We start from the raw sequence: 225480 nt of genomic DNA on the forward strand, positions 1-225480 counted from the left end.
GAGGACCTGGCGCCGCCGCCCGGTGCGCCGCCGCCACCTCCACCGCCGCCCCCGCCGGTGTATGTCCCGCCGGCGCCCAACGTCAATGTATGCGCGAACGTCGGGCGGCGGATCAGCGTCAGCGGTTGCATCTGACGGCGGGGTCGCATCGACGCTCTGATTGACTGACGGCCGTGGACCGCACTTCGTTCGAGCGTCTCTTCGACATGACCGACCGCGCCGTGATCGTCACGGGCGGCACCAGGGGAATCGGTCTCGCACTCGCCGAGGGGTTCGCGCTGGCGGGCGCCCGCGTCGTGGTCGCCAGCCGAAAGCCCGACGCCTGCGAGCAGGCCGCGCAGCATCTACGCGGCCTCGGCGGCCAGGCCATCGGTGTGCCGACCCACCTCGGCGACCTCGACGCCCTCGAGGCGCTGGTGGCGCGGACCGTCGACGAGTTCGGCGGCATCGACGTCGTGGTCAACAACGCCGCAAATGCGCTGGCGCAACCACTCGGCGAGATGACCGCCGAGGCGTTGGCGAAGTCCCACGAGGTCAACCTGCGCGGTCCGGTGTTCCTCGTGCAGGCGGCGTTGCCCTATCTCAAGGCCAGCGCCAAAGCCTCTGTGATCAACATGGTTTCGGTCGGCGCGTTCAACTTCTCGGCAATGACCTCGATTTACTCCTCCAACAAGGCAGCGCTGATGTCGTTCACCCGGTCGATGGCCGCGGAGTTCGCGTCCTCGGGTATCCGGGTGAACGCGATAGCGCCCGGGCCCGTCGACACCGACATGATGCGCAACAACCCGCAGGAGGTGATCGACGGGATGGCCCGCAGCACCTTCCTGAAGCGGCTGGCCTCGCCGGACGAGATGGTCGGCACCGCACTGCTGTTGGCCTCCGACGCGGGCAGCTACATCACCGGCACGGTCGTCATCGTGGACGGCGGCGGAACGCCTCGCTAGCTTCGCGCATCTCCCCGCTGGTCGAAGACAGGATCTGGCTGCGGTTCTCCAGGTGCAGTGCCGCTTCCAGGCTCGACGCCTCGAGGTTCGCCCGCAGCACCTGCTTGGTCGACTCCACTCCGAACTTGCCGTATCCGCACAGTGTTTCGGCGATGGCGAGGGCGTCGTCGACGACCGATCCCTCGGAAGACACCCGCGACACCAGGCCGAGCCGCAACGCTTCGGGCGCGTCGACCGCCCGCGCGGTCAGGATGAGGTCGAACGCCGGGCCGGCACCGATGATCCGCGGAAGCGTGTAGCTGACCCCGATGTCGCAGCCACCCAGGCCGAGCTTGATGAACTGCGTGCAGAACCGGGCGGATTCGGCGGCGATGCGGATGTCGCAGGCCAGCGCGATCCCCATCCCGCCCCCGTACGCCACGCCGTTGACCGCGGCGATCACGGGTTGGCGCAGCCGGTGGATCCGCGCGGTCAGATCGGCGATGCGCTCCTGCCACCGCATACCCGAGCGGGGAAACTCCGTTCCTTCGCCGGCCTTGTCGGGGTTCGGGTCGGTCAGGTCCAGGCCGGAGCAGAAACCGCGCCCGGCCCCGGTGAGGACGACGACCCGGCAGTCGTTGTCCGCGCCGATCCGCTCGAGTGTCGCGTGCAGGTCCTCAACGAGGTCGTAGGACAGCGCGTTGAGCTTCTCGGGCCGATTCAACGTCAGGACGGCGATGTCGGGCCGGGGGTAGGTCAGTTCCAGATTCGGCATGCACACACGCTAAAGCGTGGCCGGCATCAGACGCTGCTGCGCCAGCCGGCGACGCCGACCGCAATCATTCGCAGTTGTTTGACCGCCACCCGTTTGATCTCGTCGAGCGCGGCCTGGTCGTGGGCGTCCTCGATGGCCTCGGCGATCACGATCATCGCGTTGACGAACAGGCTGGCCAGGATGTTGAGGTCCTCACTGCTCCAGGTGTTCAGCCCGGGAAAGCGCGCCAGGTCGATCGCCAACTCCGAGGTGATCAGCCGGATCTCGGTGCGGATCGCGTATCGCAGGACGGTGACTCCGCTGTTGCGTTCCCGGCCGATGAACCGCCAGTGCTCGCGCCGCTGGTTCACGCCGTCGATGAGGATGTCCACGCTGGACTCGATGACGCGCTTGGGATCGAGTTTGCCCGCGCGTGCCCCGCGCAGCATCTCCCTGAGGCTGCGGAACGACTCGTCGATGAGGACGAGCCCGAGGGCTTCCATCGACTCGAAGTGCCGGTAGAACGCCGCGGGCACGATGCCCGCCTCACGGGTGACCTCGCGCAGGCTCAGTGCGGAGAAGCTGCGGTCCTCGAGCAACTTGAGCGCCGCAGCGACAATTGCGCGGCGGGTGGCCTCCTTGCGCTCCTCCCGCGTCAACGTCGCGGAATCCCGCGAGCGGGACTTCCCCGATCGACCCGACCGGCTCGTTCGTGAGCTAGGCGTACGACCGTTCACTATGTGAAAGTTACCACAACCAGCGTCGAAACCCTTGACCGATCCGCCAGAGAACGCGCAGGGTGTACATATGTTTACTCAAACTTTGACGCGGGGGCTGTGGGACAGGGCGCTTCGGTCGCCGTTGGTCGACCTGCTCACCGGGCCGCATGGCGTGGACCGATACACCGAGCTCGTGGCCCCGACCTGGACCCGGGCGCAGGCCCGTGCCGAGGTGGTCGCGGTGCGACGCGAGACGCCGCGCAGCGTCACCTTGACCCTCAAGCCGAATCAGGCGTTCACCGGCCACCGCGCCGGTCAACACATCAACCTCACGGTCGAGATCGACGGCCGTCGTCGCACCCGCCCGTACTCGCCGGCCAACGCCGAGGGCGCCGCCCACCTCGAGCTGACCATCGGTCGCCACGACGGCGGCCTGGTCTCGACTTATCTCAACCAGCAAGCCCGGCCCGGCATGGTTGTCGGGCTCGACTCGGTCGGGGGCGACTTCACACTCCCGGGCGGCCCACCCGCCACCCGGCCGCGTCGCATCCTGTTCGTGTCGGGCGGCAGCGGAATCACCCCGGTCATGTCGATGCTGCGGACGCTGCGCGCCCAGCGCTTCGATGGCGAGCTCGCCTTCGTCCACTACGCACGGTCGGCCCAGGAGGCCTGCTATCGCGCCGAGCTCGACGCGATGCGCGACGTGCGGGTCCTACACGGCTACACCCGCGAGACGGCGGGGTCCGATCTCGACGGCCGGTTCGGTCCGGCCCATCTCGCCGCCGCCATGACCGACCCCGACGTCGTGTTCGTCTGCGGCCCGCCAGAACTCGTCGAGGCGGTGCAAGCGCACTGCCCGAATGTCGCCTCGGAGAGTTTCGTACCGCCGACGTTGGCGCCGGCCGAGGCGTCCGGCGGCCTCGTCGCCTTCACCGACAGCAGCGTCGCAGTGGCCGACGACGGGCGCCCGCTGCTGGAGCAGGCCGAAGCGGCTGGACTCAACCCCGAGAGCGGATGCCGAATGGGCATCTGCCACAGCTGTACTCGCCGCAAGACCCGCGGCGCAGTCAAGAACCTGATCACCGGTGCGGTGTCGAGTGTCGACGAGGAGGACGTGCAGTTGTGCGTGTCCGCGCCCGTCGGCGACGTCGACATCGCACTCTGAGATCGAGAAGGAGTCACGACATGACAGTCACCACCACCACCACCACCGCGCAACCGCGCACCATCGAAAAGACCGTCGCAGGCAAGAGCGTCAGCCTGACGCCGGAACAGGCCGAGGCATTCGGCCGCGAACTCGACACGCTCAAGGACCGGGTCATCGCCGACCTCGGTGAGCGCGACTCCACCTACATCCGTCGAATCATCAAGGCGCAGCGTGGCTTCGAACTCGGCGGCCGCGCCCTGCTGTTCGGCGGCGTGTTCCCACCGTTCTGGCTGGCCGGCACCGCGATGCTGGGCCTGTCGAAGATCCTCGACAACATGGAGATCGGCCACAACGTCATGCACGGCCAGTACGACTGGATGGGTGACCCGGCAATCTCCAGCAGGGGGTTCGAGTGGGACACCGCCTGCCCCGGCGACCAGTGGCGGCACTCGCACAACTACATGCACCACACCTACACCAACATCGTCGGCATGGACCGCGACGTCGGCTACGGCATCCTGCGGATGAGCAGCGACCAGAAGTGGACGCCGTACTTCCTCGGCAACCCGCTCTACGCCTTCCTGCTGATGGTGTTGTTCCAGTACGGCGTCGCACTGCACGAACTGGAGACCGAACGCATCCGCGCCGGGGAGATCACGATCGCCGACAAGCGCGAGATCCTCGAAGGCATCTGGCGCAAGACCAAACGCCAGACGCTCAAGGATTATGTTGCCTTCCCGCTGCTGGCCGGGCCGTTCGCGCCGTGGGTCTTCGCGGGCAATCTCACCGCGAACCTGATCCGCAACGTCTGGTCGTACATGATCATCTTCTGCGGCCACTTCCCGGATGACGTCCAGGAGTTCACGATCGAGGAGACCAAGGCCGAGACGCGCGGGCAGTGGTATTTCCGACAGGTCCTCGGGTCGGCAAACCTCACCGGGGGCAGGCTGTTTCACATCCTGAGCGGCAACCTGTCGTTCCAGATCGAGCACCATCTGTTCCCCGACATCCCGGCGCACCGCCTCGCCGAGATCTCGGCGGAGGTCAAGGACATCTGCGAGCGCTACGGCATCCCCTACAACAAGGGGTCGCTGCCGCGGCAGTTCGCGACCGTGGTGCGCAAGATCGTCCGGTTGGCGCTGCCCGGCTAGCCGAAATGCGCCGCGCTAATGCTGACAGACCGGGCACCAGTACGAGACGCGGTCACCGCTGCTGTCGGACTCGATCGGCGTGCCGCACCGCCGACACGGCTGACCGCGACGGCCGTAGACCCAGAGGTCGCGACCGCTGCGGGTGTCGCCGGTTGTGGTGCGGTTGACGCGGGACCTGTTCAACCACAGCATGTCTCGTGCCCGTTGCACCATCCGCAGCGGGTCCTTGACCGTGATCACCGCCGTGGTGGGCAGGTAGCCGGTGACGAAGCACAGTTCGTTGGCGTAGACGTTGCCGACGCCGGCCATCACCCGCTGATCCAGCAACGCCTCGGCCAGTGGCCGGTCCGGATCCTCGACGAGGTTGGCCCTGGCTATGCGGGGTTCCCAGTCGTCGCCGAGCAGATCGGGCCCGAGATGAGCGACGGCTTCCAAATCGTGATCGCGTTGCAGAATCTCCAGCACACCGAGGTCGATGCCGGCGACGCGAGAGTCGCTGGTGTGCAGGAGGATCCGGATCTTGTGCTCGGGGACGCGACGAATCTGACCACCGACCAGCCAGGCGCCGTCCATCTTGAGGTGCGAATGGATGCTGGCGTCACCGACACGGATGAACAGATGCTTACCGCGGCTCAGCACCTCGTCGACGATGCAACCCGTCAGGTCGACCGTCGCGAACTTCGGCACCCGAACGTCGCAGCGGGTCAGCGCCTTACCCTCCAGGGCCTCGCGCAGCTTGGTGGCCGTGCGGTAGACGGTGTCGCCTTCGGGCATGCGTCAGCGCCTTCTGTTCTTCGCACAAGCTCTCATCACCGTAATCGCAGGCCTCGCGGTGTGCGGGCGAAGCCCGCGCCGAGCAGAGCATCCTGCACGCCGGCGCGCTCACCGCGGGCGCCGGTTTCCAGCACAGGCACCCCGTTGACCTTCTCGACGAGTAGTGACCCCACGCGGCCGCTGCCGACGAGATCGGCCAGGGCTCCCGCGGCGGCGCTGTGCGCGTCGGTGTCATCGGTGAAACTCAGCAGCGAGCGTCCGCCGCGCTCCAGAAACCACGCCAGTTCGCCGTCCACGAGGGCGACCAGCGCGCCCGCCTTCCGGCCGGGACGGTGCGTGATGTCGTCATCGGAGCGCTTCGACGGCCACGGCAGTGCGGCCCCGTAGGGGTTGGCCGGATCGGCCGCTGCGAGCACCACCGCGTGATACTCCCGATGGTCACGGTCCACTTCGTCGAGGTAGGTACGCAACCGGTCGACGGTGGAGGCCACCGCGAACTGCGCTCCGCCCAGTGACTCGACGAAATAGCCACGCTGACAACGGCCGGCATCCTCGAAGGCCGTCAACACCTTGTAGAGCATCGCGAAGCCACCGGGCACCCCCTCCGCGCCGACCGCGCCCTTCGTCAGCACCCCGTGGCGGCCGAGCAGCAGCTCGGCCTGGAAGTGCGCGCGCACGGTCGACGCCGGCTCGGCCGCAGGCAGCGCCGACCACCGGCCGGCCACCGTCGCATCGGAGTTGCGGGTCTGGGCGTGCGCGACGCTGTATCGGCTCAACCGCGGCGCCCGTTGCCGTTGCCGGTGCGCGGGTGCGCTGCGCCGGCTCGTGGCTCCGCGGGTGCCCATCAGCATCGCGCGCACGGGGGCGAACGTGTCGCCGGTGACCCAGCCCGCCCAGACCAGGTCCCACAGTGCGCGTTTGTCCTCTTCGGCCGGATGCTCGGCCAGCTGCCGAAAGAAGTACGCGCCGCCGCCACCGAGCGTGTCGAGGATCGCCCGATGGGTGTCGGTGAACTCGATTTCGGTCGGGGCGGCCAACGTCAATGGCGCCGTTTCGGCCGGGTGGAATGCGATCCAGCCGTCACCGCCGCCGATCTGGCCGGCCCCCGACCAGGTCACCTCGCCGGAGGCGAGCAGCTCGTCGAGCATCGCCGGCTGGTAGTCGCGGACCCGTTGGCCGAACACCAGCGACTCCGCCGCTGACGCCGGAATCGGCACGCCCGCAAGCTGTTCGATCACCGCCGCGAGGCCGTCGACGCCGGCGTTGTGCGCCGAACCGACCAGCTGCCACGCCGGCAGGAACCGCCCGTAGGCGGCGGTGCTGACCGGTTCGATCTGTGCGCGCAGCGCGGCAAGCGAACGGCGCCGCAGTATCTTCAGCACGTCGGCGTCACACCATTGCTCGCTGTCGGTGTCCGCGCCGGCGAACTCGCCGCGAATCAGCTTGCCGTCGATCGCCATTCGGCCCAGCACGTCGGCGGCGACGCGCAGGCCGAGGCCGAACCGGGCGGCCGCGTCGTGAGTGGAGAAGGGCCCGCGGGTGCGGGCGTAGCGCCCGAGCAGCTCGCCGAGTGGATCGTCGACCGATTCGGTGAACGCCGTCGGCACCCCCACCGGCACGGCGACCCCCACCCCGTCGCGCAGCAGGCCGATGTCCTCGATCGCCACCCACCACGTCTGGTCGGCGAAGGAGACCGGCAGCGCGCGCTTGGCCGCCCGCAAACCGTCGAGCCAGCCGCCCACCTCGGAAGTCGTGCAGCGCTCGACGATCTCGGCTTCGGTGAGCGGGCCCAACAGCCGCAACAGATCGGCGACGCCTTCGGCGTCACGGGCCCGCCGGTCGTCGCTGAGGTGCTGAAGCTGCCGGGTCGTGCTCGTGATGACCTGCGGGTCGAGCAGTTCGCGCAGTTCGACACGGCCCAGCAGCTCGGCGAGCAGCACGCTGTCCAGCGACAGCGCGGCGGCCCGTCGTTCGGCGAGCGGGCTGTCGCCCTCGTACATGAACGCGCCGACGTAGCCGAACAGCAGCGACGCGGCGAACGGGGACGGCGTGGCGGTCTCGACCTCGACGATGCGCAGCCTGCGCTGCGCGACCCGGTGCATCAGCTCGGTCAGGGCGGGCACGTCGTAGACGTCCTGCAGGCATTCCCGCACGGCCTCCAGCACGATCGGGAAGTCGGGGTATTTGCGTGCGACGTCCAACAACTGTGCGGCCCGCTGACGCTGATGCCACAACGGCGAACGCTTGCCGGGATGGCGGCGAGGAAGCAGCAACGCGCGGGCCGCGCATTCGCGAAACCGCGACGCGAACAGGGCAGAGCCGCCCACCTCCGCGGTGACGATTGGCTCGACTTCGTCGGCGTCGAACACGAACAGGTCCGCACCGGGCGCCGCATCTTCGGTGTCGGGCAGCCGCACGATGATGCCGTCGTCGGACGCGGTGGGCTTCTCCTCGATGCCGTAGCGCTCCCGCAGCCGGCGCGACACCGCCAACGCGAGCGGGCCGTGCACCCGCAGGCCGTACGGTGAGTGCAGGATGACGCGCCAGTCGCCGAGTTCGTCGCGGAACCGTTCGACGACGAACGTGGTGTCCGATGGCACGACCCCGGTGGCCCGGCGCTGGTCGTCGATGAGCTGCCACAGGTTGTTCGAGGCGAACGCGTCGAAACCCATTGCGCGGCAGCGCTCGTCGAACGCTTCCTTGCCGAGGCTGGCGAGTTCACCGGTGTAGGCACCGACCGCCGCGCCGAGTTCGGCCGGCCGGCCGACCCCGTCGCCGCGCCAGAACGGCAGCCGCGCCGGCTGTCCCGGCGCCGGGATCACCAGCACGCGGTCATGGGTGATCTCGGTGATCCGCCAACTCGTCGCGCCCAGTGAGATCACGTCGCCGGGCCGGGACTCGTAGACCATCTCCTCGTCGAGTTCACCTACGCGGGAGGGCTTTTCGGAGTCGGTGGCCAGGTACACGGTGAACAGGCCGCGGTCGGGGATCGCGCCGCCACTGGTGACCGCGAGGCGCTGGGCGCCGGGCCGGGCCGTCAGCGTGCCCGTGTCCCGGTCGTACACCAGGCGGGGCCGCAGCTCGGCGAACTCCGTCGACGGGTACTTGCCCGAGAGCAGATCCAGCGTCGCCTCGAACGCGCTGCGCGGCAACGTCGCGAACGGGGCGCTGCGCCGCACCGCGTCGAACCAGCGGTCCGCGTCGAGGGGTTCCAGCGCGCACGCCGCGACGGTGTGCTGCGCCAGCACGTCGAGCGGATTGGCCGGCACCCGCATGGTCTCGATCTCGCCGGACAGCATGCGTTTGACGGTCACCGCGCAGCCGATCAGGTCGGTGCGGTGCTTGGGGAACAGCACGCCCTGCGAGATCTCGCCGACCTGGTGACCGGCGCGGCCGATGCGTTGCAGGCCGCTGGCCCCCGACGGCGGCGCCTCGACCTGGATGACGAGATCGACGGCCCCCATGTCGATGCCCAGTTCCAGGCTCGAGGTTGCGACGACGGCCTTGAGCCTGCCGCTCTTGAGGTCGTCCTCGACGATCGCCCGCTGCTCCTTGCTGACAGAACCGTGGTGCGCGCGCGCCAACAGCGTCGGCGCACCCAAGGACGCGCCGCTGGCCATCAGCTGGGCCGGCGCCCCGCCTCCGACTTGCGGGTTGGGCCCAGCCTCCAGGACGGCCCCGGTGCGCTCGGCGTGGATCTCGTTGAGCCGCGACGTCAGTCGTTCCGCGAGCCGTCGCGAGTTGGCGAACACGATCGACGAGTTGTGCGACTCGATCAGATCGACGATGCGCTCCTCGACGTCGGGCCAGATGGTGTTGTTCTCGAGGTTCGCCATGTCGGGCACCGGCACCTGCACCGACAGGTCGAACGTCTTGGCCGCCGGCGGCGCGACGATCGTCGTGTGGGCCTGCCCCGACAGGAACCGTGCCACCTCCTCGGGCGGGCGCACGGTCGCCGACAGCCCGATGCGCTGCGCGGGCCGGTCGAGCAGCTGGTCGAGCCGTTCCAGCGACAGCGCTAGATGCGCGCCGCGTTTGGTGGCCGCGACGGCGTGCACCTCGTCGACGATGACCGTCTGCACCTCGGTCAGGGTGTCGCGAGCCGCCGACGTCAACATCAGAAACAATGACTCCGGCGTGGTGATCAGGATGTCGGGCGGCCTGGCGATCAGTTCGCGGCGCTGAGCGGGTGAGGTGTCGCCCGAGCGCACGCCGACGCTGATCTGCGGCGCCGGGACACCGCGCCGTTCGGCTACACGCCCGATGCCGGTCAGCGGTGTGCGCAGGTTGCGCTCGACGTCGACGGCCAGCGCCTTGAGCGGCGAGACGTAGAGCACCTTGGTGCCTGCTCCGGCGGGTCGCGCTTCGGCGGCCAACTGGTCGAGCGCCCACAGGAACGCCGCCAGCGTCTTGCCCGACCCCGTCGGGGCGATGACCAGCGTGTTGTCGCCGTCGGCGATCGCCGACCAGGCTTGCGCCTGCGCGGGCGTCGGCTCGGCGAACGTGCCGGTGAACCACTCCCCGGTCAGGTCGCTGAACCGGGTCAGGGCGGATGTGCTCATCGACATCAATGGTGCACCCCGGCACCGACAACTCTTCGGCGATTTCGGTGCCCGCGGTTGCGCCGAGCGCAACTAACTACACCGAAATCACTGGTCAGCGATGGTCCGGCGACACCGCGTCGCACAGTGCAGACGGGATGCCCGGGACGCGGCCGATCGCGTCGAGCAGGCCGTGTGCGCACGCGTCGGCGACCTGGCCGGCATCGATCGACGGGTCGATCAGCCGCTGCCTGCACATCTCCAAGGTGAACGCCAGCCAGCCGTAGACGGTGATTCGCAGGTCACGCTCCACTTTGGAGTCCAGCTCGTGGCCGACCGCGGCGTGGATCCGCGTCAGGATCCGGTCGGCCTGGCGGTCGGTGTCGATGTCCTCGATGCCGCGTAGCACCGGGTCCGAGCGGCCCATGCCCACGTACGCCGCCCACGCGCCGTGCGGGTACTCCTCGTCGTAACGCAGATAGGCCAGCACGCCCTCGCGCAACTGGTCGAACAGGCTATGACCCGGCCGCGGCGGTGTGTTGGTGGCTTCGAACAGTCGCTCACCCTCGGCGCGCACCACCGCGGCGAAGAACGCGCGCTTGTCGGGAAAGTAGTGATACATCAGCGCGCGCGACACCCCTGCGCGTTCGGCGATCTCGTCGATGCGGACCTCGTCATAGGGCCGCTGCCCGAACACCTCGGCGCCGAGCATCAACAGCTCGTTGCGTCGGTCGGCGGGCGAGAGTCGTCGGCGGGGCTCGGCCATCACCTCATCCTAGTGAACACATGTCAAACAACGGGCGCCCTCAAGCCGTCGCCATCGACCCGAGTAATCGGATCGCCTCCGGGTAATCCGGAGGCAACCTTCAGACGTCCACGACCATGAGAGGTCCTGATGAGCTTCCCAGAACAACAGCAGTCCCCGCCCGGCGTGCAGGGCCAGATGACTCCGGCGCCCGACTGCGGGGAGACGAGCTACCGAGGGTCCGGACGGCTGACCGGCAAGCGAGCGGTAATCACCGGCGGCGACAGCGGGATCGGCCGCGCGGTCGCGATCGCATACGCCCGCGAGGGCGCCGACGTGCTGATCGCCTACCTCAACGAGGACGAGGACGCCAAAGAGGTGCAGACATATGTGCAGGACGCCGGGCGCAAGTGTGTGCTCGTAGCGGGTGACCTCTCCGACCCCGCGCACTGCCGCGCCGTTGTGGATCGCGCCGTCGAGGAGTTCGGCGGCATCGATGTGCTCGTCAACAATGCCGCCTACCAGATGACCCACGACACGCTCGAGGAGATCAGCGACGAGGAGTGGGATTACACGTTCCGGCTCAACGTCGGCGCGTATTTCTACCTCGTGAAGGCGGCGTTGCCACACATGGGGACCGGAGCGTCGGTGATCGCCAGTTCGTCGGTGAACTCCGACATGCCCAACCCGAAGCTGGCGCCGTACGCGGCCACCAAGGCGGCGATCGCGAACTTCTCGGCCAGCCTCGCCGAAATGTTGGGGGAGAAGGGCATCCGAGCCAACAGCGTTGCGCCGGGCCCGATCTGGACGCCGTTGATCCCGTCGACCATGCCGCCTGAGAAAGTCAAGAACTTCGGCGAGAACACCCCGCTCGGCCGTGCCGGTCAACCGGTCGAGTTGGCTCCGGTCTACGTGATGCTGGCCTCCGACGAAGCGAGCTACGTGACCGGCGCACGGATCGCGGTGACCGGTGGCAGGCCGATTCTCTGAGCCGGTCGCGACGCGCTCAGCCGACCTTCGGCGGCACCGAGGGCTCGAGCAGCCGCCGAATCGTCGACCGCAACCGGGTGAGCTCGGCGCCACCGACCAGCTCACATCCGTGCAGCTCCGCGAGTTTGCGTGCGGCGGCGGTGAATTCATGGTTCGTGACGACCATCGTCATGGTGCAGTCCTGCATCGGCGCACCCGCCACCACTTCCTGCACGGCGCTCGCCCCGACCGGGCGGGATTGGCGCTTGCATTGAACGGCAATGCGATTCGGCCGCTTGCCGACGATGATGTCGACGCCCCAGTCGCCGGTGATCGCGGTCATCATCACCGGCACCCCGCAGGACCGGGCCACCCGTGCGACGTAGTCCTCGAACTCGGCGCCCGACATCGCCGCGGTGACGTCTTCCCGCGGCCCAGGTGTCATTGCACCGGAAAGGGCCCCGGCGAGAAAGCGCGGAGCGGCGACGAGCAGCAGCGGCGCGAGAAGGCCCAGCGCCGTACTCCACTGTGGGGTGGCGCCCAGCAGCCACGCTCCGAGGCCCGCCGTCGTCGCCGCCGCCAGGTAGACCTTCAGCGTCACGCGATGGATGGTAGGGCGGTTCCCCGACATCGCGCGGACGACGCGACGCGCGTCGAAGCGAGGCTTGTCCGGAAAACGAAAGTTCGACCTGCTGCGACACACCGGCCCGTTAAGCCGCGTTAACCTTCGATCATGACCGACGAGCTGGTTGAATCCGGCGGCCAGACACCTGTCGAGCAAGCTCTTGCCGGCGGCGATCCGCATCGCGTCGGTTGGTTCCGGTTCTACTTCGCCGACGAACGCTGGGAGTGGTCGCCGCAAGTCGAGCGGATGCACGGCTACGAGCCGGGCACGGTCCAACCGACGACCGAGCTCGTGCTGTCCCACAAGCATCCCGAGGACTATCGCCAGGTGGCCGCGACTCTGGACGAGATCCGCCGCACATCGGGCGCGTTCTCCACCCGGCACCGGATCATCGACACCCAGGGCGAGGTGCACCACGTCGTGGTGGTCGGCGACCAGCTTTTCGACGAGAGCGACCGGGTGGTCGGCACGCACGGGTTCTATGTCGACGTCACCCCATCGACGCTCGAGCGTCAGAACAAGATCCTCAGCGCGGCGGTCACCGAGATCGCCGAGGCCCGCGGGCCGATCGAGCAGACCAAGGGCATGCTGATGTTGATCTACCGGATCTCCGCCGACTCGGCGTTCGAACTGCTCAGGTGGCGATCGCAGGAGACCAACACCAAGCTGCGGCTGCTGGCCGAGCAAATCGCCGAGGACTTCCTCGGGCTGACCTACGAGGAGGAGTTGCCGCCGCGCTCCGTTTACGACAGGTTGCTGCTGACCGCACACAACCGCGTTCGATCCTGAGGTTTACCGACCGATCCGGCCGGGAATGCTGCGCCACATCACAGCCACATCACATCAACGCTGGCCCAGCAGCAAATCCGGGGAGAGTTCAGTCGTGTATCACGGTCCTACTGAGTTGAGGCGTGTCGAAAGTGAGTTGAGGCGTGTCGAAACCGGAACGCGCGACGCGGTGCGGTTCGCGATCGGCGTTCTGGTCGCCGGGGCGGTGCTGCTTGTCGCCGCCGCGGTATGGATCAGCACGTGCCATGGTGCGACCGCCGACAGTGTGGCCTGCGGGGCGCCGCAGCGGACGGTGCTGGCGCTTGCGGCTCCCGCCATCCTGCTGGCGGGCGGGCTGCGCGCATTCTTCCGCAGCCATCAGGCTTGGCGGCGGGGCGAAGTGTCGTGGGCCTGGCACGCCGCGGGTTGGTTCCTGCTGACGTCGATGCTGCTGGTCCTGGCGACGAGCACGCCCGCGTTCGCCGGAACCGCGGTGTTCGGCGGATGAGCGCCCCGACGAAGGCCGACCGACCGCTCACCGCCGTCGCGCTGGTGTGCAGCCTCAAGCCGAGCCCGGCCGAGTCGAGCAGCGCGCTGATGGCCGAACACATCTGCGACAACCTGCGCCGCGCCGGCGTGGAGACGGAGTCGGTGCGGTGCGTCGACCACGCGATCGCGCCGGGCGTCGAGGCCGACATGGGCGACGGCGACGAGTGGCCGCAGATCCGCGACAAACTGCTACGCGCCGACATCCTGGTGTTGTCGACGCCGATCTGGCTGGGCCATCCCAGCAGCATCGCCCAGCGGGTGCTCGAGCGCCTCGACGCCGAACTGTCGAACACCGACGATGCCGGCCGGCCCGTCATTGTGGGCAAGGTCGCCGTCGTCGGTGTCGTCGGCAACGAGGACGGCGCCCACAAAGTGATCGCCGACTGCTTCCAAGGGCTCAACGACATCGGCTACAGCATCCCGGCCCAGGGCGGCACCTACTGGACGGGTGAGGCGATGCAGAGCAAGGATTACAAGGAACTCGACGAGGTGCCCGAACCGGTCGCGTCGACGACCGCCGCGCTGGCCCGCAACGCCGCTCACCTCGCGAGAGCCCTACAGGCCGGTCATTACCCGCCCTACCAGTGATGTTCCGTACTCCGCCGGTTTCTGTCTCAGCGCAGTCGGGTAGTTCTACCGTTGTCAGTAGCCCACCACCGGGCGGAGGTATGCCGAGAGAGGAGTACCGATGAAAAGCCCGAAGGACCCCGTCGACCACGCGAGGACCACGCGTCCACACGCCGGGGAGTCGATGAAGGACACCAAGAACATGCCGGGGCTCGTACTCATCGGCGTGGCGCTGGTGCTGTTCGTCTCGGCGCTGGCCGCGCACGGCGCCGGCCATCACAGCGTGGGCATCGGCCTGGGCAGCGGGTCGGCTGCGCTGTTCATCATCGGCGGCGGTTGGCTGCTCGTCGAGCATCTGCGCGTGCGCAAGATCGAGGAGCGTTGGTACAGCGAGCATCCCGACGCCGAACGACAACGACCCAGCAGCTGACCCGGCAGCCTCGTGTCGGCAGTGGTCTCGATTCTGTGGTGCCGACGTATTCTGTGGTGCCGACGTCTGGAGCACTCGACGTGTGCGTAGCAGACAGTCCGAACCCGCTGTCACTCAGCTGAGTTCGGACACTCGGTACCTTCGGACAACCCAGCGGCCACTGCCGCACTACTTGCGAACGCTGGCGGCACGCCTCAAGGGCCGTGGTTCAAGTCTGAACGACTCAAAACCAGGCCCCTTCAGCGCGCCGCCACGTTCAGCGTGAATGCTGGGCTGTTCTCTTACTGTTCGGATTCCTGACGTTTCTCGGCGGCGTTGGCGCCCGCTCGCGCGGATTCCGCCTCGGCCTCTTTCCTTGCGGCGTCCTGCTGGGCGTCGGCCTTGTCTTGCTGAGCCTTGCCTTCGCGGACCATGTCGTCACGACCGGTTACGGTGCCGACCGTCTCTTTCGTTTTGCCCTTGACGTCCTCGACGACGCCCTTGATGCCTTCTTCAGGGCCACTGTTCTTCTCGGTCATGCTCACCTTCCGCAGTGCAGTGGATTGGTCCACGGGGAACTTCCCCGATCACCGAGAGACTTCCCGACGGTCTGGGCGGCTAAACGTGGCGCAGGGCGGCCGAATAGCGGCGGTAGCGGGGTCTGAGCCGAACCGTGTCGGGACCCACCCGCGCGATGTCCTCCCACGCTGCGAGAAAAGTGCCGCGATGTCGCCATCGGGCGAGCCTGGCCAGCAACGCCGGAGCGGTGGCGCCGGATCGCTCGAAGCCGAGGTACGACGACCGGGTCTTGGGGCTGACGACAAGCCCCAGGACCCGCGGGGCGGGCGGGTCCTCGGCGGGATCGCCGGCCGTCACCAGGCGGACGTCGATCACGGTGCCGACCGCATGCGAGCCGGCGTCGACGACGCGCAGGCCCAATAGGTTACTCAGCTGCATGTCGGCCCCCCGGAACGCGTTTCACGATGTGATCGCGAAGCCACCGTTCGACCCACCCGACGTCGAAGGTCATGTCCGTGGGCTTGAGCGTGACCACCACACCGACCGAGGCCACCAGCTTCCACGGGATCTCCTGCAACCGCGACCGCGGAGGTGTGCCGCCGAAGATCCGGGTGGCCACCACCTGCCCCGACAGCAGGCCGCTGACCCGTGGCGGCTGCTCGCCTTCCGGAATGTCGCCGTCGATTTCGAGCCCACTCAGCTCGATGTCGTCGACGATGCCGATCGGATCACCGTTGCTGTCCAACATCTGGCGGTCGAGCAGATGAAGGCGGGCGTCCAACAGTTGGCCGCGATGTCGTTTCACCGGTAGATCGGTCATTGTCCCGCTCCCGTCACGATCATCAACGGGATCGCCGCCAACGAGGCCGCCAGGATGATCACGAGGTAGACGGAGGCGAACATGTTGGTCACCTTCCCGTTGACTCGATCGCCCATGTATTGAGAATCGTTGGCCACGATCAGGATTGGCAGGTAGGTCAAAGGCAGCGCGATCGCCGAGAAGACGACCGAATACTCGGTGACCATGATCGGGTCGATGCCGGTGAACAGCACGGCGGTGCCGGCGACGATGGCGACGAAGATCACGACGTGGAAGCGGGCGGCCTCGGTGGGACGGCGGAACTTGCCCCACGGCCAGCCGAGGAACTGCGCGATGATGTAGCCGCTGGACAACGCCGTCTCCAGTGCCGCCCCGAACGTCGCCGCCACGATGCCCACGATCACGAACGCGAGGGCCAGTTTTCCGCCTGCGGCGACGACCGGCATGACGGTCTGCGACAACGACGCCACCTCGATCTGCCGCGGCAGCAGGACGATCGCGGCCGAGGCGGCGATGCCGAGCGAAAGCAGGCCGCCCAACGGAAATCCGACCAGCACGTTGAGTCGCGCAGTGGTCAGATGCCGTGTCGTCCAATGCTCTTCGACGGCACCGGAGGAGAAGAAGAACACCTCGTACGGTGTCATCGCGGCCCCGAACAAGGCAATCGCGAAGTACCAGTACGTGGCCGCGGACTCCTCCTCCGGAACGGCCGGCGCTGCGGCCTGGTCCAGGAGTTGGCCCCAATCGGGTTGCAAGAGAAACACACTGACCACGAAAACGATGAGGAACAAGCCCAGCACGCCGGCGACGTTCTCCATTATGGAGAACTTGACCCGCCACACCACCACCCAGACCGCGAAGGCGGCGACCGGAAACCACATCATCGGACCCACATCGGTGGCCAACTGCAGGGCCAGCGCGACACCGCCGATCTCGGCGGTGAGCGTCATGAGGGTGATGAAGAAGGACGCCGCCAGGTTGGCCGCTGCGGTGCGCGGACCCAACCGCTCGCGGATGATCTCGAAGGTCGCGCGACCGCTGACCGCTGCGACCCTGCCGGCCATGTTCGCGTACAGGCAGATACCGACGACGCCGACAACCACCACCCAGGCCAGCGCCAATCCGAACCGCGACCCCACCACGGCGTTGGTGACAAGATCTCCGATGTCGACGAATCCCCCTATTGCGGTGAGGATTCCGAGTGCGACCGCGAAGACGTTCTTCATCAGCGGTAACGGCTTTCGAGGGTGTCGGCAGCAGCCAACAGCTCGGCGCGCATCTTCTCGGGGGCCGGCTCCACGTTGACGTGCCGGATCGTCGCCGAGGCGGCGTTGAGCGTTCCGATGAGGTCGGTCATCGCGTCGGTGAGGAATCGCTGCCGTGCGATGTCGGCCGAATCCTCGGCGCGTAGCTCGGCTATGCCCTGGTACGCCTGAACAATCTGGTCCCGGGCGTCGGAAAGTTGTACGGCGACGAGTTCAGCCGTCGAACGCCGCTGCGACCACATCTCCAGTGCCGCGGCACCGCTTCGTGCCGCTGATGTCGTCTCCTCCATGGCGGTGGCGAGTTGGCCGGGCATCCCGTCGCGGTTGGCGGGGCAGCGCGTCAACAGGAAGCCCAGCGCGACGATCACGACCACCAGGACAAGCGATGTCCGATATCGCTGATGCCGCTGGTAGTCGGCCATCGCGCCGCCTCGCCTCCGCTGGTGGAGCCTTCGTCACTCCTCGACCACATCGTCCTCCGGGTCGAGGTCAACCGTTTCCAGCTGCTCCTGCCAGTCGGCGGGCGGCGCCTCCAGAGGCGGGTTCTGCCCCGGTTCGGCGGACGTCTCCTCGTCTGGTTTCGGTTCGCTGGCGGCACGCTGCTGCTCCATCGCGTCGGCGGCGGGAACGTCGTCGGGGAGGCCTTCGCTGTCTGGCATGCCGGTCGGGGTACCCGCAGACCCGCTGGTGAAACGGCGCCGCGACGGCCTACTGATCCGTCTTGCGAAGTGGCGAATCCAGTTTGCGAATCGGGGGCTATCCGCTATGCGAAGAGTCGAGGGGGGAACCGTTTTGCCTGCGAAGTGCTCGGGTAGGCGAACCGCATGTCGATCCTGACGCCGCGTTCGGTGCTGCTGTGGCATGTGCACGGGTCGTGGACGGAGTCCATGGTCGCGGGCGGCCACCGCTATGTGCTTCCGGTGAACGCCGACAGGGATGCGAGCGGCCGGGGGTTGAGCGGTAGGAATTGGCCACGCGCGCAAGAGGTTTCGTCGAACGACTTGGGTGACGAGCCGATCGATCTGGTGGTGTTGCAGCGGCCGGAGGAAGTCGGCCTGGCGACCCGTTGGCTCGGACGTCGCCCGGGTGTCGACGTACCCGCCGTCTACGTCGAGCACAATGCACCGCGACCGTTCGCGGTGGACAGCGTCCATCCGCTTGCCGACCGCGCCGACATCCCGATCGTGCACGTGACCGACTTCAACCGGTTGATGTGGAACAACGGTGTCGCTCCTACCCGCGTCATCACCCACGGCATCGCCGACCCGGGTTTGCTCTACAGCGGCGAGATTTCGGCCGCGGCCACGATGATCAACGAGCCGTGCCGTCGCTGGCGCACGGTCGGCGCCGATTTGCTGACAGTGTTCGGCGAGCACGTCCCCATCGACGTGTGGGGCATCGACACCGACGTGCTGAGCGAATGCATCAGCAGCGCCGGGGTGCGCGGTAGGGGCGACGTGCCGACCGCCCGGTTACTGCCCGAAGTGGCCCGGCGACGGGTGTTCCTGCACACCGCACGATGGACGTCCCTGGGCCTGTCGATGATCGAGGCGATGTTCATGGGCATGCCGGTGGTGGCCGTGGCGTCGACGATGGCGCCGCTGGTGTTGCCACCCGAGGCCGGGGTGGTGAGCGCCGACATCGACACGCTCACCCGCGCATTGGAGGTCTTCATCGCAGACGCTGCGGCCGCCTCGGCGGCCGGTAAGGCGGCGCGCGATTTCGCGAAGGCACGCTTCGGTCTCGAACGGTTCCTCGCGGAGTGGGACGACCTCGTCGAGGAGTGCTGCCGATGAAAACGGATGGAAGGAGGACGCCGATGAAAATCGCGATGGTGTCCGAGCATGCCAGCCCACTCGCTGCGCTCGGCGGGGTCGATGCCGGCGGGCAGAACGTACACGTCGCCGAACTGTCGGCGGCACTGACCAGACGCGGCCACCAGGTGACCGTCTACACCCGCCGGGACGATCCAGATCTGCCCGACCGCGTCGAGACGCCGCAGGGTTACACCGTGGTGCACGTCCCGGCAGGACCGGCTGCGCAGTTACCCAAGGACGAATTATTACCGCACATGGGACCGTTCGCGCAGTTCCTCGACGCCGAATGGGCCGTCGACCGGCCCGACGTGGCGCACGCCCATTTCTGGATGTCCGGCATCGCAACGCAACTCGCGGCGCGCCACCTCGATCTGCCTGCGGTGCAGACCTTTCACGCGCTGGGGGTGGTGAAACGTCGCCACCAGGGCGTGCAGGACACCAGCCCGCCGGACCGGCTGCGCCTGGAGGCGATGGTCGCCCGCACCGCCACGTGGGTCGCGGCCACTTGCACCGATGAGGTGTTCGAGCTGATGCGGCTGGGGCGGTCGCGCGAGCGGATTTCGGTGGTGCCCTGCGGCGTGAACCTCGACCGTTTCAGCCCCGACGGTCCGGTGGCGCCGCGCAGCGGCATGCACCGCATCGTCAGCGTCGGCCGGTTCGTCCCGCGCAAGGGTTTCGACGTGGTCGTGCGCGCGCTGCCGCACATGCCCGACACCGAACTGGTGATCGTCGGCGGGCCGGACGAGTCGGGGCTCGACTCCGATCCCGAAGCGCGCCGGTTGATGGGCCTGGCAACGGAATTGGGCGTCGCGTGGCGGGTGCGGCTATACGGCTCGGTGGCCCGCGACGACATGCCGGCGATTCTGCGATCGGCAGACGTGGTCGCCTGCACTCCGTGGTACGAGCCGTTCGGCATCGTGCCCCTGGAGGCGATGGCGTGCGGTGTGCCGGTGGTGGCCTCGGCGGTCGGCGGAATGCTCGACACCGTCGTGCACGACGTGACCGGGCGGCTGGTCAAACCCAAGCGACCCGACGAGGTCGCCAAGGCCGTCAACCATCTGCTGCGCGACGACTTCCTGCGGCAGAGCATGGGCGCCGCCGGGCGTGACCGCGCTCGGGCGCGCTACTCATGGGACCGGATCGCCGCCGACAGCCAGCGGATCTACGACCGACTGGTGCCGATGCGGGTGCCGCACAGCGAACCGGCGACAAGTCTGTCGTCCGGATGACCGGCTCAATCCGACTCCAGCAAGGCCATCGCCTGTTCGACCGCACGAGGAAGCCGACGCCGCCGGGCGATGACCGCGGGCAGCCGGGCAACGGCTTCGACCGCAGCACGGGCATGCTCTCGGTCACGCAGCGCGGCCGCTCCGAGTCGGCCGGTCGCGTTGAGGCACTGCCGGATAGGCCGGCGCAGCCATGTGGTCAGCACATCGTTGCGCAGCACCCGAGCGGCCTGGGCCGCGGTGGTGGCGCGAACCGACGACGGTTGGTGAACCGCGACCAGCCGGGGGTAGTAGCACAGGTTCCAACCCGCCGCCGCGAGGTCGAGCGCGAGCAGCTGTTCCTCGCCGCGGAAGTGCAGGATGTCACTGAAGCCGCCGGCCTGCTCGAACGCCCGCTTGCGCACCATGGCCGCGCAGCTCATGAAGCCGAGAATCGACGGCCCGGGCAGATCCGGCCGGCGGCCCAGCGCGCTGTCGGCCAGCAGCGTGGAGAACGGGTCCTCCCGGTGCTGCGGCAGCACGATCGTGCGGGCCGCCAGCAGCCCCACCGAGGGATGCCGTTCGAACGCCTCGACACCGATCGCGGGCGCATCGGGGGCCCACCACGAATCGTCGTCGCAGAACGCGACGTACGGCGTTCGGCACGCCGCGACACCGACGTTGCGGCCGACGGCCCCGAGGTTGTCGTCCAACTCGACGAGCCGCAGGCGGCCGGCCGATCGCGCCGCCATCCGCCCGACGACCTCCGCGGTGTCATCGGTGGAGGCGTTGTCCACCACCACAATCGGGCACACAGTGGTGTCGAGCAGCCGGGCGACGACCGTCGCGAGCTCCGCGGCGCGATTCTGGCTGGCGATCACGAACGAGACATCGGCCGGGGCTGGGGTCCGCATGACCCTGAGGGCTACCCGCCGATCCGGAAGGCAAACGATGCATGACATCCAACGCGCGCTGGTGACCGGCGGAGGCGGCTTCCTCGGGGGGCACCTGTGCGAGCGGCTGCTCGACAGCGGTGTCGAGGTGATCTGTGTCGACGATCTGTCCACCAGTGCTCCCACCGCCGCCGATTCGTTCCTCGACCGGTCCGGATACCGGTTCGTGCAGCACGACATCAGCGAGCCGCTGCCCGATCCGCCCTCCGGCGTCGACACCGTCTTTCATCTCGCGTCGCCGGCCTCGCCGGTGGACTATCTGCGGTTGCCGATCCAGACCTTGCGCACCGGCGCGCTCGGCACCGCGCACATGCTGGATTTCGCGGAACACTCCGGCGCGCGGCTGGTGTTGGCGTCCACCAGCGAGGTGTACGGCGACCCGCTGGAACATCCGCAAACCGAAACGTATTGGGGCAACGTCAATCCGGTCGGGCCGCGCAGTGTCTACGACGAAGCGAAGCGGTTCGCCGAGGCGCTGGCGTTCGCCTACCGGCGCGGGCGGTCGGCCGACATCGCCGTGGCGCGCATCTTCAACACATACGGCCCGCGGATGCGGCCCGACGACGGCCGGATCGTGCCGACCTTCTGCCGTCAGGCGCTGGCCGGCGAGCCGCTCACCGTCAACGGCACGGGCCGGCAGACCCGGTCGCTGTGCTACGTCGACGACACCCTCGAGGCGTTGATCGCCCTGGCCGAATCCGACTGCGCCGGCCCGGTCAACGTGGGCAACCCGGACGAGCTGACGGTGCTGCGGATCGCGGAGCTCATCCGCGACCTGGTCGGCAGCGCCTCGCCGATCGAGTATCGCCCGGCGCCCCAGGACGATCCGCAACGCCGCTGCCCCGACATCACGCTGGCCCGCGAGCTGCTCGGCTGGAGTCCGCGCGTGAGCTACATCGACGGGCTGTCCGCAACCGTCGACTGGTTCCGCAACCAGTCCGTCACCGTCGCGCTGCAGGGCAGCTAGGAGGAAGCGATGCGAATTCTCGGAATCAACGCGGTGTTCCACGATCCCGCCGCCGCGCTGGTGGTCGACGGACAGATCGTGGCGGCCGCCGAGGAGGAGCGGTTCACCCGGCGTAAGCACGGCAAGCAGGCGGTGCCGTTCTCGACGTGGGAACTGCCGGTGGAGTCGGCGCGCTGGTGCCTGCAGCAGGCCGGCCTCACGCCGGCCGACCTCGACGCCGTCGGCTACTCCTATGACCCGCGGCTGATGGACGAGTCCGTCCACGGGCTCGACGGTTTGGACCGCGACTGGGAGTACCTTCGCACGCTCTACGCCGAACGTGCACCGCGGTTTTTGCAGTCCGCCCTACCCGGCCTGGACCCGGCGGTCGTGCGGCATGTCCGCCACCACGTGGCGCACGCCGCGTCGAGCGCGCTGGCTTCGCCACACCCCGACTGCGCGGTGCTGGTCGTCGACGGACGCGGTGAGCGGTCCTCCATGCTGGCCGGAAGCTATCGCGACAGCAAGCTCGACGTGCTTGCGACGCAGTCGCTTCCGCACTCGCTCGGCCTGCTCTACGAGAGCCTGACCGAACACCTCGGCTTCAAGCGATCCAGCGACGAGTACAAGGTGATGGCGATGGCGTCCTACGGGATTCCGCGGTTCGCCGACACGTTCCGCGAACTGGTCTACGCGTGCGCCGACGGGGGTTTCCGCACCCAACCGGTGCACTGGGAGTCGATCACCCCGGCCCGTGCGGCCGGCGCCGGAAAGGGACATGCGCTTGACCGGCCAGAGCCCGAGCACGCCGATCTGGCGTGCAGTGTCCAAACCGTCGTCGAAGAGGTGCTGCTCGACCTCGTCGGCTGGCTGCGTGCGCGCACCGATCACGAAAGCCTCTGTCTGGCAGGCGGGGTGGCGCTCAACTGCGTTGCCAACTCGAAAATCCACCAGCGCGGCGGCTTCTCGAACGTCTGGATTCAGCCCGCGGCCGGCGACTCGGGAACCGCACTGGGCGCGGCCCTGGCGCTGGCCGGGGAGGCCGGTGAGCCGATCACGCCGATGCCCTCGGCGGCGTTGGGCCGCGGATTCTCCGACGAGGAGATCGCCGCGGCGCTCACCGAAGCGGCCGTGCCTCACGAGCGGCCGGCCGACCTGGCCGCCGCCATCGGCGACGCGCTGGCCGACAACTTGCTCGTCGGCTGGTTCCAGGGCCGCGCGGAGTTCGGGCCACGCGCGCTCGGGCAGCGGTCGCTGCTCGCCGACCCGCGGCGTATCGACAACCTGGAGCGGCTCAACACCGTCAAGGGCCGCGAGCAGTTCCGGCCCGTCGCCCCGATGGTGCTCGCCGAACACGCTGACGAAATCTTCTCCGGCGGACCGATTCCCAGCCCGTACATGCTCTTCGTGCACGACGTCGCCGCCGCGTGGCGAGACCGGATCCCGGCGGTCACCCACGTCGACGGCACCGCCCGCATCCAGACCGTCGACCGCAGCCAGCCGTTGCTGCACGACACGATCAGCCGGTTCGCCGCCCGCACCGGCGTGCCGGTGATCGTCAACACCAGCTTCAACACTGCGGGACGGCCGATGGTCGACAGCCCGCGTGATGCGCTCGAGTGTTTCGGCAGCGCACCGATCGACGTGCTGGCGATCGGGCCGTTCATCGTGAGGCGGCCCGGATGACCCCGCAGTTCGCGGTCGTGGTGCCGACGGTCGGGCGGCCGTCGCTGCACCGCCTGCTCGCAGAACTCGACGGATCGGCGGGCCCGGCGCCGACGGCGGTGATCGTCGTCGACGACCGCCGCGGGCCGCAACCGCCGCTGTCGATCGACTCGCGGCTGCCGGTCAGGGTCCTGCGAAGCGGTGGGCGGGGACCGGCGGCCGCCCGTAACACGGGGTGGCGCGCTGTCGATGCCGACTGGATCTGCTTCCTCGACGACGACGTTGTCCCGCAGCCGGATTGGTTCGCGGCGGTGTCCGAGGATCTGGCGAAGGCCGAGGTGGAGGCCGCGGCAGGGTCACAGGCGGTGATCGAGGTGCCGCGGGTGGGCGGGCGCAAGGCCACCGACGACGAGCGCCGCACCCAGCGACTCGCCGACGCCCGATGGATCACCGCCGATATGGCGTTTCGCCGCGACGTGCTGGTGACGGTCGGGGGTTTCGACGAGCGGTTTCCGCGCGCGTACCGCGAGGATTCGGATATCGCGTTGCGAATCGAGCAGGCCGGCAACACAATCGTCCGCGGCGCCCGCCGGTGTACCCACCCGGTGGCCGACGCCATGCTGATGAGCAGCGTGCGTGCGCAGGTCGGCAACCGCGACAACGCGTTGCTGCGCCGCAAGCACGGTAGGCGGTGGCGCTCCGCGATCGGCGAGGGCCGCGGCCGGCTGCCCGCACACTTCATGACCACTGCGGCCGCCGTCGTCGCCGCCGCGAGCGTGTTGGCCGGTCGATGGCGTCCCGCGCGGTACGCGGCGGCGCTGTGGGGCGCGCTCACAGGCGAATTCGCGGTGCGCCGGTTCTGGTCCGGCCCCCACACCGTGGGTGAGGGCGGCCGCTTGCTGGTCACCAGCGCGCTGATCCCGCCCGCCGCGGTCGCGCATCGCCTCGCCGGTGAGTGGAGGTTCCGTGGCGCGCGACGCGACCCTCCGCTGGCGGTGCTGCTCGACCGCGACGACACGATCATCGAAGACGGCCCGTATCTCAACGATCCGGCCGGCGTGCGCCCGCTGACCGGTGCGCGCGACGGGTTGAACCGCCTGCGGCGCAGGGGATTGCTTCTCGCCGTGGTCAGCAACCAGTCGGGTGTCGCGAAGGGGCTGATCACCCCGGAGCAACTCGAGGCCGTCAACGCAGAGGTCGACGCGCAACTCGGGCCGTTCGACTCCTGGCAACTGTGCGTGCACGACGCCGACGACCGCTGCGGGTGCCGCAAACCCGCTCCGGGAATGGTGCAGGCGGCCGCGGCAGCGCTCGCCGTCCCTCCCTCCCGCTGCGTGCTGATCGGCGACACCGGCGGCGACGTGCAGGCGGCGCTGGCGGCCGGCGCCGACGCGGTGCTGGTGCCGACCCGGCGAACGCTGCGGCACGAGATCAGCGACGCCCATATACGCGCCCGGGTGGCGGCCACGTTCGACGACGCCGTGGCGCTCGTGCTGAAGGAGTGCCGATGAACCGGGCTCTCGTCGCGCGACTGGACAGCGCCGGTGACGTCCTGATCACCGGCCCCGCGGTCCGTGCGATCGCCGAAACTCACGACGCGGTGACGTTCTTGGCGGGTCCGCGGGGACGGGCGGCTGCTGCGTTGCTGCCCGCCGTCGACGACATCATCGAGTGGCAGGCCCCGTGGGTCGACTTCGACTCGCCCGAACTCACCCCCGGCCACGTCGACGCACTCGTCAAGCAGTTGCGCGACCTGGCTCCCGACCGGGTCTACATCTTCACGTCGTTTCACCAGTCGCCGTTGCCGCTGGCGTTGATCGCCCGGATGGCCTCGGTGCCGTGGGTCGGCGCGATCAGCGAGGACTATCCAGGCACGCTGCTCGACCTGCGCCACCACGTCGACGACGGCGTGCCCGAACCCGAGCGGGCGCTGTCGCTGGCCCGTGCGGCCGGCTGCGAACTGCGCGACGGCGACGACGGCAGGTTGCGGGTGAACATCCCGCTGTTGCCTGAGGAGCTACGCGAACTGCTCTGCGCCCCACCGTTCGTGGTGTTCCACCCAGGTGCCGCGGTGCCCGCCCGCAGGCCGACGACCAAGCGCAGCGCAGGCATGGTGCGCGCCCTGGTTGCCGCGGGCCATCGCGTCGTGGTCACCGGTGACGCCGCCGAACGCGACCTGACTGCCGCGGTGGTGGGCGATGCGGCTGTCGACCTCGGTGGGCGCACCTCGCTCGCCACACTGGCGGCGGTCTACGCCGCTGCGACGGTCGTCATCGCGCCCAACACCGGACCCGCGCACCTGGCGGCGGCCGTCGGCACACCGGTGGTCTCCCTGTTCGCCCCCGTCGTACCCGCGTCGCAGTGGAGTCCATACGGCAGCAACGTCATTCGACTCGGGGACCAGGACGCCGCCTGCCGGCTGACCCGCGCCCGCATCTGCCCGGTAGCGGGCCACCCCTGCCTGGACGGCATCACCGACGACGAACTGCTCAACGCGGTCAACCGGATTGGAGGACAGCAATGTTTCCGATGATCGAAACCCACTTCTCCGCACTGTCGCAGGCGGTCGACCACATCGGCGCGGAGGCGCCGAGGCTGGGCGCGTGGGGCAGCCGGCTCGCCGACGTGCTCACCACCGGCGGCCGACTCCTGGCCTGCGGCAACGGCGGAAGCGCAGCCGAAGCCCAGCACCTCACCGCCGAACTGGTCGGCCGATTCCGCGACGAGCGAATACCGCTGTCGGCGATCTCACTCCACGCCGAGACCTCTGCGCTGACCGCGGTCGCAAACGACTACGGCGTCGACGAGATGTTCGCCAGGGGGGTGCGGGCACACGGCCGGCCCGGCGACGTGCTGATTTCGCTGTCCACCAGCGGCACCAGCCCGAATGTGCTCGCGGCCGTCAAGGCCGCGCATGAAACCGGCCTGACCACATGGGCGTTGACCGGCCCGCACCCGAATCCGCTGGCCGCGATGTGCGACGACGCTGTCTGCGTCGAGGCGACGACCACTGCGACGGTGCAGGAGATTCACCTACTGCTGGTGCACGCGCTGTGCATCGCGCTCGATGGCGTTCTGCTGGGAGCGTCCGATGACTAGGCCGTTGGTGGTCGTCGGCGACTCGATGCTCGACGTCGACATCGAGGGCACCGCCACCCGGCTCAGCCCCGAGGCGCCGGTGCCCGTGGTCGACACCGAACGAATCTGGAAGCGCCCTGGCGGCGCTGGACTGGCCGCCGTACTGGCCGCCCGCACCGGTTGCGAGGTGGTGCTGGTGACGGCCGTCGGCGACGACGCCGACGGTCGGACGTTGACCGATCTGCTGGCCGACGCCGGAGTGCGGCTCGTCGCGCTGACGCTGGCCGGAAACACGGTGTGCAAGACCAGGATCCGGGTAGGCGGCCATTCGATGCTGCGGCTCGACCACGGCGACGGGTCGGCGTCCGGCGCCCCGGTGCCCACCCGGGTCGCCGAGGTGCTCGAGCAGGCCGGCGCGGTCTGCGTGGCCGACTACGGCCGCGGTGTCACCGCGCACGGCGAGATCCGCGAAATGCTGACCCTCGTCGCGCGGCGGCTCCCGACGGTCTGGGATCCGCATCCGCGCGGAAGCCGGCCCGTCCCGGGTTGCTGGCTCGTCACCCCTAATTCCGCCGAGGCAGAAGGTCATTCGGCGGATAGGCTGCGCGAACAGTGGGACGCCAAGGGGGTGTGCGTCACGCTCGGCCCGAAGGGCGCGCTGGTGGCCACCGCGAACGGCAGCGCACATCACCCGGTCCCCGATTCGGCCGCTCGAGCAGGCCGCGGCGACACCTGCGGCGCAGGCGACCGGTTCGCGATCGCGGCCACCATGTCGCTGGCTGCCGGAAAGGACGTCCACGAGGCCGTCGCCGACGCCGTGGACGCGGCGAGCCGGTTCGTCGCCGCGGGCGGCGCGGTGGGCGTGTCGAGCGCCGCGCCGATCGGTCAGCGCCGTTCGCCGACAACCGAATCGACGGCCATCACCGGGGACATCGCCGACGTGCGGGACCGGCTGCGCAGCCGCGGCGGCACCCTGGTGGCGACCGGCGGTTGTTTCGACCTCCTGCACACCGGCCACGTCCGGCTGCTGCGGCAGGCCCGCGGACTCGGCGATGCGCTGGTGGTGCTGCTGAACTCCGACGCGTCGGTGCGCGCGTTGAAAGGACCACGACGGCCCGTGGTCGCGGATCAGGACAGAGCGCGGGTGCTGGCCGCCCTGGCGTGCGTGGACGCGGTGGTGATCTTCGACGAACTGTCACCCGAGGCGGCGCTCGCGCAGCTGCGGCCCGACATCTGGGTCAAAGGCGGCGACTACACCGAAGCCGACCTGCCCGAGGCCGACGTGGTTCGCCGCCACGGCGGTGAAGTCGTGCTGCTGCCGACCGTCGCCGGTTACTCGTCGTCAAATCTGATCGCCGCAGCGCGGTCATGAACCGAAAGGAGTCGCAGATGGCTTTGGGCAACATCATCATCACCGGAGGCGCGTCCGGTCTCGGCGCGGCCACTGTGAAAGCCGTTGCGCGCCAAGGTGGCACACCACTGGTCATCGACCGCAACGATCCGCAGGCCGACGACCCGCCAGTGGCGTTCGCCCGCGCCGACCTCGCCGACACCGAGGCCGTCGACGCGGCGGTGCGCAGGCTTGCCGAACAGGCTGGCGGTCGGATTCACGGCGTGTTCACCGCGGGCGGCACCGATGTCTGCGGCAAGCTCGGCGATGTCGCAGTCAAGGACTGGGAACGCGTCATCCACGTCAACCTGCTCGGCACGGCGGCGGTGATCCGCTCGGCGTTGCCCTACCTGAAGGACACCGGCGGTCGGATCGTCACGTGCGCTTCGACATTGGGCATCAAGGCCGTCAGCGACGCGACCGCGTACTGCGCATCCAAGTTCGGGGTGATCGGTTTCTCCCGGGCATTGGCGGCCGAGCTGGCGGGCGAGGTGGGGGTCACCACGCTGATCCCCGGCGGTATGCACACCGCGTTCTTCGACAGCCGTGATGAGCAGTACAAGCCACCGCCCGACGCCAAGCTCAACCAGCCCGAGCATGTGGCCGACACCGTGGTTTTCGCGCTGTCCCAACCTGCGGGCTGTGAGGTGCGCGAGCTCGTGGTGTGTGCGTCGACAGAGTCTTCGTGGCCGTGAGCCCCGACACCATCGTGGTCCTGCGCGCGTTGGGCCTCGGCGATCTGCTCACCGGCGTTCCGGCGCTGCGCGGGCTGCGGCGCGCTCACCCGCATGCGCACATCGTGCTCGCCACCGGCGAGCGGTACGCGGAACTGGCGATGCTCTCGGGGGCCGTCGACGAGGTCGTCCCGACGCCGGCCCTCGGTCAGTTGCGCCCCGGCAGTGGGCCGCCCGCGCTCGCGGTGAATCTGCACGGCAGCGGCCCGGAGAGCATCGCCGACCTGCTCACGTTGCGTCCCCACGCCCTGATCAGCCACCGGCACTCCATGTACCCCGATCTCGACGGACCATTGTGGCGTGTGGAACTGCATGAGGTGGACCGCTGGTGCGCTCTGCTCGAGTGGGCCGGAATTTCCTGCGATCCAGAGGATCTGACGATCCCACGGCCGGAAGGGTTTCCGGACCGCTCCTCAGTGGTCGTCGTCCATCCGGGTGCCGCGTTCGCCGCGCGGCGCTGGCCGCCGGAGCGCTTCGCAGAGGTCGCGGCCGCACTGCACGGCCGCGGCTACGACGTGGTCGTCACCGGAGACGCCAGCGAGGTCGGCCTCGCGCGGTCGGTGGCAGACGCCGCTGGGTTGCCGCCATCGGCGGTGCTGGCAGGGACTCTCGGCCTGCTCGAACTGGTCGCGTTGATCAGCGACTGCCGGCTGCTGATCTGCGGTGACACCGGCGTCGGCCACATCGCCACCGCGACGGGCACCCCGTCGGTGTTGCTGTTCGGCCCGACACCGCCGAACCGGTGGGGTCCCAGGGGGTCCGGACCGCACATCGCCGTCTGGGCCGGCGACAAGGGGGATCCACATGCCGACCGCCCGCATCCCGGGCTGCTGCTGATCACCGTTCCACGGGTGCTCCACGCCACCGAGACTCTGCTGAAGGACTGTGCATGAACACCTTTCGGGCGGGTGTGATCGGCGCGGGCTACGTTGGCCTGACGACCGCGGTGTGCCTTGCCGAGCGTGGCCACGACACGGTGTGCGTCGATGTCGACGCGTCGCGCGTCGACCAGCTCCGCAACGGCGTGCCGCTGCTCGACGAACCGGGGATGGCCGAACTGCTGCGCCAGGGCCTGGCCGCCGGAAAACTCGAATTCACCGTCGAATACCGGGATCTGGCCGACTGCGACGTGGTGTTCGTCTGCGTGCCGACGCCGAGCGGATCGGACGGATCGGCGGACCTGTCCGCGGTCGACAACGCGGTCGATCACCTCGTCACCGTGCTGCGGCCGGGTTCGGTGGTGGTGCTCAAGTCGACGGTGCCGGTCGGCACCACCCGCCGGATCGCCGAGCGGGTGCAGCAGGCCGGGATTCGGGCGGTGTCCAATCCGGAGTTCCTGCGCGAGAGCCACGCCGTCTACGACTTCCGCAACCCGGACCGCATCGTCATCGGAGCCGAAGACGCCGACGCCGCCGATCTGGTGTCGCGCGTGTACGGAAACCACGCCCAGACCTTCACGATGAGCCCGGAGAGCGCGGAGCTGGCGAAGTATGCCAGCAATGCCTTTCTCGCCGTGAAGATCTCCTACGCCAACTCGCTGGCGCAGCTGTGCGCACGGCTGGGCGCCGACATCGGCGACGTCACCCGCTGCATGGGCGCCGATGTGCGCATCGGCCCGCATTTCCTGCAGCCCGGACCCGGGTGGGGCGGATCCTGCCTGCCCAAGGACACCGCGGCCATCCTGCACACCGCCGATCAGGCCGACGTGCGGCTGCCGGAGATCGAGTCCGCCCGCCTCACCAACGCCGGACAATCCGCGCGCGTCGCGTCGACGGTGTCCCGCGCCATCGGAACCCCGCTCGGCAGGTCCCGAATCACCGCTTTGGGCCTGACATTCAAGGCCGGCACCGCTGATTTGCGCGACTCGCCGGCGTTGACCATCTGCGCGGATCTGGGCCGGGCCGGCGCGCAGGTCACCGGCTACGACCCCCGACTGCCGGCGATGGACCACACGCGGCTGCGGGCCTCGTCGATCGTCGCGGTCGACGATCCCTACCTCGCCACCAAGGACGCCGACGCGATCGTCGTGCTCACCGAATGGCCGGAGTTCCGCGAACTCGACTGGGCCCTGATCGCCGAACAGGCCCCGGGAGCCGTCGTCGTCGATACCCGCAACCTGCTCGACCCGTCGGCGCTCGCCGGCCTCAGATTGACCTACCTGGGAAACGGAACCCCTTCGGGCTACTGACCTTTGGCGACCTTGCGGATCAGGCCCGCGGTGCTGCGGTCGAGCACCTCTTGACGTTCGGCGAGGGTCTTCGTCCGCGCCGCGCGGCGCACACCTGCGGCGATCGTGAGACCGGACTCGTAGCCCTCGACGACTCTCGGGTCGACGTACGAGCCCCGAGCCACCGCGGGGGTGTTGCCCAACTCTTCGGCGACCTCTTTCATCACCGCGGACTCGACCCGCTTGGTCACCGTCTTGTTGACCGGTGGGTCGGCGTCGACGAATGCCGCCGCCGCCAGCACGGTGCCGTGCCAGGTCCGCAGATCCTTGACCGTGTACTCTTCGCCGACGAGTTCCTTGAACCGGGTGTTGAGGTCGTCGGCGTGGATGTCGGTCCAACTGGAACCGTTGCGGCACACCAGCAACCGCTCCGTACGCTGCGGGCGTCGCAACAGCGACCGCACCGAGCGGACCGCTTCGGGATCGTCGATCGTCAGCGTCCGTCGCACCCCGCTCTTGGCGGGGAAGTCGAACTCGATGGCGTTGCCGTGCAGAGTCACATGCTCGCAGAGCAAGGTGGCGATTCCGTAGGAGTTGTTCTCCTCGGCGTACTGCTCCGAGCCGGCGCGGAAATAACCGAGGTCGAGCAGGTGCAGTGCGAGCGCGAGTACGCGGTCGCGGCCCAGGCCGCGGCTGCGCAGATCCGCGGCGATGCGTCGGCGCATCTCGGGGAGCGCCGCCGACATCTCCAGGACCCGGTCGAACTTCTCCTCGTTGCGCTCCTCCTGCCACCGCTGGTGGTACAGGTACTGACGCCTTCCGGCAGCGTCTGTTCCAACCGCCTGGATGTGGCCGTTGGGGTACGGGCAGATCCACACCTTCTTCCAGGCCGGTGGGATCACCAGATCCTTGATGCGTTGCAGCGTCGCCTCGTCGGTGAGCGGCGTGCCGTCGGGCTGGTAGTAGGAGAACCCGCGGCCGCGGCGCACCCGTCGCAGGCCGGGACCCCGCACGACGCTACGGCGAAGTCGCATGTTTGGCATCCGAGCGCAGCGGGGTATTGAACTCCCACCATGGACAACTCCGGCTTCGCCACGCCATCGCAATGTTGGTCGTCACAGGCGCATTCACCGCATCATCGGCGCGACCGACGTTCGGTCGCCGGCCGTGTGATCGAGGTGCGTTCGCCGTCGAGTCTGCTCCATGACCGGGTTATTACCCGCCTTGACGTGTGGCACACGTCATTGGCGGCGGGTAACCGGAGTACTCGTGGTTAGCTGGGATTCGACCTGGGGTAATCTCGCTTCGACATTGCCGGGAGGTCAGATGGCCGACGTCGCCAACAAGAAAAACGGGCACGGGCACGGCGGGCGGTCGGTGGAACTCCGGGTCGCTGCCGAACTCGAGAACCTAGCGGTGCTGCGCACCCTCGTCGCCGCGGTGGCAACGTTCGAGGACCTCGACTTCGACGCCGTGGCCGACCTGCGGCTCGCGGTCGACGAGGCCTGTACCAGGCTGATCCGGTCGGCGGTACCCGACTCCGTGCTGCTGCTCGTCATCGACCCGCGGGAGGACGCCGTCATCATCGACGCGTCGACCACATGCAAGAACTCCGACATCTTGGCTCCGGGCAGCTTCAGCTGGCACGTGCTCAGCTCGCTGACCGACGAAGTCAAGACCTTCCAGAACGGGCAGGGACCCGAGAACGCCCAGGTGTTCGGGATCTCCATGACGACGAGACGAGCGACGCTGCAGTGACGCCGCCGACGTCACAGGGTTCGTCGTCGCGTTCGAACTCTGAGTACGCGGATGTCGCCGACATGTTCCGCGAGCTGAAGGATGTGCCGGCGGACTCGCCGAGGTTCCAGCGGCAGCGCGATCGCATCGTCGAGCGCTGCCTGCCGCTGGCCGACCACATCGCCCGCCGCTTCGACGGACGCGGCGAACCGCGCGAAGACCTCGTCCAGGTGGCTCGCGTCGGCCTGGTGAACGCGGTGATCCGCTTCGACGTCGAGGCGGGCTCGGACTTCGTCTCGTTCGCGGTGCCGACCATCATGGGCGAAGTCCGACGGCACTTCCGCGACAACAGCTGGTCGGTCAAGGTGCCCCGGCGGCTCAAGGAACTTCACCTGCGGCTCGGCGCCGCGACCGCGGAGTTGTCGCAGCGGCTCGGCCGCGCCCCGACAGCCTCAGAGCTGGCCGCGGAGCTGGGCATGGATCGCGACGAGGTCGTCGAGGGCCTGGTCGCCGGCAGCTCCTACAACACGCTGTCGATCGACAGTGGCGGCAGCGGAACCGAGGACGCCCCCGCGATCGCCGACACACTGGGCGACGTCGACCTCGGCCTGGACCAGATCGAGAACCGGGAAGCGTTGCGGCCCTTGCTCGCTGCGTTACCCGAGCGCGAACGCACGGTGTTGCTGCTGCGGTTCTTCGAGTCCCTCACCCAGACGCAGATCGCCGAACGGGTCGGCATCTCGCAGATGCACGTGTCGCGGCTGTTGGCGAAATCCCTAGCGCGGCTTCGGGACCAGCTGCAGTAGCGGCCGATCGCTCTGTAGCGCTGAGAGCGCCGCCTCGACGCTGTCACTTACGGGCAGCGCGGCATCCGGATCGCAGATGCGCAGCAATCGGCTCACCGCGGGGCTCGGCAGCATCACCCAGCCGATCTCCTCGCCGGCAGTACGGACGTTGAGGGTGTGCAGCGCGGAAAACCCTGCGGTGCCGAAGAAATCGACTCCGGAAAGGTCGATCAGCAGACAGTCGAGCTCGCTGGCATGGCGCAGCGCATAGTCGATCAGGTCCGCAGCGTTCGCCGCGTCGATCTGGCCCTGCACGGTGATGATCGCGGTATCTGCTTGTAGCCGGCGGGTGGCGAAATGCGCGGTGTGGCAATCGTGGGATTCGACCAGTGCCGAATCGATCAGTGGGGTGTGAGAAACAGGCATTTGTGACTCCATCAGTGAATGTGCAATTCGTACTGTGGTTCACGTCAAAATTTGGGGCCCTGCGTCTTCAAAGCCTTCGTAGCAGCGGCAGATGTGCTGCCCTGCCCGTGGATGACGTTTCCAGCTTGGCTGTGAACTCAACCTGTGATGAACCCTACGCCGCATCTCGATCATCCACAATCGGTATCAACATCACCGGCATAGCCACAGGTCAACCGCCTGCCCCCTTTCCCGCGACCGTGCGGGTCTGTCGCACGACACGCCGCAACACCGCGGCACTTTGCACACGCTCGGGCGGGATCGCACACTTGTGTCCGTGACGACGACGGTCGCCGGTGTGCTGCTGGCCGCGGGCGCGGGCACCCGGTACGGAATGCCGAAAGTCCTTGCTGAACAAGGAAAGTGGCTCAAGGCCGGTGTCGACGCGCTGCACGACGGCGGGTGCGCTGACGTGGTAGTCGTGTTGGGTGCGGCGATCGTCGAGGTGCCGCCGCCTGCGCGTGCGGTCGTCGCCGAGGCGTGGGCGGACGGCCTGTCGGCATCCGTGCGGGCCGGCCTGTCGGCGGTGGATGCCGAGTACGCGGTGCTGCACACCGTCGACACCCCCGACATCGGCGCCGACGTGGTGCGCCGGGTGGTGGCCGCTGCGGTCCGCTCGGCATCCGGGCTTGCGCGGGCCCGCTACGGGCAGGTGCCCGGCCATCCCGTGGTCATCGCGCGCAGGCACTGGGCCACGCTGCTGCGGCAAATCCACGGCGACGAGGGCGCGCGGGCATTCCTGGCCGGCCGCGACGACGTCGTCGCAGTCGATTGCGCCGACCTCGCGACGGGCCGCGACATCGACGTGAAGTAGCTACTCCAACGAGTCCGCGAACCGCCGGACGGCGTCGCCTGCGGCCTGCGCGGCCTCGGCGTGGCCGTGCCGGGCACGCAGGGTGATGTTCCCGGTGGCCGGTGACAGCGTCACCTCGGCGAGCAGTTCACCCGTCGTCGGCTCGCACACCGCCCACGAATACATGGTGTCCGACTCCCACTGCGCCGCCCGCATCCGCACATAACCGGCGTCGCTGTTGCCCAACTCCGCCAATGCGGGTCGGTCGTCGATGCGGTCGTCGCAGCGCAGCGCGCGTAGGTAGCACGCGCCCGCGTTGATCTCCACTGGCTCCATGTCGCCCATCTAGCGCGAGCAGACACGAAGTGACCCAAAATTGCCGCTTTTCAGGACACTTCGCGTCTGCTCGGCGGGATTGTCCTTACTTGATCTCGGCCAGCACCGTGCCCTGGGTGATGGCGGCGCCGGGCTCGACGGCCAGGCCGGTGACGGTGCCGTCCTTGTGCGCGGTGACGGGGTTTTCCATCTTCATCGCCTCGAGCACCACGACGAGGTCGCCGGCGGAGACCTGCTGTCCCTCCTCGACGGCGACCTTGACCACCGTACCCTGCATCGGCGCGGTCACCGCGTCGCCGGACGCGGCCGCTCCGCCGCCCCCGCCGCGCTTGCGCGCCTTGGGCTTCTTACGAACAACACTGCCGGCATTTCCGCTTACAGCGCCGCCGCCGCCGAGCGCCAGGTCACCGGGCAGCGACACCTCGAGGCGCCGGCCGCCGACCTCCACGACAACGGTCTGCCGTGGGACGGTGTCCTCTTCCTCGATCGGGTCGCCACCGGTGAACGGTTCGATGGAGTTGTCCCACTCGGTCTCGATCCAGCGGGTGTGCACCGTGAAGCCGTTGTCGTCGCCGATGAAGGCGGGATCGGACACCACGGCGCGGTGGAACGGGATGACCGTGGCCAGGCCCTCGACGGTGAACTCGTCGAGCGCGCGACGCGAACGCTCCAGGGCCTCTTGGCGATTCGCGCCGGTGACGATCAGCTTGGCCAGCATCGAGTCGAACTGACCGCCGATCACCGAACCGGTCTCCACGCCGGAGTCCAGGCGGATACCGGGGCCCTGCGGGGCCTCGAACTTCGTCACCGGACCCGGTGCCGGCAGGAAGCCGCGTCCGGCGTCCTCGCCGTTGATGCGGAACTCGATGGAGTGCCCGCGCGGCGTCGGATCCTCGGTGATGTCGAGCGGTTCGCCGTTGGCGATGCGGAACTGCTGGCGCACCAGGTCGATGCCCGAGGTCTCCTCGGTCACCGGGTGCTCGACCTGCAGGCGGGTGTTGACCTCGAGGAACGAGATCAGGCCGTCCTGGCCGACGAGGTACTCGACGGTGCCGGCGCCGTAGTATCCGGACTCCTTGCAGATGCGCTTGGCCGACTCGTGGATCTCCTTGCGCTGCGCGTCGGTGAGAAATGGCGCGGGCGCCTCCTCGACCAGTTTCTGGAAGCGGCGCTGCAGCGAGCAGTCCCGGGTGCCGGCGACGACGACGTTGCCGTGCTGGTCGGCGATCACCTGCGCCTCGACGTGTCGGGGCTTGTCCAGATAGCGCTCGACGAAGCACTCACCGCGGCCGAACGCCGCGACCGCCTCGCGGACCGCCGATTCGTACAGTTCGGGGATCTCCTCGATGGTGCGGGCCACCTTCATACCGCGGCCGCCGCCGCCGAAGGCGGCCTTGATCGCGATCGGCACGCCGTACTCCTCGGCGAACGCGACGACCTCGTCGGCGTTCTTGACCGGATCCGGTGTGCCCGGCACCAGCGGAGCCTTGGCGCGCGCGGCGATGTGGCGCGCGGTGACCTTGTCGCCGAGGTCGCGGATGGACTGCGGGCTGGGCCCGATCCAGATCAGGCCCGCGTCGATGACCGCCTGTGCGAAATCGGCGTTCTCGGAGAGGAACCCGTAGCCCGGGTGCACCGCGTTGGCACCGGACTTCTCGGCGGCGTCGAGCAGCTTCTCGAAGACCAGATAGGACTCCGCCGACGTCTGGCCGCCGAGGGCGAAAGCCTCGTCGGCGAGCCGGACGTGAGGGGCGTCGGCGTCGGGTTCGGCGTACACGGCCACGCTCTGCAGCCCCGCATCCTTGGCGGCCCTGATCACCCGAACCGCGATCTCCCCGCGATTGGCGACCAGCACCTTGGAGATCTTCGAGCTGGCGTGACTTGCCACTGCGCCTCCTGACGGCATGTTCTCTAAGAAACGTCTTTAGGAATGTAACCCGGGAAAGTTTAAGGGGCGTAGCCGAGGGCTCGGCGAGGCGGTCCCTTACCGGTCGGTAACTGAAGAAATCGGTCAGCGGAGCCGGTTCTTGATGCGCGTGAGCATCGCGGACATACCGCGCAGCCGCAGCGGGCTGATCAGCGCCGCGAGGCCCAGCTCGGAGTAGAAGTCGTCGGGCACACCGAGGATTTCCTCGGCCGTGAGATCGTCCAGCCCGGTCGCCAGAATCGCGGCGAAACCGCGGGTCGTGGGGGCTTCGGCGGGCGCGCTGAAAAACAGCCGGACGTGTTCGCGGTCGTCCGCGTCGACATGCAGGAACAGCGGGGACTGGCACTCGGGCACCGGCTCCATCGCGGCCTCTTCGAGGTCGGCGGGCAGCGGCGGCAGCTCGTTGGCGAACTCCAGCAGCAGTTGCAGCTTGTCCTGGCCCTGGACCTCTTTGAAGTCCGAGACCACCTCGGCCAGCGCGGCCGGCATCGCGGTCATGAGGAGCCCGGGGCCTCCCCTGGTTCGGGTCCGACGGCCACCGGAACCCGTACCGCGTTGCCCCACTCGGTCCACGAGCCGTCGTAGTTGCGCACGCCCGGCAGGCCGAGCAGGTGGGTCAGCACGAACCAGGTGTGGCTCGAGCGTTCGCCGATGCGGCAGTACACGATCGTCTTGTCGTCGGGGGTCAGAAAGCCGTACAGCTCCTCGAGTTCGGGGCGACTGCGGAACCGGCCGCTGTCGTCGGCGGCCTTGGCCCACGGGATGGAACGCGCGGTGGGCACGTGGCCGCCCCGCAGGGCACCCTCCTCGGGGTAGTCGGGCATGTGGGTGCGCTCGCCGGTGTACTCCTGCGGGGAGCGGACGTCGATCAGCGGCGCGGCGCCGAGCGAGCCGAGCACGTCGTCCTTGAACGCGCGGATCGGCGCGTCGTCGCGCTCGACGACGGGGTAGCCGGTGGACTGCTTGTTCGGCACATCGAGGGTGGTCTCACGGCCGTCGGAGATCCACAGGTCGCGCCCGCCGTTGAGCAGGCGGACGTCGGGATGGCCGAACAGCGTGAACACCCACAGGGCGTATGCCGCCCACCAGTTGCTCTTGTCGCCGTAGATCACCACGGTGTCGTCGCGGGAGATGCCCTTGCGGTTCATCAACTCGGCGAACTGCGCGCCGGTGATGTAGTCGCGCACGTTGGGATCATTGAGGTCGGTGTGCCAGTCGACCTTGACGGCGCCGGGGATGTGCCCGGTGTCGTAGAGCAGCACGTCCTCGTCCGACTCGACGATCGCCAGCCCGGGACGGCCGAGGTTCGCCGACAACCAGTCGGCGGTCACCAGCCGTTCTGGGTGGGCGTATGACTGCAGGGCGGGGTCTGGATCGGCAGGCAATGGCACACCGCAAGCCTACTCAGGCCGATTCGCCTGCCAAAGCTCGGCAAGGGACAGGCCGGCGTCCCCGATCAGCCTGCGGACGAGCGGTAGTCCGATGCCGATCACGGAGGACGGATCGCCGTCCACCCCGTCGACGAACCAGCCGCCCAGCCCGTCGAGCGTGAATCCGCCCGCCACCGCGGTCGGCTCGCCGCTGCCGATGTAGTACTCGAGATCGCGCGGCGACGGCACCCCGAAACGGACCGTGGTGGCCGCCGACTCGGCAACCCGGTGCTGGACGACGTTGTCGCGCAACCGGACCACGCAATGCCCGGTGTACAGCTGCCCGGAGCTGCCCGCCATCCGCTTCCAGCCGGCCAACGCCGCGTCCGGTGCCGGTGGCTTGCCCAGCAGCTCCCCGTCGAAGTAGAGCATCGAGTCACACCCGATCACGACGCAATCCGCGGCGACCGCGGGCTCGAGGCCGTCGAGCACCGCGTCAGCTTTCGCCGCCGCCAGCGCGACCGTCACCTCGGCGGGGGTGGCAGCGGGGTGCAGGCCGGCGGCGACGGCATCCTCGTCGACGCCGGACACGATGACGAGAGGATCGATCCCGGCCTGCCGCAACACCTTTCGGCGACCGGGCGACGCGGACGCGAGGACTACCCGCGTCACCGTCGGCGCATGTGTGTCCGTTCCACGAGCGTCACCCGCTGCCAGCTGAACGGCGTGTAGCGCAGCCGGTCGACCGGATGACCCCAGAGGTTCTCCTCCTGCTCGCGCGGCTCGCCGGGGACGCTCGAGGCGGCGGCCAGCACGGCCATCAGCGCGGCCATCTCCTCGTCCGTCGGCTCACCCCTGACGACCTGGAGGTGCGCCTCGTGATCGGTGAGCACCTCGTTCGGCCCGCTCACAGGAGCCTCATTGTTCGCCCCGCTCACAGGGGGATGTTCCCGTGCTTCTTCGGCGGCACCTGCGCGATCTTGCGTTCCAGCAGGCGTAGCGCGGTCGCGACGTAGCCGCGGGTGTGCGACGGCGGGATGACCGCGTCGACGTAGCCGCGTTCGGCCGCGATGTAGGGGTTGACCAGAGTGTCCTCGTACTCCTGCTGGAGTTGCAGCCGCAGCGCGTCGACGTCCTCGCCGCTCTTGGCGGCCTCCTTGAGCTTCGAGCGGTAGACGAAACCGACGGCGCCCGAAGCGCCCATCACGGCGATCTGCGCGGTCGGCCAGGCCACGTTGACGTCGGCGCCCATCTCCTTGGAGCCCATCACGCAGTAGGCGCCGCCGTAGGCCTTGCGGGTGATCACCGTGATCTTGGCGACCGTGGCTTCGCCGTAGGCGTAGAGCAGCTTGGCGCCGCGCCGGATGATGCCGTTGTACTCCTGATCGGTGCCTGGCAGGAAGCCCGGCACGTCGACCAGCATCACGATGGGGACGTTGAAGCAGTCGCAGGTTCGCACGAACCGGGCCGCCTTCTCGGAGGCGTTGATGTCGAGGCAGCCCGCGAACTGCGTCGGCTGGTTGGCCACGATGCCCACCGGGCGCCCCTCGATGCGGCCGAACCCGACGATGATGTTCTGCGCGTAACCGGCCTGCACCTCGAGGAACTCGTCGTCGTCCAGCATGCGAACGATGACCTCGTGCATGTCGTAGGGCTGGTTCGGCGAATCCGGAATCAGCGTGTCCAGCTCGAGGTCCTCTTCGGTGAGGTTCTCCTCGATGGCGCCCTCGGGCGCCGACGCGGGATAGCGCGGCGGGTCGGCCCGGTTGTTGGACGGCAAGTACGACAGCAGTTCGCGGACGTAGTCGAACGCGTCCTGCTCGCCGGAGGCCACGTAATGCGCCAGCCCGGACTTCGCCATGTGCGTGTGCGCGCCGCCGAGCTCTTCCATCGTCACCTCTTCGCCGGTGACGGTCTTGATGACGTCCGGCCCGGTGATGAACATCTGGCTGGTCTGGTCGACCATGACGACGAAATCGGTGAGCGCGGGGGAGTAGACGTGACCACCGGCCGCGGCGCCCATGATGAGCGAGATCTGGGGGATGACGCCCGAGGCCCGGATGTTGTTGTGGAAGATGTTGCTGTACAGGCCGAGCGAGACGACGCCCTCCTGGATGCGCGCGCCCGCACCGTCGTTGATGCCGATCAGCGGCCGCCCGGTCTTGATCGCGAGTTCCTGCACCTTGACGATCTTCTCGCCGTAAACCTCGCCGAGGCTGCCGCCGAAGACGGTCGCGTCCTGGCTGAAGATGCACACTTCGCGACCGTCGATGGTGCCGTACCCGGTCACCACGCCGTCGCCCAGCGGCCGGTTGGCCTCCAGCCCGAAGTTCGTGCTGCGGTGCCGGGCCAGCGCGTCGAGCTCCACGAAGGAACCCTCGTCCAGCAGAGCCAGAATGCGCTCGCGAGCGGTGAGCTTGCCCTTGGCATGCGTCTTCTCGACCGCCTCCTCGCCGACCGGGTGCAGCGTCTCCTCGGCTCGCCTACGCAGATCGGCGAGCTTGCCCGCGGTGGTGTGGATGTCGATCTCGTGTTCGCCTGACGGCTCGGCCGACGGCTGTTGAACGGAGGTCATGGTCGTCGATGCTAACGAATGAGGCGCGCGGGACTGACGGCGCGTCCTTAAGGTCTCCTTAAGCTGCCTCGCGCACCGTGTGGAGAGCCGCCGGTGGTAGTAGTGAGGGCTCAACGAGTCTTCAGATGGGAGTCCGATTCCGATGACCGCTGAACGGGTTCCGCTCGACGTTGCGGCGTTGCGCGGCGACGTATTGCGCGGCTCGCCGGAATGGCGTCGTGTCGACGTGGTGGCCGAAACCGGATCGACGAACGCCGACCTGATCGCGCGCGCAGGACGCGGTGAGGACATCGCCGGAGCCGTGCTGATCGCCGAGAACCAGACCGCGGGCCGCGGTCGGCGCGGGCGAAGCTGGTCGGCGGTCCCATTCGCACAGATCACGATGTCGGTGGGCGTCGACGCGGCCGCGGTGCGCGGCGACGCGTGGGGGTTGCTGCCGCTGGCGACCGGGGTGGCCGTCGTCGACGCGGTCGCCGACGCCGGCGTGGATGCGGGCTTGAAGTGGCCCAACGATGTCCTGGCCGGCGGCGGCAAGCTGGCCGGCATCCTCGCCGAGGTCGCCGCCGCGGACCGGGCCGTGGTGATCGGTGTCGGGCTCAACGTCTCGCTGCGGGCCGACGAGGTGGGCATCGACGGGGTCACGTCGCTGGTCGACCTCGGCGTCGCGCACCCCGACCGGCAACGCCTGATCGGCCGGATACTGCACGAACTCGGTAGCCGGATCGATTCATGGCGGCGGGCCGGTGGTGTCGACGCCGACCTGATCGCCGCCTACCGGGCGCGGAGCCTGACACTCGGGATGACCGTACGCGCGCTGCTCCCCGGTGACCGTGAACTCGTCGGGGTTGCGCGTGGCATCGACGGCCAGGGCAGGCTCTTGCTCGACACCGACGGCGGGCCGACGACGGTGTCCGCGGGCGACATCGTCCACTTGCGAGCGGCCGAATCGCTCTAAGGTCATCGTCATGGGTTATCCCGACAATGTGCTCGCTGCCGATGAACAGGTCGTGCTGCACCGGCACCCGCATTGGAAGCGGCTGATCGGCCCGGTGGCGGTGCTGCTGCTGGCGACCGCGGCGGCCGCGGTACTCGCCGGCTACCTCAACACCCTCGACTGGGATCAGACCGCACGCAACGTCGTGCTGATCGTGATCGCCGTGATCTGGCTGGTGATCATCGGATGGTTGACGCTGTGGCCGTTCCTCAACTGGCTGACGACGCACTTCGTGATCACCGACCGCCGCGTGATGTTCCGCCACGGGCTGTTGACCCGGTCGGGAATCGACATCCCGCTGGCGCGGATCAACAGCGTCGAGTTCCGGCACGGCCTGCTCGACCGCGTTCTGCGCACGGGCACGCTGATCGTCGAGTCAGCGGCGCAGGATCCGCTCGCATTCGACGACATTCCGCGAGTGGAAAGAGTCCACTCGCTGCTGTATCACGAGGTCTTCGACACCCTGGGCTCGGACGAGTCGCCGAGCTGAGCCAGCCGCCTGGCGCGCCGCCGCGGCTTCAGCGGGGTGACGTTGCCGACCGCGTGCTCGGCGGCGGCGACCTCTTCGTGCTCGTGGACGTCCTCCATGGCCTCGGCGAGCCCGCCCGCGGTGAGCGACTCGACCGCCTTGTCCGGGTTGCGGCCGAACTCGTCGGGGAACACCCAGCGGCGGAACGCCCAGAACCGGAACGCCATCTGCAGCAGGTTGCCGATGATGTAGGCCGAGATGAAGTCGGCGATGTTCTCCACGGTCAGGCTGACCTCGGGCACCCGCAGCATCAGTACGTAGCTGGAGAACCACAGCGGCGCCATGCTCAGCAGCACGCCGACGCCGCTGAACCCGAAGAACAGCAGCGCCTCGTGGTGGCGCTCGCGACCGCCGCGGTCGCGGAAGCTCCACTCGCGATTGAGGATGTAGGACGCGATCACCGCGACGATGCCCGCGATGATCTTCGCCGTCACCGGCTTGGGCTCGAGCACCGTGAGCTTGAGCGTGTAGAAGACCGAGGTGTCGATGACGAACGTCGTCGCGCCGACGATCGCGAACTTGATCAGTTCGTGATGGCGCTCGAAGTACGGCCGGATCGGACTTGGCAGCCGTGCGATCGTCGCATCGGTAAAGGACACAACAGCGCAGTGTACGGAAATACTGCACGTTGCGCGTACCCGTGCAGCTCGCAGCCCGTACACGGCGACCAGCCCACCTGGGCGGTCATGACACCATTGGGGCGTGTCGCAGAACCCGAACGGACCCCCGGTGGTGGCCATGGTCGGCGGTGGACAGCTGGCCAGAATGACCCATCAGGCAGCCATAGCGCTCGGTCAGACGCTGCGTGTGCTCGCCGTCGACGCCGCCGACCCGGCCGCGCAGGTCAGCCCCGATGTGGTGTTGGGCGCGCACACCGATCTCGACGCGTTGCGCCGCGCAGCCGCGGGTGCCGCCGCGCTGACTTTCGACCATGAGCACGTACCTTCCGAACTGCTGGAGAAACTCGTCGCCGACGGCGTCAACGTGGCCCCGCCGCCATCGGCTTTGATCCATGCCCAGGACAAATTGGTGATGCGTCGCCGGCTCGAGGCGCTCGGTGCGCCGGTGCCGCGGTTCGCGGCGGTGAGTCAGCTTGCCGACGTCGACGCGTTCGCCGCGCGCGTCGGCGGCCCCGTGGTGGTCAAGACCGCGCGCGGCGGATACGACGGCCGCGGTGTGACGCTGGCCCGAGATGCGACCGACGCGCGCGACGCGGCGCATCGGTACCTGTCGAGCGGCGCCGAAGTGCTGATCGAGGAAAGGGTCGCGATGCGGCGCGAGCTGGCCGTGCTGGTGGCCCGCTCACCGTTCGGTCAGGGCGCGGCGTGGCCGGTGGTGGAGACCGTGCAGCGTGACGGCATCTGCGTGGAGGTCATCGCTCCGGCACCGCGGCTAGACGATGGGTTACGTTCTGCGGCAGGCCGACTCGGGCTTCAGCTGGCAGCGGAGCTCGGCGTGGTCGGCGTGCTCGCCGTCGAACTGTTCGAGACCGTGGACGGCGCGTTGCTCGTCAACGAGCTGGCGATGCGTCCGCACAATTCCGGGCACTGGACCATGGACGGCGCCCGTACGAGTCAGTTCGAACAACACCTGCGCGCAGTGCTGGACTATCCGCTCGGTGACACCGCGCCGATCGCACCGGTCACGGTGATGGCCAATATCCTTGGCGCACAGGACTCTCCGACGATGACGATGGACGAACGGCTGCATCACCTGTTCGCGAGGTTGCCGGAGGCCAAGGTGCATCTGTACGGGAAACAAGAGCGGCCCGGCCGCAAGATCGGGCACGTGAACGTACTCGGCGCCGCCACCGGCTCTGCCGATGACGACGCGTACGTCGCCGAAGTGCGGGAACGCGCTGTCAGGGCGGCACACTGGTTGTCGCATGCGGAATGGACGGACGGATGGGACGCACATGTCGGGCGATGAGCGCTTGCGTGAAGAGCAGACGGGAGGTGCCCCGACGCCGCGGGTCGGCCTGATCATGGGCAGCGACAGCGACTGGTCGGTGATGGAAGACGCTGCGCACGCCCTGGCCGAGTTCGGCGTGCCGTTCGAGGTCGGCGTCGTCTCCGCGCACCGCACCCCGGTCCGCATGCTCGAATACGCGCAGAGTGCGGCGGACCGCGGTATCGAGGTGATCATCGCCGGGGCCGGCGGCGCTGCGCACCTGCCCGGCATGGTGGCGTCGGCAACGCCGCTTCCGGTCATCGGCGTGCCGGTGCCCCTGGCCAAGCTGGACGGACTGGACTCGCTGCTGTCGATCGTGCAGATGCCCGCCGGCGTGCCGGTGGCCACGGTGTCGATCGGCGGGGCCCGCAACGCGGGGTTGCTGGCGGTGCGGATCCTGGGGGCGTCCGACGCCGCGCTGCGCGAACGGGTCGTGCAGTTCCAGGCCGACCTGCATGACACTGTCATGCAGAAGGATGCGGCGCTGCGGGACCGCCTGCTCGGGCAGTAGGCTGCCGGTGCCGTCGGAACCGCGAGGGTAAAGTTACCGGCGAGTAGCAAGGAGTTCCCATGGCCATCTCAAACCCGTCGTTCAACGCTTTCCAGCTTTCCGACGAGCACAGTGAACTGCGCGCGGTGCTCCGCGACCTGTGCGAAAAGGAGATCGCGCCTTACGCCGCCGATGTGGATGAGAAGGCGCGCTACACCGACGAGGCGCTGGCGGCGCTGACCGCTTCCGGGATGGCCGCCATTCACATCCCCGAGGAGTACGGCGGTCAGGGCGGCGATTCGGTCGCGGCGTGCATCGTGATCGAAGAGGTCGCGCGGGTGTGCGCGTCGTCGTCGCTGATCCCGATCTGCAACAAGCTGGGCACCATGGGGCTGCTGCTGCGTGGCAGTGAGGAACTCAAGAAGCAGGTGCTGCCCTCCATCGCCGCGGGCGAGGCGGTCGCGTCGTACGCGCTCTCGGAGCGCGAGGCCGGCAGCGACGCGGCGTCGATGCGGACGCGGGCGCGCCGCGAGGGCGACGAGTGGGTGCTCAACGGCGCCAAGTGCTGGATCTCCAACGGCGGACACTCGACGTGGTACACCGTGATGGCGGTGACCGACCCCGACAAGGGCGCCAACGGCATCTCGGCGTTCGTCGTGCACAAGGACGACCCCGGCTTCTCCATCGGTGCCAAGGAGAAGAAGATGGGCATCAAGGGCTCGCCCACCACCGAGTTGTACTTCGAAGACTGCCGCATCCCCGCCGACCGCATCATCGGCGACGAAGGCACGGGCTTCAAGACGGCGCTGGCGACGTTGGACCACACCCGGCCGACCATCGGCGCGCAGGCCGTGGGCATCGCGCAGGGTGCACTCGACGCTTCGATCGCCTATGTCAAGGAGCGCAAGCAGTTCGGCAAGCCGATAGGCGACTTCCAGGCGGTGCAGTTCATGATCGCGGACATGGCGATGAAGATCGAGGCCGCGCGCCTGATGGTCTACACCGCGGCCGCCCGCGCCGAACGGGGCGAGCCGGCACTCGGATTCATCTCGTCGGCCTCGAAGTGCTTCGCCTCCGACGTCGCGATGGAGGTCACCACCAACGCGGTGCAACTGTTCGGCGGCTACGGCTACACCATCGACTTTCCCGTCGAGCGGTTCATGCGCGATGCGAAGATCACCCAAATCTACGAGGGCACCAATCAGATTCAGCGCGTGGTGATGTCACGCGCCCTGCTCAAGTAGCCGATCAGCCCCTGGTCACCTTCTCCATCTGCCTGCGGCGGTCCAGCACGGTGGGGTCCGGGTTGGCCACCTGTACCAGTGAGGCGCCTGCGGCGAAGACCGCGAGAAGATGGTCGATGAGCTTGTCGGCGGTATCCCAGCCAGCGCTCGACAGCACCCGGTCGGTTCCGGTGAAGCCCTGCGTCGCGGCGGATTCCCGAGCGGCGGTGAGTAATTCGCCTACCGTGCGGCCGTCCAGCGCGGGGCCGGGAAGGGGTTCCGGTGAGATCTGGTCGCCGTGCACCCGCACGGCGGTGGCGTAGTCAATCACGCCGACGGGCAGGTCGGCCGCCGGCTTGCCGAACGGGTCCAGCGACAGCACCGCAACCTCGCCCATTCCGACCGCGGCGTCGGCCTCGCCCAACCGCTCCGCGGTGCACAACGCGATGTCGGCGGACATGTCGGGCTCGCCGCCGAGCACGACCTGCGCGCCGATCCACCAGATGCCGAACAGCACCGCGGCGGTTTGCCAGTGCGCGGGCAGCAGCACTGCCACGCGGGTCGACGGGCCTGCACCCAGCTCGTCGCGTAACAGGTTGGCGGTCTTGGCGGCCCAGTTCGCGAGCGTCGCGGTCGACAGCTCGATGCGTTCACCGGTTGCGTCGTCGTAGTAGGTGATACGCGGCCCGGCGGGGTCGGACGCCATGAGCGGATCGAGGATCGCCCCGCTGACCGTCGGCACGCTAATTGACGCACTCCGGATCGCTCGACCCTGCGGTCAGGATCGGCGAAGGGGGCGGTGAGGTCTCCGAACCGGTGGAACCGACGGCGACGGAATCGGCGGTCGTCAACAGCGGATCGGTGCCGTCCAAACCCGACCCGGGACCCGTGTAGTCGTCGGCCAGCACCACCCGCACGGAGCCGGGGGCCACCGAGGGATCCTCGACGACCGGTAGCCCGCCGAGGTCTTTCGAGACCGCTTGCGCGCCAAGGTCGTCTGTCTTGGCCGCGCGCACCTGGCTGCCGGCCACCGGTTCGTGGTTGCCGGTGGCGCCGGGCGTGAACCCCTTGTTGGTCAACACCTGTGACACCGCGGCGGCCAGACCGTTGACGTCGGTGGCGTTGACCACGTCGACGGTGGTCTTGTCGGGCGAGTAGGCGAGTTCCTCGGTCTTGCCTTCGTCCTGGTCGTGCAGCAATCCGTCGACCCAGCTCTTCACCTCGTCGGGATCCACCCGCACCACGCTTTGCATTCCGTCGTCGCTCCAGCCGTTCTCCTGCAGTACCGGGATGGTCGCGAACGCGACATTGCCCGCCGCGAGCTTCTGCAGCTGGTCGGCGAACTCCATGACATCCCAACCGTCGGAGAGCACCACCGAGCGTTGGACGGCCTGCTGCAACCGGTTCAGCGTGGCCGGGCTGGACAGCGTCTTGCTGGAGATCACGTCGTGCGCGAGCGACGCCATCACGGCCTGCTGACGTGTCACCCGGTCGAGGTCGCCGCGCGGCAGGTCGTGCCGCTGCCGAACGAAGCTCAACGCCTGCGGGCCGTTGAGCTTCTGCCAGCCCGCCGGAAAGTCAGCGCCCGAAAGAGGTTCGTACACGGCTTCTTTCAGACACACGGTGACACCGCCGAGGGCATCGGTGATCAACGCGAACCCGAGCAGGCCGATCTCGGCATAGTGGTCGACGGTGACGCCGGTGAGGTTGGCCACCGTCTTGATCAGGGCTTCGCGACCGGCTTCCGTCGCCTCCGGCTGGGCCTCCGCCGGATCCATGCCGTCCTGCTCGACGAGCTCGGTCATCTTCTCCAGGTGTTCGGAGCCGTACACGCCGTTGATCTTCATCTTGCCGATCCCCGGCGCCTCGACGTAGGAGTCGCGGGGAATCGAGATCGCGGTGGCGGACTTTCCGTTGTTGGGGATGCGGATCAGGATGATGGTGTCCGTGTTGGTGGCCTCGTCGTCGCCGGCCCGCAGGGTCGCCAGTTCCTCCTCGGACAGGGGGTTGCCGTGGGCGTCGGTCCGGCTGTCCATGCCGACGAGAAGTATGTCGATCGCGCCGTCCTCGCCGCCCTCGCCGAGCGCGATCGGCGAGATCTGGTTGATGCCGGATTCGAACGAGCGGATCTTGCCCCAGGCGACGCCCGTTCCCACCACGACGGCCAAGGCCGCGGACACGGCGATCACACGGAGCATTCGACCGGGCATCAGCTCAGGCTACTTGCGAACGGGCCGCAGACCGGGTAGCGCGGGTCGGCGTGCCAGACTCGTGACTGTGTCTTTCTGCAAGTCGGTCCCAATCGTCATCCCCCGCGCCGGCGGTATGGTCGGGCGGGTTCTGGCAGCTCAGACTCGCAACCGCGTCGTGAAGTGCGCTCGCGGCGGATCGACCCGACGGCCCGTTAACCTCTACGCCGTGAGCGCGGAACTGGTGGTGTCACGTGAGTGACGAATTGGTCATCGTCACGGTGACCTATTCACCGGGGCCGCATCTCGACCGGTTCCTCGCCTCGCTGTCGCATGCGACCGACCGGCCGGTGACCGTGATCATGGCCGACAACGGGTCGACCGACGGGGCGCCGGAGGAAGCGCTCGAGCGCTATCCCAATGCCCGGTTGCTGCGAACGGGAGGCAACCTCGGTTACGGCAGTGCCGTCAACCGCGCCGTCGACGAATACCTGAAGAATTCGGATTACTCCGACTATTTCGTGGTGGCGAACCCGGACGTGCAGTGGGGCCCACGCAGCATCGACATCCTGCTGGAGGCCGCTGCCCGGTGGCCGCGCGCCGGATCGCTGGGGCCGTTGATCCGCGACCCCGACGGTTCGGTGTATCCGTCGGCCCGACACCAGCCGAGCCTGGTGCGCGGGGGCATGCACGCGGTGGTGGGGCCGGTCTGGAAGTCCAACCCGTGGACCGCCGAGTACCGCCAGGAGCGAACCGAGCCCAGCGAACGTCCGGTCGGCTGGCTGTCGGGCTCGTGTCTGTTGCTACGGCGGTCGGCTTTCGAGGAGATCTCCGGGTTCGACGAGCGGTACTTCATGTACATGGAGGACGTCGACCTGGGTGATCGGCTACTGCGCGCCGGCTGGCAGAACGTGTACGTGCCGACCGCCGAGGTGTTGCACGACAAGGGTCATGCGACCGGCAGGGACCCCGCGCGCAACTTGGCCGCCCATCACACGAGCACCTACACTTTCCTGGCGGATCGGTATCCCAGGTGGTGGCAGGGTCCGCTGCGGTGGACGATCCGGAGCTCGCTCGCCGCACGCGCGGGTCTGGTGGTCCGCAATTCACGTCGCAGACGGGCGAAAGGACGGCGCTAGCGTGAACCCCGCACAAGTGGACGCCGTCATTCTGGTCGGCGGCCTGGGCACCCGCCTGCGGCCGTTGACGCTGTCGGCGCCCAAGCCGATGCTGCCGACGGCCGGATTGCCGTTCCTGACGCATCTGTTGTCGCGCATCGCCGACACGGGCATCGAACACGTGGTGCTGGGCACGTCATACAAGGCCGGGGTGTTCGAGGCGGAGTTCGGCGACGGGTCCAAGTTCGGCCTGCAAATCGAATACGTCGTCGAGACCGAACCGCTGGGCACCGGTGGCGGCATCGCGAACGTGGCCCCGATGCTGCGCCACGACACCGCGCTGGTCTTCAACGGCGATGTGCTGTCCGGAGCCGACCTGCGCGCCCTGCTCGACTACCACGACAGCAACGGCGCCGACCTGACGCTGCACCTGGTGCGCGTCGGTGACCCACGGGCGTTCGGTTGTGTGCCGACCGATTCCGACGGCATGGTCACCGCGTTCCTGGAGAAGACGCAGGACCCGCCGACCGACCAGATCAACGCGGGCTGTTACGTGTTCAAGCGCGAAGTCATCGAGCGCATCCCCACGGGCCGGGCGCTGTCGGTGGAACGCGAGGTGTTTCCGGGACTACTGTCCGACGGGCTTCGGGTGTGCGGCTACGTCGACGCCACGTACTGGCGCGACATGGGCACCCCAGAGGACTTCGTGCGGGGGTCGGCCGATCTGGTCCGCGGCATCGCGCCGTCGCCGGCGCTGGGCGGACACCGCGGCGAGAAACTGGTGCACGACGGCGCCAGCGTCGCACCGGGGGCCCTGTTGATCGGCGGCACCGTGGTCGGCCGCGGCGCCGAAATCGCCGGTGGCGCAAGGCTGGACGGAGCGGTCATCTTCGACGGCGCGCGCGTGGGAGCGGGTGCGGTGATCGAACGCTCGATCGTCGGCTTCGGCGCCCGCATCGGCCCGCGGGCCCTGATCCGCGACGGGGTGATCGGCGACGGCGCCGACATCGGCGCGCGCTGCGAACTGCTGCGCGGCGCACGCGTCTGGCCGGGGGTCACGATCCCCGACGGCGGCATCCGCTTCTCCACCGACGTCTGAGTCACCGCGAGCGTGTAGCCGCCGCCACCAGTTGGGTGAGGCCGAAGTCGCAGTCCTGGGGTAACGCGTCCAACGGCCACCAACGCAGATCCAACGACTCGTCGCTCGCGACGATCTCGGCGCCCGCCGGGGCGTGCACGATGAATTGCATGTCGAGGTGGCGGGTGGGCACGCCCAGCGAACAGACGACCGGATGAACATGCAACGCCGCCAGGGTCGGGTCGATCGTGAGCCCGTCGATGCCCGACTCCTCGGTGGCCTCCCTCAACGCGGCCGCGACGATGTCGGGGTCGGTGGCCTCGCAGTGCCCGCCGAGTTGCAGCCACCGCCCGAATCGCGGGTGCAGCGTGAGAAGAGCGTGCGTGCCGGTGTGGTCGACCACGAGCGCCGACCCGGTGACGTGTCCGGGCGCACACTCACGCAAGCATCCGTCGGGCCTGGCCGCCAGAAACGCCAGCACCGCGTGCCGCAGCGTGTCCTGTGCGGGATCGGGTGCCTGCCAACGGCAAAGCGCCTCGACCGCCGACGCGTGCAGGCTCACTTGCGCACCAACAGGCCGTCGGTCGGCACCGGCGCCCGCGGGCCCGACGGCGGCCCGTCGTCCGCATAGCCGATCGCGATTGCGCCCAACGGTTCCCAGTCGTCGGGCAGCCCGAGCTCGTCGCGGACCACATGCGGGGCGAATATCGTCGAGCCGATCCAGCAGCTGCCGACACCGCGCACGGCCAACGCCACCAGCAGCGCCTGCACCGCCGCACCGACCGCGACTGTGAACATCGTGTGCTCGGCGGCGGTACGGTCGACGTCGGGATAGCTGTGCGCGCCGTCGGGCACCAGGAACGGGATGACGACTTCCGGTGCGTCATAGAGGATCTGACCACGCGCGACACGCCGTTCGACGGCCTCGTCGGACCGGCCATCGGCCGACAGATCTTCGCGCCACTTGTCTTTCATCCGATCGAGCAGCGCCAAGCGCCTGTCACGATCCTGCAACCACACGAACCGCACCGGCCGGGTGTGGTGCGGTGCGGGCGCGGTGAGCGCCTCGGCGACAGCGGCTTCCACGAGCTCATGGGCTACGGGTTCAGCGGAGAACCGGCGCACCGACCGGCGCAGCAGCTGCGCCTGACTCCTGCCCAGCGCGATCGCTTCCCCGGTGCCCAACCAGAACAAGTCCTCCTCACCCGCCCGGACCAGCTTGCGCGCCGTCGAACCGTCGTCTGCAAGCGGCAGCCCCCGCAGCACCGCCACCGGGATGTCGGTCAGCTTGCCCTTCACCAGATCCGCGGCGGCAGCGATCTCGTCGGCGACCGCGATCTCGGTGACGATCAGCTCGTTGCCGTGCCGGTCGAGCGACCCCTCATACCCGTGCAACACGGTCAGGCCGGCGGCCCCGATGGCCACGTCGATCTGCCCGTTGCGCCATGCCCGGCCCATGGTGTCGGTGACGACGACGCCGACGGTCACGCCGAGGCGCTCACCCAGCGCGCTTCGCAGCGCGGCCGCGCTGGCGTCGGGATCGGTTGGCAACAGCGCGAGTTCGGCGGAGTCGACGTTGGATCCGTCGACTCCCGCGGCGGCCTGAACCAATCCGATCTTGTTCTCGGTGATCAGTGTGCGGCCCTTGCGGGCCAGCACGCGAACCGCCTCGGAGTCGATGAGCTTGCGGCGCAGGGCATCACGCTCTTCCGGATCGGCGGGGGCGTCGACGATGCGTCCCTCGCACTTCGACAGCACCTTGCTGGTCACCACCACGACGTCGTCGTCGCGCAGCCACGGTGCAGCGTCTGCGATCGCCGCGGCGAGGTCGTCGCCGGGCCGGAACTCCGGCAACCCGGGCACCGGGAGCAGTTCGACGGCAGCGGCCGTTCCGTGTTCGGTCACGGCTTCACGCCCGCTAAATCCAGTCCGGCGCGCACCATTTCGCCTGTCGCCGCGGGGTCGGACATCAACAGCGGCACGGAGCGGACCTCGACACCGGCTATGTCGGCGTGGTCGTCCTCGTGCACCAGCCAGCCGTCGAGAATCCCGACGCCGGAGCGCGCGCCGTAGTGCCTGCCGACCGCCTCCGAGGTGCTCGGCACGCCGATCACCGACAGGCATTCGTCCGCCATGCCGCGCAACGGCTTTCCACCGATGATGGGGGAGTAGCCGATCACCGGTGCCGGTGTCGACCGCAGTGCACCGCGGATACCCGGCACGGCGAGGATCGCGCCGACGCTCACCACCGGGTTGGACGGCGCGACAAGGACGACATCGGCGGATTCGATCGCCTCGGCGACGCCGGGTCCCGCCGTGGCTTTATCGGCGCCGACGAAAGCGAAGCTGTGCGTGGGCACCTGCGCGCGGTACCGCACCCACCACTCCTGGAAGTGGATGGCGCGTTTCTCGCCGGCGTGCTCACCGGGTCCGGGATCGGTGATGACGACGTGGGTTTCGCTGCGGTCGTCGCTGGCCGGCAGCAGCGTCGCGCCCGGCGACCATCTCTTGCACAGCGCCTCGGTCACCTGCGACAGCGGGTACCCGGCGCGCAGCATCTGGCTGCGCACGAGGTGTGTCGCCAGATCCCGGTCGCCGAGCCCGAACCAGTCCGGTTGTACACCGTAAGCCGCGAGTTCCTCTTTGGCATGCCAGGTTTCGTTGCGATGTCCCCATCCCCGGTCCGGGTCGATACTGCCGCCGAGGGTGTACATGCACGTGTCGAGGTCGGGACAGATGCGAACCCCGAACATCCACGCGTCGTCACCGACGTTGACCACAGCCGTCAGTTCATGCTCTGTAGAATCATCAGTCACAGCAGTATCTTTCGTGACACCGAATTGCCCGAGCCCCAGCATGTGCTGCACGCCGAGCAGGAAGCGGGCGCCACCGACACCGCCGACGAGTACCGTGACCTTCACATCGACCGAGCGTAGGCCGTCCAAGCGAATTCGGTTCGCCCAGGAGTACCTCAGTCCTCGGGGGCCCGGGAGATTCGTGGAATGTGACAGACACGCCGAGGTAACGACTCGCCGCATTTCGATCACGGAATGGTATGAATTCCTGTTCTAACGCTTGACCGGGGAAGCTCACGCGTGTGTAATCACACCAGTGTCATTTCCCGGTAGGCCATCCGGTTCCGGTGCCGCAGACCGAGATTCGATCACTTGTTCGAATTGAATGGGTCCCACGTTCCGGTGGGGCGCTTATAGGGGATCAGCGAAACCAGGTGAGGAGGCCGAAGATGTCTTTTGAGTACGGCGATTTCGATCGTCTGATTCGGTTTGACAACCGATTCCTCGGCTCAGTAGACAGCGCCCCGCACGCCAATTCCGGACCGGCACCCGTTGAGACGCCGCGGCGTCCCCAGCTAAGTCTGGTGCCGGACCCGATTGACGTTGCGCCGGCGCTTACACCCGAAGACGATCTGTGGCAGGAGCGCGCGCTGTGCGCTCAGACCGACCCCGAGGCATTCTTTCCCGAGAAGGGTGGCTCGACGCGCGAAGCCAAACGAATCTGCCAGGGCTGCGAGGTGCGCGACGCGTGCCTGGAGTATGCGCTGGCGCACGACGAGCGCTTCGGCATCTGGGGCGGCCTGTCCGAACGCGAGCGTCGTCGGCTCAAGCGCGGAATCATCTGACCTGAACGGTCAATCGTCGTCGATCGTCGGGTCGATGACCGAAGGCTCGACGCCCAGGTACGTGGCGACCTGAGCCACCAGAATCTCATGCAGCAGCTCTTCGAGTTCGACAACATCCTTCGCCCGCCGCTCGATCGGCTTGCGGAACAATACGATTCGCGCCCGTGTGGCGTTACCCCGAACATCGACACCAGCCGGGATCAGCCGGGCCAGCGCAATAGGCCCGTCGGCGAGCACCTCCGGCGGCCATTGCACATTGTCGGGATCTTTCGGCGCGATGCGCGGTATCTCGTCGACCGCCACATCCAGCGCCGTCAGCCGGTCCTGCCAACGCCGTTCGATCGGCTCGTAAGCCTCGAGCACCGCCATGTCGAACCGCTCGGCGCGACTGCGCCAACCCGGCACCGTGGGAGGAAGTAACGGTCCGCGCATGTCGCGGCCCCGGCGCGAGCGCAGATGTTGCCGCTTGGCCACCGCCTCGGTGCTCCTCTCGTGCGGATGAACAAGATCGTAACGGTTCGAGATCGGCCGTCGGCGGGCTGCGCGTGTCCGGCGTCGTGCGGCGTGCGGCCACGATAGCCTTCCGCTGTGAACGTTCCCCGTCGCTGCTGCCGGCCCGGGTGCCCGCATTATGCGGTCGCGACGCTGACATTCGTCTACGCCGACTCCACTGCGGTGGTCGGGCCGCTGGCCACGGTGGCCGAACCGCACTCGTGGGACCTGTGCGTGGTGCATGCCGGTCGGGTCACCGCGCCGCGCGGCTGGGAACTGGTTCGGCATGCGGGCCCGCTGCCGTCGCATCCCGATGAGGACGACCTCGTCGCGCTCGCGGACGCGGTCCGCGAGGGTCGCGACCTCGCTCCGCCGGTCAACGGGATGGCGACCGGCTTCTCAGATCCGGTCACCGGCGCGCACGGCGGCTCCCTGATGGCGCCGCCGGCCAGGCGTCCGGAGTCCAACGGCCGTCGCCGGGGCCATCTGCGGGTGTTGCCCGACCCCACTGACTAGTTCACGTGTACGCGTTCACGGACGGTTAGGCTGGCGCCAGCAGTACCACGTCACAAGGAGTTCTATGTCACGGCCCGCCGCGGCTGTTCATCGCGTCATCAAGGCCTATGACGTGCGTGGCCTGGTCGGATCCGAACTCGATGAGCAGTTCGTCGCCGACGTCGGCGGTGCCTTCGCCCGTCTCATGCGCGACGGCGCGTCGCAGGTGGTGATCGGTTACGACATGCGGGCGAGTTCGCCGGCGCTGGCGGCGGCATTCGCCGAGGGCGTGACTGGGCAGGGCCTCGACGTAGTGCGGATCGGGCTCGCCTCGACTGATCAGTTGTACTTCGCATCGGGTCTGCTGGACTGCCCCGGCGCGATGTTCACCGCCAGCCACAACCCGTCCGCCTACAACGGCATCAAACTATGCCGTGCCGGTGCGAAACCGGTGGGCAAGGACACCGGCTTGTCGAGCATCGCCGAAGAGGTCATCGCCGGTGTCCCCGGCTACGACGGTGCGCACGGCAGCATCAGCGACCGCGACGTGTTGGGCGAATACGGCGAGTTTCTGCGTTCGCTGGTGAGCCTGGCGGAGTTGCGACCGCTGAAGGTCGCCGTCGACGCGGGGAACGGGATGGCCGGCCACACCGCTCCCGCGGTGCTGGGCCCGATCTCCGGGATCACGTTGTCGCCGCTGTACTTCGAGCTCGACGGGACCTTCCCGAACCACGAGGCCAACCCGCTGGACCCCGCCAACCTGGCCGATCTGCAGGAGTACGTCGTCCAATCCGGCGCCGACATCGGGCTGGCCTTCGACGGCGACGCCGACCGGTGTTTCGTCGTCGACGAGAAGGGGCATCCGGTGTCGCCGTCGGCGGTGACCGCGCTGGTGGCCGCACGCGAACTCGGTAGGGAGATCGGCGCCACGGTGATTCACAACCTGATCACCTCGCGGGCAGTGCCCGAGCTGGTGACCGAGCGGGGCGGTACGCCGGTGCGAAGCCGCGTCGGGCACTCCTACATCAAGGCGCTGATGGCCGACACCGGTGCGATCTTCGGCGGCGAACATTCGGCGCACTACTACTTCCGCGACTTCTGGGGTGCCGACTCCGGCATGCTGGCCGCGTTGCACGTGCTGGCCGCGCTGGGTGAGCAGGACCGGCCGTTGTCGGACTTCATGGCCGACTATCAGCGCTACGAAGCATCCGGGGAGATCAACTTCACGGTCACCGATGCCGAGCGATGTGTGGACGACGTGCTCAAGGCGTTCGGCTCGCGGATCCACTCGATCGACCACCTCGATGGGGTCACGGTCGACCTCGGTGGGGGGATTTGGTTCAACCTGCGCATGTCCAATACCGAACCGCTGCTGCGGCTCAACGTCGAAGCCCGCAGCACCGAGGAGGTCGACGCGATCGTCGGCGAAATCTCCAGGACGGTTCGCGCGCAGGTTCCTTCCCAATCCAAGGCCGCGACGTGACTGCCGGTCCGCCGTCCTCGGCAGCGGTGGTGAACCTCGACGACGTCGACGGTCTTCTCGCCGCCGACCGCGAGGGCCTGCTGCGCGCCGCTTCGACAGCCGGTGCCCAGGTGCGGGCCACCGCCTCCGCGCTGGACGAGGGAGAACTCGAATCGTTACGGGCCGACGGCCCGCCCCGCACGTTGATCTGGGTTGCCGGTCGCGGGAACTCCGAGACCGCGGGGGCGGTGCTGGCCGCGGCGTTCGGCGCGTCGGTGGCGGCACCGATCGTCGTCGCCGCGGAGGTGCCGCCGTGGATCGGTCCGTTGGACGTGCTGGTCGTCGCGGGCGACGATGCGGGGGATCCCGCGCTGGTGAACGCCGCCGCGACCGGGGTGCGACGCGGCGCGCGGGTGGTCGTCGCCGCGCCGTACGAAGGCCCGTTGCGTGACGTCGCGGCGGGCAGGGCCGTGGTGCTGGCGCCGCGCATCTGGGTGCCCGACGAATTCGGTCTGGTGCGCTACCTCGCCGTCGGGCTGGCGACGCTGAGCGTCGTCGATCCGGCCATGCACGTCGACCTGGCGGCGTTGGCCGACGAACTCGATGCCGAGGCGCTTCGCAACAGCGCCGCGCGCGAACTGTTCACCAATCCGGCCAAGACGCTGGCCGAGCAGATGTCGGACCGCGATGTCGTGCTGTCCGGTGACAGCGCGGCGACGCTCGCGGTGGCCCGGCACTGCGCCGCCGTTCTGCTGCGCGTCGCCCATCGAGTGGTCGCCGCGGTCGGCTTGGCCGACGCACTGGTGGCGCTGCGCGGCGGCATGGGGGCCACGTCGGCGAGCGACCGGGAACGGTCGATCTTCCACGACGAGCAGATCGACGGTCCGCTTCCACCGCGGGCGCGCACGTTCGTGCTGACCACCGACGCGGAGCGGCCGACCGTGCTCGCCCGAGCCGCGGATCTGGACGACGTCGACGTGATCAGCGCCCAGGACGTGCCCGAACTGCCCGAGGGAGCGGCCGTTCCGGATGCGTCGTCGGCGGCGGGACGTCTGGAACAACAGCTGGCGATGCTGGCCGTCCGGCTGGAAATGACCGCCGTGTACCTGAAACTAGTTCGAGGTTAGCCAAGTGCACCTGCTACGCGGAGCGGTGCGGACCTATGCCTGGGGTTCGCGCACCGACATTGCCGAGTTCACCGGAAGGGACTGTCCCACAGCGCATCCTGAAGCGGAATTGTGGTTCGGTGCGCACCCGGGCGATCCGGCCATGCTGGTGACCGAGGACGGCCAGCGTTCGCTGCTCGCGGCACTGCGTGACGATCCCGAGGGGCAGTTGGGTGCGGCGGTGTGTGCGCGGTTCGGTGACACGCTGCCCTTCCTGGTGAAGGTGCTGGCCGCAGACGAACCGCTGTCGCTGCAGGCGCACCCCAGCGCCGAACAGGCGCTGGAGGGTTTCGAGCGGGAGAACAGACTGGGCATTCCCGTGTCGGCGCCGAACCGCAATTACCGCGATCCCAGCCACAAGCCCGAATTGATCGTCGCCCTGAGCCAGTTCGAGGCGCTGGCGGGTTTCCGGCCGGCCGAGGGGAGCATCGAGTTGATGCGGGCGCTCGCGGTCACCGATCTCGATCCGTACGTCAACCTGCTTTCCGGCCAACCCGACGCCGGCGGACTACGCGCGTTGTTCACCACCTGGATCACCGCGCCGCAACCCGACCTCGACGTGCTGGTGCCCGCGGTGATCGACGGCGCCATTCACTATGTCCGTTCGGGCAGAAGAGAATTCGCGGCCGAGGCCAAGACGGTACTGGAACTCGGCGAACGATATCCCGGCGATGCGGGTGTGCTCGCCTCGTTGCTGCTCAACCGCATCACGTTGAAGCCGGGCGAAGGAATATATCTGCCCGCGGGCAACCTGCACACCTACCTCAACGGCGTCGGAGTGGAGGTGATGGCCAACTCCGACAACGTGTTACGCGGTGGGCTCACCCCCAAGCACGTCGACGTGCCGGAGTTGTTGCGTGTTCTCGACTTCACGCCCGCCGCCGACGTGGTGGTACGGCCCGAGGAGGTCGAGGACGGCATCGAGTCGGTGTACCGCACCCCGGCGCCGGAGTTCGCGGTGTCGGTGCTGCACATCGACGGGGACCGGACGGGCCACGAGATCGACGCGCCCACGCGACACGACGGTCCGCAGATCCTGTTGTGCACCGAGGGCTCGACCGTCGTGCACGCCAAGGGCGGCGTGGTCACGCTGAACAAGGGATCGGCGGCGTGGGTGTCGGCCGACGAGGGACCGATCCGGCTCGCCGCGACGCAGCCGACGAAACTGTTCCGCGCGACCGTCGGGATCTAGCGCGCGCTCAGTGCGGCGTGTCGTCCTTGGTGCGCCTGCCGAAGGGCAAAACATGCATGATCGCCACGATCACGGCGCCGACGGCCAATCCGATGACGGCCGACGCCGCGGTGTTGGTCAGCCATGCCAACACGCCGCCGGCGCCCCGCACGGCGTGGTGGATGAAGTCCTCCGCGTGGTGCACCAGCCCGTACGGAGCGTGCCAACCCACGTCGTCGGTCCCGACGAGCAGGATGTGACCGCCCACCCACAGCATCGCGACCGTCCCGATGGTCGACAGCGCCGCGAGCAGTTTGGGCATCCCCACGACCAGTCCGCGGCCCACCTTCTGTGCGAACGATGACGTGCGCTGGGTGAGGCGCAGTCCGATGTCGTCCATCTTCACGATCAGTCCGACGACACCGTAGACGGCAAGCGTGATGACGATCGCGACCACGATCAGGATGATCAACCTCGGCCAGAACCGTTCGCTGGCCACCTCGTTCAGCGCGATTACCATGATCTCGGCGGACAGGATGAAGTCGGTGCGGATCGCGCCCGCGGCCATCTGTTTCTCGGCGTCCACGCCGATGGCGGCGGTGGGGACGGCCTGCTGGTCGTGCCCGCCGTGTTTACTCAAGCGGCCCCACACCTTTTCGGCGCCCTCGTAGCACAGGTAGGTGGCGCCGACCATCAACAGGGGGGTGAGCAGCCACGGCGCGAACTGGCTGAGCAGCATGGCGGCCGGCAGGATGAACAGCAGCTTGTTGCGCAGCGATCCGATGGCGATCCGTTTGATGATCGGCAACTCGCGGTCGGCGGTGAGGCCGTGCACGTACTGCGGCGTCACCGCGGTGTCGTCGACAACCACCCCGGCGGCCTTGGCTGTCGCACGGCCCGCTGCCGCGCCGATGTCGTCGACCGATGCGGCCGCCATCCGCGCCAGCACCGCAACGTCGTCGAGAAGCCCGAACAGACCCGCGCTCATCGCGTCCTCGCCATGGCTACCAAATTACCGGGACGATCACCGCGCACCGGCCCCTCATGCCGATTGCGGGGCCCGAACCGGTTTCTCGGCAGCCCGTTTCTCGGCCAACCACAACCGCATGTTGTGGCGGATGGTGCGACCGACAAGCCGCGGCGACGGAACCATGTAGAGGCTGTCGAGCAGGCTGAACCGGCGCAGAAACCACTCGGCCAGAACGGGGTCGGTCTCTGCTGCGCCGAGGAACTGATCGAACAGCTCGCCCACCGGCTTGTACCACCATTTCGACTTGCCGGTCGCGTTGTGCAGGGTGAGGTCGCCGATGGCCGTCATCATCCAGACCGGCCAAGTCGTCTTCGCCGTGGCCTTCGCCAGTCGGCCCACGACATCGGCATCGCCCGACTCCAGCACCGTGCGCAGATTGCCGGCCTGGATGGCCGTCATGGTCATGCCTTGGCCGAAGGTCGGGTTGAAGCTGACGACGGCGTCGCCGAACGGGAAGATGCCCGCGGGGAAGCGCTCGAGGTCGTCGTAGCGACGCCAACGACTCGTCGGGTACCGGTGAAACGCCATCTCGCCCAGCGGCGTCCCTTGACGCAGCGCGGCAGACACGTGCGCGGGCAGGATCTCGTCGGCCAGGTCGAGGATCTGTGCGACGTTCTGCGGCGGCTGGACCTTTCCGACGCCGAAGGTCGTGACGTTCCAGTTGCCGTCCTCGTAGAACAGCATGCCGATGCCGAGCGGTTGTGCCCGCGAAGCTCCTGCGACCACAACCTTTTCGGCGAGCAGACCCTCGGGGACGTGGAACTGGTGGCTGGCGTAGCCGATTCCGACGTCGACGGTTTCCTCGGCCGGACGTTCGTAACCCCACTTTTCGAGCCATCCGGGCAGCCGGGTGCCGCGGCCGGTGGCATCGACGACGAGATCGGCGGCGACTGTCTGACCGGAGTCGAGCAGCACGCCGGTCACCCGTTCGCGCGCAGCATCGTGGGTGGGCTCGGTGACGGCGGCGTGCACGATCTCGACGTTGTCGATGTTCTTCACGCGCTTGCGGATCTGCCATTCCAGTTGTGGGCGGCTCGGTACGTAGGCGGTGAACTCGTTCCGCAGTCGGTGTGCGGTGCCCAGGACATGGCCGGCGGCGCCGAAGTGGATACAGTCCGGCCGGTTCTCCAGGATCGGCACACCGTCGGCCACCATGTCGGCGAGCAGGCCCGGGAAGAGCTTTTCGAACTCGTCGGCGCCGCGCGCCATCAACAGGTGGACATGGCGGCCCTGCGGTACCGCGGCGCGATTCGCCGGGCCGTCGGGCAGGTCGTCGCGCTCGTAAACCGTGACCCGCTCGCTGACGTCGGAGAGCACCCGCGCCGCACACAATCCCGCCAGGCTCCCCCCGATGACGGCGACGTGTTTATAACTCCGCCCCATCGGGTGCACAGTACTAGCTACATTGCGGGCAGGGCACCCACCAGGAGGAAGCGTCATGGCTCGGCGAACGAAGTCGGTGGAGCAGTCGATCGCCGACACCGACGAACCGGACACCCGGTTGCGCAAGGACCTGAACTGGTGGGACCTCACCGTGTTCGGCGTCTCCGTGGTGATCGGCGCCGGCATCTTCACCATCACGGCGTCGACGGCGGGCAATCTCACCGGCCCGGCGATCTCGATCTCGTTCGTGCTCGCCGCGATCGCCTGCGGTCTGGCTGCGCTGTGCTACGCCGAATTCGCCTCGACGGTGCCGGTCGCCGGCAGCGCCTACACGTTCTCCTACGCGACGTTCGGCGAGTTCGTCGCCTGGATCATCGGGTGGGACCTGATCCTCGAGTTCGCGGTCGCCGCGGCGGTGGTGGCCAAGGGGTGGTCGAGTTATCTGGGTGCAGTGTTCGAGTTCGGCGGTGGCACAGCAGATTTCGGTGCAGTGCGGTTGGATTGGGGTGCGCTGCTGATCATCGCGTTCGTCACCGTCATTCTTGCGTTGGGCACCAAGCTCTCCGCGGGGGTCAGCCTGGCGATCACCGTGATCAAGGTGGCGGTTGTGCTGCTGGTGGTCGCGGTCGGCGCCTTCTACATCAAGGTGGCGAACTATTCCCCGTTCCTGCCGCCGGGCGAGCGCGGCGAGGGCGGTAGCGGCACCGATCAGTCACTGCTGTCCTTGCTCACGGGCGCCGAGGGCAGCAGCTACGGCTGGTACGGCTTGCTGGCGGGCGCCTCGATCGTCTTCTTCGCCTTCATCGGGTTCGACATCGTCGCCACCACCGCGGAGGAGACCAAGAACCCGCAGCGCGACGTCTCCCGGGGCATTCTGGCCTCGCTCGCGATCGTCACCGTGCTCTACGTCGCGGTGGCGGTCGTGTTGACCGGCATGGTGCACTACAGCGTATTGCGCGAGGCGGGGGAGAAGGCCAACCTTGCGACGGCCTTCAGCGCCAACGGAATCGACTGGGCGGCCAAGATCATCTCGATCGGTGCGCTCGCCGGGTTGACCACCGTGGTGATCGTGTTGGTGCTCGGGCAGACCCGCGTGTTGTTCGCGATGTCGCGCGACGGGCTGTTTCCCCGGGCTCTGGCCAAGACCGGGCGGCGCGGCACACCGGTGCGCATCACGCTGATCGTCGGCGCTCTCGTGGCCGTCACCGCATCGGTGTTCCCCATGGACAAGCTCGAGGAGATGGTCAACATCGGAACGCTGTTCGCGTTCGTTCTGGTGTCCGCCGGCGTGATCGTGCTGCGGCGCACCCGGCCGGACCTCGAGCGGGGCTTCCGGGCGCCGGGCGTGCCGTGGCTGCCGATCGCCTCGATCGTGGCCTGCGTTTGGCTGATGCTGAACCTCACGGCGTTGACCTGGATTCGCTTCCTGGTCTGGATGGCGATCGGCGTGATCCTCTACTTCGTCTACGGCCGCCGTCACTCGGTGCTGGGCCGGCGGGAGACGGAAGCGATCTCGGTGCGCTGACGGGGCTCGGCGGCGGGCGCCGAGCGCTCATTCTGGTACGGATTCGGGGCCTTGGCCTGAAACCGTACGTGGCTGCGGGCTCACGGTCACGCAGCTCTACGTTGCTTTACAAAAGGTGCCTCTACGTCTAGACAGCCGACAAATATGGCTCTATAGTCAAGACGAGAACGTGATGGTACTCACTTCAGGAGGCACGTAGTGACCACGCAATTACCCGAGCAGGACATCGCTCAGTGGCGCGACAGGAAGCGCTATCTGTGGTTGATGGGACTGATCGCACCGACGGCGCTGTTCGTGATGCTTCCGCTGGTCTGGGCGTTCAACCAGTGGAGCTGGCACGCGGCGGCTCAGGTGCCGTTTTGGATCGGACCGATCCTGCTCTACATCCTGTTGCCCGCCCTTGACTTGCGGTTCGGGCCGGACGGGCAGAATCCGCCCGATGAGGTGATGGAGCGGCTGGAGAACGACAAGTACTACCGATACTGCACCTACATCTACATCCCGTTCCAGTACGCCAGCGTGATCCTGGGTGCCTACCTGTTCACGGCGTCGGACCTGAGCTGGCTCGGGTTCGACGGCGGTCTGGGCTGGCCGGCCAAGATCGGGCTGGCACTGTCGGTGGGTGTGCTCGGAGGGGTGGGCATCAACACCGCGCACGAGATGGGCCACAAGAAGGACTCGCTGGAGCGGTGGCTGTCGAAGATCACGTTGGCGCAGACCTGCTACGGCCACTTCTACATCGAGCACAACCGCGGCCACCACGTCCGGGTTGCTACACCCGAGGATCCCGCGTCGGCCCGCTTCGGTGAGACATTCTGGGAGTTCCTGCCGCGCAGCGTGTTCGGCAGCCTGCGCTCGGCGTGGGAGCTGGAGGCGCAGCGGTTGCGTCGCGCCGGTAAGAGCCCCTGGCACTGGTCCAACGACGTGCTCAACGCGTGGGCGATGTCGGTGGTGTTCTACGGCGCGCTGATCGCGGTGTTCGGTTGGGCACTGATCCCGTACGTCGTGATCTCGGCGGTGTTCGGCTTCACGCTGCTGGAGACGGTCAACTACCTCGAGCATTACGGCCTGCTGCGGCAGAAGCTCGAAAGCGGCCGCTACGAACGCTGCGCGCCGGTGCACAGTTGGAACTCCGACCACATCGTGACCAACCTGTTCCTGTATCACCTGCAGCGACACAGCGACCATCACGCAAACCCGACTCGGCGCTATCAGACGCTGCGCAGCATGGCGGGTGCGCCGAACCTGCCGAGCGGTTACGCGTCGATGATCGCGCTGACGTACTTCCCGCCCCTGTGGCGTCGCGTGATGGACCACCGGGTGCTCGAGCACTACGACGGCGACATCACCCGGGTCAACGTGCACCCGCGGGTCCGCGACAAGGTGTTCGCCAAGTACGCGGCCACTGGAGTCTCCAAATGAGCACCTACCGCTGCCCGGGGTGTGACTACGTCTACGACGAGACGAAAGGCGCTCCGCGGGAGGGCTTTCCAGCCGGTACGTCGTGGAGCGAGATCCCCGACGACTGGGCCTGCCCGGACTGCGCGGTGCGCGAGAAGGTCGACTTCGAACCCGTTTGAACCACAGAGCCAAACAGAGAGAAAGAGGAAAGAGTCATGGATTACAAGCTGTTCGTCTGCGTGCAGTGTGGATTCGAGTACGACGAGGCCAAGGGCTGGCCGGAAGACGGCATCGCCCCGGGTACCCGTTGGGACGACATCCCCGATGACTGGAGCTGCCCGGACTGCGGCGCGGCGAAGTCGGATTTCGAGATGGTGGAGGTCGCCCGGCCGTGACGGCGGTCTGGGCGAACGCCGGGGCTGGACCGACTAACGTCGCGCGTGTGAGTAGCCCGCGCCGAACCGCCCAGCGCGTCCCGTACGCCGAGGCATCGCGGGTACTGCTGCGCGATTCGATTCTCGACGGCATGCGTGAACTGCTGCTCACCCGCGACTGGTCGGCCATCACGCTGTCGCACGTGGCCAAGGCCGCGGGCATCAGCCGCCAGACCATCTACAACGAGTTCGGCTCCCGCCAGGGCCTGGCGCAGGCGTATGCCTTGCGGCTCGCCGACCGGCTCGTCGACCAGATCGACGACGCCATCGAAGGCAACGTCGGCGACGTCTACGCGGCATTCTCGCAGGGGTTTCGCGACTTCTTCACCGAGTCCGCCGCCGACCCGCTGGTGATCTCGTTGCTGACCGGTGAAGCCAAACCCGATTTGCTGCAGCTCATCACCACCGACAGCGGGCCGATCATCACGCGCTGCAGCCAGCGGTTGACGTCCACCTTCATGGACAGCTGGGTGCAGGCCAGCGAGGAGGACGCCGGAGTGCTGGCCAGGGCCATCGTCCGGCTCGCCATGAGCTACGTGTCCATGCCGCCGGAGGCCGACCACTTGACCACCGACGTGGTGGCGCGCGACCTGGCCAGATTGATGACGCCGTTCGCCGAACGCTACGGTGTTATCGATACCCCTTAGCTGTCAGAGCGCCCAGCGCCTGTCCCGCGAGCCCGCAGGCTAGGGGTTTCGCACGGCCGTCGCCGGTGTGCCCGTCCGTGCGCCCAGAGCAAAGACGAACGAAAAGGGGCTCTACATGACTGAGCTGAAGGCCGACTCCCGCAACGGGATCGACTACAAGGTGGCCGACCTATCTCTCGCTGACTTCGGCCGCAAGGAGATCCGCCTGGCCGAGCACGAGATGCCCGGTCTGATGGCGTTGCGCGAGGAGTACCACGACGTGCAGCCGCTCAAGGGTGCCCGGATCTCGGGCTCGCTGCACATGACCGTGCAGACGGCGGTGCTGATCGAAACCCTGACCGCGCTGGGTGCGGAGGTTCGATGGGCTTCCTGCAACATCTTCTCCACCCAGGACCACGCCGCCGCGGCCGTCGTCGTCGGCCCGCACGGCACGCCGGAGGAGCCGAAGGGCACCCCGGTGTTCGCGTGGAAGGGCGAGACGCTCGAGGAGTACTGGTGGGCCGCCGAGCAGATGCTCACCTGGGAGGGCGAGCCGGCAAACATGATTCTCGACGACGGCGGCGACGCCACCATGATGGTGCTGCGCGGCGCGCAGTACGAGAAGCAGGGCGTCGTTCCGCCCGCCGAGGAAGACGACCCGGCGGAGTGGAAGGTGTTCCTCGGCGTGCTGCGGGAACGCTTCGAGACCGACAAGGACAAGTGGACCAAGATCGCCGAGGCGGTCAAGGGCGTCACCGAGGAGACGACGACCGGCGTGCTGCGGCTGTACCAGTTCGAGGCCGCGGGCGAACTGCCGTTCCCGGCGATCAACGTCAACGACTCGGTGACGAAGTCGAAGTTCGACAACAAGTACGGCACCCGGCACTCGCTCATCGACGGCATCAACCGCGGCACCGACGTGCTGATCGGCGGCAAGAAGGTGCTGATCTGTGGTTACGGGGACGTGGGCAAGGGCTGCGCGGAATCGCTGGCCGGTCAGGGCGCACGCGTCGCGGTCACCGAGATCGACCCGATCAACGCACTGCAGGCGCTGATGGACGGCTTCGATGTCGTGACCGTCGAGGACGGGATCAGCCAGGCCGACATCGTCATCACGGCCACGGGCAACAAGGACATCATCACCCTCGAGCACATGCGGGCAATGAAGGACCAGGCGATCCTGGGCAACATCGGCCACTTCGACAACGAGATCGACATGGCGGCCCTCGAGCGCTCGGGCGCCAAGAAGCTCAACATCAAGCCGCAGGTCGACCAGTGGATCTTCGACGACGGCAAGTCGATCGTGGTGCTGTCCGAGGGCCGGCTGCTAAACCTGGGTAACGCGACGGGCCACCCGTCGTTCGTGATGAGCAACAGCTTCTCGAATCAGGTGATCGCGCAGATCGAGCTGTGGACGAAGAACGACGAGTACGACAACGCGGTCTACCGGTTGGCCAAGCACCTCGATGAGAAGGTCGCGCGCATCCACGTCGAGGCACTCGGCGGCACGCTGACCAAGCTCACCAAGGAGCAGGCCGAGTACATCGGCGTCGACGTTGAGGGCCCGTACAAGCCGGAGCACTACCGCTACTGATTTGTTGCGTCGAGACTGCGGTCAGATCGCGTTCAGCACGAAAATCGCGATCTGGCCGCAGTTTCGGCTTTGCGCTATTGGAGCGACTCTAGGCAGTACAACCGCGCGGGACGAGGGTACGAGATCGGTTTCGTAGCGGTGGGGCATTGCTTCGCATCGGTAGTGTCATCGAACCGCTGGACAATCCTGATGGTCGCGCTTGACCCGGCGCAGTCTTCGCGGATGAAGGGTGCCTCAAACCTATTCTCCATATTGAGCGCATAACATTCGCCCTCAACGAGATTGGCGAGAAAGCACATCGTCGCATTGTCCCAGAACAGAGTGGTGTAGTCGGTGGCGTCGCGCCGCTTTCCGTCTGGACACTCGGCATCCGGTCCGCCGAGAGAGGCCAGCTCCATGGTCGCTGTGGGATCACTGCAATCGGTCGATGCCGGTGCGCCGTCACCGAATTCGTCCTGGGCGACACATTGGCCGACCGCGAGTCTCTCCCCGGAATCGAGGTGGCCGATGCCGGTCGACTCGTCAGCCGCGGTGCCCGACCCCGCGGCTCTGAGGCCGCCGACCAACAAAGACAAAACAAGGATCACCGCGCCCGTGATGATCAGCCCCACACCGCGCCGCTTGGGGCGGGGCGGAGGCCAATAACCAGCGGGCGGCGGATTGGCCGGCGCGCCCGGTGACTGTGCGTACGACGGATGCCCCGGCGGTCCAAAACCGGGCGGGGGCGGAAATTGCGGCGGCCCGAACTGAGTCGGAGGTTGCGGATGTCCGCCATACGGCCGAGGCCGCGGGGGCGAGTGTTTCGGCGACCGGGTCAGCTGAACAAGACCGATTGTCAGAAGGATCAGACCGATGAGCGGAATCATCAGCGAGCCCATGGCGTAGCCGAGATCGTACGCGTCGAGCGCGTTAACAGTCATGAAGCCCCCCGATATGTATTCAGACGTGGACGAGTTTGTATCTATACGTGGAACAACGGTTCGCCAGGAGGTGCTCCCTTGGTACGAACGTGTCCTGAAACTTCATCTAGGCCGCTATCACTTAGCTTGGAATCTCTTCGGATGAACATCTGCATGCGGAGGCGAAATCCTGACGTCCGAAGACGAAGAATCAGGCTCATCGGTGCACCTCTCGAATGCCTGCAGGGTGCTTCGCATTGGAATGCTAGCTATCTTCCATTCGTGTGCTGAACGAAGTTCTCGAACAACGGAATACCGGATGGACTTCGGTATGAAGCCACGATGTCTACGATGGACGCTGCCATGAGGTAAGAAAGGTTCACGAGGAATATCGTCCCCACCACGGGGTCACGTTCAGTCTCGGCGACGAGTTCGCCCTCACCCGTGACAAGTGCAAGCCGACGCTCGTCATCCGGAGTCGATGAAAGTTCGAATCCGGGCGCTGTACGGTCCGGATCGGCCGGAATACGTACACGCGGCAACCGTTTACGGGACCGGGCGGTCGGGCCGAAGTTTAACAGCAAGTATCGTTCCACAGTGGCTAGTGCCGGGGCGCGAAGCACGGTGTATTCGGGTTGTAAGCGATCTGATTGATTGACCGCTAATGTGCCATCAGCCTCGCTACCTACCATTATTCGTGTTTCACCAAGTCCGGACGTGAAGGTCACCCGGCCGTCGCTGGATAAATCGGCTGTCCTGACGTCAAATTCCGCATCGATCGCGCTATCGATAACCTCTTGCGCGAGGACAAGCTTGCTGGTCATTCGAGTATGCCTAACGTGTTGAGGATGTGAACTGGTACAGACTTCCCATCCGATCCGAGGATCCGCACCTGGATCGCACCGCCTGGCTGTCCGAGGGCCGGCGCTACTTCCGACGCCTCAATTGTCCAACCAGTGGGGACCTTGTCGGGGTCAAGGCGGTATGCGTTATACGGATCGCACAAGGAGTTGACGTGCAGTGCGCGTCCTTCCCATGAGGCCGGTTTGCCATGCTCGACAGCTGCGAGGTAGCCGCCATTGTCGTTTCCGATCCGGTCGACAACGTTTCCATATTCACGGACGTACGCGTGCGCGTCGGTAAAGGCAACCTTGGTGTCGGGCATTGCGCCATCGTTGTCGGGGTAGTTGATCCAGCGGTCACCGTCTTCGGAGACCTTGTTGAAGCGCTCTTCGTATTCCTGCTGCGAGTATGCGTGCCCATCCGACGCACGACCGAATGGAGCCTCGCGATCAGTAATTAGACGTTTGACGCCTTCATCAATTCCCGTTGGATCCGTCGGATTGTGTGGGAAGTCCCAGTGCTCCGGAAGCGGTTGCCCGTAATTCGGATCGATGGGTTTGTCCTCGAGCCGATGCCAACCGTCGCCTGATTGCTCTTGAGAATGAACCGGGTCCAGGTGCGGGCCAGCTCCGTGGCTGTTTGGCATACCGGTTTCACTGGGCTCGGGTTGGTCTTCACGGCTGCCATTGCCATCACCACCGTCGTACGTTGGGCTCGAGCTTCCTGAAGATTGCGGATCAATGTCGCGTGGTTGGCCAACGTCACCGCTATCCAACGGCGGCGCGTCCGATGCCTGTGTTGTTGATCTATCGAACGCGTGTGGAACGGATTCGGGCAGACTGCTGCCGACGCTGTCGGGAGGTGACCCGCTTGATGATGGGCCATGGCTGGGAGCGGATGGCGCATCGACCGTTCCCGGCGCGCTGGCGGCCGGCGGCGAGGAACCGCCGAGCCGCCCGCCGGCGACTGCAACGGAGTTTCTGCGGACGTTGACGATTGGGGATCGGGCGAACGGTCGACCGGCGCTGAAGTCTGAGACCCGGGCGACGAATCAACCGGCGCTGACGACTGCGGTGCTGACGACCGATCCGGTGTCAGTGGTGCCGCCGCGCCCGTCGGAGTCCGTGAGTCCGGAATGCGTGGTGCCTCAGGAGTATTCATCGGAATGGCCAGCTCGTCTGGAATGCGCGGCCCGCTGCCCGGAGTAGACATGGGCGCTGTTCGAACGTCATTGCCCAGTTCGTCGAGCGACTGCGTGATGTCGTCGACGCGCTGGGTGGCCGACGTGAAATTGCTGGCCCCACCCGGGCCGTCAACCGTCCTCCCGGGCGACGGCGCGTCGATGCCCGCGTCCACGGCAGCCTTGGTGCCGCGCGCCGCGGCACCACCCGGGATCGCGGCGGCACCGACATCGAAAAGGATCTTCCCCAGGCCGAAGCCCGACCGCTCCGACGACCAGTCCTCGGCGTGCACCACATCCGCGGCTTGGTCTTTGTAATGGTTGAACGCTCCAACGGGATTCGACATGATTCCCGTCGGGGTCGCATACAGGAGGCTTTCGCCCAGGCTCTCAGCCATCCCCGCCCAGGCGTCTTTGGCCCCCTCAGGGTCGTACGCGAACCGCAACGGATCGAGCTGTCCGAAGCTGTCGATCGTGTCGACCGCTCCCGCCAAAATGCCTTGGCGCAAAGTCAATTGGAAGTCCAGCGACGTCGCCAAGGCATTGCCCACGTCGTCGCCGAGGTACTTGGGGAACTCGCGCCGCGCCCACTGCTCCACTGAAACGATCGCGTCGTCAACGGCGCCCATCGCGATCTGCAGCACGTCGCGCCGCGCCTCTGCCTGGCGTCCGTACCCGCCGAGCACCGTCTTGACGTCGTCGGCGACTTCCTTGAGCTCTTCGAGGGCGTCGCCGGAGAACACCGCTTTCAGACCGTCGAAGAATCCCGACGGTGAGACTCGATCCAGCAGATCCCGGATGGCGTTCTGCGTGTTCTCGACGTCATCGGCGAATTCCAGCGTCTGCGTCGCCAAATTCCCCGCCTCGGTGGCGATGTTGTTGAGGCTTTCCGTCAGCTTGGTGATGGCCGTCGTCATGGCGCCGCCCTCGGGAATCTGTTGGCTGCCAACCACTCCCGACGGTCCAGTGAGGTGTCCAGCGATGCCGCCAATAGCGGTCGCGAAGGTCTGCCACGCATTGCCGGTGCTGCGCAGCGAGGCCGGATCGCCGTCCGGCCACACATCGGGGATGAACGACTGGATCACCGACCACAACAACGGTGGCGGAACCCCACCGCCCTGTGCGGACGGCGCGGCGGGCGCACTGAACTCCGCAGGCGTATCAGGCGGAGCCAATGCGGTCGTAGCACCATCGATTGTCGACGCTGCATCGGCACGCGAATAGTTCGTCGCCGACATCTGCACACCGAAACCCACGCTGCGACCCGCGTTGACCGCCTCCGCGCCCGCATCCAGCAGGCCCTGGGCCAGTTGCTGATAGGAATGCCCGAACACCGCACCCGCCGGATCGGTTCCAGACCGCGCGCCACCGGACAGGCTCGCCGTCAATGTGCTCACCGCAGCAGCGATTTCGTCGCCCACCGAGCTGATCGACTCGCCGGCACCCGAAAGTACCTCCGGATCAACGGTTATCGGTGCCACGCGAAACCTACGACCACATCTGGGTATTCATCCTCGCGGCCTCTGAATAGTTGCCGTGCGCTTGTTCGGCGATATCGCGCAGCTGCCCCAACGCTGCACGCAACTCCTCGGCCCCGCTGTTCCACTGCGCCTGCGCCGACTGCTGCGCGCTGGCCGCGTCCCCGTGCCACGACAGCCCGAGCGACTCTGCCGACGCCCTGACGCGCGACAGCGACTGCTCGAGCTGACCATGAAAGGCCGATATCTGGTCGACGGATGCCAACAACGCCGGCAGGTCCACGCTGAAGCTCGCCATCACATACCCGCCGAATCGATCGCGTCCCCGCCGGAGGTATCGGTCTGGTGGTACGCCTGGGCGGCGTCGTCGAGCAACGCCGCCATCTTGTCCAGGCCGCCCAGCAATTGCGCCGCGCCCTCGTGCCACCGCTGCCACACGTCACCGAACGCCGAGCCGGCCTGACCGGTCCAGCCGGAACCGAGCAGGCGCGACAACTGCCCGTCGAGGCCAGACAGGCCTGACCGCGTCTCCTCTGCAACCGCGCGCAAATCGCCAGCTACCGCAGCGACGGTCGCCTCATCAACTTGCAACTCGCTCAAAATCGCCTCTCAACAGCACAAATGTCGGATCAACCACAGGTAGGGGAGGCCCGGCACGGACACGGCCAGCTAAACGCCACCAGTATCTCACACGCGGGCAACGGCTCTTGACACCAATTTGGTCGTCCCGCCGTTGTGCTCGCCCAGGCTCCGTTTCGGTGCTCGTCTTGGCGCCCCCGGCCGTTGCCGAACTGTTAACGTTCGCGCCGTGGGTCGGGGATTCCGGGTTGTCGTCGCACTGTTGAGCTTCTTCCTCACTACGGGAACGGCGACGGCGGCAGCCGACGACCCGACCATCGACGACCATCATCCCTACTTCAACGAAGACGAATACCAGGCGTTCTACACTCCGCCAGATCCGTTGCCGCCGGGCCAACCTGGCGACGTCGTCCGCTCCGAGCCGTCCCGGCTGGTGTTGGAGCCATCGGGTCAGCTCGGCATGATCATGGCCGACGGGACACGAATCATGTACCGCAGCAACGACGCTCGCGGAAACCCGAACGTCGTCACCGGTACCTACTTCGAGCCGCACGTCCCCTGGCCGGGGCGGGGGACGCGCCCGCTGATCGTCTACGGTCCCGGAACGCAAGGGCAAGGCGACCAGTGCGCACCGTCTCGACAGTTCAATCAGGGCATCCATTGGTCGCCTTACCTCGATTTGGCTTTCAACTACGAAGAGCTGTTCGTCGCGACGATGGTCGCGCGCGGCTTCGCGATCGTCATGACCGATTACGAGGGCTTGGGCACCCCGGGGCTGCACACCTATGCGAATCGGGTGTCGCAGGGCCACGCGATGCTCGACGCGGCGCGCGCCGCCAAGCGTTTACCCGGCACGTCTCTGACTCAGCATGGGCCCGTTGCGTTCTGGGGCTACTCGCAGGGCGGGGGCGCGGCGGCATCCGCAGCCGAGATGGCGTCGTCATACGCGCCCGAACTCCACGTGGTCGGCTCCTACGCCGGCGCGCCGCCGGCCGACCTCAAGGCCCTGTTCCCGTTCATCGACGGCAGCATGTTGATCGGAGCCGTGGGTTATGCGCTGAATGGAGTGATGGCGGCCTACCCCGAACACGAGGAAGCGATCAGGGCGACGCTGACCCCGCGCGGCGCTGACATGCTCTTCAAGGTGCAAGACCAGTGCGTCGCAGAGACGCTCACGAAGTTCATGTTTCGACACCTGCAGCCCTACTTCAACCGGGACATATTCGCGCTCGTCGAAAAGGAGCCGTTCAAGTCGCTGTTCGACGAACAGAGGCTGGGGCGCATGAAACCCAATGCCCCGGTGCTGATCAACGCGAACCGGTTCGATCCGCTGGTTCCTTGGGCGCCGGCGATGCAGCTCGGTCGCGACTGGTGCGCCCAGGGCGCCGACGTCGAGGCGCGTACCAACGAGCAACCGCCGTTTCTGAACAAAGCGATGGTCAATCACGCGCTGCCGATGCTCGTCGACGGGGAACCGGCGATGCAGTGGATCGCCGACCGGTTCAACGGCAAACCGACCGCTTCCAATTGCGGGCGCTTCTAGAGCGTCGTGTCCGCAGGACGCTAGCGCTGTAGTTCGTCGAGCAACCGGATGACGGGCGTGTTCGGGGGAAGAAGCCGCACCTCGTCGAAGCGGCGTGCAGCTTCGAGAAACTGGGGTGCAGCCGACGACAACCCGGCCAGCACACGGGCGGCGTCGTCCTCACGGCCGGCCAGTGCCAACACAAGTGCGGTCCACAACGCGATGTCGGGATCCCGCAAGGGATCCGGAGCAGGTGCCCCGTCGAGTCTGGCGAGCGCGTCTTGGGTGTTGCCGCCAAGTGCGAGATCGAATGCTTCCACGGCATTGTGGTAGCGAGTATTGAGCGCGAGAAGCTGATCCAGCATGCCGAGCGGATCCTCGTGGTCGTCGACACGCAGATCGACCAGGCGGTCGTGCCACGGCCGACCGGTCGTGGTGGGGTCGACGACGACCATCGCCGCTGAGCGCTTGCCGCGAATGTCACCGCCTTCGTCTTCTGCCGCATGTAGCGCCCGGGCCAGCCGCGCCGGCACCGATGCCTCCGTGTGCTCCCAAGCGTCGACCATGGCCTCCCAGACGGCTTCTGAGACAACCATGTTCGCGAGGGCCACGCAGCCATTGCCCTCGAGGTGACCGGCCGCGGGGACACACGCTTCACCGGTGTAGACAGCGATGTTGCCGCAGGTGTCGATCATTGCCACCTGGCGGCGTTCAGGATTCGCGTCCACGCTGCGCAACGCGGTCAGCGCCTCGCCTGCGGTCAGCCCCGAGCGCAGGATGTCCAGACCTAGTTCGCCGTACATGGGTTCACCCATCGACTGGGTAGCGATCGCCCCGCTGCCCGACATCGCCCACGGAACGCTGCTGCCCACCGCGAACGCCTGAGATTGGCAGGCGACGCCCATCAGGCCGGTCCGGGCGTCACGAGCGACGATGGAGTAGGTCATTCGGCGAACATACGGCGCACTTCATGCAGGGCACCATCGCTGTCGGCCGGTCGGCGGAGTTTCTCTGTCCCATGGGTGAAGCGGGATGGCGCCTCAACCGCGATGAACCGCTCGGCAATCTGGCCGTCCGCATGACGAATACGCGTTCACGGCGGCGGGTACCCGTTCGCGGTATCCACACGTCTGGAGGGACAAGACAATGACCACCCCACACCGCCCGTCCGATCAACCCGCCGCCGCGTCGGCCAGGCGCGAGGTCATCGCGTCGTTCGACAACTATCCCGACGCGCAACACTTGGTGGACCGCATGTCCGACGGCGGCTTTCCGGTGGCCCACGTCAGCATCGTGGGCGACGGGGTACGAACGGTCGAGCGCGTGACCGGCCGGATGACGAACGGGAAAGCCGCGCTGGCGGGCGCCGGCAGCGGTGCATGGTTCGGCCTGTTGATCGGCCTGCTCTTCGCTATCTTCGCCGTCGGTCCGTTATGGATATGGGTCGTCTTGATCGCGCTGGTCATCGGCGCGTTCTGGGGTGCTGTCTTCGGCTTCGTCGCCCATTGGTCCACTCGGGGCAGCCGGGACTTCTCGAGTATTCAGACCTTGGAAGCCCAACGCTACGACGTTTACGTCGCTGCCGACCATGCTGCAGAGGCCGCACGTTACGTCACGCCGGCGAATCCGCTGTGACCTAACTTTGCTCTAGGTTCGGAGCACGGCGGCTCACGAATCTGCAACGGTTGCAACGACTTCGGACGCGACCGCCGCCGATCCGGCTGAACACGAGGTTTGACTGCGGGCGCAACGCCCGCGGAGCCGTTGCTACGCCGGATATTCGTCGCGCTTGCGCGGCCAGTCGGAGAAGTCCTCGCCACGCCCTTTCGGCGCCCGGTCCAGCAGCTGCCACGTCGCGTTCAGGGCCTCGGTGCCGCGGTCGTAGGTCGAGTACGTGTGGTAGACGACTCCATCCTCCAGCGCGAAGCAGCTCAGCGCCATCAACTCCATGACGTCGAGCATGCTCCCGCTACCCGACCCGTAGTCGCGGCGTGGCGTCGGAACATGCATGTACTCGAAGAAGTCGGCGTCGAAGTCGGTGCCGCCAGAGGACACCCACTCGATGTCCCAACCCATCCGCTGCTTGTACGCGGTGAGTACAGGCAGCGGCGACCGCGACGAGAGGATGAACGTCACGTCCCGGTGCGCCAGATGCGGCACCGCGCCGACCAGGTTGTCGGTTTCGAACGTGCACCCCGGGCAGCCCTCCGGAGTCTTCGGCCCATGCATGAAGTGCCGCACGATCAGCTGTGAACGACCGTCGAACAACTCCGCGAGCGTTCGCCGCCCTGCCGTGGTGTCGAACTGATACTGCTTGTCGACCCGCACCCAGGGCAGCGCCTGACGTTCCCGGGCGAGCTCGGTTGACCGTCGGGTCAGCTCCTTCTCCTTCGCCAGCTGCCGCTCGTATGCGGCTCGCCACTGTTCGCGCGTGCCGACCGTCATCTGTCTTCCTCCTGGATGTGTCGATGCTCATCTGAACAGACCATCGGTGCTGACGGAACTCATCGGCGGGTCCGGCTACGCTCGCCGCGTGCTCATCGTGATCGAGGGTGTCGACGGTGCCGGCAAGCGGACGCTGACCAACGGCCTGCGAACGGCATTCGAGGCCGCCGGCCGAACGGTGAGCAGCCTGGCGTTTCCGCGCTACGGCCACTCCGTCGAGGCCGATATGGCCGCCGAGGCGCTGCACGGAGCCCACGGTGACCTGGCGGATTCGGTCTACGCGATGGCGCTGCTGTTCGCGCTCGACCGGGCGCGCGCCCGTGCCGAGATCGAGCGCCTGCAGGCCGCTTACGACGTCGTGCTCCTCGACCGCTACGTCGCGTCCAACGCCGCCTACAGCGCCGCGCGCCTGCACCAGGGTGCCGACGGGGAGGTCGTCGACTGGGTGCGTGTCCTCGAGTACGAGCGGCTCGCGCTGCCCAGACCGGATGCCCAGGTGCTGCTGGCCGTCCCGACCGAACTGGCGGCTCAGCGGGCCGAACACCGCGCCAACACCGAGGTCGGCCGGCCCAAGGATGCCTATGAACGCGACGGCGGGCTGCAGCAGCGCACCTCCGACGTCTATACCGCGCTGGCCGCCGGCGGCTGGTGCGGCCGCTGGGAGACCGCCGGACCCGACGTCGATGCCGCTGCGCTCGCGGCGCAACTGGGCGCCCGATAGGCCGCACCGGCCCCCTCAGCCGGTCAACATGCGAAACGCGCCGTGTGGTAGCCGGGGTTTATCGCAATTCGGTGACACCATGGACTCCATGAGGCAAAGGATTCTGGTTGTCGACGATGACCCTTCGCTGGCCGAGATGCTCACCATCGTGCTGCGGGGCGAAGGCTTCGACACCGCGGTCATCGGTGACGGCACCCAAGCGCTCACTGCAGTCCGCGAACTGCGGCCCGACCTGGTGCTGCTCGACTTGATGCTGCCCGGCATGAACGGGATCGACGTGTGCCGGGTGCTGCGCGCCGACTCCGGTGTGCCGATCGTCATGCTGACCGCCAAGACCGACACCGTGGATGTGGTGCTGGGTCTGGAATCGGGCGCGGACGACTACGTGATGAAGCCCTTCAAGCCCAAGGAGCTCGTCGCCCGCGTGCGCGCCCGGCTGCGGCGCAACGAGGACGAGCCCGCCGAAATGCTGTCCATCGGTGACGTCGACATCGACGTGCCGGCACACAAGGTCACCCGGCAGGGCGAACAGATCTCACTGACGCCGCTCGAGTTCGACCTACTGGTGGCGCTGGCACGCAAACCGCGGCAGGTGTTTACTCGTGATGTGCTGCTCGAACAGGTGTGGGGATACCGGCACCCCGCCGACACCCGTTTGGTGAACGTGCATGTCCAACGCCTGCGCGCCAAGGTCGAGAAGGACCCGGAGAACCCGCAGGTGGTGCTGACTGTTCGAGGAGTGGGATACAAGGCCGGACCCCCGTGATCTCGCACGGCTCGGCCGTGGCCGTGATCCCGCACGGCTCGGCCGTGGTCATGAGATTCACCGCCCGGCGGTGGCCGTGATCCTTCACCGCTCGGCGGTGACGATCTCCACCGCCAGGGTGGACCCCGTCATTTTGACCGCTCGGCGGTCGCCGTGATCTTCAGCTCGAGGCGACGCATCCATCGTCGATCGGCACCGCTGGTACGGGGTCTGGGCGCGCTGGGTCGGGCACTGAGCCTTGCCTGGCGGCGCTCCCTGCAGCTGCGCGTGGTGTCGTTGACGCTCGGGCTGTCGCTGGCGGTCATCCTGGTCCTCGGCTTCGTGCTGACCAGCCAGATCACCGACCGCATTCTCGAGGTGAAGGTGCGAGCCGCCACCGAGGAGATCGACCGCGCCCGTTCCACGGTCAGCGGCATCGTCGGCGGCGAAGAGACCCGATCGCTGGACAGCAGCCTGCAGCTCGCGCGCAACACCTTGATCGACCGCACCGCCGACGCCGACCCCGGGCTGGCCGGAACCTTCGACGCCGTTCTGCTGGTGCCCGGGGACGGCCCGCGCGCGGCGACCGCGGCCGGGCCCGTCCAGCAGGTGCCCAACGCGCTGCGCGAATTCGTCAAGGCCGGCCAGGTCAGCTACCAGTACGCGACCGTGCACACCGACAGCTTCTCGGGACCGGCGCTGATCGTTGGCAGCCCGACGTCCTCGCCGGTGACGAACCTGGAGCTGTATCTGATTTTCCCGTTGAACAACGAGGAATCCACGATCGCGCTGGTACGCGGCACGATGGCCACCGGCGCGGTGGTGCTGCTCGGCCTGCTCGCCGCGATCGCCCTGCTGGTCGCACGCCAGATCGTGCTGCCGGTGCGCTCGGCGTCGCGGATCGCCGAGCGGTTCGCCGAAGGCCACCTCACCGAGCGCATGCCGGTGCGCGGCGAGGACGACATGGCCCGTCTCGCCGTCTCCTTCAACGACATGGCCGAGAGCCTGCACCGCCAGATCACCCAACTGGAGGAGTTCGGCAATCTGCAGCGCCGGTTCACTTCCGACGTCAGCCACGAGTTGCGCACCCCGCTGACGACGGTGCGCATGGCCGCCGACCTGATCCACGACCACAGCGAGGACCTCGACCCCGCGCTGCGCCGGTCCATCGAGCTGATGGTCAGCGAGCTCGACCGATTCGAGACCCTGCTCAACGACCTGCTCGAGATCTCGCGCCACGACGCCGGCGTCGCCGAACTGTCCGTCGAGTCGGTGGACCTTCGGTCGACGGTGCAGAGCGCGCTGGACAACGTCGGGCACCTCGCTCAGGATGCCGACGTCGATCTCATCGTCGATATGCCCGCGCGGGAAGTCATCGCCGAGGTCGATCCGCGGCGCGTCGAACGCATCCTGCGAAACCTCATCGCCAACGCCATCGACCACGCCGAGCGCAAGCCGGTCCGGATCCGCATGGCCGCCGACGCGGACACCGTCGCGGTCACCGTCCGCGATTACGGCGTCGGACTGCGACCGGGCGAGGAGAAGCTGGTGTTCAGCCGGTTCTGGCGGTCGGATCCGTCGCGGGTACGGCGTTCCGGCGGCACCGGTCTCGGCTTGGCGATCAGCATCGAAGACGCCCGCTTGCACCAGGGCAGGCTGGAAGCCTGGGGCGAGCCGGGCAAGGGCGCGTGTTTCCGCCTCACGCTGCCGCTCGTCCGGGGGCACAAGGTGACGGCCAGTCCACTGCCGATGAAACCTGTTGCCCCCGAGGCGTCGTCGCGACGCACCCGCGATCGCGAACCCGCCCAGGAGTCCGTGTGAGGCGGCTGCTGGCCGTCGTGTGGCTGCTGGCGGTGGTGCTTGCCGGCTGCGCGGGCGTCCCGAGTTCGTCGTCGCCGCAAGCCATCGGCACGGTCGACCGGCCCGCCCCGCCCAGCCTGCCCAAACCGACGCCGGGCATGGACCCCGATGTGCTGCTGCGCGAGTTCCTCAAAGCCACCGCCGACCCCTCGAACCGGCACCTGGCCGCACGCCAGTTCCTCACCGAGTCCGCCTCTCGTACCTGGGACGACGCGGGCAGCGCGCTACTGATCGACAACGTGGTGTTCGTCGAAACCCGTGGGCCCGAGCGGGTTTCGGTGACCATGCGTGCCGACATCCTGGGGTCACTGTCGGACATGGGAGTGTTCGAGACCGGGGAGGGTGCGCTGCCCGACCCCGGCCCGATCGAGCTGGTGAAGACCCCGGACGGCTGGCGCATCGACAAGTTGCCCAACGGCGTTTTCCTTGACTGGCAACAGTTTCAGGCGACCTACAAGCGCAATACCCTGTACTTCGTCGACCCGACCGGCAGCACCGTGGTGCCCGACCCCCGTTACGTCGCGGTGTCCGATCCCGACCAGTTGGCCACCGAACTGGTGAGCAAGCTGATCGCCGGGCCGCGTCCGGAGATGGCCAAGACGGTCCGCAACCTGCTCGAGCCGCCGCTGAAACTTCGCGGTCCGGTGACCCGTGCCGACGGCGGCAAGACGGGCATCGGCCGCGGATACGGCGGGGCGAGGATCGATCTTGACAATCTGTCCACCACCGACCCGCACAGCAGGCAATTGCTTGCCGCGCAGCTGATCTGGACACTTTCCCGCGCAGGTATCAACGGGCCGTATGTGATCAACGCCGACAGCGTGCCCCTCGACGAGCGGTTCGCCGACGGCTGGGAGACGTCCGACGTGGCGGCCACCGACCCGGGGGCGGCCTCCGGCGTCGCGGCGGGTCTGCACGCGCTGGTGGGTGGCTCGCTCGTGGCCCTCGACGGTCAGCGGGCGCCCCGAGTTCCCGGCCCGTTCGGGCAGATGCCGAACCAGACCGCGGCCGCGGTGTCGCGCACCGGGCAGGAGGTCGCGTCGATCGTCACGTTGCGCCCCGGCGCACCCGACATGGCGTCGTCGATGTGGGTGGGTGCGCTCGGCGGGAACGCCTCACAGGTGCTCGACGCCAGAGAGCTGTCGCGCCCGAGCTGGTCTCTCGACAACGCGGTGTGGGTGGTGATCGACGGCAACAACGTGGTGCGCGTCATCCAGGACGCCTCGGGGCAGCCGGCGCGTATCCCGGTCGACTCCACGCTGGTGTCGACCAAGTTTCCCGGCCCGATCACCGAATTGCAGCTCTCCCGCGACGGCACCCGCGCCGCGATGGTCATCGAGGGCCGGGTGATCCTGGCCGGTGTCGAGCAGACGCCGGGCGGTGGCTACGCGCTGACCTACCCGCGGCGGCTCGGCTTCGGCCTACGCGACACGGCGGTGTCGCTGTCGTGGCGAACCGGCGACGACATCGTGGTCAGCCGGACCGATCCCCAGCATCCGGTGTCCTACGTCAACCTCGACGGCGTCAACTCCGACGGGCCGAGCCGCAACCTGCTGATGCCCGTCACCACCGTGGCGGCCAACCCGTCGACCGTGTACGTGGCCGATGCGCGCGGGATCATGCAACTGTCCGGCTCGGTGGCCGAGGACGACCCGGCGTGGGCCGAGGTGCGTCCGCTGATGGTGGCGGGTGCCGAACCCGTGCTGCCCGGCTGACCATTCCACGGTCACGACCCTGGCGCCGAAATCGGCGAACGACGCAGATCGACCAATCGCACGGTCGGCCACCAGAACCACCGGCCGAGCAGCGCCACCAGCGACGGCAGCACGAACGTGCGCACGACGAGCGTGTCGAGCAGCAGACCCACGCCGATGGTGATGCCGATCTGCGCAATGCTCAGCACGCTGCTGCCGGCCAACGCGAACATCGTGATACCGAAAACGATGCCCGCCGTCGTCACCACGCCGCCCGTGGCACCGAATGCCCGCACAATCCCGGTGCCCAGCCCGGCATGCGCCTCCTCGCGAATCCGCATGGCCAGCAGCAGGTTGTAGTCAGCACCGACCGCAACCAGCGCGATGAACGAGATCGGCGCGACCGCCCAGTGCAGATCGTGGTGCAACAGGTGTTGCCAGATGACGACGCTGGCGCCGAGCGCCGCCGCATACGACACGGCGACGGTGCCCACCACGACGATGCCGGCGACCGGGCTGCGCAACAGCAGCGCGACGATTCCGAAGATGAGCGCCAACGTCACCGCCATCAGCATGGTCGTGTCGCCGTCGACAAGTCGCTGCAGATCGGCGGTCGCCGGGCCGACGCCGGTGATGTGCACGGCACTGGGTTTGAGCGTGCCCTCCTTGGTTGCCTCCCGGACGGCCGTCCCGATCTGTGTGGCCCGGTGTGCGCCTTCGCCGCTCCATTCTTGCCCGTCGCCGTAGACCAGAAGGTAGGTGGCGCGCCCGTCGTCGGACATCAGTTGGTCCAGCGCCGGACGCAGCGCCGGATCGGCCAGCGCGCGCTGCGGCATGTAAAACCCGCCTGCTGCGCTATCCCGAAATGCAGTGGCGATCTCTTGCAGATAGTCGGTCAGCTGGCGCAACTGCGGACCCAACGACGTCGTCAGCGACGCGAGATCGGCGGTGGCGGCGCGGGCCTGTCGCAACTGGACGCTCATCGTATCCACTGCCGGCGGCAGAGCCGCCAGCGCCTGAGTGGCATCGGTGGACCCGTCTGTGAGTTTGGTTGCGCCGCTGGTCAATTGGGCTGAACTTCGGATGACGTCGTCGGCGGGTTGCACCACTCGGGAGACAACAGAACAGATCGGATTGGCCGGACAGTTCGGTGTCGATGACACGAAACCACGAAGCGGGTCGAGGTATCCCGACACCGTCGTCACGTTCGTCTGCAAGCCGGACATGCCGGCCCGCATGTCGGCGGCTGCCGCACCCATCTGGCGCAGTCCCGCGGCGCTGCCCTGCAGACCCTGGGACAGCTGATCGACTGCGGTGCTCATCGACGCCAGCGCATCGTCGAGCTCCGCGATGCCGCCCAGCCGTTCGGTGAGGCCATCGATCTTGGCGGCGAACTGTTCACCGATGATGCCAGCCTGCCCGCTGAGAGTGGCTTCGTCGGGCACCGTGCCCGCCGGGCGACTCGCCGACTGCACCATCCGCACGCCCGGTATGGCCATGATCTGCCGGGTGATCCGCTCGACGGCGATGAGCCCAGCGGGGTTGCGGATGTCGTGCGGGGCGGCGACGTTGACAACGGTGGCCAGTAGGTGGTTGACCCCGAAGTGGCGATCGGCGGCTGCGTAGCCTTGGTTCGATTCGGTGTCGGCCGGAGTCGCCGCCGGCTCGTTCCACCCGATCCGCAGCCCCGCAACGGGAATGGCAGCGACGACGATCAGTGCGGCGCTGGCGGTCAGTATCGGCGCGGGCCAACGTGCCACGTGCACACCGATCCGCCGCCACCGCCGTGAACTCGTTGAGGGGCGTGGTTCCAGTCGGCCGCGGCGGCCCGCGACCGCGATCAGTGCCGGGGTCAGCGTCATCGCTGCCAGCATGGCAACCAGAACTCCTATCGCACATGGGATTCCGGTGCTTCGGAACATCCCGATCTCCGCGACGCTCAGACTCGTCAGTGCCGCCGCGATGGTCAGAGCCGATCCCACGATGACGGGCGCGACACCCCGGTAGGCGTTCACCAGTGCGGCCGCCGACGGATCACCACGCCGCCTGCCCTCGTGATAGCGCCCGATCAGAAAGATCGCGTAGTCGGTGCCCGCGCCCAGCATCATCGCGGCCAGCAACGCGACGGAGAACAACGACACCTCGGCGAGTCCGGCCTCGCCGAGTGCGGCCACGATCGGTCGAGCCACTGAGAGGGCAAGGCCCACCGATATCAGCGGAATCGCGGCGCCGACCGGTGATCGGTAGACGATCAGCAAGAGAAGCAGAATCAGCGCGACGGTCGCGGCGGTGATACCCAGCATCTGCCGGTCGATCGCGCGGAACTCGTCGGCGATCGTGGCGCCGGGCCCGGTGACGTAGACCCGCAAGCCGTCCGGCGGGTCGAGTCGCGTCACGATGTCGCGCAGTGCGTCTACAGCGTCGGCCGCCCGAGAGGTCCCGAGCATCCCCGAAAGCCGCGTCATGACCGTGACTGCGCGGCCGTCCGCGCTCTGGGCCCCGGCGGCGGTTGCGGGGTCGGACCACAGGTCGGTTACCGCATAGACATGCTCGTCGACGGCGCGCAGGCTTGTGATGAGCCGGTGGTAGAAGGCTCGGTCGTCGGCGCCGAGGGGCCGGTCGCCCTCTAGGACAATGTAATTGAGGTTGTTGCTGGGTTTTTCGCCGAGCAGCGTGGCGCCTTGCAACGCCGCTACCGAACTGGGCGCCTGGGCGGGCATGAAGGAACGGGAGTGAGATTGCGCCACCCGTTCCAGCTGCGGCACCGCGACGTTGGCGGCGCCCGCGGTGACGACCCAGACGACGATGACCCAGACGGCGTAGCGGCTCGTGAGATGTGCCAGCCGCTCTGCCACGTCAGGCCACCGTCTGAGCAGTGCCCGGAACGGTGTAGAGATCGACGATGCGCTTTTCACCGCGTTCGAGGGCGCGCACCCGCACCGATCGGCGCGCCGCCGCGTCGAGCAGCGCCCGCAATCCGGGGTTGGCGGCGGCCAAGTCGGCACGCGCTTGTGCGGCCGAAATGTCGTCATGGGCGGCTTGATCCAGCTTCGCCGTCAGCATCGTGATCCACCGGTGGCGCAAAGAGAGCAGCAGGCCTTCTTCGCCGCCGAAGAGCCGATCCACTTCGGTTGCCCTGCCGTTCAACACAAGAGCACCCTCTGGATCGGTGCGGGCGTGATCGATCATGTCGGCCATGAAGGCCATGCGCTCGTGCAATGTTGACCATGTCATGGCTGCGACGCTACGAAGGTGCGGCGTCTTCGCGCGTCGTGCCAGGGGCCGGTTCTCGCCTCCTACCACGGTCGGACGCCGGGTCCCTACCGCGGCATGATGTACCTGGTAGGCGGCGTCTTCTACGATCGAACGATGCTGCGCACGGCGACGGCCTCCGTGCGGGAGTGGATTCGCCGAAGGGGTGAGCTGGTCCCGCTCGGCTTCAATTGGGCCTTCGTGATCTTCACCGACGTCAGCATCGTCGGCATCGTGTTGATCGCGGCACTGCAACGGCCGGCGACGGATCTACCGGCGACGCTGCTCGCGATCGCGGTCGCCGTCTCACCGTTCGCCCTTTTCCTTCTCCTCGGCAGCCAGACAACGTTCAAAGCTCCGGTGCTTTGTGCGTCCGGGACAGCGGCCACCGCGATCTTCCTGTTTGCCACCTCGACACCGGTCACCGCCGACTTCTCTCCGCTGCTGCTGGTGCTGACGGTCGGGGTGGTCGGGGCGCTCACGAACATGTTCGGTGGTCTCATGGCGACCGCAATCGCTGCCGCGGTGCTCATCGCCGCGTCGGCTTTGGGCCGGCTCGACGTCATCGCGCTGTATCTCAGCTTTGTCGGAATGGGTTGGCTGGTGGGCTTTCTCATGCACACCCAGCAGCAACTGATCATCAAACAGCAGCAGGCGCAGGATCAGCTCGCCGAGCACGCCGCCGCCGACGAACGGCGGCGCATCGCGCGTGAGGTGCACGACGTCATCGCGCATTCCCTGTCGGTCACCCTGTTGCACACCACAGCGGCCCGTCGCGGACTGCAGCAAGACCGGGACGTCGATGACGCGATAGACGCTCTCGAGCAGGCAGAACAACTCGGCCGCCAAGCGATGGCCGACATCCGCCGCACCGTCGGCCTGCTCGACGGCGCACCGATGAAGGCCGCACCGGAGCCGGGTGCGAGCGAGATCCCAAGCCTTGTCGAGGAATTTCGACGCGCCGGACTCAAGGTCGACCTCGACGTCGACGGCCCGCTGGATCGGGCGTCGGCAGCGGTGGGCTTGGCCCTGTACCGAATCACCCAGGAATCGCTTGCCAACGTCGCCAAGCATGCCCCTGACGCAAAATCTACGGTGTCTCTGGCGATCTCGCGAACCTCGGCGGCATTGACCGTCGTCAATCAACTGCCTGTCGCAGTGGCCACCCCGGCGTGCGAAGGGCGGGGACTGCGGGGAATGCGCCAGCGCATCGAATTGCTCGGCGGGCGCATCGATATCGGACCGTCGCAGGACGGGTGGTCAGTTCACGCCGACATCCCGCTCGATGAGGTAGGTGGTTGGCGTCCACCCTGGTGCCCGCTGTGACCGGGACCGCACAGATCGCGGTCCTGCTGGTCGACGACCAGGACCTGGTGCGCTCGGGCCTGCGGCGCATTCTGCGTCGCAAGGACGGCTTCGTGATCGTCGCGGAATGCTCCGACGGCGACGAGGTGCCCGCCGCCGTCGCCCGCCACAGTCCCGACGTCGTGGTCATGGATCTGCGGATGCGCCGCGTCGGCGGAATCGAGGCCACCCGGATGCTCTGCGCCGGCGGTGGTCCACCGGTGCTCGCGTTGACCACCTTCAACGACGACGAACTGCTTTCGGGCGTGCTGCGCGCCGGCGCTTCAGGTTTCGTGCTCAAGGACTCGTCGGCCGAGGAGCTGATTCGCGCGGTGCGCGCCGTGGCCCGCGGGGACAGCTACCTCGATCCGGCGGTGACCGCACGCGTGTTGGCCACCTACCGCAGTGCCGCCCAGCCGCCGCGCGGCACCGCGCTCGCGGACCTGACCGCGCGCGAGGCTGACGTCCTGACGCTGATCGCCAAGGGCCGCTCCAACTCCGAGATTGCCGAGGAGCTGTTCATCTCGGGCGTCACGGTCAAGAGCCACATCGGCCGCATCTTCGTCAAACTCGGTCTGAGAGATCGCGCCGCAGCCATCGTCTACGCCTACGACAACGGGATCGTCGCCCCACGTTAAGTCGACGAGACGCCCGGTATGCGCCCTTCACGGAACGCCTCGACGAAATGCCGGTGGTCGTCGCGCACGGTGGCGGCGTACTCGAGCCCGAACCTCACCATGTCCGAAGCGAATTCGTCGACTCGGTCGCCGATGGCGGCATCGATGGCCTCCTCGGTCTGGAACTCGACCACCTTCTGATCGCTGTCGACGTCACCGACGCAGTGCACCTTGGCCACCGCCCGGCCCAGCTGCTCGATCACTTCGGCCAATTCGTCCGGCTCGGTCAACTCGCTCCAGTCCAGATCGGCTTCGTAGGGCGATATCTCGCTGACGACGAAACCAACCCCGTCGATGTCGGTGTAGCCGAGCAGCGGATCGGCGTGTGCCTGCAACGCGCGTTGTGACACCGCGGTGCGATGGCCGTGATGGCGGAAGTGCTTACCCAGGCTGCCGGCGTCGACGACGCGACTGGGCGCGGCGACGTTGCCCTGCTTCATCGACAGCACCGCGTCGTTGTCCAACGCCTGGTTGAAACCTTCGATCAGCAGCGTGTAGGTGGGCAGGCCCGCGCTGCCGATTCCGTGGCCGGTCTTGCCGATCATGTCCTTGATGTCGTAGGTGATGCCTTGAAAGCGCTTGGTTTTCGGGATGGTGTCGAGATACGTGGCGAACGCGGTCTCCACTTTCTCGCGTTCGGCATCGTCGAGCCGTCGCACGCCTGCGGCATCCCGGAAGCGTCGGTCCCAGTCGTCGACCGCGGTGAGACGGTCCAACATCTCGGCCCTGGTGGACAACCGGGCGCTCTGCAGCGTCGACAGCACTGCACCGCGCGCGGTGTCGAGATTCAGCGAGAAGCTCGAGTCGTCGTCGGCGCCGAGGAACCACCGCACCTGGTCGACGTACGAGCGCACGAACGTGTCGATGAGGCCGCTGATCTGGTGATCCGACAGCGCCTTCTGCCAACACATCAGTGCCACGCTGGCGGCGAACCGCATCACGTCCCAGGTGAAGTGCCCGATGTAGGCCTCGTCGAAGTCGTTGACGTCGAAGATCAACTTGCCTGCGCCGTCCATGTAGGTGCCGAAGTTCTCGGTGTGCAGATCACCTTGTATCCACACGCGGCTCGTGCGCTCGTCGGCCCATCGATCGTCGCGGCCTGCCACGTCGGCGTAGAAGACGCACGCGCTGCCGCGGTAGAACGCGAACGGATCGGCCGCCATCTTGCGGAACTTCGTGCGAAACGCTTCCGCGTCGGCCTCCATCAGGTCGGCGAATGCCGTCGACAGGCAGTCAACGATGAACGACTCCCGCTGGTCTTGCATGACCGACGGAGTACCCCATCTCGATGTCACCGATAACCGCCACACTGCCGACATGCTGGATCTGGTACTACCGCTGCAGTGCGGGGGATGTGGGGCCCCGTCGACGCGGTGGTGTGACGCCTGCGCCGCGACGTTGACGGTCAGGCCCGAGGACCCGCACCTCGTCCTGCCGAGAGTGGACCCCGGCGTACCGGTGTATTCGCTGGGTCGCTACGCGGGACCCCGGCGCGCAGCCGTCCTCGAGCTCAAGGAGCACGGCCGCGCCGACTTGCTGCAGCCGCTGGCCGCGGCACTCCGGGCCGGCCTGATTCACCTGCTCACGTGGGGGCTGGTCGACACCCCGCTGACGGTGGTCCCCGCGCCCACTCGAAGGTGGGCGGCCCGGCGGCGCGGCGGAGACCCGGTGACCCGGATGGCAAGGGCGGCGACGGCTGGCCTGCCGGGTGTTGCCGTCGTCCCCGCGTTGCGGACCCGCGCGTTCGTCGCCGACTCGGTGGGGTTGTCCACGGCCGACCGCCAACGAAACATCGCGGGACGGGTCAAGGCGGTCCGGCCCGTCACCGGCGAGGTGCTCGTCATCGACGACATCGTCACCACCGGTGCGACGGCCGCCGAGTCGGTCCGTGTGCTGCACACGGGTGCGGCACACGTGACGGCAGTGCTGGTTGTGGCCAACGCCTGACCGCCCGCCTGACCGCCCTGGCCACCGCCCCATATCAGACCGATGTGAAGAACTGAAAACAGGTCGGCGGATTCACTGGCACTACCGGGTGAACGCGGCTACCGTCGGCTTCAACACCCGTGAATGACTCACGGCCGGCGCTCAGAATCGAGTCGCCGCCATCGCCGACGCGGTAGGAGGTGAGTAGACGACACCTTGCACCGGCGAGCGGCAAGACGTGCAAGCGCCGTCGGTGCGGATCCATGACAACCCGGGCACGCTGATGCGTGCGGACCGCGAAGAAACGAGTTGCCAAGCATGTCAAGCCAATCCCTGGACTCCCGCACCATGGTGATCGAGGACGAGACACCCGAACCCCGACCGCGCGCCGAGGTTGCAGTCACCGGCCGCAACGTCGAGATTCCCGACCACTTCCGCAACTACGTCGCAGAGAAACTGTCACGCCTGGAACGATTCGACCGCACGATCTATCTGTTCGACGTCGAGCTCGACCACGAGCGGAACCGACGTCAACGTAAAAACTGTCAGCACGTGGAGATCACCGCCCGTGGCCGCGGCCCGGTGGTCCGTGCCGAAGCTTGCGCGGACAGCTTCTACGGCGCGATGGAGTCCGCGGTGGACAAGCTCGCCGAACGGCTGCGCCGTGCGCGTGACCGCCGCAAGATTCATTACGGCGACAAGACCCCGGTGTCGGTGGCCAAGGCCACCGCGGTCACCCCGCCAACTGATTCGCAGACCACGACGCCGTCCGAGCACGACGGCGCGGCGCTCGACGAGCATGCCCCTGGGCGGATCGTGCGAAAAAAGGAGCACCCCGCCACGCCCATGACCGTCGACGATGCGTTGTCGCAGATGGAACTGGTCGGCCACGATTTCTTCCTGTTCCACGACAAGGAATCCGACCGGCCGTGCGTGGTGTACCGCAGGCACGCCTATGACTACGGCTTGATTCGGCTCGCCTGAGCCGGGAGGTTGATTCGGCTCGCCTGAGCCGAGGTTCATCCGGCTCGCCTGAGGCGGGGGCTCGGCCCAGCTCGGCCGGGTCCGGCCGCATGTCACCTACCATGGGTTGAGCTCAAGACTTTCAACCCATAGGGGAACTAGCGTGCTGCAAAAGTTGCTGCGTCTCGGCGAGGGCCGCATGGTCAAGCGCCTCAATGGAGTGGCCGACTACGTCGACTCCCTGGAAGGCGATATCGAGAAGCTGACGGACGCCGAGCTGCGGGCCAAGACCGCCGAGTTCAAGAAGCGCGTCGACGACGGCGCGAGCCTCGATGACGTGCTGCCCGAGGCGTTCGCCGTCGCCCGCGAGGCGGCTTGGCGCGTGCTGAATCAGAAGCCTTTCAAAGTGCAGCTGATGGGCGGCGCGGCACTGCACTTCGGAAACGTCGCGGAGATGAAGACCGGTGAAGGCAAGACCCTCACCAGCGTGCTGCCCGCCTACCTCAACGCGCTGTCGGGCAAGGGTGTGCACATCGTCACCGTGAACGACTACCTGGCCCGGCGCGATGCCGAGTGGATGGGACGTGTGCACCGGTTCCTCGGCCTGGAGGTCGGCGTGATCCTTGCGCAGATGACCCCGGACCAGCGGCGGACCGCCTACGGCACCGACATCACGTACGGCACGAACAACGAGTTCGGCTTCGACTATCTGCGCGACAACATGGCGCACTCCCTTGCCGACCTGGTCCAGCGCGGCCACAACTTCGCGATCGTCGACGAGGTCGACTCCATCCTGATCGACGAGGCCCGAACCCCGCTGATCATCTCCGGCCCCGCCGACGGCGCCTCGAACTGGTACACCGAGTTCGCGCGCCTGGCCCCGCTGATGGAGAAGGACGTCCACTACGAAGTCGACATCCGCAAGCGCACCGTCGGCGTGCACGAACTGGGCGTCGAGTTCGTCGAAGACCAACTCGGCATCGACAACCTGTATGAGGCCGCCAACTCGCCGCTGGTCAGCTACCTCAACAATGCGCTGAAGGCCAAGGAGCTGTTCCAGCGCGACAAGGACTACATCGTGCGCGACGGCGAGGTACTCATCGTCGACGAGTTCACCGGCCGCGTACTGGTCGGCCGCCGCTACAACGAGGGCATGCACCAGGCCATCGAGGCCAAGGAGCACGTCGAGATCAAGGCCGAGAACCAGACGCTGGCCACGATCACGCTGCAGAACTACTTCCGGCTCTACGACAAGCTCGCGGGCATGACCGGCACCGCCCAGACCGAGGCGGCCGAACTGCACGAGATCTACAAGCTCGGCGTCGTGCCGATTCCGACCAACAAGCCGATGATCCGCGCCGACCAGTCCGATCTCATCTACAAGACCGAAGAGGCCAAGTACATCGCGGTCGTCGACGACGTCGCCGAACGGTACGAGAAGGGCCAACCGGTGCTGATCGGCACCACCAGCGTGGAACGCTCGGAGTATCTGTCGCGCCAGTTCACCAAGCGTCGCATCCCGCACAACGTGCTCAACGCGAAGTACCACGAGCAGGAGGCGTCGATCATCGCCGAGGCCGGCCGGCTGGGCGCGATCACCGTCGCCACGAACATGGCGGGCCGCGGCACCGACATCGTGCTCGGCGGCAACCCGGACTTCCTGACCGACAAGCGGCTGCGCGAACGCGGCCTGGACCCCGTCGAAACGCCCGAGGAATACGAAAAGGGCTGGCACGAGTTGCTGTCGCAGGTCAAGGGCGAATGTGCGCAGGAGGCCGAAGACGTCATCGCCGCGGGCGGCCTCTACGTGCTGGGCACCGAACGCCACGAATCGCGGCGCATCGACAACCAGCTACGCGGCCGCTCGGGCCGCCAGGGCGATCCGGGCGAGTCGCGGTTCTACCTGTCGTTGGGCGACGAGCTAATGCGGCGGTTCAACGGCGCCACGCTGGAGGCGCTGCTGACCCGGCTGAACCTGCCCGACGACGTGCCGATCGAGGCGAAGATGGTCACCCGGGCGATCAAGAGCGCGCAGACCCAGGTCGAGCAGCAGAACTTCGAGGTCCGCAAGAACGTCCTCAAGTACGACGAAGTGATGAACCAGCAGCGCATGGTCATCTACGACGAGCGGCGGCGCATCCTCGAGGGGGAGAACCTGGCCGAGCAGGCCCGCAAGATGCTCGTCGACGTGATCACCGCCTACGTCGACGGAGCGACCGCCGAGGGCTACGCCGAGGACTGGGACCTCGAGCAGCTCTGGACCGCGCTCAAGCAGCTCTACCCGGTCGGCATCGACCACCACGACCTGATCGACTCCGATGCAATCGGTGAGCCCGGCGAGCTGACCCGCGAGGAACTGCTCGAAGCACTGATCGCCGACGCCGACCGTGCCTACGCCGAACGGGAGAAGCAGATCGAGGCGATCGCGGGCGAGGGGGCGATGCGCCAGCTGGAGCGCAACGTGCTGCTCAACGTGCTCGACCGCAAGTGGCGCGAACACCTCTACGAGATGGACTACCTCAAGGAGGGCATCGGCCTGCGCGCGATGGCGCAGCGTGATCCGCTCGTCGAGTACCAGCGCGAGGGCTACGACATGTTCATCGGCATGCTCGAGGGCCTCAAGGAGGAGTCGGTCGGCTTCCTGTTCAACGTCGCGGTCGAACCCGCGCCGCAGCCGACGGTCGCCCCGGTCGCCACGCCGGCCGGACTGACCGAGTTCGCCGAGGCTGCCGCCGCCCAAGCGCAGGACGGCGGCCAGGGAAGCGTCGCGACCAAGGAGCGACCCGTCCCGGCTGGAGCTGAATCGCCGGCTCAGCCGGCGGCCCTGCGCGCCAAGGGAATCGGCGACGAATCACGACCGCTGACCTACACCGGGCCGTCGGAGGACGGCTCGGCACAGGTGCAGCGTTCGGACAACGGCGGCGGCGCCCCGCGCCGTCCGGCCGGTGGCGGCAGCCGCAAGGAGCGCCGCCAGGCCGAACGCCAGCGGGCCCGCGAAGAGAAGGCGATGCGCAGGCGTTAAGGGTCGAAACTGAGCTTGTGCTCGAGAAACTGATTGCTCAACCGATCTGCAGCGCGACAATGCGCCAACGGTCGCCCTCGACCGCGATGCGCGCCGCGATCGCCCGGATGCGCTGCCCGCGGCTGTAGGTGCCGAACACTTCGGCGGCCGGACCGCCGTCCTCCACCATGCGCAACCGGATACGGCGCAGCGTGGCGGCGGCCGAATGCGGGGAACGGGTCATCGTGAGCACGGTTTCGATCAGCGCCGGCGCCAGCAGCGGTCGCAACTGGGCCACCGGGCGACGCCGGTCGATCACCTCGAGCACCCGGCGCAACGCCGCGTCGGCGAAGGCGACCGCGGCTCGCGACGGTGCGGGCTCCCGGACAGGCGCCATCGGTGCCGGCTGCTGCGGATGTACCACCCGCCCACCAGGTCCGCCAGACTGACTGCGGCGCAGGGCTTTTGGTGTCGGCGGCGGACAGGTGCCGATCCCGACGGGCGCGGGCTCGCAGTCGACGACGGGCTCGATCACCGCGGTTCGAACCGTTGCCCGTCGGGCGGATGAAACTTCCTCGGCGGGGGTACGCAAGGGTGGCACCACAATTTCTCCAGCAAGTCGACGAGATGGGACGCGTCCGCTGGAGAGTCGCAGACCTCATCATGATCGCACGGTTCGCAGGAGGTCCGGCGCACCCGTGATGCGGACCCCAGGGGTCTGGCTATAGCGTGGCGGGGTCTTTTCACGCGGACCACAGGGGAGGAGCGGCGTCGCGATGGTCACCCGGTTGTCGGCGGCGGACGCGTCGTTCTATCACCTGGAGAACACGTCGACGCCGATGTACGTCGGGTCACTGTCGATTCTGCGGAAACCTCGCGGCGGCTTGAGTTATGAAACGTTGCTCGCCACGGTCGAACAACGGCTGCCGCAGATTCCGCGCTACCGCCAAAAGGTCCGCGAGGTCACGCTCGGCCTGGCGCGGCCGGTGTGGGTGGACGACCGTGATTTCGACATCACCTATCACATCCGCCGTTCGGCGTTGCCGTCGCCGGGCAGCGACGCCCAGTTGCACGAGCTCATCGCCCGGCTGGGGTCGCGGCCGCTGGACAAGTCCCGGCCGCTGTGGGAGATGTACCTGATCGAGGGCCTGGCCAAGAACCGCATCGCGCTCTACACCAAGTCACACCAGGCGTTGGTGAACGGGATGACCGCGCTGGAGATCGGGCACGTCATCGCCGACCGCACCCAGAAGCCGCCGGAGTTCGGGGAGGACATCTGGATCCCGTTGCGCGAGCCCAGCGATCGGCAGTTGTTGCTCGGCGCCGTCGGCGAGTGGATCATGCGTCCGGCCGACCAGTTCGGTGCGCTGCGCTCCGCCGTCGTCGACGTCGCAACCAACGCGGGCCAGTTGGTCGACATGGGGCGACGGTTCGTCGAGGTGGTCCGCACTGTCGCGCGCGGGACCGCGCCGAGCAGCCCGCTCAACACCACCGTCTCGCGCAACCGCCGGCTCACGGTGGCCAGCGGACGACTCGAGGACTTTCGCACGGTGCGGGCCCGGTACGACTGCGATGTCAACGACGTCGTGCTGGCCGTGGTGGCCGGCGCGTTGCGGAACTGGCTGATGTCGCGCGGTGAGCCGGTGACCGCCACGACGAGGGTCCGCGCCATGGCGCCGATGTCGGTGTATCCCGATGCCGAACTCGATGCGACCGGCCCCGGCCAGGCGATCAGCGAGGTGTCCCCGTTTCTCGTGGACCTGCCCGTGGGCGAGGCCAACCCCGTGGTGCGACTCTCGCAGATCGCGCACACCACCGAATCGGCGTCCACCGCCGCGAGCCTGGTCGACGCCAGGACCATCGTGACCCTGTCGGGGTTCGCGCCGCCGACCCTGCACGCCATGGGCATCCGCGTTGCGACGACGTTCTCGGCCCGCCAGTTCAACCTCTTGATCACCAACGTGCCGGGCGCACAGCATCAGATGTACATCGCCGGCACCAAGCTGCTGGAGACTTACGCCGTCCCGCCTTTGCTGGCCAACCAGGTGCTTGCGCTCGGGGTGACGTCCTACAACGGCATGGTCTACTTCGGAATCAATGCCGACCGCGACGCGATGAGCGACGTCGACGTTTTGCCGAGCCTGCTGCGAGAATCGCTGGACGAACTGCTAGAGGCCGCTCAGTGACCCGGTTGTCACCTTTGCGGGATTGACTCGCTCACCGCCACCGGGGTCGAATTGGCTCACCATGACCACCAGTGCCGAGAACGAGACGACCGAAAAAGTCAAAGCTGCGACGCGGCGGGCCTTCAAATCGCCCACGGACGATGTAGTTCCCCATCCCGTGCTCGATCAGCCGATCGAAGAGGAGGCCATCACCCGCTCGCGCGGAGTGGACTGGATCGTCTTCGGCGTCACCGCGGTCGTCGCGATCGCCTTTCTGGTGTGGGGCTTCGTCAGCACTCGCACCCTGGCCACTGCCTCCGACAGCGCCCTGACATGGGTGATGAACAACACGGGATGGCTGTTCGTGCTGACGGCCTCGGGTTTCGTGGTCTTCATCCTGTGGCTGGCGGTCGGCCGCTACGGCGCGATTCCGCTGGGCCGCGACGACGAGGAACCCGAATTCAACGGGGTGTCGTGGGTCGCGATGATGTTCAGTGCCGGTATGGGTATCGGCCTGATGTTCTTTGGGGTGGCCGAACCGCTGTCGCACTTCGCTTCGCCGCCGCCCGGCACCGGGCGGCAGGGCGATCCGGAGGCGGTGCAGACCGCGATGGCCACGACGCTGTTCCACTGGACGCTGCACCCGTGGGCCATCTACGCGGTCGTCGGCCTGGCGATCAGCTACGGCGTCTACCGCAAAGGCCGGCTGCAGCTGATCAGCGCGGCCTTCGAGCCGCTGCTGGGCTCCCGCGCGAACGGGCGGTGGGGCAAGGTCATCGACATGCTGGCGATCTTCGCCACGCTGTTCGGTTCCGCCGCCTCACTGGGCTTGGGCGCGTTGCAGATCCGCAGCGGTCTGCAGATCGTCGGCGGCATCGGGGAGACCGGCAACGCCGTCCTCGTCATGATCATCGCGGTGCTCACGGTGGCGTTCGTGTTGTCGGCGGTATCGGGGGTCGCGCGCGGCATCCAGTGGCTGTCCAACATCAACATGGTGCTGGCGGTGCTGCTCGCGGTGTTCGTATTCGTGGTCGGCCCAACGGTTTTCATTCTCAACCTGTTGCCGACGTCGATGGGCAGCTATCTGGCCGACCTCGCGATGATGTCGGCGCGCACGGGTGCAGAGGGCAGCGCGGTCAACCAGTGGCTGCAGTCCTGGACGATTTTCTACTGGGCGTGGTGGGTGTCGTGGACGCCGTTCGTCGGCATGTTCATCGCACGGATCTCGCGGGGCCGCACCATTCGTCAGTTCGTCGCGGGCGTGCTGCTGGTGCCGAGCCTGGTGTCGCTGGTGTGGTTCGCGGTGTTCGGCGGCTCGGCGATCAGAGAACAGCAGGGCGGCGTCGACCTCGCCGGGGAGGGCAGCATCGAGGCCCAGTTGTTCGGCCTGCTCGAGCAGTACCCCGTCGCCACCGTGGCCAGCGTGGTGGTGATGGTGCTAGTGGCGATCTTCTTCGTCTCCGGTGCGGACGCTGCCTCGGTGGTGATGGGTTCGCTGTCCCAGCACGGCACCATCAAACCCAGCAGATCGACCGTGATCTTCTGGGGCGTCGCGACAGGCGCCGTCGCGGCGGTGATGCTGTTGGTCGGCGGGCAAGACGCATTGACCGGTTTGCAGACCATCACGATCATCGTTGCGCTGCCGTTCGTGCTCGTGATGGTCGGCATGGCGGTGGCGTTGGTGAAGGATCTACGCCGTGACCCGCTGATGGTCCGCAGGGAGTACGCGGCGGAGGCCGTCGACACCGCCGTCATCCACGGAGTCATCCAACACGGCGACGACTTCATCATCTCGGTGGAGAAGGATCCCGCGAGCGACAAATCCCAGCAGTCCGCGACCGGCTAATCTCGCCTGGTGCGCGTGTACATCCCGGCGACCCTGGCCATGCTGCAGCAGCTCGTCGCCGATCGGACGCTGCATGCCCGCAGCGGCACCGCGTTCGCGGTGACGCCCGCGCTGCGCGAGTCCTACGCCGAGGGCGACGACGACGAACTCGCCGAGGTGGCGCGACGGGAAGCCGCGCTGGCCTCGCTGCGCCTGCTCGCCGGCGAAGGCACGGCCGACCTGCCGCCGCGGCGCGCGGTCGTGGAGGCCGAGGTCGACGGGGCGATGCCCCGGCCCGATCTCGACGACGCCGTGGTGCGGCTGCCCGCTCCGATCGCATTCGACGACATCATCGCCGCGTATGTGGACAACGCCGAAGCCGAGCCCGCGGTCCTGCCAGCGATCGAGGCCATCGACGAGGCGGACCTTGGCGATGAGGATGCGGACTTCGTCGTCGGTGACGCCCAGGACCACGACCTGGCCTGGTACGCGCCGCAGGAACTCCCGTTCCTGCTCGAGCTGCTCTGAACGTTTCAGCTGTTCACACGGGTAAAGTAGGTACGGAAGCGTAGGTTACGGTACCGTAGGTTCATGGCCAAGAACTACGTCAAGGTCTCGGCCAATGTCGCCGATACGGTGCGGCCGACCGTCGCCGGGGCCAAGCAGCATCCGGGACTGAACGCCTTGCGAACAATTGCCGGGCGTATCACGACGCCGCTGCTGCCCGACGATTACCTCAAGCTCGCCAACCCGCTCTGGTCGGCGCGCGAGCTGCGCGGGCGGGTGCTCGACGTCCGCCGGGAGACCGAGGACTCGGCGACGTTGGTCATCAAGCCCGGGTGGGGCTTCACGTTCGACTACCGCCCCGGCCAGTACATCGGGATCGGTGTGCAGATAGAAGGCCGCTGGCGGTGGCGGTCGTACTCGCTGACCTCGACGCCGTCGCGAACCACCCGCACGATCACGATCACGGTCAAGGCGATGCCGGAGGGGTTCCTGTCGACGCATCTCGTCGAGGGGCTCGCACCGGGCACGATCGTGCGGTTGGCCGCGCCGCAGGGCAACTTCGTGATGCCCGACCCAGCTCCGGCGAAGGTGTTGTTCCTCACCGGCGGCTCCGGCATCACGCCGGTGATGTCGATGCTTCGCACCTTGGCTCGCCGCGACCAGATCACCGACATCGTCCATTTGCATTCGGCGCCAACGGAATCTGAGGTCATGTTCGCCGGTGAGCTGGGTGAGCTGGCCCGTGCGCATGACGGCTATGAGTTGCGGCTGCGCTCGACGCGCACACAGGGCCGGCTGGACGTCTCGCGGCTGGATGACCAGGTGCCCGACTGGCGGGAGCGCCAGACGTGGGCGTGTGGTCCGGCGGGCATGCTCGACGCCGCCCAGCGGGCGTGGTCGGCGGCCGGCCTCGAAGACCGGTTGCACCTCGAGCGCTTCGCGGTGTCCAAGGCCGCCGTGCACGGGCAGGGCGGCACGGTCGAGTTCGCGCGGAGCGGCAAGACGGTCACCGTGGACGCCGCGACGCCGTTGATGGATGCCGGCGAGCAGGTGGGCATCCGGATGCCGTTCGGCTGCCGGATGGGCATCTGCCAGTCATGTGTGGTGGGCCTGGTCGACGGGCATGTTCGCGACTTGCGCACGGGCGATGAGCGCGAGCCGGGGTCGCGGATACAGACGTGTATCTCCGCAGCATCGGGCGATTGCGTGCTCGATGTCTGAGGTTTACTGGCTGGTAACCTACGGGTACGTAGGTTACGGTAGCGTAGGCATGCGAGAGGAGGCTTGACGGTGGCAATCACTGACGTTCCCGAGTTCGCGCATCTGACCGAGGCGGACATCGAGAGCCTGGCCGTGGAATTGGATGCGATCCGCCAGGACATCGAAGACTCCCGCGGTGAGCGCGACGCCCGCTACATCCGCCGCACCATCGCGGCCCAGCGTGCGCTGGAGGTGGCCGCGCGGCTGATGCTGGCCGCAAGCAATCGTCGCTCGGCGTGGTGGGCCGGCACCGTCACGCTCGGCGTGGCCAAGATCATCGAGAACATGGAGATCGGCCACAACGTCATGCACGGCCAATGGGATTGGATGAACGATCCCGAGATCCATTCCTCGACGTGGGAGTGGGACATGAGCGGAGCGTCCAAGCACTGGCGCTTCACCCACAACTTCATGCACCACAAGTACACGAACATCCTGGGCATGGACGACGATGTGGGCTACGGCCTGATCCGCGTCACCCGGGACACCAAGTGGAAGCCGATGAACCTGTTGAACCTGGTGTTCAACACGGTCTTGATGGCGCTGTTCGAATGGGGAGTCGGACTGCAGCACTTGGAGATCGGCAAGATCTTCAAGGGTCGCGACGACCGCAAGGCCACGTTCGTGCGGCTACGGGAGTTCGGCGTCAAGGCGGGCAACCAGGTGGCCAAGGACTACGTCGTCTACCCGGCGCTGACCTCGTTGTCGCCCGGTGCGTCGTTCAAGTCGACGATGAAGGCCAATGCGGTCGCCAACATCATCCGCAACGTGTGGGCGAACGCCGTGATCTTCTGCGGCCACTTCCCGGACGGTGCAGAGAAATTCACCAAGACCGACATGGTCGGTGAGACCAAGGGCCAGTGGTACCTGCGTCAGATGCTGGGCAGCGCCAACTTCGAGAACGGCCCGGTGCTGCGGTTCATGAGCGGGAACCTGTGCCATCAGATCGAACACCACCTGTTTCCCGATCTGCCGAGCAACCGGTATTACGAGATCTCGATCCGGGTGCGCCAGTTGTGCGACAAGTACGACCTGCCGTACACGACGGGTTCGTTCCTGCTGCAGTACGGCAAGGCCTGGCGGACCATCGCCAAGCTGTCGCTGCCGGACAAGTACCTGACCGACACCCGAGACGATGCGCCGGAGACCCGCAGCGAGCGGATGTTCGCCGAGTTGGAGCCGGGTCAGCGGCGCGGGCTGAAGTCGGCGATCGCTGCCGCGCGGGCCCGCCGTCGCGCGCGTCGTACCACAACGTCAGTCTGAGAGCGTCACCGCGCATATATAGCCACGACGACGCTCTCAGCGCGACATTGTGTCGGGACGACCTACGAGTGGAGCGCGGACAGCAGTCGCCGGGCCGCGCCGACACGGCCGACCGCCGGGCCGCTCAGCGCGTCAAGTGCGCACTCGGGATCGGCGGGCGGACCCATGTGCCCGCAGCCGCGCGGACAGTCCTTGATCGCCTCGGCCAGGTCGGAGAAGGCCAGCAGCACGTCGTCGGGTTCGATGTGGGCCAACCCGAACGACCGGATGCCCGGCGTATCGATCACCCAGCCCCCGAAGCTCAGCGGCAGCGCCACCGATTGTGTCGACGTATGCCTGCCCTTGCCGACGTCGGTGACCTCACCGGTGGCCCGTTCGGCCTGCGGCACAAGACGATTCACCAACGTCGACTTGCCCACCCCGGAGTGGCCGAGCAGCACGGTGACCCGGTCGGCCAGTAGCGGGGCGACCACGTCGAGCGGATCGTCGCGGCCCGCGGTGGTGACCGTCAGATCGAGGTCGGCGAACTGCGCCGCGAACGGTTCGGGCGACGCGAGATCCGTCTTGGTCAGGCACAGGATCGGCGCCAGCCCGCCGGCGTAGGCGGCGATCAGCGCGCGCTCCACCAGGCCGGCGCGGGGCGGCGGGTCGGCCAGCGCGACGACGATCAACAACTGGTCGGCGTTGGCGACGACGACGCGCTCGCTGGGATCGGTGTCATCGGCGGTGCGGCGCAACACCGTTCGTCGTGGACCACGCCGCACGATGCGGGCCAGCGTGTCGGGCCGGCCCGACAGGTCGCCGACTATCCCGACCTCGTCGCCGACGACGATCGGCGTGCGGCCCAACTCCCGCGCCCGCATCGCGACGACCCGGCGGTCCGGGTCGCCGCCGAGCGCGCAGCCCCACCGTCCCCGGTCGACGGTCACCACCATCGCCTCCTGCGCATCGGCGTGGTCGGGTCGAATCTTGGTCCGCGGCCGCGAGCCCCGGCCGGGTCGCACCCGGACATCGGACTCGTCGTACTCGCGCCGACTCAAGCCGGGTCGACCTCCGTCGCCTGTCCGGCCAGCATGTCGGCCCAAAGCTGCGGGAAGCCGGGCAGTGTCTTGGCGGTGGTTTCGATGTCCTCCACCGCGACGCCGGGAACGCGCAGTCCCACAATGGCTCCCGCGGTGGCCATCCGGTGGTCGGCGTACGAGTGCCACAGGCCGCCGTGCAGCGGCCGGGCGGTGATCAGCAGGCCGTCGGCCGTCTCCTCGCAGTCTCCGCCGAGGCCGTTGATCTCGGCCGACAGCGCGGCCAACCGATCGGTTTCGTGTCCGCGCAGATGCGCGACACCCGACAGTTTCGACATCGAGCCGGGGGAGGCCAGCGCGGCGAGCGCGGCAACCGCCGGCGTCAATTCACCGACCTCGTGTAGATCGACGTCGATGCCGTCGTAGACCTGGGCGCCGTGCACTTCGAGATACGAGTCGCCGTGGTGGACAACTGTTCCCAGCTTCTTCAGGATCGCGACGATCACCTCGGCCGGTTGTGTGCTGACCCGCGGCCAGCCGGTCAACCGGACGGTACCGCCGCTGACCACCGCCGCGGCGAGGAACGGCACCGCGTTGGACAGGTCGGGCTCGATGACCCAGTGCCGCGCGGCGACCGGCCCCGGCGCCACCCGCCACCTGTTGGGCTCGCTGTCGTCGACGTGCACGCCGGCGTCGCGCAGCATCGCGACCGTCATCGCCACATGCGGCGCCGACGGCACCGACTCACTGGTGTGCACGATCGTCAGACCGTCGCTGAACCCCGCGCCGGAGAGCAGCAGGCCCGAGACGAACTGCGAGGACGCCGACGCGTCGATCTCGACGGTGCCTCCGGCGACCTCGCCGGCGCCGCGCACGGCGAACGGCAGCCCGTCGCCGTCGATGTCGACCCCGAGGCCGCGTAGCGCGTCGAGCAGCGGCGTGATCGGGCGGGTGCGGGCCTGTTCGTCGCCGTCAAACATCACCGTCGCGCTGCTCAGGGCCGCGACGGGCGGCACGAACCGCAGCACCGTGCCCGCCAGCCCACAGTCGATGCACGCTCCGTCGGGCGGCGCGAGCTCTCCGCCGATGGTCAACTCGTCGGCCCCGCCGCCGACCGTCACGCCGAGTGCCTGCACCGCGCCGACCATCAGGTCGGTGTCGCGGCTGCGCAGCGCGCCGCTGATCGTCGACTCGCCGTTCGCGGTGGCCAGCGCGGCCAGCACCAACGCCCGGTTCGTCTGCGACTTGGAGCCCGGCACGGTGACCGTCGCATGCACCGGATTGGATGTCGATGGGGCCGGCCAGGCCGCCAGCTCTCGGTCTCCGCGCACGCTCACGGCTCCCATCTTCCCTTGTCGGCTTCGCGTGCCACCATGAGATTCATGTGTGGACGTTTCGCGGTGACCACCGACCCGGCGCTGCTGGCCGAGAAGATCAAGGCGATCGACGAAACGACCTCCGCCAAGGAGCCGACGCGACCCAACTACAACGTCGCCCCGACCACCACGATCAGCACCGTGGTCAAGCGGCACACCGAACCCGACGACGACGCCACCCGGCGGCTGCGGTCGATGCGCTGGGGCCTGGTGCCGCCGTGGGCCAAGTCCACCGAGGAGGGCGGCCCGGAGACCAAGGGGCCACTGTTGATCAACGCCCGCTCCGACAAGTTGACCACCTCGCCGGTGTTCCGCAGCTCGGCCAAGAACAAGCGGTGTCTGGTGCCGATGGACGGCTGGTACGAGTGGCAGAAGAAGGGCGAAGGGAAGGGGGCGAAGACTCCCTTCTTCATGTACGCCGGCGACGGCGAACCACTTTTCATGGCGGGGTTGTGGTCGACGTGGCGGCCCAAGGACGGCCCCAAGGACGCCCCACCGCTGCTGAGCTGCACCATCATCACCACCGACGCCGCCGGTCCGCTCGCCGAGATCCACGACCGGATGCCGCTGACCATCAGCGAACGCGACTGGGACCGCTGGCTGGACCCCGACGCGCCGATCGACGAAGGCCTGCTGCGCGGCCACGGAGACCTGGACCGCATCGAGGTCCGGGAGGTGTCCCGGCTGGTGAACAACGTTCGCAACAACGGCCCTGAGCTGATCGAGCCGGTGGAACCGCAGGCCGAGCAAGGCACCCTGCTCTGACGGACCCGGGCTCGTTCGGAGCAGGGGATCGACAGAGGATTCCTCGGTACGGATAGAGTAATCCTCGTGCCTTCGAGAAACCGGGCCGGACCCGATGCGCGCACCCGACTGCTCGACGTCGCGCGCCGCCGGTTCGCAGCAGACGGCGCGTTGTCGGCCACGCTGGACGAGGTGCGCCGCGAAGCCGGGGTCAGCGTCGGCGCGCTGTATCACCACTTCCCGGACAAGCTTTCGCTGGCGACCGCGGTTTTCGCCGAGACACTCGGCGAGTACCAGGACGGTTTCGTCGCGATGTTGCGCAGGCACGACACCGCCGAAGGCGGCATTCGCGGTGGGGTCACCCATCACCTGCGGTGGGTGGCCGCCCATCGGGGCGAGGCGGCCTTCCTACTCGGCCCCCGGCTCGACAGTGCCGAACTGCGCGAGCGCAACGACCGGTTCTTCGCCGCGGTCCGCGACTGGTGGCGCCCGCATCACGGCTACGGGGTGCTGCAGCCGATGCGGGACGGGGTGACGGCCGCCCTGTGGCTCGGCCCGGCCCAGGAGTACAGCCGGCACTGGGTCGCCGGACCGGCGAAGCGGATGCCTCCGGCAACGGTTGAGATCTTCGCGGACGCCGCATGGGCGGCGCTGCGCGCCAACGAGATCGAGGAGGATGTGTCATGACCGACAGGGCGAATTCGCTGTACCGGACGATGGTCGCCGCCGGTGACGACGTCGACGCACCGGTGCGGTTGCGCGTCGAGCGCAGTGACGACAGAGCGGTGGTCACGCTCGACGAGCCGCAGCGGCTCAACGTGCTGTCGGCGCCCCTGGTTCGGCAGTTGCGGTCGGCGCTGGTCGAACTGGACGCCGATCCCGACGTGCGCGCTGTCGTGCTCACCGGGGCGGATCCAGGTTTCAGCGCCGGAGGCGATCTGCAGATGATGGCTGCGGCGATCGACCAATTAGACGCGCCGGAGGGCACAGCTGACGTCTGGCGCTGGATCCGCCGCGAATTCGGTGGCATCGCAAGGCTGATCGCCGGTTCGGACACGATCTTCGTGGGCGCGCTCAACGGAGCGGCGGCCGGCGTCGGGCTGGCCTGGGCGCTGACATGTGATCTCGTCATCGCCAGTGAGCGTGCCCTGATCGTGCCGGCATTCGGGCGGCTGGGGCTGATACCGGAGGTCGGCACGAGTTGGGCGCTGACCCGACGACTGGGTTATCAGGGGGCGCTCGCGTATTACCTGCGCGGCGCGCACATCGACGCCCGCGAGGCCCAGCGCCTCGGCCTCGTCCAGGAGGTGGTCGAACACGACCGGCTGCTGGCCGCCGCCGACGAGTGGTGCTCGCGCATCTGCGCGATGCCGCCCCACACGGCCGCGATGACCAAGCCGCTGCTCCGCGCCGCCGCCGACGCCGACTGGGCCGACGCACTCACGCTCGAGGAGTTCGCCGAGCCGACGTGCTTCACCACCGCCGCCTTCGCCGACAGCGTGCGCTCGATGCTGAAGTGAGCCGGCGTCGCGTTCACATCGGCGAATCGACCTGCTCACGCCTGAATGGCCATTAACATAGTGACCGCATCGGGAAAGTGGAGGGAGTAGGCGTGCTCAGCGCAGTGAGGAAGGTCCTGACCTTTGAGATGACCATCGCCGAGTGGATCGGCACCGCGCTCATGCTCGCCGCACCCTACGTCGTCATCGGCGTGGGCTGGACGGCGCTGAACCTGGACCAGCTGGACGGCACGGGCCTTACGTGGCTCGGACAGCTCACCGCGGCGATTGCGTTCTGGCCGGCAATGGTCTTCTCGGCGGTGTGCGTCGCATGACCGACGCCTATCGCATCACCGTGCGCCGTCGCACCGCGCGATGGGACACCGAGCCGGTCACCGCCGCGGAGGCAATGGACTTCTGGGCCTTCGCCGCGGGCGCGGCCAACGTCGTCATGCAGCTGTCCTGGCCGGAGGTGGGCTACGGCGTCGCCGAGAGCAAGGTCGATTCCGGAAACCTGCTCAAGCACCCGTGGAAGCGGGCGCGGACGACGTTCCAGTACCTCGCCGTGGCGGTGCTCGGCACACCCGACGACCGCGCCGCGTTCCGGGAGGCGGTCAACTCCTCACACCGGCACGTCAAGTCGACCGCCGAAAGCCCGGTCCGGTACAACGCGTTCGACCGCGATCTGCAGATGTGGGTCGCTGCTTGCCTTTTCGTCGGTCTGGAGGACACCTACCAGCTGCTGCGCGGCGAGTTGACGCCGGAGCAGGCCGATCAGTTCTACCGCTCAGCCTGGCCGTTGGGCACCACCTTGCAGGTGACCGAGGAACAGTGGCCGCCGACCCGCGCCGAATTCGACGACTATTGGCGCCGCGCATGTCAGCGGGTTTCGATCGACGATCGGGTGCGAAATTACCTGCTCGACATGGTGAACCTGCGCATGATCAACCCGCTGCTGGCGCTGCCGTTCCGGCCGCTGCTGAAGTTCCTCACCACCGGCTTCCTCGCGCCGGTGTTCCGGGAACAGATGGGGTTGCGGTGGAGCGGCTTCCGACAGTTCCTCTTCGAAATGCTCTTTCTGACAGTGGCTTTGGCCAACAGGTTCCTGCCGGTGTTCGTCCGGCAAGGCGGCAGCTACGTGCTGCTCGCCGATGTGCGCCGCCGGGTCCGCACCCACCGGGCGCTGGTATGACGACGCTGCGTCGGCTGCTGAGCCGTCGGGTCAGCGTCGAGGCGATGATCGAGATCGCGATGTGGCTGGCGATTCCCTACCTGCTGATCGGTTTGGCGTGGGCGTTCTTCGACGCCGAACAGGTGCAGCTGATCGACACCGCGCTGCGCACCCGGATACCGGCGGGCTCGGACATCGCAGCGTTCGTGCTCACCGCGGCGTTCTGGCCGGCCAACCTGCTCGGCGTCGAACTCTGCATGGCGTGAGGTTGGCAGCGGTGCCACGATGAGGTGATGACGGGGCCCTCCGGCGGTTTCGAGTCGGCGGCGATGGCCGGCTTTCCCGTCGTGGCCGCACCGGTGCGTCGCCCCGTCGTGTCCGAGCAGCTCTGGTGTGACCTGACATTCGTGCACTGGCCGGTGCGGCCGGAGAGCGTCGCGCATCTTCTTCCACCGGGTACCTGCCCGGACGTCTTCGCCGACGGGCTCAGCTACGTCGGGCTGGTGCCCTTCACGATGCGCACCACCACGCTCGGCTCTGCGCTGCGCATCCCGTACTTCGGTACATTCGCCGAGACCAACGTCCGGTTGTATTCCGTCGACGACGCCGGTCGTCACGGCGTCGTGTTCATGTCACTGGAAGCCGAACGCCTGGCCGTGGTTGCGGCCCTTCGTATCTCGCTTGGAATTCCGTATACCTGGGCCAGGATGCGCGTCGAGCGGTCAGGGGAGCGAGTGCGCTATCGCAGCGTGCGCCGATGGCCGCGTCGCGGACTGCGCAGCACGCTCGCCGTGCGGATCGGCGACGAGGTGACGCCGACGCCGCTGGAGGTCTGGCTGACTGCGCGTTGGGGTGCGCACACCCGCAAGGCCGGCAGGACCTGGTGGGTGCCCAACGAACACGACCCGTGGCCCCTGTGCGCGGCCGAGATCGACAGCTTGCACGACGATCTCGTCGCCGCCGCCGGTGTCATACCCGCGGGCCCGAGACTGCGGGCGCTGTTCACGAACGGCGTGCGCGCGCGGTTCGGGCGCCCCTGCGTTGTCGCCTGACCGGCGTTACGGACCCGTGTACCCCGGTGGGTTGGGCGTGTCGACCCAGAGGTCGACGCCGAGTTCGGCGCCGGGCACGCAGTTGTACACCGACAGGTCGGTCACGCCCGACTCGAGGAGCACGTCCTCACACAGCGCCGAGTTCCCGGTGTAGTCGCGGGCGGGCTTGTTGAGGATCACGTATGCGGCGTCGGCGTAGACGTCGGGCTTGCGCGCGCGCCCCATCGCCTCATCGCCGCCGAGCAGGTTCTGCACTGCGGCCGTGGCCACCAGTGTCCGTGGCCACAGGGTGTTGGAGGCGATGCCCTCGTCGCGTAGCTCCTCGGCGATCGCCAATGCGCACAACGACATCCCGTACTTGGCCATCATGTAGGCGGTTGGTTTGAGCCACTCCGGCTCGAGGCGTACCGGCGGGGACAGCGTCAGGATGTGCGGGTTCTCCCGGCCCACCATGTGGGGAATGCACGCCTGCGAAACGGCATACGTGCCCCGCACCTGGATGCCGTTCATCAGGTCGAACCGCTTCAGCGGCACGTCGGTGATCGAGCCCAGGTTGATCGCCGAGGCGTTGTTGACACAGATGTCGATGCCGCCGAACTGCTCGACGGTCTGAGTCACCGCCGCGGCCACCGAGTCGCCGTCGCGGATGTCGCCGACGATGGGCAGCGCCTGCCCGCCGGCGTCCTCGAGTTCCTTTGCCGCGGTGTAAACGGTGCCGGGCAGCTTTGGATGCGGTTCGGCGGTCTTGGCGATCAATGCGATGTTGGCACCGTCGGCGGCCGCCCGCTTGGCGATCGCCAGGCCGATCCCGCGACTCGCGCCGGAGATGAACATGGTCTTTCCGGAAAGCGACATGGGCTCACACTAACCGTCGCCGGTCCCATCCGACGTCGCCGAGTGAGACCTTTTGCCACGCGTTCAGCGCGCGACACGTGTCGGTCACCCACGTTCGGCCCGGAGAAAGGGTCAGGCCTGGATATCGGCGGTGACCGCGTCGGTCAGCCGGATCAGATCCTGCGGGGGCACGGCGACGTCCCAGCCGCGCTTGCCCGCGCTGCACAACACCCGGTCCCAACCCAGAGCGGACGCGTCGACGACGGTCGGTAGCGGCTTGCGCTGACCCAACGGCGAGATTCCGCCGACCACATAGCCGGTCGACCGTTCGGCCGCCGCCCGCTCGGCCATGGTGACCTTGGACACGCCGAACGCAGCGGCCGCCGCCTTCAACGAAAGCTTGGCCGGTACCGGCAGCACCGCGACGCCGAGACCTTCGGGCAGCGCCAGCACCAGCGTCTTGAAGACCTGAGCGGCCTCGATACCCTGTGCCCCCGCCAGCGCGTCCACGGCCTCGTCGCCGAACGACTCGGTGCGGCGGTCGTGGTGGTACTGCAGAACCTCGTGTGGGACCTCGGCGGCGATCAGGGCTGCGATGGCAGGAGTAGCTGCGCGTGCCACCGCGCCAGACTAGTGCGCGCGCCGACGCCGGTATTCCGGGAACAACCACGCCCCCGGCCGCTGTTATTGACGGCGACTGTGGCGTCGTGGACGCGGCGGCCGGAAAACATGTCGGTCTCAACCTCTAGGATTGGCTGAAGGGAGTCAGTTGTGCCAACGCTGGCCATGGACTTCCCGATGCGCCCGGTGGACGTGCCGGGCTTGTTCGGTGGCACCGCGACAGAAGGGACGGTGTTCCCCACGATGACCGACTCCGACGGGTCGACGCGCGATACGGCGCCGGAGACAGGGCCGGAAACCTCGCCGCCGCAGGAGACCGATGCCGAGCTGACCGCGCGGTTCGAACGCGATGCGATTCCGCTGCTCGATCAGCTGTACGGCGGCGCGCTGCGCATGACGCGCAACCCCGCCGACGCCGAGGACCTGCTGCAGGAAACCATGGTGAAGGCCTACGCCGGCTTCCGTTCGTTCCGCGAGGGCACCAACCTCAAGGCGTGGCTGTACCGCATCCTGACCAACACCTACATCAACAGCTACCGCAAGAAGCAGCGCCAGCCCTCGGAGTATCCGACCGAGGAGATCACCGACTGGCAGCTCGCCGCCAACGCCGAGCACTCGTCAACCGGGCTGCGCTCGGCCGAGGTCGAGGCGCTCGAGTTGCTGCCGGACAACGAGATCAAGGAAGCGCTGCAGGCGCTACCTGAGGATTTCCGGATGGCGGTCTACTACGCCGACGTCGAGGGCTTCCCCTATAAGGAGATCGCCGAGATCATGGACACTCCGATAGGCACGGTGATGTCCCGGTTGCACCGGGGCAGGCGCCAGCTGCGCGAACTGCTGACCAACGTGGCCAGGGAGCGCGGTTTCATGCGGGGACAGCAGATGGACACGCCCGAGGAGGTCTCGTCATGAGCTCGTTCTCGGACGACGAGGGCTGGCGGCCCCCGGTCGGCCCCGTCGATCCCGAGCACCCAGAATGCGCGGCGGTCATCGCCGAGGTATGGACGTTGCTCGACGGGGAATGCACGCCCGAGACCCGTGACAAGCTGCGCCAGCACCTCGAAGACTGTCCCGCATGTCTACGCCACTACGGCGTTGAGGAACGGGTCAAGAAGCTGATCGCGAAGAAGTGCGGCGGCGACAAGGCGCCCGAGAGCCTGCGAGAGCGGCTGCGCATCGAGATCAGCCGCACGACGATCATTCGGCGCAGCTAGCGCGCGCAGGCCCACACCGGGTGCGGTCAGCGCACCGACTTCGAACCGGCGTTCGGCCGCTTACCGTGGTTGGCCTTGGTGTGCTTGCGGTCGCGCTTCTTACGGCCACGCTTGGCCATGGTCTACCTCCGAATTGTCTGGTGGATTTCTCGGCCCGCATCCCGCGGGCACGTCGCGACCATTCTCTCATGGCCCTGCGACGCCGCTGACGGGCCGGTCGTGTGGTTCGATGTAGGCCGATAGGCATTTACAGCAGCGGAGTGGAGTGGGGTGAGGATGGCCGAGGACGTTCGCGCTGAGATCGTGGCCAGTGTGCTCGAGGTCGTGGTGAGCGAGGGCGATCAGATCGGTCAGGGCGACACCCTGGTACTGCTGGAGTCGATGAAGATGGAGATTCCGGTGCTGGCCGAGGTGGCGGGCACCGTGAGCAAGGTCAGCGTGTCCGTCGGCGACGTCATCCAGGCCGGTGACCTCATCGCCGTGATCAGCTGATCACCGCGCCCGTGTGATCCGCCGCCGGAAGTAATCCGCGATGTCCACCCTCGGTGATCTGCTCGCCGAGCACACCATGCTGCCCGGCAATGCGGTCGATCATCTGCATGCGGTGGTGGGCGAGTGGCAGCTGCTCGCCGACCTGTCCTTCGCCGACTACCTGATGTGGGTGCGCCGCGACGACGGCTCCCTGGTCTGCGTGGCGCAGGTGCGGCCGAACACCGCCCCGACCGTGCTGCTGGCCGACGCGGTCAGCACGCTGGCCGAGGCCGACACGCTGCCCGTCGTGGCCGCGGCGTTCACGTCCGGTGAGATCGCCGTGGGAGACGGTGCCGGACAACAGGTTTCACCCGGTCTGAATGTCGAGGCCGTGCCTGTGCGGTACAAGGACGAGGTCGTCGCGGTGTTGACCCATCAGACCGCTCTGGCCTCCCGTAAAGCCAGTCCGCTCGAAGTCGCCTATCTCGACTGTGCTCGCGATCTGCTGCACATGTTGGCCGAGGGCACCTTCCCCAACGTCGGAGATCTTGCAATGTCGCGGTCGAGCCCACGCGTCGGTGACGGGTTCATCCGGCTCGACGAGACGGGGGTGGTCACCTTCGCCAGCCCGAACGCGATCTCGGCCTACCACCGGATGGGGTTGGCCGCCGAACTCGGCGGCCACAACCTCGTCACGGTCACGCGTCCGTTGATCGGCGACCCGTTCGAGGCGCAGGAGCTGGCGAACCACGTGCGCGATTCGCTGGCCGGCGGGTCCAGCATGCGCATGGAGGTCGACGCGGGTGGTGCCGCCGTGCTGATGCGCACGCTGCCGTTGGTCGTGCACGGCAAGGCAGTCGGCGCCGCGGTGTTGATCCGTGACGTGACCGAGGTCAAGCGTCGCGACCGTGCGCTGCTGTCGAAGGACGCCACGATCCGTGAGATCCACCATCGCGTGAAGAACAACCTGCAGACCGTCGCGGCACTGCTGCGCCTGCAGGCCCGCCGCACCAACAACGACGAAGGCCGCGAGGCGTTGATGGAATCGGTGCGACGGGTGTCGTCGATCGCGCTGGTGCACGACGCGCTCTCGATGTCGGTCGATGAGGAGGTCAACCTCGACGAGGTCGTGGACCGAATCCTGCCGATGATGAATGATGTTGCGGCAGTGGACAGTCCGATTCGCATCAACCGGCTCGGTGATCTCGGGGTGCTCGATGCCGATCGGGCCACCGCGCTCATCATGGTCATCACCGAGCTGGTGCAGAACGCTATCGAGCACGCATTCGAGCCCGGGACCCGGCAGGGCTGCGTGACGATCCGGGCCGAACGGTCGGCCAGGTGGCTCGACGTGGTGGTCCACGACGACGGGCGCGGTCTGCCCGAGGGGTTCAGCCTGGAAAAGTCCGACCGGCTCGGTCTTCAGATCGTGCGGACGTTGGTGTCGGCGGAACTGGACGGGTCGCTGGACATGCACGAGGTGCCCAGCGGCGGGACCGACGTCGTGCTGCGTGTGCCGCTGGGTCGCCCGCGGCGCGCCGCCCAGTAACAATTCGCTAATTGGCCATTAATGTCGCGAATTGGCCAAATTGAATTTGCACAAAGATACGGCCCCGACAAATGTCGGGGCCGTAAAGGTTGGTGCTGGACGCGAGCTCAGACTCCGGTGCGAGCCTTGGTGCGAGCGTTGCGCCGCTTCAGCGCGCGACGCTCGTCCTCGCTCATGCCGCCCCACACGCCGGCGTCCTGTCCGGACTCCAATGCCCAGGTGAGGCACTCGGTGGTCACCGGGCAGCGGTTGCAGACGAGCTTCGCGTCAGCGATCTGAGCGAGCGCCGGGCCGCTGTTTCCCACGGGGAAGAACAGCTCCGGATCTTCATCGCGACAGACCGCCTTGTGGCGCCAATCCATAAGATCAAACTCCTCGTCAAGATATGTCCACTGTGCGCAGCGCAGCGCACGGTTTTTTCTTCGGCTGTTTAACACGTGCACATTGAATGTTTCTGCAACGTTGCTTCGATGCTTTCACAGGCTGGACAGATGTCAATACTCGTAAGTTAACAAGTGCGCAATGTCACTACCGGGGGTGGCTTCGCATATCACCCACTCGCCTGTACTAGACTCGATCCAACTGCGCCCCGAATCTTACGCCGCGAACCTATCGCCGCAGGTCAGAGGCGTTCTCCAGGGCCGGCGCGAGCACGCCGAGCGCGTCGGGAACCGCGGTGAACCTCATCGAGTCCCGCAAGCCCACATAATCACCGTCGATCTGGCAGGCCACCGGTGTCTCGCTGGTGACCTGCAACCAGGGCAGGTCATCGTCGCGGATCAGGTGCTTGGCCTCGATACGCGGCTTCTTCGCCAGCATCCGCCGCACCAACCTCAGGTTCGCCCACACGTTCATGCTGGTCGTGGCGAACACGCCCAGGCCGGTCTCGAACGTCGTGGTCGGGTTCGTCCACACCGGTCTGGCGTTGGCGTAGGTCCATGGACTGGCGTTGGACACGAATGCGAAATGGACGGCGCCGACCGGTTCGCGGTCAGGGAGATGCAGCGTCAGCGACGGTTCCTTACGGGCGCTGGCCAGGACCTCCCGGATGGCGACGCGCACGTAGCGGGAGGCGGTGACCGTGCGGCCCTTCGCGCGCTGGGCCTCGACGGCGGCCACCACGTCGCCGTCGACCCCCATGCCCGCGGTGAACACCGCCCAGCGTTCACCGCAGTCCATCAGCCCGATCCGCCGCCATACCTTGCGGTGCCGATACCCCGACAACAGGTCGACCAGTTGATTGGTCGCCTCGATCGGGTCGGGGCTGATTCCCAGCGCGCGTGCGAACACGTTGGCGGAGCCACCGGGCACCACGCCGACCGCGGGGGCGGCGGCGCCGGGTCCGCCGATCTCGAGAACGCCGTTGACCACTTCGTTCACCGTGCCGTCGCCACCATGCACGATCAGCACGTCGACACCGGCGCGCGCCGAGTCGCGGGCGATCTCGATGGCATGGCCGCGGTGATCGGTATGCGCGACGGTCAGCTTGACCCGACTCTCCAGCGCGTGGGCCAGCAGGTCGCGACCGGCCGGAGTCGTCGACGTGGCGTTCGGGTTCACGATCAGCACGGCGCGCACGGAGTCCGAGCCTACTGAACGGCCCCGGCCCACCCTCTACGCTCGAGGACGTGACCGTTCCCTCACCGACGTCCGTGCGGCAGGCCGCTGTTCTCGTGGCCGCCGAGGGTGTCGTCGCGCTGGCGGCAGCTTTGGTCTACGTCGTGAGCGGGTTCGGCCGGGCCGAGGAATCGGGGCTGAACAAGTACGGCACCGCGCTGTGGTTCGCGATCATGGGTTCGGCTGTGCTGGCCGCGGCCTGGGCGTTGTGGACCGGCAGGCGGTGGGGCCGCGGCATCGCGGTGTTCGCGCAACTGCTGCTGCTGCCCGTGGTTTGGTACATGGGCGTGGGCTCGCATCAGTGGATCTACGCCGTTGCCCTCGGCGTGGTGGCGGTGGTGACGCTGGTTCTGCTGTTCAGCCCGTCGGCGCTGCAGTGGGTGGGCGCTCAGGGCGATTCCGCGGCCAGCGCCGACAGATCGGGCCCCGAGACCCGGTAGGTGATCCAGTCGGTCTGCGGCTTGCCGCCGACGGTGTCGTAGAGCGCGATCGCGTTGACGTTCCAGTCGAGCACCGCCCACGACAGCCGGCTGTATCCATGTTCGACGCATTCGCGGGCCAGAGTGGCCAGCAGCTTGCGGGCCAGCCCGCGCCGTCGGAACTGCGGCCGCACATACAGGTCTTCGAGGTAGATTCCCTCGACACCGTCCCATGTGGAGAAGCTGCGGAACCACAACGCGCCCGCAGCGGCCTGCCCGTCGATTTCGGCGATGTGGCCCTGCACGGTCGCCGGCTCGGTGAAAAGCGCTCGGCGCAACTGGTTTTCGGTGACGGTGCATTCGTGCGCCGCATGTTCGAACTCGGCGAGCTCGTGGATCATCGCGGTCAGCTCGGGCTCGTCGCCCCGCCGCACCCGCCGGATCAGCTCGGTCACGGTTCGACACCCAGAGCGGTGAGGATGGTGTGGAATTTCGTCGTGGTTTCGTCGAGTTCGTCGTCTGGATCGGACTCGGCGACGATGCCGCCACCGGAATACGCTTCGGCTGTGCGGCGATCCGCCGACAGCTGCGCGCAGCGGATCGACACCACCCAACGGCCGTCACCGCGCTGATCGCACCAGCCGACGGCGCCGGCGTAGAAGCCGCGGTCGCCCTCCAGTTCGCCGATCAAGTCGGCCGCATCGGCCGTGGGCACACCGCCGACCGCGGGGGTTGGGTGCAGGGCGATAGCCAAATCCAATGCGGTAGTGGACGTTTCGCGGAGGTTGCCGGTGATACGGGTCGCCAGATGCCATACCGCGTCGGTCTTGCGCAGTGCCGGCTCGGCCGCGACGTCGAGATCCGTGCACAGCGGCTCAAGCACGTCGCGGATCGTGTCGACCACCAGCTGGTGCTCGTGGCGGTTCTTCGCCGACGCGGCCAGCGCGGCACCGTTCGCCTCATCGGTGTCCGGATCCGGGGAGCGGGGCGCCGATCCCGCGAACGGCGCGCAGACCACATGATCGCCGCGGCGGGCCACCAGCAGCTCCGGGCTCAGGCCAACCAGCACCGCCCCCGAGTAACCGCCGCCCGCGGCGGTCAGATCGGCGAGGTAGCCGTTGGCGGCCGGGTCCGCGTCGACGAGCCGGTGCAGGACGGTGCGCGCATCCAGCGGGCCGCCGGCGGCCAACCGCAGCGCACGGGCCAGCACGACCTTGTGCAGCCCGCTCGACGGGTTGTTCAACCGGTCCACCGCCTCGGCGACCCGCGAGCGATGTTCGTCCGGGTCAGGCAGCGTCTCGGCGATGCGCACGTCGGGCAGCGGACGAAGCGGCCACTCCGGCACCGCGTCGAGGAACTGAACACTCTGCGGCCGGATCAGGGCAGCCGGTTTGGTCATGTCGAAAGGCAACGCGCCCACGATGATCGGAGCACTGTGCGACGCGAGCGCGGCGCGCGCGTCGGCGACTTTCGGGAATGCGGTGTGCACCCCCTCCGCGACGACGGCGCCACGGGAGGCCAGGACGAAGGACGGCTCGCGAGTCACCGCGGTTTACACGGATCCCGGTGGCCGGTCAGCCCCTGCGCAATGATCTGGCGGATCGCGTGCTCGAAGCCGAGCACCGCGACGGAAGCCGGCGCCATCGCGAACCGGATGCCGTCGGCCACCGGCATCTCAACCCACCGCGCGATCACCGAGCGGGAAAAGTGCGCATGCCCGACGAACACCACGTCGCGCGACTCCATGTGCGTGAGGGCCAACTCGACGGCGCGGTCCGCGCGCTGGGTGACCTCAGCGACGCTCTCGCCGCCGTCGGCGCCGTGCGTCCAGATCAGCCAGTCGGGGACGGTCTGACGGATCTGTGGCGTCGTCAGCCCCTCGTAGCGGCCGTAGTCCCATTCCTGCAGGAGCGGGGACACCTCGTCGACGGTCAGCCCGGCCAGTTCGGCGGTGTCCGCGGCGCGCCGCATCGGGCTGCTGAGCACCAGCGGGTTGTCGAGTTCGAGTTCGGCCAGCGCTTCGGCCGCGAGTTTGGCTCGCGCCCGGCCCGTTTCCGTGAGCTCGAGATCCGTGCGGCCGGTGTGCCGACCGCTCTTCGACCACTCCGTCTCGCCGTGACGAAGCAGTACCAGGCGGTGCTGCAGGAGGCTCACGTTGACTGATTCTGCCGCACGGCCCGTCGCGGCGTGCCTGCCCGTGCAACGATGAACCTCGTGACTCGAGTACTTGCGGTCGCCAATCAAAAGGGTGGGGTAGCCAAGACGACGACGGTGGCGTCGTTGGGTGCGGCGATGGTGGAGAAGGGTCTGCGGGTGCTGATCGTCGACCTCGACCCGCAAGGCTGTTTGACGTTCTCGCTGGGGCAGGATCCCGACAAGCTGCCGGTGTCGATCCACGAGGTGCTGCTCGGCGAGGTCGAACCCGACGCGGCGTTGCTCGACACCCCGGAGGGGATGACGCTGCTGCCGGCCAACATCGACCTCGCGGGCGCCGAGGCGATGCTGCTGATGCGTGCTGGTCGCGAGTACGCGCTCAAGCGCGCGCTGGCCAAGCTCTCCGACTCCGGCTACGACGTGGTGATCATCGACTGCCCGCCCTCCCTGGGCGTGCTCACCCTCAATGGGTTGACCGCCGCCGACGACGTGATCGTGCCGTTGCAGTGTGAGACGCTGGCGCACCGCGGCGTCGGGCAGTTCCTGCGCACCATCGCCGATGTCCAGGCGATCACGAACGCCGATCTGAACCTGCTGGGGGCGCTGCCGACGCTGTACGACTCGCGCACGACGCACAGTCGCGACGTGCTGCTCGACGTCGCCGACCGATACGACCTGCCGGTGCTGGCGCCGCCGATACCGCGCACCGTCCGGTTCGCCGAGGCCAGCGCGTCGGGCGCGTCGGTGCTGGCCAGTCGCAAGAACAAGGGCGCGCACGCGTATCGGGAATTGGCCGCGGCGCTGCTCAAGCATTGGCGCAAGGGCAAGCCGATGCCGACGTTCGCCCCCGAAATCTAGGGATTTCGGTGTAGTTCGTCGCGCTCACCGCAACCAACTACACCCAAATCACGCCTCAGCCGAGCGCCACCAACTGATCGCCGCGCTGTTCGAGCAGCGTCGAGCCCGCCACCGCGGGCACCACCGGGGCCGAACCCGGCGGCCGGGCCACCGGAATATGGCGTTCGCCGCGACCGGTCTCGGGATCGAATACGTCGTAGCCGCCGGTGACAGGCACCAGCAACCGGCCCGCCATGATGGTCGCCGGCCCCACCGGCACGTTGCCGCCCACCGGCGCGACGGTGTACTTGTAGCGAAGTCCGTTGGCGGAGAACACCATTACCCTGTCACCGGTCCACCAGGTGATCAGGTCGCCCGCACGCGACATCGTGGCCTGCGGCGACGGCGGACGGGTCACCTCCGTGCCGGCGATCGTCGCGCCCGTCTCGTCGACGATGTTCACGGTGGGTTTGGGTGCGGGTACGTAGACGGCGGTCGTGGTGTCGGCGACCGCCACCACCCGCGCGCCGGAGTCCTTCCGCACGCCCGGCTGCGGCACGTACTTCAACTCGGGCGTGTCCTCCTCGTCGGAGGGCCGCAGCAGCGTGAGGCGCAGATCCGGCTGCCGCGGGCACGCCTCGAGCACCGACACCGCGCTGGAACTGGCCTGCGCCGACATCAACCGGCACAGCGGCGACGTCGGGGTGTCCGGTTTGATCCGGGCGTCGAGTGCGCCGTAACTGATCATCCGGACCATGTCGGAGCGCCACAGTTCGAGACGGTTCTCGCCCGCCGACAGCACGGTGGTGCCGTCGGAAGTCAGCGTCACCTCGTCATCGGCATACGACGTCCGCGCCGGCCCCCGCTGTCCGGTCTTGGCGTCGATGGTGCTGACCTGGCCGCATCCTCGCACGTCCGGGTATACCGCCACCGCGTACTGGTAGACGTAGCTGACCCCGCACAGCTCGAGGTCACGCGAATAGCTCCACAGCGTGTCGCCCGTCGCGGGATCGCGGCCCTGGACGGTGCTGCCGTCGCCGGTCACCACGGCGCCGCCCACGACGAGCGGCCTCGTCGTGCGCCCGCTGGGTGCGGTCCACAACTGGCGCACCGACTGCGGAACCGCCTTGGCGGGGGTCAGCGGCGGAACCGGGGCGGCGGCGGGCTTGCTGATCGTTGCCCGTGCGTCGCTGGTCCACCAGACCAAACCGGCCGTCACCGCGACCACGACGCCAATCGCCAGAGCCACGAGCAAGTCGGTTCGGGTGCGGCGTTCGGGTTTGACCATCGCGCGGCCGGGGCCTCGCTAGCCGGCGCTGGCCGGGGCCTTGCGCGGCCGACGACGGCGCCTGCGCTTGGCCGGGCCGGCGTCGCCGGAACTGTCACCGGCGTCGCTGGACTCCTGCTCGGGCGAGGTGGACGCTTCGGGATGGCCGGTGGCCGGCTTGCCTCCGCGCGTGCGGCGGCGGGTCCGGTTGCGAGTGCGCGCGGGCCGGTCGGCCGACTTCTCCGCCGGGGCGCGCTTGCTCTGCACCTTGACGGGTTCGCCGACGGTGCCGGTGGCATCGGCGGGGATGCCCAGCTCGCTGTAGAGATGCGGCGAGCTGGAGTACGTTTCGGCGGGATCGGGACAGCTGAGGTTCAGCGCCTTGTCGATCATCGCCCAGCGGGCCAGTTCGTCCCAGTCCACCAGGGTCACGGCGACGCCGGTCTTACCCGCCCGCCCGGTGCGGCCGATGCGGTGCACGTAAGCCTGCTCGTCCTCGGGGATCTGGTAGTTGATCACATGGGTCACGTCGTCGATGTCGATGCCGCGCGCGGCGACGTCGGTGGCGACGAGCACGTCGATCTCGCCGGTGCGGAACGCCTTGAGCGCCTTCTCGCGCGCGCCCTGACCGAGGTCACCGTGCACGGCACCGACCTTGAACCCACGCTCGGCGAGTTCGTCGGACACCTTCTGGGCGGTGCGCTTGGTGCGGGTGAAGATCATCGTGGCGCCGCGGCCCTCGGCCTGCAGGATGCGGGCGACCATTTCCACCTTGTCCAGCGCGTGCGCCCGGTAGGCGAACTGCTCGGTGGTGTCGTGGGTGGCCGCCGAGTGCGGGGCCTCGGCCCTGATGTGCGTCGGCTGGTTCATGAAGGTGCGGGCCAGCGTGATGATCGGGTCCGGCATGGTCGCCGAGAACAGCATCGACTGCCTGTTGTCGGGAATCTGGCGCAGGATCCGCTCGATATCGGGCAGGAAGCCGAGGTCGAGCATTTCGTCGGCCTCGTCGAGCACCAGCATGGACAGTCCGCCCAATTTCAGGTGCCCCTGCTGGGCCAGGTCGAGCAGGCGCCCGGGTGTGCCGACGACGACGTCGACTCCCTTTTGCAGCGCCTCGATCTGTCCCTCGTAGGGCCGTCCACCGTAAATCGAGGTGACCGACAGCTTGCGGTCGTCGACCGTGAGGTACTTGCCTGCGGCCGCGAGGTCGCCGTACACCTGCAGACACAACTCGCGGGTGGGCACGACCACCAGCGCCCGCGGGACGCCGGTCAGCGGGCGGTCGGCGTCCGTCGTGATCCGCTGCAGCAGGGGCACGCCGAAGGCCAGCGTCTTGCCCATGCCGGTGCGGGCCTGGCCGATCAGGTCGTCGCCGGCCAGCGCCATCGGCATGGTCAGCTCTTGAATGGCAAATGGATGTTGCTTGCCGTCCTCGGCGAGTGCGCGCACGATTTCGTCGCGGACTCCGAGTTCAGCAAATGTGGGGTTGAGATGCGTCATACGCGAAAACGAGGCCTTTCGATTGTCATCCTCATGGGCTTCCACGCGCGCACGAGTTCGACAAAAGTTATGGCCGGTGAAGACCAGAGCCCTGCGCTGAGGTAGGCGGGCCGACTGCGTGCACGCACATTTCCTGGGTGGCGGCGAGCTTTCGTCAGTGCCGCTGCCCGAAACCATCATACCTGGTGATGTTCGCCCGTCGGGCCAAGCGCGGTGACGTTTAGAGTTGGGCCCATGAACTCGACGCCACCGGCACCCGGGCAAACCGACTCGGCGACGTCAGGTGTGTCGGCCGAACATCCCGGCGTCAACGAACTTTTCGCGCTGCTGGCCTACGGCGAGGTGGCGGCGTTCTACCGGCTCACCGACGAGGCGCGGATGGCGCCGAACCTGCGCGGGCGCATCAACATGGCCAGCATGGCGGCCGCCGAGATGAACCATTACGAGGTGCTGCGTGACGCGCTCGAGCGCCGGGGGGTGGAGGTCGTGCCGGCGATGACGAAATATGCGTCGGCACTTGAGAATTACCACCGGCTGACCACTCCGAGCACCTGGCTCGAGGCGTTGGTCAAGACCTATGTCGGCGATGCTCTCGCCGCGGACTTCTACCTCGAGATCGCCGACTCCATGCCCGACGAGGTCGCCGAAGTGGTGCGCGCGGTGCTGTCGGAGACCGGCCACTCGCAGTTCGTCGTCGCCGAGGTGCGGGCGGCGGTGACGGCCAGCGAGAAGCAGCGGCACCGGCTCGCGCTGTGGTCGCGTCGACTGCTCGGTGAGGCGATCACCCAGGCGCAATTCGTGTTGGCCGATCACGACGAGCTGGTCGATCTGGTGATGGCCAGCGGCGAAGGGCTGACGCAGCTGACCGAGTTCTTCGACCGACTGCAGCGCACACACACCTCCCGCATGCAGGAGTTGGGGCTGGCCTGACCCGCCCGCCTGAGCGCGCTACTGGGTGCAGCTGGCGATCATCGAGTTGTTGTTCTGCGCGGTGATCAGCGTGCCCGCGGCGTCGGTGATGCTGCAGTTCAGCTGCCCGGCGACGCTGGTCGCGGTGACCGACTTGAGCTCCACACCGGGTTCGAGGACCACCTGTTTGGCCCACGGCAACGCGACGTTGACCTCGGTCTTCAGGGCGCCCTGGCCATCGGTGTAGATCACCGTCACGAGGTCGATCAGCTGGCGGTTGCCCGTCACCCGGTAGGTGATGGTGCGCGGCGATACCGGTGCAGGCGGCGGGACGGCCGCGGGCTGAGTGGAGGTGGGTGGCGCCGTCTGAGCGGTCGGGGTCTCGGCGGTCGGGCTGACGGTCGTGACCGTTTCCGGCGGCAGCGACGAGGGGACAGGCTGGGTGGCGCCGGCGCGCGGGGCGGTCGTGGTGGCCGGCGCGCTCGACAGCGTGGGGGCGTCGGAGGTCGCGGTGGCCGACACCGAACCGCTGTCGCCGCCGCCGAGGATGATGCCGGTGGTTCCGATTGCGATGAACAGGATCACGCCGGCGATTCCGGCCACCCACATCCAGCGCCGATCGATGCGCTCCTCGTCGTACTGCTGCTCGTAGTCGTCGTAGTCGTCGTAGTCCTCGGGGGCCGGCATCCCGTCGTATTCGTAGTCGAGCTCGGGGGCCGGTGGTTCGGCGTACCCGGCGTAGCTGGGGATCCGTTCGGTCGGGGTCAGCGAATACGGTGAATGCGCGGTGTAAGGCCTGTTCATATGGGTTTTCCCGGGTCGTGTAGGGCACGGAAACTGTTGCCGGGCCTGATGCTATCGATGCTGGAGTGACGGGTGAGGTTCAGCGGCTGGTGTGTTGGTTACGGTCCGGACTCGGTTCGGTCGCCGTTGGTCTCGGAGCTTCGCTGACCGCGAACTCACCGGCGCGCGGCGAGCGGCGCGCCGTCCATTAGCCTTGCGTCAAGTTCTTCGGTGCAACGGAAAGGGACCACGGCGTGGAGGTCAAGATCGGTGTCACGGACAGCCCGCGCGAGCTGAGCTTCAACAGCGCGCAGACACCAAGCGAGGTGGAGAAACTGTTCACCGACGCGCTGGCCAAGGACTCGGGCGTGCTGGCGCTGACCGACGAGAAGGGTCGGCGTTTCCTCGTGCAGACATCCAAGATCGCCTACGTGGAGATCGGCGCCGCCGATGTTCGGCGCGTCGGCTTCGGGGTCGGGCTCGGGGCTAAGACCGGGTGAGCGGCACGTGTGACAGGCCGCCCCAGGCGAACTGCACGGTGCCCTCGACCGCGTCGTCCTTCGAGATCGGCCGGTCATTGTTGAGCCAGTAGCGCGCGGAGTCCACGCTGATCGCCACCAGGCCGACCGCGATCATCCTGGCGCGGTGCGCCTCCAGTCCGGAATCGCGGCTGATCAGGTCGAACACCGCGTCGGTGCACGCCTCGGTCGCCACCTTGACCTGCGCGGCGACCTGGGGTTCGTTGACGTAGTCGTTCTCGAAGATCAATCGGTAGCCCTGGCCGTCGTGCTCTATGAAGTCGAAGAACGCCTGGACCGCGGCGCGCAGTCGCTGACGGTTGTCGGTGGTGGTGCGCAGCGCCTGGCGCACCCCGGACACGAGGTTTTCCACGTGCTTGGCCAGCACCGCCAGATACAACTCCAACTTCGACGAGAAGTGTTGGTAGAGAACCGGTTTGCTCACGCCGGCCCGGTCGGCGATCTCGTCCATTCCTGCGGCGTGGTAGCCGCGATCGACGAAAACCTCGCTGGCAGCGGCCAGTAGCTGACCGCGGCGCTCATCGCGCGGCAGCCTGCTGCCCCGGCGGTTCAACACTTCGCCGCTGCCCGGCTGTGCGCCTCTCCTCGCGGCGGTGTTGGCGAGATCGCTCATCACTTCCTTCATTTGAAGTCGTCTGGCTCTATCTGGCTCAGTTTTTCGCAATGACACTACTACCGTTGGCAATGCGCGCACGTGAGGTACGGCTCACAGCGACTCCAGCCGTCGGTGGCGCGCCGAGAGTTCGACGGCGCTGGCCTGTGTCATCCTGTTTCGGTGACCTACGACTCCCGCACGCGAGGAGGCCAACTGGGTCCAGAGCGTCGCGGCAGCGGCCGCGTGCCCGTGCTGCGCGACGAGTGGCGCGAGCCGTTGCGCGCCCAACGCGACCCGCTTGCCGAGAGCTCGGGAAGGGTCAGGTCCAATCGGGCCGAGCACCGCGGAATTCGCAAGCAGACGTGGCTCGGCCGCTTCCTTTCCACCTACGGCTGGCGGGCGTACGCGCTTCCAGTGCTGGTCGTGGTGACCGCGGTTGTCGTCTACCAGACGATCACCGGCACCAGCGCGCCCGCACCCATGCAGGCCGAGGGCCCGGTGCAGGGTCCGCCGACCATCGGGGTGGCCAGCACGGCGATCATCGGCGCCCCGCCGAAAGGCTTGACACAGTTCGACGCGAACCTGCCGACCGGAATCCTGCCGCAGGGCGGGCCGTTCACCCAAGCCGGCGCCAAGACGTGGCACATCGTGCCGGGCACCACCGCGCAGGTCGGGCAGGGCACCGCGAAGGTGTTCAGCTACACCGTCGAGGTCGAGAACGGCATCGACACCGCGACGTTCGGCGGTGACGAGGCGTTCGCCCGCATGGTCAGCGAGACCCTGGCCAACCCCAAGAGTTGGACGCACAACCCGCAGTTCGCATTCGTCCGCCTCGACGCGGCGTCGAACATCGAGCCCGACTTCCGGATCTCGCTGAGCACGCCGATGACCGTGCGCGAGGGCTGCGGATACGACATCCAGCTGGAGGCGTCCTGCTACAACCCGGCTTACGCCGACGGGCAGCCGCGCGTCTTCATCAACGAGGCGCGCTGGGTGCGCGGGGCGGTCCCGTTCCAGGGCGATGTCGGCTCGTATCGGCAGTACCTGATCAACCACGAGGTCGGCCACGCGATCGGCTATCAGCGGCACGAGCCGTGCGGGGGCAACGATCAACTGGCGCCGGTGATGATGCAGCAGACGTTCTCGACCAACAACAACGACGCCGCGCGCTTCGACCCGCAGTCGGTGCAGCCCGACAACCACACCTGCAAGCCCAACCCCTGGCCATATCCGATCGCCTGACCGAGACCTGCGTCACCCCCTCGTTGGGCGAAAGTGCAGGTTTGCACCCGACACGCCGACGTTTTCCAGCGTTTCCCGCACGCTCACGGGCCGCCGATCGTGCGGGAAGCGCTGACGTCTCATTGCTGTTGAAAGTCGTACCTGCTGAGATGGTCTAGAGACGTCAAACAAGGAGATTTCTCGGTGTCGACACCGTTGCCCCCGCTGGTCGAACCGGCGGCCGAACTCACCCGCGAGGAAGTCGCGCGCTACAGCCGCCACCTCATCATTCCCGACCTCGGCCTGGACGGGCAGAAGCGGCTGAAGAACGCCCGGGTGCTCGTCATCGGCGCCGGCGGGCTGGGTTCGCCGACGCTGCTGTACCTCGCCGCGGCCGGTGTCGGCACGATCGGGATCGTCGAGTTCGACGTGGTCGACGAGTCGAATCTGCAGCGCCAGATCATCCACGGCCAGTCCGACATCGGCCGGTCCAAGGCCGAGAGCGCCCGCGACTCGATCCTCGACATCAACCCGCTGGTGGACGTCCGGCTGCACCAGTTCCGCCTCGAGCCCGACAACGCCGTCGAGCTGTTCGAGCAGTACGACCTGATCCTGGACGGCACCGACAACTTCGCCACCCGCTATCTGGTCAACGATGCCGCGGTGCTGGCGCACAAGCCCTATGTGTGGGGCTCGATCTACCGGTTCGAGGGGCAGATCTCGGTCTTCTGGGAGGACGCCCCCGACGGTTTGGGCCTGAACTACCGCGACCTCTACCCGGAGCCGCCCCCACCCGGGATGGTGCCGTCCTGCGCAGAGGGCGGGGTGCTGGGCATCCTGTGTGCCTCGGTCGCTTCGGTGATGGGCACCGAGGCGATCAAGCTGATCACCGGCATCGGGGAGACGCTGCTGGGTCGCCTGATGGTCTACGACGCCCTGGACATGACGTACCGCACCATCAAGATCCGCAAGGACCCCTCCACCCCGAAGATCACCGAGCTGATCGACTACGAGGAGTTCTGCGGCGTCGTCTCCGATGCCGCCGCCGAAGCCGCTGCCGACTCCACGATCACCCCGCGTGAACTCAAGGAGCTGCTGGATTCCGGCAAACCGCTGGCACTGATCGACGTGCGCGAGCAGGTCGAGTGGGACATCAACCGCATCGAGGGTGCCGAGCTGATCCCGAAGGGCTCCTTCGAGTCGGGCGAGGCGCTGGCTCGGCTGCCGGTCGACCGGACGCCGGTGTTCTACTGCAAGACCGGTGTGCGCTCCGCCGAAGTGTTGGCGATCGCGAAGAAGGCGGGATTCTCCGACGCGATGCATGTTCAGGGCGGAATCGTGGCCTGGGGCAACCAACTCGAACCCGACATGGTCATGTACTAACGGCTGGTTAGCCGGAATCCGGCTTACGCTGAGGTGGTGACTGTCGAACGGCCACCGGATCATGTGCTGGCCGCGTTCGGCCTGACCGGCGTTGCGCCGGTTCCCCTCGGATCGAGCTGGGAAGGCGGCTGGCGCTGCGGCGAAGTCGTGCTGTCGATGGTCGCCGACCATGCCCGCGCCGCGTGGTCGGCCAAGGTGCGGGAGACGTTGTTCGTCGACGGAGTGCGGTTGGCCCGTCCCGTGCGTTCTACCGACGGACGGTATGTGGTCGCCGGCTGGCGCGCGGACACGTTCGTCGCGGGCACCCCGGAGCCGCGCCACGACGAGGTGGTCTCGGCGGCGGTGCGGCTGCACGAGGCGACGGCCAAACTGGAACGTCCGAGGTTTCTGACACAGCCGCCGGTCGCGCCGTGGGCCGACGTCGACGTGTTCATCGCCGCCGACCGCGCCGCGTGGGAGGAGCGCCCGCTGCACTCGCTGCCGCCGGGCGCACGCGTGGCGCCCGGTTCGGCTGACGGGCAGCGCTCGGTCGAACTGCTCAACCAGCTCGCCGGGCTGCGCAGGCCGACGAAGAGCCCCAGCCAACTGGTGCACGGAGATCTGTACGGCACAGTGCTTTTCGCGGGCACCGCCGCACCGGGAATCACCGACATCATCCCGTACTGGCGGCCGGCATCGTGGGCGGCGGGCGTCGTCGTGGTCGACGCGCTGTCCTGGGGAGAAGCCGACGACGGGCTCATCGAACGTTGGAGCCCGCTACCCGAATGGCCGCAGATGTTGTTGCGCGCGTTGATGTTCCGCATCGCAGTGCATGCGCTTCACCCGAGGTCGACGGCTGCCGCGTTTCCCGGACTGGCCCGCACGGCGGCGCTGGTGCGACTGGTGCTCTAAAGTGTGTCGAACGTGGGTTATCGGCACGCTTACGGGCCGCGGACCGCGGGGCGAGCCCAAATTCGGGGCTTCAGAACGTGTGCCGGACCTCGCCGAGCCTTATCCGGCCGTCGTGCGCGAGCACACCTTCGGCCCGCAGCCGCTCCAGCTGACGCGTCGCCAGGTGCGGGGCGGGCTTTCCCGACGCGGTGATCACCCGATGCCACGGCAGGTCCGATGAGTCGGTGCGCATGATCCAGCCGACGATCCGCGGGCTGGAAAGCCCTGCGGCCTCGGCGATATCGCCGTACGTCGACACGCGACCGACAGGGATGGACGCCACGAGGGCGCGCACTGCTTCGACCTGTTCGTCGGTGACCGCGGCCATCGCTAGGTCAGTCGTTCCCGGATCAAGGCCGCCGTGTCGGCAGGCCGCGCTTGAGCCACCATGTGGTCGCAATCCCAGTGCAGCAGCGTGAGATCCGCGCCGAGGCGATCAGCGAGCGACGCAATCAGCTCATCGGTCGCGTACGGTGGATCGGTGCGGGCAGCGCGGACCAAGGTGGTCGGTATTCCCTTGGCGGGCAATGCGGTCGGTCTGGCCAGCTCGCTCCAGTAGGACATCATCGCGGGAATGCTGATCCGCCAACCGACCCGGCCGGTCGGCAGGTCGACCAGGTGCTCGTCGAGTTCGCGTTCCAGCTCGTCCGCGTCCACCTCGCCCCAGGACCCGTTCACCTTCTCCGCGCGCGCCTCTGCGCGGTCGGGATAGTCGGGCGAGGCGAACATGTCGTCGGCGATGTCGCGCATCCACCCACCGTCCAACCCCACTGCGGGGTCGAGCAATACGAGCGCCGACACCAAATCTGGTCGCGCAGCCGCGAGATTCAATGCGATCGCACCGCCGAACGAATGCCCGACGACCACGACGGGCCCGTCGAGCAGGTCGGCCAGCGCCGCGACATTGGCGTCGATCGTCCACGGCGCCGCCCATGACGAACGACCGTGGCCGAGTAGGTCCGGCGCGGCGACCGCGAACTCGGCCAGATGCCGCGTCGCCAGTGTCTGCCACCGCTGCCCGTGCCCGGTCAGTCCGTGGATGGCCAGCACCTGCGCTGGACCTGCCGGGCCGTAGCGGTGGACATGCACTAGTTCGGTCACGGGTGTTGATGCTGCCAGCATCCGGTGCCGCCCACTTGTCGGACCCCCGTGGTGTCATGCGTTCATGACCGCGCCACAGACCGACCTCAGCCCGACCGCGCTCACCGAGCCCGGCCTGCGCGGCGTGGTGCGCGTGATCGGGGGTGCAGGCACCGGCAAGAGCACGCTGCTGGTTCAGACCGCGGCGGCCCACATCGCCGCGGGAATGGACCCGGAAGCCGTTCTGCTGCTGACCGGTTCGGCTCGCCTCGGCGTGCGGGCCCGCGCGGCCATCACCGCCGAACTGCTGCAGGCGAGCTCGCACACTGCCGTGCGCGAACCGCTGGTGCGCACGGTGCACTCATACGCGTTCGCGGTCCTGCGGATCGCGGCGCAGCGCAACGGCGACCCGCCACCGCGGTTGATCACCGGAGCCGAACAGGACGGCATCATGCGGGAACTTCTGGCCGGCGACGTGGAGGACGGCGACCGGTCGGCGATCGCCTGGCCGCACCATCTGCGGCCGGCGTTGAGCACCGTCGGCTTCGCCAACGAGCTGCGCGATCTGCTCGCGCGCTGCACCGAACGCGGTGTGGATCCCCTTGACCTGCAACGCATCGGGCGGCGCTCGAGCAGGCCCGAGTGGCGGGCGGCCGGTCAGTTCGCGCAGGCCTACGAGCAGATCATGCTGTTGCGCTCGGCAGTGGGAATGGCCGCACCCCAAGCCACCATCCCCGCACTCGGCGCGGCAGAACTGGTGGGGGCGGCGCTGGAAGCGTTCGCCACCGACGCCGAGCTGCTGACCGGCGAGAGGTCCCGCGTCAAACTGCTCCTCGTCGACGACGCGCAGCAACTCGACCCGCAGGCCGCGCGACTGGTGCGCATGCTGGCCCAAGGCGCCGAACTCACGGTGCTCGCGGGTGATCCCAACCAGGCGGTGTTCGGCTACCGCGGCGCCGACCCTGCGCTGCTGCGGGGCGACGAGCCCGCGATCGTGCTGACCGAGTCCCGCCGCTGCGCACCGGCGATCGCCGACGCCATCACCGAAGTCGCGCGGCGATTGCCGGGCGCTGACCAGGGTCGTCTGCTGACCGGGACACCCGGCCCGGCGGGCACGCTCACGGTACGCATCGCCGCATCGCCGCATGCCGAGGCGGCGCTGATCGCCGACGCGCTGCGGCGCGCGCACCTGGTCGACGGGGTGCCCTGGTCGCAGATGGCGGTCATCGTGCGGTCCGTTCCCCGCCTGGGCGCCGCAGTGGCGCGGACGCTGGCGGCCGCGGGGGTACCAGTCAACACGCCGTCGTCGGCGCCGCTGGGTCAGCAACCCGCGGTGCAGGCGCTGCTGACCGTGCTCGCCGCGACTGCGGAGGGTTTGGACCCCGAGCAGGCCTCGGCGCTGATCACCGGACCGATCGGTCGGGTCGATCCGGTGTCGTTGCGCCAGTTGCGCCGGGCGTTGCGGCGCGCCGACGGTTCCCGGCCCCCAAGAAGTTTCGCCGATTTGCTCGTCGAGGCGTTGCAGCATGGCGTTGACGGGCTGCCGGACAGCGTGGCCCGTCCGTTGAGCCGCGTGCGCAACGTGCTGGCCGCGGCCCGTCGCAGCGCCGACGACGGGGACGATCCGCGCTACACGCTGTGGCAGGCCTGGCACCGCTCGGGTCTGCAACGGCGCTGGCTGGCCGCAAGCGAACGCGGCGGCCCGTCGGGTGCGCAGGCCGACCGCGATCTCGACGCCGTCACCGCCCTGTTCGACGTCGCCGAGCAGTACGTCAACCGCACCCCGGCGGCCTCGTTACGCGGCCTCATCGACCATGTCGCGGCTCTCGGGTTGCCCGCCCGCGACGACGGCAGCGAGGTCGAGGCGGTCGCGGTGCTCAGCGCCCACGCCGCGCTGGGCCACGAGTGGGAGTTCGTCGTCATCGCCGGTGTGCAGGAAGGGCTGTGGCCCAACACGATTCCCCGTGGCGGTGTGCTGGCCACCCAGGAGCTCGTCGACGTGCTCGACGGTGTCACCGGGGAAGGTGACCGGGGCGTCTCGACCAGGGCGCCGTTGCTGGCCGAGGAACGCCGGTTGCTCATCGCCGCGATGGGCCGCGCCCGGGGTCGCCTGCTGGTGACGGCGGTCGACAGCGACAGTGGTGACGAGTCGATGCTTCCGTCGGCGTTCTGCCACGAACTCGCCGCGCAGGCCGGTGACGGTGTAGCCGACGTCACCACACCGGTCACCGCACCGCGGATGTTGGCGCCCGCCGCGCTGGTCGGGCGGTTGCGGGCGGTGGTGTGCGCCGCCGATGATGCGGTCGACGACGATGTGCGAGCCTGTGCGGCAACGCAATTGGCGAGGCTGGCGGCGGCCGGTGTGCCGGGTGCCGACCCTGCGCAGTGGCAGTCCATGACACCGTTGTCCAGCGAGGAACCGCTGTGGACCGGCGAGGACCATACCGTGACGCTCTCGCCGTCGACGTTGCAGATGCTCACCGACTGCCCGCTGCGGTGGCTGCTCGAGCGCCACGGCGGCGCCGACGGTCGCGATGTGCGCTCCGCGGTCGGCTCGCTGGTGCACGCCCTGGTCGCCGACAGCGGTCGCACCGAAAGCCAAATGGTCAACGAGCTCGAGAAGCTCTGGCCCCACTTGCCGTTCGACTCGCGCTGGTATGCCGACAACGAACTCGGCCGCCACCGCGCGATGTTGGCGACGTTTGCGCAGTGGCGCGCGCAGACCCGTGGCGAGCTCACCGAGGTGGGCACCGAGATCGATGTCGACGGCGTGGTCGTCGATGGCGAGGACGGCGGGCCCGACGTGCGGGTTCGAGGTCGGGTCGACCGCCTCGAGCGCGACAGCGAAGGCCGGCTTGTGGTGGTCGACCTCAAGACCGGCAAGAGCCCGGTGACCAAGGACGACGCGCAGAGCCATGCCCAGCTGGCGATGTATCAGCTGGCGATCGCGGAAGGCCTGCTCGGCCATGGTGATTCACCGGGCGGTGGTCGCCTGGTCTACCTCGGCAAGCCCGGCGCCGCCGGCCCCACCCAGCGGGAGCAGAACGCTCTGACAGCCGAGAAGCAGACCGAGTGGCGCGGCACCGTACGCCGGGCCGCGGCGGCCACTCAGGGGCCGCAATTCGTCGCGCGGATCAACGATGGCTGCAGTCACTGCCCCGTGCGGTCGATGTGCCCCGCCCAAACCGCCGCCGGAGGTGCCTCATGACTCCCCGCTACAGTCCGGCCGAACTCGCCGCCGCGCTCGGCATGTTCGCGCCGACCGACGAGCAGGCCGCGGTGATCGCCGCACCACCGGGGCCGCTGGTGGTCATCGCGGGCGCCGGCGCGGGCAAGACCGAGACGATGGCCGCGCGGGTGGTGTGGCTGGTCGCCAACGGCTACGCCCGCCCCGGCGAGGTGCTCGGGTTGACCTTCACCCGCAAGGCCGCCGGGCAACTGCTGCGCCGGGTCCGCACCCGGCTGGCCCGCCTGTCGGGAACGGGAATCTCCGCCGCAAGCGGGAGGTACCCCGACCACCGGGCGGCCGACGCCGACGAACCGCCCACCATCAGCACGTACCACGCGTTCGCGGGGAACCTGTTGCGCGAGCACGGGCTGCTGCTGCCCGTCGAGCCGGAGACCCGGTTGCTCAGCGAAACCGAACTGTGGCAGTTGGCTTTCCGTGTCGTCTGTGAGCACCCCGAGCTGGACACCGAGAAGACACCGGCGGCGGTCACCTCCATGGTGCTGCGGTTGGCGGGCCAGCTCGCCGAGCACCTCGTCGACACCGACCAGTTGCGTGACACCCACGTCGAACTCGAGCGGCTGGTGCACACGCTGCCCGCCGGGCCGTACCAACGCGACCGCGGCCCGAGCCAGTGGCTGCTGCGGCTGCTGGCCACCCAGACGGAGCGCACCGAACTGGTGCCGCTGATCGAAGAGCTGCACCGCCGGATGCGTGCCGAGAAGGTGATGGACTTCGGCATGCAGATGGCCTCGGCGGCCCGGCTGGCCGAGCAGTTCCCGCGCGTCGGGGAACAACTGCGCACCCGGTACCGGGTGGTGCTGCTCGATGAGTACCAGGACACCGGCCATGCGCAGCGGGTCGCCTTGTCGTCGTTGTTCGGTGGTGGCGTGGACGACGACCTCGCGCTGACCGCCGTCGGCGACCCCATCCAGTCGATCTACGGCTGGCGCGGCGCATCGGCCACCAATCTGCCGCGCTTCACCACCGACTTCCCCCGCTCGGACGGCACGCCGGCGCCCACGCTGGAACTGCGCACCAGTTGGCGCAATCCGCCGCGCGCGCTTTACCTGGCCAACGCGGTGTCGGCGCAGGCGCGGCGCCGTTCGGTGGCGGTGCGCTCACTGCGCCCCCGGCCCGACGCGGAGCCGGGAACCATCCGGTGTGCTTTGTTGAACAACGTTGTGGCCGAACGCGAGTGGGTCGCCGACCACATCGCCGATCTCTACCGCGGGGCACGTGGCGTTCCGGCGCCGACGACCGCCGTGTTGGTGCGGCGTAACGCCGACGCCGCGCCGATGGCCGACGCGCTCACCGCGCGCGGCGTGCCGGTCGAAGTCGTCGGTCTGGCGGGTCTGCTCGGTGTGCCGGAGGTGGCCGATGTGGTGGCGATGCTGCGGCTGATCGCCGACCCCACGGCGGGCAGCGCGGCCATGCGGGTGCTCACCGGGCCGCGGTGGCGGCTCGGCGGCCGCGACATCACGGCCCTGTGGCGGCGCGCGGTGCGACTAGACGACACCGGCAGCGTGGAGTCCGCCGGCGCGGCCGAGCGGATCGCTGCGCAGGCCGGCCCCGACGCCGATGCCGCCTGCCTGGCCGAAGCCGTCATCGATCCCGGTGCGCCCGAGGCGTATTCGCCGACGGGTTATGCCCGGATCGTGGCGTTGGGCCGCGAGCTGACCGCGCTGCGCGCACATCTGTCGCACCCGCTGCCCGAACTCGTAGCCGAAGTGCGCCGGGTTCTCGGCGTCGACACCGAGGTGCGCGCGCGCCGTCCGGTCTCCGCGGGCTGGACGGGTACCGAGCATCTCGACGCGTTCGCCGACGTGGTGGCGGAGTTCGCCAGCCGTCCCGGCGCCGCGGTGACGGGGTTTCTGGCCTACCTCGATGCCGCCGAACAGGTGGAGAACGGCCTCGCACCTGCCGAGGCGTCCGTCGCGACGGACCGGGTGCAGATCCTGACCATTCACGCGGCGAAGGGACTCGAATGGCAGGTGGTGGCCGTTCCGCACCTGAGCGGCCGGGTGTTCCCGTCCACCGGCGCCACCCGCACCTGGCTCACCGACGCCGGCGATCTGCCGCCGCTGCTGCGTGGCGACCGGGCCACGACATCCGAGCACGGCGTCCCGGTACTCGACACCGCCGATGTCAACGACCGCAAGCGGCTGTCCGATGCCATAGCCGAGCACAAGAAGAGCCTCGAGCAGCGCCGCATCGACGAGGAGCGCCGGTTACTCTATGTCGCCCTCACCCGCGCCGAAGACACGCTGTTGCTGTCGGGTCACCACTGGGGCGCGGCCGAGGGCAAGGCGCGCGGGCCATCGGAATTCCTGTGCGAGCTCAAGGACGTCATCGACGGGTCCGCCGCCGCGGGCGAACCGTGCGGCGTCGTCGAACATTGGGCGGCCACCCCCGCAGACGGTGAACCGAATCCGTTGCGCGACAAGGTAGTTGAAGCCGTGTGGCCCGCCGACCCGGCCGGTTCGCGCCGCGTCGACGTAGAGCGGGGCGCCGCGCTGGTGGCCGAGGCGATGGCGGGCGGATGCGGCGAGGAACCCGTCGACTCCGATGAAGGCTGGGCGGCCGACGTCGACGCGCTCATCGCCGAACGCGACCGGGCGACCGAAGCACCGGCGCCGCCGCTGCCCCTTCAGGTGTCGGTCAGCACGCTGGTGGAACTCGGCAGGGATTCCGAGGCGGTCAGGCAGCGGCTGCGCCGTAGGCTCCCGACCCGCCCCGAGCCGCATGGTCTGCTGGGCACGGCGTTTCACGACTGGGTGCAGCGCTTCTACCACGCAGAGCGGTTGTTCGACCTCGACGACCTCCCGGGAGCGGTCGACCACGACGCCGCCGTGGCCGATGAACTGGCTGAACTGCAGGCGGCGTTTGCGGTCTCACCATGGGCCGCCCGCACCCCGATCGACGTGGAGATCCCGTTCGACATGGTCATCGGTGGAAGGGTGGTGCGGGGCCGTATCGACGCGGTCTTCGCCGACGACGACGGCGGCGTCACCGTGGTGGACTGGAAGACAGGGGAGCCGGCGAGCACGCGGGAAGCCAAGCGGCACAACGCAGTTCAGTTGTCAGTGTACCGGCTGGCATGGGCGGCGCTGCACGGCTGCGCTGTCGAATCGGTGCGGGCCGCGTTCCACTACGTCCGCAGCGGCACGACGGTCACCCCCGATTCGCTGCCCGGCGTCGAGGAACTCGCCGGACTGCTGGAGGCCGCCTAAGCGGGTGGAACAACTGGCTGCGGTCGAGTCGCTGGAGGAGTAGGGCGGTTTGGCTGTGGTAGACGAAGTCTTCGTGGGCGGTCGGGGTGATTTCGTAGTGGTGGTCGGTGCGGGGGTAGTGGTTGATCGAGCCGTTGGTGCGTTCGACCACCCAACGTCGCGGTTGGACGATGAACCCGTGGCCGGGTTCTGGCCCGGAGACCACTTCGACGGTGACACCGGCCTTGGCCGCTGCGGTGGTGACAGCCTGCCCGGTGTAGCCGTTGTCCACCTACATGTGGCTGATGGTCGGCGCGATCGGCTTCGCCTTGGACAGCAGCGTGGGGAATGCAGCCCGGTGCTGCAGGTCAGTTGGTGTGACGACAGCGGCGACCAGCGCACCGGCAGAGTCGTCCAGCACGTGGGCGTTTGACGCCGTCGATGTTGTTTGCGCCGTCGAAGCGACGCGGCCCGGCTACCGGTGATGCATTGACCGACGAGGAGTCGACGACGGCGCGGTGGGCCGGCGGCGTCGCCGGCAGTGGGTGCGGACAACGCGGCGGACCGTGGTGAGGATTCGAGCCCAGGTGGCCGATGCGGCACCAGCGCAGGAAATGCTTGTGGGCGGCCGGGTCAGATGACTACCGGTAGTGATCACCGATACCGACACGTCCGCGCTGGCTAGGGCGCTTGTCAGTGCCTGATGAGACGCTGATCGGTGATGGCGCGGCACACCACATTCCGGTTCTGTCTCGATCCGACGGTCGAGCAGCGTGAGGTGCTGGCCCGTCATGGCGGCGCGTCGCGGTTTGCGTTCAATCAGTGTCTGCGGATGGTGAAAACCGCGCTCACGCAACGTCGCACCGATGCTGGCGTGGAGGTGCCGTGGACCGGGTTCGATCTGATCAACGCGTTCAACGCGTGGAAGAAAACCGAGGACGCCGGCCGGATCTTCACCGTCGACTCCCAGGGCGCCGCCGAAGTGGCGGTGACAGGCTTGCCGTGGCGGGGTGAGGTCTGTCAGCAGGTGTTCGAGGAAGCCGCTGTTGATCTGGGCAGGGGCCTGCAAGCGTGGTCGGATTCACGCTCGGGCAAGCGAGCGGGTCGCCGTGTGGGCTTTCCGCGGTTCAAGAAGAAGATCGGCGCTATCGCCTCGTTTCGGTTGCGCAACAAGCACTCCAAAGGCAAACTGCCGGCGATCCGTGTCGGCGATGACAACTGGGCCCGCTCGGTCACGCTGCCCGGCATCGGGCAGGTCGCAGTGCATGACGACACCCGCCGTCTACGGCGGATGATCGCCAAAGATCGGGCGAAAATCTTGTTCGCCACGGTCAGCTATCGCGGCGGCCGGTGGTGGTGCGCGTTGAATGTCGAGGCCGCCGACTTGCACCCGCTCCAGCAGCACCGGCCTGGCACCGAAGATGCCGGCGGTTGGGTGGGGGTGGACCGTGGCCTATCGGAGTTCCTGGTCGCCGCCACCATCGACGGCACCGAAGTCGCCCGTATCAGCGATGCGCCCAAAGCGCTGGCTGTTGGGCTTAAACAGCAGCGACGGCTAGCCAAGTCGTTGTCGCGCAAGCAGAAAGGGTCACATAACCGCAAAGATGCCGCTGCCCGGCTGGGCCGCCATCATCACCGTGTCGCCAATGTGCGACGCCATTTCCTGCACCAGGTATCGGGCGAGCTGGTCAAGACCCACGACCGGCTCGTCATCGAGAACCTCAATGTGGCAGGCATGCTGGCTAACCACCGCCTCGCCAGGGCCATTTCCGATGCGGGCTGGTCGCAGTTCGCGCGCCTACTCAAATACAAGCAGGCGTGGCGCGGCGGGCAGCTCCTCGAAGCTGATCGCTGGTACCCATCGACTCGCCGCTGCCCCCAGTGCGGGGTAGTCGACAACGCGATGACGCTGGCCGATCGGGTATTCACCTGCAGTTGCGGGTATTGCGCCGACAGGGATACCAACGCCGCGGTGAATCTGGCCCACTGGGGCCAGGCCCACCACGATGACCTTCATCGAACCCCGGACCCCCAAGCAGGAGGCCGGGCCACCAATGCCCGCCGACGAGACGGCACTGGCCAACACCCCCGTGTTGGTGAAACCAGCTCGAATGACGCGGGAACCGACGTTCACACCGCACCCGCGGCCTGAACCAACGGACGCCCGAGAAGGGCGGTGCCCAACACTCAACCGAATTGTTCGACACGCTTTAGGACTCGCGGTATACCTTCACAGCCTCGAGGATCATCGGAACCTGCAGCGGCAGACGGGCGATCGCGACCAGCCGCATCGGCAGCGGCTTGGCTGGGTCTTTGAACCACAGTCGGACCATGTTGACGTTGGCCGGGAACACCGCGAGAAACAGTGCCACCGCGGCGAGTGCGCCGACACGTCGTGTCTTCGGCGCGAGCAGCAGGCCGGCCACACCGAGTTCGGCGACACCCGACGCATACGTGTAGAACCGCGGGCTGCCCGGCAGCTCGGCGGGAATGATGGTGTCGAACGGCTTCGGGGCGACGAAGTGCAACGTTCCGATTCCGAGCAGGCCGGCCGCCATCCGGTAGGCGCGCGACGGGGTAGGCGGTTGGCCCAGTTCGGGCGGGGGAGAGGTCATGATTACATTGTGGCGTGCACACCCCTGCGGGACCGGTAACGGGTCCTCGTGGCAAAAGGTAGGCTGCGGCGCCGGCTCGCCGCGATCGAGCAGGACCTGACCTCGCAGCCGGACTCACGGCTCGTCGACATCCTGCGAATTCCCGAGCCGTTCGTCAGCCCCACCCAGCGGATCATCCGGCGGGTCATCTATGCGACGGCGGCGCTGTTCGCGGCGGTGCTCATCGTCTATCTGGACCGCGACGGCTATCGCGACGTGCAGGACAACACGCTGTCGCTGCTGGACTGCCTGTATTACGCGACGGTGTCACTGTCGACGACCGGCTACGGCGACATCACCCCGTTCACGCCCGAAGCCCGGTTGATCAACGTGCTGGTGATCACGCCGCTGCGGGTGGCGTTCCTGATCGTGCTGATCGGTACCACAGTGGAGACGCTGACCAGCCAGTCGCGCGCGGCATTGAAGATCCAGCGATGGAGGAGCAGAGTGCGCAACCACACCGTCGTCATCGGCTACGGCACCAAGGGCAGGACGGCGGTCGCCGCGATGGTCGGCGACGAGGTCGCCCCCGCCGACATCGTCGTCGTCGACGAGAACGCCGGGGCGCTCGAGCGCGCCCGCAGTGCCGGGCTGGTCACCGTCCACGGCGACGCCACCAAAGCCGACATCCTGCGCCTGGCCAGCGCCCAACACGCGAAATCGATCATCGTGGCCACCGACGACGACGCGAGCGCCGTGCTGGTCACGTTGACGGCGCGGGAACTGGCGCCGAACGCCAAGATCATCGCCGCCGCCCGCGAGTCGGACAACCAGCATCTGCTGCGGCAGTCGGGTGCCGATTCCACCGTGGTGTCCTCGGAGACGGCCGGCCGACTGCTCGGCATCGCCACCCAGACGCCCAGCGTCGTCCAGATCATGGAGGATCTGCTCACACCGGATGCCGGCTTTGCGATCGCCGAACGGGAAGTGACGCCCAAAGAGGTGGGCGGATCGCCGCGGCATCTGCACGACATCGTGCTCGGCGTGGTGCGCGAGGGACAGTTGCTTCGGGTCGACTCACCAGAGGTGGACACGGTCGAGTCCGGCGACCGGCTGCTCTACATCCGCAACGCGGAATCCGAGTGATGGCGCCGTTCCGGTTACGTAACGTCCCCCTGCTGTCCCGCGTCGGTGCCGACCGCGCCGACGCCCTGCGCACCGACATCGACGCGGCACTGGCCGGTTGGCCCGACGCGCTGCTGCTGCGTGTCGACCGCCGCAACCAGGTGTTGATCGCCGACGGCCGGGTGGTGCTAGGCGACGCCGCCAAACTGGGCGATCGGCCACCCGAGAACGCGGTGTTCCTGGGCCGGCTCAACGACGGTCGGCATGTGTGGGCGGTCCGAGCTGCGCTCGAAGGGCCGGAGGACCCGCACACCGAAACCGAGGTGCTCGACCTGCGCCGGGCCGGCCAGGTGTTCGACGATGTCAGCGCGCAGCTCGTCGCGACCGCGACCGCGCTGCTCAACTGGCATGACAGCGCGCGCTTCAGCGCGGTGGACGGGTCACCGACCAAGGCCGTGAAGGGCGGATGGGCCCGGATCAACCCGGTCAACGGCCACGAGGAGTTTCCCCGCATCGACCCCGCTGTCATCTGCCTGGTGCACGACGGCCACGACCGCGCGGTACTGGCCCGTCAGACGGTGTGGCCCGAGCGGCTGTTCTCGATTCTCGCGGGCTTCGTCGAAGCCGGTGAGTCGTTCGAAAGCTGCGTCGTCCGCGAGATCGCCGAGGAGATCGGCCTGACCGTGACCGACGTGACCTACCTCGGTAGCCAGCCGTGGCCGTTCCCGCGGTCGCTGATGGTCGGCTTCCACGCGATCGGCGATCCCGAGCAGGAGTTCTCGTTCAACGACGGCGAGATCGCCGAGGCGGCCTGGTTCACCCGCGCCGAGATCCGCGACGCCCTCGAACACGGCGACTGGAGCAGCGACTCCACGTCGCGACTGCTCCTGCCGGGGTCGATCTCGATCGCGCGGGAGATCATCGAATCCTGGGCCGCGCAGGACTGAACGTTTCCGGGCGAGCAGAGGCTAATTGCCCTTGAAACCCCCGGGCATTTCGGGGCACTTCACGTCTGTTCGCGGTAGAAGATCAGCCCGCCAGCTTGGCCTTGACTTCGCGCGCGGTCGGGTTCGTCAACGTCGAACCGTCGGGAAGCTTCAGCGTCGGCACGGTCTGGTTGCCGCCGTTGGCCGAGGCCACGAACTCCGCCGCCGCGGGATCGTTCTCGATGTCGACCTCGGTGAACGCGATGCCCTCCGCTTGCAGCGCCTTCTTCAGGCGCACGCAGTAGCCACACCAGGTGGTGGTGTACATGATCACGGGAGTCTGTGCAGCGCTCATAAGGCGTTCAACGTAACCGATGGAGAGAACATGCCCGACGGCGTACCGGCCATTTGTCACCGGCCCCTGCCAAGATGGACCGCATGTCGGTAGACGCCGCTTCGGTGCGCAGTGGCTCGAACCCGATCGACGACCTCGATGACGAGCAGCGCGAGGCCGTGCTCGCCCCCCGCGGGCCGGTGTGCGTGCTCGCCGGCGCCGGTACGGGCAAGACACGCACCATCACGCGCCGCATCGCCCACCTCGTCGCGGCCGGACACGTCGCGCCCGGCCAGGTGCTCGCTGTGACCTTCACCTCGCGCGCGGCGGGGGAGATGCGCGGTCGCCTGAGGGCGCTCGACGCCGCAGCCGGAGGAGTGGGCACCGGTTCGGTGCAGGCGATGACGTTTCACGCCGCCGCCCGCCGCCAACTCTCGTACTTCTGGCCCCGCGTCGTCGGCAACACCAGCTGGGAATTGCTCGACACCAAGTTCGCGGTGGTGGCGCAGGCCGCGAACCGGGTCGGCCTGTCGACGGCCACCGACGACGTGCGTGACCTCGCAAGCGAGATCGAGTGGGCCAAGGCGTCGTTGATCAGCCCCGAGGCGTATCCCGGCGCGGTCGCACAGGCCGGCCGCGACATCCCGTTCGACGCGGCCAAAGTGGCGGCGGTCTACGCCGGCTACGAGTCGCTCAAAGCCCGTCGCGACGGCACGACCCTGCTGGACTTCGACGACCTCCTTCTGCACACCGCCGCGGCGATCGAGACCGATGCCGCGGTGGCGCAGGAGTTCCGCGACCGCTACCGCTGTTTCGTCGTCGACGAGTACCAGGACGTCACGCCACTGCAGCAGCGGGTGCTCGACGCCTGGCTCGGTGAGCGCGACGACCTGACCGTCGTCGGCGACGCGAACCAGACCATCTACTCGTTCACCGGCGCCACCCCCCGCTACCTTCTGGACTTCTCCCGACGCTTCCCCGACGCGGCAGTGGTCCGCCTCGAACGCGATTACCGGTCCACCCCTCAGGTGGTTTCGTTGGCCAACCGGGTCATCGCCGCCGCGCGCGGCCGGATGGCGGGCAGCAGGCTGCACCTGGTAGGGCAGCGAGACCCCGGCCCGGCACCGACGTTCGCCGAGTATCCCGACGAGGTCGCCGAGGCCAACGCGGTGGCCAAACACGTCAAACGGCTGCTCGAATCCGGTACCGAACCGGCCGAGATCGCGGTGCTGTACCGGATCAACGCGCAATCGGAGGTCTACGAGGAAGCGCTCACCGAAGCCGGTGTGCCGTACCAGGTCCGCGGCGGCGAAGGGTTCTTCAGCCGCCAGGAGATCCGGCAGGCGCTGGTGGCGTTGCAGCGGGCCGCCGATCGTGACGTCGACGGCGCACTGCCCGAGGTGGTGCGCGCCGTGTTGGAGCCGTTGGGGTTGACCGCTGAACCCCCCGCGGGCACCAGGGCGCGCGAACGGTGGGAGGCGCTGACCGCCCTCGCGGAACTCGTCGATGAGGAGGTCGCGCTGCGCCCGTCACTCGACTTGCAGGCTCTGCTCGTCGAATTGCGGCAGCGCGCGGACGCCCGACATCCTCCGACTGTGCAGGGCGTCACGCTCGCGTCGCTGCATGCGGCCAAAGGCCTCGAGTGGGACGCCGTGTTCCTGGTCGGCCTCGCCGATGGCACGCTGCCGATCTCCCACGCCCTCGCGCACGGTCCGGACAGCGAAGCGGTGGAAGAGGAGCGGCGGCTCCTCTACGTCGGAATCACCAGGGCGCGAGTGCATTTGGCGCTCAGCTGGGCGCTGGCCCGGACGCCCGGCGGACGCCAGAGCCGCAAGCCGTCCCGTTTCCTCAACGGCATCGCGCCGCAGTCGTCGCGCGGCGGGGACGCCCCGGCGAAGCCGCGGCGTGCGCGCGGCGCCACCCCGCGCTGCCGGGTGTGCAACAGCGTGTTGACGGCACCGCCCGCGATCATGCTGCGCCGCTGCGAAAGCTGCCCGTCCGACATCGACGAGGAACTGCTGACCGAACTCAAGGACTGGCGACTGCGCACCTCCAAGGAGATGAGCGTGCCGGCCTATGTGGTGTTCACCGACAACACGCTGATCGCGATCGCCGAGACGCTGCCCACCGACGACGCCGCGCTGGTCGCGATTCCGGGCATCGGCGCCCGCAAGCTCGAGCAGTACGGCGCCGATGTGCTCGCATTGGTCAAGGGCCGCCAATCGTCGTAAAAATGGTGCCAAACGCGCAGGTCAGAAAATCGGTTGTGTGTTGCGGCTGTTACCCTTAGCCTCGACATCGCACCGCTTGGGTGTCTTTTGTGCGAGAGGAGGGGCCGACATCGTGGGTAGCAACAGCGCGTTCACCGGCGTAGGCGCGGCCATTCCGGCCGCCGGTATGCCGCGGGCCCTCCACGTCGTCGCCGCCGCTGCGGCCCATCCCGCGCATGCCGCCGGTGCCGCCGCTGCCATCACCCCGCAGCGCAAGCGCCGCGCCGCCGCCGCGACTGCATTGTCCGTCGATCGGGGCACCACTTAGGTAAAGCCACGATCTCCGCCACAGAGGCCACGGACCCGCAGTCAACTCGGATCCGTGGCCTTCGTGTTTCGAAAGCCGTTCGAAGCCTCGAAGACTCGGTCCCGGATCCAGCCAGAACTGACCCGAAGAGATACGAAACCAAGGAAGCCGAGGTACGAGCCATGTCATCTGCGATGAGCGCTCGCGCGAAGAGCGTCCCATCGGGGACATGCCGGGAGAAGACGAAGTTGGCGGTGCCGTGTCACAGAGCCGATCCGGATCTGTGGTTCGCCGAAGACCCCGTCGAGCTCGAGCGGGCCAAGGCGTTGTGCGCGGATTGCCCGATCCGCCGCGAGTGCCTGGCCGCCGCGCTGGAACGTCAAGAGCCGTGGGGAGTTTGGGGTGGCGAGATCCTGGAGCGGGGCACCGTCATCGCCCGCAAGCGGCCGCGGGGCCGGCCACGCAAGGACGCGAAAGACCCTGTCGCCGCGTGACTTTCGGGACTAGCTGCCGCTAGACCTCGTCGGGATTGGCGAAACCGGGGACGTACTCATCGGCGATGCGCCGGGTGTCGACGTGGGCGTCGAGCTGACAGGAGATCGCGACGATCGACGCGATCACCCGCATGGGAATCGCCAACTTCGGTGGAATGTCCATCTGCCGAGCGGTTCTGATCTGCCCGGCGGCCCGGTCGAGTTCCAACGTGGTCATCCGCTGCAACCACGAACGGCGGTAGTGGAAAACCGGAACCTGTAGCGGCTCGACGTACTGTTTGAGCATCTCGTCGATCTCGCGGGTGGACACCTGCTGGCCCTTCTGGATGAAACCGGCTTTCTCCATCGTGGGCAGCAGCTTGTCGTAGTTCTTGTCGACGGCGTAGCGCAGGATCTGACCGAGCTCGATCGGCCAGCCGCCCGGCATCGGCGCCACCGCACCGAAGTCGATGACACCCATCTTGTCGTCGGGCAGCAGCATGAAGTTCCCGGGATGGGCGTCGCCGTGCACCATTTCGAGCCGGCGCGGCGCGTCGTCGCAGAACTCGAACAGCCGGGTGGCCATCAGGTCACGCTGTTCCTGCGTGCCCTCGCGGATGATCTGCGACAGCGGGATGCCCTCGATCCACTCCTGGATGACGACCTTGGGCGCGCTGGCCACCACCTTGGGCACGACGAATTTGGGGTCGCCGTCGTAGGCCTTGGCGAACGCACGCTGGTTGTCGGCTTCGAGCCGGTAGTCCAGTTCCATCTCGGTGCGCTCGATGAGTTCGTCGACCACGCCCTGCACGTCCGCGCCGGGGGCCAACTGCTTGAGCACGCCGACCATGCGCTGCATGGTCTTCAGGTCGGCGCGCAGCGCTTCGTCGGCGCCGGGGTACTGGATCTTGACCGCCACCTCGCGCCCGTCGGACCACACCGCCTTGTGGACCTGGCCGATGCTGGCCGACGCGATCGCCTTGTCGTCGAACGACTGGAACCGCTCGCGCCACTTGGTGCCCAGCTGCTGATCCAGCACCCGGTGCACCTTGGCCGCCGGCAGCGGCGGCGCCTCGCGCTGCAGCTTGGTCAGCGCCTCGCGGTACGGCTTGCCGTATCGCTCGGGAATCGCGGCTTCCACCACCGACAGCGCCTGGCCGACCTTCATCGCGCCGCCCTTGAGCTCACCGAGCACGGTGAACAGTTGCTGGGCCGCCTTGTCCATCAGCTCGGCGTTGACCTCGTCCTTCGACTTACCGGTCAGCCGTTTACCGAAGCCCAACGCGGCCCGGCCCGCCATGCCGACCGGCAGGCTGGCCAGCTTGGCGTTTCGCGCGGCCCGGCCCCGCTTGATGTCACTCACCAGACCATCATCCACGACTGTGCTGAACACCCCGCAACGACTTGCCAACAATGGATGTCAACATCCACAGCGCGGATGACGCGACCACCGCCTCGCCACCACGGAACCCGCGTTGATGTCGAACTCCAGCGTCGTGTCGAGCGTGGGTGGCGGCTCGGCGAAGCGGCTCATGTCGGCGCCGCCGCGGACGGCGCGGATGACCCGGTCGACCTGGTTCAGCGCGAGCGCGGCCGTGCCCAACACGGTCGCCCGATCGGCGCTTCCGACGGTGTGGCGCAACTGCGCGGCGACCGCCGGCCACGCCGCGTCCCGGTCGCTGCGATGCAGGTCCGCGCACCCGAGGCAGCTCGTCACGCCGGGGATGACCAGCGGCCCGACCAGGCCGACGCCGTCGCGCACGCGCACCGGCAGGTGTGGCACCTCGGCGGCGTGCAACTCGCGCACCACGCGCGGGTCGGCCACCAGGTAGTCGGTGAACACCACCAGATCGGTCGGCTCGGCCGGCGCGCCGGTGTCGGTCCGGTTGCTGTGGGTGAGGCGCGCACCCGAACACCGCAGCGCGGTGTCGAGCAGATCGGACAGCGGGCCGCGGCCGTGGATGCGCACCGCTGCGGCGCGGCCTCGTCGAGCCCGGGTGACGGTGACCAGACCGGCGTCGACCAACAATCCGATGAAGTCTTCGACGATTGCCCGGTCCACCGAGGGCGCGTGTTCCTGCAGGTCGGCCAGGCTCGCGCCCGACTGCAGATGACGCAGCATGTTCGCCGCTGTCGCGGCGGGCAGCCCCGCCGGCGGACGGATCATGACCGCGCGCCGCGGGTCCCAGCCCACCTGCACGGCGCCGTCCGGGCGAAGCAGCACCGGTGTCGCCGCGCTCAGCGCGTATCGCGTCATCGGTCGAGCGTGCCACGCCGCGCGACGGCCGCCGATAGTTATCCACAGGCGTCAGCGCAGCGGGATTTCGGTGTAGCTGGTTGCGCTGAGCGCAGCCAACTACACCCGAATCGCTATTGGTCGTCGTCCGTACCGCGATCGGGTTTCTGGATGTCCTTCTCGAGGTCGGCGATCGCCTCCTCGATGGCGCTGTCCATCCCGCTGGTGTCGCCGCCGATCATCCGGTCGATGAATCCGGCCGGTTCGTCGAGGTCCTCGGCGGTGGGCAGCAGGTCCGGATGCTGCCATACCGCGTCGCGGCCATCGGAGCCGACGGCCTCGGTCAACCGCTCCCAGAGCACCGCGGCCTCCCGCATCTTGCGAGGCCGCAGTTCCAGCCCCACCAGAGTCGCGAAGGTCTGTTCGGCCGGCCCGCCGGTGGCCCGGCGCCTGCGCAGCATCTCCGCCAGCGCCGACGTGCCGGGAATGCGGTCGCCGAGCGCATCGGTGACGACCGTCTGCACCCATCCCTCGATCAGCGCCAGCAGCGTCTCCAGCCGCTCCAGCGCCGCGGTCTGCTCCGGCGTCGCCTTCGGCTCGAAGATGCCCTGATTGAGCAGTTGCTCCATCTGCGCCGGGTCGGTCAGCGCCGCCGGATTGATGCCCGAGGCCAGTTCTTCGATGCCGCTCATGTCGATCTTCATGCCGCGGGCGAACGCCTCGACCGCATTCAGCAGCTGGCTGGCCAGCCACGGCACATGGCTGAACAGGCGGTGGTGGGCGGCCTCGCGGGCGGCGAGGAAGGTGAGGATCTCGCTGCGCGGCTGCTCGAGGCCCTCGGACAGCGACTCGACCGCCTCCGGCATCAGCGCGGCCATCCCTTTAGGGCCGAGCGGCAGCCCGATGTCGGTGGAGGTCAACACTTCTCGCGACAGCTTGCCCAGCGCCTGACCCAGCTGTGAGCCGAACGCCATCCCGCCCATCTGCGTCATCATCGACAGCAGTGGACCGGCCATGGTCCTGGCCTCGTCGGGCAGCGCGGACACCCACACCGTCGAGATCTGTTCGGCGACCGGGTCGCACAACCGCTTCCACGTTTCGAGCGTGTTGTCGATCCAGTCCGTCGGCGTCCACGCGACGGCCTTGCTGGTGCCCGCGGGCAGCGCCGTCACGCCGTCCAGCCAGGTCTCGGCGAGGTGCACGGCGTCGGCGATCGCCGCGCTTGTCTTTTCCGGCACCGGCGCGACGAAGCCGATCTGGCTCGACGCCAGCTGCCGAGCCAGGTCGTAGTTCACGGGTCCGGACTGCTTGCCGGCGGCCATCGCGCCGCCAGCCCCGCTGAACATCTCGCCGAGCTTGCTGAAAATCTGGCCCAGCTGCGACATGTCGAACTCGGATCCGCCTTGAAAACCCATGCCGAACGGGTCGGCGCCGGACCCCTGATCGGGATCCTTCTTGCGCTTGTCGCGCTCGGGGTCGTCCCCGGCGGAGAAGCCGAAAGGCGGGTCAGCCATGCCTCAACCGTACTCACCGGCCGCCGGAGATGTGGCTGGGCAGGTCACGCTGACAGCGAACCCCGGTCCGGGCGCCGATTTCTGCGCGACGGTCGTGCTCCGGCCGGATTTCACGGCCCCGGGGTGGAAGTCGCGAACGGTCCGGACCCGGCGTGACCAAGGGCACCGACGCCGCAACCTTTACATTGGGCGGCGTGAACAGGCGGACTTTGACGTTGCTCGTCGCGCTCGTCCCGATCCTGGCCTTCGGCGTGCTCGCGTCGGTGGCGGTGGTGCCCTACGTGTCGCTGGGCCCGGGGCCGACGTTCAACACGCTCGGCGAGGTCGAGGGTAAGCAGGTCGTCGACATCGAGGGCGCCGACGTCTATCCCACGTCTGGGCATCTGAACATGACCACGGTGTCCCAGCGCGACCAGCTCACGCTGGGCCAGGCGATGGCGCTGTGGCTCTCGGGCCGCGAGCAGCTGGTGCCGCGTGATCTGGTCTACCCGCCAGACATGACGCGCGAAGAGGTCAACGAGGCCAACACCACCGACTTCCGCAACTCCGAACGCAGCGCCGAATACGCCGCGCTGCACTACCTCGATTTCCCGATGGCGGTGACGGTGGAGAACGTCAACGACGACGGACCGTCGGCGGGCAAGCTGGAGGACGGCGACGCGATCGACGGCGTCAACGGCAAGCCGGTGGCCACCCTCGAGGAGTTTCAGGCCTTGCTCGAGCACACCAAACCGGGTGACACCGTGGTGCTCGACTACCGCCGTAAGGACGGGCCGCCCGGTGTCGCGACCATCACGCTGGGCAAGCACCCGGAGGGCGATCAGGGATACCTCGGCATCGGCGTGCTCGACGCACCCTGGGCACCGTTCTCCATCGACTTCAACCTCGCCAACATCGGCGGTCCGTCCGCGGGGTTGATGTTCTCCCTGGCAGTGGTCGACAAACTGACCACCGGTGACCTCACCGACGGCGAGTTCGTCGCGGGCAGCGGAACGATCTCCGGGGATGGCGAGGTCGGCTCGATCGGCGGCATCACCCACAAGACGCAGTCCGCACGGGAGGCGGGCGCAACCGTTTTCCTGGTGCCCGCCGACAACTGCGAGGAAGCCAAGACGGACCCGCAGGAGGGTCTCGAACTGGTCAAAGTCGACACCCTGGCACACGCCGTCGACGCCCTGAAGACGTTGTCCGCCGGTGGCGAACGCCCTCATTGCTAGGCGATTGGCCGGCCACTGCCGGACGGCGGTTGCGTAGAGTTGGGGCGAAGCTCGGGGTGGCGTCGATCGCGACGTTTGGGAATGGAACTGGAGTCGACGAGTGGGTATGCGGCCCGCGGCACGAATGCCGAAGCTGACACGACGTAGCCGGATTCTCATCGGGGTGGGCGCCGTCGCCGTCCTGCTGTTGTTGATCGGACCACGGTTGATCGACACCTACGTCAACTGGCTGTGGTTCGGCGAACTCGGCTATCGCTCGGTCTTCACCACCGTGCTGTTCACCCAGATCCTGCTGTTCCTCGTGGTGGCGCTTCTGATCGGCGCGATCCTGTTCGCCGGGCTGGCGCTGGCCTACCGCACCAGACCGGTGTTCGTGCCGACCAACGGCCCCAACGACCCGGTCGCCAGTTACCGCACCGCGGTGATGGCGCGGCTGCGACTCGTCGGCTTCGGCGTGCCCGCGCTCATCGGCTTGTTCGTCGGGCTGTTCGCGCTGGGGCAGTGGCAGACGGTCCAGCTGTTCCTGCACGGCGACAGCTTCGGGATCACCGACCCGCAGTTCGGTATGGATCTCGGGTTCTATGCCTTCGACCTGCCGTTCTACCGGCTCGTCCTGAACTATCTGTTCGTCGGGACCTTCCTGGCGTTCCTCGGAAACCTGTTGGGTCACTATCTGTTCGGCGGCATCCGGCTGTCCGGGCGCGCCGGTGCGTTGAGCCGTGCGGCGCGTATTCAGTTGATCACCCTGGTGGGCATCCTGATGCTGCTCAAGGCGGTCGCGTACTGGTTGGATCGCTACGAGCTGCTGAGCCACACCCGCGGTGGCAAGCCGTTCACGGGTGCCGGCTACACCGACATCAACGCGGTGCTGCCGGCCAAGCTCATCCTGATGGCGATTGCGGTCATCTGCGCGGCCGCGGTGTTCTCGGCGATCGTGCTGCGCGATTTGCGTATCCCCGCGATCGGCGTGGTGCTGTTGCTGCTGTCGTCGCTTGTGGTCGGCGCGGGCTGGCCGCTGGTTGTCGAGCAGTTCAGCGTCAAACCCAATGCGGCGCAGAAAGAAAGCGAATACATCAGCCGAAGCATCACGGCGACCAGACAGGCTTACGGGCTGACCGACGACGTGGTCACCTACCGCAATTACAGCGGCGACTCGGCGGCCACCGCGCAGCAGGTCGCCGCGGACCGGGCGACGACGTCGAACATCCGGCTGCTGGATCCGACCATCGTCAGCCCGGCGTTCACCCAGTTCCAGCAGGGCAAGAACTTCTACTACTTCCCCGAGCAGCTGTCGATGGACCGCTACGTCGGCCCCGACGGCAACCTGCGCGACTACGTGGTCGCCGCCCGCGAGCTCAACCCCGACCGGCTGATCGACAACCAGCGCGACTGGATCAACCGCCACACCGTCTACACCCACGGCAACGGTTTCATCGCCTCACCGGCCAACACCGTGCGTGGCGTCGCCAACGACCCCAACCAGAACGGCGGTTATCCGGAGTTCCTGGCCAGCGTGGTCGGCGCCAACGGCAGCGTCATCTCGCCCGGACCGGCGCCGCTGGATCAGCCACGCATCTATTTCGGACCGGTGATCTCCAACACCCCGGCCGACTATGCGATCGTCGGCAAGAACGGCGACGTCGACCGCGAGTACGACTACGAGACGAACACCGAGACCAAGAACTACACCTACACCGGCCGCGGCGGCGTTCCCGTGGGCAACTGGCTGGCGCGGTCGGTCTTCGCCGCCAAGTTCGCCGAACGAAACTTCTTGTTCTCCAATGTGATCGGCCCGAACAGCAAGATCCTGTTCAACCGCGATCCGGCGGACCGCGTCGAGGCGGTGGCGCCGTGGTTGACCACCGACACCAGCGTGTACCCCGCGATCGTGAACAAGCGGATGGTGTGGATCATCGACGGCTACACCACGTTGGACAACTACCCGTACTCGGAGTTGACGACGTTGTCGAGCGCCACCGCCGACTCCAACGAGGTGGCGATCAACCGGCTCGCACCCGACAAGCAGGTGTCGTACATCCGCAACTCGGTGAAGGCCACCGTCGACGCCTACGACGGCACGGTCACGCTCTACGCCCAGGACGAGCAGGATCCGGTTCTCAAAGCGTGGATGAAGGTGTTCCCCGGCACGGTGAAGCCCAAGAGCGAGATCTCGCCGGAACTGCAGCAGCATCTGCGCTATCCCGAGGACCTGTTCAAGGTGCAGCGTGCGCTGCTGGCGAAGTACCACGTCGACGACCCGGTGACGTTCTTCTCCACCTCGGACTTCTGGGACGTGCCGCTCGATCCGAACCCGACCGCGAGCAGCTACCAGCCGCCGTACTACATCGTCGCCAAAGACCTTGTCACCAGAGACCGTTCGGCGTCGTTCCAACTGACCAGCGCGATGAACCGGTTCCGCCGCGACTTCCTCGCCGCCTACATCAGCGCCAGTTCCGATCCCGACACCTACGGCAAGCTCACGGTGCTGACGATCCCCGGGCAGGTCAACGGTCCGAAGCTGGCGTTCAACGCGATCAGCACCGACACGGCGGTCAGCCAGGACCTCGGCGTGATCGGCCGCGACAACCAGAACCGCATCCGGTGGGGCAACCTGCTGACGCTGCCGGTGGCAGATGGTGGGCTGCTCTACGTCGCGCCGGTGTACGCCTCGCCGGGGGCCAGCGACGCCGCGTCGTCGTACCCGCGCCTCATCCGGGTGGCGATGATGTACAACGACAAGGTCGGCTACGGCCCCACGGTGCGCGATGCGCTGACCGAGTTGTTCGGGCCTGGCGCCGACGCGACCGCCACCGGGCCTGCGCCGATCGCGGGACCGGGTGGACAGCAGCCGGCCGCGCAACCGCCCGCCGACGGCGAGGCGCCGACCGGTCGCCCGCCGGCCAACCAGCAGGGTCAGGCACCGGAGGCGCAGGCCCCCGCCGCGGTGCCGCCAGGCGGCCCGGTGGAGTTGTCCGGCGCGAAAGCCGCTGCGCTGCAAGAAGTCAACACGGCGCTCGACGCGCTGCGTAAGGCCCAGCAGAGCGGTGACTTCGGTGAGTTCGGCCAGGCGCTGCAACGCCTAGACGATGCGATGAGCAAGTACCAGTCCGCCAGCTAGCGCTTCCCCCTTCTGCGCGAGCGACCGTGTCTGTACGGCAACACACGGTGCCGGCCGTACATTTTGCGGTCGCTGGAGCTCACCGAAAGGCCCCGTGAGCGCGCGATTTGGAAGTGCACGAGCGCCTTCGGTAACGTTGCGTTCACCCGACGCGGGGTGGAGCAGCTCGGTAGCTCGCTGGGCTCATAACCCAGAGGTCGCAGGTTCGAATCCTGTCCCCGCTACTAGGTGAAGCGGCCCCCGGAGGAATTCCGGGGGCCGTTTCGCATCTCGCCCACGGCATCGAGGTGATTTCCCACCGCGAACTTCGATCGGTTAGCTTTGGACGCAATTGACCAGATCGACAATCGCTTATTCGAGCGCGTAAACACTGCGAGGTGGTCCATGGACTCGTTGGCGAAGGCCTTTGCCGAGCGGCTGACCAGCTCTGACAACAGCCTGCACGTCTTCGACGACGGCACCTGGACCCGCCACCCCTGGCCGGAGGTGCACGCCCGGTCGGAGAACGTCGCGGACTGGCTGCTCAACGAGGAAGTCTCCGCGCTGGGGCTGGCGGGCGAACCCACCGTCGAGCTGATCGCGGCGATCCTGGGCGCCTTCCAGGCCGGCGCGGCGGTGACGATCGCGCCCAGCCCGGTGCGAGGCGCGGACGCAGACAAGTGGGCGCAGACGACGGTGGCCCGGTTCGCGGGCATGGGCGTCAGCCATGTGCTCACGGGAGGAAGTCATCTCGAGCAGCTCGCCCTCGTCGACCGCGGGCCGGTGGTGAAGGAACTGGTTTCCGTTGCGTCGCTTGCCAGATCGACGACGTTCAGGCGTCCCGACGAACCCGCCGCCGTCGCCGTGCTTCAGGGCACGGCCGGCTCGACGGGCGTTCCTCGCGCGGTGCAGCTGTCCCCGGATGCGGTGCTGGCCAACCTCCGGGGCCTCAACACCCGCATCGGGGTGTCTCCGCCCGACGTCGGTTGTTCCTGGTTGCCGCTGTATCACGACATGGGCCTGAGCTTTGTGCTGGCCGGAGCACTGGGCGGTATCGACTTGTGGCAGGCGCCGACCGCCGCATTCCAGGCCTCCCCGTTTCGCTGGTTGAACTGGCTCACCGAGAGTCGCGCCACGATCACCGCTGCACCGAACATGGCATACGGATTGATCGGAAAGTACTCGCGCCGGGTCACCGACGTCGACCTCAGCAGCATGCGGTTCGCGCTCAACGGCGGCGAACCCGTCGACTGTGAACTGACCGCCTTGTTCGCCACCGAGATGGCCCGGTTCGGGTTCTCCGCCGGTGCACTTGCGCCCTCCTACGGCTTGGCCGAATCCACCTGTGCCGTAACGGTTCCCGAGCCTGGCCGCGGCCTGATCGTCGACGAGGCCGGCCATGCGGTACTGGGCGAGCCGATCCCCGGCATGTCGGTGCGTGTCGAGCAGCGCGACGACGCGCAGGTCGGCGAGATCCAGATCCGCGGAACCTCGATGATGTCGGGCTACCGTGACGACGCCCCGTTGGACCCCGACGAATGGTTCGCCACAGGCGATCTCGGCTACTTCGTCGACGGCGGTCTGGTGGTTTGTGGCCGCGCCAAGGAACTGATCACGGTGGCCGGGCGCAACATCTTCCCCGCCGAGGTCGAACGGGTGGCGGCCGGCGCGCCCGGCGTGCGGGACGGCGCCGTGGTGGCGGTCGGCGTGGGGGAGCGCTCCGTTAGGCCCGGCGTCGCGATCGTCGCGGAGTTCCGCGGCCCCGACGAGGCGCAGTCGCGCGCCGACCTCATCGAGCGCGTCGCATCCGAATGCGGCGTGGTACCCGCCGACGTCGTCTTCGTCCGGCCCGGCACACTACCGCGGACATCGTCGGGCAAGTTGCGGCGGCTCGAGGTCAAACGCGACCTGCTGCAGCGGTCCTGATCGCCGTCAGCCGCCCGGAGCGGGTGGCGCGGGTGGTGGGGTCTCGGTCGTTGTTGTCGTCGTCGGTGCGGTCGTGGTCGTCACGGTGGTCGTTTCCGCCGTCGTGGTCTCAATCGGCGGCGGCGGCACCACCGTCTCGGTGGTCGGGCTGATCACGGTCGTCTCCGTCACCGTCGTCGGTGTCGTCGTCGTGGTTGTCGTGGTCGTCGTTGTCGTGGTGGTGGTTCCCGACGCCGACTCGATGACACCGCACGCCACCCGTGCGCCGGCATCACCCGTGGCCAGTGTGTCCTGATCCGGACCCGGCGTGCCGTTCGGCTGGGTGTAGCGGTCGGGGATGTGTGCGAAGTTGTCCTCGTCCTGGTGGATCATCAGCGCGGTGCCCTCACCGGCCAACAGATCCGCAGCGGTGAACGCATCGGTGGTCGTGACGAGCTCTGCGGACCCGTCGGAGCGGACCTCCAGCGCGGTGAGGTCGCCGCTCGCCGGGTGGCCGGTGTGCCCCGGCGCCTGGAAGTGGCCGCCCGCCGACAGGAAATCGCCTGGCTCTCCGCCCGTGGGCGGGACCGAATTGGCTTCGCACTTGCCCACCGAATGGATGTGCAAGCCGTGGAAACCCGGGCTCAAGATGCCGCCTTCGATCGTCTCGACCGTCACCCTGGCGAAGCCGTTCGCGAAGTCCAGCGTCGCGTTGGCGACGGGTGTGCCGTCGGCCGTCTTCAGCTGTGCGTTCAGTCTCTCCGTGCCCGCGGGCGCCGCCGTGGTGCCGGGCGTCGTGGTCTGCTCGCCGGCGTCCTCCGAGCTGCAGGCGGACAGCGCGACGATCGGTGTCGCCACGGCGAGCGCCGCGATGATGATTCGGTTTGCCATGGCACCCTGGTACCCGAAGAAGTGATCGACGACACATGGTCGCCGGATGACAGGATGACCCGCGTGGCTGAGCGCGTCAGATTCCCGAGCTCCAGCGGACCCACGCTCGCGGGTGAGCTCGACGTGCCCGACGGCGACGTCCGCGGGTGGGGCGTGTTCGCGCACGGCTTCACCCTCGGCAAGAACAGTCCCGCGGCCAGCCGCATCTGCAAGCAACTCGCCGGCGAGGGCATCGGCATGCTGCGCTTCGACAACCTCGGCCTCGGTGACTCCGAAGGCGATTGGAGCGACGGGTCGTTTTCGCACAAGGTGGCCGACACCGCGCGCGCCGTCGAGTTCATGAACTCCGAAGGCCGCGAGGTGCGCCTGCTGGTCGGACACTCGTTCGGCGGGTCGGCCGCCATCGCTGCGGCCCACGAGTGCCCGAGCGTCGCGGCGGTGGCCAGCATCGCGGCGCCGTCCGAGCCCGCGCACGTCGAGCGCACGTACGACGCGCTCGTGGAGCGGATCGAGGCGGAGGGGGAGGCGCCGTTTCTCATCGGCGGTAAGGCGCTGACGTTGAAGCGGCACTTCATCGAAGACGTCCGCAACGTCGATTTGCAGGAGCGCATCCGGACCCTGCGCCGCGCGCTGCTCGTCATGCATTCGCCGACCGACAACACCGTCGGCATCGAAAACGCCAGCGAGATCTTCCGCGCGGCCCGACACCCCCGCAGCTTCGTCTCACTCGAGGGCGCCGATCATCTGCTCACTGAGAAGAACCAGGCGGCCCGCGCCGCGCGCATCATCAGCGCCTGGGCCGACCCGTATCTGTGATTTGTGCACGTTTCGGAGCGCTCACCGCAGAGCGCTCACCGCTCCTGAACGTGCACAAGTCGCCGGGAAAGTCACCGCACCGCGACGACGACCTTGCCCTTCGCCGAGCGGTCCTCCAGCGCGGCGATCGCATCGGCGGCGCGCTCGAGTGGGAACACCTGGGGTTGCGGCGCCGACACCTTGCCGGACGCCAGCAGCGGCTCCAGCTCGGCCCACTGCTCGGCAAGGTAGTTCGGATGGGTGAACGTCCAGGCGCCCCAGCCCACGCCGACCGCGTCGACGTTGTTGAGCAGCAACCGGTTCACCTTCACGGTCGGGATCTCGCCGCCGGTGAAGCCGATCACAAGCAGCCGCCCGCCCGGGGCCAGCGAGCGCAGCGAGTCGGTGAAGCGGTCGCCACCGACCGGGTCGATGACGATGTCCACGCCGCGGCCGTCGGTCAACCCCTTCACGGCGTCCTTGAACCCGTCGGCCAGCACCACGTCGGTCGCCCCGGCGGCCCTGGCCACCTCGGCCTTGGCCTCCGTGCTCACCACCGCGATCACCCGCGACGCGCCCCACGCCGGCGCCAGCCGCAGTGTCGACGTTCCGATGCCGCCGGCCGCCCCGTGCACGAGCACGGTTTCGCCCTCGGCCAACCGGCCCCGCGTCCGCAGCGCGTGGTGCATGGTGAGGTCGTTGAACAGCAGACCCGCGCCGGCTTCGAACGAGACGTTGTCGGGCAGCTTGAAAACGCGTTCGGCGGGCAGCGCGACGACTTCGGCCATCGCGCCGCACAGCATCGTCAGGGCGGCGACGCGGTCACCCGCCTGCACGTGCGAGCCGTTCGGGGCGCTGCGCACCACGCCCGCGACCTCACCGCCGGGCGAATACGGCAGCTCCGGCTTGTACTGATAGAGCCCGCGTGACTGCAGCACGTCGGGAAACGCGACACCGGCCGCGTGCACTTCGATGACGACCGCTCCATCACCTTCCGGTTCGTCCACCTCGACGAGCTTCGCCGCCGAAGGTCCGTCGAGGCTGGCTATCTGGATCGCACGCATGGCGCCTATTTAACATCTTCGAATGCCCGATATCGGCGCCGCGGTCAAGGCTGTACTGCACACTGCTAGATAAGCTCACTTATGCGGCAACGTCGCCGCGGTCGAACGGAGCGAAGATGAGTGGTGGTCCCCGCGGCCGGTCGAAGGCCCCCGTCTTCGCCGCCGCCCAGTCGCTGCCCGAGAGCCGCGCCGTCGCAGTGCGTTCCAAGGACGGCATCCGCCTGCATGCCGAGGTCTTCGGACCCGAGGACGGCTATCCGATCGTGCTGGCGCACGGAATCACGTGCGCCATCCGGGTGTGGGCACATCAGATCACCGATCTGTCGCGCGACTATCGCGTCATCGCGTTCGACCACCGCGGCCACGGCCGCAGCGCAGTGCCGGTCCGTCGTCGCGCGTACAGCCTCGATCATCTGGCGGCCGACCTCGATTCGGTGCTCGACGCGACGCTCGCAGCGGGCGAACGGGCGGTCATCGCCGGCCATTCGATGGGCGGCATCGCGATCACGTCGTGGGCGGAGCGGTACGCCGAGCGGGTGACCGAACGCGCGGACGCCGTCGCGCTGATCAACACCACGACCGGCGACCTGTTGCGCAACGTCCAGCTGCTGCCCGTGCCGGCGCGACTTGCCGGCGTGCGCGTGCTCACCGCCGGGGCGTTCCTGAAGACCTTCGGCGCGATGCCGCTGCCGCGCGCCGCCGCCGGCCCGAACCAGCGCTTCCTGTCGATGCTCGCGGTGGGCCACGACGCCGACCCGGCCATCGCTGCGTTCGTCCATGAGTTGTTCCTTGCGACTGCGCCCGCCGGCCGTGGCGGCTGGGCCCATACGCTCGTCGACCACCTCGGTCCGCGACACATCGGGCTCGCCAACCTCGTGGTGCCGACGCTGGTGATCGGCAGTGAGAAGGACCGGCTGCTGCCGATCGCGTCGTCGCGCCGGATCGCCCGTGAGGCACCCAATCTGACCCAGTTCGTCGAACTGTCCGGCGGACACTGCGCAATCCTGGAACGCCCGGACGAAGTGAACAAGCATCTGCGGCTGCTGATCGACTCGGTGACCTCCGAGGGCCGCATCAGTTCCTAGTTTCGGCCCACCGGCCTAACCGGTCAGGGCGCGATGCACCTCGTCCGCGGCGCGCCGGCCGGAGCGCACCGCGCCGTCGAGAAAGCCGGTCCAGGTGTCGGCGGTTTCCGTACCGGCCCAATAGATCCCGTCGACGGGCTTGCGCAACCAGGGCCCGTATGCGGTCCAGGAGCCGGGCGGCACGGCGGCCGTCGGCCCGCCTGGCGCGAATTGCTCTGCGCCCCAACAGTGATCGAGGTAGTCGATCGGTGCCAACGCGGCGTCACCGAACAACATCGCGAAGCCCGACAGCGCGCGTTCGCGGCGCCGCGCCGGCGGCAGTCGGTCGAACGAGCGGGCGTCGGTGAACCCGAGCAGGATGCCGGGGCCCTCGTCTCCCGGGCTCACGTCGAACGTGATGAACACCGGCCCTTCGTCGGAAAGGGCCTCTCCCGAGAGGCCTTTCGCGCGCCAGAACGGCGTCTCGTATGCGGCGTAGGCCTTGCTGAGATTGCCCTGCGGCCAGTGCTGCGCGAGCTTGCCGTACTCGGCGGGCAGCTCGGGCAGGAACGCGATCGCGTTGCGGTGTTCGGGCGGGATTGCGACGACGACGGCCTTGGCGCGCACGGACCCGCGATCGGAGGTCACGGTGAGCGTGCCGTTGTTGTGCCGTTCGATGCTGCGTACCGCGGCATCGAGCACGACGCGCGAGCCCAATTCCTCGGCTATCCGTGCCGCGATCTGTTGTGTGCCATCGGGGAATCGGCTCTGTTGCGCGCCGCCCTCGACGTCGAGCATGCGGTCCAGGCCGCCGGCCGCCTTGACGTAGCGCACCGCGTGCAGCATCGACACCGCATCGGGTTCGCACCCCCAGGTGACCCTCGACATGATCGCCATCAGATCCCGTGTTCCCGCGCTGGCGTGCACCGACTTCAGCCAGCCGTCGAGCGTCTGGGAGTCCAGGCTGTGAGCGATCGTGGCCTCCCACGGCTTGTCCACCGGCACCTTGCGGCAGACGCGTTCGAAACGCCACTGGATCCGCGACACGTCGAGCAGTTCGATGATCGACAGCCGCGGGATGGTGCTGCGATAGGACCGGACCTTGCCCCGCCAGCGGATCAGGTTCTTGCCCTGGCTGTACGTCGGGACGGTCCGGCAGCCCAGCTCGGCCGCCAACTCGCCGACAGCGTCCTGAGTCGGCCCGACGAACGTGCCACCGAGGTCGACGGGGACACCCGCGATCGTCGCCGTCGACGACCGCCCGCCCACCCGGTCACGGCCCTCGAGCACCACGACGTCGTGGCCCAGCCGCACCAACGCCCGCGCGGCCGACAGCCCGGCGAACCCGGCGCCCACCACGACCACATCGGTGTCGGCCGGGACGGAGGAAGTGGGCACGCGATTAGGCTCTCACGCCGTGAAGGTCATGACAGCGTTGTTCGGCCCAACCGATGCGATCGAGCGGGCGCAGCTGCTGCGCGACGCGGGTGCCAGCGGAGTGTTCACTTTCGAGGGACCGCACGACGTTTTCGCGCCGCTGACGCTGGCGTCCACCATCGACGGCCTCGACCTGATGACCAACGTGGCCATCGCGTTTCCGCGCAACCCGATTCAGCTCGCCCACCAGGCCTACGACCTTCAGCTGCTCGCCAAGGGCCGCTTCACCTTGGGCCTCGGCACGCAGGTGCGCGCGCAGGTCGAAAAACGCTACGGCGCGGCCTTCGACCGTCCGGTCGAGCGGATGAAGGAGATGGTCGGCGCGCTGCGCGCGGTGTTCGCGGCGTGGGAGACCGGCGAACGCCTCGATTTCCGCGGTGAGTACTACCGGCACACGCTGATGACGCCGACATTCAACCCGGGACCGAACCCGTACGGAATGCCGCCGATCTATCTCGGTGCGCTGGGCCCGCGGCTGACTCGCGCCACCGCCGAGGTCGCCGACGGCCTGTTGGTGATGCCGTTCGGGACCAAACGGTTCCTACACGAGGTGACGATGCCCGCCGTGCGCAACGGGTTGGCGCAGGCGGGCAGGTCCCTCGACGACTTCGCGGTGGTCCCCGAGATCATCGTGTCCGTAGGCAGCGACGAGACGGCGCACACGGCCGCGCGCAGGCTGCTGGCCTTCTACGGCTCCACGCCCGCCTACCGCCCGGTGCTCGACGTGCACGGCTGGGGTGAGCTGCAGCCCGAGCTCAACGCGCTGTCCAAGCAGGGGCGCTGGCAGGAGATGGGCACGCTGATCGACGACGAGGTACTGCACACCATCGCCGCGTGCGGCAGCCCGGCCGAGGTGGCCGCCCACATCCGTGACCGCGTCGAGGGAGTGTCCGACCGGATCTGCCTCTACCAGCCCGGACCCATCGCCGTCGATGCGTTGGCCGAGATCGTCGACGCGCTGGCCGCCTGACTCCTATCGTGGTACTCAGCAGAACCAAAGGAGTTTGCGGATGGACAACCGGGTGCAGTACGCCGACGTACTGATCATCGGCGCGGGCATTTCGGGCATCGGCGCCGCCTATCGCCTGCAGGAGAAGAACCCGAACCTGAGCTACACGCTTCTCGAGCGCCGCGCCCGCATCGGCGGCACCTGGGACTTGCACCGCTATCCGGGCATCCGATCCGACAGCGACATCTTCACGCTGAGTTACCCCTTCGAACCGTGGACGCGTCCGGAGAACGTTGCCGACGGCCCCGACATCCGCGAATACCTCACCCAGACCGCCCGCAAGCACGGCATCGACAAGCACATCCGGTTCAACACCCATGTGTTGTCCGCGGATTGGGACTCGACCACCGACACCTGGACGGTGCAGACCGAGCAGGACGGGACGCCGACGACGTACCGCGGCCGCTTCCTGTTCTTCGGCACCGGCTACTACAACTACGACGAGCCCTACCGCCCGGATTTCCCCGGCCTCGACGAGTTCAGCGGCGAGGTGGTGCACCCTCAGCACTGGCCCGAGTCACTCGACTACGCCGGCAAGCGCATCGTCGTGATCGGCAGCGGCGCAACGGCGGTCAGCATGATCCCGTCGCTGACCGAGACGGCCGGGCATGTGACGATGCTGCAGCGGTCGCCGACGTACATGCTCTCGGGGCCGAGAGTCAATCCCGTCGTGCAGGCGATTCGCGCAGTGCTGCCGGGACGGGCCGGGTACTGGGGCGCCCGCATCTACAACACGATCTTCACCGTGTTCATCTACGCGTTCGCCCGCGCGGCGCCCAAGCTCAGCAGGCGCTTCATCCGCCGGAACGCCAAACGCAATCTGCCGCCGGGCTATCCGGTCGACGTCCACTTCAACCCGCGTTACGACCCGTGGGATCAACGGTTGTGCGCGATGCTCGACAACGACTTCTACGAGGCGATCAACACCGGCCGCCTGGACGTGGTGACCGACCACATCGACCACATCGACGCGTCCGGCATCGTATTGCGCTCCGGGCAGCGGATCGACGCCGACGTGATCATCACCGCCACCGGGATACAGCTGCAGGCGCTCGGCGGTGTTCATATCAGCATCGACGGCGCCGAGATCAAACCGCAGGACCGGTTCGTCTACAAGGAGCACATGCTCGAGGACGTGCCGAACCTGGCATGGTGCGTCGGCTACATCAACGCCTCATGGACGCTGCGTGCGGATCTGACCGCCCGCGCATTCGCACGGCTGGTGTCCTACATGGATTCTCACGGGTACACCCACGCCTATCCGCATCTCGGCGACAAACCGATGCCGGAAAAGCCGGCGTGGAACATCAACGCCGGCTACGTACAACGCGCCCTGCACGCGTTGCCGAAGTCCGGAACGCACCGGCCGTGGAACGTCCGGCACAACTATGTGCTCGACGCGATCGACCACCGATTCGACCGGATCGAGGAGTCGATGGTGTTCGGGCGGGCACCGGTCCCGGCAGCGCCAGTCGCCTGACTTTCTCGGCGCGAGACTTTCTCGGCCCAGCAGACGCAAAGTGCCCTGATTTCGCGGCTTTTCGGGTCACTTGGTGTCTGCCCGCGGGGGCACAGCTCAGTCGGCGACGGTGAGCCAGTCCTTGAATCCCGACGGGTCGTGCCGGCCGAGCGCACCGTGCTCGAACAAACCCCACCCCTCGGCGGACTGACCGTTCTCCCGGCACACCGCGCGGCCGACGTGGTCGATGACCCCGAACATGGCGCGGCCGTTGACTGCCGGATCGGTCATGTCGTAGGTGAGGCGTTCGGTGAACTTGTCGCCCTTCCACATGCCGTGCAGCCAGTCCGAGTCCCCGCCGTACCCGCCCCCGATGTGGATGGGGACCGGTAGCTTCGACTCGACCTCGAACACCACGGGCGAGCCGTCCGGTGTCGTCGCTTCGATGGTGGCGCCGTACGGGATTCGCGTACCCGAGGTGTAGTGGATCTTCACGCGAGGCCAGCCGAGTTGTTCGACGCGGCCGTCGCGCCAGATTCGCGTGCAGTCGTTGAGGCTGCGGAATCCGTTCGGCTCCTCCTGGATGATCAACACGATCCCGAAGTCGTCGAAGGCCATCGGCACGTACAGCCACCACATGCCATCGAACGGCGGATGCGCCGGCCTGCCGGCGGGTTCGGGTTCGCCGATGGGGCGGATGCCCCACGACCGGTCGCGGCTGCCGATCCACACCGACGGGTCGACGGCAATCTCCTCGCCGTCGACCGCGATGACGCCGCTCCACGATCCGACCTGTGCGAAACGCTGCGCGTCCAACGTGATTCGGGTGCCGGTGCGCAACACGTGGCGCTGTTCCTGCACCGCGTCGAAGAGGCCGTCCCAGGTGAGGTCGACGGCGATGCCCTCGGTCTCCTCACAGACGATCCGCAGCTTGTGCAGCGGTTCGTTCACCTCGACGCGGTAGCCGAGCACGTGCTGGTTGAGCCGGTCGGAGTCTATGCCGTCGGACAGGTGCACCGCGGTCTGCTCGTCGCCCCGCCGTATGAGGACGAATGCGTCCTTGACACCGAGGTTGGGGTAGTAGCCGATACCGGTGATCAGAAAGATGTCGCCGGTGCGGTCGTGCGCGTTGAAGTAGGAGCGGTCGTAGAAGTTGCGGTCCGACGATCCGGGCCAGGCAATCGGTTGCGGAATCTGGTGGATGGGGAATTCGTCGGTGGGCCCGAGCATCAGGCATCCTCTCCGATCAGTCGTTTGAGTAGTGAGCCGTGGTAGAACAGTGATTCGACGTCGTCGGGCCGTTCGATCTCGCCGAAGCGAACCCGCCGCGCGCTGGTGCGCATGAACACGCACGCCCAGATCACGCCGGAATAGACGTAAAACCAGTGCAGGTCGCCGAGTTCGACGCCGGTCAACGCGGCGTAGGTTGACTTGACGTCGTCCTCGCGCATGAAGTCGGGCAGTCCGGGCAGCCCCGCGAGACCGGCCAGCTCCTGGAAAACGTTGTGCGCGAAGATCATCCATGCCGCGTCCATCTCGCGCGGCCCGAGTGTGGCCATCTCCCAGTCGAGTACGGCCACCGGCCGGTAATCCGAGTACAGCACGTTGCCGACGCGGGAGTCGCCCCACACCAGGACCGGGTCGCTGGCCGCGACGTCGGCCGGCCAGTTGGCCTCCAGCCATTCGAGGGCCCGCTCGATCAGCGACGAGCGCCCGATGTCCGGTACGGCGAACTGGTACCAGTCCTTGAGCCAATTCAGGTTGCGCCGCAACGCATTGCGGTCGCTTCCGTCATCGAGGAAACCGAAGGTCGTCTCCGGTTGCGGAATCGAGTGCAGTTTGGCGATCACGCCGACGGTGTTGTCCTGTAGTTCCCGTTGCCGTTCGGCAGGCGAGTCGGCGAACCAGTTCCCTCCGAACGTGTACGGCATGACATCGGGCGGCACCCGGCCGTCGACGTAGTCCATCAGGAAGAACGGCGTACCGAGCACCTCGCCGCTGTTCTCCAGCCACCGCACCTGCGGCACCGGAACGTCGGTCTTCTCCTGCACCAACCGGATCACGTCGAACTGGTGGTCCATCCGGTAGGACGAGAACACCGGGACGTCCTCGGGCGTGGGCGCCACCCGAGCCACCCACTTCTGTTCCTGCGCCTGACCGTCGGCGGTCCAGCGTCCGGTCAGGATGATCGTTTCCGACGACATCCCGTTGGCGTCGACGCCACTTTCCACGGTGATCTCCGGTGCCACCCCGCCTGGCAGCACCGTCGAGAGCCACCGCGACATCACACCGGGGAGGGTGCTCAGATCACGGCTCGAATGCTCGAGGCGATTGATGTCCTCGACAGCCGGTTCACTAGCCACAAGTTCTTCCTTCGACCGAGAATTACGATACGGTGGGTAGCGATATGAAATCAGACTCGTCATCGGTTGACAAGGCCTCGGGCGCCGGGCGACCCCGGGATCCGCGTATTGACGCTGCCATACTGCGTGCCACCGCGGATCTGCTTGCCGAAATCGGCTATTCGAACCTCACGATCGCCGCGGTGGCCGAACGCGCGGGCACCACCAAGACCGCCTTGTATCGACGGTGGTCCAGCAAGGCCGAACTCGTCCACGAAGCCGCCTTTCCGGCCGCGCCGACGGCGATCGAGACGCCGCCGGGTGACATCGCCGCCGACATCCGCGCGATGCTCGCGGCCGCCCGCGACGTGTTCTCCAGCCCCGTGGTGCGCGCGGCGTTGCCCGGCCTGATCTCCGACATGGCCGCCGACGCCGATCTCAACGACCGGGTGATGGACCGGTTCACCGGGGTGTTCGTGGCGGTGCGCAACCGGTTGACCGACGCGGTGCAGCGACGCGAGGTTCATCCCGATGTCGACCCGGATCGGTTGGTGGAGGTCATCGGCGGCGCGACCTTGCTGCGGATGCTGTTGCGGCCCGGCGAGCCGCTCGGCGACGACTGGGTCGAGCAGACCGCCGCCATTGTGATCCACGGTGTGGTGACATGACAGACGTGCCCGACGCGTTTCCGACCGACTGGCGCACCGCGCTGGTCCTGGTCCCGCATCCCGACGACCCCGAGTACGGGTGCGCCGCCGCAGTGGCGAACTGGACCGCCGCGGGCAAGACCGTCCACTACGCCTTCGCAAGCCGCGGTGAGGCCGGCATCGCCGGAATGGCACCCGAACAGGCCGGTCAGCTGCGCGAGCGGGAGCAGCTGCGATCGGCGGCCATCGTCGGTGTCCACGACGTCCGGTTCTGGGAGTTTCCCGACAGCGAGATCCGCAACACCGCCGAGCTGCGCGCGAAGATCATCGAGACGATCACCGAGCTCGACCCGGACGTCGTCCTCAGCATCTACGGCGGTCCCGAGTGGGCGCCGGGCGCGCCGAACCAACGCGACCACATCGAGTTCGCCACCGCGGTCCTCGACGCGTATGACAGCCTGCCCGACCCGCCGCGCTGGCTATTCCAGAACGGCCCCGGCGGCACCCACGTCGAGGCCGTCGACGAGGGTTGCTTCGAGCGTGCGGTCGCGTCGCTCGCCGAGCACAAGGTCTATCTGTCGGTGCTCGACCCGCATACGCCTGTCGCAACGCAGGCCCGCAAACAGGTGGAGATGTCGACGCCGCCCCGCCAGGAGTTCGGCGGGCGCCGCACGGTCGAATTCGTCCTGATACGTCGGTACTAGCGCGGGCCCTCAGCGGTCGATCTGGCGCTTGTTGCGCTCTGACACCGCACGGAACTGGTCGCCCAGCGCTTCGAAATCGCGATGCTGTGCGAACGCGATTGCCTCCTCGGCGGCCAACGCCGGATCGATCACCGCGGCCGCACCGGTCGTGTAGATCTCCTTGAGGCCGAGCATGATCGGTCCGGGTACCTCGGCGATCTGTGTGGCCAGTTCGACCGCGCGGTCGAGCAACCGGTCATGTGCGACGACCTCGGTCACCAGCCCGATGCGCTCGGCGCGGGCCGCGTCGACCACCTCGCCGGTCATCGACAGCCGGCGGGCCATCGCGAGCCCGACCACCTGGGGGAGGCGGGCGGTCATGCCGCCGCCGGGCAGAATACCGACCCGAGCGTGGGTATCGGCGAACACGGCCCGCTCGGAGGCGACGAGAAAATCGCAACCGAGCGCCATCTCCAGACCGCCCGTGAACGTCGCCCCGTTGATCGCCCCGATGATCGGCGTACGCATGTTGCCCGTCGCGGCGATGCAGCTCTGTGAGCGGAACTCCTCGAAATAGCTCAGGCCGTCGCGTTGCGCCTCCTTGAGGTCCACGCCGGCGCAGAACGCCGGGTCTGTCCCGGTGAGCACGACGGCGCCGACGGACGCGTCGGCGTCGGCCTCGGTCAGCGCGGTGTACGTGGCTTTGATCAGGCCGCGACTCAACGCGTTTCGTGCCTCGGGCCGGTTGAGTGTGAGAACCCGCACCGGGCCGTGGTCGACGACGAGGACGAGGGCATCGGTCATCCACCGAATCTAGCGTTCGGCCGCCTGAGCGACTATATTCGATTACGAAACGGAGTCGTAAAGGAAATGTAGCCATGAATGATCCCGAAGTCCTCGTGGTCGGGGCGGGGCCCACGGGTTTGGCCGTGGCCTGTGGCCTGTTGATGCAAGGTGTCCGCGTTCAGGTGATCGACAAAGCGGTCGCGCCGGCGACCACGTCGCGGGCGAACTTCCTGCACGCTCGCGGGTCCGAAGTGCTGGACCGCCTCGGCGCACTCGGCGATCTGCCCGATCGGTCAGTACGAGCGATGAGCATCCTGACGTATCTCGGTGACAAGCCGGTCATGCGGATCCGGTTCGGCGACCCCGGCATGCACACCGCGGCGCCGCCGATGGTGATCTCGCAGGCCGCCGTCGAGGGCGCGCTGCGTGACCGGCTCGCTGAGCTCGGCGGCGAAATACATTGGGGCACAGCCCTTGCCGACGTGCACCAGGAGACGGATGCAATCACGGCGGTCACTGACAACGGGGACGCGATCGAGAGCCGCTGGCTGATCGGCTGCGACGGCGCGGCCAGCGTCGCGCGGAGTGCCGCCGACATCGACTTCCCCGGAGTCCGGCTCACCGAACGTTTCCTGCTCGCCGACCTGCGCATCGACTGGGACCTCGACCGCTCGGGCACCACCGGTTGGATACACCGGGACGGGATGATCGGAGCGATGCCGATGCCGGACGGGCTGTGGCGCATCATCGCCTACGATCCGGATGCGCCAACGCAGAAACCGAGTCAGCAAGAGATTCTCGCGCGGTTGGAGCGCATCATCCCCGAGCGCACCGGCCGCCGGGCTCCCATAGAGCACGCCGAGTGGTTGTCGATGTTCAGCGTGCATCGCCGGCTGGCAGCGACATACCGGCGTGGTCGGGTGCTGATCGCCGGCGACGCCGCGCACACTCACGCGCCTTTCGGCGGTCAGGGGATGTTGACCGGCCTCGGCGACGCCGAGAACCTCGCATGGAAGCTCGCTCTCGTCACGGCCGGCCGCGCCGACGAGAAGCTGCTGAACACGTATGAGGCCGAGCGTCGTCCGCTTGCCACCGAGGTGTTGCGCGGCACCAGTGCGGTGACGAAGGTGAATGTGGCGCAGAGCGGGATCGGGCGCTTCATCCGCGACCGCGTCGTGGTTCCGGTGATGAACCTGCCCGCTGTGCAACGTTGGGTGACGTACCGGACGTCGCAGTTGTGGGTGACATACCGTCACGGACCCTTGGCGCGCCGATCGCTGCCGTTGTGCGGGCTGCGTCCGGGCGACCGGGTGCCCGGGGTGTCCGGGGCCGAATTGAACGGACGGTGGGGACTTCTGGGCTCCGATGATGACCTCGCAGGGGTCGCGGTCGAGCACCTCGGTGCCGACCGGATTTCGACGATCGATCGACGCATCGACGGTGACGCGTTGCTCGTTCGCCCGGACGGACACCTGGCGTGGCGCGGGCGCCGACAGGAAGCCTTGCGCCGGTGGCTGACTCGTGCGCTCACGACGGGCACCGTGCGATGACCGCGCCGAGCCGCGGCCGGCCGCGAAGCCAGGAGCTCGACGCCGCGATCATGCGGGCGGCACTGGAGTTGTTCATCGAAAACGGCATCGCCGGCATGAGTATCGAGCAGGTGGCCAAACGCGCCGGCGTCGGCAAGCCGACCATCTACCGGCGATGGTCGGGTAAAGAACCGCTTGTCGCCGACGCGATCGAGGCGCACGTGAGCGCCGATGTGCAGTGGCCGACCCGCGAGGAGATCGCGGCGACGCCACCTCAGGTCTTCGTCCGACGCAACATCGCCGGAGCGGCGCGGACCGCGACCGATCCCCGGTTCCGAGCCCTTGCGGCGCAGATCTACGGCTCTGCCGTGACGCACCCGCAGTTGATGCAGACGTATTGGGACCGCTACATCCTGCCCCGGCGCACCCTCACCATCGCCATGCTCGAACGCGCTCAGCGAGACGGCGCAGTCCCCGTGGACGCCGATCTCGAGGTTCTCGTCGACATGCTGGCCGGCGCCGTGACATACCGGGTATTGCAACCCACTCCGCCGACCGAGAGGCAGATGCGACGCTACCTCGAAGCCGCATACCGTCAGGTCGGCCTGCTCCCGGCCACCTAACGCAGGAACTGATTCGCGTTGTTCGCCAGATCCAGCAGTGGTTGCGGCAGCGCGCCGAGCGCGAACGTGACCGCGGCCGTGGCGGTGACCACGGTGGTGCTCAACAGGCTTGGTACCACCACCGTCGGCGCGTCATCGGGCGGCTCCGTGAAGAACATCAACACGATGACCCGCACGTAGAAGTATGCGGCGATCGCGCTCGCGACGACGCCGACGACCACCAATGCGATCGCGCCGCCCTCGCCCGCGGCCTTGAATACCGCGAACTTGCTGACGAAGCCGCTGGTCAGCGGAATGCCCGCGAAAGCGAGCAAGAACAGCGAAAACACAATGCCGACAATCGGATACCGTCGGCCCAGACCGGCCCACCGGGCGATCGCGGTGGCTTCTTCACCGGCCGCATCGCGCACCAGGCCCACGACCGCGAACGCTCCGACGGTGCTGAACCCGTACGCGAAAAGATAGAACAGTGTCGAGGAGAGTCCGGCCTCGTTCCCACCGATCAACCCGGTGAGCATGAAACCGGTATGCGACACCGCGGAATACGCGAGCATCCGCTTGACGTCCGCCTGGGTCACCGCGGCCACGGTGGCGATCACCATCGTGAGGATGGCGACCGCCCACAGCACCGGACGCCAGTCGTCGCGAAGTCCGGGCAGCGCGACGTAGAACACCCGCAGCATCGCGCCGAACGCGGCGATCTTCGTCGCAGCCGCCATGAACGCCGTGATCAGGGTCGGTGCCCCTTGATACACGTCGGGGATCCAGGAGTGGAACGGTACCGCGCCGACCTTGAACAGCACACCGACCAGCAGCAGACCCGTGCCGATCAGTGCGAGCGAGGTCTTACCCGATCCCGCAGCGACGGCCTCGGCGATGCCGTCCAGGTTCAGCGTCCCCGCATACCCGTACAGCATTGCGACGCCGTAGAGGAAGAACGCCGACGAGAAGGCGCCCAGCAGAAAGTATTTCATCGCCGCCTCTTGCGACAGCAGGCGGCGCTTGCGCGCCAGCCCGCACAGCAGGTACAGCGGCAACGACAGCACTTCGAGCGCGATGAACATCGTCAAGAGGTCGTCGGCTGCGGGGAACAACAACATGCCGCCGATCGCGAACATCGTCAGCGGGAAGACCTCGGTCTGGATGACGCCGGCCTTGGTGGCCAATTGCTCGGCGACGCTGCCGGGCACCGCGGATGCCTGAGGCGTGAACCCGTCCAGGCCGCGAGTGCCGCCGTCGGCGTCGATGTTCGCGCCGTTGTTCGCGCCGACCTGCCGTTCGGCGATCAGCAGCACGCCCAGCACGCCGACGAGCAGGATCGTGCCCTGCAGGAACAGCGCAGGAGCGTCGACGACGACGGCGCCCATCACGGCCGAACGGCCGGCGCCGTGCAGGTCGCGCGCGAGCAGCACCACAGCCACCAGGGCCGCCGCCAGACCGGCGAAGCAGAGCGCCAATTGGCTGGCGTAGCGGCGTTGCCGCGGCAGGAACGCTTCGACGAGGACCCCGGCGATCGCGACCCCGAAGATGATCAACATCGGGGACAGCAGGCCGTATTCGACGGTCGGCGGGGAGAGGGTCATGGTGTCGGCCCTTCCGCGAGTCTGGGTGCAGGGTCAGGCTGGTCGATCGTGGTCAAGGTGTGGTCGACCGCGGGATTGATGACGTCCAGTGCGGGTTTCGGATACACCCCCAACACGAGCAGCAAGGCGATCAGCGGGGTGACGACGACGAGTTCGCGCGGCACCAGGTCTCGCACCCGGGCGTTGCCGTCGGTGACGGGTCCCGTCATCATCCGCTGGTACATCCACAGGATGTAGATGGCCGACAGCACAAGTGCGGTCGACGCGAACACCGCGAGCACCGGGAAGCGGGTGAACGTGCCGATGAGGACGAGGAATTCGCTGATGAACGGGGCCAGGCCCGGAAGCGACAGCGTCGCCAGCCCGGCGACCAGGAAGGTGCCCGCCAGCACCGGCGCCACCTTCTGCACGCCGCCGTAGGCGTTGATCAGCCGGGTGCCCCTGCGCGACACCAGGAAGCCGGCGATGAGGAAGAGTGCGGCCGTCGACAGGCCGTGGTTGACCATGTACAGCGTCGAGCCGGACTGCCCCTGGCTGGTCATCACGAAGATGCCCAGAATGATGAACCCGAAGTGGGAGATCGACGTGTAGGCGATCAACCGCATGACGTCGGTCTGCCCGATCGCGAGGATCGCGCCGTAGACGATTCCGATCACCGCGAGTGTCACCACCAGCGGCTGGAAATACATTGACGCGTCGGGGAACAACTGCAGGCAGTAGCGCAGCATCCCGAACGTGCCGACCTTGTCCATGACCGCCATCATCAGCACCGCGCTGGCCGGTGTCGCCTCGACCGCGGCGTCGGGCAGCCACCGGTGGAACGGCCACAGCGGCGCCTTGACCGCGAACGCGAACATGAAGCCACCGAACAGCATGTTCATCACGGCCGGGTTGACCACGAACTCACCGCTGGATACCGCGGCCACGATCTCACGGAAGTCGAATGTGCCGGCAGCGAAGGCGTCGCTCGAGCCGGTCACCACGTACAGCCCGATCACCGCGGCCAGCATGATCAAACCGCCGAACAGGTTGTACAGCAGGAACTTCACCGCAGCTTTAGAACGATTCTCACCACCGAATCCGCCGATGAGGAAGTACATCGGGATCAGCATCGCTTCGAAGAACACGTAGAACAGCAGGATGTCGAGCGAGACCAGCGACATCAGGACCATGCCCTCGACGGCCAGGGTCAGCGCGAGGTAGGTCTGCACCGAGCGTCCCCGCAGGCCGGTGCGGGTGTCAGCGTCGTTCCATCCGGCGATGATCAGCAGCGGCACCAGCACGGCGGTGAGCACCACGATCGCCATCGCGATGCCGTCGACGCCGAGGATGTAGCCGGTGCCGAAAGACGGTATCCACCGGTGCGATTCGACGAACTGATACTGTTCGCCGCCGGGTTCGAACCGCACCGCGAGCAGTGCGGTGATCGCCAACACCGCAATCGAGACGGCCAACGCGAACCATTTGGCCAGCACCCGCTGCGCGGCCGGCAGCAGGATCACCAGCGCAGCCCCGACGGTCGGCGTCGCCCACAGCACGGTCAGCCAAGGGAAGTTGTTCACCACAGCTGCACCGCCAGCATCGCCGCGACCATCAGAACCGCACCTCCGAGCATCGAGAGCGCATACGAGCGGGCGTAACCGGTCTGCAACCGCCGCAACCCATCCGACACGCGGCTGACCAGACCGGCGAGTCCGCTGGCGGCGCCGTCGACCGCCTCGTCGTCGATCTCGACGAGCCCGCGTGTCAGCACCTGACCGGGCCGCATCAGCACCTGTTCGTTGAATGCGTCGCCGTACAGGTCTCTGCGGGCCGCGACGGTGAGCGCCGATCCGGCCGGGACTTGTTCGGGCACAGGCTTGCCGGCATACATCCGGTAGGCGATGGCGATGCCCACCGCCACCACCGCCAGGATCACCGTCGTCACCACCCACACCGGCGCGACGTGGTGCACCTCATGCGCACCGACCACCGGCTCGAGCCAATGCTCGAGGGTGCCGCCGATCGCGAAGGCCGCGCCGGAGCCGACGGACCCGATGGCCAGCAGGATCATCGGCCATGTCATCACCGCCGGCGCCTCGTGCGGATGCGCGTGGTCGGCCCAACGCTTTTCGCCGAAGAACGTCATCAGCATCACCCTGGTCATGTAGAACGCGGTGATGCCGGCGCCCAGAATCGCCGCGCCGCCGAGGATGAATCCCTTGACGCCCCCCGCGCCGAGCGCAGCTTCGATGATGCCGTCCTTGGAGAAGAAGCCGGCCAGCGGCGGAACGCCGATGATCGCGAGGTAGCCGAGTCCGAAAGTGGCGAAGGTGATTGGCAGCGCCTTGCGCAGGCCGCCGTAGCGGCGCATGTCGACCTCGTCGTTCATCGCGTGCATCACCGACCCGGCGCCCAGGAACAGCCCGGCCTTGAAGAAGCCGTGGGTCAGCAGGTGCATGATCGCGAACGCGTAGCCGATCGGGCCGAGCCCCGCCGCCAGGACCATGTAACCGATCTGCGACATCGTCGATGCCGCAAGGGCTTTCTTGATGTCGTCTTTCGCGCAGCCGATGATCGCGCCGAACAGCAGAGTGACCGCCCCGACGATCACGACACCCAACTGCGCGTTCGGCGCGAGGTCGAACACCGGCCCGGAGCGCACGATCAGGTAGACGCCCGCGGTCACCATGGTCGCGGCGTGGATGAGCGCCGACACCGGCGTCGGACCCTCCATGGCGTCGCCCAGCCAGGACTGCAGGGGCACCTGCGCCGACTTCCCGCACGCGGCGAGCAACAGCAGCAGCCCGATCGCGGTGAGCACGCCTTCGCCGGCTGCGGGGGCGGCGGCGAACACGCCCGCATATGAGATCGACCCGATGTAGGCGAACATCACCATCATCGCGATGGCCAGGCCCATGTCGCCGACGCGGTTGACGACGAACGCCTTTTTGGCCGCCGTGGCCGCCGACGGTTTGTGGGCCCAGAAGCCGATCAGCAGATAGGACGCCAAACCGACGCCCTCCCAGCCGATGTAGAGCCCGAGGTAGTTGTCGGCGAGCACCAGCAGCAGCATCGCCGACAGGAACAGGTTGAGGTACCCGAAAAACCGCCGCCGCCCGGGATCGTCGGCCATGTACCCGATCGAGTAGATGTGGATGAGCGAGCCGACGCCGGTGATCAGCAGCACGAAACACATCGACAGCTGGTCGAGTTGCATGCCGAAGTCGACCTGCAGCCCCCCGACCGGCACCCAGGAGAACAGCGTCTCGTGAACCGTGCGGTGCTCGGCGTCGCGGCCCAGCATGTCGGTGAACAACACGACGCCGACGACGAAGGAAGCGAGCGCCGCCGCACAGCCCAGCAGGTGGCCCCAGGCGTCGGTCCGGCGTCCGCCGAGCAGCAGGATCGCTGCACCGGCCAGCGGCAGCGCGATGGTCAGCCAAACAGGAATCGTCATCGCCCCTCTAGTGTTTCAGCAGGCTGGCCTCGTCGACCGAAGCCGACTGGCGGGCACGGAAGATGGTCATGATGATCGCGAGCCCGATCACCACCTCGCAGGCGGCGACCACCATGGTGAAGAACGCCACGACCTGACCGTCCAAGTGGCCGTGCATGCGGGAGAACGAGACGAACGCCAGATTGGCCGCGTTGAGCATCAGCTCCACGCACATGAACATCACGATGGCGTTGCGGCGCAGCAGCACTCCGGCCGCGCCGATCGTGAACAGCAGCGCCGACAGGTAGAGGTAGTTGTCGGGATTCATCGATCGTCCCCTTTGCCGTTCGTCGCCACCACCGTCCGCTTGTGCAGAATGGGGCTGACGGACAGGTCTGAACCGGACCCGTCGGGCAGTCGGGCGGCGATGTCGACGGCGTTGTTGCGCGCGAACACACCGGGATTGGGCAATGTCGTCGGATAGCCGCCGGGCCGGAACCGCTCTTCGGCGAGTTCACGCTGGGTTTTGCGACGCTCGAAGCGTTCCCGGTGCGCGAGCACCATCGCGCCCAGCGCGGCGGTGATCAGCAGCGCACTGGTCAACTCGAATGCCCACAGGTGGCGGACGAAGATCAGCGCGGCCAGTCCCTCCACATTGCCGCCCGCGTTGGCTTGCGCGAGGCCGGTGAACCCGCCGGCCGAGACGTTGCCGATGCCGCCGATCAGCAGGATGCCGAAACCGACGCCGACGACGGTCGCGGCAACCCGTTGCCCGCGAATCGCTTCCACCAACGACTCCGAGGAGTCGACGCCGATGAGCATCAGCACGAACAGGAACAGCATCATCACCGCGCCGGTGTACACCACCACCTGCACGACACCGAGGAACAGCGCGCCCTGGGCGATGTAGAACACCGCCAGCACGATCATCGTCGTGGCCAGGAACATCGCCGAATACACCGCTTTCGGCGCCGATATCACCCCGAGCGCACCGAGCACCGCGATCGCGCCCAGCACCCAGAACAGCACGGCCTCGGTGGTCGTGGTGTGGCCGGGATTGTCGGCGGTCACGGCCGCGATCATGTCCAGCCTCATCGCACGTCCTCGGTGACCTTCTCCGCCTCCTGCGTGGCGGGTTCGACGTTGCCCAGGTAGTAGTCCTCGTCGGTGCTGCCGGGCGCCATCGCATGCGGCGGCGGCAGCATGCCCGGTTGCAACGGCGCCAGCAGCTTGTCCTTGCCCCAGATGAGGTCGGCGCGGTTGTCGTCGGCCATCTCGTAGTCGTTGGTCATCGTCAGCGCGCGGGTGGGACAGGCCTCGATGCACAAGCCGCAGCCGATGCAGCGAAGGTAGTTGATCTGGTAGACGCGGCCGTAACGCTCGCCGGGGGAATAGCGTTCGTCTTCGGTGTTGTCGGCACCCTCGACGTAGATGGCGTCGGCGGGGCAGGCCCAGGCGCACAGTTCGCAGCCGATGCACTTCTCCAGCCCGTCGGGGTACCGGTTCAGTTGGTGGCGGCCGTGATAACGCTTCGCGACGGGTCCCGGCTTCTCCGGATACTCCTCGGTGATGGGCTTTTTGAACATGGTGCCGAACGTGACCGCGAAGCCCGCGATCGCGTCGAAGAACTTAGGCATGTGTCTTCTCCTCTGGAGCAAGCTCCTTGGTTGCGGTCGGCTTCTCGGTGACCGGCAGCGGCGGTGTGGGGAAGACTTCCGGATCCAGCTTCTGTTCAGGGATCGCGCGGACGTTTCTGCGGCGCGCCGAGCGCCACAGCGCGGCGACGACCAGCAGCGCCACGATGGTGCCGAGAGACGCCAGCGTCGTCGTCACCTGACTGAAGCCTTCGTTACGCAACGCGCGTGCCGTGGCGACGATCATGATCCAGGCCAACGAGAACGGGATCAGCGCTTTCCACCCCAGGGCCATGAACTGGTCGTAGCGCATCCGCGGCAGCGTGGCGCGTAACCAGAAGAACAGGAACATGAACGCCCACACCTTGGCGACGAACCAGAGCAGCGGCCACCAGCCGGTGTTGGCGCCGTCCCACATGTTGATCGGCCACGGGGCGTGCCAGCCGCCGAGGAACATGGTGGTCGCCAACGCCGACACGGTCGTCATGTTCACGTACTCGGCGAGCATGAACATCGCGAACTTGATCGACGAGTACTCGGTGTGGAAGCCGCCGACGAGTTCGCCCTCGGCTTCCGGCAGATCGAAAGGCGCACGGTTGGTTTCGCCGACCATCGAGGTGATGTAGACCAGGAACGACGGCAGCAGCAGGAAGATGAACCAGGTGCCGTCCTGGGCGGCGACGATGCCGGACGTCGACATCGTCCCGGCGTAGATGAACACGGCCACGAATGACAACGCCATCGCGATCTCGTACGAGATGACCTGTGCGCTCGAGCGGATCCCGCCGAGCAGCGGGTACGTCGATCCGGACGCCCACCCGGCCAACACGATCCCGTACACGCCGATCGACGTCGCCGCGAGAATGTACAGCACCGCGACGGGCATGTCGGTCAGCTGTAATGCCGTGCGGTGACCGAAGATCGAAACCTCGCCGCCCATCGGGATGACCGCGAACGCGATGAACGCGGGAACCGCCGAGATCACCGGCGCCGCCAGGTAGACGAACTTGTCGACTCCGACGGGAATCAAGCCCTCCTTGAGCGCCAGCTTGACGCCGTCCACCAGTGATTGCAGTAGGCCTCTGGGCCCGACGCGGTTGGGGCCGTACCGCATCTGCATGCGTCCCAGCAGTTTGCGCTCGATCAGGATCGCCGCGAGGACCGACAGCATCAGGAACGCGAAGATCGCGACGGACTTACCGACGATCAGCCACCACGGGTCGTGTCCGAACAGTGTTGGATCGGGATGGATCACGGCTCGGCCCGCCCGATGGACACGACGTCTCCGGTCGAGACGCCCAGGCTCTGGTGCACGGCCGAACCTGGGGAGTTCAGCGGTAGCCAGAGCACCCGGTCATCCATGTCGGTGATGGCCAACGGCAGCGTGATCGATCCGCGCGGTGTCCTCGCGGTGACCAGATCGCCTTCCGCCGCGCCGATTTCGGCGGCCGTCGCCGCGGAGAGCCGCGCGACGGGTGGGCGTGCCGTGCCTGCCAGGTGTGGCTCACCGTCCTGCAGGCGGCCCTCGTCGAGCAGCATCCGCCAACCCGCGAGCACGGCCTGCCCGGCGACCGGTGCAACCGGCTTCGACGGTGAAATGTCCGGTGCGACCGGTCGTGGACCCGGCCACAGGCCCAGGCGCGACATCTCGTCGCCGGCCGCCGACGCGTTCGGCAGGTTCAGCGCCACTCCGATCTCGTCGGCCAGGAAGTTCAACACCCGAAGATCTGGGATCGCGTTCGTCTTCAGAGACGGCTGGAACGGGCGAAGGCGGCCTTCCCAGTTCAGGAACGAGCCGGCCTTTTCCACCACCGGTGCGATGGGGAAGACGACGTCGGCGACCGCGGTGACCGCGCTCTCCCGAAGTTCGAGGCTGACGACGAACGGCGCGGACTCGATGGCCGCCAGCGCGGCCTGCGGGTCCGGCAGGTCGGCGACTTCCACGCCACCGATGAGCAGGGCGCCCAGTTCGCCGCTGCGGGCGGCCTCCAGGATCGCCGTGGCGTCTCGACCCGGTGTGCTCGGCAACTCGCCGACATGCCACACGGCCGCCGTCTGCTCGCGGGCCGCGCTGTCGGTGACCGGTCGGCCGCCGGGCAGCAGGTTCGGCAACGCGCCGGCCTCCGTCGCGCCCCGCTCACCGGCGCGTCGCGGCACCCACGCCAGCCGGGCGCCGGTCACCGTCGCCAATCTGCTTGCCGCAGAAAGCGCCCCGGGCGAGTTGGCCAACCGCTCGCCGAGCAGGATGATCGCACCCGGCAGCCTCAACTGCGGGTCGTCGGTCAGAGCGTCGAGGGCATCGGCCTCGCCGCCGGGTGCCGCCGCGACCAGTCGACCGCGCAGCTTCGTCAGGCTCCGGGTGGCGAACGGTGCAACGGAGATCACCTGCAGCGCCTTCTTGCGCACAGCCTTGCGCAGCCGCAGGAACACGATCGGCGATTCCTCTTCCGGCTCGAACCCGGCCAGCAGGACAGCCGGTGCGTTCTCGAGGTCGGTGTAGGTGACCGTCATCGGTTGCCCCGCGATATGCGCGGCGAGGAAGTCCGCTTCCTCGGAACTGTGCGGCCGGGCGCGGAAGTCGATGTCGTTGGTGTTCAGCACGATCCGCGCGAATTTCGCATAGGCGTAGGCGTCTTCGACGGTCATCCGGCCGCCGACCAATACGCCGGCGCTCCCGGTTGCCGCGGCCAAACCCTCACCAGCCACCGCAAGCGCCTCGGACCAGGATGCGGGCCGCAGCTTGCCGTCCTCGTCGCGGATGAGCGGGGTGGTGATGCGGTCACCCTGGGTGGTGTAGGTGAATGCCCATCGGCCCTTGTCGCAGTTCCACTCCTCGTTCACCTGGGGATCGTCACCGGCCAAGCGGCGCATCACCTTTCCGCGGCGGTGATCGGTGCGCTGGGCACATCCGGACGCGCAGTGCTCACACACGCTGGGACTCGACACCAGGTCGAACGGCCGGGCCCGGAAACGGTAGGCCGCTCCGGTCAGTGCGCCGACCGGACAGATCTGCACGGTGTTGCCGGAGAAGTACGACTGGAACGGCTCGCCCGGCGCGATGCCGACCTGTTGCAGTGCGCCGCGTTCCAACAGATCGATGAACGGGTCGCCGGCGATCTGCTCGGAGAAGCGGGTACAGCGGGCGCACAGCACGCACCGCTCGCGATCCAACAGCACTTGTGAGGAGATGTTGATCGGCTTGGGAAATGTGCGCTTGACGTCTTCGAAGCGAGTCTCGGCCCGACCGTTGGACATTGCCTGGTTCTGCAGCGGGCACTCGCCGCCCTTGTCGCACACCGGGCAGTCCAGCGGATGGTTGATCAGCAGCAACTCCATGACACCCTGTTGCGCCTTGTCCGCGGCGGGGGAGGTGTATTGCGTGTGCACCACCATGTCGGGCGTACACGTCGTTGTGCATGATGCCATCGGCTTGCGCTGACCCTCCACCTCGACGAGGCACTGCCGGCAGGCGCCCACCGGATCGAGCAGTGGATGGTCACAGAACCGGGGGATCTGGATGCCGATCAGCTCGGCCGCGCGAATCACCAAGGTGCCCTTGGGCACACTGACGTCCACGCCGTCGATGGACAGGTGCACCATCTCCACCTCGGTGGCCGCGGTGCCGGTGTCGGCTGTCTGCGTCATCGAGCCACCCCCCTCCTGTGGCGAGCAGACGCGAACTGCCCATTTTCCGGCCTGTTTCGGGGCAGTTTGCGTCTGTTCGCGCAATGAAGCGTCATCACACCCCCGCCGTTTCGGTCGCCATCAACGTGGAGGCGTACGGATCGAACGGACACCCGCCTTGAAGATGGTCGATGTACTCGTCGCGGAAGAACTTGATCGACGACATGATCGGCGACGCCGCACCGTCGCCCAGCGCGCAGAACGACTTTCCGAAGATGTTGTCGGAGATGTCGAGCAACTTGTCGATATCGGCCTCCGTGCCGGCCCCGGTCTCGAGGCGTTCATAGATCTGCGCCAGCCAGTAGGTACCTTCTCGACACGGCGTGCACTTCCCGCACGATTCGTGGGCGTAGAACTCCGTCCAGCGACGCACCGCCCGCACCACGCAGGTGGTCTCGTCGAAGATCTGCAGCGCCTTGGTGCCCAGCATCGTGCCCGCCCCGGCCATGCCCTCGTAATCCAATGGCAGGTCGAGGTGTTCGTCGGTGAGCAGCGGGGTGGACGAGCCGCCCGGCGTCCAGAATTTCAGCTTGTGGCCGGCGCGGACCCCACCCGCGTACTCCAGCAGCTCGCGCAGCGTGATGCCGAGCGGCGCCTCGTACTGGCCAGGGTTGGTGACGTGACCCGACAGCGAGTAGAGCGTGAAGCCCGGCGACTTGTCCGAGCCCATCGACCGGAACCAGTCGATGCCGTTGCTGACGATCGGCGGCACGCTGGCGATCGACTCGACATTGTTGACCACGGTGGGGCAGGCGTACAGCCCGGCGACCGCGGGGAACGGTGGGCGCAGCCGCGGCTGACCGCGGCGGCCCTCCAACGAGTCCAGCAGCGCAGTCTCCTCGCCGCAGATGTATGCGCCCGCGCCCGCATGCACGATCAATTCCAGGTCGAAACCCGAACCGAGGATGTCGTTTCCGAGGAAGCCGGCTTCGTGGGCTTCGGCGACCGCGGCGTGCAGCCGGCGCAGCACGGGCACCACCTCACCGCGAAGGTAGATGAACGCGTGATGCGCCCGGATCGCGTAGGCCGCGATGATCGCGCCCTCCACGAGGAAGTGCGGCGTCGTCAACATCAACGGGATGTCTTTGCACGTACCGGGTTCCGACTCGTCGGCGTTGATCACCAGGTAGTGCGGTTTCGCGCCGGCGCCGGTGTCGTCCTGCGGGATGAATGACCACTTCGTGCCGGTGGGGAAGCCGGCGCCGCCACGGCCGCGCAGGCCGGACTCCTTGACCAGCGTGATGACGTCGTCGGGATCCATCTTCAGTGCCCGCTCGAGTGCGCCGTATCCGCCGTGGCGCCGGTAGGTGTCCAGCGACCAGGGTTCCGGTTCGTCCCAGAACTTGCTGAGCACAGGGGTCAGGTCTGTCATGCGCGCGAATCCGTTGCGTCCGGGTTGGTTTCGGTGGTATTCGGTTTCGGCGGCACCGTAGCCGCCGGGCCGGGTGCCGGTGCGTTCTGAGTGGCTTCCGCCGCTGCCTTCTGGTCGTCGGGTGCGCCCGTCGACGCCGCCTCGGCACCGGCTTCGGGAGCCTGCATGCCGCGTTCGCGGGCCACCCGCAGACCCGCGAGCGTGGCGTCGCCGACCTTGCCGTTGCCCGACCGTGGATCCGGCAGGCCCGCGAGCGTGCGCGCGGTTTCACGGAAGGTGCACAGCGGCGCGCCCCGGGTCGGTTCCGGAGGGTCACCGGCACGCAACCCGTCGACGAGTTCGCGTGCCGACGAGGGCGTCTGGTTGTCGAAGAACTCCCAGTTGACCATCACCACCGGCGCGTAGTCGCATGCCGCGTTGCATTCGACATGCTCGAGCGTGACGCTGGGGCTTCCATCAACTGACGGCGTCGTCTGCCCGGCGCGCACTCCCAGATGGTCCTGCAGCGCTTCGAGGATCGCGTCGCCGCCCATGATGGCGCACAGCGTGTTGGTGCAGACGCCGACCAGGTAGTCGCCGGTCGGCGTGCGCCGGTACATCGAGTAAAAGGTGGCCACCGCGGTGACCTCGGCCTCGGTGAGGTCCAACTGCTTGGCGCAGAACGAGATTCCGGCGGGTGTCAGGCAACCGTCCTCGGACTGCACGAGGTGCAGCAGCGGCAGCAGCGCCGAACGAGACTGCGGGTAGCGCGCGATGATCTTCTCCGCGTCGGCGGCGAGTCGCGCGGTGACATCGTCGGGATACGCCGCCGGCCCGTGGATCGGCGGGCCGGGTTCGTCGGGTCGCTGGCCGAGCTCGAGGAAAATGCTCACTAGCGGTCCACGCCCCCCATCACCGGGTCGATCGACGCCACTGCGGTGATGGCATCGGCGACCATGCCGCCCTCGCACATCGCGGCGACGGCCTGCAGGTTGTTGAACGACGGGTCCCGGTAGTGCACCCGGTAGGGGCGGGTGCCGCCGTCGGAGACCATGTGCACGCCGAGTTCGCCTCGCGGAGACTCGATCCCGACGTACACCTGACCGGCGGGCACGCGGATCCCCTCGGTGACGAGTTTGAAGTGGTGAATCAGCCCCTCCATCGAATGGCCCATGATTTTCGCGATGTGTTCATTGGAGTTGCCCAGCCCGTCGGGACCGACCTCCAGGTCCGCCGGCCATCCCAGCTTCTTGTCCTGGATCATCACGGGTCCGGGCTTCAGCCGATCCAGACACTGCTCCACGATCTTCAACGACTCGTGCATCTCCTTCACCCGGATCAGGTACCGGCCGTAGGAGTCGCAGCCGTCGTCGGTGATCACGTCGAAGTCGTATGTCTCGTAGCCGCAATAAGGTTGGGCCCTGCGCAGGTCGTGCGGCAGCCCGGTGGAGCGCAGGCACGGACCGGTGATGCCCAGCGCCATGCAGCCGGTCAGGTCGAGGTAGCCGATGCCTACCGTGCGGCCTTTCCAGATGTAGTTCTCGTTGAGCAGGTCCTCGAGATCCTTGAGCCGCTTGGGCATCAGCTCGAGCAGATCGCGAATCTGCGGGATGGCCTCGTCGGGCAGGTCGACGGCGACCCCGCCCGGCCGGACGTAGGCGCTGTTCATCCGTAGGCCGGTGACGGTTTCGAACACCGACAGGATCAGCTCACGCTCGCGGAAGCCGTAGAACATCGCGCTCATCGCGCCGAGTTCCATGCCGCCGGTCGCGAGTGCGACCAGATGCGAGGAGATCCGGTTGAGTTCCATCATCATCACGCGGATGACGCTGGCCCGCTCCGGGATCGCGTCGGTGACGCCCAGCAGTTTCTCGACGGCCAGGCAGTAGGCCGTCTCGTTGAAGAACGGCGACAGGTAGTCCATCCGCGTAACGAACGTCACGCCCTGCGTCCAATTGCGGAACTCGAGGTTCTTCTCGATTCCGGTGTGCAGGTAGCCGATTCCGCAGCGAGCCGAGATGATCGTCTCGCCCTCGATCTCGAGGATGAGCCGAAGCACGCCGTGAGTCGAGGGGTGCTGCGGCCCCATGTTCACGACGATCCGTTCACCCGCGTGCGACGCTGCGGCGTCCTTGGCGGCCTGCACCACCTGGTCCCAATCCTGGCCGCCGACAACGACAACCGTCTCGCCGTCGGACGCGCCCGCCGACGATGCGCCGCCCTGCGCGGGCGGAACGTGGGAAATGCTCATCAGTTGTAGGCCCTCCGTTGATCGGGCGGAGGAATCTCGGCGCCGTGGTACTCCACCGGGATGCCGCCCAACGGGTAGTCCTTGCGCTGGGGGTGACCCACCCAGTCGTCCGGCATCTCGATTCGGGTCAGCGCGGGATGGCCGTCGAAGATGATGCCGAAGAAGTCGTAGGTCTCGCGTTCGTGCCAGTCGGTGGTGGGATAGACCGCGAACAGCGACGGAATGTGTGGGTCGGCGTCTGGCGCGGCGACCTCCACGCGGATCCGTCGGTTGTGCGTGATCGACATCAGGGGGTAGACCGCGTGCAGTTCACGTCCGACGTCGTCGGGATAGTGCACTCCGCTCACGCCCAGGCACAGCTCGAAACGCAACTGCGGGTCGTCGCGCAGCGCCGCAGCCACCGTCGGAAGTTGCTCGCGCTGAACCTCCAGGGTGAGTTCGTCGCGGTAGACCACCACCCGCTCGATCGACTCCGCCCAGGAGTGGGGGCCGTCCTCACCGAGCACTTCGGCCAGCCGGTCGACGACCTCGTCGAAGTAGCCGCCGTAGGGCCGCGGCGAACTGCCTGGCAGCGCCACCGGCCGCACCAGCCGGCCGTAACCCGAGGTGTCGCCCGACCCCTTGGCCCCGAACATGCCGCGGCGCACGCCGATGATCTCGGGTGCTCCACCTCCGCCGGTGCCGTTGCCGTTGGTCGCGCTCACCGCAGCAGCCCTTTGAGCTCGATGGTCGGGGTGACGGCCAGTGCGGCCTGCTCGGCCTCGCGGATCGCCTCCTCGCGGTGCACGCCGAGCGGCATCTCCTGAATCTTGTCGTGCAGCTTCAGGATCGCGTGCAACAGCATCTCCGGACGTGGCGGGCAACCCGGCAGGTAGATGTCCACGGGTACGACGTGATCGACGCCCTGCACGATCGCGTAGTTGTTGAACATGCCGCCCGATGACGCGCAGACCCCCATCGCCAGCACCCATTTCGGCTCGGCCATCTGGTCGTAGATCTGCCGCAGCACCGGCGCCATCTTCTGGCTGACCCGGCCGGCCACGATCATCAGGTCGGCCTGCCGGGGCGTCGCCGAGAACCGCTCCATGCCGAAGCGGGAGATGTCGAACCGCGGACTGGCCGTTGCCATCATTTCGATCGCGCAGCAGGCCAGCCCGAACGTCGCAGGCCACAGCGAGCCCTTGCGGATGTAGCCCGCCACCTTCTCCACGGTGGACAGCAGGATCCCGCCGGGCAGCTTCTCCTCTAGTCCCATGCCAGACCTCCTCGCCGCCAGACATAGGCGTAGGCCACGAACACCGTTGCCATGAACAGCAGCATCTCTACCAGCGCAAACAGCCCCAGGTTGTCGAAGGCGACGGCCCACGGGTAGAGGAACACGATCTCGATGTCGAAGATGATGAACAACATCGCGGTCAGGTAGTACTTGATGGGAAACCGCTGGCCGGTCGGCTGGCCGGACGGGCCGCCGTGCGGCACCGGCTCGATGCCGCATTCGTAGGCCTCGAGCTTGGCCCGGTTGTAGCGCCGCGGGCCGACCAGCAGAGCAATGGCGACCGAGCCGACCGCGAACGCAGCCGCGATAGCGCCAAGCACCAGGATTGGCGTGTACAAATCCATACCGAGCAAACGCTCCCTCGTGGGCTGTTCGATGTGAGCTTACCCACACCCTAGCGGGCTTTGGGATGCGCGCCACACCTTTTGGTTAGTATCGCTATAAGCAACACCTGGCTATGCCGTCGTGCCATCGATAGGCAAGGGCGACAGGCGATTACGCGTTTTCCAGCTATTGCGCCGGCGTGCGCAGAAGCGACGCCACGGCATCCCCGAGTCGGATCGGGTCGATCGGGTGTGGCACCGCGGCTTCGGCGCGCGACCAACGGGCCAGCCACGCGTCATCCGCTCGGCCGGTCAGTACCAGGATCGGTGGACAGTTCGCGATCTCGTCCTTGAGCTGCTTGGCGATTCCCATGCCGCCGGTCGGGGTGGCCTCGCCGTCGAGGATCACCAGATCGAACCCACCCTGGTCCATCTGACGGATCACCATGGGGCCGGTCGCCACCTCGAAGTAGGTCAGCTCGGGCAAATCCGGATGCACCCGCTTGCCGAGCGCGAGCCGGACCTCTTCCCGAGTCCTGGGGTTGTCGCTGTAGACGAGGACCCGCAACGGACGCGATGACTCGACCATGCGGTGATGGTACGGCTAGCCGCCGTGGCGGAACACCAAGTCGCCGGAGATCGTCGCCTTGTCGCCGATCATGCCCACCAGGTTGCCGTCGACGCCGAAGTCCTGCCGGTTCACGTCGGCCTTGGTGATGAGCCGCATCGCGCCGTCACCGACCGGGGTCACCTTGGTTCGCAGCGTCAGTGGTTTGGTCGTGTCCTTGATGGTCAGTTCGGCGCGCAGGTCGATGGTGTCGCCATCGACCGCGTCGGCGCCGGAGATGACGGCGGTGATCACCGGAAACTTCTCGGCCTCAAAGAAATCCGCGGAGTGCAGGTGCTCGTCACGTTTGCGGATTCCGGTGCGCAGCGACGCGGCCTTGATTTCGATGCGACCGGAAACCGTTTGCGGAGCGGTCAGTTGGCCCTCGCCGCTGAACTCGGTGAATTTGCCTTTGACGGGCACAAGGCCCCACATCGACTTGGTCTTGACCGCGATGGTGGACCGGCCGGGGTCGAGGGTCCACGTGCCGGTCGAGCCCGGATCGCTGAAAAACTCGCTCAGGCTTGCCATGTCATCTCCTCACTGTTTGGTCGACTCGAGCAGTGGGGCGATCTCCGCCGGGTCGAAGTACTCGTCGATTCGGCTGATCAGCCCGTTGGCGCCCAGCTTGATCACGATGCCGACGCGCATCGCGATGACCCCGCCGTTGTGTCCGGTGGCGTGCAGGACGTGTTGCTGGACGAACCCGCCGTCGAACAGTTGACGGTCGAGGATCTCGTAGCGGCGCTGTGTCGTGGTGTCGATGAACCAATCGAGGACCCGCAGCGCCCGGTCCTTGTCGCGTTCGCCGTCGGCGACCTTCCAGACCACGATGTCGTCGTTCCAGAGCCGGCGAATCGTGTCGTGGTCGCCGGACTCGATCGCCCCGAACAGGCGGTCCGCCACCTCGGCGACGGTGTCGTCGGCAACGGTCACGGGTCCTCCTTGACCTCAAGACTGGTTGAGGTTGAACACTGGCGGTCATGGATGTGACACCTACTCTCTCGCTATTCGACGACGCCTACAAGAGCGGCACCGCGCCGTGGGTGATCGGCGAACCTCAGCCCGCGATCGTCGAACTTGAACAGGCGGGCTTGATCCGCGGGAAGGTGCTGGACGTCGGCTGCGGCGCCGGCGAGCACACGATCATGCTCACCCGCCTGGGATACGACGTGGTGGGAGTCGACTTCGCGCCCTCGGCGATCGAGTTCGCGCGCAGGAACGCCGCGGCCAAGGGCGTCGATGCGCGGTTCGAGGTCGCTGACGCGATGAACCTCGGAAACCCGGATTACGACACCATTGTCGACAGCGCGCTGTTCCACATCTTCGACGAGGCGGACCGGGCGCGGTATGTGCGCAGCCTGCATGCAGCGTGTCGGCCGGGTGCGCTGGTGCACGTGCTGGCGCTGTCGGACCGCGGCCGCGGATTCGGTCCGGAGGTCAGCGACTCCGACATCCGCGGTGCCTTCGGCGACGGCTGGGTGCTGGAGGCCCTGGACAGCACGACATACCGCGGCGTCATCGGTGAGCCGCACGTCGAGACCTTCGGTAAGCCCGCCGGCTCGATGGTGGACGAACCGGCCTGGCTCGCCCGCGTCCGCCGGGTCTGACAGCGATTTGTGGAGTCTCACCGGCGCTCACCGCCGCTGCGGCTCCACAAATCACTAATAACCGGGGTGGTTGACGTCGAGTCGGTGGCGCACGATGGTGCGCAGGACGGGCAGCACGTCGGCCGCTCGGCCGTCGAGTTCGCCGGCGCGAATCGCGGCAGCCAGCTGCGGCTCGTCGCGATAACCGATTCCGGCCAACGCGTCGGTGACTTCACCGGCCGAGGTGTCCAGTAGCTCGCGTTCGACGATGCGCAGCACATTGGCGGCCACCCGGGCGTGGAAGTTCACCTGCCCCGCGTCGGCGGACCCGCCATCGGGCCTGGTGGCGTTGCGCACATCGTTGTCGAGGAAGCCGGCGACGGCGGCGACGAGCTCCGCCGCGGTCGGCCGGCCGTACAACCAGCTCACCTCGGACCGCCTCCTTCGAGCAGATCCAGTACGTCCCATTCGGTTTCGCTCACCCGCCGGCCGATCGCGGCGAGCTCGACGGATTCGGCCTGTCCCGACAGGTGGCGTTCGGCCTGGAACCGGCAGATCACGCCCCAGCGCAGCGTGGCGACGGTGAGCCACCATCGGAACGCGTCGCGGTCGAGCGTCTCACCCGACGCCGATTCGTAGGCGCGCAGGAAGGTTTCGACGCTGCCGAGCCCGCCGGCCCCGAGTTCCTCGGGCGCGTTGAAACGCCACGCCCGGATGCAGAACCAGGCCAGATCCTCGTACCGCTCGCCGAGATGGACCAGTTCCCAGTCCAGGACCGCGGCCAACCCGCTGTCATCGACGATCAGATTGCCCATCCGGAAGTCGCCGTGCACCAGCACCTGGCGCGACGGCGGCGGCCGGTGGGCGGCCAGCCAGCGAAATGCCCACTCGAAAGTGGCGGTGGTGTCGCCCATTTCGTCGAGCCGGTCCTGCCACTCGGCGAGCTGATCCGACGCCGACAGCCCAGCACCCTCGTGGTCGGCGCGGTGAATGGCGGCCAACGCGTGCGCGCACTGGTGCAGCAGCCGCTGCCGGCCGGTGTCGTCGAGCGCGCGGTGGATACGCCGGACGATCGTCTCGCCGCCGATGGCCTCGCAGATCAGATACGGATTACCCAGCGCGGCATGCGAGTTGTCCGCGGCCAGGATGTGTGGCACCGGCGCCCCGGCCGCCGCGGCGCGTTGCTGCACGCGCGCCTCGAGCTCCATCGAGGCGTGCACATCGTCGGGCGGGCCGGTGCGCAGGATCAACGCCCGCGTCGCGTTCGACGTCACCGCGTCGAACGCCCACGTCGTGCGGCTCGCCCCGCCGGTCAGCGCACGCAGGTTCTCGACGGCGACGTCGTCGCCGACCACCGAGCGCAGGACGGCCTCGAGCCGATCCTTCACTTGCGCCCGAACCCGAACAGCCGCTGTGCGACCCGCCGGATCTGAATCTCCTCGGCGCCCTCGGTGATCCGATAGCGGCGGTGGTGGCGGTAGATGTGCTCGAACGGCTCGTGGCGGCTGTAGCCGACCCCGCCGAACACTTGCATCGCGCGGTCGGCGGCCTCACACACCAACCGGTTGGCGCGGTAGTTGGCCATCGACACCTTGTCCGAGACCTCCATGTGGTGGTTGCGGTCCAATTCGGTGGCCGCGTAATACACCAGCAGCCGGACCATCTGCGCCTCGGTCTGCAACTCGACCAGGGGCCACTGAACGGCCTGGTTCACCGCCAGCGGCTTGCCGAAGACGCTGCGCTCTCCTGCGTATGCGACCGCGCGGTCGATGCAGTACTGCGCCGCGCCGAGGCTGCTGGCGGCCTGGCGGATCCTGTTCTCGTGCAAGAAGGTCTGGCCGACCTCGAGTCCGCGGTCGATTTCGCCGAGCACCGCCTCTGCAGGCACCCGGACATCCGTCAACTCCACCTCGCCGTGATCGGTCGGCATGTTGAACGTCCACCAGTAGTACGGCACGGTGAAACCCGGGGCGTCGGTGGGCACGAGGAACGCGGTGATGCCGCGGGCCTGCCCGGGTTCGCCCGAAGTGCGGGCGAAGACCAAGTCGTGAGTGGCGCGGTGCACGCCGGTGTTGAACCGCTTGGCGCCGTTGATGACCCAGTCGTCACCGTCACGAACGGCGACCGTCTCCAGCCAGGTGGCGTCCGAACCGTGGTTGGGTTCTGTGAGGCCGAAGGCCATCGACCGGTCGCCGGTGATCAGCGCCTCGGTCCACTCGGCCTTCTGCGTGTCGGTGCCGAACCGGTCCATCATGATGACCTGCGGGAAATTCCCGACGATCGACGACTCGTCCTGCAGATCGTTGTGTAGTCCGAGACCCTTGTGCGCCAGATGTTCCCGGATGACCGCCATGTCGATGTTGCTGCCGTCGCGGCCTCCGAACTGTGACGGCAGACCGTAGCGCAGCCACCCCGCCTTGTCTGCGCGTCGACGCATCTCGCCGAGCAGGTCCTCCCACTCCCGCCGCGGGATGCCGCCGTTGTCCCAGTCGGTGCGGGCGTGTTCGCGGCGCTTGTCGAAATATTGAATGTGGTCGCGTTCGAGCGGTTTGATCTCGGCCTCGATGAACGCGTCCATCTCGGCGAGCAGTTCCGGCAGATGGTCGGGCAGAGCGAAATCCACAGTGATTCCTTTCAGACTTTCGCCGAGTGCACGGTTGTTGACGTGTCTACTCGCGCTTTGTGTACAGCAACCGTGCGCTCGGCGGGGGAGGACTAGAACCCATACAGCGTCTTCTTCCAGATCGTCGACAGCGTCGCCACAGCGTCCTCGTCGGTGATCTCGACCCCGAGCCCCGAGGTTCCGACGAAGACCGTGGTGAAGTTCTCGAACAGCAGCGCGATCGCCGCCGCGGTGTGTTCGGGGTTGAGCTCGGCGGCGTAGCCCTGGTCCTGCGCCCGGCGCACCGAGGCGGCGACGATGTCCATCCCGAAGCGACGGAACTCGTTCTGCACGGCGGCGAATCGAGGTTGGGTAGCCGCGAGTTGCGCGACGGCGATCATGATGCCGATGTTCTGTTTGAACATGTTCCAGTAGCCGGTGACCACAGCGCGGAAGAACGCGTCGTCGTCCGGCGACTCCGGCAGCTCGAGGCTGGACCCGGACGGCGCCACCATATCGTGCAGGAACGACTCCGCCAGCGCCGCGAGCAGGTCCTCCTTGTCGGCGAAGTAGCGGTAGAACGCCGCCGGCGACTTACCGGCCGCCGATGTGATGTCGCTGAGCGTCGTACCGTGAAATCCGCGTTCGGCGAACAGCTTCCGCGCCGCCTGCTCGATCGCTTCCCGAGTCTGGCGGCCCTTGGCGCTGAGCGTCTCGGCGGGCAACTCAATCGCCGAGAATCCGGTCGCCCGCGCGTAGCAGTGAGCTGGGTAGCTCGTGGCCGACGAGGCGCTGCGCCACGGCGGCCGCATCGATCGCCGCGGCCAGATCGACGTCCACGTGAACTCCGCTGTCGCGCAACAGGTACACGAGGTCTTCGGTGGCGATGTTGCCGCTCGCCCCCGGCGCGAACGGGCAGCCGCCGAGGCCGCCCACCGAGGCGTCCAGCCGGGTGACGCCGGCCTCGACCGCGGCGTATGCGCTGGCCAACCCGGCGCCGCGGGTGTTGTGGAAGTGCGCCCCCAGCGGGACGTCACCGATCAGCGGGCGCAGTGCCTCGACAGTGTCGGTGACCCGTCGAGGGGTGGTGGTGCCGATCGTGTCGGCGATCGCCAATCGGTCGACCTCGCTCGCCAGCGCGGTGGTGATCACGTCGACCACCCGCTGATGTGGCGTCGGGCCGTCGAACGGGCAGTCCCACGCGGTCGCGACGATCACCTCGACGGTGGCGCCGCTGTCGTGTGCGATCGCGGTGATCTCACCGATCAGCGCGGTGGACTCGGCCGAGGAGCGGCCCACGTTGGCGCGGCTGTGGCCGTCGGCGGCCGACACCACGTACTCGATCGACGACAATCCCGCAGCGATCGCACGTTTGGCGCCGTTCGGGCTGGCCACCAGCGCGGAGAAGTCGATGCCGTGGGAATCGCGGAACTGCTGCAGGTGCGACGCCAGTTCGGCGGCATCGGCCAGCGCCGGCACCTTCGAGGGCGAGACGAACGCCGTCGCCTCCATCTCGCGCACTCCGGTCGCAGCCACGGCGGCGAGCAGTTCGAGCTTGGCCGACAACGGAATCGGCTCCTCGATCTGCAGGCCGTCGCGCAGCGAGACGTCGCGGATGTCGACATGATCGGGAATCACAGCACTCCCTTCGCCCGCAGCTCGTCGAGTTCGGCGTCGCTCTTGCCCAACAGGCCGCGGTAGATCTCGTCGTTGTGCTGCCCGGGCCGCGACGATCCGGCGAACCGGATGGTGCCCGGCGTTTCCGACAGTACCGGTACGACGCCGGGACCCTTGACATTGCGGCCGATCCGCTCGTCGAAGTGATCGGCGATCATCCCGCGCGACGTGAACTGCGGGTCGGAGACGACTTCGGCGACCGTGTTGATCGGTCCGGCGATCACGCCTGCGGCGCTGAGCGTTTCGATGATCTCGGCGGGCTCGCGGTCGGCGGCCCAGTCGCCGATGATCTTGTCCAGCTCGTCCTGGTTACGGCCGCGGGCCACATGGTTGGCGAACCTGTCGTCGGTGGCCAGCTCGGGTCGACCCATCGCGTCGCACAACCGCCGGAAGACGGTGTCCTGGTTGGCCGCGATCACCACCCAACTGCCGTCGGCGCTGCGGTAGATGTTCGACGGCGCGATGCCCTCCAGCCGAGTGCCCGACGGGCCGCGCACCACACCGCCGACGTCATAGTCGGGGATGGTGGACTCCTGCACGGCCAAACAGGATTCGGTCAGTGCCGCGTCGACGACCTGACCCTCGCCGGTGACCGACCGGCGGTAGAGCGCGGCCAATGCGCCCTGGGCGGCGAACATGCCCGCCAGGCTGTCGCCCAGCGAGAGCGCCAGCCGCGGCGGCGGGCCGCCGGGGAAGCCGTTCATGTGGCGCAGGCCGCTGGCCGCCTCGGCAACCGACGCATAGCCCGCCTTGTGTGCCTCCGGGCCGGTCTGCCCGTAGCCGGAGACGCGAACCAGGATGATGCCGCGGTTGTGTTCGCGCAGCACGTCATAGCCGAGGTTCCACTTCTCGAGCGTGCCGGGCCGGAAGTTCTCCACGATGATGTCGGAGCGCTCGACCAGGTCGAGGAACAGGGCCCGGCCCGCATCCGTCCGCAGGTTCAGCGTCACCGCTTTCTTGTTGCGGGCGTGCACGGTCCAGAAGAAGTGGTGCCCGTCGAGTTCGGCCTGACCCCAGGTGCGCAGCGGGTCCGGCGCGCCGGGCGGCTCGACCTTGACCACCTCGGCGCCCATGTCGCCGAGCAGGCGCCCGGCGAACGGCCCGGAGATCAGCGTGCCGACCTCGATTACGCGGATGCCGTCCAGCGGACCGGAGACCGTCATAGCGAGAAGCCGTGCCTGTGCAGCCAGTCGGTGACCACGCCGACCGCGTGGCGCAGTTTGTCGCGCTGGTCGGCGCCCGCGTAGTAATGGTTCGCGCCCGGAATCTCGTGCATCTCCTTGTCATGATGCCCGATCGCTTCGAACAGCCGGCGGGTATGGCTCGGTGTGCAGGCGTCATCGGCGAGGTTGCCGATCACCAGTGTCGGTACCGCGATGTCCGGGCCGCATTGCACCGCGTCGCCGTTGGCGTCGTCGTAGCTCCACTGCGACAGCCAACTGCGCAGCGTGCAGAACCGGGCCAGCCCGACGGGACTGTTGTTCACCACTTGCGGGTCGCCCAGATAGCAGGTCCCCGGGGCGCGTTCGTTGGGGTCGACGGTCGGATCCAGCCAGCGCGGATCGGCCATCGTGCCGTGCACGACGAATGCGAACTCGTCATCGGGTCGGCCCGCCGCCTTCAGCTCGGCCAATTTCTCCTTGACCCACTGGGTGATTCGGCGGTTGCGGTCGATCTGTGCCTGCCGGTAGCGATCGAGGAACTCCGGGGTGTACGGCGGCTGGTTGGGGTTGTCCGGGTTGTAGAGGTCGAGTTCGGGATCCCGCTTCGAGGGGTCGGACTCGTCGAGGATCGACGCGTCGAGCCACTCGGTCATCGTGCCGTGTCGGCTGATGTGGGCGGCCAGCAGCATCAGACCGTCGGCGGGGATCAGGCCGAGCTTGGTCAGGTCGGGGCCGTCGCCCGAGGGGCTGGCGACGATCGTCGGGTGTTGCGCCTGTTGTTGGTAGAACACCGACAGCGAACCGCCGCCGCTCCACCCGGCCAGCACCACCTTCGAGTAGCCCAGCCGGTTCTTGGCGTCCTTGATGCATTCGCCGAGATCCTCGACCACCTTCTCCATCAGGAGCGCGGAGTCGGTGCCGCGGAAGCGGCTGTTGCAGTAGATGACGTGATGACCCGCCCGCGCGAGGCCGTTCATCATCGGCAGGTACGCGCCGCCGCCGATCGGGTGCATGAACACCAGCACGGTGTCCGAAGGCTTGTCCTTCGGGCGAAGTAGATGACTCTCCAGCACCACGAGTTCGGCAACCCCGCCGTACACGTCACGCACACCCGAAGTGTTCTGATAGGCAACGAGATACGGGATTCGGTCGTATTCGTAGCGCACCGGCGTCTCGGTCGTCTGCGTCATCTCAGTGCTGCCCCAGATCGTGTGCCAAGACCTCGGCCGACGGCGTCAGTCGTCGGGTGGTGTCGATCGAGATGACGTACCAACCGACGCGGTCCTGTTCGTCGAATTTGCGCCGCGCCCGCTCGCGGGCCTTCTCGGGCGCCCCGTGGTGCACACCCTGCGGGGCGTGGCTGACCAGTCCCGGCGGCATGGGGATGCCGAACAGGTCGCCGCCGTGGAAGAACGAGACCTCGTCATAGTCGACGTTGCGGTGATACCACGGCGGACGCTCGGTGCCCGGCACGGTTTCGGCGGGCCGGGGCAAGAAGTTCATCACCGCCACGCCGGTCGCCTGCATGAACAGGTGCACGGTGGGCGGCAGGTGCACGCTCTCGCTGGCGATGACGTTGTAGTCGTCGATGTTGAAGGTGAACGCGAAGTTGTCGCCGCGCCATCCCTCGACGTCCATCGGATTGTGTTGGTAGAACAGCGATGTCGGTCCACCCTCATGAACGAGGCGGACCTCGTACTCGCCATCGTGCTGCGGGCCGTCGCCGGTGTCGATCGGCGCCGGTTCGGGAACGGTGACCTGTGCGGGGTCGAACGGGAAATGCCTGCCGAGCGGTCCCGGCGGCGGCACCCGGAACTCGTCGGTGGCCTCGATCATCAACAGCGTGGTCTCCTCGTCGGGCACGTGTCGCCACGTCGTCGCCTTCGGGATGTACACCCAGTCGCCGACGCGGTAGCGCAGCGGACCGAACTCCGTCTCCAGCAGGCCGGTGCCCTGATGCACGAACGACAGCAGGTCACCGTCGACGTGGCGGACGAAGAACGGCATCTCCTCGCTGCGCCGGCTCAGCGAGATGCGGCAGTCCGGATTGCTGAAGAGCAGCAGCGGCGTGCCGCTGGCGTCGGTGGCGTCGCTCGGTTTCAGCTCGCTGGTCATCACGTCGACCGGGCGAAGCGGGCCCGACGCGCGGTACGCGGTGGGGTCGTGGCGGCGGTAGATGTTCGCGGTGCGACCGACGAACCCGCCGCGGCCCAGTTCGTCGTCTTTCAGGCCGTCCAGGTCGGCGTGCAGCCGTTTTGGCGTGCGCCCTTTGCGCAAGTGAACAAACGATTCCATGGCGTCTCCCGGTGCGGCTCCGATAACGAAGTAAAACTAACGTTACTTTTATCTTCGGCGGTCCGCAATAGCTGTGAAACGGCGGCGCGCTTGATCGCTTCAGTCCGTCAGGTCGACGCGCACGGTGAGCAGATTCGTCCCGAAGGTGCGGACGCCGAAGCTGTTGAACTGCGGCAGCGAGCGCAGGCGTTCGTGGGGATCGTCGTCGGGCAGCAGGTGCGCAACGCCGTTGTGCCAGCGTCCGTTCAGCCGCACCCGCACGTTCGGATTCGCCTTGATGTTGCGGATGTACTGAGAACTGTCGCCGAACTCGGAGACGAACCAGAACTCGTTGCCCACGCGGCGCCCGCCCAGCGGCGTGCGACGCGGTTCGCCCGATTTGCGTCCCGTCGTTTCGAGCAGTGTCTGGAACGGCAGCATTTTCGTGAACCGGTTCGCGACGTTCTTCTGGAACAGTTTCGTGATCCGGTCGCGTAGCTCTTCGGCCATGATTCCCCCTTCGGTCACACCATCGCGGTCCGCGACACCTTCATACCCAACCTCAACGCTCCGGCGAGTTCCCGGCTGGTGTCGTAGTCGAAGACGACATGGCCGGCCAACACGTCGACGTCGCGCTTGATCCGCTGAAGCGGGTTGTCGACGAGGTGGACGCTGGCCCCCGAAGCCTCCAGCAACAGCCCGATGACCTCGCGTGACTCGTGCACGATGTGTGCCGCCGCCATCCGCGCCGCGCCCCGTACCGGTCGCGGTACCGAATCACCCGCGGCGACAATCGTTTCGAGCTCGCCGACCGTGTCGGCCAGCAAGCCGCGCAATGCCCGCAGCCGCACCTCGGCCTCGCCGAGGCGGGCCTGGGCGATCGGCTTGTCCTTCTGGGTGACGCCCTCGTACGCCAGGACACGCTCGGAGAGGCGTTCGGCGTAGATCTGCGCGACGCGTTCGGCGCTGCCCAGCGCCGGCATGGCCGCCAGCAGCGCCAGCGCGGGCACCATCGGCCAGCGATACGTGTCGGCGTCGTGCAGCGCGGCACCTGGTGCGGTGCCGGTGTAGATGTCGGCGACGCGCACCAGGCGGTGCTCGGGGACGAACGCGTCGGTGATCACCACGTCGTTCGAGCCGGTGGCCCGCATGCCGTCGGTATGCCAGACGTCGTCGATGACGGCGTCCTCGATCGGCAGCAGCGCGAGCGCGGGGTAGATCGCGGCAAGGTCATTCTCGGGGGCGCACAGCGCGCCGACGATGATCCAGTTCCCGTGCATGACGCCGGTGGCCCACGACCACCGGCCCGTGAGGCTGATCCCGCCGTCGACGGGCACCCCTCGGCCCGTCGGCGCCAGGGGAGCGGGCGCGAGAAAGGGGCGGGTTGCGAAGGCCTCCTCCTGGGCCCGCTCGTCGAACAGCGCCAGCATCCAGTTGTGCAGGATGTAGAAGCCGATGGTCCACGCGCTGGACGCACAGCCGTGCGCCATCTGGCGGACCGGATCGAGGATCGCCGGAAGCGGCGCCTGCCTGCCGCCGTAGCGTGCCGGCACCAGCAGGTCGGTGAGGCCCGACGCGACGAGGTCGTCGACCGTCGCCGACGGCAGCATGCGCAGTCGTTCGGCCTCCGGCGCCCGGTCGGCGAGTCGGCCGACGAACTCGGCGTCGATCAGCGCGGTGGCCGAGGCGGCGGTCATACGCCGGACGCTACCATACTTTTTTGTATGGAATGGAGTCAGCCGGAAAGCATGATGTCCAGGAAGCGTTCCCGACGCGCCGCGATCTTCGGGCTGACCGTCGAACCGGACAGGTGCAGGAAGCCGATGCCGGCCGCGAACGTCGCGTTGGCACGCAAGTCGGCTTCCTCGACGTCGAACCCGTGATCGATGAACGCCTGTCGCACTGCCTCGAGCACTCGCGTATCCGACGCGCGCACCCCCGCGGCCGCCGCGGGGTCGGTTCGGGCCCACTCCCGCATCGCGCGTTCGAGCGTCCAGTGCCTGGCGTCGACCAAGGCCGACATCATTTGCGACAACCGCTGTCGCGGCGGCAGGTCGGCCAGCGTGGCGAAATGTCGGCGATCGTCGTCGCGCAACTCGCCCCACGCCCGGACCAGCGCGGCCCGGTAGCCGGCCATATCGATGAAATGCCAGTAAAAGCTGCCTTTGGTGGCCCCGACGCGCGAGCACAGCGAATCCAGCTTGAGCGCCTTGATCCCTTCCTCGGCGAGGATCGCATAGCCGGCTTGGATCCAGTCCTCGGCCGACAGTCGCGGCGTGCGGGCCGTTGCCATGACCGGCAGCCTACGGGCAGCCGGCGGGCCGCCGAACCTGGAAACGGACGCTTGGCCGACGGCTGCGTCAATAGCGGATCGCACCCACAACGCGGCGCGCGGCACCGCCCTGGGTTTCGTCTGTGCTGATCATCATGTTTTACTGCACACGCGACAACTGAAATTTTCTCGGTCCGTTCGGCGGCCCCGTGCTCAGTCGAGCGGGCATGACAGCGCAGTGAAAAAGTTGCTGCGGTGTCGATGGCGATCGCTCGATCGCGCACCGAAGAGCCTCGTAAGCGGCAACCGGAAGATGGATGGACTTGCAGAATGAGCTTGATTGACAAGATTCGTGGCCCGTGGGCGCGGCGCTTCGCGGTGGCTGCCATCGCGGCGGCCCTGCTGCCCGGCGTGGTGAGCATGACCGGCCAGTCAGCGACCGCTGGCGCGTTCTCCCGGCCCGGCCTGCCGGTCGAGTACCTGATGGTGCCGTCGCCGTCGATGGGCCGCGACATCAAGGTGCAGTTCCAGAAGGGCACCGGCTCCAAGGCCGTGTACCTGCTCGACGGCCTGCGTGCCCGTGAGGACTTCAACGGTTGGGACCTCGAGACCCAGGCGTTCGAGTGGTTCTACGAGACGCCGCTGTCGCTGGTTCTGCCGGTGGGCGGGCAGTCCAGCTTCTACTCCGACTGGTACGCGCCGGCCTGCGGCAAGGCCGGATGCCAGACCTACAAGTGGGAAACGTTCCTGACCAGCGAGCTGCCGCAGTGGCTCTCCGCCAACCGCGGCGTGTCCACCACCGGTAACGCCGCGGTGGGCCTGTCGATGTCGGGCAACTCCGCGATGATCCTGTCGGTGTATCACCCCGACCAGTTCATCTATGCCGGGGCGCTGTCGGCGTTCCTCAACCCGTCCGAGGGCCAGTGGCCGTTCCTGATCAACATGGCCATGGGTGATGCGGGCGGATTCAAGGCCAACGACATGTGGGGCAGGACCGAAGACCCGAACAGCGCGTGGAAGCGCAACGACCCGATGGTGCAGATTCCGCAACTCGTCGCCAACAACACCCGGCTCTGGGTGTACTGCGGCAACGGCACGCCGAACGAACTCGGCGGCGCCAACCTGCCCGCCGAGTTCCTCGAGGGCCTGACGATTCGCACGAACATCACGTTCCGCGACAACTACATCGCCGCGGGCGGCAACAACGGAGTGTTCAACTTCCCGCCGTACGGCACGCACAGCTGGGAGTACTGGGGTGCGCAGTTGCAGGAGATGAAGCCTGACCTGATCTCGTACCTGGGCTCGTAGGCACGTCGCAAGGTCCCCGGACACCCCGAACCTCAGGGGTGGCCGGGGACTTTCGCATTCGCCGCCTCGCACGTGGGCCCAGGTGAACAATGAGGTAGATGAGCGCAGTCAACGCGTTGGTCGCACATCAGGACGCCGACGGCGGGATCACCCTCGGCCACGAAGTCGTCGACGATACGTATCTGCCCGAGGGGGACGTGACTATCTCGGTCGAGTACTCGGGCGTCAACTACAAGGACGCGCTGGCGGTCACACCCAAAGGCGGTGTCGCCCGGTCGTATCCGTTGATTCCGGGCATCGACGTGGCCGGCACCGTCGCGGCCTCCTCGTCGCCGGAATTCGCGGTCGGCGACCGGGTGTTCGCCCACGGCTACGACATCGGGACCGGCAGGCACGGCGGCTATGCCGACACCGCCCGCTACCCGGCCGATTACCTGGTCAAGATCGACGGGCTGACGACGGCGGAGGCCGCCGCGATCGGAACCGCCGGCTTCACTGCGGCTATGAGCGTCAACGCCATCCGCGCCCACGGCATACGCCCGCAGGACGGGCCGGTACTGGTCACCGGGGCTACCGGCGGCGTCGGCAGCACAAGCGTCGACCTGTTGGCCGGCCTCGGCTACGAGGTCATCGCATCGACCGGCAAGGCGGAGGCGCACGACTATCTCATGGGCCTCGGCGCCACCGAGGTGATCGGACGGCTACCCGAGTCGGGGGAGAAGGTCCGTCCGCTCGGCAAGTCCAAGTGGGCGGCGGTCTTGGACAGCGTCGGCGGCGACACGCTCGCCTACGCATTGAGCACATTGAATTACGGTGGGATCGCTGCGATTTCGGGGCTGGCCCGGTCTGCCGACCTGCCGACGACGGTGATGCCGTTCATCCTGCGTGGCATAACGCTGGCCGGCATCGACTCGGTGCAGCTCGCGATCGAGCCGCGCCGAGAGATCTGGAAGCTACTCGAAGGCGAACTCAAACCCAAGCACCTCCCCGACATCACGACCGACATCTCGGTGCTCGAGGCGCCGCACACCTTGCGGGCCATCATCGGCGGCGGCGTCATCGGCCGCACCCGTGTGGTGGTGCACGACGGATTCTGACGTGCCACGTCCTAGCGCCGCCATCCGTCCCAGCGCCGCCATCCGTCCTAGCGCCGCCATACGTCCTAGCTCCGCCATCGTTTGTGAATCTGGCGACGTTTTTCGGCGATTTACGTCGTCAGATTCACAAACGGCGGTGGTGGCGGTGCGGCGGTGCGGCGGTGCGGCGGTGCGGCAGTGCTGCGGTGGCGGCGGTGCCGCGGCGGTGGCGGCGGCGCTGGCCAGTCCTACTTCAACTCGGCCGACGACAACCCGAGCAGGCGGCGCGCCACCACCAGCAGCTGGATCTGCTGGGTGCCCTCGAAGATGTCGAGGATCTTGCTGTCGCGGGCCCATTTCTCGAGCAGAGTGACCTCGGAGTAGCCGACTGTGCCGGCCAGTTCGACCGCCTTGAGCGTGATGTCGCTGGCCACCCGGCCGGCTTTCGCCTTGCCCATCGACGCTTCCTTGGAGTTCGGGATGTCGTTGTCGGCCTGCCACGCCGAGCGCACCATCAGCAGATAGGCTGCCTCCCAATCGGATTCCATCCGCAGGAACTCCGCGGCGGGTGCGCTCTGCGCGTGCGAAGGCTTGTCGTAGGAGATCTCGATGCCCGCCTCGGTGAGGATCTTGCGGAGTTCCTCGAGCGCGGCGCGGGCGATACCGACGGCCATCGCGGCGACGACGGGACGAGTGTTGTCGAAGGTCTCCATGACCCCGGCAAAACCCTTGTCCACCTGGATCTCCGGGCTGCCGAGCAGGTTCTCCCTGGGAATCCGCACATTGTCGAACCGGATCACCGCGGTGTCGGAAGCCTTGATGCCTAGCTTGTCCTCCAGCCGCTCGACGGTCACGCCCGGGTGTTCGCGCGGCACGATGAACGACTTGATCGCCGCTCGCCCGAGGGATTTGTCGAGCGTCGCCCAGACCACGATGTGAGTGGCCCGGGAGCCGGCGGTGACGAAGATCTTCTCGCCGTTGATGACGTACTCGTCGCCGTCGAGCTTGGCCGTGGTCGAAACGGCGGCCGAGTCGGACCCGAAGTCGGGTTCGGTGATCGCCATCGCGGCCCAGACGTCCTTGCCGAGCCGCTCCAGTTGCTCTTTGGTCGCGACGCTGGAGATTGCGGCGTTGCCCAACCCCTGTCGAGGCACCGACAACATCAACGCGACGTCGCCCCAACTGATCTCCATCACGTTGAGTACCGCCGACATGTTGGCGCCGTTGTGGTTGACACCTTTGGGTTCGTCGCCACCAGCGAAGGCCTCGGCACCGGCAAACGCGAAAGCCTTTGCCTCCGAGATGCCTTCGAACAGCGTGGCCAGAGTCTCGAGCTCGACCGGGTACTCGTGTTCGCGCAGATCCCACTTGCGGGATATCGGTCGCAGCATCTCCGCGGCGCCCTGATGCGCCTTCTCGATGACCGCCTCGAGTTTGCGCGGTAGTTCCAAATTGATTGCCATGATTCGACTTTCGCTTGTAAGGCCTAGATGACTACGATGCCCTCGGCGATACCGATCGCGCGCAGATCGCGGTACCAGCGTTCGACGGGGTGTTCCTTGGTGTAGCCGTGGCCACCGAGCAGTTGCACACCGTCCGGGCCGATCTGCATTCCTTTGTCGGCGCCGAGCCGTTTGGCCAGCGCCGCTTCGCGGGCGAACGGCAGCCCCTGGTCCGCGCGCGAAGCCCCGCGCCAGGTGATCAACCGCAGGCCGTCGAATTCGATCGCCATGTTGGCGCACATGAACGCCACCGCCTGACGGTGCGCGATCGGCTCGCCGAAAGCGCGACGTTCCTTCACGTACGGCACGACGTAGTCGAGCACCGCGTGCGACGTGCCGACGGCCAGAGCCGCCCAGCCCAGTCGTGAGAGCGCGACGGCCTCCGAGTAGTCGTCATCGGTGGCGCCCTCCTCGCCCAGTCGCGCGGACAGCGGCACGGTCACACCGTCGAGAGTGATCTGGCCGATCGCCGCCGCGCGGATGCCCATGCCGGGATCGGGTGTGACGCTCAGCCCCTTCGATGACGACTCGACGATGAAGAGCGCCGGCTTACCGTTGAGTTGCGCTGCGACGATGAACAATTCAGCGTTCGCCGCCGCCGGGACCAGGGACTTGACCCCATCGATGCGGTAGCCGCTGGGAGTGCGCACAGCCGTCGTCTTCAACGCCGTCGGATCGAACAGTGGGCGGGGCTCGGCGATCGCCACACAGGACTGCGGGACGTTCTCGCCCGCGAACTCCTTCAGATATGTGGCCTGCTGATCGGCGCTGCCCCAATGCGTCAGCGCCGACGCGACACCCGCGGGGGCCAGGATCGGCAGCGCGAGTCCCATGTCGCCGTAAGCCAGCGCCTCGGCCACCAACACGTTCGTCACCGCTGCCCGATGCGCCGCGATACCTTCGAAGTCCTCGGGCACGTTGATCGCGGTGATACCGAGTTCGGAAGCCTTGGCGACCAGATCCTCCGGATAGTCGGCGGTCTCGTCGGCCTGGCGCGCGGCCGGACGGATCGCCTCGTCGGCGAACTCGCTGACGGTGTCGACGATCATCTTCTGCTCGTCGTCGGGGGTGAGGTCGAAGTAGTCCGAACCGCTCTTCTTCAGCCGCGTCGGACCGGCCTGGCTGCCCGAGACGCGCTTGAACTGGCGGCTGGCGGCACCGGCGACCGAGAACACCTGCTTGACGCCGTACTTCAGCCCGCGGTTGAGGGGATCGCGCAGGTTGTAGCGATCCAGAAACTCCTGGCCGACCAGCGGCGTGACCAGAGCCAGCCCCAGGTCGGTCGCGCTGCGCCTGTGCCGCTTCAGCCCAACTGCGCTTTCTTTACCGCTTCGCTTCGGTTTAGATCCGTTTTTCGACGGCAGGGTGTTGGTCATGTCGACTGCCTCGCTTTGGGTTGGGACGTTCGAACTCGTCGAACTGACTCCAGAGTAAGGTATGCGAACTGACCGACGAGTAAGTTGTTGTGCAATTCACACGTAGCCCCAGATCTACAGGCGACCCAGCACCGCGTCGTGCAACGAACCGTTGGTCGCCACCGCGCTGCCGCCGTGCGGGCCGGGCTCGCCCGCGAGGTTGGTGAACCGGCCGCCTGCCTCGCGCACCATGACGTCGAGCGGGGCCAGGTCCCACGTCGACACCTCGGGTTCCATCGCGATGTCGACGGCGCCCTCGGCGACGAGGCAGTAGTTGTAGAAGTCGCCGTAACCGCGCACCCGCCACACTTCGTCGGTCAACGCGATGAACCGGTCCCGGATGCCGCGCTCGGCCCAGCCGGAGAGGCTGGAGAACGCCAGGCTCGCGGACCCCAGATCGTCGACCTTCGAAACGCTCAGCCGCCGCTCCGGCTGCCCGGTCACTCGCGAGAACGCGCCCTGCCCCGCCAGCGCCCACCAACGTCGCGCCAGCGCGGGCGCGCTCACGACGCCCAGCATCGGCACGCCGTCCTGCAGCAGCGCGATCAGCGTGGCCCAAACCGGCACTCCACGGACGAAGTTCTTGGTCCCGTCGATGGGGTCGACGACCCACTGCCTGCCGACGAACTCCGCGGTGCCGCCGAACTCCTCGCCGAACACGGAATCGTCCGGGCGGGCCTGGCTCAGCCGCCGGCGGATCGTCGATTCGACTTCGAGGTCGGCGTCGGTGGCAGGCGTCAGATCCGGTTTGGTCTCGACGACGAGGTCCACCGCGCCGAAGCGGGCCATGGTCTGCGCGTCCGCTTCGTCTGCCAACGCCAGCGCCAGCGTGAGATCCTCGGGACTCATGCCTGCCGTCCTACCATGTCGGTGTGTGGGAATTCGCGGTGATACTGCTGCTGGTCGGTGCACTGGTGCTGCTGGCCCGACCGCTGCTGATGCGGCGCCGCGGCGCCCCGCCCGACTGGCCGTCGGGGCAACTGCTGGTGACCGGGGTCAGCCCGCGGCCCTCGGACGTCACCGGACCGCAGTACGCGACGATCACCGGGGTCATCAACGGTCCGACGGTCAACGAACACGTGGTGTACCAGCGGCTCGAAGTGGACGTCGACGATTGGCCGACCATGGGACAACTGTTCCCGGTGGTCTACTCGCCGAAGAACCCGGACAACTGGCGATTCGCTTCGCCCGAAGCCCCGCCACCGGCCCCGCCGCCCACGCCCTATTCCTGAAATGAGTCGAGGGTCGTCGACCCACGCCGGTTGAGTGCGTCAGCCGTGCCCGATCCGCAACATCTCCGCCACGCTCGTCAGCTTCACCCGCGGCCTTCCGTGCGGTTCTCCCGCTGACCGCTCGTACTCGTCGATCAGCTTCCAATGGTCATCGGTGACGACCTTCGGTTGCCGTTCGACCAGCCACTCCGCCAGCCGCTGGGAATGCTCGGCGTCGAAGTCGGACAACTGCGCCCCGGACAGATCCTCGATCAGCGTGTCGACGGTCTCCTGCGAGTCGCTTTTGTTGCTGCCGATGACACCGGTCGGACCACGCTTGATCCAGCCGACGACGTACTCGTTGCGGCTGCCGTCGATACGGCCCCTGGTGTGCGGGATCGTGCCGTTGCGCTCGTCGAACGGAAGCCCCGGCGTCGGCACGCCTCGATACCCGACGGCGCGCACCACCAGCTGCGCGGGCAGCTCCTCGCGCTCACCGGTGTCCTTGGCGACGATGCGGCCACCTGCGTCGACGAGCTCGTTGCGGCCCAACACGATGGATTCCACCCGGCCGTCGCCCTTGATCTCGATCGGGGAGGTGCGGAACCGGAACACGATGCGACGCTTCGCGTTCTTCGGCGACTGTTCGGCGTAACCCCGCAGCACCTTGATGTTGTTGCGCACGGTCTTGCCCGCCGCCTCGAGGTCCTCGTCGGTGATGTCGGCGAAGTCCGCCGGATCGACGATCACGTCCACGTCGCCGAGGCCTTCGAGTTGGCCGAGCTCCCGCAGTTCCAGCGTGGTGAACGGTGCCTGCAGCGGGCCGCGCCGGCCGATGACGAGAACTTCCTCCACGCCACGGTCGTGCAGCGACCGCAGCGCGTGGTCGGCGATGTCCGTCGCGGCCAGCACATCAGGGTCGGTGACGAGAATCCGTGCGACGTCGAGCGCGACGTTTCCGTTGCCGATCACGACGGCCCGACCGCTCGAGATGTCCGGCGTGACCTCCTCAAAGTGGGGATGGGCGTTGTACCAGCCGACGAAGTCCACGGCGGCGACGCTGCCCGGCAGGTCCTCGCCGGGGATGCCCAGTGACCGGTCGGACTGCGCGCCAACGGCGTAGATCACCGCGTCGTAGCGCTCGGCCAGCTCCGCGGCCTGCACGTGCTCACCGACCGAGATGTTGCCGAAGAACCGGAACCGCGGGTCCATCGCGGTCTTGTCGAACTGGGCGCTGATCGACTTGATCTTGGGGTGGTCGGGGGCCACGCCGGAGCGCACCAACCCCCACGGGGTGGGCAACATCTCCAGCATGTCGACGCGCACGTCCCTTTTCGGGTCGGTGTCGTCGGTAGAGTCGGCGAACTTCAACAACGACGCCGCGGCAAAGTAACCCGAGGGCCCTGAGCCGACGATCGCCACGTGATATGGGCGCATGAATACCTTTGGTCGGAGCTTTCTGTCGCTGCCCGGCCTGGCGCAGAGGGGCTGTCGCGCTGGGCCGGGCTGGTTACCCACCCGATGCTAGAACGCTCGATCGGTTCCGTGCCGCCAGTCGTCAGAACCGGCGCCAAACTGCTGACGGGTAACCTGAACTCCCGTGGATCCTGACCGCCAAGCCGACCTCGCCGCCCTCGACTCCACCCTGACCACGGTGGAGCGGGTGCTCGACGTCGAGGGCCTTCGCGGTCGGATCGAAAAGCTCGAGCACGAGGCCTCCGATCCGAACCTGTGGGACGACCAGACGCGCGCGCAGAAGGTCACCAGTGAGCTGTCGCACACTCAGGGTGAGTTGCGGCGCGTCGAAGAACTTCGCCAGCGCCTCGACGATCTGCCGGTGATGTACGAGCTGGCCGCCGAGGACGGCAGCGCGGATGAACTCGCAGAAGCCGATGCCGAGCTCAAGAAGCTGCGCGAGGACATCGAGGCGATGGAGGTCCGCACCCTGCTCTCCGGCGAGTACGACGAGCGTGAGGCCGTCGTCACCATCCGGTCGGGCGCCGGCGGAGTGGACGCCGCGGACTGGGCCGAAATGCTGATGCGCATGTACATCCGGTGGGCCGAGAAGCACAACTATCCCGTCGAGGTGTTCGACACCTCCTATGCCGAGGAAGCCGGCATCAAGAGCGCGACGTTCGCGGTGCACGCGCCGTTCGCCTACGGCACGCTGTCGGTCGAGCAGGGCACCCACCGGCTGGTGCGCATCAGCCCGTTCGACAACCAGAGCCGCAGGCAGACGTCGTTTGCAGACGTCGAGGTGCTGCCCGTGGTCGACACCACCGACCACATCGAAATACCGGAAAGCGATGTGCGCGTTGACGTGTACCGATCCAGCGGACCCGGCGGCCAGTCGGTCAACACCACCGACTCGGCGGTTCGCCTCACCCACATCCCGACCGGTATCGTGGTGACCTGCCAAAACGAGAAGTCGCAGTTGCAGAACAAGGTGTCGGCCATGCGGGTTTTGCAGGCGAAGCTGTTGGAGCGCAAGCGCTTAGAGGAACGTGCCGAGATGGACGCGCTCAAGGGCGACGGCGGCAGCTCGTGGGGCAACCAGATGCGCTCCTACGTGTTGCACCCCTACCAGATGGTCAAGGATCTGCGCACCGAGTTCGAGGTCGGCAACCCGGCCGGGGTCCTGGATGGCGACATCGACGGTTTCCTGGAGGCCGGGATCCGTTGGCGCAAGAGCCAAAATGACGTTTAGCCGAAGATGAACAGCGTCGTACTCGCAGTCAACTTCGCCGACGGCTGGCACGGCTTCTGGACCGGCAACCTCGGGGTCTGGATCCTCGACCGGGGCGTGCGGATCGCGCTGTTGCTGATCGGCGGCGTGCTGGCCGCCCGGTTCATCAACTGGGCCGCGGTCAGGATCGTGCGCCGACTCGACGCCGAGTACATGGGCAGTGACCAACTCGTGCGGTCGGAGAGCACCAAGCATCGCCAGGCCGTCGCCTCGGTGATCTCATGGGTTTCGGTGGCGCTGCTGTTCGTCATCGTGCTCGTCGAGATCACCGACATACTCGCCGTCCCGATCGGTTCGCTCGTCGCCCCGGCCGCGGTCCTGGGCGCCGCGCTGGGTTTCGGTGCCCAGCGCCTGGTGCAGGATCTGCTCGCCGGATTCTTCATCATCACCGAAAAGCAGTACGGTTTCGGCGATCTCGTCGCGCTGACCGTCACCGGTGTGACCGTTCCGGCCGAGGGCACCGTCGAGGATGTCACGCTGCGCGTCACCAAGCTGCGGTCGAGCGAGGGCGAGATGATGACGATCCCCAACGGTCAGATCGTCAAGTCGGTGAACCTGTCGAAGGATTGGGCGCGCGCCGTCATCGACATCCCCGTGCCGACGTCGGCCGACCTGAACGAGGTCAACGATCTGCTGCACGAGGTCGCCGAGAACGCGTACGAGGATCCGGGGCTGCGCGATCTGCTGCTCGACGCGCCGCAGTTGATGGGCGTGGAGAGCATCGAACTCGACACCGTCAACCTGCGGATGGTGGCCCGGACCCTGCCCGGTAAGCAGTTCGAGGTCGGCCGGCGGCTTCGGGTGCTCGTGATCCGTGCGTTGCGCCGTGGCGGAATCGTCTCACCCGGCGACGGGCAGACCCCGATGGTCGCGGCGATTCCGCACCCCGCGGCGGTCGCGGGCGGGGCGGCCGAAGAGACCGGGGGAGCGCCGGAGCAGAAGCAATGACGAGCTGGCTGAAGGCCCGCTTTGGCAGGATGCGCGTGTCGACGATCGTGCTCGTCGTCGCGTTCATCGGGCTGTTCTGGGTGAACCAGTCGTTCGAGCCGCCGGCCGAAGCGCCCACGCCCGCTCCCGCGGTGGTCCCGCCGGGCTTCGTGCCGGACCCGAACTACACGTGGGTGCCGCGCACCAACGTGCGACGGACCACGGAACCGTCGTACACGACCACGACCCCGACGACGACCACCACCACGACGAGCCCGACCGAGACCACGACGACCAGTCCGACGCCGACGTCGACGGTGCAGGACCCGGATGGCATCGGCCCGCGCGCCCCGACCACCGAGACGATCACTCCTGAGACGACGACCGAGGCGCCGCCACTGATGCCGCAGCAACCGCAGCTGCTGCCGCAGGGTGCGACGACAACTCCGCCCAGCTAGGGCATCGCCGTCGCCCGGCTACACTGGCGAGCCGTGATGATCACCCTCAACAACGTGACGAAGCAGTACAAGTCGTCCGCGCGCCCGGCGCTCGACAACGTCTCGGTCAAAATCGACAAGGGTGAGTTCGTCTTCCTCATCGGGCCGTCGGGTTCGGGCAAGTCGACGTTCATGCGCCTACTGCTGGCCGAGGAGAGCCCCACGCACGGGGACATCCAGGTGTCGAAGTTCCATGTCAACAAGCTGCCCGGCCGCCACATCCCCAGCCTGCGCCAGGTGATCGGCTGCGTATTCCAGGACTTCCGGCTGCTGCAGCAGAAGTCCGTCTTTGAGAACGTTGCGTTCGCGCTCGAGGTCATCGGCAAGCGCGGCGACGTCATCAATCGCGTGGTCCCCGACGTGCTGGAGATGGTCGGCCTGTCGGGCAAGGCCAACCGGCTGCCCGCGGAGCTGTCCGGCGGCGAACAGCAGCGCGTGGCGATCGCCCGGGCCTTCGTCAACCGGCCCCTGGTACTGCTCGCCGACGAGCCCACCGGCAACCTGGACCCGGAAACCAGTAAGGACATCATGGATCTGCTCGAGCGGATCAACCGCACCGGAACCACGGTGTTGATGGCCACCCATGACCACCACATCGTCGACTCGATGCGTCAGCGGGTCGTCGAACTCGAACTCGGCCGGCTGATTCGCGACGAGCAGCGCGGCGTCTACGGAATGGATCGCTAGTGCGCTTCGGCTTCCTCATCAATGAGGTCCTCACGGGTTTCCGCCGCAACGTCACCATGACCGTGGCGATGATCCTGACGACCGCGATCTCGATCGGCCTGTTCGGCGGCGGCCTGCTCGTCGTCCGGCTCGCCGACCAGTCCCGCAACATCTACCTGGACCGCGTGGAAAGCCAGGTCTTCCTCACCGACGACGTCTCGGCCAACGATCCGTCGTGTGACGCCGACCCGTGCAAGGCGCTGCGTCGGCAGATCGAGGACAGAGATGATGTGCGGTCCGTCCGTTTTCTGAACCGCGACGAGGCCTACGAAGACGCGATCAAGAAGTTCCCGCAGTACAAGGACGTGGCGGGGCGCGAGGCGTTTCCGGCGTCGTTCATCGTCAAGCTCGAGAATCCCGAGCAGCACAAGGAATTCGACGAGGCGATGGTGGGCCAACCCGGCGTGCTCAACGTGCTCAACCAGAAGGACCTGATCGACCGGTTGTTCGCGGTGCTCGACGGGATCAGCAGTGCTGCGTTCGCGGTGGCATTGGTACAGGCGATCGGCGCGGTCCTGTTGATAGCCAACATGGTTCAAGTCGCGGCGTACACCAGGCGCACCGAGATCGGCATCATGCGACTGGTCGGCGCCAGCCGCTGGTACACCCAGTTGCCGTTCCTGGTCGAGGCCATGCTGGCCGCGTTGATCGGTGTGGTCATCGCGATCGTCGGGCTGATTTTGGTGCGGGCGCTGTTCCTGGAGAACGCGTTGAACCAGTTCTATCAGGCGAACCTGATCGCCAAGGTCGACTACGCCGACGTGCTGTACTTCAGCGCCCCGCTGATGCTGTTCTTGGGCCTGGCGATGTCCGGAATCACCGCCTACGTCACACTTCGGCTCTACATCCGAAGGTAGCCATGCCGAAACAGGGCGCCAAGAAAGCGGACCCCACCAAGTCCGGCAACAACAAGATCGTCGCGTCGAATCGCAAGGCTCGACACAACTATTCGATCCTGGAGACCTTCGAGGCGGGCATCCAATTGGTCGGCACCGAGGTGAAGAGCCTGCGCGACGGGCAGGCCTCGCTGGCCGACGCGTTCGCCACCGTCGACGACGGGGAGGTGTGGCTGCGCAACGTGCACATCCCCGAATATCACCACGGCACCTGGACGAACCACGCGCCGCGGCGCAACCGGAAGCTGTTGTTGCACCGTAGACAGATCGATCAGCTCATCGGTCGCATCAGGGACGGCAACCTCACCCTGGTGCCGCTGTCGCTGTATTTCTCCGAGGGCAAGGTCAAGGTGGAATTGGCGTTGGCCCGCGGTAAAGAGGCCCGCGACAAGCGCCAGGACCTGGCGCGCCGCGACGCGCAGCGTGAGATCACCCGTGAGCTGGGCCGCCGCGCCAAGGGCATGACCTGACCTCCCGCCCTTCACCGCGAGCGACCGTGTCTGTACTTCGACACGCCGCGAAAATGCGTACAAACGCGGTCGCTCGCCGCTGGTGAGCGTTACGTTCAGGCGCGTGAACAGCCCTTCGCGACCCGTGACCCATCTCGACAAATCCGAAGTGTTGGCCGCGCTGTTCGCGCAGTGGGACGCCATCGACGACATTGTCGCCGGGTTGTCCGACGCGCAGTGGCAGGCGCCGACACCGCTGCCGGGATGGTCGGTGCGCGACGTCGTCGCGCACATGATCGGAACCGAGTCGATGTTGCAGGGCGTGGACACGCCGGAGGCCGATATCGACGTGTCGACGCTCGAGCACGTCCGCAACGACATGGGCGTGATGAACGAACGGTGGGTGCGCAACTTGCGCAACCTGCCCGCCGACGACCTGCTGGGAAGGTACCGGACCATCACCGCCGACCGCCGCGATGCGTTGACGGCGATGGGCGAGGCCGACTGGAACGACGTCACCGCGACGCCGGCGGGCCCGGACAGCTACGGCCGGTTCATGCGCGTGCGGATCTTCGACTGCTGGATGCACGAACACGACATCCGCGACGCGATCGGCCGACCAGCGACGGACCCGACCGGCGCGCCGGCCGAACTCGCGCTCGACGAGATGGCCGCCAGCATGGGGTTCGTGGTCGGCAAGCTGGGCCGGGCTCCGGACGGATCGCGGGTTTTGATCGTGCTGACCGGCCCGCTGGGCAGGACGATCCACGTCGCGGTCGAGGGCCGAGGCAAGGTCGTGGAGGACTTCGGCGGGGCCGATCCAACGGCGACGATCACCCTCGATGCCTTACTGTTCGCGCGCCTGGCCGGCGGACGGACCGCCCTGTCCCAGCATGCCGATGCCATCGCCTACGCGGGCGACGAGGACACCGGCAGGCGTGTCGTCGAGCACCTCAACTATGTGATCTGACCTGCGGCGAAGGGTCGCCACGGGCATAAATCCTTGGCATCGGATGTTGAGTCTGGCGTACCATGGAATGTCCTGCCGAAGGTCGGCGGGGATGCGAGGGGCTGAACGGTTTCGACTTCGCGCATCGAATCAAGGGAAGCGTGCCGGTGCAGGCAAGAGACCACCGTAAGCGTCGTTGCAACCAATTAAGCGCCGATTCCAATCAGCGCGACTACGCTCTCGCTGCCTAAGCGACAGCTGGTCCGTCAGACCGGGGACTCCCTCGACCCGGATCCTGGCGTCATCTAGAGGGATCAACCGGTGAGTCCGGTCGCGGGACTCATCGGGACACCAAACAGCGACTGGGATCGTCATCCTGACTTGTTCGCGTGATCAGGAGATCCGAGTAGAGGCATAGCGAACTGCGCACGGAGAAGTCTTGAGGGAATGCCGTAGGACCCGGGTTCGATTCCCGGCAGCTCCACTCAAAACAGCAGGTAAAACCCCCCAGAGATGGGGGGTTTTGCTTGTGTCAATGGTTTGTCAAGAGTTACGGTGCCTGCATGGCGTCCATAAGGAAGCGTCCCCGCAGGGACGGCAGCATAACGTACGCGGTGCTGTTCACCATTGACGCGCGTCAAACCTCCGTCCCGTTCGCAGACGAATCGGACGCCGAGAAGTTCCGCGCTCTCGTCAACAGCGTCGGCGGGAAGCGGGCGATGGCGGCGTGGGGGATCGGGGACACGCCTCGATCCGTCAAGACGGGTCCAACGCTCGCTGAATATCTGACGAGACACATTGACCACCTGACCGGTTGCGAGCGGAAGACGATCGCGGAGTACCGGCGCTATGCGGCTCAGATCGGTGAGACCGCGATCGCGCCTATGCCGTTGGCGTCGCTCACTCGTGCGGACATTGCGCGATGGATTAACACCCTCACTGGCTCGGGAAAGACAATCTCAAACAAGCACGGATTCCTATCCTCGGCGCTCAACAGCGCCGTTCGCGAGGGACTACTAGCGGCCAATCCGTGCGCGAACCAACGCCTGCCTCGAACGCCGCGCAAAGAAATGGTCTGCCTTGACCGATCTGAGTTCCAGTCGTTGGTAGCGGCATTCTCCCAGCACTACCAACCGCTGGTGACGTTCCTGGTCGCCAGTGGTGCGCGTTTCTCTGAGGTCACCGCGCTTATTCCGGCTGACGTCGACCGTGCCGCGGGGACGGTGCGCATTTCGAGGTCGTGGAAGCGAACACCCGGCGGCTATGAACTCGGGGCACCCAAGACGCCTAAGTCAATCAGAACGATCAATGTTCCGAGAGCTGTGCTCGACCAGCTCGACTACTCGCATAAGTGGTTGTTCACCACAACCGGCGGCGGGCCAGTGCGGCTCTACTCGTGGCGTGCGAACGTGTGGAACAAGGCCCTACCCAAGGCGAAACTAAAGACGCGCCCGCGCATCCACGACCTGCGTCACACTTGCGCCTCGTGGATGATTCAGGCCGGCGTCCCGCTGCCGGTGGTGCAGGCGCATCTAGGACACGAGAGCATCAAAACGACCGTCGATCTGTACGGCCATGTCGACCGCAAGAGCGCGGAGGCTGCGGCCGACGCAATCGCCGCCGCCCTTGCGTTCGAGTAGGACGTGTCTCGGGTCTGATCACCGTGTCTCCAAGCTGAACGATCACGTCAAACATCGGACAGTCGGCCTTGAGCAGAATCGGAATCCTTTGCCGCTCTTGGGAGTAACGTTCGTCAAGGCATTCACACCCGTGATTGCAAGAGGGGCAGCGCACCTGCTGCCACAGGCCGGGGTGTGGCCGAACTGGATAGGAGTTCGACATGCAGCAGACTACGCCGCCCGAAAACTGGCGACGGTACACCCACTTGCTCACACCCGAGCAGATCACCGATTTGCAGCGCTGGGACAACGCCATCACGTTGCAACTGCTGTACGGCAGAGGACTGAACTACCAATTCCTGTCGCAGTTCCCCGACCCTGAGGACGCGCACCGGCGGCGGATGATCACGATGGCGCGGGACATCTACGGCGCGCTCGGGCCGGGGAGACTGAATTGACCCCATTTGCCCAGCGACACGCCGAGAACTGGCACAAGAATGAAATGCTGCTGAACCGCTATAGAGTCGAGATGCGGGATCGCCGCGTGCGAAATGCACAAACCGGGCGGGTTCGAGTGCCCGCCCGGTGTGCGATCTCCGGGCTCGTGGGGCCTGAAGCATGTTGGCCATGCAGGGCGGGTCGGCACCTACCGATACCGGTTCGATTCCGGCAGGCTCCACGAGCACCAACCGTTGTGAATTATTACCCCGGCTGGCGAACTTGACTGTACGCACAATTGGAAAACATTGCACGTGTTGATGCAAGCGTGTTGCTGGGGTTTTGCGATTTCGCAACGACGCCCGTCTACCAGCAATCTGTACCGCGCTGCGGTTATCCGGCAACCGTGGCGTGCGAACTGCCCGGTCAGCGGTTAGCCGAAGCCACATGATTCGCGACAGTGTCGCAGTTCCGGTGCTTGCGTCTACGCAGGCGATGTTTTCCGAATCTGAGAACGCCAGCAAACTCAAACTCGACTTACGACCACCGGTACCCGCTGTGCTCGATAGGCCGATCGTCGGCCAACCAAATTCCGGCGCCGCGAAAGTCTTCAGGCACGGGGTACGCGCCGTAAATCCCGGCGACGTCACCGTCTTGTACTTGAGCGTGTTCGCGATCGGCGTGCGCGATAAGACGTGCCGCTCTCGCGGCTTCCGCGGCGCGGCGGTCCTCGGTGGCGTCGTACCAGAGGGACAGCAGCTTGAAAATCACCACCAGGGCGACCGCTGCCAGCAGGTAGGGCAGCATTTCGAGCACCGCACTTAGCAGGATCAGTAAGACAAGTCCCTGGCCGAGAGACCGCATAACCCAAGCGTACGTCTTACGGGCTCAGGATTTCGCGATGCCGCGCATGGTGGCGACCGTGAACGGCCCCCGGTAGATCGGCGCGGCGTAGCCCTTCGGTTTCTGGTCGGTAATCAGGATTGCCCGTGCCCGATACACAGTCGAGACGATTCCGCGGATGGTGCCCCCCAGCGTGCCATCGAAGATCCGCCCCTCGGCTGTGCCGTAGGTCAGCGCGCAAGGATAAGGGCGTGCGGCGGTCGCGACGTACCGCAGCATCGACGCTGGGGACGGGCAGGAATAAACCCCACAGCTGCAACCTTCGCGCGGTGGCAGATGACCCGCGATCGGACACACTGCCCGCATCACGCCAGCGGTCGGCAAGACCGCAGCGTCCCCCAGGATGCCGAATGCCCGCGGCGACACCAGCGCGCCGTCCGCGATCCGCCAGAGCTTCCAGGCATTCACCTTGCGTCGGGACGGCACTCCGCCCGTCGTCGGTTGCGCCGCATCCTAAGGCGGGCGATGACCCACCCCCGTGGTGCCGCTGCCCGACGCGCGGCCCAGAATTGGGAATATCGCTCGCGGGTGGTCGGTGCGGTCCAGTCGTCAGGATCGAACTCGCGAAGCGGACCAGGCGGGTACTCCAGCTCGCGCCACCAGTCCCACGGGTCGCGTTCCTCGCGCAGCCGCGCCATTTACGCCTCCCTCAGGTCGTACCGGGCGGCCGCCTTCTGTTGAGCATTGCGGCGCCGGCCGACCTGTTCACCCGGTAGTGGTAGGGCGAGTTCGGCGACGAGGCGGACCACGGTCTTGCGCTCCTCCCGCAGCTCCATCAGGAGCGGATGAGCCTTGGGGAGCTGACCACGACTTCCGGTGACCAATAAGCCGTCCTCGTCGATCACGCGGTTAAGTTCCTCGATCCTGTCGACGGTGCGGCATAGTTCCCGAAGCAGTTGGATTTCGCCTGCATCGAGGGCATAAGTAGCCGTTATTTCGCGCCAAAGTCCGCTTCCACGGGCCTTCAGCCCCGTTGGCGCGCGGGGCGGTTTCGATATGGTCATAATCCCTCTGATTCACGAATTGGCTGGTAAAACAACATGTTTCGGTGGTTTAATGGCGTTGCGGCGCAATGGATTCGACACGTCGCCGCGATAGTGGAAATCCCCTCTACCTGCGGAAACGCCAAAACGGCCCCCTGGGCTGCCCAGGGACGGAAAAAAGCCTGACGTAGGTTGTGGAGACCATCGGGCCTCAACTTTCGAGTACGCCCCCCAAACCTGTTGTGGACGAACATATTTCACGAGTAGGCGCCTGCCAACCAATGTTAGCGATGTTATGTTGAAGTGCCGCCCGAGAATCCCGATCTTCGCGGCGGCAGGTGTTGCTGGCGCCGGTAGCTGGGAGATTCTTGGGGTGCCCCCGGGTGCGCCGGGGGCCGCTGGAATCAGCGACACCCCGGCGCGACGAGGTCACGGCGTTGTGACCGCTCCCGTGACTATCGCCGGCTCAACGAACCACATGCCGAAGCCCGCATTGAAGGCACGCAACGCGCGAATCCGGACCAGGTGCATCACTTGTGCCTTGGTGAGATTCATCCGCCGAGCGCACTCATCGAGTGCGACGTAATCGCGATCATCGAACATCGCTACGCCGTTAGATCAATGACCGCGAAGGAGGCGGGCCGAAGGTGCCCGATGCCGATCCGCGCCTCAGCGCGCATCACCGCCGCGTTCTTTGCGAAGTGGTCGCCGCCCGCGTCAACGTCCAACCGCATGGATTCGCGCACGTACAAGCGCGCCTGTGTCCAGTCGGCCAGCACGGCGGTCCCGGCCGGGACGCTTGGGCTAACCACGCGCTGGATACTGTTGTCGCCGAAGATGTTGCCCGACATGGCGTTGGTGTTGGTGTAGCCATCGGCCAGGAACCCGACACCGCCGGTCGCCTCCTTTGCCAGGTCCACAGTCTCGGCGTCGGACGGATGCAGCACCCACGCGTTCGGCTGCACGCCGATGAGCTGAAGCGCGGTCAGCGCCGAGCGCAACGTGGTCACCACATCGGTGTCGAACGGCACGGCCGTGGTTCCGGCCACCGTCAACAGACCGGTGAAGTTCTCGCCGGTGCCGCTTCCGCTGACGACCTGGCTTTCCAACGCGTCTAGGACGCCCTCAGTCATTTCGGTTTCGAGCCAGCGGACCACCTCGGCGGCGTCCTGCCAGAGCCTAATCGGGACTTCCTCCGACAGGTGAGCGATGACACGGCAGCGGTCCTCTACCGGCTCCACGGTGAACACGCTCGTGGGCTTGGTGCCCAGATCGGCAACGGGTGCAGCGTTATTCGTGCGGACGGATTGCCTGAAGTATTCAAAAGCGTTGGACGCGACCGTTGTCCGGTTGACCAGCAGGTCGACCAGCCGCGTCGGCCGCGCCTTCGGGGTGACGGCGGGGTCGACGAGAACAGGCACGTCCACCGAACCCGACGAAATGGCACGGGTTTCGCCGCTCATCTTCCGAATCGCGTCGGCCGCGCGGTGTGCCCACCCGTTACCGGCCTGGTTGACGTCCACGCGGGCGGTGGCTCGGGCCACAGCGGCGGCGTCGGGATTCTCACGACCTGAACGCGCGATGTCGTCGCGCAAGGCTGCGATGTCGGCGTCGAGGTCGCGCAGACACGCGGTGATCGACTGAAACCGTTTGGTTTCGTCGGCGGTGAGGTCGCTCGCACCACGCGCCTCCACGGCGGCGAGGATTTTCGCGCGCTCGGCCTTCCGGTCGGCGTGCAATGTGAGTAACGTTTCGAGTTTCTCGTTCATATGTTGATCTCCTTATGGGGATCGGAATTGATCGCTGGGGACGCTTGCCCATAGCGATCAGTAGAGAACGCGCACAATGCTTGTTCTCTGATTGGCAGTTTGCTAAGTGCCATAGCCCAGACGTTTCGTGTCCGGCGCCGCTGCATCCGGCTGGAGTGCCACCAGCCATGCAGTGTCCGCCCGTGCCGGGCGGGGAAGTTAAGTAGTCGGTGCTAAAGCTCAGGCTCAGGAATGTCGGGCAGGGGATCGGCTGGAAGCTCGGACCACTTAGGGAGCGTTGACGGATCGGGGGACGGCAGCGGCTCGGGCTGGTTCTCGGCGGCGATCGCGTCGAACTTCGCCATGTCGAGGTGCCACGCCCATTCCCGTCGCGCCTTCTCGGCGTCAACGGTCGTGAACAGCGCACGGCCGATAGCACGAATGCCGTTGTACCCGCTCGCTTTCCAGAGATTGGCGACCTGTTCGAGGTAGTCGAGTTCACCCTCAGACGCCTTCTGGATGTTGAAGTCACCCCGGGCGATCCGGCGGGCGTGGCATTCCTCCAAGTTGAATTTTGACCGGTCGTACTTCAAGAGTTCACCTCTAATGGTTGCTCAACGCCGCCAACGTAGCGCCGCAGGCGGGCTTTCGGCGGGCTGACGGCCCCCGGCCCACAACGCACGATGGTGGCGTAAACCACGTACCGCTCACCGTCGACCTCCACCGTGCCGTGGTGTCCTGTTGGGTCGTGGATCATGTCGACGGGGATGCCGTCGACCGTGACAGTGATGTTGCGCTCACTCATCGCCGCTCCCGAACGGCCGTAGGCCAGTCCGGTGCGCCGGTCGCTGATCGGGCCGACCATCAGCCAGCCAGTCGGCCAGCGCAGCCAGTTGGCCGGCGGACAAGTACAGTGACGCTCCGCGGACGTTGATCCATGCGCCGCCGTTCGGCCCCGGCGCAAAGAATGTTCGCGCCAAGGTTCTACTCATCGTCTGTCCCTTCGGTTTCTAGAACGCCCCGACGCTCAAGCTCGCGTTCCAGTTCCGCCGTCGACATGGCCTGAAGGTGGCCCTGATTCCGGTCCATGTTCTTCCGTAGATGGGGCGTGCTCGCTTTCTCGCCGCTGGCAAGGAATATGTTCAGCTTCGCGATGTCCTCAAACGAGAGAGTCATGCTCGCGCGGTCAATGATGATCTTGCAGCCATTCGGCGCCTTGACGAACGCGGTGGACTTTCGGCTCATTGGGTCACTTCTTTCTTCAAGAGTTCGATCAGGTGGTTGGTTTCGGCTTCCGATAACCAGATCCGGTTTCGGTTTTGCGAGATGATGAATCCGCCCGTGTCGCGTGCCATCACGTGGATGCCCGGCCTGCCGGGCGTCTCGATGGTTGTTGTGTCGTCGGTCATAGGTCGTCCGTTTCGCCCGCTTCGTCCGGTCCGTCCGGTTCGGAGGGGAACCGGACGCCGAGTCCCCGGAAAGCGGATGTGAGGCTCGCAAGGATGTATCCACGAGCCCGGTCGCCATCGGGTCGCCGCGTCGAATGGATGTTGTACTTCGTCGCCAGCATCCGGCCGAGCCGTTGAGCGGTCAGCGGCTTACCGAACGTCGATAGCGCGCCCCACATGTCGGGGTGAGCGTCGATGAGACGACTCAACAGGTGGTCGGTGGGGGCGAATCGCTCACCGTGCGGCCAGACTTCGGCGATGTGGCCCAACAGGACAACGTGGGGCCGCTGCTGTGTGATGCCGACTTCGCGCTCCAGTTCGATCCGCCGTACGTCCTTGATGGCGAGTTGGTCGACAAGAGCGGGCCACTGAGAGCCTGCATCGGCTGCAATTCTTTTCAACGATGACCAGCGTTCCTTTGCTCTACCCTTGACTTCACTGGGGAGAGGATGTCGATTCTTTCGTACGTACGTCGCCGACCCTTCAGCCCAACTGGCTAGCTTGTCTCGCACTTCCATCGCTTCGCTTTCGATCAGTTCCCAATCAGATTCCTCTGCCTCGCCGTCGAGGTCGGGCACCAACAACACGCGGATCATGCGAGACATGGTGTCATCGGGCAGGTTCGGGTTATTGCCCGCCATTGCTACGGGTGCGTAAGTCGACATCTCGGCGACCGACCAACCGCCACCCTTCACCGGGACGGATACCGGTCTGGTTGCTCCGCGCTTGTACCCCGAGTTGAGCACAGCCAGTAGGTCGCCGATACCGTCCTTGTCGGGACTCAACGTCCGGTCGGCCTCATCGATCAGAATCGTTCGCATCTCCGATTCCAGTAAGCGTGTCAGCATCGCCGGCGAGGACACGGCTGCCATCTGCACGGGGCGAACGCACAGCCGCTCCAGGTGCTCCAGGACGGTTGTCTTCCCACTGCCGGGGACGGGTGAGTCGATGAGCAGACGCGGCGTCGTGTAGATGTCGTTGATGAAATGTGTGTGCGCCGCCCACAGCGCCAACAGATCCAAGTCGGAATCATCCACCGTGCGAATGAAGCGGGCCAGCCACGCGCGCGTGGCGTCGAGGGCTTCTCGTCCGGTTACCGGGCTACCGTCTCTGTCCGAACCGGACGGACCGGACGAACTGGGCGAAACGGACGTATTCGGCGTCTCCCGTGGACCGTCCTCGTCGGCCTTGCGGTACGCCGAGTCAATCGTCGCCTCGACGGAAGGTAGGCCATCATCGTCGATGAGCCCGTTCGCGTGGCAGGCGTCGATGAGCTGATCCCGCAGAGTGTCTCGGTCCACGGGGAGGCGAGCCAGCTTCAACGCGCTGATGTTCAACTGGTCGTTACGACGGCCTTCGCCTGTGTTGGACAGTAGCGTCAACTCACCTGAGAGAGCCGCGGCGACGTAGGGATCATCGGGTTGGCGAGTCTCGACCTTTGGCCGTTGGCGTTTCGGCTTCTGTCCTTCCACCCGCTCAAGGAAACTGCGCTCGTCGGTAGGTGTTGTCAAATGGTTTCTTCTCTCTCCCCGTCTTCTGGGGTTCGGTTAATGGTTCAGGTCAGTTCAACGGATTTCGCGATCCACGGCGCGGGCCATGTCGAGCACGGTTACCAAGCGGTAGCCCTCGGCGATCCGGTCGGCATCGAGCGGCACATGTCGATCCTGTAGTGCTTGGGCCAGCTTGCGCGCCTGCTGGTTGCGCCTGCGGTGGACGGCCTGCTTGTCGCGATTACATTCAGGACAGGGGCCGTTGAGTACGTTGCGGGCATGACCCTTACTGCACATGGTGAGTTCCCTTGGTTAGTAACGTCTTTTAGGCAGCCGTATCCGGCTCTCAATTGAAGTCGTCGGGCACGGCGGGCGGCTCGAACGTGATCCAGAGGTCGCCGCCGTACTCCCCGAACAGAATTCGGGGCGGGCAGTCCAGCACGCGCAGATGGATATCGCTGGTACTGCCAGAATCGGTTGTGCGGTGGCGCGCGTGGCACGCCACCCTGCCCTGCACCCCGTGGGGGCGTTCGTACCCCGTGTACTCGAAGCACTTCGCTTGGTGCATCCGTGCGGCAAATAACGAGCCATGCCACTGGCGGCCGCAGCACCGGAGGTACCACGGCCGCGACGGAACTCTCCGCTCACCGAGAAGTTCATCGAGCAGGAAGGGGTCCGTTACCGGGTGCCGGTTGGATGCCCTGCGGACGCGCCCGTCCGGGTGACGCTGATAGTCGGGATGGCCGTCGATGGATTGCCACTTCGACGTCGGTCCGCGCTTTCCCCTTTTAAGTATATCAATTGGGCCTTGTTCGGCCGGAGCAGGTTTCACGCCGCGGTCGAAATCATCCGCTGAAACCTCGCGCTCATCGAGCACCGCTACTGGGCTGTGGTACGCGCCTGCGGGCCGAGGCGAGCGTGATGCCGCTCGTGGCAGGGGTGTTTGTATTCTTGAAGATGGTCAGTGCGGCTCGCACGTCGTCATCGGTCATGACCCATGTGCGGCCTAATTTCGTGCCGGGGATGATCCCCGCATTGAGTCGCCGACTCAGCCAATCCACTGAGGGGAACGGGGGGACAAGCTCCTTGATTGGGTGAGCCAGCGGCTCGCGGAATTTCGCGTCGTTCATGCGGCTAAGGGTTCCACCGGGACCAGACAAAATGACCGCAGGATCGAGGGCGGGCAACGCTACGCTTGGTCTGCCAAGGCGTCTTGGTCCAACCAACTGTGCAGTTCATCGCTGTTTCCGCCTGTCGGTGGACGTAGAGGCAGTTGTTGGTGTTCATCAGCACATCTAGAACGATGTTGAGCAGGTATGACAGGTTGCGCAGGTCAAAGAGTGCGATGTTGAGGAACGCGATGTCGGCCGGGGAAGTAGTCGCCGTTGCCGTAGAAGTTACCCGGCGAAAGTTCTTAGACGGAATGCCGCAGGCGCAGCCAACCTCGGCTGCGGGCTTTGGGTTGCCGGTCTGCGCCGCGACGATGACCTCAGCAGGACTGCGGGCTTTAGCCGGTGTAGCAGTCGAAGACGGCGACCCATCGCCGTAGGACTCAGGTGGGACCATTGACACTGTCAAGACATCACGACCAGTTTCCTGCGGTTTTGTCCGATTTCGTCCAAACTCCCTCGCCTAAAAGCGCAGGTCAGAGGCTTTTCCACGGGTTCGATTCCCGGCAGCTCCACCACCGAACCGCAGGTCGAAAGGCCTGCGGTTCGCATTTAATACTCCACCCGGAGGTTGCCGACCAGCGCAACCTTGTTGTCGTCGGGATCAGCGATCGGGAATACGCGTACGCCCTCGTTGGCATCGATCATCTCGCGCTTCTCAAGACCCATTCGCGAAGTTCGCGAACGCCCACCTCGAAGTCGGACACGGCCAAGTTGAGCATCCCGTTGCCGGCGCGCACGGGGTCCTCGGTCGGCACCCAGCCGCCATCGGTGACCTGCCATTCGACCAGGTTCGGCATCGGGTTGTTGTCGGGTTCGCGGCCGAGAAGCGTGGTGTACCAGGCTCGTCCTGCTTCGATGTCGCTCACGGCGACGTCGGCCGGCACGAAGTCGACATGCACCATGATCAGTTCTCTTTTGCGTCGGCGACTTTGGCGAATTCCGCTGCCAGGGCGTCCAATTGCTGCGCGGTTCCCTGTTCTCGCCACTCGGGCTGCTCCTGGCCGGGTAGGTAGACTCCGTGCTCGGTCAGCACCAGCAGGGTGCCGCCATCTTCTGCCCGGAACTCGACACTGGTGACCGAGACCGTCGACAGTCGGTCCTCCGTGTGCAAGGTCGACGTGGTGAGAATTCGTTCGTTCGGCGCTATTTCGGCGTAGCGCGCCTCGTAGGTGAGTGCACGACCCTCTCCATCGAACCCCCGTGCCGTCTCGAGGCCGCCGACCACGAAGTTCTGAGAGTGCTCGGCGCCCTGGGCCATCCAGCGTCTGCGCGCCTCCGGATCCGCCCAAGCCTGAAAGACCCGCTCGACCGGGACCGGATAGCGACGCTCCAGCGTGAACGTCGAGTGCGTTATGTCCATGATCAATTTCCCTTCAGATAGTCGTCGAGTTGATCAAGCTGCCGTTCCCACTCCGTACGCTGGCGGCCGAGCCACTGCTCGGCTTCCCGCAGCGCCTTGGGTTCGATTCGGCAGCTGCGCACTCGGCCGACCTTCTCGGTGACGATCACGCCAGCCGCCTCCAGCACCTGCAGGTGCTGCATCACCGCGGGCAACGACATCGTCAGCGGCTCGGCCAGCGCCTTCACCGACGCCGGACGCCGCACCAGCCGCTCGACGATCGCGCGCCGGGTCGGGTCGGCGAGCGCCTGGAACACCCGGCCGATCGCGTCGGCACCGGATTGGTTAGACACATGCTTAACTATTGCGGTCGATCACTGGAAAGTCAAGTAACTACTTAACCATTACGTCGACGCCGCCGTGCCGATTTCCTGGTACTGCCGCTCGGCCTTCAGCGACATCTCGTTTAAAACTGTTGCGGCTCAGGCGAATTTTCCGTAATCGCGGATCCGCGGTGTGCCATGCTGTTACCACTTGTTTGAGCCATTCAGCACACGGAGCCCGGCATGAAGCAGCTCACCGAACAGGACGAGGATGCGATCCTAGATCTGTTTCTCGGGATGTACTACTTCCAATTCTTGGCTTCGGCCGTCGAACTCGACCTGTTTACGGTGCTTTCTCGCTCGCCCGGCCTTACGCGCGACGAGCTCGCCGAGCAGCTGAAACTCGAGAACCAGCCCGCGCGTATTCTCCTGCTCGGCTGCAGCGCGGTCGGCCTGCTCCGAAAGGAGGGCGATCGCTACTTCAACACCTCGGGCGCGGAGCGGTTCTTCTCGAAAGCGCACCCGGCGAACATGGTGCCCGCCGTGCGGATGGCGAACCATATTCAATTTCGGCCCATGGCACGGTTCGCGGAGGCGCTCAGGTCCAACACCAACGTAGGGCTGCAGGAGATCCCGGGATCTGCGTCGAACCTCTATATGCGGCTCGCGGAGAATCCGCCGTTGGAGAAGATCTTTCACGAAATGATGAGCCTGGTCTCGTTCGGGACCGCGGCCTTCCTCGCGGAAACGCTCGACCTGTCGCCTCACCGCAGGTTGCTGGACGTCGGCGGAGGCGAGGCCGTGAACGCCACCATCCTCGCGGGCCGTTGGCCCGACCTGCACGTGACCGTCCTGGACCTTCCGACCGTCGCGGAATCCACCCGTGCCCGGCTGACGGCGCAGGGAATGGCCGAGAGAGTCACGGCCGTCGGCGGAGACTGTTTCGCCGAAGAGCTCCCCGAAGGTTTCGATGCGATGCTGTTCTCCCGGTTCCTCTCGATCTGGTCCGAAGAGAAGGTTCGCAGTTTGCTCGCGAAGGCCGCTCGGGCGCTTCGGCCGGGCGCGAGCCTCTATGTGATCGAGGCGCTGCAGGACGACGACGAGATGGGGCCGCCCTTCGTGGCGCACCTTTGCGCCTATTTTCTGACGCTCGCCTCCGGCGAGGGAATGGTCCGAACGTGGAGCGAATGGACGAGCTGGTTGGAAGAAGCCGGGTTTGAGTCGTTCTCGCGCCGTGCTCTCCCCGGCGGCATGTCGGAGTTCCTCATCGAGGCCGTGAGAGCAGATAACTGACGGTACTGTCAACCCGTTCGTCGATTCCGCGGAATTGCGCGCGTCATGGGTCTACCGTTGATGCGGTCGCAATGAGCTTTCACGAGGCTCACCAAAGGTGGGGTCATGGCCGACGCGATTGTCGTATTGCGGGGTCGTCTGAAGTCGCCGACGGGCGGGGATCTGCCCTTCGGCTATCGGGTCACCGCAGCCTTCAGGCAGAACTTCGCGATCGATCCTGACGACGCCACAAGCGTTGTTCCCGTGCCGGTCTCGCGCACCGCGAGTACAGCCACCGATGGGGTGTTCGCCGTCGAGCTGGCGCCTGCGAACGAGATTCAGGGATCAGTCGCCGTCACGGCGCTGGCCCCTGACGGCTCGACCGCCGGGCAGACCACGGTCGAATCCGACGCACTGGAACGAGAAGTCACGCTCGACATCGGCGACCTGGAACCGTTCGTCCTGACGCCTACCGACGACCCCACGCTCGGTCGACCGGTGAGGTTGACCGGACGTGCGATGGGGCCCGCCGGACAGAAGATTCCGGTCGGCCTCCCCGTGGTCATCTGGGGGATCGGGCCGGACCAAGGGGCCGATGCCAATCCGCTCGTGGTGACGCAGACACAGAAGGACGGCTACTTCTCCGGTACGTGGCCTTCGGCGGCGTTGACGTCGGCGTTCGGCACCGTCGCCGGCGGCCCGCGGATTCCGATCCCCCTGGACGCGCAGATGCGGTTGCCGCGCCGCGTCATTCTCGTTACCGCCCTTGATATTTCGACTTCCGCCGAGGATCCGTGCTCGTGCCATGCTTCGCCGCCTCGAGCGCCCGACGCTGTCGACCTGGTGAGCAATTCGGCGACTTTTTCGACCGACCTCGGTGGCGGCCGTTGCGTCGACCTGAACACACCGAACCGAGTGCTGGAAGAGTTCTCGTACTTCAAGGTGGTGCGGACGACACAGCCAGAGGTGAAGGGTGTGACGCCGACCCGCCCGCCGATCTTGCCGCCACGGGTCGTGTCGGAGTTGGTCGACCTCGTCGCCGAGCCGACGGTCGATCCCACGGTCGGACGAGAAGCGCCGAATCGTCCCGTGCCAGAGCTTGCGCTCGAGGCAGCTGTCGCCAAACGAACACACGGTTACCCCGAGAACGTGACAGCGCGCGCGCTGGCGAACGTCGGCCTCAGCACCGAATTCAGGCAGGTTGCCGACGTGGTCCGCGCCATCGCCTGTCCGGCACCCGGACGCGACGCGAACCTCGGTGTCGCGATCGACTGGGACGACTCGTCGCTGCCCTGGCAGGCGACCACCGTGGCGCACGGTCACCTGCTGCACTTCAAGCAGACATGGCGCGCGGACGGGTATTCGATGGGCGACCTGTTGTATTCGCTGCCCCTGGCGCCATGCCAAAAGAAGGAAATCGCGGTAATCGATTGGGAGCGACAGGAAACGGCGACGCGTGAGGAGCTGCTCGAGGAAGAAGAGGCGCTGACGTCGTTGCTCAGTCGTGATCGCGACGTCGCTGAAATCGTCGGCTCGTCGCTGGAAGAGGGCCAACGAGCGGGCTCCAAGACCACCGTCTGGGGCGCCAGCGGGGGCGGCGGCCTGGGATTCATCGGATCCGGCTTCGGAATCTTCGCCGGAGCGGCAGGCGGGGGTGGTGGCGCCAGCTCCACCGCTTGGTCGGATTCGTCACGCAGTCTGAGCGCCAATTCCCTTCAGCAGATCCGCGATCAGACGATGCAAGCGGCAAGCGCGATAAGGGATCAGCGCGCCACGGTTGTCCAGGCGTTCGGTCAAGGCGAGTCGATGAACGTCGAGACCGAAGTGGTCGCGAACCACAACCACTGTCATGCCATCACGGTCGAGTACTTCGAAGTGCTCCGGCACTTCCAGCTCTCACACGAGCTCGCGGATGTGCAGGAGTGTCTGTTCATCCCGCTGTTGATGACCTATTTCGACGAAGAGAAGGCGCTGCGGTGGCGGGAGGTGTTGGACGGCCAACTACTCGACCCCAGCCTGGGTGACGGTTTCGACTGTGCGCAGCGGGTGCGGAACAACTGGCTCAACAGCGACACCCCACAGAATCGTTACAGCGAAGAGGCGCCCGAGCAACTGGAGGGCGAACTTCGCATCAGCTTCATCCTTCCGCGGCCTCGTGACAACGAAGAGGCGAAGTTCGTTCCCGGCAACTGGGGTCCCTACCAACCGTATCTGTGGTCGAGCGCCGTGGAGTGGTGGGTGGCGAAGCTGGAGCGGCTGGCCATTGCAGAGCGGGATCGCGTCTTCCGGGAGGAGGCAGCCCCGCGCATCGCCGAGAACATGATCCAGAATCTTCGGTTCGGCTATGTGACCACCTCCGGTGGCGAGATCGAGATCGACTTGGACGCAACGCTGGTCTCCCGCTACTCCGAAGGCGCGCCGCTCTACGTCAGTCTCAGGCCCGCGGGTGGATTGCCTTCGATCCCACGCGAGGAAATCGCCCGCTTCAAGATCTGGTTCGACGGTGACCTCCCGCCGGATGCTCGAATCATGGTGGAAAGCGGTGCAATGCGCTATCACACACCGCATCTCCGGCATTTCCTCTTCCAGGCGCCAAGGCTGCTGAACGACCTCGTCGACGACGACGCGGTGGTGGTCGCGACGCCTCTGTCGCGCGAGGAGCTACGCAGCCCGAGGGAAGAGGATCGGCAGCGCAGCCGCGAGCTCATCGCTCACCTGAACAAGCACCTGGAGTTCTTCCACCAGATCATCTTTCGCAGCTTCCACCCCAATCACCGCTACATGCTGCTCGACGGTTTCGAGGTGCCGGACGGAAGCGGCAGGAGTCTCGCGAGCGTGGTGGAGAACCGGCTGATCGGCATCGTCGGCAACAGTCTGGTGATGCCGGTGGCACGCGGACATCACCTCGATCCGATTTTCAACCAGGATGTCGAGCGTCCGATCGACCTCCTGGCGCACTACGCGCCGACCGAACCCGTGCCGGCGATGCGAGTCAGCGTGCCCACCCGCGGCGTGTATGCCGAGGCCATCATGGGCGACTGCAATGCGTGCGAGAAGAAGGATGACACCCGGTTCTGGCGGTGGCAAGAGGCCCCTTGCCCAGACGAGCCGACTCCGATCCAACCGGTGTCGACCGCCAGCCGCGCAACCGAGGCACCGGATGTGACGCCCACGGGATTTCCCGAACCGGTCATCAACATCCAGAACGCGCCGGCCGTGCCAGACCCCACCGGGCTGAGTCAGGCCCTCGGAATCCTCGGGCGCGCCGACCTTTTCCAGGACATCACCGGACTGGAGGGCAACCAGAAGAACGCTCTTGCCGCTCTACAGGGCACCATGAACACTGCAAAGTTCTTCGGCGGCAAGGCTGCAGACCTCGCGATGCAGCAGGAAACCAGCAAGAGCATCGACCGCACATTGGACAACATCGAGCGGGCCCGCGCCGCCGACCTCATCACCGACGAACAGGCTCGCGCCATCACCCGCAGCGCGTTGGAATCCATGGTCGGTCAGGCGCGCCCCGCATCACAGGCACCGCAGGACTCACCCGCAATACAGAAGGCGATTGACGCGGCCTCTCAGGGCTCGAAGGGCGAGATCACGGTCACGACGCCGGGTGAGTCGGTTCAAGCGAGCTTCGAGGATCCTGAACCGGACGTGGCAGAGGAAGGAGTGACGGGCGGCGCGTTCGTCCCGCAGTTCGACAACTTCTCGGGTTGGGCCTCGATCGGTCTGTCGACCGGTGGACAGGTCAACCCGGTGAGCGGGTCCCCGGGACACACGAAGTTCGAAGAGCCGCCCGCAACGACGGCTCGTAGCTTCCTCGACAACCTGCTGACCACGAAGACTCAGCCGGGGATGGTGGGGCAGACCCCGGCGGTCGTCATCACCCAGATGCTCTGGGGCCGGTCCGTTCTGGATCACGGCGTCTTCGCGAGGGTGGATCCGGGCGACTCCACCAAATTCCAGATCCGGATTGCGGGCCGAATCTGCTATCCGGCGAATCCAAAGAAACCCAATCGCGTTGCGGGCACCACTCGAGTCCCGGTCGTCGCGATCCTGCACGGCTGGGCACCTCAAGACCTCGCGTTCGACAACTGGTCCGAGTTGGACCGCAAACAGGAGCAGCTGCCCAACGGCTCGCTGAAGGTGACGATCAGAGGCAGGGCCACCACCATCAGCCAGCCGAAACCCAGCTACCACGGCTTCGAATACCTGCAGAAGGAACTGGCGAAGCACGGCATCGCCTCGATCAGCGTCGACAACACCATGCTCGACCTGGTCAACAACTTCCTGAACGCGCGCGCGATCTCCTTCCTCACGACGCTGGACGAGTGGAAAAAAGAAGTCGACGGCAACGCCAAGAATCCGTGTCACGGCATGCTGGACTTCGACAACGTTGGCTTCCTTGGGCATTCACGGGGCGGTGACGCCGTGGTGACCGCGGTGAAGATGAACAAGGCTCGCACGTCGTCGACATCCGGACCGCGCCGATTCGGCGTCAGCGCGGTCTGCTCTCTGGCCCCTTCGGATTTCACCGGCTCGGCCACCGACGACGCAGTCACCCTGGTGAACAACGACATGCCGGTCAGTCCTCTTCTCCTGACCTATTTGGTGGTATACGGATCTCTCGACGGCGACATCCTGGGCGACAGCGACGGCGCCCTGGGACCCCACGGCACACTCGCGGGAACGGGTTTTCGGCTCTACGACCGCGCGTTGTGCAGGAAGATGATGGTGTTCGCGAAAGGGGCCTGCCACAACCGGTTCAACACGAACTGGGGAACCGAGCCACGCGTCATCACGACCGATCCGGGACTTCTGGATGGCGCGAAGCATCAGAAACTGGCGAAGTTCTACATCGCCGGGTTCTTCAGGAACAGGCTCGGCGGAGAGTCGGCGTTACACCGCCGATTCACCCGAGACGAGAAGCCACCGGCAGGTATCACGGTTGCGCTGCAATACTCGTTCGGCCTGAAGAAGGTGCTCGACAACTTCGAGGGACCACAGAATGAGTTCGGTGTCGCACGCAACATGGCGATCGGAGCCGTCACTCCACTCAAGGACCTCGCCGTCAAACCCGCCGGCGCCTCGGCGCCGATCCCCCAGGGCCGACACATTCCGCATGCCACGGGGGTAGCCCACGTAGACGTCACGCTGGCCACCGCATCGTCGCGGTGGTTCACCGATCCGCTTCCAGACCCGTTGGGCGCCAACTCCGACTGGTCGACCTTCACCTTCCTGCAGTTCCGATTCGGTCAGTGGTACGACGTGACCACAGAGACGATCTCGGGCAAGCCGGCGCATCTGCGTGTCACGCTCGAGGACTTCGACAACAACACGGCGGTGGTCAACGAGTCGGAGTTCTTTCCTGCCGAGGCGCCGGGGAAGCCGTTCGTACACAAGCACCATGAGCTGAACTCACCCGACAAGTTGTCCACACTTCTGCGAATGGACACCGTGCGCATCCCGTTGGCGCTGTTCAAGAAGCGTGGAGCCAACTTGAACAAAGTCCGAGCGGTCCACTTCGACGTGGACAAGACCGACAACACCCACATCTACATCGACTCTCTTGAACTCGACCGGTGAGGTGACGAAATGCAGGTGACCAGAGCGCATTTCGAGGAGCTGGAGTCGGGCGCGGTTCCCGGCTTCGCGATGAAGGTGTACGTCGAGGGGGAGGACTTCGAGCCACGGGCGGTCCCGTTGCAGGCGCGAGTCGGTGAGCAGCGGGTCGACCAACTCTTCGTCGCGCCGGATGGATCCGGGTTCGCAGGCGTGCTTGCGGAGATCCCAAACGACGGCGATCGGCTGTTAGTGAGGTACGCCGAGGCCATAGAACTGACGACGAACGTCGTGTTCGGTTCAGAGGTGGTCGGCTGATGGCGACCTTGAGGGGCGAACTGTCCGCGGCCGTCGAAACCGACTTCACCCGTTACGGTCTCACGGTTCTTTTCCAGCGGGTCGTCGTGGCGCCCCGTCGCGGAGACGAAGGGCTGTTGTCCCCGGCGTCCGTTACCGACCGGCCGGCGGCCGACGGCTCCTTCGCCGTCGACTTGGGACCCGACGACGAGGTGCAAGGCCCGTTCAAACTGCTGGTCACCTCCCCGACGGGAAGTGCCGTCGCCGAGCGTGACGTTGCACCCGGTGATATCGGACAGCCCGTAGAGATCGAAGTGGTGCCGGTGCCGGCCGTCACGCTCCCCGCGGGGCGCGACCCGCTCGAAGGGATCCGGGTGAGCATCAAGGGCCGGGTACTTCGCACGACTGGCGAGCCCGCTGCCGCCGATCTTCCCGTCGTCCTGTGGGGCGCGTCCGAAGAGGACGGACCGCCGAGAGCGGTGATGACGACCGCGACCGTCACCGGCGGCTACTTCACGGCGGACTGGCCGCCTGATCGGCTCGCGCGCGCCTTCGCCACCGTGTCCGGCCTCGACGCCGGACCCCTTACTCTCGAAGACGAGCGCCTTCCGAGGCGGGTGGTTCTCGTGCTCGACCTCGCCGAGCCCCCGTCGCCATCGAC

230 protein-coding genes, 1 tRNA gene, 1 other RNA gene and 1 pseudogene (1 of these 233 only partly in view) are annotated in these 225480 nt (G+C 67.3%); 113 read left to right on the forward strand and 120 right to left on the reverse strand.

Features of this window, described 5'->3' with window-relative positions; genetic code table 11:
* Positions 1 to 135 (forward strand): annotated as a pseudogene (locus AU188_RS26085) (RNA-binding protein); the annotation flags it as partial.
* 38 nt (positions 136 to 173) lie between these two features.
* On the forward strand, positions 174 to 944 hold the full coding sequence (locus tag AU188_RS21545) for an SDR family NAD(P)-dependent oxidoreductase (protein WP_059165524.1): 771 nt from the start codon (positions 174 to 176) through the stop codon (positions 942 to 944).
* On the opposite strand, the gene AU188_RS21550 is transcribed toward AU188_RS21545, so the two are convergent.
* Positions 913 to 1698: an enoyl-CoA hydratase/isomerase family protein gene (locus tag AU188_RS21550; protein WP_059165525.1), complete on the reverse strand. Its 786-nt coding sequence runs from the start codon at positions 1696 to 1698 to the stop codon at positions 913 to 915. The two genes, AU188_RS21545 and AU188_RS21550, sit on opposite strands and share 32 nt — an antisense overlap.
* A gap of 26 nt (positions 1699 to 1724) precedes the next feature.
* Positions 1725 to 2414 (reverse strand): TetR family transcriptional regulator, encoded by a 690-nt coding sequence (locus tag AU188_RS21555; protein ID WP_059165526.1) that lies wholly within the window; start codon positions 2412 to 2414, stop codon positions 1725 to 1727.
* A 70-nt stretch (positions 2415 to 2484) separates the two neighbouring features.
* Here AU188_RS21555 and AU188_RS21560 point away from each other — a divergent pair, with 70 nt between their 5' ends.
* Positions 2485 to 3561, forward strand: coding sequence for a ferredoxin reductase (locus tag AU188_RS21560; RefSeq protein WP_059165527.1), 1077 nt, complete (start codon positions 2485 to 2487; stop codon positions 3559 to 3561).
* A gap of 20 nt (positions 3562 to 3581) precedes the next feature.
* Positions 3582 to 4694 carry a fatty acid desaturase family protein gene (locus tag AU188_RS21565; protein ID WP_059165528.1) on the forward strand — a complete coding sequence of 371 codons (1113 nt, stop codon included), beginning with the start codon at positions 3582 to 3584 and terminating at the stop codon, positions 4692 to 4694.
* A 15-nt stretch (positions 4695 to 4709) separates the two neighbouring features.
* On the opposite strand, the gene nei2 is transcribed toward AU188_RS21565, so the two are convergent.
* The 3 genes from nei2 to AU188_RS21580 all read right to left on the reverse strand — a co-directional run bounded on the left by nei2 (position 4710) and on the right by AU188_RS21580 (position 10775).
* The gene (gene nei2 / locus AU188_RS21570) at positions 4710 to 5468 is read right to left on the reverse strand and encodes an endonuclease VIII Nei2 (RefSeq protein ID WP_059165529.1); all 759 of its coding nucleotides are present in this window, start codon (positions 5466 to 5468) and stop codon (positions 4710 to 4712) included.
* Positions 5469 to 5503: 35 nt separating this feature from the next.
* Positions 5504 to 10030, reverse strand: a complete 4527-nt coding sequence (locus tag AU188_RS21575; protein ID WP_502687632.1) for an ATP-dependent helicase — start codon at positions 10028 to 10030, stop codon at positions 5504 to 5506.
* A gap of 94 nt (positions 10031 to 10124) precedes the next feature.
* On the reverse strand, positions 10125 to 10775 hold the full coding sequence (locus AU188_RS21580; protein ID WP_059165531.1) for a TetR/AcrR family transcriptional regulator: 651 nt from the start codon (positions 10773 to 10775) through the stop codon (positions 10125 to 10127).
* A 129-nt stretch (positions 10776 to 10904) separates the two neighbouring features.
* Here AU188_RS21580 and AU188_RS21585 point away from each other — a divergent pair, with 129 nt between their 5' ends.
* A complete protein-coding gene (locus tag AU188_RS21585) occupies positions 10905 to 11744 on the forward strand; it encodes a glucose 1-dehydrogenase (RefSeq protein ID WP_059165532.1) in 840 nt (279 codons plus the stop codon).
* Positions 11745 to 11760: 16 nt separating this feature from the next.
* Here the strand turns inward: AU188_RS21585 and AU188_RS21590 are convergent, their stop codons facing one another.
* Positions 11761 to 12354: a restriction endonuclease gene (locus AU188_RS21590; protein WP_059165533.1), complete on the reverse strand. Its 594-nt coding sequence runs from the start codon at positions 12352 to 12354 to the stop codon at positions 11761 to 11763.
* 102 nt (positions 12355 to 12456) lie between these two features.
* Between AU188_RS21590 and AU188_RS21595 the strand changes: the two genes are divergently transcribed.
* The 4 genes from AU188_RS21595 (at position 12457) to usfY (ending at position 14662) form a co-directional block, all read left to right on the forward strand.
* The gene (locus AU188_RS21595; RefSeq protein ID WP_059165534.1) at positions 12457 to 13137 is read left to right on the forward strand and encodes a PAS and ANTAR domain-containing protein; all 681 of its coding nucleotides are present in this window, start codon (positions 12457 to 12459) and stop codon (positions 13135 to 13137) included.
* Positions 13138 to 13273: 136 nt separating this feature from the next.
* Positions 13274 to 13624: a hypothetical protein gene (locus tag AU188_RS21600; protein WP_286137615.1), complete on the forward strand. Its 351-nt coding sequence runs from the start codon at positions 13274 to 13276 to the stop codon at positions 13622 to 13624.
* Entirely contained in the window at positions 13621 to 14253 is a 633-nt protein-coding gene (locus AU188_RS21605; RefSeq protein WP_059165535.1) for a flavodoxin family protein, read from the forward strand. Before AU188_RS21600 ends, AU188_RS21605 begins: the two co-directional genes overlap by 4 nt.
* A 100-nt stretch (positions 14254 to 14353) precedes the next feature.
* A complete protein-coding gene (gene usfY, locus AU188_RS21610; RefSeq protein WP_059099061.1) occupies positions 14354 to 14662 on the forward strand; it encodes a protein UsfY in 309 nt (102 codons plus the stop codon).
* 281 nt (positions 14663 to 14943) lie between these two features.
* Here usfY and mbp1 read toward each other — a convergent pair whose 3' ends face one another.
* From mbp1 to AU188_RS21640, 6 genes are all read right to left on the reverse strand, one after another.
* A complete protein-coding gene (mbp1, locus tag AU188_RS21615) occupies positions 14944 to 15180 on the reverse strand; it encodes a microaggregate-binding protein 1 (protein WP_059165711.1) in 237 nt (78 codons plus the stop codon).
* Between the two features lie 79 nt (positions 15181 to 15259).
* On the reverse strand, positions 15260 to 15598 hold the full coding sequence (locus tag AU188_RS21620) for a PRC-barrel domain-containing protein (RefSeq protein ID WP_059165536.1): 339 nt from the start codon (positions 15596 to 15598) through the stop codon (positions 15260 to 15262).
* Entirely contained in the window at positions 15585 to 15980 is a 396-nt protein-coding gene (locus tag AU188_RS21625; protein ID WP_059165537.1) for a hypothetical protein, read from the reverse strand. The genes AU188_RS21620 and AU188_RS21625 overlap by 14 nt, the downstream gene beginning before the upstream one ends.
* Positions 15977 to 17206 carry an NRAMP family divalent metal transporter gene (locus AU188_RS21630; protein WP_059165538.1) on the reverse strand — a complete coding sequence of 410 codons (1230 nt, stop codon included), beginning with the start codon at positions 17204 to 17206 and terminating at the stop codon, positions 15977 to 15979. The genes AU188_RS21625 and AU188_RS21630 overlap by 4 nt, the downstream gene beginning before the upstream one ends.
* Positions 17206 to 17667 carry a hypothetical protein gene (locus AU188_RS21635; RefSeq protein WP_059165539.1) on the reverse strand — a complete coding sequence of 154 codons (462 nt, stop codon included), beginning with the start codon at positions 17665 to 17667 and terminating at the stop codon, positions 17206 to 17208. Before AU188_RS21635 ends, AU188_RS21630 begins: the two co-directional genes overlap by 1 nt.
* Positions 17668 to 17700: 33 nt before the next feature.
* On the reverse strand, positions 17701 to 17904 hold the full coding sequence (locus tag AU188_RS21640; protein WP_059165540.1) for a hypothetical protein: 204 nt from the start codon (positions 17902 to 17904) through the stop codon (positions 17701 to 17703).
* Positions 17905 to 18069: 165 nt separating this feature from the next.
* Between AU188_RS21640 and AU188_RS21645 the strand changes: the two genes are divergently transcribed.
* Complete coding sequence (locus AU188_RS21645; RefSeq protein ID WP_172799568.1) at positions 18070 to 19041, forward strand: glycosyltransferase; 972 nt, start codon at positions 18070 to 18072, stop codon at positions 19039 to 19041.
* Positions 19042 to 19064: 23 nt separating this feature from the next.
* Positions 19065 to 20291: a glycosyltransferase gene (locus tag AU188_RS21650; RefSeq protein WP_059165541.1), complete on the forward strand. Its 1227-nt coding sequence runs from the start codon at positions 19065 to 19067 to the stop codon at positions 20289 to 20291.
* Positions 20292 to 20296: 5 nt separating this feature from the next.
* Here the strand turns inward: AU188_RS21650 and AU188_RS21655 are convergent, their stop codons facing one another.
* Positions 20297 to 21181, reverse strand: coding sequence for a glycosyltransferase family 2 protein (locus tag AU188_RS21655; protein ID WP_059165542.1), 885 nt, complete (start codon positions 21179 to 21181; stop codon positions 20297 to 20299).
* 37 nt (positions 21182 to 21218) lie between these two features.
* On the opposite strand from AU188_RS21655, the gene AU188_RS21660 reads away from it, so the two are divergent.
* Genes AU188_RS21660 through AU188_RS21700 form a run of 9 tightly spaced genes read left to right on the forward strand, consistent with a single transcriptional unit; the run spans position 21219 to position 31221 of the window.
* Positions 21219 to 22187: an NAD-dependent epimerase/dehydratase family protein gene (locus AU188_RS21660; protein ID WP_059165543.1), complete on the forward strand. Its 969-nt coding sequence runs from the start codon at positions 21219 to 21221 to the stop codon at positions 22185 to 22187.
* A 9-nt stretch (positions 22188 to 22196) separates the two neighbouring features.
* Positions 22197 to 23852 carry a carbamoyltransferase family protein gene (locus AU188_RS21665; protein ID WP_059165544.1) on the forward strand — a complete coding sequence of 552 codons (1656 nt, stop codon included), beginning with the start codon at positions 22197 to 22199 and terminating at the stop codon, positions 23850 to 23852.
* Complete coding sequence (locus AU188_RS21670; RefSeq protein WP_059165545.1) at positions 23849 to 25342, forward strand: HAD-IIIA family hydrolase; 1494 nt, start codon at positions 23849 to 23851, stop codon at positions 25340 to 25342. Before AU188_RS21665 ends, AU188_RS21670 begins: the two co-directional genes overlap by 4 nt.
* Positions 25339 to 26364, forward strand: a complete 1026-nt coding sequence (locus AU188_RS21675; RefSeq protein WP_059165713.1) for a glycosyltransferase family 9 protein — start codon at positions 25339 to 25341, stop codon at positions 26362 to 26364. The genes AU188_RS21670 and AU188_RS21675 overlap by 4 nt, the downstream gene beginning before the upstream one ends.
* Positions 26361 to 26930 carry a D-sedoheptulose-7-phosphate isomerase gene (locus AU188_RS21680; protein WP_059165546.1) on the forward strand — a complete coding sequence of 190 codons (570 nt, stop codon included), beginning with the start codon at positions 26361 to 26363 and terminating at the stop codon, positions 26928 to 26930. The genes AU188_RS21675 and AU188_RS21680 overlap by 4 nt, the downstream gene beginning before the upstream one ends.
* Positions 26923 to 28281 carry a PfkB family carbohydrate kinase gene (locus tag AU188_RS21685; RefSeq protein WP_059165547.1) on the forward strand — a complete coding sequence of 453 codons (1359 nt, stop codon included), beginning with the start codon at positions 26923 to 26925 and terminating at the stop codon, positions 28279 to 28281. Before AU188_RS21680 ends, AU188_RS21685 begins: the two co-directional genes overlap by 8 nt.
* 17 nt (positions 28282 to 28298) lie before the next feature.
* Complete coding sequence (locus AU188_RS21690) at positions 28299 to 28994, forward strand: SDR family oxidoreductase (RefSeq protein ID WP_059165714.1); 696 nt, start codon at positions 28299 to 28301, stop codon at positions 28992 to 28994.
* The gene (locus AU188_RS21695) at positions 28985 to 29926 is read left to right on the forward strand and encodes a glycosyltransferase family 9 protein (RefSeq protein WP_059165548.1); all 942 of its coding nucleotides are present in this window, start codon (positions 28985 to 28987) and stop codon (positions 29924 to 29926) included. Before AU188_RS21690 ends, AU188_RS21695 begins: the two co-directional genes overlap by 10 nt.
* Positions 29923 to 31221: a UDP-glucose dehydrogenase family protein gene (locus AU188_RS21700; protein ID WP_059165549.1), complete on the forward strand. Its 1299-nt coding sequence runs from the start codon at positions 29923 to 29925 to the stop codon at positions 31219 to 31221. Before AU188_RS21695 ends, AU188_RS21700 begins: the two co-directional genes overlap by 4 nt.
* On the opposite strand, the gene AU188_RS21705 is transcribed toward AU188_RS21700, so the two are convergent.
* On the reverse strand, positions 31215 to 32234 hold the full coding sequence (locus AU188_RS21705) for a DNA topoisomerase IB (protein WP_059165550.1): 1020 nt from the start codon (positions 32232 to 32234) through the stop codon (positions 31215 to 31217). The genes AU188_RS21700 and AU188_RS21705 overlap by 7 nt on opposite strands.
* A 292-nt stretch (positions 32235 to 32526) precedes the next feature.
* On the opposite strand from AU188_RS21705, the gene AU188_RS21710 reads away from it, so the two are divergent.
* Positions 32527 to 32958, forward strand: coding sequence for an ATP-binding protein (locus AU188_RS21710; protein ID WP_059099048.1), 432 nt, complete (start codon positions 32527 to 32529; stop codon positions 32956 to 32958).
* Between the two features lie 62 nt (positions 32959 to 33020).
* Positions 33021 to 33743: an RNA polymerase sigma factor SigF gene (locus tag AU188_RS21715; protein WP_502687634.1), complete on the forward strand. Its 723-nt coding sequence runs from the start codon at positions 33021 to 33023 to the stop codon at positions 33741 to 33743.
* Here AU188_RS21715 and AU188_RS21720 read toward each other — a convergent pair.
* Entirely contained in the window at positions 33714 to 34148 is a 435-nt protein-coding gene (locus AU188_RS21720) for an STAS domain-containing protein (RefSeq protein ID WP_059165715.1), read from the reverse strand. The two genes, AU188_RS21715 and AU188_RS21720, sit on opposite strands and share 30 nt — an antisense overlap.
* A gap of 316 nt (positions 34149 to 34464) precedes the next feature.
* Here AU188_RS21720 and AU188_RS21725 point away from each other — a divergent pair, with 316 nt between their 5' ends.
* Positions 34465 to 35001, forward strand: coding sequence for a nucleotidyltransferase family protein (locus tag AU188_RS21725; RefSeq protein WP_502687633.1), 537 nt, complete (start codon positions 34465 to 34467; stop codon positions 34999 to 35001).
* On the opposite strand, the gene AU188_RS21730 is transcribed toward AU188_RS21725, so the two are convergent.
* From AU188_RS21730 to AU188_RS21760, 7 genes are all read right to left on the reverse strand, one after another.
* On the reverse strand, positions 35002 to 35316 hold the full coding sequence (locus tag AU188_RS21730; RefSeq protein ID WP_059165716.1) for a hypothetical protein: 315 nt from the start codon (positions 35314 to 35316) through the stop codon (positions 35002 to 35004). It abuts the gene before it with no gap.
* An 85-nt stretch (positions 35317 to 35401) separates the two neighbouring features.
* Positions 35402 to 37204, reverse strand: a complete 1803-nt coding sequence (locus AU188_RS21735; protein ID WP_059165553.1) for an acetyl-CoA carboxylase biotin carboxylase subunit — start codon at positions 37202 to 37204, stop codon at positions 35402 to 35404.
* 123 nt (positions 37205 to 37327) lie between these two features.
* Positions 37328 to 37741 (reverse strand): SufE family protein, encoded by a 414-nt coding sequence (locus AU188_RS21740; protein WP_059165554.1) that lies wholly within the window; start codon positions 37739 to 37741, stop codon positions 37328 to 37330.
* Positions 37738 to 38634 (reverse strand): sulfurtransferase, encoded by an 897-nt coding sequence (locus tag AU188_RS21745; protein ID WP_059165555.1) that lies wholly within the window; start codon positions 38632 to 38634, stop codon positions 37738 to 37740. Before AU188_RS21745 ends, AU188_RS21740 begins: the two co-directional genes overlap by 4 nt.
* Positions 38635 to 38643: 9 nt before the next feature.
* Complete coding sequence (locus AU188_RS21750; protein ID WP_059165556.1) at positions 38644 to 39285, reverse strand: Maf family protein; 642 nt, start codon at positions 39283 to 39285, stop codon at positions 38644 to 38646.
* Entirely contained in the window at positions 39282 to 39551 is a 270-nt protein-coding gene (locus AU188_RS21755; protein ID WP_059165557.1) for an acyl-CoA carboxylase epsilon subunit, read from the reverse strand. Before AU188_RS21755 ends, AU188_RS21750 begins: the two co-directional genes overlap by 4 nt.
* Complete coding sequence (locus AU188_RS21760; RefSeq protein WP_059165558.1) at positions 39548 to 41188, reverse strand: acyl-CoA carboxylase subunit beta; 1641 nt, start codon at positions 41186 to 41188, stop codon at positions 39548 to 39550. Before AU188_RS21760 ends, AU188_RS21755 begins: the two co-directional genes overlap by 4 nt.
* 142 nt (positions 41189 to 41330) lie before the next feature.
* Between AU188_RS21760 and AU188_RS21765 the strand changes: the two genes are divergently transcribed.
* A complete protein-coding gene (locus AU188_RS21765; protein WP_059165559.1) occupies positions 41331 to 42143 on the forward strand; it encodes a biotin--[acetyl-CoA-carboxylase] ligase in 813 nt (270 codons plus the stop codon).
* A 10-nt stretch (positions 42144 to 42153) separates the two neighbouring features.
* Positions 42154 to 42672: a PH domain-containing protein gene (locus tag AU188_RS21770; protein ID WP_059165560.1), complete on the forward strand. Its 519-nt coding sequence runs from the start codon at positions 42154 to 42156 to the stop codon at positions 42670 to 42672.
* Here the strand turns inward: AU188_RS21770 and AU188_RS21775 are convergent.
* Entirely contained in the window at positions 42627 to 43310 is a 684-nt protein-coding gene (locus tag AU188_RS21775; RefSeq protein WP_059165561.1) for a GtrA family protein, read from the reverse strand. The genes AU188_RS21770 and AU188_RS21775 overlap by 46 nt on opposite strands.
* A 103-nt stretch (positions 43311 to 43413) precedes the next feature.
* Here AU188_RS21775 and AU188_RS21780 point away from each other — a divergent pair, with 103 nt between their 5' ends.
* The 3 genes from AU188_RS21780 to AU188_RS21790 are packed head-to-tail and all read left to right on the forward strand — an operon-like array spanning position 43414 to position 46395.
* Positions 43414 to 44640, forward strand: a complete 1227-nt coding sequence (locus AU188_RS21780) for a 5-(carboxyamino)imidazole ribonucleotide synthase (protein WP_286137618.1) — start codon at positions 43414 to 43416, stop codon at positions 44638 to 44640.
* Positions 44627 to 45172, forward strand: coding sequence for a 5-(carboxyamino)imidazole ribonucleotide mutase (gene purE, locus AU188_RS21785; RefSeq protein ID WP_059165562.1), 546 nt, complete (start codon positions 44627 to 44629; stop codon positions 45170 to 45172). The genes AU188_RS21780 and purE overlap by 14 nt, the downstream gene beginning before the upstream one ends.
* A gap of 59 nt (positions 45173 to 45231) precedes the next feature.
* Complete coding sequence (locus tag AU188_RS21790; RefSeq protein WP_059165563.1) at positions 45232 to 46395, forward strand: acyl-CoA dehydrogenase; 1164 nt, start codon at positions 45232 to 45234, stop codon at positions 46393 to 46395.
* Positions 46396 to 46399: 4 nt separating this feature from the next.
* Here AU188_RS21790 and AU188_RS21795 read toward each other — a convergent pair whose 3' ends face one another.
* Together AU188_RS21795 and AU188_RS21800 are read right to left on the reverse strand one after the other, a co-directional pair.
* Entirely contained in the window at positions 46400 to 47116 is a 717-nt protein-coding gene (locus AU188_RS21795) for a TIGR03089 family protein (protein WP_156426773.1), read from the reverse strand.
* A gap of 1 nt (position 47117) precedes the next feature.
* Complete coding sequence (locus tag AU188_RS21800; RefSeq protein ID WP_059165564.1) at positions 47118 to 48584, reverse strand: LCP family protein; 1467 nt, start codon at positions 48582 to 48584, stop codon at positions 47118 to 47120.
* Positions 48585 to 48817: 233 nt separating this feature from the next.
* Between AU188_RS21800 and AU188_RS21805 the strand changes: the two genes are divergently transcribed.
* Both AU188_RS21805 and manB read left to right on the forward strand, forming a co-directional pair.
* Positions 48818 to 49702 (forward strand): glycosyltransferase family 2 protein, encoded by an 885-nt coding sequence (locus AU188_RS21805; RefSeq protein WP_059165565.1) that lies wholly within the window; start codon positions 48818 to 48820, stop codon positions 49700 to 49702.
* A gap of 1 nt (position 49703) precedes the next feature.
* Positions 49704 to 50780 (forward strand): mannose-1-phosphate guanylyltransferase, encoded by a 1077-nt coding sequence (gene manB / locus AU188_RS21810; protein ID WP_172799569.1) that lies wholly within the window; start codon positions 49704 to 49706, stop codon positions 50778 to 50780.
* Position 50781: 1 nt separating this feature from the next.
* Here the strand turns inward: manB and AU188_RS21815 are convergent, their stop codons facing one another.
* The 3 genes from AU188_RS21815 to cofD are packed head-to-tail and all read right to left on the reverse strand — an operon-like array spanning position 50782 to position 53680.
* Positions 50782 to 51321: an NUDIX hydrolase gene (locus tag AU188_RS21815; RefSeq protein ID WP_059165566.1), complete on the reverse strand. Its 540-nt coding sequence runs from the start codon at positions 51319 to 51321 to the stop codon at positions 50782 to 50784.
* On the reverse strand, positions 51318 to 52664 hold the full coding sequence (locus AU188_RS21820) for a coenzyme F420-0:L-glutamate ligase (protein ID WP_059165567.1): 1347 nt from the start codon (positions 52662 to 52664) through the stop codon (positions 51318 to 51320). Before AU188_RS21820 ends, AU188_RS21815 begins: the two co-directional genes overlap by 4 nt.
* Positions 52661 to 53680, reverse strand: a complete 1020-nt coding sequence (gene cofD / locus AU188_RS21825) for a 2-phospho-L-lactate transferase (protein ID WP_059165568.1) — start codon at positions 53678 to 53680, stop codon at positions 52661 to 52663. Before cofD ends, AU188_RS21820 begins: the two co-directional genes overlap by 4 nt.
* Before the next feature lie 458 nt (positions 53681 to 54138).
* Here cofD and AU188_RS21830 point away from each other — a divergent pair, with 458 nt between their 5' ends.
* Positions 54139 to 54399, forward strand: a complete 261-nt coding sequence (locus AU188_RS21830) for a WhiB family transcriptional regulator (protein WP_231740286.1) — start codon at positions 54139 to 54141, stop codon at positions 54397 to 54399.
* 9 nt (positions 54400 to 54408) lie between these two features.
* On the opposite strand, the gene AU188_RS21835 is transcribed toward AU188_RS21830, so the two are convergent.
* Positions 54409 to 54831 carry a metallopeptidase family protein gene (locus AU188_RS21835; protein ID WP_059165720.1) on the reverse strand — a complete coding sequence of 141 codons (423 nt, stop codon included), beginning with the start codon at positions 54829 to 54831 and terminating at the stop codon, positions 54409 to 54411.
* Between the two features lie 156 nt (positions 54832 to 54987).
* Between AU188_RS21835 and AU188_RS21840 the strand changes: the two genes are divergently transcribed.
* The 4 genes from AU188_RS21840 to manA all read left to right on the forward strand — a co-directional run bounded on the left by AU188_RS21840 (position 54988) and on the right by manA (position 59206).
* The gene (locus AU188_RS21840; protein ID WP_059165570.1) at positions 54988 to 55407 is read left to right on the forward strand and encodes a DUF3499 domain-containing protein; all 420 of its coding nucleotides are present in this window, start codon (positions 54988 to 54990) and stop codon (positions 55405 to 55407) included.
* Positions 55408 to 55471: 64 nt separating this feature from the next.
* Positions 55472 to 56869 (forward strand): phosphomannomutase/phosphoglucomutase, encoded by a 1398-nt coding sequence (locus tag AU188_RS21845; protein WP_059165571.1) that lies wholly within the window; start codon positions 55472 to 55474, stop codon positions 56867 to 56869.
* Positions 56866 to 57975, forward strand: a complete 1110-nt coding sequence (locus AU188_RS21850) for a hypothetical protein (protein ID WP_059165572.1) — start codon at positions 56866 to 56868, stop codon at positions 57973 to 57975. The genes AU188_RS21845 and AU188_RS21850 overlap by 4 nt, the downstream gene beginning before the upstream one ends.
* A gap of 4 nt (positions 57976 to 57979) precedes the next feature.
* Complete coding sequence (gene manA / locus AU188_RS21855; RefSeq protein WP_059165573.1) at positions 57980 to 59206, forward strand: mannose-6-phosphate isomerase, class I; 1227 nt, start codon at positions 57980 to 57982, stop codon at positions 59204 to 59206.
* 7 nt (positions 59207 to 59213) lie between these two features.
* On the opposite strand, the gene AU188_RS21860 is transcribed toward manA, so the two are convergent.
* Positions 59214 to 60173: a DUF808 domain-containing protein gene (locus tag AU188_RS21860; protein ID WP_059165574.1), complete on the reverse strand. Its 960-nt coding sequence runs from the start codon at positions 60171 to 60173 to the stop codon at positions 59214 to 59216.
* 54 nt (positions 60174 to 60227) lie between these two features.
* Positions 60228 to 61598, reverse strand: coding sequence for an FAD-dependent oxidoreductase (locus AU188_RS21865; protein WP_059165575.1), 1371 nt, complete (start codon positions 61596 to 61598; stop codon positions 60228 to 60230).
* Between the two features lie 55 nt (positions 61599 to 61653).
* Between AU188_RS21865 and AU188_RS21870 the strand changes: the two genes are divergently transcribed.
* The 6 genes from AU188_RS21870 to ahcY all read left to right on the forward strand — a co-directional run bounded on the left by AU188_RS21870 (position 61654) and on the right by ahcY (position 67178).
* Positions 61654 to 63123: an amino acid permease gene (locus AU188_RS21870; protein ID WP_059165576.1), complete on the forward strand. Its 1470-nt coding sequence runs from the start codon at positions 61654 to 61656 to the stop codon at positions 63121 to 63123.
* Between the two features lie 264 nt (positions 63124 to 63387).
* Positions 63388 to 64545, forward strand: coding sequence for an alkane 1-monooxygenase (locus AU188_RS21875; protein WP_286137634.1), 1158 nt, complete (start codon positions 63388 to 63390; stop codon positions 64543 to 64545).
* The gene (locus AU188_RS21880) at positions 64542 to 64703 is read left to right on the forward strand and encodes a rubredoxin (protein ID WP_059165578.1); all 162 of its coding nucleotides are present in this window, start codon (positions 64542 to 64544) and stop codon (positions 64701 to 64703) included. Before AU188_RS21875 ends, AU188_RS21880 begins: the two co-directional genes overlap by 4 nt.
* Before the next feature lie 36 nt (positions 64704 to 64739).
* The gene (locus AU188_RS21885) at positions 64740 to 64919 is read left to right on the forward strand and encodes a rubredoxin (protein WP_059099021.1); all 180 of its coding nucleotides are present in this window, start codon (positions 64740 to 64742) and stop codon (positions 64917 to 64919) included.
* Between the two features lie 47 nt (positions 64920 to 64966).
* A complete protein-coding gene (gene alkX, locus AU188_RS21890) occupies positions 64967 to 65605 on the forward strand; it encodes a TetR family transcriptional regulator AlkX (protein WP_059165579.1) in 639 nt (212 codons plus the stop codon).
* Positions 65606 to 65720: 115 nt separating this feature from the next.
* Positions 65721 to 67178 (forward strand): adenosylhomocysteinase, encoded by a 1458-nt coding sequence (ahcY, locus tag AU188_RS21895; protein ID WP_059165580.1) that lies wholly within the window; start codon positions 65721 to 65723, stop codon positions 67176 to 67178.
* 74 nt (positions 67179 to 67252) lie between these two features.
* On the opposite strand, the gene AU188_RS25390 is transcribed toward ahcY, so the two are convergent.
* The 6 genes from AU188_RS25390 to AU188_RS21920 all read right to left on the reverse strand — a co-directional run bounded on the left by AU188_RS25390 (position 67253) and on the right by AU188_RS21920 (position 72178).
* Complete coding sequence (locus AU188_RS25390; protein ID WP_156426775.1) at positions 67253 to 68098, reverse strand: hypothetical protein; 846 nt, start codon at positions 68096 to 68098, stop codon at positions 67253 to 67255.
* Between the two features lie 248 nt (positions 68099 to 68346).
* Complete coding sequence (locus AU188_RS25110; protein WP_082686741.1) at positions 68347 to 68901, reverse strand: Imm61 family immunity protein; 555 nt, start codon at positions 68899 to 68901, stop codon at positions 68347 to 68349.
* Positions 68898 to 69242: a TNT domain-containing protein gene (locus tag AU188_RS25595; RefSeq protein WP_172799570.1), complete on the reverse strand. Its 345-nt coding sequence runs from the start codon at positions 69240 to 69242 to the stop codon at positions 68898 to 68900. Before AU188_RS25595 ends, AU188_RS25110 begins: the two co-directional genes overlap by 4 nt.
* Before the next feature lie 134 nt (positions 69243 to 69376).
* Positions 69377 to 71497, reverse strand: coding sequence for a WXG100-like domain-containing protein (locus tag AU188_RS25600; RefSeq protein ID WP_172799571.1), 2121 nt, complete (start codon positions 71495 to 71497; stop codon positions 69377 to 69379).
* Between the two features lie 91 nt (positions 71498 to 71588).
* A complete protein-coding gene (locus AU188_RS21915) occupies positions 71589 to 71876 on the reverse strand; it encodes a WXG100 family type VII secretion target (RefSeq protein ID WP_156426776.1) in 288 nt (95 codons plus the stop codon).
* Positions 71876 to 72178, reverse strand: a complete 303-nt coding sequence (locus AU188_RS21920) for a WXG100 family type VII secretion target (RefSeq protein WP_059165585.1) — start codon at positions 72176 to 72178, stop codon at positions 71876 to 71878. Before AU188_RS21920 ends, AU188_RS21915 begins: the two co-directional genes overlap by 1 nt.
* A gap of 238 nt (positions 72179 to 72416) precedes the next feature.
* On the opposite strand from AU188_RS21920, the gene AU188_RS21925 reads away from it, so the two are divergent.
* Positions 72417 to 73700 (forward strand): lipase family protein, encoded by a 1284-nt coding sequence (locus tag AU188_RS21925; protein ID WP_156426789.1) that lies wholly within the window; start codon positions 72417 to 72419, stop codon positions 73698 to 73700.
* 20 nt (positions 73701 to 73720) lie between these two features.
* Here AU188_RS21925 and AU188_RS21930 read toward each other — a convergent pair whose 3' ends face one another.
* Positions 73721 to 74626: a DUF1028 domain-containing protein gene (locus AU188_RS21930; RefSeq protein WP_059099013.1), complete on the reverse strand. Its 906-nt coding sequence runs from the start codon at positions 74624 to 74626 to the stop codon at positions 73721 to 73723.
* 199 nt (positions 74627 to 74825) lie between these two features.
* Here AU188_RS21930 and AU188_RS21935 point away from each other — a divergent pair, with 199 nt between their 5' ends.
* The gene (locus tag AU188_RS21935) at positions 74826 to 75314 is read left to right on the forward strand and encodes a YflT domain-containing protein (protein ID WP_059165587.1); all 489 of its coding nucleotides are present in this window, start codon (positions 74826 to 74828) and stop codon (positions 75312 to 75314) included.
* A gap of 132 nt (positions 75315 to 75446) precedes the next feature.
* Here AU188_RS21935 and AU188_RS21940 read toward each other — a convergent pair whose 3' ends face one another.
* On the reverse strand, positions 75447 to 76124 hold the full coding sequence (locus AU188_RS21940) for a DUF899 domain-containing protein (RefSeq protein WP_059165588.1): 678 nt from the start codon (positions 76122 to 76124) through the stop codon (positions 75447 to 75449).
* A gap of 88 nt (positions 76125 to 76212) precedes the next feature.
* On the opposite strand from AU188_RS21940, the gene AU188_RS21945 reads away from it, so the two are divergent.
* The 4 genes from AU188_RS21945 to lpqB all read left to right on the forward strand — a co-directional run bounded on the left by AU188_RS21945 (position 76213) and on the right by lpqB (position 81165).
* Positions 76213 to 76845: a dTMP kinase gene (locus AU188_RS21945; protein WP_059165721.1), complete on the forward strand. Its 633-nt coding sequence runs from the start codon at positions 76213 to 76215 to the stop codon at positions 76843 to 76845.
* Between the two features lie 79 nt (positions 76846 to 76924).
* Positions 76925 to 77611 (forward strand): two-component system response regulator MtrA, encoded by a 687-nt coding sequence (mtrA, locus tag AU188_RS21950; RefSeq protein ID WP_059099010.1) that lies wholly within the window; start codon positions 76925 to 76927, stop codon positions 77609 to 77611.
* Positions 77612 to 77764: 153 nt separating this feature from the next.
* Positions 77765 to 79411 (forward strand): MtrAB system histidine kinase MtrB, encoded by a 1647-nt coding sequence (gene mtrB, locus AU188_RS21955; protein ID WP_059165589.1) that lies wholly within the window; start codon positions 77765 to 77767, stop codon positions 79409 to 79411.
* Positions 79408 to 81165, forward strand: a complete 1758-nt coding sequence (lpqB, locus tag AU188_RS21960) for an MtrAB system accessory lipoprotein LpqB (protein ID WP_059165590.1) — start codon at positions 79408 to 79410, stop codon at positions 81163 to 81165. Before mtrB ends, lpqB begins: the two co-directional genes overlap by 4 nt.
* Before the next feature lie 11 nt (positions 81166 to 81176).
* On the opposite strand, the gene AU188_RS21965 is transcribed toward lpqB, so the two are convergent.
* Both AU188_RS21965 and AU188_RS21970 read right to left on the reverse strand, forming a co-directional pair.
* Positions 81177 to 83999, reverse strand: coding sequence for an MMPL/RND family transporter (locus AU188_RS21965; RefSeq protein ID WP_059165591.1), 2823 nt, complete (start codon positions 83997 to 83999; stop codon positions 81177 to 81179).
* Position 84000: 1 nt separating this feature from the next.
* Positions 84001 to 84378 carry a hypothetical protein gene (locus AU188_RS21970; RefSeq protein ID WP_059165592.1) on the reverse strand — a complete coding sequence of 126 codons (378 nt, stop codon included), beginning with the start codon at positions 84376 to 84378 and terminating at the stop codon, positions 84001 to 84003.
* 135 nt (positions 84379 to 84513) lie between these two features.
* On the opposite strand from AU188_RS21970, the gene AU188_RS21975 reads away from it, so the two are divergent.
* Positions 84514 to 85722: a sensor histidine kinase gene (locus AU188_RS21975; RefSeq protein WP_059165722.1), complete on the forward strand. Its 1209-nt coding sequence runs from the start codon at positions 84514 to 84516 to the stop codon at positions 85720 to 85722.
* Positions 85719 to 86378 (forward strand): response regulator transcription factor, encoded by a 660-nt coding sequence (locus AU188_RS21980; RefSeq protein ID WP_059165723.1) that lies wholly within the window; start codon positions 85719 to 85721, stop codon positions 86376 to 86378. The genes AU188_RS21975 and AU188_RS21980 overlap by 4 nt, the downstream gene beginning before the upstream one ends.
* Here AU188_RS21980 and AU188_RS21985 read toward each other — a convergent pair.
* Positions 86375 to 87682, reverse strand: a complete 1308-nt coding sequence (locus AU188_RS21985) for a DUF2252 domain-containing protein (protein WP_059165593.1) — start codon at positions 87680 to 87682, stop codon at positions 86375 to 86377. The two genes, AU188_RS21980 and AU188_RS21985, sit on opposite strands and share 4 nt — an antisense overlap.
* Before the next feature lie 52 nt (positions 87683 to 87734).
* Here AU188_RS21985 and AU188_RS21990 point away from each other — a divergent pair, with 52 nt between their 5' ends.
* The 3 genes from AU188_RS21990 (at position 87735) to secA (ending at position 92328) form a co-directional block, all read left to right on the forward strand.
* On the forward strand, positions 87735 to 88364 hold the full coding sequence (locus tag AU188_RS21990; protein WP_059165724.1) for a ComF family protein: 630 nt from the start codon (positions 87735 to 87737) through the stop codon (positions 88362 to 88364).
* Positions 88365 to 88691: 327 nt separating this feature from the next.
* Positions 88692 to 89327 (forward strand): ribosome hibernation-promoting factor, HPF/YfiA family, encoded by a 636-nt coding sequence (gene hpf / locus AU188_RS21995; protein ID WP_172799573.1) that lies wholly within the window; start codon positions 88692 to 88694, stop codon positions 89325 to 89327.
* Positions 89328 to 89469: 142 nt separating this feature from the next.
* Positions 89470 to 92328 (forward strand): preprotein translocase subunit SecA, encoded by a 2859-nt coding sequence (gene secA, locus AU188_RS22000; RefSeq protein WP_059165595.1) that lies wholly within the window; start codon positions 89470 to 89472, stop codon positions 92326 to 92328.
* 37 nt (positions 92329 to 92365) lie between these two features.
* Here secA and AU188_RS22005 read toward each other — a convergent pair whose 3' ends face one another.
* A complete protein-coding gene (locus AU188_RS22005) occupies positions 92366 to 92842 on the reverse strand; it encodes an Rv3235 family protein (protein ID WP_156426777.1) in 477 nt (158 codons plus the stop codon).
* Positions 92843 to 93083: 241 nt separating this feature from the next.
* On the opposite strand from AU188_RS22005, the gene AU188_RS22010 reads away from it, so the two are divergent.
* The 5 genes from AU188_RS22010 (at position 93084) to AU188_RS22030 (ending at position 99327) form a co-directional block, all read left to right on the forward strand.
* Positions 93084 to 94493, forward strand: a complete 1410-nt coding sequence (locus AU188_RS22010) for a WS/DGAT/MGAT family O-acyltransferase (RefSeq protein WP_059165596.1) — start codon at positions 93084 to 93086, stop codon at positions 94491 to 94493.
* 61 nt (positions 94494 to 94554) lie between these two features.
* Positions 94555 to 96318, forward strand: a complete 1764-nt coding sequence (locus AU188_RS22015) for a BCCT family transporter (RefSeq protein ID WP_059165597.1) — start codon at positions 94555 to 94557, stop codon at positions 96316 to 96318.
* 6 nt (positions 96319 to 96324) lie between these two features.
* Complete coding sequence (locus tag AU188_RS22020) at positions 96325 to 96825, forward strand: DUF6912 family protein (RefSeq protein WP_172799574.1); 501 nt, start codon at positions 96325 to 96327, stop codon at positions 96823 to 96825.
* 63 nt (positions 96826 to 96888) lie between these two features.
* Positions 96889 to 98025 carry a ferredoxin reductase gene (locus AU188_RS22025; RefSeq protein ID WP_059165599.1) on the forward strand — a complete coding sequence of 379 codons (1137 nt, stop codon included), beginning with the start codon at positions 96889 to 96891 and terminating at the stop codon, positions 98023 to 98025.
* A gap of 69 nt (positions 98026 to 98094) precedes the next feature.
* Positions 98095 to 99327 carry a fatty acid desaturase family protein gene (locus AU188_RS22030; RefSeq protein WP_059165600.1) on the forward strand — a complete coding sequence of 411 codons (1233 nt, stop codon included), beginning with the start codon at positions 98095 to 98097 and terminating at the stop codon, positions 99325 to 99327.
* Positions 99328 to 99389: 62 nt separating this feature from the next.
* Here AU188_RS22030 and rsgA read toward each other — a convergent pair whose 3' ends face one another.
* On the reverse strand, positions 99390 to 100367 hold the full coding sequence (gene rsgA, locus AU188_RS22035) for a ribosome small subunit-dependent GTPase A (RefSeq protein ID WP_059165601.1): 978 nt from the start codon (positions 100365 to 100367) through the stop codon (positions 99390 to 99392).
* Positions 100364 to 101659 (reverse strand): 3-phosphoshikimate 1-carboxyvinyltransferase, encoded by a 1296-nt coding sequence (gene aroA / locus AU188_RS22040; RefSeq protein ID WP_286137636.1) that lies wholly within the window; start codon positions 101657 to 101659, stop codon positions 100364 to 100366. The genes rsgA and aroA overlap by 4 nt, the downstream gene beginning before the upstream one ends.
* Before the next feature lie 69 nt (positions 101660 to 101728).
* Here aroA and AU188_RS22045 point away from each other — a divergent pair, with 69 nt between their 5' ends.
* The 7 genes from AU188_RS22045 to AU188_RS22075 all read left to right on the forward strand — a co-directional run bounded on the left by AU188_RS22045 (position 101729) and on the right by AU188_RS22075 (position 106188).
* A complete protein-coding gene (locus tag AU188_RS22045; protein ID WP_059165603.1) occupies positions 101729 to 102487 on the forward strand; it encodes an SOS response-associated peptidase in 759 nt (252 codons plus the stop codon).
* 66 nt (positions 102488 to 102553) lie between these two features.
* A complete protein-coding gene (locus AU188_RS22050) occupies positions 102554 to 103153 on the forward strand; it encodes a TetR/AcrR family transcriptional regulator (RefSeq protein ID WP_059165604.1) in 600 nt (199 codons plus the stop codon).
* Positions 103150 to 103986: an enoyl-CoA hydratase/isomerase family protein gene (locus tag AU188_RS22055; protein WP_059165605.1), complete on the forward strand. Its 837-nt coding sequence runs from the start codon at positions 103150 to 103152 to the stop codon at positions 103984 to 103986. Before AU188_RS22050 ends, AU188_RS22055 begins: the two co-directional genes overlap by 4 nt.
* Before the next feature lie 92 nt (positions 103987 to 104078).
* A complete protein-coding gene (locus AU188_RS22060) occupies positions 104079 to 104300 on the forward strand; it encodes a hypothetical protein (protein ID WP_286137623.1) in 222 nt (73 codons plus the stop codon).
* A complete protein-coding gene (locus AU188_RS22065; RefSeq protein ID WP_059165606.1) occupies positions 104297 to 105157 on the forward strand; it encodes an oxygenase MpaB family protein in 861 nt (286 codons plus the stop codon). The genes AU188_RS22060 and AU188_RS22065 overlap by 4 nt, the downstream gene beginning before the upstream one ends.
* A complete protein-coding gene (locus AU188_RS22070; protein ID WP_059165607.1) occupies positions 105154 to 105402 on the forward strand; it encodes a hypothetical protein in 249 nt (82 codons plus the stop codon). Before AU188_RS22065 ends, AU188_RS22070 begins: the two co-directional genes overlap by 4 nt.
* Positions 105403 to 105429: 27 nt before the next feature.
* Positions 105430 to 106188 (forward strand): YqjF family protein, encoded by a 759-nt coding sequence (locus AU188_RS22075; protein WP_082686744.1) that lies wholly within the window; start codon positions 105430 to 105432, stop codon positions 106186 to 106188.
* Between the two features lie 6 nt (positions 106189 to 106194).
* Here AU188_RS22075 and AU188_RS22080 read toward each other — a convergent pair whose 3' ends face one another.
* Positions 106195 to 107043 carry an SDR family oxidoreductase gene (locus tag AU188_RS22080; RefSeq protein WP_059165608.1) on the reverse strand — a complete coding sequence of 283 codons (849 nt, stop codon included), beginning with the start codon at positions 107041 to 107043 and terminating at the stop codon, positions 106195 to 106197.
* Between the two features lie 111 nt (positions 107044 to 107154).
* Complete coding sequence (locus tag AU188_RS22085) at positions 107155 to 107643, reverse strand: aminoacyl-tRNA deacylase (RefSeq protein WP_059165609.1); 489 nt, start codon at positions 107641 to 107643, stop codon at positions 107155 to 107157.
* A 243-nt stretch (positions 107644 to 107886) separates the two neighbouring features.
* Between AU188_RS22085 and AU188_RS22090 the strand changes: the two genes are divergently transcribed.
* Positions 107887 to 108555: a sigma-70 family RNA polymerase sigma factor gene (locus AU188_RS22090; protein WP_216636200.1), complete on the forward strand. Its 669-nt coding sequence runs from the start codon at positions 107887 to 107889 to the stop codon at positions 108553 to 108555.
* On the forward strand, positions 108552 to 108857 hold the full coding sequence (rsrA, locus tag AU188_RS22095) for a mycothiol system anti-sigma-R factor (RefSeq protein WP_059165611.1): 306 nt from the start codon (positions 108552 to 108554) through the stop codon (positions 108855 to 108857). The genes AU188_RS22090 and rsrA overlap by 4 nt, the downstream gene beginning before the upstream one ends.
* Positions 108858 to 108883: 26 nt before the next feature.
* Here the strand turns inward: rsrA and AU188_RS26090 are convergent, their stop codons facing one another.
* Entirely contained in the window at positions 108884 to 108976 is a 93-nt protein-coding gene (locus tag AU188_RS26090) for a 50S ribosomal protein bL37 (protein ID WP_090355725.1), read from the reverse strand.
* Positions 108977 to 109133: 157 nt separating this feature from the next.
* Here AU188_RS26090 and AU188_RS22100 point away from each other — a divergent pair, with 157 nt between their 5' ends.
* Positions 109134 to 109349: a biotin/lipoyl-binding carrier protein gene (locus AU188_RS22100; RefSeq protein WP_059098987.1), complete on the forward strand. Its 216-nt coding sequence runs from the start codon at positions 109134 to 109136 to the stop codon at positions 109347 to 109349.
* A gap of 40 nt (positions 109350 to 109389) precedes the next feature.
* The gene (locus AU188_RS22105; RefSeq protein WP_059165612.1) at positions 109390 to 110877 is read left to right on the forward strand and encodes a sensor histidine kinase; all 1488 of its coding nucleotides are present in this window, start codon (positions 109390 to 109392) and stop codon (positions 110875 to 110877) included.
* 107 nt (positions 110878 to 110984) lie between these two features.
* On the opposite strand, the gene whiB1 is transcribed toward AU188_RS22105, so the two are convergent.
* Positions 110985 to 111239 carry a transcriptional regulator WhiB1 gene (gene whiB1, locus AU188_RS22110; protein WP_059165613.1) on the reverse strand — a complete coding sequence of 85 codons (255 nt, stop codon included), beginning with the start codon at positions 111237 to 111239 and terminating at the stop codon, positions 110985 to 110987.
* A 247-nt stretch (positions 111240 to 111486) separates the two neighbouring features.
* Positions 111487 to 112455: a diacylglycerol/lipid kinase family protein gene (locus AU188_RS22115; protein WP_059165614.1), complete on the reverse strand. Its 969-nt coding sequence runs from the start codon at positions 112453 to 112455 to the stop codon at positions 111487 to 111489.
* A 50-nt stretch (positions 112456 to 112505) separates the two neighbouring features.
* Between AU188_RS22115 and AU188_RS22120 the strand changes: the two genes are divergently transcribed.
* Entirely contained in the window at positions 112506 to 112934 is a 429-nt protein-coding gene (locus AU188_RS22120) for a hypothetical protein (protein WP_059165615.1), read from the forward strand.
* Here AU188_RS22120 and AU188_RS22125 read toward each other — a convergent pair.
* Genes AU188_RS22125 through AU188_RS22135 form a run of 3 tightly spaced genes read right to left on the reverse strand, consistent with a single transcriptional unit; the run spans position 112883 to position 115067 of the window.
* A complete protein-coding gene (locus tag AU188_RS22125) occupies positions 112883 to 113368 on the reverse strand; it encodes a GNAT family N-acetyltransferase (RefSeq protein WP_059165616.1) in 486 nt (161 codons plus the stop codon). The genes AU188_RS22120 and AU188_RS22125 overlap by 52 nt on opposite strands.
* The gene (locus AU188_RS22130) at positions 113365 to 114459 is read right to left on the reverse strand and encodes an isochorismate synthase (RefSeq protein WP_059165617.1); all 1095 of its coding nucleotides are present in this window, start codon (positions 114457 to 114459) and stop codon (positions 113365 to 113367) included. Before AU188_RS22130 ends, AU188_RS22125 begins: the two co-directional genes overlap by 4 nt.
* Positions 114456 to 115067: an acid phosphatase gene (locus AU188_RS22135; protein WP_059165618.1), complete on the reverse strand. Its 612-nt coding sequence runs from the start codon at positions 115065 to 115067 to the stop codon at positions 114456 to 114458. The genes AU188_RS22130 and AU188_RS22135 overlap by 4 nt, the downstream gene beginning before the upstream one ends.
* Before the next feature lie 51 nt (positions 115068 to 115118).
* On the opposite strand from AU188_RS22135, the gene AU188_RS22140 reads away from it, so the two are divergent.
* Positions 115119 to 115925 carry a ParA family protein gene (locus tag AU188_RS22140; RefSeq protein WP_082686745.1) on the forward strand — a complete coding sequence of 269 codons (807 nt, stop codon included), beginning with the start codon at positions 115119 to 115121 and terminating at the stop codon, positions 115923 to 115925.
* Between the two features lie 55 nt (positions 115926 to 115980).
* Here AU188_RS22140 and AU188_RS22145 read toward each other — a convergent pair whose 3' ends face one another.
* Both AU188_RS22145 and AU188_RS22150 read right to left on the reverse strand, forming a co-directional pair.
* Entirely contained in the window at positions 115981 to 117192 is a 1212-nt protein-coding gene (locus AU188_RS22145) for an Rv3212 family protein (protein WP_059165620.1), read from the reverse strand.
* An 18-nt stretch (positions 117193 to 117210) separates the two neighbouring features.
* Complete coding sequence (locus AU188_RS22150) at positions 117211 to 118671, reverse strand: DEAD/DEAH box helicase (protein ID WP_059165621.1); 1461 nt, start codon at positions 118669 to 118671, stop codon at positions 117211 to 117213.
* A 234-nt stretch (positions 118672 to 118905) separates the two neighbouring features.
* Here AU188_RS22150 and AU188_RS22155 point away from each other — a divergent pair, with 234 nt between their 5' ends.
* Positions 118906 to 119601 (forward strand): ferritin-like fold-containing protein, encoded by a 696-nt coding sequence (locus tag AU188_RS22155; RefSeq protein WP_059165622.1) that lies wholly within the window; start codon positions 118906 to 118908, stop codon positions 119599 to 119601.
* A gap of 18 nt (positions 119602 to 119619) precedes the next feature.
* On the opposite strand, the gene AU188_RS22160 is transcribed toward AU188_RS22155, so the two are convergent.
* Positions 119620 to 120384, reverse strand: coding sequence for a hypothetical protein (locus tag AU188_RS22160; protein ID WP_059165623.1), 765 nt, complete (start codon positions 120382 to 120384; stop codon positions 119620 to 119622).
* A gap of 233 nt (positions 120385 to 120617) precedes the next feature.
* Here AU188_RS22160 and AU188_RS22165 point away from each other — a divergent pair, with 233 nt between their 5' ends.
* Positions 120618 to 120863, forward strand: a complete 246-nt coding sequence (locus tag AU188_RS22165; RefSeq protein WP_059098976.1) for a DUF3107 domain-containing protein — start codon at positions 120618 to 120620, stop codon at positions 120861 to 120863.
* Here AU188_RS22165 and fasR read toward each other — a convergent pair.
* Complete coding sequence (gene fasR / locus AU188_RS22170) at positions 120850 to 121515, reverse strand: HTH-type transcriptional activator FasR (RefSeq protein WP_059165728.1); 666 nt, start codon at positions 121513 to 121515, stop codon at positions 120850 to 120852. The genes AU188_RS22165 and fasR overlap by 14 nt on opposite strands.
* Before the next feature lie 162 nt (positions 121516 to 121677).
* Here fasR and AU188_RS22175 point away from each other — a divergent pair, with 162 nt between their 5' ends.
* The 3 genes from AU188_RS22175 to AU188_RS22185 all read left to right on the forward strand — a co-directional run bounded on the left by AU188_RS22175 (position 121678) and on the right by AU188_RS22185 (position 124992).
* Complete coding sequence (locus tag AU188_RS22175; protein WP_082686746.1) at positions 121678 to 122739, forward strand: DUF3152 domain-containing protein; 1062 nt, start codon at positions 121678 to 121680, stop codon at positions 122737 to 122739.
* A 183-nt stretch (positions 122740 to 122922) separates the two neighbouring features.
* On the forward strand, positions 122923 to 124101 hold the full coding sequence (gene moeZ, locus AU188_RS22180; protein WP_059165624.1) for an adenylyltransferase/sulfurtransferase MoeZ: 1179 nt from the start codon (positions 122923 to 122925) through the stop codon (positions 124099 to 124101).
* A gap of 36 nt (positions 124102 to 124137) precedes the next feature.
* Positions 124138 to 124992 (forward strand): TIGR02569 family protein, encoded by an 855-nt coding sequence (locus tag AU188_RS22185; protein ID WP_059165730.1) that lies wholly within the window; start codon positions 124138 to 124140, stop codon positions 124990 to 124992.
* A 70-nt stretch (positions 124993 to 125062) separates the two neighbouring features.
* Here AU188_RS22185 and AU188_RS22190 read toward each other — a convergent pair whose 3' ends face one another.
* Positions 125063 to 125359, reverse strand: coding sequence for an MGMT family protein (locus AU188_RS22190; protein ID WP_059165625.1), 297 nt, complete (start codon positions 125357 to 125359; stop codon positions 125063 to 125065).
* Positions 125360 to 125361: 2 nt separating this feature from the next.
* Entirely contained in the window at positions 125362 to 126132 is a 771-nt protein-coding gene (locus AU188_RS22195) for an alpha/beta fold hydrolase (RefSeq protein WP_059165731.1), read from the reverse strand.
* A 64-nt stretch (positions 126133 to 126196) separates the two neighbouring features.
* On the opposite strand from AU188_RS22195, the gene AU188_RS22200 reads away from it, so the two are divergent.
* Both AU188_RS22200 and AU188_RS22205 read left to right on the forward strand, forming a co-directional pair.
* Positions 126197 to 129319 (forward strand): ATP-dependent helicase, encoded by a 3123-nt coding sequence (locus AU188_RS22200; protein WP_059165626.1) that lies wholly within the window; start codon positions 126197 to 126199, stop codon positions 129317 to 129319.
* On the forward strand, positions 129316 to 132570 hold the full coding sequence (locus AU188_RS22205; protein ID WP_059165627.1) for an ATP-dependent helicase: 3255 nt from the start codon (positions 129316 to 129318) through the stop codon (positions 132568 to 132570). The genes AU188_RS22200 and AU188_RS22205 overlap by 4 nt, the downstream gene beginning before the upstream one ends.
* On the opposite strand, the gene AU188_RS22210 is transcribed toward AU188_RS22205, so the two are convergent.
* Together AU188_RS22210 and AU188_RS25875 are read right to left on the reverse strand one after the other, a co-directional pair.
* The gene (locus tag AU188_RS22210) at positions 132512 to 132841 is read right to left on the reverse strand and encodes a hypothetical protein (RefSeq protein ID WP_059165628.1); all 330 of its coding nucleotides are present in this window, start codon (positions 132839 to 132841) and stop codon (positions 132512 to 132514) included. The two genes, AU188_RS22205 and AU188_RS22210, sit on opposite strands and share 59 nt — an antisense overlap.
* Positions 132842 to 132970, reverse strand: coding sequence for a hypothetical protein (locus AU188_RS25875; protein ID WP_286137625.1), 129 nt, complete (start codon positions 132968 to 132970; stop codon positions 132842 to 132844).
* 300 nt (positions 132971 to 133270) lie between these two features.
* On the opposite strand from AU188_RS25875, the gene AU188_RS22215 reads away from it, so the two are divergent.
* Positions 133271 to 134701 (forward strand): RNA-guided endonuclease InsQ/TnpB family protein, encoded by a 1431-nt coding sequence (locus AU188_RS22215; protein ID WP_059165629.1) that lies wholly within the window; start codon positions 133271 to 133273, stop codon positions 134699 to 134701.
* A 58-nt stretch (positions 134702 to 134759) separates the two neighbouring features.
* Here the strand turns inward: AU188_RS22215 and AU188_RS22220 are convergent, their stop codons facing one another.
* A complete protein-coding gene (locus AU188_RS22220) occupies positions 134760 to 135164 on the reverse strand; it encodes a DoxX family protein (RefSeq protein ID WP_059165630.1) in 405 nt (134 codons plus the stop codon).
* Between the two features lie 48 nt (positions 135165 to 135212).
* Between AU188_RS22220 and AU188_RS22225 the strand changes: the two genes are divergently transcribed.
* Positions 135213 to 136289, forward strand: coding sequence for a potassium channel family protein (locus tag AU188_RS22225; protein WP_059165631.1), 1077 nt, complete (start codon positions 135213 to 135215; stop codon positions 136287 to 136289).
* Positions 136289 to 137215 carry an NAD(+) diphosphatase gene (gene nudC, locus AU188_RS22230; RefSeq protein WP_059165632.1) on the forward strand — a complete coding sequence of 309 codons (927 nt, stop codon included), beginning with the start codon at positions 136289 to 136291 and terminating at the stop codon, positions 137213 to 137215. Before AU188_RS22225 ends, nudC begins: the two co-directional genes overlap by 1 nt.
* A gap of 82 nt (positions 137216 to 137297) precedes the next feature.
* Here the strand turns inward: nudC and AU188_RS22235 are convergent, their stop codons facing one another.
* Complete coding sequence (locus AU188_RS22235) at positions 137298 to 137549, reverse strand: mycoredoxin (RefSeq protein WP_059098968.1); 252 nt, start codon at positions 137547 to 137549, stop codon at positions 137298 to 137300.
* A gap of 83 nt (positions 137550 to 137632) precedes the next feature.
* On the opposite strand from AU188_RS22235, the gene AU188_RS22240 reads away from it, so the two are divergent.
* The 3 genes from AU188_RS22240 (at position 137633) to AU188_RS22250 (ending at position 140539) form a co-directional block, all read left to right on the forward strand.
* A complete protein-coding gene (locus AU188_RS22240; protein WP_059165732.1) occupies positions 137633 to 139759 on the forward strand; it encodes an ATP-dependent DNA helicase UvrD2 in 2127 nt (708 codons plus the stop codon).
* 112 nt (positions 139760 to 139871) lie between these two features.
* A complete protein-coding gene (locus AU188_RS22245) occupies positions 139872 to 140066 on the forward strand; it encodes a hypothetical protein (protein WP_059165633.1) in 195 nt (64 codons plus the stop codon).
* Positions 140067 to 140239: 173 nt separating this feature from the next.
* Positions 140240 to 140539 carry a WhiB family transcriptional regulator gene (locus tag AU188_RS22250; RefSeq protein WP_059165634.1) on the forward strand — a complete coding sequence of 100 codons (300 nt, stop codon included), beginning with the start codon at positions 140240 to 140242 and terminating at the stop codon, positions 140537 to 140539.
* A 19-nt stretch (positions 140540 to 140558) separates the two neighbouring features.
* Here the strand turns inward: AU188_RS22250 and AU188_RS22255 are convergent, their stop codons facing one another.
* The 3 genes from AU188_RS22255 to AU188_RS22265 all read right to left on the reverse strand — a co-directional run bounded on the left by AU188_RS22255 (position 140559) and on the right by AU188_RS22265 (position 144268).
* Positions 140559 to 141896 carry a macrolide-binding ATPase MABP-1 gene (locus AU188_RS22255; RefSeq protein WP_059165733.1) on the reverse strand — a complete coding sequence of 446 codons (1338 nt, stop codon included), beginning with the start codon at positions 141894 to 141896 and terminating at the stop codon, positions 140559 to 140561.
* A gap of 42 nt (positions 141897 to 141938) precedes the next feature.
* Positions 141939 to 142775 carry a hypothetical protein gene (locus AU188_RS22260; protein ID WP_059165635.1) on the reverse strand — a complete coding sequence of 279 codons (837 nt, stop codon included), beginning with the start codon at positions 142773 to 142775 and terminating at the stop codon, positions 141939 to 141941.
* Positions 142776 to 142888: 113 nt separating this feature from the next.
* On the reverse strand, positions 142889 to 144268 hold the full coding sequence (locus AU188_RS22265) for a zinc-dependent metalloprotease (RefSeq protein ID WP_059165636.1): 1380 nt from the start codon (positions 144266 to 144268) through the stop codon (positions 142889 to 142891).
* Positions 144269 to 144462: 194 nt separating this feature from the next.
* On the opposite strand from AU188_RS22265, the gene AU188_RS22270 reads away from it, so the two are divergent.
* The 4 genes from AU188_RS22270 (at position 144463) to mbtM (ending at position 150508) form a co-directional block, all read left to right on the forward strand.
* Positions 144463 to 145485: a YlbL family protein gene (locus AU188_RS22270; protein ID WP_059165637.1), complete on the forward strand. Its 1023-nt coding sequence runs from the start codon at positions 144463 to 144465 to the stop codon at positions 145483 to 145485.
* Positions 145486 to 145585: 100 nt separating this feature from the next.
* A complete protein-coding gene (locus AU188_RS22275; RefSeq protein WP_059165638.1) occupies positions 145586 to 148603 on the forward strand; it encodes a UPF0182 family protein in 3018 nt (1005 codons plus the stop codon).
* A gap of 150 nt (positions 148604 to 148753) precedes the next feature.
* A tRNA-Met gene (locus AU188_RS22280) sits at positions 148754 to 148827 on the forward strand.
* Positions 148828 to 148987: 160 nt separating this feature from the next.
* On the forward strand, positions 148988 to 150508 hold the full coding sequence (gene mbtM / locus AU188_RS22285; protein WP_059165639.1) for a long-chain-fatty acid--ACP ligase MbtM: 1521 nt from the start codon (positions 148988 to 148990) through the stop codon (positions 150506 to 150508).
* Positions 150509 to 150514: 6 nt separating this feature from the next.
* Here mbtM and sodC read toward each other — a convergent pair whose 3' ends face one another.
* Complete coding sequence (sodC, locus tag AU188_RS22290; RefSeq protein ID WP_059165640.1) at positions 150515 to 151378, reverse strand: superoxide dismutase[Cu-Zn]; 864 nt, start codon at positions 151376 to 151378, stop codon at positions 150515 to 150517.
* Positions 151379 to 151441: 63 nt separating this feature from the next.
* Between sodC and AU188_RS22295 the strand changes: the two genes are divergently transcribed.
* The gene (locus tag AU188_RS22295) at positions 151442 to 152194 is read left to right on the forward strand and encodes an alpha/beta hydrolase family protein (protein WP_059165734.1); all 753 of its coding nucleotides are present in this window, start codon (positions 151442 to 151444) and stop codon (positions 152192 to 152194) included.
* 71 nt (positions 152195 to 152265) lie between these two features.
* On the opposite strand, the gene AU188_RS22300 is transcribed toward AU188_RS22295, so the two are convergent.
* On the reverse strand, positions 152266 to 153237 hold the full coding sequence (locus tag AU188_RS22300; protein ID WP_059165641.1) for an NADPH:quinone oxidoreductase family protein: 972 nt from the start codon (positions 153235 to 153237) through the stop codon (positions 152266 to 152268).
* A 116-nt stretch (positions 153238 to 153353) separates the two neighbouring features.
* Here AU188_RS22300 and AU188_RS22305 point away from each other — a divergent pair, with 116 nt between their 5' ends.
* Positions 153354 to 154322: an alpha/beta fold hydrolase gene (locus AU188_RS22305; RefSeq protein ID WP_059165642.1), complete on the forward strand. Its 969-nt coding sequence runs from the start codon at positions 153354 to 153356 to the stop codon at positions 154320 to 154322.
* Positions 154323 to 154337: 15 nt separating this feature from the next.
* Here AU188_RS22305 and AU188_RS22310 read toward each other — a convergent pair whose 3' ends face one another.
* Positions 154338 to 155699, reverse strand: coding sequence for a flavin monoamine oxidase family protein (locus AU188_RS22310; protein ID WP_059165643.1), 1362 nt, complete (start codon positions 155697 to 155699; stop codon positions 154338 to 154340).
* A 19-nt stretch (positions 155700 to 155718) separates the two neighbouring features.
* Between AU188_RS22310 and AU188_RS22315 the strand changes: the two genes are divergently transcribed.
* Positions 155719 to 156708, forward strand: coding sequence for an LLM class F420-dependent oxidoreductase (locus AU188_RS22315; protein ID WP_059165644.1), 990 nt, complete (start codon positions 155719 to 155721; stop codon positions 156706 to 156708).
* Between the two features lie 40 nt (positions 156709 to 156748).
* Positions 156749 to 158227, forward strand: a complete 1479-nt coding sequence (locus tag AU188_RS22320) for a flavin-containing monooxygenase (protein ID WP_059165645.1) — start codon at positions 156749 to 156751, stop codon at positions 158225 to 158227.
* Between the two features lie 96 nt (positions 158228 to 158323).
* Here the strand turns inward: AU188_RS22320 and AU188_RS22325 are convergent, their stop codons facing one another.
* Both AU188_RS22325 and AU188_RS22330 read right to left on the reverse strand, forming a co-directional pair.
* Positions 158324 to 159436 carry an Rv3169 family protein gene (locus AU188_RS22325; RefSeq protein ID WP_059165646.1) on the reverse strand — a complete coding sequence of 371 codons (1113 nt, stop codon included), beginning with the start codon at positions 159434 to 159436 and terminating at the stop codon, positions 158324 to 158326.
* Entirely contained in the window at positions 159436 to 160569 is a 1134-nt protein-coding gene (locus tag AU188_RS22330; protein ID WP_059165647.1) for a phosphotransferase family protein, read from the reverse strand. The genes AU188_RS22325 and AU188_RS22330 overlap by 1 nt, the downstream gene beginning before the upstream one ends.
* A 44-nt stretch (positions 160570 to 160613) precedes the next feature.
* Between AU188_RS22330 and AU188_RS22335 the strand changes: the two genes are divergently transcribed.
* Complete coding sequence (locus AU188_RS22335) at positions 160614 to 161216, forward strand: TetR/AcrR family transcriptional regulator C-terminal ligand-binding domain-containing protein (protein ID WP_059165648.1); 603 nt, start codon at positions 160614 to 160616, stop codon at positions 161214 to 161216.
* Positions 161213 to 161899, forward strand: a complete 687-nt coding sequence (locus AU188_RS22340) for a PIG-L deacetylase family protein (protein WP_059165649.1) — start codon at positions 161213 to 161215, stop codon at positions 161897 to 161899. The genes AU188_RS22335 and AU188_RS22340 overlap by 4 nt, the downstream gene beginning before the upstream one ends.
* A 9-nt stretch (positions 161900 to 161908) precedes the next feature.
* Here AU188_RS22340 and AU188_RS22345 read toward each other — a convergent pair whose 3' ends face one another.
* The gene (locus AU188_RS22345; protein ID WP_059165650.1) at positions 161909 to 162682 is read right to left on the reverse strand and encodes an enoyl-CoA hydratase; all 774 of its coding nucleotides are present in this window, start codon (positions 162680 to 162682) and stop codon (positions 161909 to 161911) included.
* Between the two features lie 74 nt (positions 162683 to 162756).
* On the opposite strand from AU188_RS22345, the gene AU188_RS22350 reads away from it, so the two are divergent.
* Positions 162757 to 164214: an FAD-dependent monooxygenase gene (locus AU188_RS22350; protein WP_059165651.1), complete on the forward strand. Its 1458-nt coding sequence runs from the start codon at positions 162757 to 162759 to the stop codon at positions 164212 to 164214.
* On the forward strand, positions 164211 to 164816 hold the full coding sequence (locus AU188_RS22355; protein ID WP_059165652.1) for a TetR/AcrR family transcriptional regulator: 606 nt from the start codon (positions 164211 to 164213) through the stop codon (positions 164814 to 164816). Before AU188_RS22350 ends, AU188_RS22355 begins: the two co-directional genes overlap by 4 nt.
* On the opposite strand, the gene nuoN is transcribed toward AU188_RS22355, so the two are convergent.
* The 17 genes from nuoN to AU188_RS22440 form a co-directional block, all read right to left on the reverse strand.
* On the reverse strand, positions 164813 to 166399 hold the full coding sequence (gene nuoN / locus AU188_RS22360; RefSeq protein WP_059165653.1) for an NADH-quinone oxidoreductase subunit NuoN: 1587 nt from the start codon (positions 166397 to 166399) through the stop codon (positions 164813 to 164815). The genes AU188_RS22355 and nuoN overlap by 4 nt on opposite strands.
* On the reverse strand, positions 166396 to 167964 hold the full coding sequence (locus tag AU188_RS22365; protein WP_059165654.1) for an NADH-quinone oxidoreductase subunit M: 1569 nt from the start codon (positions 167962 to 167964) through the stop codon (positions 166396 to 166398). The genes nuoN and AU188_RS22365 overlap by 4 nt, the downstream gene beginning before the upstream one ends.
* On the reverse strand, positions 167958 to 169838 hold the full coding sequence (gene nuoL, locus AU188_RS22370; RefSeq protein ID WP_059165655.1) for an NADH-quinone oxidoreductase subunit L: 1881 nt from the start codon (positions 169836 to 169838) through the stop codon (positions 167958 to 167960). Before nuoL ends, AU188_RS22365 begins: the two co-directional genes overlap by 7 nt.
* A 7-nt stretch (positions 169839 to 169845) precedes the next feature.
* Positions 169846 to 170145, reverse strand: a complete 300-nt coding sequence (gene nuoK / locus AU188_RS22375) for an NADH-quinone oxidoreductase subunit NuoK (protein WP_059101064.1) — start codon at positions 170143 to 170145, stop codon at positions 169846 to 169848.
* Positions 170142 to 170900 (reverse strand): NADH-quinone oxidoreductase subunit J, encoded by a 759-nt coding sequence (locus AU188_RS22380; protein WP_172799577.1) that lies wholly within the window; start codon positions 170898 to 170900, stop codon positions 170142 to 170144. The genes nuoK and AU188_RS22380 overlap by 4 nt, the downstream gene beginning before the upstream one ends.
* Before the next feature lie 8 nt (positions 170901 to 170908).
* A complete protein-coding gene (gene nuoI / locus AU188_RS22385; RefSeq protein ID WP_059165657.1) occupies positions 170909 to 171454 on the reverse strand; it encodes an NADH-quinone oxidoreductase subunit NuoI in 546 nt (181 codons plus the stop codon).
* Positions 171447 to 172706, reverse strand: a complete 1260-nt coding sequence (gene nuoH, locus AU188_RS22390; RefSeq protein ID WP_059165658.1) for an NADH-quinone oxidoreductase subunit NuoH — start codon at positions 172704 to 172706, stop codon at positions 171447 to 171449. Before nuoH ends, nuoI begins: the two co-directional genes overlap by 8 nt.
* Positions 172703 to 175096 (reverse strand): NADH-quinone oxidoreductase subunit G, encoded by a 2394-nt coding sequence (locus AU188_RS22395; protein ID WP_059165659.1) that lies wholly within the window; start codon positions 175094 to 175096, stop codon positions 172703 to 172705. Before AU188_RS22395 ends, nuoH begins: the two co-directional genes overlap by 4 nt.
* A gap of 94 nt (positions 175097 to 175190) precedes the next feature.
* A complete protein-coding gene (nuoF, locus tag AU188_RS22400; RefSeq protein ID WP_059165660.1) occupies positions 175191 to 176507 on the reverse strand; it encodes an NADH-quinone oxidoreductase subunit NuoF in 1317 nt (438 codons plus the stop codon).
* Entirely contained in the window at positions 176504 to 177379 is an 876-nt protein-coding gene (gene nuoE / locus AU188_RS22405) for an NADH-quinone oxidoreductase subunit NuoE (RefSeq protein ID WP_059165661.1), read from the reverse strand. Before nuoE ends, nuoF begins: the two co-directional genes overlap by 4 nt.
* A complete protein-coding gene (nuoD, locus tag AU188_RS22410) occupies positions 177379 to 178737 on the reverse strand; it encodes an NADH dehydrogenase (quinone) subunit D (protein WP_059165662.1) in 1359 nt (452 codons plus the stop codon). Before nuoD ends, nuoE begins: the two co-directional genes overlap by 1 nt.
* Entirely contained in the window at positions 178737 to 179441 is a 705-nt protein-coding gene (locus tag AU188_RS22415) for an NADH-quinone oxidoreductase subunit C (protein WP_082686748.1), read from the reverse strand. The genes nuoD and AU188_RS22415 overlap by 1 nt, the downstream gene beginning before the upstream one ends.
* Positions 179438 to 179992 (reverse strand): NuoB/complex I 20 kDa subunit family protein, encoded by a 555-nt coding sequence (locus tag AU188_RS22420; protein ID WP_059101055.1) that lies wholly within the window; start codon positions 179990 to 179992, stop codon positions 179438 to 179440. The genes AU188_RS22415 and AU188_RS22420 overlap by 4 nt, the downstream gene beginning before the upstream one ends.
* Positions 179983 to 180357, reverse strand: a complete 375-nt coding sequence (locus AU188_RS22425; RefSeq protein ID WP_059165663.1) for an NADH-quinone oxidoreductase subunit A — start codon at positions 180355 to 180357, stop codon at positions 179983 to 179985. The genes AU188_RS22420 and AU188_RS22425 overlap by 10 nt, the downstream gene beginning before the upstream one ends.
* Before the next feature lie 166 nt (positions 180358 to 180523).
* Positions 180524 to 180925, reverse strand: a complete 402-nt coding sequence (locus tag AU188_RS22430) for an Rv3143 family two-component system response regulator (RefSeq protein WP_059165664.1) — start codon at positions 180923 to 180925, stop codon at positions 180524 to 180526.
* Positions 180926 to 180940: 15 nt separating this feature from the next.
* On the reverse strand, positions 180941 to 181474 hold the full coding sequence (locus AU188_RS22435) for a YceI family protein (protein WP_059165665.1): 534 nt from the start codon (positions 181472 to 181474) through the stop codon (positions 180941 to 180943).
* 9 nt (positions 181475 to 181483) lie between these two features.
* Complete coding sequence (locus AU188_RS22440) at positions 181484 to 181879, reverse strand: nuclear transport factor 2 family protein (RefSeq protein WP_059165666.1); 396 nt, start codon at positions 181877 to 181879, stop codon at positions 181484 to 181486.
* A 47-nt stretch (positions 181880 to 181926) separates the two neighbouring features.
* On the opposite strand from AU188_RS22440, the gene AU188_RS22445 reads away from it, so the two are divergent.
* Positions 181927 to 182553 carry a class I SAM-dependent methyltransferase gene (locus tag AU188_RS22445; RefSeq protein WP_059165667.1) on the forward strand — a complete coding sequence of 209 codons (627 nt, stop codon included), beginning with the start codon at positions 181927 to 181929 and terminating at the stop codon, positions 182551 to 182553.
* Between the two features lie 54 nt (positions 182554 to 182607).
* Here the strand turns inward: AU188_RS22445 and AU188_RS25880 are convergent, their stop codons facing one another.
* The 11 genes from AU188_RS25880 to AU188_RS22500 all read right to left on the reverse strand — a co-directional run bounded on the left by AU188_RS25880 (position 182608) and on the right by AU188_RS22500 (position 192541).
* Positions 182608 to 183000, reverse strand: coding sequence for a DUF6285 domain-containing protein (locus AU188_RS25880; RefSeq protein WP_059165668.1), 393 nt, complete (start codon positions 182998 to 183000; stop codon positions 182608 to 182610).
* The gene (locus tag AU188_RS22455; RefSeq protein WP_059165669.1) at positions 182958 to 183920 is read right to left on the reverse strand and encodes a phosphotransferase family protein; all 963 of its coding nucleotides are present in this window, start codon (positions 183918 to 183920) and stop codon (positions 182958 to 182960) included. The genes AU188_RS25880 and AU188_RS22455 overlap by 43 nt, the downstream gene beginning before the upstream one ends.
* Positions 183917 to 185155 carry an acyl-CoA dehydrogenase family protein gene (locus tag AU188_RS22460; RefSeq protein WP_059165670.1) on the reverse strand — a complete coding sequence of 413 codons (1239 nt, stop codon included), beginning with the start codon at positions 185153 to 185155 and terminating at the stop codon, positions 183917 to 183919. The genes AU188_RS22455 and AU188_RS22460 overlap by 4 nt, the downstream gene beginning before the upstream one ends.
* A 92-nt stretch (positions 185156 to 185247) precedes the next feature.
* Entirely contained in the window at positions 185248 to 185859 is a 612-nt protein-coding gene (locus tag AU188_RS22465; RefSeq protein ID WP_059165671.1) for a TetR/AcrR family transcriptional regulator, read from the reverse strand.
* A gap of 1 nt (position 185860) precedes the next feature.
* Positions 185861 to 186772 (reverse strand): hydroxymethylglutaryl-CoA lyase, encoded by a 912-nt coding sequence (locus tag AU188_RS22470; RefSeq protein WP_059165672.1) that lies wholly within the window; start codon positions 186770 to 186772, stop codon positions 185861 to 185863.
* Positions 186769 to 187974 carry a CaiB/BaiF CoA transferase family protein gene (locus AU188_RS22475; RefSeq protein ID WP_059165673.1) on the reverse strand — a complete coding sequence of 402 codons (1206 nt, stop codon included), beginning with the start codon at positions 187972 to 187974 and terminating at the stop codon, positions 186769 to 186771. The genes AU188_RS22470 and AU188_RS22475 overlap by 4 nt, the downstream gene beginning before the upstream one ends.
* Positions 187971 to 189164, reverse strand: a complete 1194-nt coding sequence (locus AU188_RS22480) for an alpha/beta hydrolase family protein (protein ID WP_059165674.1) — start codon at positions 189162 to 189164, stop codon at positions 187971 to 187973. Before AU188_RS22480 ends, AU188_RS22475 begins: the two co-directional genes overlap by 4 nt.
* A gap of 1 nt (position 189165) precedes the next feature.
* Complete coding sequence (locus tag AU188_RS22485) at positions 189166 to 190269, reverse strand: homogentisate 1,2-dioxygenase (RefSeq protein WP_059165675.1); 1104 nt, start codon at positions 190267 to 190269, stop codon at positions 189166 to 189168.
* Positions 190270 to 190368: 99 nt separating this feature from the next.
* Positions 190369 to 190758: a nitroreductase/quinone reductase family protein gene (locus tag AU188_RS22490; RefSeq protein ID WP_059165736.1), complete on the reverse strand. Its 390-nt coding sequence runs from the start codon at positions 190756 to 190758 to the stop codon at positions 190369 to 190371.
* A gap of 14 nt (positions 190759 to 190772) precedes the next feature.
* Positions 190773 to 191945, reverse strand: coding sequence for an acyl-CoA dehydrogenase family protein (locus AU188_RS22495; protein ID WP_059165676.1), 1173 nt, complete (start codon positions 191943 to 191945; stop codon positions 190773 to 190775).
* 38 nt (positions 191946 to 191983) lie between these two features.
* Positions 191984 to 192541: a TetR/AcrR family transcriptional regulator gene (locus AU188_RS22500; protein ID WP_059165677.1), complete on the reverse strand. Its 558-nt coding sequence runs from the start codon at positions 192539 to 192541 to the stop codon at positions 191984 to 191986.
* A gap of 309 nt (positions 192542 to 192850) precedes the next feature.
* On the opposite strand from AU188_RS22500, the gene AU188_RS22505 reads away from it, so the two are divergent.
* The gene (locus tag AU188_RS22505) at positions 192851 to 193828 is read left to right on the forward strand and encodes an esterase family protein (protein WP_059165678.1); all 978 of its coding nucleotides are present in this window, start codon (positions 192851 to 192853) and stop codon (positions 193826 to 193828) included.
* Between the two features lie 98 nt (positions 193829 to 193926).
* Positions 193927 to 194925 carry an acrylyl-CoA reductase family protein gene (locus AU188_RS22510; protein WP_059165679.1) on the forward strand — a complete coding sequence of 333 codons (999 nt, stop codon included), beginning with the start codon at positions 193927 to 193929 and terminating at the stop codon, positions 194923 to 194925.
* A gap of 227 nt (positions 194926 to 195152) precedes the next feature.
* On the opposite strand, the gene AU188_RS22515 is transcribed toward AU188_RS22510, so the two are convergent.
* From AU188_RS22515 to hisN, 3 genes are all read right to left on the reverse strand, one after another.
* The gene (locus AU188_RS22515) at positions 195153 to 196367 is read right to left on the reverse strand and encodes an acyl-CoA dehydrogenase family protein (protein WP_059165680.1); all 1215 of its coding nucleotides are present in this window, start codon (positions 196365 to 196367) and stop codon (positions 195153 to 195155) included.
* 23 nt (positions 196368 to 196390) lie between these two features.
* On the reverse strand, positions 196391 to 197782 hold the full coding sequence (locus tag AU188_RS22520) for an acyl-CoA dehydrogenase family protein (protein WP_059165681.1): 1392 nt from the start codon (positions 197780 to 197782) through the stop codon (positions 196391 to 196393).
* Between the two features lie 114 nt (positions 197783 to 197896).
* Complete coding sequence (hisN, locus tag AU188_RS22525; protein ID WP_059165682.1) at positions 197897 to 198670, reverse strand: histidinol-phosphatase; 774 nt, start codon at positions 198668 to 198670, stop codon at positions 197897 to 197899.
* Between the two features lie 23 nt (positions 198671 to 198693).
* On the opposite strand from hisN, the gene AU188_RS22530 reads away from it, so the two are divergent.
* On the forward strand, positions 198694 to 199053 hold the full coding sequence (locus AU188_RS22530; RefSeq protein ID WP_059165683.1) for a hypothetical protein: 360 nt from the start codon (positions 198694 to 198696) through the stop codon (positions 199051 to 199053).
* A gap of 39 nt (positions 199054 to 199092) precedes the next feature.
* On the opposite strand, the gene AU188_RS22535 is transcribed toward AU188_RS22530, so the two are convergent.
* Positions 199093 to 200469: an FAD-dependent oxidoreductase gene (locus AU188_RS22535; RefSeq protein WP_059165684.1), complete on the reverse strand. Its 1377-nt coding sequence runs from the start codon at positions 200467 to 200469 to the stop codon at positions 199093 to 199095.
* 163 nt (positions 200470 to 200632) lie between these two features.
* Between AU188_RS22535 and prfB the strand changes: the two genes are divergently transcribed.
* The 10 genes from prfB to AU188_RS22580 all read left to right on the forward strand — a co-directional run bounded on the left by prfB (position 200633) and on the right by AU188_RS22580 (position 208299).
* Positions 200633 to 201739 (forward strand): peptide chain release factor 2, encoded by a 1107-nt coding sequence (gene prfB / locus AU188_RS22540; RefSeq protein ID WP_059165685.1) that lies wholly within the window; start codon positions 200633 to 200635, stop codon positions 201737 to 201739.
* Positions 201740 to 201745: 6 nt separating this feature from the next.
* The gene (locus tag AU188_RS22545) at positions 201746 to 202726 is read left to right on the forward strand and encodes a mechanosensitive ion channel family protein (protein WP_059165686.1); all 981 of its coding nucleotides are present in this window, start codon (positions 201746 to 201748) and stop codon (positions 202724 to 202726) included.
* Positions 202723 to 203163 carry an Rv3103c family proline-rich protein gene (locus tag AU188_RS22550; RefSeq protein WP_059165687.1) on the forward strand — a complete coding sequence of 147 codons (441 nt, stop codon included), beginning with the start codon at positions 202723 to 202725 and terminating at the stop codon, positions 203161 to 203163. The genes AU188_RS22545 and AU188_RS22550 overlap by 4 nt, the downstream gene beginning before the upstream one ends.
* A gap of 36 nt (positions 203164 to 203199) precedes the next feature.
* The gene (gene ftsE / locus AU188_RS22555; protein WP_059101153.1) at positions 203200 to 203889 is read left to right on the forward strand and encodes a cell division ATP-binding protein FtsE; all 690 of its coding nucleotides are present in this window, start codon (positions 203200 to 203202) and stop codon (positions 203887 to 203889) included.
* Entirely contained in the window at positions 203889 to 204785 is an 897-nt protein-coding gene (gene ftsX / locus AU188_RS22560) for a permease-like cell division protein FtsX (protein WP_059165688.1), read from the forward strand. Before ftsE ends, ftsX begins: the two co-directional genes overlap by 1 nt.
* A 2-nt stretch (positions 204786 to 204787) precedes the next feature.
* Entirely contained in the window at positions 204788 to 205294 is a 507-nt protein-coding gene (gene smpB / locus AU188_RS22565; RefSeq protein WP_059165689.1) for an SsrA-binding protein SmpB, read from the forward strand.
* 103 nt (positions 205295 to 205397) lie between these two features.
* Entirely contained in the window at positions 205398 to 206243 is an 846-nt protein-coding gene (locus AU188_RS22570; protein WP_059165690.1) for a maleylpyruvate isomerase family mycothiol-dependent enzyme, read from the forward strand.
* Between the two features lie 97 nt (positions 206244 to 206340).
* Positions 206341 to 206709: a transfer-messenger RNA gene (gene ssrA, locus AU188_RS25120) on the forward strand.
* 127 nt (positions 206710 to 206836) lie between these two features.
* Positions 206837 to 207862 carry a tyrosine-type recombinase/integrase gene (locus AU188_RS22575; RefSeq protein WP_353612121.1) on the forward strand — a complete coding sequence of 342 codons (1026 nt, stop codon included), beginning with the start codon at positions 206837 to 206839 and terminating at the stop codon, positions 207860 to 207862.
* Positions 207863 to 208062: 200 nt separating this feature from the next.
* On the forward strand, positions 208063 to 208299 hold the full coding sequence (locus tag AU188_RS22580; RefSeq protein WP_059165692.1) for a hypothetical protein: 237 nt from the start codon (positions 208063 to 208065) through the stop codon (positions 208297 to 208299).
* Between the two features lie 517 nt (positions 208300 to 208816).
* Here the strand turns inward: AU188_RS22580 and AU188_RS22585 are convergent.
* From AU188_RS22585 to AU188_RS22640, 16 genes are all read right to left on the reverse strand, one after another.
* Positions 208817 to 209143 carry a hypothetical protein gene (locus AU188_RS22585; protein WP_156426779.1) on the reverse strand — a complete coding sequence of 109 codons (327 nt, stop codon included), beginning with the start codon at positions 209141 to 209143 and terminating at the stop codon, positions 208817 to 208819.
* Between the two features lie 24 nt (positions 209144 to 209167).
* Positions 209168 to 209590, reverse strand: coding sequence for a hypothetical protein (locus AU188_RS22590; RefSeq protein WP_059165694.1), 423 nt, complete (start codon positions 209588 to 209590; stop codon positions 209168 to 209170).
* Positions 209587 to 209820 (reverse strand): hypothetical protein, encoded by a 234-nt coding sequence (locus AU188_RS25400; RefSeq protein WP_156426780.1) that lies wholly within the window; start codon positions 209818 to 209820, stop codon positions 209587 to 209589. The genes AU188_RS22590 and AU188_RS25400 overlap by 4 nt, the downstream gene beginning before the upstream one ends.
* Complete coding sequence (locus AU188_RS25405) at positions 209821 to 210186, reverse strand: P27 family phage terminase small subunit (protein WP_156426781.1); 366 nt, start codon at positions 210184 to 210186, stop codon at positions 209821 to 209823. It lies immediately after the preceding gene.
* Positions 210187 to 210594: 408 nt separating this feature from the next.
* Positions 210595 to 210768 carry a hypothetical protein gene (locus tag AU188_RS25410; RefSeq protein ID WP_156426782.1) on the reverse strand — a complete coding sequence of 58 codons (174 nt, stop codon included), beginning with the start codon at positions 210766 to 210768 and terminating at the stop codon, positions 210595 to 210597.
* 2 nt (positions 210769 to 210770) lie between these two features.
* Entirely contained in the window at positions 210771 to 211934 is a 1164-nt protein-coding gene (locus AU188_RS22600; RefSeq protein WP_059165696.1) for a phage major capsid protein, read from the reverse strand.
* Between the two features lie 212 nt (positions 211935 to 212146).
* Positions 212147 to 212506, reverse strand: coding sequence for a hypothetical protein (locus AU188_RS22605; protein ID WP_059165697.1), 360 nt, complete (start codon positions 212504 to 212506; stop codon positions 212147 to 212149).
* Positions 212503 to 212778, reverse strand: a complete 276-nt coding sequence (locus AU188_RS22610; RefSeq protein ID WP_059165698.1) for a hypothetical protein — start codon at positions 212776 to 212778, stop codon at positions 212503 to 212505. Before AU188_RS22610 ends, AU188_RS22605 begins: the two co-directional genes overlap by 4 nt.
* Before the next feature lie 119 nt (positions 212779 to 212897).
* Positions 212898 to 213158, reverse strand: a complete 261-nt coding sequence (locus AU188_RS22615) for a hypothetical protein (protein WP_059165699.1) — start codon at positions 213156 to 213158, stop codon at positions 212898 to 212900.
* Complete coding sequence (locus AU188_RS25415) at positions 213155 to 213322, reverse strand: hypothetical protein (RefSeq protein ID WP_156426783.1); 168 nt, start codon at positions 213320 to 213322, stop codon at positions 213155 to 213157. Before AU188_RS25415 ends, AU188_RS22615 begins: the two co-directional genes overlap by 4 nt.
* The gene (locus AU188_RS22620) at positions 213319 to 214698 is read right to left on the reverse strand and encodes a DUF3631 domain-containing protein (protein WP_216636199.1); all 1380 of its coding nucleotides are present in this window, start codon (positions 214696 to 214698) and stop codon (positions 213319 to 213321) included. The genes AU188_RS25415 and AU188_RS22620 overlap by 4 nt, the downstream gene beginning before the upstream one ends.
* Before the next feature lie 228 nt (positions 214699 to 214926).
* Positions 214927 to 215148, reverse strand: coding sequence for a hypothetical protein (locus AU188_RS25420; RefSeq protein WP_156426784.1), 222 nt, complete (start codon positions 215146 to 215148; stop codon positions 214927 to 214929).
* 49 nt (positions 215149 to 215197) lie between these two features.
* A complete protein-coding gene (locus tag AU188_RS25425; protein ID WP_156426785.1) occupies positions 215198 to 215728 on the reverse strand; it encodes a hypothetical protein in 531 nt (176 codons plus the stop codon).
* A gap of 936 nt (positions 215729 to 216664) precedes the next feature.
* Positions 216665 to 216925 (reverse strand): VOC family protein, encoded by a 261-nt coding sequence (locus tag AU188_RS22630; protein WP_286137633.1) that lies wholly within the window; start codon positions 216923 to 216925, stop codon positions 216665 to 216667.
* Positions 216926 to 216927: 2 nt separating this feature from the next.
* The gene (locus tag AU188_RS22635) at positions 216928 to 217383 is read right to left on the reverse strand and encodes an SRPBCC family protein (protein ID WP_059165702.1); all 456 of its coding nucleotides are present in this window, start codon (positions 217381 to 217383) and stop codon (positions 216928 to 216930) included.
* Positions 217384 to 217385: 2 nt separating this feature from the next.
* Positions 217386 to 217715, reverse strand: coding sequence for an ArsR/SmtB family transcription factor (locus tag AU188_RS22640; RefSeq protein ID WP_059165703.1), 330 nt, complete (start codon positions 217713 to 217715; stop codon positions 217386 to 217388).
* 213 nt (positions 217716 to 217928) lie between these two features.
* On the opposite strand from AU188_RS22640, the gene AU188_RS22645 reads away from it, so the two are divergent.
* The 4 genes from AU188_RS22645 to AU188_RS22660 all read left to right on the forward strand — a co-directional run.
* Positions 217929 to 218978, forward strand: coding sequence for a methyltransferase (locus tag AU188_RS22645; protein WP_059165704.1), 1050 nt, complete (start codon positions 217929 to 217931; stop codon positions 218976 to 218978).
* 105 nt (positions 218979 to 219083) lie between these two features.
* The gene (locus tag AU188_RS22650) at positions 219084 to 224546 is read left to right on the forward strand and encodes an alpha/beta hydrolase (protein WP_059165705.1); all 5463 of its coding nucleotides are present in this window, start codon (positions 219084 to 219086) and stop codon (positions 224544 to 224546) included.
* Positions 224547 to 224555: 9 nt separating this feature from the next.
* Positions 224556 to 224840, forward strand: coding sequence for a hypothetical protein (locus AU188_RS22655; protein WP_059165706.1), 285 nt, complete (start codon positions 224556 to 224558; stop codon positions 224838 to 224840).
* Positions 224840 to 225480, forward strand: the beginning of a protein-coding gene (locus AU188_RS22660; RefSeq protein WP_059165707.1) for a papain-like cysteine protease family protein. It continues 3466 nt past the right edge of the window; the window shows 641 of its 4107 coding nt (coding positions 1–641); it begins with the start codon at positions 224840 to 224842; its stop codon lies off the right edge, out of view. Before AU188_RS22655 ends, AU188_RS22660 begins: the two co-directional genes overlap by 1 nt.

Source organism: Mycobacterium sp. IS-3022, assembly GCF_001500065.1.
Taxonomy (GTDB): domain Bacteria; phylum Actinomycetota; class Actinomycetes; order Mycobacteriales; family Mycobacteriaceae; genus Mycobacterium.

What these genes read in the sequence shown, in the direction of transcription:
- AU188_RS21550 (WP_059165525.1), bottom strand. Translation starts at nt 1,698, where the DNA reads ATGCCGAATCTGGAACTGACCTACCCCCGGCCCGACATCGCCGTCCTG.
- AU188_RS21560 (WP_059165527.1), top strand. Translation starts at nt 2,485, where the DNA reads ATGTTTACTCAAACTTTGACGCGGGGGCTGTGGGACAGGGCGCTTCGG.
- AU188_RS21565 (WP_059165528.1), top strand. Translation starts at nt 3,582, where the DNA reads ATGACAGTCACCACCACCACCACCACCGCGCAACCGCGCACCATCGAA.
- nei2 (WP_059165529.1), bottom strand. Translation starts at nt 5,468, where the DNA reads ATGCCCGAAGGCGACACCGTCTACCGCACGGCCACCAAGCTGCGCGAG.
- AU188_RS21575 (WP_502687632.1), bottom strand. Translation starts at nt 10,030, where the DNA reads ATGAGCACATCCGCCCTGACCCGGTTCAGCGACCTGACCGGGGAGTGG.
- AU188_RS21580 (WP_059165531.1), bottom strand. Translation starts at nt 10,775, where the DNA reads ATGGCCGAGCCCCGCCGACGACTCTCGCCCGCCGACCGACGCAACGAG.
- AU188_RS21585 (WP_059165532.1), top strand. Translation starts at nt 10,905, where the DNA reads ATGAGCTTCCCAGAACAACAGCAGTCCCCGCCCGGCGTGCAGGGCCAG.
- AU188_RS21590 (WP_059165533.1), bottom strand. Translation starts at nt 12,354, where the DNA reads ATGTCGGGGAACCGCCCTACCATCCATCGCGTGACGCTGAAGGTCTAC.
- AU188_RS21595 (WP_059165534.1), top strand. Translation starts at nt 12,457, where the DNA reads ATGACCGACGAGCTGGTTGAATCCGGCGGCCAGACACCTGTCGAGCAA.
- AU188_RS21605 (WP_059165535.1), top strand. Translation starts at nt 13,621, where the DNA reads ATGAGCGCCCCGACGAAGGCCGACCGACCGCTCACCGCCGTCGCGCTG.
- usfY (WP_059099061.1), top strand. Translation starts at nt 14,354, where the DNA reads ATGAAAAGCCCGAAGGACCCCGTCGACCACGCGAGGACCACGCGTCCA.
- mbp1 (WP_059165711.1), bottom strand. Translation starts at nt 15,180, where the DNA reads ATGACCGAGAAGAACAGTGGCCCTGAAGAAGGCATCAAGGGCGTCGTC.
- AU188_RS21620 (WP_059165536.1), bottom strand. Translation starts at nt 15,598, where the DNA reads ATGCAGCTGAGTAACCTATTGGGCCTGCGCGTCGTCGACGCCGGCTCG.
- AU188_RS21625 (WP_059165537.1), bottom strand. Translation starts at nt 15,980, where the DNA reads ATGACCGATCTACCGGTGAAACGACATCGCGGCCAACTGTTGGACGCC.
- AU188_RS21630 (WP_059165538.1), bottom strand. Translation starts at nt 17,206, where the DNA reads ATGAAGAACGTCTTCGCGGTCGCACTCGGAATCCTCACCGCAATAGGG.
- AU188_RS21635 (WP_059165539.1), bottom strand. Translation starts at nt 17,667, where the DNA reads ATGGCCGACTACCAGCGGCATCAGCGATATCGGACATCGCTTGTCCTG.
- AU188_RS21640 (WP_059165540.1), bottom strand. Translation starts at nt 17,904, where the DNA reads ATGCCAGACAGCGAAGGCCTCCCCGACGACGTTCCCGCCGCCGACGCG.
- AU188_RS21645 (WP_172799568.1), top strand. Translation starts at nt 18,070, where the DNA reads ATGTCGATCCTGACGCCGCGTTCGGTGCTGCTGTGGCATGTGCACGGG.
- AU188_RS21650 (WP_059165541.1), top strand. Translation starts at nt 19,065, where the DNA reads ATGAAAATCGCGATGGTGTCCGAGCATGCCAGCCCACTCGCTGCGCTC.
- AU188_RS21655 (WP_059165542.1), bottom strand. Translation starts at nt 21,181, where the DNA reads ATGCGGACCCCAGCCCCGGCCGATGTCTCGTTCGTGATCGCCAGCCAG.
- AU188_RS21660 (WP_059165543.1), top strand. Translation starts at nt 21,219, where the DNA reads ATGCATGACATCCAACGCGCGCTGGTGACCGGCGGAGGCGGCTTCCTC.
- AU188_RS21665 (WP_059165544.1), top strand. Translation starts at nt 22,197, where the DNA reads ATGCGAATTCTCGGAATCAACGCGGTGTTCCACGATCCCGCCGCCGCG.
- AU188_RS21670 (WP_059165545.1), top strand. Translation starts at nt 23,849, where the DNA reads ATGACCCCGCAGTTCGCGGTCGTGGTGCCGACGGTCGGGCGGCCGTCG.
- AU188_RS21675 (WP_059165713.1), top strand. Translation starts at nt 25,339, where the DNA reads ATGAACCGGGCTCTCGTCGCGCGACTGGACAGCGCCGGTGACGTCCTG.
- AU188_RS21680 (WP_059165546.1), top strand. Translation starts at nt 26,361, where the DNA reads ATGATCGAAACCCACTTCTCCGCACTGTCGCAGGCGGTCGACCACATC.
- AU188_RS21685 (WP_059165547.1), top strand. Translation starts at nt 26,923, where the DNA reads ATGACTAGGCCGTTGGTGGTCGTCGGCGACTCGATGCTCGACGTCGAC.
- AU188_RS21690 (WP_059165714.1), top strand. Translation starts at nt 28,299, where the DNA reads ATGGCTTTGGGCAACATCATCATCACCGGAGGCGCGTCCGGTCTCGGC.
- AU188_RS21700 (WP_059165549.1), top strand. Translation starts at nt 29,923, where the DNA reads ATGAACACCTTTCGGGCGGGTGTGATCGGCGCGGGCTACGTTGGCCTG.
- AU188_RS21705 (WP_059165550.1), bottom strand. Translation starts at nt 32,234, where the DNA reads ATGCGACTTCGCCGTAGCGTCGTGCGGGGTCCCGGCCTGCGACGGGTG.
- AU188_RS21710 (WP_059099048.1), top strand. Translation starts at nt 32,527, where the DNA reads ATGGCCGACGTCGCCAACAAGAAAAACGGGCACGGGCACGGCGGGCGG.
- AU188_RS21715 (WP_502687634.1), top strand. Translation starts at nt 33,021, where the DNA reads ATGTTCCGCGAGCTGAAGGATGTGCCGGCGGACTCGCCGAGGTTCCAG.
- AU188_RS21720 (WP_059165715.1), bottom strand. Translation starts at nt 34,148, where the DNA reads ATGCCTGTTTCTCACACCCCACTGATCGATTCGGCACTGGTCGAATCC.
- AU188_RS21730 (WP_059165716.1), bottom strand. Translation starts at nt 35,316, where the DNA reads ATGGAGCCAGTGGAGATCAACGCGGGCGCGTGCTACCTACGCGCGCTG.
- AU188_RS21740 (WP_059165554.1), bottom strand. Translation starts at nt 37,741, where the DNA reads ATGACCGCGATGCCGGCCGCGCTGGCCGAGGTGGTCTCGGACTTCAAA.
- AU188_RS21760 (WP_059165558.1), bottom strand. Translation starts at nt 41,188, where the DNA reads ATGACCTCCGTTCAACAGCCGTCGGCCGAGCCGTCAGGCGAACACGAG.
- AU188_RS21765 (WP_059165559.1), top strand. Translation starts at nt 41,331, where the DNA reads ATGACCGCTGAACGGGTTCCGCTCGACGTTGCGGCGTTGCGCGGCGAC.
- AU188_RS21770 (WP_059165560.1), top strand. Translation starts at nt 42,154, where the DNA reads ATGGGTTATCCCGACAATGTGCTCGCTGCCGATGAACAGGTCGTGCTG.
- purE (WP_059165562.1), top strand. Translation starts at nt 44,627, where the DNA reads ATGTCGGGCGATGAGCGCTTGCGTGAAGAGCAGACGGGAGGTGCCCCG.
- AU188_RS21790 (WP_059165563.1), top strand. Translation starts at nt 45,232, where the DNA reads ATGGCCATCTCAAACCCGTCGTTCAACGCTTTCCAGCTTTCCGACGAG.
- AU188_RS21800 (WP_059165564.1), bottom strand. Translation starts at nt 48,584, where the DNA reads ATGCCCGGTCGAATGCTCCGTGTGATCGCCGTGTCCGCGGCCTTGGCC.
- AU188_RS21835 (WP_059165720.1), bottom strand. Translation starts at nt 54,831, where the DNA reads ATGCGCGGACCGTTACTTCCTCCCACGGTGCCGGGTTGGCGCAGTCGC.
- AU188_RS21845 (WP_059165571.1), top strand. Translation starts at nt 55,472, where the DNA reads ATGTCACGGCCCGCCGCGGCTGTTCATCGCGTCATCAAGGCCTATGAC.
- AU188_RS21860 (WP_059165574.1), bottom strand. Translation starts at nt 60,173, where the DNA reads ATGAGCGCGGGTCTGTTCGGGCTTCTCGACGACGTTGCGGTGCTGGCG.
- AU188_RS21865 (WP_059165575.1), bottom strand. Translation starts at nt 61,598, where the DNA reads ATGGGGCGGAGTTATAAACACGTCGCCGTCATCGGGGGGAGCCTGGCG.
- AU188_RS21870 (WP_059165576.1), top strand. Translation starts at nt 61,654, where the DNA reads ATGGCTCGGCGAACGAAGTCGGTGGAGCAGTCGATCGCCGACACCGAC.
- AU188_RS21875 (WP_286137634.1), top strand. Translation starts at nt 63,388, where the DNA reads ATGGGACTGATCGCACCGACGGCGCTGTTCGTGATGCTTCCGCTGGTC.
- AU188_RS21880 (WP_059165578.1), top strand. Translation starts at nt 64,542, where the DNA reads ATGAGCACCTACCGCTGCCCGGGGTGTGACTACGTCTACGACGAGACG.
- AU188_RS21885 (WP_059099021.1), top strand. Translation starts at nt 64,740, where the DNA reads ATGGATTACAAGCTGTTCGTCTGCGTGCAGTGTGGATTCGAGTACGAC.
- ahcY (WP_059165580.1), top strand. Translation starts at nt 65,721, where the DNA reads ATGACTGAGCTGAAGGCCGACTCCCGCAACGGGATCGACTACAAGGTG.
- AU188_RS25390 (WP_156426775.1), bottom strand. Translation starts at nt 68,098, where the DNA reads ATGACTGTTAACGCGCTCGACGCGTACGATCTCGGCTACGCCATGGGC.
- AU188_RS25110 (WP_082686741.1), bottom strand. Translation starts at nt 68,901, where the DNA reads ATGACCAGCAAGCTTGTCCTCGCGCAAGAGGTTATCGATAGCGCGATC.
- AU188_RS25595 (WP_172799570.1), bottom strand. Translation starts at nt 69,242, where the DNA reads ATGCCCGACACCAAGGTTGCCTTTACCGACGCGCACGCGTACGTCCGT.
- AU188_RS21915 (WP_156426776.1), bottom strand. Translation starts at nt 71,876, where the DNA reads ATGGCGAGCTTCAGCGTGGACCTGCCGGCGTTGTTGGCATCCGTCGAC.
- AU188_RS21930 (WP_059099013.1), bottom strand. Translation starts at nt 74,626, where the DNA reads ATGACCTACTCCATCGTCGCTCGTGACGCCCGGACCGGCCTGATGGGC.
- AU188_RS21935 (WP_059165587.1), top strand. Translation starts at nt 74,826, where the DNA reads ATGACCACCCCACACCGCCCGTCCGATCAACCCGCCGCCGCGTCGGCC.
- AU188_RS21940 (WP_059165588.1), bottom strand. Translation starts at nt 76,124, where the DNA reads ATGACGGTCGGCACGCGCGAACAGTGGCGAGCCGCATACGAGCGGCAG.
- mtrA (WP_059099010.1), top strand. Translation starts at nt 76,925, where the DNA reads ATGGACTCCATGAGGCAAAGGATTCTGGTTGTCGACGATGACCCTTCG.
- AU188_RS21970 (WP_059165592.1), bottom strand. Translation starts at nt 84,378, where the DNA reads ATGACATGGTCAACATTGCACGAGCGCATGGCCTTCATGGCCGACATG.
- AU188_RS21975 (WP_059165722.1), top strand. Translation starts at nt 84,514, where the DNA reads ATGCTGCGCACGGCGACGGCCTCCGTGCGGGAGTGGATTCGCCGAAGG.
- AU188_RS21985 (WP_059165593.1), bottom strand. Translation starts at nt 87,682, where the DNA reads ATGCAAGACCAGCGGGAGTCGTTCATCGTTGACTGCCTGTCGACGGCA.
- AU188_RS21990 (WP_059165724.1), top strand. Translation starts at nt 87,735, where the DNA reads ATGCTGGATCTGGTACTACCGCTGCAGTGCGGGGGATGTGGGGCCCCG.
- hpf (WP_172799573.1), top strand. Translation starts at nt 88,692, where the DNA reads ATGGTGATCGAGGACGAGACACCCGAACCCCGACCGCGCGCCGAGGTT.
- AU188_RS22010 (WP_059165596.1), top strand. Translation starts at nt 93,084, where the DNA reads ATGGTCACCCGGTTGTCGGCGGCGGACGCGTCGTTCTATCACCTGGAG.
- AU188_RS22015 (WP_059165597.1), top strand. Translation starts at nt 94,555, where the DNA reads ATGACCACCAGTGCCGAGAACGAGACGACCGAAAAAGTCAAAGCTGCG.
- AU188_RS22025 (WP_059165599.1), top strand. Translation starts at nt 96,889, where the DNA reads ATGGCCAAGAACTACGTCAAGGTCTCGGCCAATGTCGCCGATACGGTG.
- AU188_RS22045 (WP_059165603.1), top strand. Translation starts at nt 101,729, where the DNA reads ATGTGTGGACGTTTCGCGGTGACCACCGACCCGGCGCTGCTGGCCGAG.
- AU188_RS22055 (WP_059165605.1), top strand. Translation starts at nt 103,150, where the DNA reads ATGACCGACAGGGCGAATTCGCTGTACCGGACGATGGTCGCCGCCGGT.
- AU188_RS22065 (WP_059165606.1), top strand. Translation starts at nt 104,297, where the DNA reads ATGACCGACGCCTATCGCATCACCGTGCGCCGTCGCACCGCGCGATGG.
- AU188_RS22070 (WP_059165607.1), top strand. Translation starts at nt 105,154, where the DNA reads ATGACGACGCTGCGTCGGCTGCTGAGCCGTCGGGTCAGCGTCGAGGCG.
- AU188_RS22075 (WP_082686744.1), top strand. Translation starts at nt 105,430, where the DNA reads ATGACGGGGCCCTCCGGCGGTTTCGAGTCGGCGGCGATGGCCGGCTTT.
- AU188_RS22080 (WP_059165608.1), bottom strand. Translation starts at nt 107,043, where the DNA reads ATGTCGCTTTCCGGAAAGACCATGTTCATCTCCGGCGCGAGTCGCGGG.
- AU188_RS22090 (WP_216636200.1), top strand. Translation starts at nt 107,887, where the DNA reads ATGACCGACTCCGACGGGTCGACGCGCGATACGGCGCCGGAGACAGGG.
- rsrA (WP_059165611.1), top strand. Translation starts at nt 108,552, where the DNA reads ATGAGCTCGTTCTCGGACGACGAGGGCTGGCGGCCCCCGGTCGGCCCC.
- AU188_RS26090 (WP_090355725.1), bottom strand. Translation starts at nt 108,976, where the DNA reads ATGGCCAAGCGTGGCCGTAAGAAGCGCGACCGCAAGCACACCAAGGCC.
- AU188_RS22100 (WP_059098987.1), top strand. Translation starts at nt 109,134, where the DNA reads ATGGCCGAGGACGTTCGCGCTGAGATCGTGGCCAGTGTGCTCGAGGTC.
- AU188_RS22105 (WP_059165612.1), top strand. Translation starts at nt 109,390, where the DNA reads ATGTCCACCCTCGGTGATCTGCTCGCCGAGCACACCATGCTGCCCGGC.
- whiB1 (WP_059165613.1), bottom strand. Translation starts at nt 111,239, where the DNA reads ATGGATTGGCGCCACAAGGCGGTCTGTCGCGATGAAGATCCGGAGCTG.
- AU188_RS22140 (WP_082686745.1), top strand. Translation starts at nt 115,119, where the DNA reads ATGAACCTCGTGACTCGAGTACTTGCGGTCGCCAATCAAAAGGGTGGG.
- AU188_RS22145 (WP_059165620.1), bottom strand. Translation starts at nt 117,192, where the DNA reads ATGGTCAAACCCGAACGCCGCACCCGAACCGACTTGCTCGTGGCTCTG.
- AU188_RS22150 (WP_059165621.1), bottom strand. Translation starts at nt 118,671, where the DNA reads ATGACGCATCTCAACCCCACATTTGCTGAACTCGGAGTCCGCGACGAA.
- AU188_RS22155 (WP_059165622.1), top strand. Translation starts at nt 118,906, where the DNA reads ATGAACTCGACGCCACCGGCACCCGGGCAAACCGACTCGGCGACGTCA.
- AU188_RS22160 (WP_059165623.1), bottom strand. Translation starts at nt 120,384, where the DNA reads ATGAACAGGCCTTACACCGCGCATTCACCGTATTCGCTGACCCCGACC.
- fasR (WP_059165728.1), bottom strand. Translation starts at nt 121,515, where the DNA reads ATGAGCGATCTCGCCAACACCGCCGCGAGGAGAGGCGCACAGCCGGGC.
- AU188_RS22190 (WP_059165625.1), bottom strand. Translation starts at nt 125,359, where the DNA reads ATGGCCGCGGTCACCGACGAACAGGTCGAAGCAGTGCGCGCCCTCGTG.
- AU188_RS22200 (WP_059165626.1), top strand. Translation starts at nt 126,197, where the DNA reads ATGACCGCGCCACAGACCGACCTCAGCCCGACCGCGCTCACCGAGCCC.
- AU188_RS22205 (WP_059165627.1), top strand. Translation starts at nt 129,316, where the DNA reads ATGACTCCCCGCTACAGTCCGGCCGAACTCGCCGCCGCGCTCGGCATG.
- AU188_RS22215 (WP_059165629.1), top strand. Translation starts at nt 133,271, where the DNA reads ATGGCGCGGCACACCACATTCCGGTTCTGTCTCGATCCGACGGTCGAG.
- AU188_RS22220 (WP_059165630.1), bottom strand. Translation starts at nt 135,164, where the DNA reads ATGACCTCTCCCCCGCCCGAACTGGGCCAACCGCCTACCCCGTCGCGC.
- nudC (WP_059165632.1), top strand. Translation starts at nt 136,289, where the DNA reads ATGGCGCCGTTCCGGTTACGTAACGTCCCCCTGCTGTCCCGCGTCGGT.
- AU188_RS22235 (WP_059098968.1), bottom strand. Translation starts at nt 137,549, where the DNA reads ATGAGCGCTGCACAGACTCCCGTGATCATGTACACCACCACCTGGTGT.
- AU188_RS22240 (WP_059165732.1), top strand. Translation starts at nt 137,633, where the DNA reads ATGTCGGTAGACGCCGCTTCGGTGCGCAGTGGCTCGAACCCGATCGAC.
- AU188_RS22250 (WP_059165634.1), top strand. Translation starts at nt 140,240, where the DNA reads ATGAGCGCTCGCGCGAAGAGCGTCCCATCGGGGACATGCCGGGAGAAG.
- AU188_RS22260 (WP_059165635.1), bottom strand. Translation starts at nt 142,775, where the DNA reads ATGACGCGATACGCGCTGAGCGCGGCGACACCGGTGCTGCTTCGCCCG.
- AU188_RS22265 (WP_059165636.1), bottom strand. Translation starts at nt 144,268, where the DNA reads ATGGCTGACCCGCCTTTCGGCTTCTCCGCCGGGGACGACCCCGAGCGC.
- mbtM (WP_059165639.1), top strand. Translation starts at nt 148,988, where the DNA reads ATGGACTCGTTGGCGAAGGCCTTTGCCGAGCGGCTGACCAGCTCTGAC.
- sodC (WP_059165640.1), bottom strand. Translation starts at nt 151,378, where the DNA reads ATGGCAAACCGAATCATCATCGCGGCGCTCGCCGTGGCGACACCGATC.
- AU188_RS22300 (WP_059165641.1), bottom strand. Translation starts at nt 153,237, where the DNA reads ATGCGTGCGATCCAGATAGCCAGCCTCGACGGACCTTCGGCGGCGAAG.
- AU188_RS22305 (WP_059165642.1), top strand. Translation starts at nt 153,354, where the DNA reads ATGAGTGGTGGTCCCCGCGGCCGGTCGAAGGCCCCCGTCTTCGCCGCC.
- AU188_RS22320 (WP_059165645.1), top strand. Translation starts at nt 156,749, where the DNA reads ATGGACAACCGGGTGCAGTACGCCGACGTACTGATCATCGGCGCGGGC.
- AU188_RS22325 (WP_059165646.1), bottom strand. Translation starts at nt 159,436, where the DNA reads ATGCTCGGGCCCACCGACGAATTCCCCATCCACCAGATTCCGCAACCG.
- AU188_RS22335 (WP_059165648.1), top strand. Translation starts at nt 160,614, where the DNA reads ATGAAATCAGACTCGTCATCGGTTGACAAGGCCTCGGGCGCCGGGCGA.
- AU188_RS22340 (WP_059165649.1), top strand. Translation starts at nt 161,213, where the DNA reads ATGACAGACGTGCCCGACGCGTTTCCGACCGACTGGCGCACCGCGCTG.
- AU188_RS22345 (WP_059165650.1), bottom strand. Translation starts at nt 162,682, where the DNA reads ATGACCGATGCCCTCGTCCTCGTCGTCGACCACGGCCCGGTGCGGGTT.
- AU188_RS22350 (WP_059165651.1), top strand. Translation starts at nt 162,757, where the DNA reads ATGAATGATCCCGAAGTCCTCGTGGTCGGGGCGGGGCCCACGGGTTTG.
- AU188_RS22355 (WP_059165652.1), top strand. Translation starts at nt 164,211, where the DNA reads ATGACCGCGCCGAGCCGCGGCCGGCCGCGAAGCCAGGAGCTCGACGCC.
- nuoN (WP_059165653.1), bottom strand. Translation starts at nt 166,399, where the DNA reads ATGACCCTCTCCCCGCCGACCGTCGAATACGGCCTGCTGTCCCCGATG.
- nuoL (WP_059165655.1), bottom strand. Translation starts at nt 169,838, where the DNA reads ATGACGATTCCTGTTTGGCTGACCATCGCGCTGCCGCTGGCCGGTGCA.
- nuoK (WP_059101064.1), bottom strand. Translation starts at nt 170,145, where the DNA reads ATGAATCCCGACAACTACCTCTACCTGTCGGCGCTGCTGTTCACGATC.
- AU188_RS22380 (WP_172799577.1), bottom strand. Translation starts at nt 170,900, where the DNA reads ATGATCGCGGCCGTGACCGCCGACAATCCCGGCCACACCACGACCACC.
- nuoI (WP_059165657.1), bottom strand. Translation starts at nt 171,454, where the DNA reads ATGCCTAAGTTCTTCGACGCGATCGCGGGCTTCGCGGTCACGTTCGGC.
- AU188_RS22395 (WP_059165659.1), bottom strand. Translation starts at nt 175,096, where the DNA reads ATGACGCAGACAGCCGACACCGGCACCGCGGCCACCGAGGTGGAGATG.
- nuoF (WP_059165660.1), bottom strand. Translation starts at nt 176,507, where the DNA reads ATGACAGACCTGACCCCTGTGCTCAGCAAGTTCTGGGACGAACCGGAA.
- nuoD (WP_059165662.1), bottom strand. Translation starts at nt 178,737, where the DNA reads ATGAGCATTTCCCACGTTCCGCCCGCGCAGGGCGGCGCATCGTCGGCG.
- AU188_RS22420 (WP_059101055.1), bottom strand. Translation starts at nt 179,992, where the DNA reads ATGGGACTAGAGGAGAAGCTGCCCGGCGGGATCCTGCTGTCCACCGTG.
- AU188_RS22425 (WP_059165663.1), bottom strand. Translation starts at nt 180,357, where the DNA reads ATGGATTTGTACACGCCAATCCTGGTGCTTGGCGCTATCGCGGCTGCG.
- AU188_RS22430 (WP_059165664.1), bottom strand. Translation starts at nt 180,925, where the DNA reads ATGGTCGAGTCATCGCGTCCGTTGCGGGTCCTCGTCTACAGCGACAAC.
- AU188_RS22435 (WP_059165665.1), bottom strand. Translation starts at nt 181,474, where the DNA reads ATGGCAAGCCTGAGCGAGTTTTTCAGCGATCCGGGCTCGACCGGCACG.
- AU188_RS22445 (WP_059165667.1), top strand. Translation starts at nt 181,927, where the DNA reads ATGGATGTGACACCTACTCTCTCGCTATTCGACGACGCCTACAAGAGC.
- AU188_RS25880 (WP_059165668.1), bottom strand. Translation starts at nt 183,000, where the DNA reads ATGGGACGTACTGGATCTGCTCGAAGGAGGCGGTCCGAGGTGAGCTGG.
- AU188_RS22475 (WP_059165673.1), bottom strand. Translation starts at nt 187,974, where the DNA reads ATGACGGTCTCCGGTCCGCTGGACGGCATCCGCGTAATCGAGGTCGGC.
- AU188_RS22480 (WP_059165674.1), bottom strand. Translation starts at nt 189,164, where the DNA reads ATGACGCAGACGACCGAGACGCCGGTGCGCTACGAATACGACCGAATC.
- AU188_RS22485 (WP_059165675.1), bottom strand. Translation starts at nt 190,269, where the DNA reads ATGGAATCGTTTGTTCACTTGCGCAAAGGGCGCACGCCAAAACGGCTG.
- AU188_RS22490 (WP_059165736.1), bottom strand. Translation starts at nt 190,758, where the DNA reads ATGGCCGAAGAGCTACGCGACCGGATCACGAAACTGTTCCAGAAGAAC.
- AU188_RS22495 (WP_059165676.1), bottom strand. Translation starts at nt 191,945, where the DNA reads ATGACCGCCGCCTCGGCCACCGCGCTGATCGACGCCGAGTTCGTCGGC.
- AU188_RS22500 (WP_059165677.1), bottom strand. Translation starts at nt 192,541, where the DNA reads ATGGCAACGGCCCGCACGCCGCGACTGTCGGCCGAGGACTGGATCCAA.
- AU188_RS22505 (WP_059165678.1), top strand. Translation starts at nt 192,851, where the DNA reads ATGAGCTTGATTGACAAGATTCGTGGCCCGTGGGCGCGGCGCTTCGCG.
- AU188_RS22510 (WP_059165679.1), top strand. Translation starts at nt 193,927, where the DNA reads ATGAGCGCAGTCAACGCGTTGGTCGCACATCAGGACGCCGACGGCGGG.
- AU188_RS22515 (WP_059165680.1), bottom strand. Translation starts at nt 196,367, where the DNA reads ATGGCAATCAATTTGGAACTACCGCGCAAACTCGAGGCGGTCATCGAG.
- AU188_RS22520 (WP_059165681.1), bottom strand. Translation starts at nt 197,782, where the DNA reads ATGACCAACACCCTGCCGTCGAAAAACGGATCTAAACCGAAGCGAAGC.
- hisN (WP_059165682.1), bottom strand. Translation starts at nt 198,670, where the DNA reads ATGAGTCCCGAGGATCTCACGCTGGCGCTGGCGTTGGCAGACGAAGCG.
- AU188_RS22535 (WP_059165684.1), bottom strand. Translation starts at nt 200,469, where the DNA reads ATGCGCCCATATCACGTGGCGATCGTCGGCTCAGGGCCCTCGGGTTAC.
- AU188_RS22545 (WP_059165686.1), top strand. Translation starts at nt 201,746, where the DNA reads ATGAACAGCGTCGTACTCGCAGTCAACTTCGCCGACGGCTGGCACGGC.
- AU188_RS22550 (WP_059165687.1), top strand. Translation starts at nt 202,723, where the DNA reads ATGACGAGCTGGCTGAAGGCCCGCTTTGGCAGGATGCGCGTGTCGACG.
- ftsE (WP_059101153.1), top strand. Translation starts at nt 203,200, where the DNA reads ATGATCACCCTCAACAACGTGACGAAGCAGTACAAGTCGTCCGCGCGC.
- smpB (WP_059165689.1), top strand. Translation starts at nt 204,788, where the DNA reads ATGCCGAAACAGGGCGCCAAGAAAGCGGACCCCACCAAGTCCGGCAAC.
- AU188_RS22580 (WP_059165692.1), top strand. Translation starts at nt 208,063, where the DNA reads ATGCAGCAGACTACGCCGCCCGAAAACTGGCGACGGTACACCCACTTG.
- AU188_RS22585 (WP_156426779.1), bottom strand. Translation starts at nt 209,143, where the DNA reads ATGCGGTCTCTCGGCCAGGGACTTGTCTTACTGATCCTGCTAAGTGCG.
- AU188_RS25400 (WP_156426780.1), bottom strand. Translation starts at nt 209,820, where the DNA reads ATGGCGCGGCTGCGCGAGGAACGCGACCCGTGGGACTGGTGGCGCGAG.
- AU188_RS25405 (WP_156426781.1), bottom strand. Translation starts at nt 210,186, where the DNA reads ATGACCATATCGAAACCGCCCCGCGCGCCAACGGGGCTGAAGGCCCGT.
- AU188_RS25410 (WP_156426782.1), bottom strand. Translation starts at nt 210,768, where the DNA reads ATGTTCGATGATCGCGATTACGTCGCACTCGATGAGTGCGCTCGGCGG.
- AU188_RS22600 (WP_059165696.1), bottom strand. Translation starts at nt 211,934, where the DNA reads ATGAACGAGAAACTCGAAACGTTACTCACATTGCACGCCGACCGGAAG.
- AU188_RS22610 (WP_059165698.1), bottom strand. Translation starts at nt 212,778, where the DNA reads ATGGTCGGCCCGATCAGCGACCGGCGCACCGGACTGGCCTACGGCCGT.
- AU188_RS22615 (WP_059165699.1), bottom strand. Translation starts at nt 213,158, where the DNA reads ATGAGCCGAAAGTCCACCGCGTTCGTCAAGGCGCCGAATGGCTGCAAG.
- AU188_RS25415 (WP_156426783.1), bottom strand. Translation starts at nt 213,322, where the DNA reads ATGACCGACGACACAACAACCATCGAGACGCCCGGCAGGCCGGGCATC.
- AU188_RS25420 (WP_156426784.1), bottom strand. Translation starts at nt 215,148, where the DNA reads ATGTGCAGTAAGGGTCATGCCCGCAACGTACTCAACGGCCCCTGTCCT.
- AU188_RS22630 (WP_286137633.1), bottom strand. Translation starts at nt 216,925, where the DNA reads ATGGTGCATGTCGACTTCGTGCCGGCCGACGTCGCCGTGAGCGACATC.
- AU188_RS22635 (WP_059165702.1), bottom strand. Translation starts at nt 217,383, where the DNA reads ATGGACATAACGCACTCGACGTTCACGCTGGAGCGTCGCTATCCGGTC.
- AU188_RS22645 (WP_059165704.1), top strand. Translation starts at nt 217,929, where the DNA reads ATGAAGCAGCTCACCGAACAGGACGAGGATGCGATCCTAGATCTGTTT.
- AU188_RS22650 (WP_059165705.1), top strand. Translation starts at nt 219,084, where the DNA reads ATGGCCGACGCGATTGTCGTATTGCGGGGTCGTCTGAAGTCGCCGACG.
- AU188_RS22655 (WP_059165706.1), top strand. Translation starts at nt 224,556, where the DNA reads ATGCAGGTGACCAGAGCGCATTTCGAGGAGCTGGAGTCGGGCGCGGTT.